General features: G+C 68.9%; 200 protein-coding genes, 3 other RNA genes and 1 pseudogene (2 of these 204 running past the window's edge). 105 read left to right on the top strand and 99 right to left on the bottom strand.

The annotated features are described in order from the left end of the window. Positions 1-222, bottom strand: the start of a protein-coding gene (locus SNOV_RS15890; protein WP_013167979.1) for a GntR family transcriptional regulator. It extends 492 nt beyond the left edge of the window; 222 of the gene's 714 nt are visible here — the first part of the coding sequence; the start codon lies at positions 220-222; its stop codon lies off the left edge, out of view. A gap of 96 nt (positions 223-318) precedes the next feature. On the opposite strand from SNOV_RS15890, the gene SNOV_RS15885 reads away from it, so the two are divergent. The 4 genes from SNOV_RS15885 to prpB are packed head-to-tail and all read left to right on the top strand — an operon-like array spanning position 319 to position 4,215. Continuing rightward, entirely contained in the window at positions 319-1,302 is a 984-nt protein-coding gene (locus tag SNOV_RS15885; RefSeq protein ID WP_013167978.1) for a Bug family tripartite tricarboxylate transporter substrate binding protein, read from the top strand. 10 nt (positions 1,303-1,312) lie between these two features. Further along, positions 1,313-1,756 carry a tripartite tricarboxylate transporter TctB family protein gene (locus tag SNOV_RS15880; RefSeq protein ID WP_013167977.1) on the top strand — a complete coding sequence of 148 codons (444 nt, stop codon included), beginning with the start codon at positions 1,313-1,315 and terminating at the stop codon, positions 1,754-1,756. Position 1,757: 1 nt separating this feature from the next. After that, a complete protein-coding gene (locus tag SNOV_RS15875) occupies positions 1,758-3,272 on the top strand; it encodes a tripartite tricarboxylate transporter permease (protein WP_013167976.1) in 1,515 nt (504 codons plus the stop codon). A gap of 40 nt (positions 3,273-3,312) precedes the next feature. Then, a complete protein-coding gene (gene prpB, locus SNOV_RS15870; protein ID WP_013167975.1) occupies positions 3,313-4,215 on the top strand; it encodes a methylisocitrate lyase in 903 nt (300 codons plus the stop codon). 42 nt (positions 4,216-4,257) lie between these two features. Here prpB and SNOV_RS15865 read toward each other — a convergent pair whose 3' ends face one another. From SNOV_RS15865 to SNOV_RS15845, 5 genes are all read right to left on the bottom strand, one after another. Then, positions 4,258-5,271, bottom strand: a complete 1,014-nt coding sequence (locus tag SNOV_RS15865) for a proline racemase family protein (protein ID WP_013167974.1) — start codon at positions 5,269-5,271, stop codon at positions 4,258-4,260. A gap of 19 nt (positions 5,272-5,290) precedes the next feature. Next, the gene (locus tag SNOV_RS15860) at positions 5,291-6,085 is read right to left on the bottom strand and encodes an ABC transporter permease (RefSeq protein ID WP_013167973.1); all 795 of its coding nucleotides are present in this window, start codon (positions 6,083-6,085) and stop codon (positions 5,291-5,293) included. Beyond that, positions 6,082-6,918: an ABC transporter permease gene (locus SNOV_RS15855; protein WP_013167972.1), complete on the bottom strand. Its 837-nt coding sequence runs from the start codon at positions 6,916-6,918 to the stop codon at positions 6,082-6,084. Before SNOV_RS15855 ends, SNOV_RS15860 begins: the two co-directional genes overlap by 4 nt. 5 nt (positions 6,919-6,923) lie before the next feature. Continuing rightward, complete coding sequence (locus SNOV_RS15850) at positions 6,924-7,967, bottom strand: ABC transporter ATP-binding protein (RefSeq protein ID WP_013167971.1); 1,044 nt, start codon at positions 7,965-7,967, stop codon at positions 6,924-6,926. A gap of 190 nt (positions 7,968-8,157) precedes the next feature. After that, positions 8,158-9,198 (bottom strand): ABC transporter substrate-binding protein, encoded by a 1,041-nt coding sequence (locus SNOV_RS15845; RefSeq protein ID WP_013167970.1) that lies wholly within the window; start codon positions 9,196-9,198, stop codon positions 8,158-8,160. Positions 9,199-9,293: 95 nt separating this feature from the next. On the opposite strand from SNOV_RS15845, the gene SNOV_RS15840 reads away from it, so the two are divergent. Further along, positions 9,294-10,400, top strand: coding sequence for a GlxA family transcriptional regulator (locus tag SNOV_RS15840; RefSeq protein ID WP_013167969.1), 1,107 nt, complete (start codon positions 9,294-9,296; stop codon positions 10,398-10,400). 71 nt (positions 10,401-10,471) lie between these two features. After that, positions 10,472-11,272 (top strand): DUF72 domain-containing protein, encoded by an 801-nt coding sequence (locus SNOV_RS15835; protein ID WP_013167968.1) that lies wholly within the window; start codon positions 10,472-10,474, stop codon positions 11,270-11,272. Here SNOV_RS15835 and SNOV_RS15830 read toward each other — a convergent pair. The 6 genes from SNOV_RS15830 to SNOV_RS15805 all read right to left on the bottom strand — a co-directional run bounded on the left by SNOV_RS15830 (position 11,256) and on the right by SNOV_RS15805 (position 17,664). Further along, positions 11,256-12,611: a sensor histidine kinase gene (locus tag SNOV_RS15830; protein ID WP_013167967.1), complete on the bottom strand. Its 1,356-nt coding sequence runs from the start codon at positions 12,609-12,611 to the stop codon at positions 11,256-11,258. The two genes, SNOV_RS15835 and SNOV_RS15830, sit on opposite strands and share 17 nt — an antisense overlap. Further along, entirely contained in the window at positions 12,611-13,285 is a 675-nt protein-coding gene (locus SNOV_RS15825; RefSeq protein WP_013167966.1) for a response regulator, read from the bottom strand. The genes SNOV_RS15830 and SNOV_RS15825 overlap by 1 nt, the downstream gene beginning before the upstream one ends. After that, positions 13,282-13,860, bottom strand: a complete 579-nt coding sequence (locus SNOV_RS15820; protein ID WP_013167965.1) for a cytochrome b/b6 domain-containing protein — start codon at positions 13,858-13,860, stop codon at positions 13,282-13,284. Before SNOV_RS15820 ends, SNOV_RS15825 begins: the two co-directional genes overlap by 4 nt. Then, positions 13,860-14,141, bottom strand: a complete 282-nt coding sequence (locus SNOV_RS15815) for a PepSY domain-containing protein (protein ID WP_013167964.1) — start codon at positions 14,139-14,141, stop codon at positions 13,860-13,862. Before SNOV_RS15815 ends, SNOV_RS15820 begins: the two co-directional genes overlap by 1 nt. A gap of 101 nt (positions 14,142-14,242) precedes the next feature. Beyond that, positions 14,243-16,615, bottom strand: coding sequence for a phosphoketolase family protein (locus tag SNOV_RS15810; RefSeq protein WP_013167963.1), 2,373 nt, complete (start codon positions 16,613-16,615; stop codon positions 14,243-14,245). Positions 16,616-16,680: 65 nt separating this feature from the next. Further along, positions 16,681-17,664 (bottom strand): zinc-dependent alcohol dehydrogenase family protein, encoded by a 984-nt coding sequence (locus SNOV_RS15805; protein WP_013167962.1) that lies wholly within the window; start codon positions 17,662-17,664, stop codon positions 16,681-16,683. Between the two features lie 182 nt (positions 17,665-17,846). Between SNOV_RS15805 and SNOV_RS15800 the strand changes: the two genes are divergently transcribed. The 5 genes from SNOV_RS15800 (at position 17,847) to SNOV_RS15780 (ending at position 25,957) form a co-directional block, all read left to right on the top strand. Further along, a complete protein-coding gene (locus SNOV_RS15800) occupies positions 17,847-18,884 on the top strand; it encodes an HlyD family secretion protein (protein ID WP_013167961.1) in 1,038 nt (345 codons plus the stop codon). Beyond that, positions 18,881-21,589, top strand: a complete 2,709-nt coding sequence (gene rbbA / locus SNOV_RS15795; RefSeq protein ID WP_013167960.1) for a ribosome-associated ATPase/putative transporter RbbA — start codon at positions 18,881-18,883, stop codon at positions 21,587-21,589. Before SNOV_RS15800 ends, rbbA begins: the two co-directional genes overlap by 4 nt. A 2-nt stretch (positions 21,590-21,591) precedes the next feature. Then, entirely contained in the window at positions 21,592-22,713 is a 1,122-nt protein-coding gene (locus tag SNOV_RS15790; RefSeq protein ID WP_013167959.1) for an ABC transporter permease, read from the top strand. A 161-nt stretch (positions 22,714-22,874) separates the two neighbouring features. Then, positions 22,875-23,687 (top strand): CbbQ/NirQ/NorQ/GpvN family protein, encoded by an 813-nt coding sequence (locus tag SNOV_RS15785; protein WP_013167958.1) that lies wholly within the window; start codon positions 22,875-22,877, stop codon positions 23,685-23,687. Then, positions 23,684-25,957, top strand: a complete 2,274-nt coding sequence (locus SNOV_RS15780; protein ID WP_013167957.1) for a nitric oxide reductase activation protein NorD — start codon at positions 23,684-23,686, stop codon at positions 25,955-25,957. The genes SNOV_RS15785 and SNOV_RS15780 overlap by 4 nt, the downstream gene beginning before the upstream one ends. A 287-nt stretch (positions 25,958-26,244) precedes the next feature. Here the strand turns inward: SNOV_RS15780 and SNOV_RS15775 are convergent, their stop codons facing one another. The 6 genes from SNOV_RS15775 to SNOV_RS15750 all read right to left on the bottom strand — a co-directional run bounded on the left by SNOV_RS15775 (position 26,245) and on the right by SNOV_RS15750 (position 32,314). After that, the gene (locus SNOV_RS15775) at positions 26,245-27,282 is read right to left on the bottom strand and encodes an aliphatic amidase (protein WP_013167956.1); all 1,038 of its coding nucleotides are present in this window, start codon (positions 27,280-27,282) and stop codon (positions 26,245-26,247) included. A gap of 337 nt (positions 27,283-27,619) precedes the next feature. After that, the gene (locus tag SNOV_RS15770) at positions 27,620-28,222 is read right to left on the bottom strand and encodes an ANTAR domain-containing response regulator (protein WP_013167955.1); all 603 of its coding nucleotides are present in this window, start codon (positions 28,220-28,222) and stop codon (positions 27,620-27,622) included. A gap of 12 nt (positions 28,223-28,234) precedes the next feature. Next, complete coding sequence (locus SNOV_RS15765) at positions 28,235-29,404, bottom strand: transporter substrate-binding domain-containing protein (RefSeq protein WP_013167954.1); 1,170 nt, start codon at positions 29,402-29,404, stop codon at positions 28,235-28,237. Between the two features lie 95 nt (positions 29,405-29,499). Then, a complete protein-coding gene (locus tag SNOV_RS15760) occupies positions 29,500-30,066 on the bottom strand; it encodes a TetR/AcrR family transcriptional regulator (RefSeq protein WP_013167953.1) in 567 nt (188 codons plus the stop codon). Positions 30,067-30,278: 212 nt separating this feature from the next. Continuing rightward, the gene (locus tag SNOV_RS15755; protein WP_013167952.1) at positions 30,279-31,112 is read right to left on the bottom strand and encodes an aldo/keto reductase; all 834 of its coding nucleotides are present in this window, start codon (positions 31,110-31,112) and stop codon (positions 30,279-30,281) included. Between the two features lie 20 nt (positions 31,113-31,132). Beyond that, a complete protein-coding gene (locus SNOV_RS15750; protein ID WP_041783502.1) occupies positions 31,133-32,314 on the bottom strand; it encodes an MFS transporter in 1,182 nt (393 codons plus the stop codon). 201 nt (positions 32,315-32,515) lie between these two features. Here SNOV_RS15750 and SNOV_RS15745 point away from each other — a divergent pair, with 201 nt between their 5' ends. Next, a complete protein-coding gene (locus SNOV_RS15745; protein WP_013167950.1) occupies positions 32,516-33,415 on the top strand; it encodes a LysR family transcriptional regulator in 900 nt (299 codons plus the stop codon). Positions 33,416-33,440: 25 nt separating this feature from the next. Here SNOV_RS15745 and SNOV_RS15740 read toward each other — a convergent pair whose 3' ends face one another. Genes SNOV_RS15740 through bcsA form a run of 4 tightly spaced genes read right to left on the bottom strand, consistent with a single transcriptional unit; the run spans position 33,441 to position 42,005 of the window. Next, on the bottom strand, positions 33,441-35,723 hold the full coding sequence (locus tag SNOV_RS15740; protein WP_013167949.1) for a hypothetical protein: 2,283 nt from the start codon (positions 35,721-35,723) through the stop codon (positions 33,441-33,443). Continuing rightward, complete coding sequence (locus SNOV_RS15735) at positions 35,714-36,766, bottom strand: family 8 glycosyl hydrolase (RefSeq protein ID WP_013167948.1); 1,053 nt, start codon at positions 36,764-36,766, stop codon at positions 35,714-35,716. Before SNOV_RS15735 ends, SNOV_RS15740 begins: the two co-directional genes overlap by 10 nt. Then, positions 36,763-39,792, bottom strand: coding sequence for a cellulose biosynthesis cyclic di-GMP-binding regulatory protein BcsB (locus SNOV_RS15730; RefSeq protein WP_013167947.1), 3,030 nt, complete (start codon positions 39,790-39,792; stop codon positions 36,763-36,765). Before SNOV_RS15730 ends, SNOV_RS15735 begins: the two co-directional genes overlap by 4 nt. 5 nt (positions 39,793-39,797) lie before the next feature. Next, positions 39,798-42,005, bottom strand: coding sequence for a UDP-forming cellulose synthase catalytic subunit (gene bcsA, locus SNOV_RS15720; protein WP_013167946.1), 2,208 nt, complete (start codon positions 42,003-42,005; stop codon positions 39,798-39,800). A 323-nt stretch (positions 42,006-42,328) separates the two neighbouring features. On the opposite strand from bcsA, the gene bcsN reads away from it, so the two are divergent. After that, positions 42,329-43,462: a cellulose biosynthesis protein BcsN gene (gene bcsN / locus SNOV_RS22685; protein WP_013167945.1), complete on the top strand. Its 1,134-nt coding sequence runs from the start codon at positions 42,329-42,331 to the stop codon at positions 43,460-43,462. 7 nt (positions 43,463-43,469) lie between these two features. Here bcsN and SNOV_RS15710 read toward each other — a convergent pair whose 3' ends face one another. From SNOV_RS15710 to SNOV_RS23865, 3 genes are all read right to left on the bottom strand, one after another. After that, entirely contained in the window at positions 43,470-44,651 is a 1,182-nt protein-coding gene (locus tag SNOV_RS15710; protein ID WP_144296006.1) for an acyltransferase family protein, read from the bottom strand. Positions 44,652-45,080: 429 nt separating this feature from the next. Next, on the bottom strand, positions 45,081-45,827 hold the full coding sequence (locus tag SNOV_RS15705) for a hypothetical protein (protein WP_013167943.1): 747 nt from the start codon (positions 45,825-45,827) through the stop codon (positions 45,081-45,083). Between the two features lie 154 nt (positions 45,828-45,981). Continuing rightward, positions 45,982-46,155 (bottom strand): hypothetical protein, encoded by a 174-nt coding sequence (locus SNOV_RS23865; RefSeq protein ID WP_013167942.1) that lies wholly within the window; start codon positions 46,153-46,155, stop codon positions 45,982-45,984. Positions 46,156-46,414: 259 nt separating this feature from the next. On the opposite strand from SNOV_RS23865, the gene SNOV_RS15700 reads away from it, so the two are divergent. Then, positions 46,415-46,927 carry a L,D-transpeptidase gene (locus tag SNOV_RS15700; RefSeq protein ID WP_013167941.1) on the top strand — a complete coding sequence of 171 codons (513 nt, stop codon included), beginning with the start codon at positions 46,415-46,417 and terminating at the stop codon, positions 46,925-46,927. A gap of 303 nt (positions 46,928-47,230) precedes the next feature. On the opposite strand, the gene pyk is transcribed toward SNOV_RS15700, so the two are convergent. Further along, a complete protein-coding gene (pyk, locus tag SNOV_RS15695; protein ID WP_013167940.1) occupies positions 47,231-48,781 on the bottom strand; it encodes a pyruvate kinase in 1,551 nt (516 codons plus the stop codon). 408 nt (positions 48,782-49,189) lie between these two features. Between pyk and pyc the strand changes: the two genes are divergently transcribed. From pyc to SNOV_RS15670, 5 genes are all read left to right on the top strand, one after another. Continuing rightward, positions 49,190-52,654: a pyruvate carboxylase gene (pyc, locus tag SNOV_RS15690; protein WP_013167939.1), complete on the top strand. Its 3,465-nt coding sequence runs from the start codon at positions 49,190-49,192 to the stop codon at positions 52,652-52,654. A 45-nt stretch (positions 52,655-52,699) separates the two neighbouring features. Next, positions 52,700-53,863: a Re/Si-specific NAD(P)(+) transhydrogenase subunit alpha gene (locus SNOV_RS15685; protein WP_013167938.1), complete on the top strand. Its 1,164-nt coding sequence runs from the start codon at positions 52,700-52,702 to the stop codon at positions 53,861-53,863. A 92-nt stretch (positions 53,864-53,955) separates the two neighbouring features. After that, positions 53,956-54,426 (top strand): NAD(P) transhydrogenase subunit alpha part 2, encoded by a 471-nt coding sequence (locus SNOV_RS15680; RefSeq protein ID WP_013167484.1) that lies wholly within the window; start codon positions 53,956-53,958, stop codon positions 54,424-54,426. A gap of 10 nt (positions 54,427-54,436) precedes the next feature. Then, the gene (locus tag SNOV_RS15675) at positions 54,437-55,840 is read left to right on the top strand and encodes an NAD(P)(+) transhydrogenase (Re/Si-specific) subunit beta (protein ID WP_013167483.1); all 1,404 of its coding nucleotides are present in this window, start codon (positions 54,437-54,439) and stop codon (positions 55,838-55,840) included. Positions 55,841-55,954: 114 nt separating this feature from the next. Beyond that, on the top strand, positions 55,955-57,397 hold the full coding sequence (locus SNOV_RS15670; RefSeq protein ID WP_013167937.1) for an extensin-like domain-containing protein: 1,443 nt from the start codon (positions 55,955-55,957) through the stop codon (positions 57,395-57,397). Positions 57,398-57,439: 42 nt separating this feature from the next. Here the strand turns inward: SNOV_RS15670 and dapB are convergent, their stop codons facing one another. From dapB to SNOV_RS15650, 6 genes are all read right to left on the bottom strand, one after another. Next, positions 57,440-58,249, bottom strand: a complete 810-nt coding sequence (gene dapB / locus SNOV_RS15665; RefSeq protein WP_013167936.1) for a 4-hydroxy-tetrahydrodipicolinate reductase — start codon at positions 58,247-58,249, stop codon at positions 57,440-57,442. After that, positions 58,246-59,301 (bottom strand): linear amide C-N hydrolase, encoded by a 1,056-nt coding sequence (locus SNOV_RS15660; protein ID WP_013167935.1) that lies wholly within the window; start codon positions 59,299-59,301, stop codon positions 58,246-58,248. Before SNOV_RS15660 ends, dapB begins: the two co-directional genes overlap by 4 nt. 98 nt (positions 59,302-59,399) lie before the next feature. After that, an RNA gene (gene rnpB / locus SNOV_RS22775) (RNase P RNA component class A) lies at positions 59,400-59,779 on the bottom strand. A gap of 120 nt (positions 59,780-59,899) precedes the next feature. Next, positions 59,900-60,427, bottom strand: coding sequence for a lytic transglycosylase domain-containing protein (locus tag SNOV_RS15655; RefSeq protein ID WP_013167934.1), 528 nt, complete (start codon positions 60,425-60,427; stop codon positions 59,900-59,902). Continuing rightward, positions 60,424-60,627 (bottom strand): hypothetical protein, encoded by a 204-nt coding sequence (locus SNOV_RS23860; RefSeq protein ID WP_187291070.1) that lies wholly within the window; start codon positions 60,625-60,627, stop codon positions 60,424-60,426. The genes SNOV_RS15655 and SNOV_RS23860 overlap by 4 nt, the downstream gene beginning before the upstream one ends. Positions 60,628-60,663: 36 nt before the next feature. Then, positions 60,664-61,452, bottom strand: coding sequence for an N-acetylmuramoyl-L-alanine amidase (locus tag SNOV_RS15650; RefSeq protein WP_041783488.1), 789 nt, complete (start codon positions 61,450-61,452; stop codon positions 60,664-60,666). A 294-nt stretch (positions 61,453-61,746) separates the two neighbouring features. On the opposite strand from SNOV_RS15650, the gene SNOV_RS15645 reads away from it, so the two are divergent. The 7 genes from SNOV_RS15645 to mraY all read left to right on the top strand — a co-directional run bounded on the left by SNOV_RS15645 (position 61,747) and on the right by mraY (position 69,937). Next, entirely contained in the window at positions 61,747-62,226 is a 480-nt protein-coding gene (locus SNOV_RS15645) for a division/cell wall cluster transcriptional repressor MraZ (RefSeq protein WP_013167932.1), read from the top strand. Then, complete coding sequence (gene rsmH / locus SNOV_RS15640; RefSeq protein ID WP_013167931.1) at positions 62,223-63,260, top strand: 16S rRNA (cytosine(1402)-N(4))-methyltransferase RsmH; 1,038 nt, start codon at positions 62,223-62,225, stop codon at positions 63,258-63,260. Before SNOV_RS15645 ends, rsmH begins: the two co-directional genes overlap by 4 nt. A gap of 10 nt (positions 63,261-63,270) precedes the next feature. Further along, positions 63,271-63,879 carry a cell division protein FtsL gene (gene ftsL, locus SNOV_RS15635; RefSeq protein ID WP_013167930.1) on the top strand — a complete coding sequence of 203 codons (609 nt, stop codon included), beginning with the start codon at positions 63,271-63,273 and terminating at the stop codon, positions 63,877-63,879. Between the two features lie 101 nt (positions 63,880-63,980). Further along, positions 63,981-65,690 (top strand): peptidoglycan D,D-transpeptidase FtsI family protein, encoded by a 1,710-nt coding sequence (locus tag SNOV_RS15630; protein ID WP_244413010.1) that lies wholly within the window; start codon positions 63,981-63,983, stop codon positions 65,688-65,690. A gap of 135 nt (positions 65,691-65,825) precedes the next feature. Next, positions 65,826-67,313, top strand: a complete 1,488-nt coding sequence (locus SNOV_RS15625) for a UDP-N-acetylmuramoyl-L-alanyl-D-glutamate--2,6-diaminopimelate ligase (RefSeq protein WP_013167928.1) — start codon at positions 65,826-65,828, stop codon at positions 67,311-67,313. A gap of 5 nt (positions 67,314-67,318) precedes the next feature. Further along, complete coding sequence (locus SNOV_RS15620; RefSeq protein WP_013167927.1) at positions 67,319-68,758, top strand: UDP-N-acetylmuramoylalanyl-D-glutamyl-2,6-diaminopimelate--D-alanyl-D-alanine ligase; 1,440 nt, start codon at positions 67,319-67,321, stop codon at positions 68,756-68,758. Between the two features lie 93 nt (positions 68,759-68,851). Continuing rightward, positions 68,852-69,937 (top strand): phospho-N-acetylmuramoyl-pentapeptide-transferase, encoded by a 1,086-nt coding sequence (gene mraY, locus SNOV_RS15615; protein ID WP_013167926.1) that lies wholly within the window; start codon positions 68,852-68,854, stop codon positions 69,935-69,937. 282 nt (positions 69,938-70,219) lie between these two features. On the opposite strand, the gene SNOV_RS15610 is transcribed toward mraY, so the two are convergent. Continuing rightward, positions 70,220-71,116, bottom strand: coding sequence for an MBL fold metallo-hydrolase (locus SNOV_RS15610; RefSeq protein ID WP_013167925.1), 897 nt, complete (start codon positions 71,114-71,116; stop codon positions 70,220-70,222). A gap of 112 nt (positions 71,117-71,228) precedes the next feature. On the opposite strand from SNOV_RS15610, the gene murD reads away from it, so the two are divergent. The 15 genes from murD (at position 71,229) to SNOV_RS15535 (ending at position 91,487) form a co-directional block, all read left to right on the top strand. Beyond that, entirely contained in the window at positions 71,229-72,611 is a 1,383-nt protein-coding gene (gene murD, locus SNOV_RS15605) for a UDP-N-acetylmuramoyl-L-alanine--D-glutamate ligase (protein ID WP_013167924.1), read from the top strand. 213 nt (positions 72,612-72,824) lie between these two features. Then, positions 72,825-74,342 (top strand): amino acid permease, encoded by a 1,518-nt coding sequence (locus SNOV_RS15600; RefSeq protein WP_013167923.1) that lies wholly within the window; start codon positions 72,825-72,827, stop codon positions 74,340-74,342. A gap of 316 nt (positions 74,343-74,658) precedes the next feature. Beyond that, on the top strand, positions 74,659-75,831 hold the full coding sequence (gene ftsW, locus SNOV_RS15595) for a putative lipid II flippase FtsW (RefSeq protein ID WP_013167922.1): 1,173 nt from the start codon (positions 74,659-74,661) through the stop codon (positions 75,829-75,831). A gap of 7 nt (positions 75,832-75,838) precedes the next feature. Then, positions 75,839-76,951 carry an undecaprenyldiphospho-muramoylpentapeptide beta-N-acetylglucosaminyltransferase gene (gene murG, locus SNOV_RS15590; protein ID WP_013167921.1) on the top strand — a complete coding sequence of 371 codons (1,113 nt, stop codon included), beginning with the start codon at positions 75,839-75,841 and terminating at the stop codon, positions 76,949-76,951. Positions 76,952-77,056: 105 nt separating this feature from the next. Next, positions 77,057-78,466 (top strand): UDP-N-acetylmuramate--L-alanine ligase, encoded by a 1,410-nt coding sequence (gene murC, locus SNOV_RS15585; RefSeq protein WP_013167920.1) that lies wholly within the window; start codon positions 77,057-77,059, stop codon positions 78,464-78,466. After that, on the top strand, positions 78,463-79,383 hold the full coding sequence (gene murB / locus SNOV_RS15580) for a UDP-N-acetylmuramate dehydrogenase (RefSeq protein WP_013167919.1): 921 nt from the start codon (positions 78,463-78,465) through the stop codon (positions 79,381-79,383). Before murC ends, murB begins: the two co-directional genes overlap by 4 nt. A 32-nt stretch (positions 79,384-79,415) precedes the next feature. Next, positions 79,416-80,336 (top strand): D-alanine--D-alanine ligase, encoded by a 921-nt coding sequence (locus tag SNOV_RS15575; RefSeq protein WP_013167918.1) that lies wholly within the window; start codon positions 79,416-79,418, stop codon positions 80,334-80,336. An 80-nt stretch (positions 80,337-80,416) separates the two neighbouring features. Beyond that, on the top strand, positions 80,417-81,346 hold the full coding sequence (locus SNOV_RS15570; RefSeq protein WP_013167917.1) for a cell division protein FtsQ/DivIB: 930 nt from the start codon (positions 80,417-80,419) through the stop codon (positions 81,344-81,346). Then, entirely contained in the window at positions 81,343-82,668 is a 1,326-nt protein-coding gene (ftsA, locus tag SNOV_RS15565; RefSeq protein ID WP_013167916.1) for a cell division protein FtsA, read from the top strand. Before SNOV_RS15570 ends, ftsA begins: the two co-directional genes overlap by 4 nt. A gap of 86 nt (positions 82,669-82,754) precedes the next feature. Beyond that, complete coding sequence (gene ftsZ / locus SNOV_RS15560; protein ID WP_013167915.1) at positions 82,755-84,482, top strand: cell division protein FtsZ; 1,728 nt, start codon at positions 82,755-82,757, stop codon at positions 84,480-84,482. 321 nt (positions 84,483-84,803) lie between these two features. Next, positions 84,804-85,742, top strand: a complete 939-nt coding sequence (lpxC, locus tag SNOV_RS15555; protein ID WP_013167914.1) for a UDP-3-O-acyl-N-acetylglucosamine deacetylase — start codon at positions 84,804-84,806, stop codon at positions 85,740-85,742. Positions 85,743-86,001: 259 nt separating this feature from the next. Beyond that, entirely contained in the window at positions 86,002-86,853 is an 852-nt protein-coding gene (locus SNOV_RS15550; RefSeq protein ID WP_187291152.1) for an outer membrane protein assembly factor BamD, read from the top strand. Positions 86,854-86,982: 129 nt separating this feature from the next. Then, positions 86,983-88,662, top strand: a complete 1,680-nt coding sequence (recN, locus tag SNOV_RS15545; protein ID WP_013167912.1) for a DNA repair protein RecN — start codon at positions 86,983-86,985, stop codon at positions 88,660-88,662. Positions 88,663-88,667: 5 nt separating this feature from the next. Beyond that, a complete protein-coding gene (gene ligA / locus SNOV_RS15540; protein ID WP_013167911.1) occupies positions 88,668-90,845 on the top strand; it encodes an NAD-dependent DNA ligase LigA in 2,178 nt (725 codons plus the stop codon). Between the two features lie 84 nt (positions 90,846-90,929). Then, entirely contained in the window at positions 90,930-91,487 is a 558-nt protein-coding gene (locus tag SNOV_RS15535; protein ID WP_013167910.1) for a cysteine hydrolase family protein, read from the top strand. Positions 91,488-91,561: 74 nt separating this feature from the next. On the opposite strand, the gene SNOV_RS23145 is transcribed toward SNOV_RS15535, so the two are convergent. Both SNOV_RS23145 and SNOV_RS15525 read right to left on the bottom strand, forming a co-directional pair. After that, positions 91,562-91,714 carry a DUF3309 domain-containing protein gene (locus tag SNOV_RS23145; protein WP_013167909.1) on the bottom strand — a complete coding sequence of 51 codons (153 nt, stop codon included), beginning with the start codon at positions 91,712-91,714 and terminating at the stop codon, positions 91,562-91,564. 116 nt (positions 91,715-91,830) lie between these two features. Then, positions 91,831-92,658 (bottom strand): oxidoreductase, encoded by an 828-nt coding sequence (locus SNOV_RS15525; RefSeq protein WP_013167908.1) that lies wholly within the window; start codon positions 92,656-92,658, stop codon positions 91,831-91,833. Positions 92,659-92,729: 71 nt separating this feature from the next. Here SNOV_RS15525 and SNOV_RS15520 point away from each other — a divergent pair, with 71 nt between their 5' ends. Further along, the gene (locus SNOV_RS15520; RefSeq protein ID WP_013167907.1) at positions 92,730-93,149 is read left to right on the top strand and encodes a MerR family transcriptional regulator; all 420 of its coding nucleotides are present in this window, start codon (positions 92,730-92,732) and stop codon (positions 93,147-93,149) included. Between the two features lie 169 nt (positions 93,150-93,318). On the opposite strand, the gene SNOV_RS15515 is transcribed toward SNOV_RS15520, so the two are convergent. Further along, complete coding sequence (locus SNOV_RS15515) at positions 93,319-95,151, bottom strand: aminopeptidase P family protein (protein WP_013167906.1); 1,833 nt, start codon at positions 95,149-95,151, stop codon at positions 93,319-93,321. Positions 95,152-95,175: 24 nt separating this feature from the next. After that, positions 95,176-95,805: a LysE family translocator gene (locus tag SNOV_RS15510; RefSeq protein ID WP_013167905.1), complete on the bottom strand. Its 630-nt coding sequence runs from the start codon at positions 95,803-95,805 to the stop codon at positions 95,176-95,178. An 89-nt stretch (positions 95,806-95,894) separates the two neighbouring features. Between SNOV_RS15510 and SNOV_RS15505 the strand changes: the two genes are divergently transcribed. The 4 genes from SNOV_RS15505 (at position 95,895) to SNOV_RS15490 (ending at position 100,789) form a co-directional block, all read left to right on the top strand. Next, positions 95,895-96,692: an ABC transporter substrate-binding protein gene (locus SNOV_RS15505; RefSeq protein WP_013167904.1), complete on the top strand. Its 798-nt coding sequence runs from the start codon at positions 95,895-95,897 to the stop codon at positions 96,690-96,692. Positions 96,693-96,768: 76 nt separating this feature from the next. Next, on the top strand, positions 96,769-99,270 hold the full coding sequence (locus tag SNOV_RS15500; RefSeq protein WP_013167903.1) for an ATP-dependent helicase: 2,502 nt from the start codon (positions 96,769-96,771) through the stop codon (positions 99,268-99,270). 52 nt (positions 99,271-99,322) lie between these two features. Further along, positions 99,323-99,793, top strand: coding sequence for a DUF29 domain-containing protein (locus SNOV_RS15495; RefSeq protein WP_013167902.1), 471 nt, complete (start codon positions 99,323-99,325; stop codon positions 99,791-99,793). A gap of 72 nt (positions 99,794-99,865) precedes the next feature. Then, positions 99,866-100,789, top strand: coding sequence for a 50S ribosomal protein L11 methyltransferase (locus SNOV_RS15490; RefSeq protein ID WP_013167901.1), 924 nt, complete (start codon positions 99,866-99,868; stop codon positions 100,787-100,789). A gap of 6 nt (positions 100,790-100,795) precedes the next feature. Here SNOV_RS15490 and SNOV_RS15485 read toward each other — a convergent pair whose 3' ends face one another. Together SNOV_RS15485 and SNOV_RS15480 are read right to left on the bottom strand one after the other, a co-directional pair. Next, positions 100,796-101,008, bottom strand: a complete 213-nt coding sequence (locus SNOV_RS15485; RefSeq protein ID WP_013167900.1) for a hypothetical protein — start codon at positions 101,006-101,008, stop codon at positions 100,796-100,798. Positions 101,009-101,141: 133 nt separating this feature from the next. Further along, complete coding sequence (locus SNOV_RS15480; protein ID WP_013167899.1) at positions 101,142-101,654, bottom strand: thioesterase family protein; 513 nt, start codon at positions 101,652-101,654, stop codon at positions 101,142-101,144. Positions 101,655-101,894: 240 nt separating this feature from the next. On the opposite strand from SNOV_RS15480, the gene SNOV_RS15475 reads away from it, so the two are divergent. After that, positions 101,895-103,310 (top strand): FAD-binding oxidoreductase, encoded by a 1,416-nt coding sequence (locus tag SNOV_RS15475; RefSeq protein ID WP_013167898.1) that lies wholly within the window; start codon positions 101,895-101,897, stop codon positions 103,308-103,310. Between the two features lie 181 nt (positions 103,311-103,491). Next, a complete protein-coding gene (locus tag SNOV_RS15470; RefSeq protein WP_013167897.1) occupies positions 103,492-107,109 on the top strand; it encodes an AsmA family protein in 3,618 nt (1,205 codons plus the stop codon). 4 nt (positions 107,110-107,113) lie between these two features. On the opposite strand, the gene serB is transcribed toward SNOV_RS15470, so the two are convergent. After that, positions 107,114-108,007 (bottom strand): phosphoserine phosphatase SerB, encoded by an 894-nt coding sequence (gene serB, locus SNOV_RS15465; RefSeq protein ID WP_013167896.1) that lies wholly within the window; start codon positions 108,005-108,007, stop codon positions 107,114-107,116. A 79-nt stretch (positions 108,008-108,086) separates the two neighbouring features. Between serB and miaA the strand changes: the two genes are divergently transcribed. Continuing rightward, the gene (gene miaA / locus SNOV_RS15460; RefSeq protein ID WP_013167895.1) at positions 108,087-109,007 is read left to right on the top strand and encodes a tRNA (adenosine(37)-N6)-dimethylallyltransferase MiaA; all 921 of its coding nucleotides are present in this window, start codon (positions 108,087-108,089) and stop codon (positions 109,005-109,007) included. A gap of 3 nt (positions 109,008-109,010) precedes the next feature. On the opposite strand, the gene SNOV_RS15455 is transcribed toward miaA, so the two are convergent. The 3 genes from SNOV_RS15455 to purE form a co-directional block, all read right to left on the bottom strand. Next, positions 109,011-109,484 carry a nuclear transport factor 2 family protein gene (locus SNOV_RS15455; RefSeq protein WP_013167894.1) on the bottom strand — a complete coding sequence of 158 codons (474 nt, stop codon included), beginning with the start codon at positions 109,482-109,484 and terminating at the stop codon, positions 109,011-109,013. Between the two features lie 147 nt (positions 109,485-109,631). Continuing rightward, a complete protein-coding gene (locus SNOV_RS15450) occupies positions 109,632-110,708 on the bottom strand; it encodes a 5-(carboxyamino)imidazole ribonucleotide synthase (RefSeq protein ID WP_187291151.1) in 1,077 nt (358 codons plus the stop codon). 11 nt (positions 110,709-110,719) lie between these two features. After that, entirely contained in the window at positions 110,720-111,226 is a 507-nt protein-coding gene (purE, locus tag SNOV_RS15445; protein ID WP_013167892.1) for a 5-(carboxyamino)imidazole ribonucleotide mutase, read from the bottom strand. Between the two features lie 291 nt (positions 111,227-111,517). Between purE and SNOV_RS15440 the strand changes: the two genes are divergently transcribed. Next, complete coding sequence (locus SNOV_RS15440) at positions 111,518-113,554, top strand: L,D-transpeptidase scaffold domain-containing protein (RefSeq protein WP_013167891.1); 2,037 nt, start codon at positions 111,518-111,520, stop codon at positions 113,552-113,554. Between the two features lie 289 nt (positions 113,555-113,843). Then, positions 113,844-115,493 carry a peptidoglycan L,D-endopeptidase MepK gene (locus SNOV_RS15435; protein WP_013167890.1) on the top strand — a complete coding sequence of 550 codons (1,650 nt, stop codon included), beginning with the start codon at positions 113,844-113,846 and terminating at the stop codon, positions 115,491-115,493. A gap of 419 nt (positions 115,494-115,912) precedes the next feature. Here the strand turns inward: SNOV_RS15435 and SNOV_RS15430 are convergent, their stop codons facing one another. The 3 genes from SNOV_RS15430 to SNOV_RS15420 all read right to left on the bottom strand — a co-directional run bounded on the left by SNOV_RS15430 (position 115,913) and on the right by SNOV_RS15420 (position 117,559). Next, positions 115,913-116,194: a DUF2312 domain-containing protein gene (locus SNOV_RS15430; RefSeq protein ID WP_013167889.1), complete on the bottom strand. Its 282-nt coding sequence runs from the start codon at positions 116,192-116,194 to the stop codon at positions 115,913-115,915. A gap of 176 nt (positions 116,195-116,370) precedes the next feature. Then, positions 116,371-116,673, bottom strand: coding sequence for a DUF1244 domain-containing protein (locus tag SNOV_RS15425; protein WP_013167888.1), 303 nt, complete (start codon positions 116,671-116,673; stop codon positions 116,371-116,373). Between the two features lie 37 nt (positions 116,674-116,710). After that, a complete protein-coding gene (locus SNOV_RS15420; protein ID WP_013167887.1) occupies positions 116,711-117,559 on the bottom strand; it encodes an N-formylglutamate amidohydrolase in 849 nt (282 codons plus the stop codon). Positions 117,560-117,760: 201 nt separating this feature from the next. Here SNOV_RS15420 and SNOV_RS15415 point away from each other — a divergent pair, with 201 nt between their 5' ends. Then, positions 117,761-119,053 carry a glycerate kinase type-2 family protein gene (locus tag SNOV_RS15415; protein WP_013167886.1) on the top strand — a complete coding sequence of 431 codons (1,293 nt, stop codon included), beginning with the start codon at positions 117,761-117,763 and terminating at the stop codon, positions 119,051-119,053. Beyond that, on the top strand, positions 119,022-119,558 hold the full coding sequence (locus SNOV_RS15410) for a DUF1036 domain-containing protein (RefSeq protein ID WP_013167885.1): 537 nt from the start codon (positions 119,022-119,024) through the stop codon (positions 119,556-119,558). The genes SNOV_RS15415 and SNOV_RS15410 overlap by 32 nt, the downstream gene beginning before the upstream one ends. Before the next feature lie 273 nt (positions 119,559-119,831). Here the strand turns inward: SNOV_RS15410 and SNOV_RS15405 are convergent, their stop codons facing one another. From SNOV_RS15405 to SNOV_RS15380, 6 genes are all read right to left on the bottom strand, one after another. Continuing rightward, positions 119,832-121,367 carry a Do family serine endopeptidase gene (locus SNOV_RS15405; RefSeq protein ID WP_013167884.1) on the bottom strand — a complete coding sequence of 512 codons (1,536 nt, stop codon included), beginning with the start codon at positions 121,365-121,367 and terminating at the stop codon, positions 119,832-119,834. 329 nt (positions 121,368-121,696) lie between these two features. Continuing rightward, complete coding sequence (locus SNOV_RS15400; protein ID WP_013167883.1) at positions 121,697-121,882, bottom strand: DUF2065 domain-containing protein; 186 nt, start codon at positions 121,880-121,882, stop codon at positions 121,697-121,699. A gap of 7 nt (positions 121,883-121,889) precedes the next feature. Continuing rightward, positions 121,890-122,825, bottom strand: coding sequence for a protease modulator HflC (gene hflC, locus SNOV_RS15395; RefSeq protein WP_013167882.1), 936 nt, complete (start codon positions 122,823-122,825; stop codon positions 121,890-121,892). Beyond that, positions 122,822-123,976, bottom strand: a complete 1,155-nt coding sequence (gene hflK / locus SNOV_RS15390; RefSeq protein ID WP_013167881.1) for an FtsH protease activity modulator HflK — start codon at positions 123,974-123,976, stop codon at positions 122,822-122,824. Before hflK ends, hflC begins: the two co-directional genes overlap by 4 nt. A gap of 182 nt (positions 123,977-124,158) precedes the next feature. Continuing rightward, positions 124,159-124,437, bottom strand: a complete 279-nt coding sequence (locus SNOV_RS15385; protein WP_013167880.1) for a ribbon-helix-helix domain-containing protein — start codon at positions 124,435-124,437, stop codon at positions 124,159-124,161. Then, positions 124,434-124,628 (bottom strand): DUF4169 family protein, encoded by a 195-nt coding sequence (locus SNOV_RS15380; protein WP_013167879.1) that lies wholly within the window; start codon positions 124,626-124,628, stop codon positions 124,434-124,436. Before SNOV_RS15380 ends, SNOV_RS15385 begins: the two co-directional genes overlap by 4 nt. A gap of 392 nt (positions 124,629-125,020) precedes the next feature. On the opposite strand from SNOV_RS15380, the gene fumC reads away from it, so the two are divergent. Further along, complete coding sequence (gene fumC / locus SNOV_RS15375; protein ID WP_013167878.1) at positions 125,021-126,412, top strand: class II fumarate hydratase; 1,392 nt, start codon at positions 125,021-125,023, stop codon at positions 126,410-126,412. 134 nt (positions 126,413-126,546) lie between these two features. Next, positions 126,547-127,251: a Spy/CpxP family protein refolding chaperone gene (locus tag SNOV_RS15370; RefSeq protein WP_041783463.1), complete on the top strand. Its 705-nt coding sequence runs from the start codon at positions 126,547-126,549 to the stop codon at positions 127,249-127,251. An 87-nt stretch (positions 127,252-127,338) separates the two neighbouring features. Here SNOV_RS15370 and SNOV_RS15365 read toward each other — a convergent pair whose 3' ends face one another. The 3 genes from SNOV_RS15365 to SNOV_RS15355 all read right to left on the bottom strand — a co-directional run bounded on the left by SNOV_RS15365 (position 127,339) and on the right by SNOV_RS15355 (position 129,265). Next, positions 127,339-127,818, bottom strand: coding sequence for a GNAT family N-acetyltransferase (locus tag SNOV_RS15365; RefSeq protein ID WP_013167876.1), 480 nt, complete (start codon positions 127,816-127,818; stop codon positions 127,339-127,341). Positions 127,819-127,984: 166 nt separating this feature from the next. After that, positions 127,985-128,779, bottom strand: coding sequence for a thymidylate synthase (locus SNOV_RS15360; protein ID WP_013167875.1), 795 nt, complete (start codon positions 128,777-128,779; stop codon positions 127,985-127,987). Between the two features lie 93 nt (positions 128,780-128,872). Then, positions 128,873-129,265: a hypothetical protein gene (locus SNOV_RS15355; RefSeq protein WP_013167874.1), complete on the bottom strand. Its 393-nt coding sequence runs from the start codon at positions 129,263-129,265 to the stop codon at positions 128,873-128,875. 213 nt (positions 129,266-129,478) lie between these two features. Between SNOV_RS15355 and SNOV_RS15350 the strand changes: the two genes are divergently transcribed. The 5 genes from SNOV_RS15350 (at position 129,479) to SNOV_RS15335 (ending at position 132,753) form a co-directional block, all read left to right on the top strand. Next, a complete protein-coding gene (locus tag SNOV_RS15350) occupies positions 129,479-129,796 on the top strand; it encodes a hypothetical protein (RefSeq protein ID WP_013167873.1) in 318 nt (105 codons plus the stop codon). A 30-nt stretch (positions 129,797-129,826) separates the two neighbouring features. After that, positions 129,827-130,182, top strand: a transfer-messenger RNA (tmRNA) gene (gene ssrA, locus SNOV_RS23140). Positions 130,183-130,235: 53 nt separating this feature from the next. Continuing rightward, positions 130,236-130,967: an SspB family protein gene (locus tag SNOV_RS15345; protein WP_013167872.1), complete on the top strand. Its 732-nt coding sequence runs from the start codon at positions 130,236-130,238 to the stop codon at positions 130,965-130,967. A gap of 2 nt (positions 130,968-130,969) precedes the next feature. Continuing rightward, on the top strand, positions 130,970-132,247 hold the full coding sequence (locus SNOV_RS15340) for a flavin monoamine oxidase family protein (RefSeq protein WP_244412771.1): 1,278 nt from the start codon (positions 130,970-130,972) through the stop codon (positions 132,245-132,247). After that, complete coding sequence (locus SNOV_RS15335; RefSeq protein WP_013167870.1) at positions 132,244-132,753, top strand: dihydrofolate reductase; 510 nt, start codon at positions 132,244-132,246, stop codon at positions 132,751-132,753. The genes SNOV_RS15340 and SNOV_RS15335 overlap by 4 nt, the downstream gene beginning before the upstream one ends. Before the next feature lie 149 nt (positions 132,754-132,902). Here SNOV_RS15335 and SNOV_RS15330 read toward each other — a convergent pair whose 3' ends face one another. The 7 genes from SNOV_RS15330 to SNOV_RS15300 all read right to left on the bottom strand — a co-directional run bounded on the left by SNOV_RS15330 (position 132,903) and on the right by SNOV_RS15300 (position 137,574). Further along, complete coding sequence (locus tag SNOV_RS15330; protein WP_013167869.1) at positions 132,903-133,574, bottom strand: tetratricopeptide repeat protein; 672 nt, start codon at positions 133,572-133,574, stop codon at positions 132,903-132,905. 102 nt (positions 133,575-133,676) lie between these two features. Beyond that, positions 133,677-133,802 carry a type B 50S ribosomal protein L36 gene (ykgO, locus tag SNOV_RS15325; RefSeq protein ID WP_013167868.1) on the bottom strand — a complete coding sequence of 42 codons (126 nt, stop codon included), beginning with the start codon at positions 133,800-133,802 and terminating at the stop codon, positions 133,677-133,679. A gap of 119 nt (positions 133,803-133,921) precedes the next feature. After that, entirely contained in the window at positions 133,922-134,356 is a 435-nt protein-coding gene (locus SNOV_RS15320; protein ID WP_013167867.1) for a DUF4260 domain-containing protein, read from the bottom strand. A gap of 4 nt (positions 134,357-134,360) precedes the next feature. After that, positions 134,361-134,876, bottom strand: a complete 516-nt coding sequence (gene rnhA, locus SNOV_RS15315; RefSeq protein WP_013167866.1) for a ribonuclease HI — start codon at positions 134,874-134,876, stop codon at positions 134,361-134,363. Beyond that, positions 134,873-135,853 carry a homoserine kinase gene (locus tag SNOV_RS15310; RefSeq protein ID WP_013167865.1) on the bottom strand — a complete coding sequence of 327 codons (981 nt, stop codon included), beginning with the start codon at positions 135,851-135,853 and terminating at the stop codon, positions 134,873-134,875. Before SNOV_RS15310 ends, rnhA begins: the two co-directional genes overlap by 4 nt. A gap of 10 nt (positions 135,854-135,863) precedes the next feature. Then, entirely contained in the window at positions 135,864-136,835 is a 972-nt protein-coding gene (gene ispH, locus SNOV_RS15305; RefSeq protein WP_013167864.1) for a 4-hydroxy-3-methylbut-2-enyl diphosphate reductase, read from the bottom strand. A 79-nt stretch (positions 136,836-136,914) separates the two neighbouring features. Beyond that, positions 136,915-137,574, bottom strand: a complete 660-nt coding sequence (locus SNOV_RS15300; RefSeq protein WP_013167863.1) for a YceI family protein — start codon at positions 137,572-137,574, stop codon at positions 136,915-136,917. A 259-nt stretch (positions 137,575-137,833) separates the two neighbouring features. On the opposite strand from SNOV_RS15300, the gene SNOV_RS15295 reads away from it, so the two are divergent. Next, positions 137,834-138,541, top strand: coding sequence for a DUF1013 domain-containing protein (locus SNOV_RS15295; protein WP_013167862.1), 708 nt, complete (start codon positions 137,834-137,836; stop codon positions 138,539-138,541). 78 nt (positions 138,542-138,619) lie between these two features. On the opposite strand, the gene SNOV_RS15290 is transcribed toward SNOV_RS15295, so the two are convergent. Together SNOV_RS15290 and SNOV_RS15285 are read right to left on the bottom strand one after the other, a co-directional pair. Then, on the bottom strand, positions 138,620-140,545 hold the full coding sequence (locus SNOV_RS15290; RefSeq protein WP_013167861.1) for a propionyl-CoA synthetase: 1,926 nt from the start codon (positions 140,543-140,545) through the stop codon (positions 138,620-138,622). Positions 140,546-140,737: 192 nt separating this feature from the next. Then, positions 140,738-140,914: a YdcH family protein gene (locus tag SNOV_RS15285; RefSeq protein WP_013167860.1), complete on the bottom strand. Its 177-nt coding sequence runs from the start codon at positions 140,912-140,914 to the stop codon at positions 140,738-140,740. Between the two features lie 214 nt (positions 140,915-141,128). Here SNOV_RS15285 and SNOV_RS15280 point away from each other — a divergent pair, with 214 nt between their 5' ends. Then, on the top strand, positions 141,129-141,335 hold the full coding sequence (locus tag SNOV_RS15280) for a YdcH family protein (protein ID WP_013167859.1): 207 nt from the start codon (positions 141,129-141,131) through the stop codon (positions 141,333-141,335). Between the two features lie 56 nt (positions 141,336-141,391). Here SNOV_RS15280 and SNOV_RS15275 read toward each other — a convergent pair whose 3' ends face one another. Continuing rightward, positions 141,392-141,877 carry a peroxiredoxin gene (locus SNOV_RS15275; protein ID WP_013167858.1) on the bottom strand — a complete coding sequence of 162 codons (486 nt, stop codon included), beginning with the start codon at positions 141,875-141,877 and terminating at the stop codon, positions 141,392-141,394. Positions 141,878-142,012: 135 nt separating this feature from the next. Further along, positions 142,013-142,849: a protein-disulfide reductase DsbD domain-containing protein gene (locus SNOV_RS15270; RefSeq protein ID WP_013167857.1), complete on the bottom strand. Its 837-nt coding sequence runs from the start codon at positions 142,847-142,849 to the stop codon at positions 142,013-142,015. 130 nt (positions 142,850-142,979) lie between these two features. Between SNOV_RS15270 and SNOV_RS15265 the strand changes: the two genes are divergently transcribed. Next, positions 142,980-143,606 (top strand): YqgE/AlgH family protein, encoded by a 627-nt coding sequence (locus SNOV_RS15265; RefSeq protein ID WP_013167856.1) that lies wholly within the window; start codon positions 142,980-142,982, stop codon positions 143,604-143,606. 287 nt (positions 143,607-143,893) lie between these two features. On the opposite strand, the gene SNOV_RS15260 is transcribed toward SNOV_RS15265, so the two are convergent. The 3 genes from SNOV_RS15260 to SNOV_RS15250 all read right to left on the bottom strand — a co-directional run bounded on the left by SNOV_RS15260 (position 143,894) and on the right by SNOV_RS15250 (position 149,043). Beyond that, positions 143,894-147,055 carry an EAL domain-containing protein gene (locus SNOV_RS15260; protein ID WP_049785833.1) on the bottom strand — a complete coding sequence of 1,054 codons (3,162 nt, stop codon included), beginning with the start codon at positions 147,053-147,055 and terminating at the stop codon, positions 143,894-143,896. A gap of 276 nt (positions 147,056-147,331) precedes the next feature. Then, entirely contained in the window at positions 147,332-148,390 is a 1,059-nt protein-coding gene (locus SNOV_RS15255) for a tetratricopeptide repeat protein (RefSeq protein WP_013167854.1), read from the bottom strand. Continuing rightward, positions 148,390-149,043 carry a thiamine phosphate synthase gene (locus tag SNOV_RS15250; RefSeq protein WP_013167853.1) on the bottom strand — a complete coding sequence of 218 codons (654 nt, stop codon included), beginning with the start codon at positions 149,041-149,043 and terminating at the stop codon, positions 148,390-148,392. Before SNOV_RS15250 ends, SNOV_RS15255 begins: the two co-directional genes overlap by 1 nt. Positions 149,044-149,380: 337 nt before the next feature. Between SNOV_RS15250 and SNOV_RS15245 the strand changes: the two genes are divergently transcribed. After that, complete coding sequence (locus tag SNOV_RS15245) at positions 149,381-151,879, top strand: carbohydrate-binding protein (RefSeq protein ID WP_013167852.1); 2,499 nt, start codon at positions 149,381-149,383, stop codon at positions 151,877-151,879. Positions 151,880-151,950: 71 nt separating this feature from the next. On the opposite strand, the gene pstB is transcribed toward SNOV_RS15245, so the two are convergent. From pstB to tkt, 5 genes are all read right to left on the bottom strand, one after another. Continuing rightward, positions 151,951-152,796 carry a phosphate ABC transporter ATP-binding protein PstB gene (pstB, locus tag SNOV_RS15240; protein ID WP_013167851.1) on the bottom strand — a complete coding sequence of 282 codons (846 nt, stop codon included), beginning with the start codon at positions 152,794-152,796 and terminating at the stop codon, positions 151,951-151,953. Positions 152,797-152,962: 166 nt separating this feature from the next. Further along, entirely contained in the window at positions 152,963-153,985 is a 1,023-nt protein-coding gene (locus SNOV_RS15235; RefSeq protein WP_013167850.1) for a class I fructose-bisphosphate aldolase, read from the bottom strand. Positions 153,986-154,115: 130 nt separating this feature from the next. Further along, a complete protein-coding gene (locus SNOV_RS15230; RefSeq protein WP_013167849.1) occupies positions 154,116-155,315 on the bottom strand; it encodes a phosphoglycerate kinase in 1,200 nt (399 codons plus the stop codon). A 74-nt stretch (positions 155,316-155,389) separates the two neighbouring features. Then, complete coding sequence (gene gap / locus SNOV_RS15225) at positions 155,390-156,397, bottom strand: type I glyceraldehyde-3-phosphate dehydrogenase (protein WP_013167848.1); 1,008 nt, start codon at positions 156,395-156,397, stop codon at positions 155,390-155,392. A gap of 173 nt (positions 156,398-156,570) precedes the next feature. Continuing rightward, the gene (gene tkt, locus SNOV_RS15220; protein ID WP_013167847.1) at positions 156,571-158,562 is read right to left on the bottom strand and encodes a transketolase; all 1,992 of its coding nucleotides are present in this window, start codon (positions 158,560-158,562) and stop codon (positions 156,571-156,573) included. Positions 158,563-158,864: 302 nt separating this feature from the next. On the opposite strand from tkt, the gene SNOV_RS15215 reads away from it, so the two are divergent. The 6 genes from SNOV_RS15215 to SNOV_RS15190 all read left to right on the top strand — a co-directional run bounded on the left by SNOV_RS15215 (position 158,865) and on the right by SNOV_RS15190 (position 163,206). Beyond that, on the top strand, positions 158,865-159,161 hold the full coding sequence (locus SNOV_RS15215) for a DUF4164 domain-containing protein (protein WP_013167846.1): 297 nt from the start codon (positions 158,865-158,867) through the stop codon (positions 159,159-159,161). A 21-nt stretch (positions 159,162-159,182) separates the two neighbouring features. Beyond that, positions 159,183-159,566, top strand: a complete 384-nt coding sequence (locus SNOV_RS15210; protein WP_013167845.1) for a cell division protein ZapA — start codon at positions 159,183-159,185, stop codon at positions 159,564-159,566. A gap of 108 nt (positions 159,567-159,674) precedes the next feature. Then, positions 159,675-160,475, top strand: coding sequence for an inositol monophosphatase family protein (locus SNOV_RS15205; protein WP_013167844.1), 801 nt, complete (start codon positions 159,675-159,677; stop codon positions 160,473-160,475). A gap of 118 nt (positions 160,476-160,593) precedes the next feature. After that, positions 160,594-161,661, top strand: a complete 1,068-nt coding sequence (locus SNOV_RS15200) for a hypothetical protein (protein ID WP_013167843.1) — start codon at positions 160,594-160,596, stop codon at positions 161,659-161,661. Beyond that, positions 161,661-162,695 carry a peptidoglycan -binding protein gene (locus tag SNOV_RS15195; RefSeq protein ID WP_013167842.1) on the top strand — a complete coding sequence of 345 codons (1,035 nt, stop codon included), beginning with the start codon at positions 161,661-161,663 and terminating at the stop codon, positions 162,693-162,695. Before SNOV_RS15200 ends, SNOV_RS15195 begins: the two co-directional genes overlap by 1 nt. Before the next feature lie 10 nt (positions 162,696-162,705). After that, positions 162,706-163,206 carry a GNAT family N-acetyltransferase gene (locus tag SNOV_RS15190; protein ID WP_013167841.1) on the top strand — a complete coding sequence of 167 codons (501 nt, stop codon included), beginning with the start codon at positions 162,706-162,708 and terminating at the stop codon, positions 163,204-163,206. Positions 163,207-163,274: 68 nt separating this feature from the next. Here the strand turns inward: SNOV_RS15190 and SNOV_RS15185 are convergent, their stop codons facing one another. Continuing rightward, a complete protein-coding gene (locus SNOV_RS15185; protein WP_041782310.1) occupies positions 163,275-165,080 on the bottom strand; it encodes an ABC transporter transmembrane domain-containing protein in 1,806 nt (601 codons plus the stop codon). 101 nt (positions 165,081-165,181) lie between these two features. Here SNOV_RS15185 and rpmE point away from each other — a divergent pair, with 101 nt between their 5' ends. Further along, positions 165,182-165,406 carry a 50S ribosomal protein L31 gene (rpmE, locus tag SNOV_RS15180; RefSeq protein WP_013167839.1) on the top strand — a complete coding sequence of 75 codons (225 nt, stop codon included), beginning with the start codon at positions 165,182-165,184 and terminating at the stop codon, positions 165,404-165,406. Between the two features lie 98 nt (positions 165,407-165,504). Here rpmE and SNOV_RS15175 read toward each other — a convergent pair whose 3' ends face one another. Continuing rightward, the gene (locus SNOV_RS15175) at positions 165,505-166,032 is read right to left on the bottom strand and encodes a DUF1465 family protein (protein ID WP_081440991.1); all 528 of its coding nucleotides are present in this window, start codon (positions 166,030-166,032) and stop codon (positions 165,505-165,507) included. A 401-nt stretch (positions 166,033-166,433) separates the two neighbouring features. Beyond that, complete coding sequence (locus SNOV_RS15170) at positions 166,434-166,637, bottom strand: DUF1192 domain-containing protein (RefSeq protein WP_013167837.1); 204 nt, start codon at positions 166,635-166,637, stop codon at positions 166,434-166,436. A 121-nt stretch (positions 166,638-166,758) separates the two neighbouring features. On the opposite strand from SNOV_RS15170, the gene SNOV_RS15165 reads away from it, so the two are divergent. The 5 genes from SNOV_RS15165 (at position 166,759) to SNOV_RS15150 (ending at position 170,382) form a co-directional block, all read left to right on the top strand. Continuing rightward, on the top strand, positions 166,759-167,757 hold the full coding sequence (locus tag SNOV_RS15165; RefSeq protein WP_013167836.1) for an NAD(P)H-quinone oxidoreductase: 999 nt from the start codon (positions 166,759-166,761) through the stop codon (positions 167,755-167,757). Between the two features lie 76 nt (positions 167,758-167,833). Continuing rightward, positions 167,834-167,990, top strand: a non-coding RNA gene (gene ssrS, locus SNOV_RS23135) — 6S RNA. 12 nt (positions 167,991-168,002) lie between these two features. Further along, the gene (locus SNOV_RS15160) at positions 168,003-168,608 is read left to right on the top strand and encodes a 5-formyltetrahydrofolate cyclo-ligase (RefSeq protein WP_013167835.1); all 606 of its coding nucleotides are present in this window, start codon (positions 168,003-168,005) and stop codon (positions 168,606-168,608) included. 3 nt (positions 168,609-168,611) lie between these two features. Then, positions 168,612-169,427 carry a TIGR00282 family metallophosphoesterase gene (locus SNOV_RS15155; protein ID WP_013167834.1) on the top strand — a complete coding sequence of 272 codons (816 nt, stop codon included), beginning with the start codon at positions 168,612-168,614 and terminating at the stop codon, positions 169,425-169,427. 208 nt (positions 169,428-169,635) lie between these two features. Continuing rightward, positions 169,636-170,382, top strand: coding sequence for a YebC/PmpR family DNA-binding transcriptional regulator (locus SNOV_RS15150; RefSeq protein WP_013167833.1), 747 nt, complete (start codon positions 169,636-169,638; stop codon positions 170,380-170,382). Between the two features lie 4 nt (positions 170,383-170,386). Here SNOV_RS15150 and SNOV_RS15145 read toward each other — a convergent pair whose 3' ends face one another. Next, positions 170,387-171,133 carry a sulfite exporter TauE/SafE family protein gene (locus tag SNOV_RS15145; RefSeq protein ID WP_013167832.1) on the bottom strand — a complete coding sequence of 249 codons (747 nt, stop codon included), beginning with the start codon at positions 171,131-171,133 and terminating at the stop codon, positions 170,387-170,389. Positions 171,134-171,354: 221 nt separating this feature from the next. On the opposite strand from SNOV_RS15145, the gene SNOV_RS15140 reads away from it, so the two are divergent. Beyond that, positions 171,355-172,284 (top strand): DMT family transporter, encoded by a 930-nt coding sequence (locus tag SNOV_RS15140; protein WP_013167831.1) that lies wholly within the window; start codon positions 171,355-171,357, stop codon positions 172,282-172,284. Here the strand turns inward: SNOV_RS15140 and SNOV_RS15135 are convergent. After that, entirely contained in the window at positions 172,268-173,173 is a 906-nt protein-coding gene (locus SNOV_RS15135) for a LysR family transcriptional regulator (RefSeq protein WP_013167830.1), read from the bottom strand. The genes SNOV_RS15140 and SNOV_RS15135 overlap by 17 nt on opposite strands. A gap of 119 nt (positions 173,174-173,292) precedes the next feature. Between SNOV_RS15135 and SNOV_RS15130 the strand changes: the two genes are divergently transcribed. The 17 genes from SNOV_RS15130 (at position 173,293) to glmM (ending at position 189,533) form a co-directional block, all read left to right on the top strand. Then, complete coding sequence (locus SNOV_RS15130) at positions 173,293-174,309, top strand: aldo/keto reductase (RefSeq protein WP_013167829.1); 1,017 nt, start codon at positions 173,293-173,295, stop codon at positions 174,307-174,309. 322 nt (positions 174,310-174,631) lie between these two features. Then, the gene (gene ruvC, locus SNOV_RS15125; protein ID WP_013167827.1) at positions 174,632-175,171 is read left to right on the top strand and encodes a crossover junction endodeoxyribonuclease RuvC; all 540 of its coding nucleotides are present in this window, start codon (positions 174,632-174,634) and stop codon (positions 175,169-175,171) included. Then, positions 175,168-175,785: a Holliday junction branch migration protein RuvA gene (ruvA, locus tag SNOV_RS15120; RefSeq protein WP_013167826.1), complete on the top strand. Its 618-nt coding sequence runs from the start codon at positions 175,168-175,170 to the stop codon at positions 175,783-175,785. The genes ruvC and ruvA overlap by 4 nt, the downstream gene beginning before the upstream one ends. Further along, positions 175,782-176,210 (top strand): hypothetical protein, encoded by a 429-nt coding sequence (locus SNOV_RS15115; protein WP_013167825.1) that lies wholly within the window; start codon positions 175,782-175,784, stop codon positions 176,208-176,210. Before ruvA ends, SNOV_RS15115 begins: the two co-directional genes overlap by 4 nt. Further along, positions 176,207-177,244 (top strand): Holliday junction branch migration DNA helicase RuvB, encoded by a 1,038-nt coding sequence (gene ruvB / locus SNOV_RS15110; protein WP_013167824.1) that lies wholly within the window; start codon positions 176,207-176,209, stop codon positions 177,242-177,244. Before SNOV_RS15115 ends, ruvB begins: the two co-directional genes overlap by 4 nt. Positions 177,245-177,380: 136 nt before the next feature. Then, positions 177,381-178,013 (top strand): TetR/AcrR family transcriptional regulator, encoded by a 633-nt coding sequence (locus SNOV_RS15105; RefSeq protein WP_013167823.1) that lies wholly within the window; start codon positions 177,381-177,383, stop codon positions 178,011-178,013. A 127-nt stretch (positions 178,014-178,140) separates the two neighbouring features. Next, positions 178,141-178,569 carry a DUF2852 domain-containing protein gene (locus SNOV_RS15100; RefSeq protein WP_013167822.1) on the top strand — a complete coding sequence of 143 codons (429 nt, stop codon included), beginning with the start codon at positions 178,141-178,143 and terminating at the stop codon, positions 178,567-178,569. An 86-nt stretch (positions 178,570-178,655) separates the two neighbouring features. Then, positions 178,656-179,171, top strand: coding sequence for a tol-pal system-associated acyl-CoA thioesterase (ybgC, locus tag SNOV_RS15095; RefSeq protein WP_013167821.1), 516 nt, complete (start codon positions 178,656-178,658; stop codon positions 179,169-179,171). A gap of 381 nt (positions 179,172-179,552) precedes the next feature. Beyond that, entirely contained in the window at positions 179,553-180,251 is a 699-nt protein-coding gene (tolQ, locus tag SNOV_RS15090) for a protein TolQ (RefSeq protein ID WP_041783452.1), read from the top strand. 4 nt (positions 180,252-180,255) lie between these two features. Further along, the gene (tolR, locus tag SNOV_RS15085) at positions 180,256-180,711 is read left to right on the top strand and encodes a protein TolR (protein ID WP_013167819.1); all 456 of its coding nucleotides are present in this window, start codon (positions 180,256-180,258) and stop codon (positions 180,709-180,711) included. A gap of 5 nt (positions 180,712-180,716) precedes the next feature. Next, the gene (locus SNOV_RS15080; protein WP_013167818.1) at positions 180,717-181,679 is read left to right on the top strand and encodes an energy transducer TonB; all 963 of its coding nucleotides are present in this window, start codon (positions 180,717-180,719) and stop codon (positions 181,677-181,679) included. 35 nt (positions 181,680-181,714) lie between these two features. Beyond that, positions 181,715-183,073: a Tol-Pal system beta propeller repeat protein TolB gene (tolB, locus tag SNOV_RS15075; protein ID WP_013167817.1), complete on the top strand. Its 1,359-nt coding sequence runs from the start codon at positions 181,715-181,717 to the stop codon at positions 183,071-183,073. Between the two features lie 160 nt (positions 183,074-183,233). Beyond that, the gene (pal, locus tag SNOV_RS15070) at positions 183,234-183,728 is read left to right on the top strand and encodes a peptidoglycan-associated lipoprotein Pal (protein ID WP_013167816.1); all 495 of its coding nucleotides are present in this window, start codon (positions 183,234-183,236) and stop codon (positions 183,726-183,728) included. Between the two features lie 182 nt (positions 183,729-183,910). Then, positions 183,911-184,864 carry a tol-pal system protein YbgF gene (gene ybgF, locus SNOV_RS15065; RefSeq protein WP_244412769.1) on the top strand — a complete coding sequence of 318 codons (954 nt, stop codon included), beginning with the start codon at positions 183,911-183,913 and terminating at the stop codon, positions 184,862-184,864. Then, positions 184,851-185,879, top strand: a complete 1,029-nt coding sequence (tilS, locus tag SNOV_RS15060) for a tRNA lysidine(34) synthetase TilS (protein WP_013167814.1) — start codon at positions 184,851-184,853, stop codon at positions 185,877-185,879. The genes ybgF and tilS overlap by 14 nt, the downstream gene beginning before the upstream one ends. A gap of 151 nt (positions 185,880-186,030) precedes the next feature. Beyond that, positions 186,031-187,950, top strand: coding sequence for an ATP-dependent zinc metalloprotease FtsH (gene ftsH, locus SNOV_RS15055; RefSeq protein WP_013167813.1), 1,920 nt, complete (start codon positions 186,031-186,033; stop codon positions 187,948-187,950). Between the two features lie 239 nt (positions 187,951-188,189). After that, positions 188,190-189,533 carry a phosphoglucosamine mutase gene (glmM, locus tag SNOV_RS15050; protein WP_013167812.1) on the top strand — a complete coding sequence of 448 codons (1,344 nt, stop codon included), beginning with the start codon at positions 188,190-188,192 and terminating at the stop codon, positions 189,531-189,533. Between the two features lie 10 nt (positions 189,534-189,543). On the opposite strand, the gene choV is transcribed toward glmM, so the two are convergent. From choV to SNOV_RS15035, 3 genes are all read right to left on the bottom strand, one after another. Then, entirely contained in the window at positions 189,544-190,737 is a 1,194-nt protein-coding gene (gene choV / locus SNOV_RS15045) for a choline ABC transporter ATP-binding protein (protein ID WP_013167811.1), read from the bottom strand. Positions 190,738-190,740: 3 nt separating this feature from the next. Beyond that, the gene (gene choW, locus SNOV_RS15040) at positions 190,741-191,592 is read right to left on the bottom strand and encodes a choline ABC transporter permease subunit (protein ID WP_013167810.1); all 852 of its coding nucleotides are present in this window, start codon (positions 191,590-191,592) and stop codon (positions 190,741-190,743) included. A gap of 189 nt (positions 191,593-191,781) precedes the next feature. Continuing rightward, complete coding sequence (locus SNOV_RS15035) at positions 191,782-192,741, bottom strand: choline ABC transporter substrate-binding protein (protein ID WP_013167809.1); 960 nt, start codon at positions 192,739-192,741, stop codon at positions 191,782-191,784. 456 nt (positions 192,742-193,197) lie between these two features. Here SNOV_RS15035 and betB point away from each other — a divergent pair, with 456 nt between their 5' ends. The 3 genes from betB (at position 193,198) to SNOV_RS24155 (ending at position 197,939) form a co-directional block, all read left to right on the top strand. Beyond that, positions 193,198-195,339: a betaine-aldehyde dehydrogenase gene (betB, locus tag SNOV_RS15030; RefSeq protein WP_013167808.1), complete on the top strand. Its 2,142-nt coding sequence runs from the start codon at positions 193,198-193,200 to the stop codon at positions 195,337-195,339. After that, a complete protein-coding gene (gene betA / locus SNOV_RS15025) occupies positions 195,339-197,009 on the top strand; it encodes a choline dehydrogenase (RefSeq protein WP_013167807.1) in 1,671 nt (556 codons plus the stop codon). Before betB ends, betA begins: the two co-directional genes overlap by 1 nt. A gap of 126 nt (positions 197,010-197,135) precedes the next feature. Further along, positions 197,136-197,939, top strand: coding sequence for a glycosyltransferase family 2 protein (locus SNOV_RS24155; RefSeq protein ID WP_013167806.1), 804 nt, complete (start codon positions 197,136-197,138; stop codon positions 197,937-197,939). 164 nt (positions 197,940-198,103) lie between these two features. Here the strand turns inward: SNOV_RS24155 and SNOV_RS24150 are convergent. From SNOV_RS24150 to SNOV_RS14970, 9 genes and pseudogenes are all read right to left on the bottom strand, one after another. Beyond that, a pseudogene (locus tag SNOV_RS24150) lies at positions 198,104-198,478 on the bottom strand (phosphatase PAP2 family protein); the annotation flags it as partial. 429 nt (positions 198,479-198,907) lie between these two features. Beyond that, the gene (locus tag SNOV_RS15005) at positions 198,908-199,252 is read right to left on the bottom strand and encodes a lipid-A-disaccharide synthase N-terminal domain-containing protein (protein WP_013167804.1); all 345 of its coding nucleotides are present in this window, start codon (positions 199,250-199,252) and stop codon (positions 198,908-198,910) included. Then, positions 199,249-200,955 carry an ArnT family glycosyltransferase gene (locus SNOV_RS15000; RefSeq protein ID WP_013167803.1) on the bottom strand — a complete coding sequence of 569 codons (1,707 nt, stop codon included), beginning with the start codon at positions 200,953-200,955 and terminating at the stop codon, positions 199,249-199,251. The genes SNOV_RS15005 and SNOV_RS15000 overlap by 4 nt, the downstream gene beginning before the upstream one ends. A gap of 152 nt (positions 200,956-201,107) precedes the next feature. Beyond that, positions 201,108-201,872, bottom strand: coding sequence for an adenine nucleotide alpha hydrolase family protein (locus SNOV_RS14995; RefSeq protein ID WP_013167802.1), 765 nt, complete (start codon positions 201,870-201,872; stop codon positions 201,108-201,110). Continuing rightward, positions 201,869-203,053, bottom strand: a complete 1,185-nt coding sequence (locus SNOV_RS14990) for an electron transfer flavoprotein subunit alpha/FixB family protein (RefSeq protein WP_013167801.1) — start codon at positions 203,051-203,053, stop codon at positions 201,869-201,871. The genes SNOV_RS14995 and SNOV_RS14990 overlap by 4 nt, the downstream gene beginning before the upstream one ends. Continuing rightward, a complete protein-coding gene (locus SNOV_RS14985) occupies positions 203,050-204,972 on the bottom strand; it encodes a (Fe-S)-binding protein (RefSeq protein WP_013167800.1) in 1,923 nt (640 codons plus the stop codon). The genes SNOV_RS14990 and SNOV_RS14985 overlap by 4 nt, the downstream gene beginning before the upstream one ends. A gap of 17 nt (positions 204,973-204,989) precedes the next feature. Beyond that, entirely contained in the window at positions 204,990-207,029 is a 2,040-nt protein-coding gene (locus SNOV_RS14980; RefSeq protein WP_041783445.1) for an oxidoreductase, read from the bottom strand. A 120-nt stretch (positions 207,030-207,149) separates the two neighbouring features. Further along, the gene (locus SNOV_RS14975; RefSeq protein ID WP_013167798.1) at positions 207,150-208,826 is read right to left on the bottom strand and encodes a SulP family inorganic anion transporter; all 1,677 of its coding nucleotides are present in this window, start codon (positions 208,824-208,826) and stop codon (positions 207,150-207,152) included. Between the two features lie 82 nt (positions 208,827-208,908). Continuing rightward, a complete protein-coding gene (locus tag SNOV_RS14970; protein WP_013167797.1) occupies positions 208,909-209,880 on the bottom strand; it encodes a GlxA family transcriptional regulator in 972 nt (323 codons plus the stop codon). A 123-nt stretch (positions 209,881-210,003) separates the two neighbouring features. Between SNOV_RS14970 and SNOV_RS14965 the strand changes: the two genes are divergently transcribed. After that, positions 210,004-210,693 carry a hypothetical protein gene (locus tag SNOV_RS14965; protein ID WP_013167796.1) on the top strand — a complete coding sequence of 230 codons (690 nt, stop codon included), beginning with the start codon at positions 210,004-210,006 and terminating at the stop codon, positions 210,691-210,693. Between the two features lie 69 nt (positions 210,694-210,762). Here the strand turns inward: SNOV_RS14965 and SNOV_RS14960 are convergent, their stop codons facing one another. After that, entirely contained in the window at positions 210,763-211,911 is a 1,149-nt protein-coding gene (locus tag SNOV_RS14960; RefSeq protein ID WP_244412768.1) for an FAD-binding oxidoreductase, read from the bottom strand. 20 nt (positions 211,912-211,931) lie between these two features. Further along, entirely contained in the window at positions 211,932-213,191 is a 1,260-nt protein-coding gene (locus SNOV_RS14955; protein WP_013167794.1) for an aromatic ring-hydroxylating oxygenase subunit alpha, read from the bottom strand. A gap of 173 nt (positions 213,192-213,364) precedes the next feature. Here SNOV_RS14955 and SNOV_RS14950 point away from each other — a divergent pair, with 173 nt between their 5' ends. From SNOV_RS14950 to SNOV_RS14940, 3 genes are all read left to right on the top strand, one after another. After that, positions 213,365-213,646, top strand: a complete 282-nt coding sequence (locus tag SNOV_RS14950) for a type II toxin-antitoxin system RelE/ParE family toxin (protein WP_013167793.1) — start codon at positions 213,365-213,367, stop codon at positions 213,644-213,646. Positions 213,647-213,655: 9 nt separating this feature from the next. Further along, on the top strand, positions 213,656-213,949 hold the full coding sequence (locus tag SNOV_RS14945; RefSeq protein ID WP_013167792.1) for a HigA family addiction module antitoxin: 294 nt from the start codon (positions 213,656-213,658) through the stop codon (positions 213,947-213,949). Positions 213,950-214,021: 72 nt separating this feature from the next. After that, positions 214,022-214,459: an EamA family transporter gene (locus SNOV_RS14940; protein WP_013167791.1), complete on the top strand. Its 438-nt coding sequence runs from the start codon at positions 214,022-214,024 to the stop codon at positions 214,457-214,459. 6 nt (positions 214,460-214,465) lie between these two features. Here the strand turns inward: SNOV_RS14940 and SNOV_RS14935 are convergent, their stop codons facing one another. The 6 genes from SNOV_RS14935 to SNOV_RS14910 all read right to left on the bottom strand — a co-directional run bounded on the left by SNOV_RS14935 (position 214,466) and on the right by SNOV_RS14910 (position 222,266). Further along, positions 214,466-215,521: a GlxA family transcriptional regulator gene (locus SNOV_RS14935; RefSeq protein ID WP_013167790.1), complete on the bottom strand. Its 1,056-nt coding sequence runs from the start codon at positions 215,519-215,521 to the stop codon at positions 214,466-214,468. Positions 215,522-215,604: 83 nt separating this feature from the next. Further along, the gene (locus tag SNOV_RS14930; protein ID WP_013167789.1) at positions 215,605-216,969 is read right to left on the bottom strand and encodes an L-serine ammonia-lyase; all 1,365 of its coding nucleotides are present in this window, start codon (positions 216,967-216,969) and stop codon (positions 215,605-215,607) included. Between the two features lie 139 nt (positions 216,970-217,108). After that, entirely contained in the window at positions 217,109-217,687 is a 579-nt protein-coding gene (locus SNOV_RS14925) for a sarcosine oxidase subunit gamma (protein ID WP_013167788.1), read from the bottom strand. After that, positions 217,680-220,715 carry a sarcosine oxidase subunit alpha gene (locus SNOV_RS14920; protein WP_013167787.1) on the bottom strand — a complete coding sequence of 1,012 codons (3,036 nt, stop codon included), beginning with the start codon at positions 220,713-220,715 and terminating at the stop codon, positions 217,680-217,682. Before SNOV_RS14920 ends, SNOV_RS14925 begins: the two co-directional genes overlap by 8 nt. A 1-nt stretch (position 220,716) precedes the next feature. Next, positions 220,717-221,004, bottom strand: a complete 288-nt coding sequence (locus SNOV_RS14915) for a sarcosine oxidase subunit delta (protein ID WP_013167786.1) — start codon at positions 221,002-221,004, stop codon at positions 220,717-220,719. A gap of 11 nt (positions 221,005-221,015) precedes the next feature. Beyond that, the gene (locus SNOV_RS14910) at positions 221,016-222,266 is read right to left on the bottom strand and encodes a sarcosine oxidase subunit beta family protein (RefSeq protein WP_013167785.1); all 1,251 of its coding nucleotides are present in this window, start codon (positions 222,264-222,266) and stop codon (positions 221,016-221,018) included. Between the two features lie 301 nt (positions 222,267-222,567). Here SNOV_RS14910 and SNOV_RS14905 point away from each other — a divergent pair, with 301 nt between their 5' ends. The 4 genes from SNOV_RS14905 to serA all read left to right on the top strand — a co-directional run. Next, the gene (locus SNOV_RS14905) at positions 222,568-223,401 is read left to right on the top strand and encodes a tellurite resistance TerB family protein (protein WP_013167784.1); all 834 of its coding nucleotides are present in this window, start codon (positions 222,568-222,570) and stop codon (positions 223,399-223,401) included. Positions 223,402-223,590: 189 nt separating this feature from the next. Further along, positions 223,591-224,259 (top strand): outer membrane protein, encoded by a 669-nt coding sequence (locus tag SNOV_RS14900; RefSeq protein WP_013167783.1) that lies wholly within the window; start codon positions 223,591-223,593, stop codon positions 224,257-224,259. A 104-nt stretch (positions 224,260-224,363) separates the two neighbouring features. Then, the gene (locus SNOV_RS14895) at positions 224,364-225,539 is read left to right on the top strand and encodes a phosphoserine transaminase (RefSeq protein WP_013167782.1); all 1,176 of its coding nucleotides are present in this window, start codon (positions 224,364-224,366) and stop codon (positions 225,537-225,539) included. Between the two features lie 229 nt (positions 225,540-225,768). Further along, positions 225,769-225,822 carry the beginning of a phosphoglycerate dehydrogenase gene (gene serA / locus SNOV_RS14890; protein ID WP_013167781.1) on the top strand. 1,533 nt of this gene lie beyond the right edge of the window, so the window shows 54 of its 1,587 coding nt (coding positions 1-54); it begins with the start codon at positions 225,769-225,771; the stop codon falls past the right edge of the window.

Raw genomic sequence — 225,822 nt, 5'->3', positions numbered from 1 at the left:
ATGCGTGACCAGCCCCTTCTCCTGCAGGCGCCGCAGGGCTTCGCGTATCGGCGCGCGGCTCACGCCGAACTCCTCCGCGAGCACCAGTTCGTTCAGCTTGTCGCCGGGCTGTATGCGCCCGGTCATGATCCCGACCGTCAGCGTCTCATAGAGGGAGTCGGACTGGTTCGAGCGCCGCTCGGTCGGTGAGCTTGTTAATGTTGTCGACAAAGTATCCGTCATTTCCGTCGCCGACTGATCAGATCGGCTATGCAAGGGTTGCGTTCGGCCAAAAACTCTGAGATTTGTCGACAATAATGAAAATTTGGGAGGATGCCAATGACACGTCTCGCCTTTGCCGTGATCGCCAGCCTCGCCCTTGGTGGCGCCGCTTCCGCGGAAGGCTTCGAGCCGCGCAACCCTGAATGCATCGCGCCGGCGGCGCCGGGCGGCGGCTTCGACCTAACCTGCCGCGTGACCTCGCAGCAGCTCAACGAGCTCGGCATCGTCAAGCCGACCATCCGCACCACCAACATGCCCGGTGGCATCGGCGCCGTGGCCTACAACAACATCCAGGCGCGCCGCGCCGACGATCCGAACGTCATCATCGCCGTCTCCACCGGCTCCTGGGTGAACCTCGCCCAAGGCAAGTTCGGTCGCTTCAACGAGAACGACGTGCGTTGGCTCGGTGCCGTCGGCGCCGATTACGGCGTCCTGGCGGTCCGCAAGGACAGCCGCTTCAAGACCCTGCAGGATTTCGTCGACGCTCTGAAGAAGGACCCCGGCTCGGTCGCCATCGGCGCCGGCGGCACGGTCGGCAGCCAGGACTGGATGAAGCCGGCCCTCGTGGCCAAGGCCGCGGGCGTCGATCCGCGCAAGATGCGCTACCTCTCCTATGAGGGCGGCGGCGAGGCGCTGGCGGCGTTGCTCGGCGGCACGATCGACGCGGTGCCGGGCGACGCTTCCGAGGTCCGCGGCCAGCTCGAGGCCGGCGAAGTCCGGGTGCTCGCGACCTTCTCCGACAAGCGCCTGCCGGGCGTCTTCGCCGATGTCCCGACCGCCAAGGAAGCCGGCTACGACGTGCAGTGGCCGATCGTGCGCGGCTTCTACCTGCCGCCCCGCATCACCGACGAGCAGTATGCCTATTGGGTCGATGCGCTGAAGAAGCTCAATTCCGATCCGCGCTGGCACAAGGTGCGCGAGCAACAGGGCCTGTTCGCCTATGACCTGGTCGGGCCGGAGTTCGACGCCTTCGCCAAGGCGCGCACGGATGCGTTCCGCAAGCTCGCCGCCGATGTGGGCCTGAAGACCACCGGCAACTGAGCAAGCACTCATGAACGCAGCAGGATTGTGGGGCGACCGGATCGCCGGCGCGCTCTTCCTTCTCGTCGGCGTCGGCGCGGTCTGGCACGCTTGGTCGCTCGACGTTTCCTTCGCGGCCGACCCGGTCGGCCCGAAGGTGTTCCCGATGGTGGTGGGGGCCATATTGGCGATCGCCGGCGCCGCCATCCTGCTGCGTCCCGACCATGTCGAGTGGGAGCGCGGCGACTATGGCCGCGTCATCCTCGTGGCGGTTGCGAGCTTCATTTATCCACTCATCCTCGATCCCCTCGGCTTCGTGCCCGCGACCACCCTGCTGTGCTTCGCCTGCGCCAAGGCCTTCCGCGGTCCAACGCTGGGGTCGGCCATTGCCTCCGTTGCGTTGGCGGCGTGCTTCCTTTTGCTGATCGACATCCTGCTCGGCCTGCCGCTGCCGCGCGGACCGCTGGGGATCTGAGATGGAAGCGCTCTCCTCGCTGGCCTTCGGCTTCGGCGTCGCCTTCACGCCGTTCAACCTGGCGCTCGCGCTCGCCGGCGCCGCCCTCGGCACGGCCATCGGGGCGCTGCCGGGCATCGGCCCGATCAACGCCATCGTGCTGCTGCTGCCGCTGTGCTTCTCGCTGCAGCTGCCGCCGGAGAGCGCGCTGATCCTGCTGGCCGGCATCTACTACGGCAGCGGCTATGGCGGGCGCATCTCGTCCATCCTCCTGAACATTCCCGGCGATCCCGGCCTCGTCATGACGACGCTGGACGGCTACCCGCTGGCGCAGCAGGGCCGCGGGGCCGCGGCGCTGGCGCTGAGCGGCATCGGCAGCTTCGTCGGCGGCACGCTCACCGTCGTCCTGCTCACCTTCCTCGCCGTGCCCATCGCGCGCCTCGCCGTCTCCTTCGGGCCGGCGGAGTATGTCGCGCTGATGGTGCTGGCCTTCTCGCTGCTGGCCACCATGGGGCAGGGCCGTACCGCCAAGACCTGGGCGGCGATCTGTCTCGGGCTTCTCGGCGCCATGATCGGCGTTGACGGCGGCTCGGGCGTCGAGCGCTTCACCTTCGGATCGCTGGAACTGCTGGGCGGGATCGACTTCACCACCCTGACCATCGGCCTGTTCGCCGTCAGCGAGATTCTCGTGGTGGCGGAGGGGATGCGCTCGGGCTCGATCTCCCATCTCGGCGCCGGCAGCCACCTGCGGGTGAAGGAACTGGTGTCCTGCTTCCCGGCGATGCTGCGCGCCACCGGCATCGGCTTCTTCCTCGGCGTGCTGCCGGGCACCGGCGCGGCCGTGGCCTCGGCACTCGCCTATACGGCGGAGAAGCGGGTGTCCGATCGCGACGGCACCTTCGGCAAGGGCGACATGCGCGGTCTCGCGGCGCCGGAGACCGCCGACAACGCCGCCCAGACGGCGTCCATGGTGCCGATGCTGGCGCTCGGCATTCCCGGCTCGGGCACCACCGCGGTCATGCTGGGCGCCCTGCTAATGTATTCGATCACGCCCGGCCCGCTGCTCTTCACCCAGCGCCCGGAGATCGCCTGGGGCCTGATCGCGTCGATGTATATCGGCAACATCATGCTGCTGGTGCTCAACCTGCCGCTGGTCGGGCTGTTCGCGCGCCTGCTGCTGGTGCCGAACTGGATCCTGTTCCCCGGCGTGCTCGGCCTGTCCTTCGCCGGCGTCTATGCGGCGACCAACTCGACCTTCGAGCTGCTGCTCGCCACCGGCATCGGCATCGTCGCCTATGCGATGCGCAAGATCGGCATCCCGCTCATCCCGATGCTGATCGCCTTCGTGCTGGCGCGGCTATTGGAGGACAACATCCGGCGCGCTTTGTCGCTCTCGGACGGCGACGTGCTGGTGCTCGTTTCCTCGCCGGTCGCCATCCTGTTCTGGCTGCTCGCCGCGCTGACCTTCCTCGTCCCCATGCTCGCCCCGCGTCTCGGCCGGCGCCTCCGCGCCATGTCGGACAGCGAGGCGAGCTGAGGCCGCACCGCCCAACCGATGACCGACAGAGGATCTTGCCTTGACCTATCTCGTTAGTGCCGATCTGCCCACGGCCTCGGCGGGCGCGCGGTTCCGGGCGCTCATCGAGCGCGATGCCATTCTGGAGATCCCCGGCGCCCATAACGGGCTCGCCGCGCTCCAGGCGCGCGATGCCGGCTTCGAGGCGCTCTATCTCTCCGGCGCGGCGGTGAGCGCGTCGATGGGGCTGCCGGACCTCGGCATCCTGACCGTCGACGAGATGGCCTTCTACGCCCGCCAGCTCGCCCGCGCCTCCATGCTGCCGGTCCTCGTCGACGGCGACACCGGCTATGGCGAGGCGCTGAACGTGATGCACATGGTCCGCGCCTTCGAGGATGCGGGCGCCGGCGCCGTGCAGATGGAGGACCAGCTTCTTCCCAAGAAGTGTGGGCATCTGAACGACAAGCATCTCGCCTCGCCGCAGGACATGGCGGCGAAGGTGAATGCCGCCCGCCGGGCGCGCCGCGACCTCGTCATCATCGCTCGCACCGATGCGGCCGCGAGCGAGGGGATCGACGGTGCGGTGGCGCGGGCGAAGCTCTATCTGGAGGCCGGTGCCGACGCGATCTTCCCGGAGGCGCTCACTTCCGTCGAGATGTTCCGCGAGGTCTCCCAGCGTCTGCCGGGCGTGAAGCTCTTGGCCAATATGACGGAGTTCGGGCGCACGCCGGCGCTGACCGCGCAGGAATTCGCCGAGCTCGGCTATCGCATGGTGATCTGGCCGGTGTCGTCGCTGCGTGTCGCCGCCAAGGCGCAGGAGGAACTCTATCGCGAGATCCGCCGGGCCGGCACGCCGGAGGCGCTGATCCCGCGCATGCAGACCCGCGCTGAGCTCTACGAGACGATCCGCTACTTCGACTATGAGGCATTGGACCGCTCGATCGTCACCACGATCCTGCCGTAGTTGGGATCGGCGCCCTCGCGGGCGCCGATCGTTTCTCGCTCGTCAGGCAACGAGGAAGCCGGCGCCGACCGGGTCCTTGCGGTCGATCACCCAGCGCGCCGTGCCGAGCAGGCCGGCGGTGCCCTTCACCGTCGGGCGCACCGCGCGCACATTGTTGAGCTTCGTCTCGCCGATCAGCTCGCCCTCGAAGGTGCCGGTGCCGAGCAGGCCCTCGGACTTGATCGGCTGGTTCAAGCCGATCACGCCGCGCGCCTCGAACATCGCCATCATCGCGCTGGTGCCGGTGCCGCCCGGCGAGCGGTCGAGCTGGCCGGCGCTGAACACGTGCACGTTCTTGTAGAGCGCGCCTTCGATGGTCGGCTCGTGCCAGAAGGTGACGAAGTTGAAGTTGTTGATGTGCCCGGCGGTCGGGTGCTGGATCTTCACCTTCTCGCGGATCGCCTCGCGGGCGAGGATGCCGAGACGCGACAGCTCCGAGCCGTTCTGCGGGCCGATCTTCAGCGAGGTACCGCGCAGGTCGATGATGCCGAAATAATTGCCGCCCCACACGATATCGGCCTTGAGCGCGCCGACGCCCGGCAGGTCGAAGGCGACGTCCTGCGCCGCCACATAGGCCGGCACGTTCTCGAAGCGGGTCCACAGCACCTCGTCGCCATCGGTGGCGACCTCGGCCTGGACGAGGCCGGCGGTGGTCTCGAAGCGGATCTTGGTGATGCCGTCGTCGGAGCGGCGCACCATGCCGTGCGCCACCATCGCCATGGCGACGGCGATCGTGCCGTGGCCGCACATGTGCGAGTACTGCGTGCCGTCGATATAGATCAGGCCGGCGTCGTAGTCGCGCGAGGAGGGCGGGGTGAGGAACACGCCGAACATGTCGCGATGGCCGCGCGGCTCGCGCATCAGCGCCTCGCGCACCCAGTCGTAATTCTCCTCGAGGAACGCCCGCTTCTCGATGATCGAGGAACCCGCCGGATAGGGAATGCCGCTGTGGATGATGCAGAGCGGCTCGCCCTCGGTGTGCGTGTAAATGACGTCAAAACTATCCTGCTTGCGCATCGCGAAGGCTCCGTTGGGATTAGGGCCGACGGGACTCGGACAGCATGTCCAGTCCAATCAGCAGATCGAGAAGGATGATGACGAGCGCAGCCGCGACGATGGTGATCGCGGACACCGCCGCGATGGTCGGATCGATCGTGTACTGCACGTAGTTGAACATCTTCACCGGGATGGTGTTGAGCGCCGAGGAGGTGTTGAAGATCGACAGCTCGACATTGATCCAGGAGGAGATGAAGGCGAGGAGGCCGCCCGAGACGATGCCGCCGCGGATCTGCGGCAGTACGACCAGGAAGAAGGTGGCGACCGGCGTCGCGCCGAGGTCCATCGAGGCTTCTTCCAGCGCGCGCTGCTCGGGGGTGAGCAGCGGCAGCACCGAGCGCAGCACGAAGGGCATGACGATGACGACATGGCCGACGAGGAGTGCCTCGAAGGAGCGCGCCAGCCCGATAGCGGAGCCGAACTGCAGCAGCGCGGCGCCGAGCACGACATAGGGCAGCACCAAGGGCGACATCAGCAGCGAGGAGATCGCCTCGCGGCCGGCGAAGACGTAGCGCGCCAGCGCCAGGCTCGCGGGGATGGCGAGCACGATGGCCACCACTGTCGCGGCGAGCGCAAGCAGGGTCGAGGTGACGAAGGCCGAGACGTAGGACGGGTCGTCGAACAGCACGCCGAACCATTTCAGCGTCAACCCCTGCGGCGGGAAGGCGAGGTAGCTGGTCTCGGTCAGCGACGCCCCGACGATGACCACCAGCGGCAGCACCAGATAGGCGAGCGCGGCGAGCGCGACGATGCGGATGAGGAAGCGCGCGATCATGCCGGCTTCCTCCCTTCGCCGATGCGTCCGGCGACGGTGACGAGGATCAGCGTCAGCACCAGCAGCGTGATGCTCAGCGCCGCGCCGTAGTGGAAGTCGAACACCGAGGAGTATTGCTGGAAGATCAGCATGGAGAAGACGGTGATCTGCCCGCCCGAGAGCAGGGCCGGCGTCACATAGGCGCTCACGGCGAGCGCGAACACCATGATGGCGCCGGAGACCGCGCCCGGCAGGGTCAGCGGCAGGGTGACGAACCAGAAGGTCCGCGCCGGGCCGACGCCGAGATCGGCGGAAGCCTCCTCATAGGCGGTGTCGATCTTCGCCAGAGCATTGCCGACCGTGAGCACCACGAAGGGCACGAGGATGTAGACGAGGCCGATGAGGATACCGGTTTCGGTGCCGAGGAAGCGGATCGGGCGCTCGGTGAGGCCGAGCCCCATCAGCCCCTGATTGACCAGGCCCGTGCGCCCAAGCAGAACCATCCAGCCGAAGGACCGCACGATGTTCGAGGTGAACAGCGGCACGATGATGAGGATGACGCAGGCCCGCCGCCACGCCCGCCAGCGCACGATCCGCACGAGGTACCAGGCGAGCGGGAAGCCCACCAGCATGCAGATGAGCGTGGTCAGCAGCGCGATGCGGAACGTCACCCACAGCACGTCCCAGTGATACTGGTCGAGCAGGATCCGTGCGTAATGGGCGGTGGTCAGGGCGCCGTCGTCGGCGATGATGCTGGAGAGCGCGACCACGACCATCGGCGCCACGAAGAACGCGGCGAAGAAGGCGAGCGGCGCGAACAGCAGCAGGGCCAATGTGGTGCGGGGCGCGGTCACCGGGCTCACTCCACGATCGGGTGCAGCGCCGAAACGCGCAGTCCGACGGTGACGGCGCTGCCGGGATGCAGCGCAGTCGCCGACATGCCGAGCCGGGCGACCTTCAGCACGACGTCGCCGCAGCGTATGAACAGCGTCGTCACCGGGCCGACCGCGACCACCTCCTCGACGATGCCGGGAGCCGTGGCGAGGTCGGCGGGCGGCGTGCCGTCGACGAGCACGAGGTCTTCCGGGCGCGCCATCACGCAGCGCACGCCCTCGGCATAGGGCAACTCGGCGCCGGTGACCTTGAGGCGCATGCGGCCCGGGCGCGCCGGCTCGACCGGGATGAGGTTGGGCTCGCCGACGAACTCGGCGACGAAGCGGCTTGCCGGCGCGCGGTAGATGTCGGCGGGCGTGCCGACCTGCTCGATGCGCCCGGCATTCATCACCACGATCCGGTTGGCCATCGCCATGGCTTCTTCCTGGTCGTGGGTCACGAAGATGAAGGCGATGCCGAGCTTCTCCTGTATGTGCTTGAGCTCGATCTGCATGCGCCGGCGCAGCTTCAGGTCGAGCGCGGAGAGCGGCTCGTCGAGCAACAGCAGCTTCGGCCGGTTCACGATCGCCCGTGCCAGCGCCACGCGCTGCTGCTGGCCGCCGGAGAGCGCGCGCGGCAGCCGCTCGCCCATCTCCTCCAGCCCGACCAGCGCCAGTGCCTCGCGGGCGCGGGCCTGCGCCTCGGTGCGGCCGGTGCCGGCGCGGCGTGGGCCGTAGGCGACGTTGTCGGCGACGCTCATATGGGGGAAGAGCGCGTAGCTCTGGAACACGGTGTTCAGCGGGCGGCGATAGGGCGGCGCGCCGGTGATGTCCGCGCCTTCGATGAGGATGCGGCCGTCGTCCGGCTTCAGGAAGCCGGCGATGCAGCGCAGGAGCGTGGTCTTGCCGCAGCCGCTCGGTCCCAGCAGCGCGATGAACTCGCCGCCGCCGATGGCGAGGTCGACCTCGTGCAGGGCCTGATGCCCGGCAAAGCGCTTCGAGACGGATTCGATGGAGAGAAGTGGCTGCACAGATCGTGTCCTGGCTTGAGAAGGCGGACAGCCGCGCGGAAGGGTGGCCGTCCCAGGTCGGCGGAGCCAGATTACGCCAGAGCGTCCGAAATCGGCGACAATGCCACCGCGCGGAAGGCCCTGGATCGAAGGTGTCGAGGATGGCTCCGCCCGGACCATGGAGAACCGGGCGGAGGAAGCACGCGCGGTTCTACTTGCGGGCGATCTCGCGGTTCCAGGTGTCGACGAGTTCGGCGCGCTTGGCGTTCACGTCGGCCCAGTTCAGGAGATAGAGGTTCTCGACCGAGCCCTTCTCGCCCCAGGGCAACTTGCGGGCGGTCTCGGCGGAGACTTTGACGCCCTTCACCGACGGGCCGAGGAACAGCTTCTCGGCGAGGCACTGCGAGGCCTCGGGGGTCAGCGCGGTGTCGATGAACTTCTGCGCCGCCTCCTTGCGCGGGGCGTTCTTCACCAGATGCAGGCGGGCATCGGTCGCCCAGACGCCTTCCTTTGGCACGGCGAAGCCGATCGGCAGGCCCTTGGCGATGAGGTCGAACGCGCCGACGTTGAAGTGCGCGCCGATCACCGCCTCGCCGCTCTGGAAGGCGTTGGAAGCCGCGCCCGAGGAATCGAAGAACAGCGCCGGCTTGAGTTCCTTGATCTTGGCGAAGACCGGGGCGAAGTCGCCGGCCGGCGCGTTCCATATCTTGTGCAGGAAAAAGAGGAACGGCACACCGGAGGAATTGGCCGGCGACGGGATCGTCACCGCATCGGCATATTCCGGCTTCCAAAGATCGTTCCAGGAGGCCGGCGGCTCCTTGATCTCCTGGGTATTGTAGGTCAGGCCGAGCGAGTAGTAGCCCGTGCCGACGGCATAGATCGAGCCGTCCTTCTTGTAGATCGCCTGCGGCACAGTGTTGGCGAGGTTGGGCACGCTGCCTTGGGTGATCGGCTCCAGCACGCCCGCCGCATCGGCGAGTTCGCTGACGCCGCCATCCATCCAGGCGACGTCGATGGTCGGCGCGTCCTTCTGCTGCTGCAGCTTCGCCAGGGTGACAGTGGAGGTGCCGACCTCCGGGACCACGGTGACGCCCGTGGCCTTGGTGAAGGGATCGGCCACGCAGGCCTTGAAGGCGTCGCCCCAGTTGCCGCCATACCAGGCGACGTGCAGGGCTTGCTGCGCCGATGCCGGCGCGGTGGCGGCGGCGAGCGCGAGCGCCGACGCGGTTACGAGACCATGGATGCGTGCCATGTTGTTATCTCCCCTCATGTGCAGGCGGCCGGATAATCGCGCCCTGACGCAAGGGCGGCTTGCAGTATCGGGCCAGAAACTTTGATATTGGCGACATGTCGCATGCGCCTTCGCTATCCGCCGAACGCCTCGGGACCGCCCGCACCTCGCCGCTGCGCGTCGGCTTCGTGCTGCTCGACCAGTTCACGCTCGCCGCCTTTGGCGGGCTGATCGACGCGCTGCGCCTCGCCGCCGACCATGGCGGGCGAAGCCGGCAGATTCATGCCTCCTGGACGGTGATGAGCCTCGACGGCACGCCGCGGCGGGCGAGCTGCGGCGTCGTCATCTCCGACAGTTCGCCGCTGCTCGATCCCGCACAGTTCGACTACATCGCGGTGTGCGGCGGCAACGACTATCTCAACGAGCACCATCCCGCGGCGCTGCTCGACTACCTGCGGCGCGCAGTTTCCGCCGGCGTGCGGCTCATCGGGGTGTGCACCGGCACCTTCGCCATCGCGCAGGCCGGCCTGTTCGAGAAGCGCACCGCCTGCGTCCACTGGAACGTGCTGGAGGCCTTTCAGGCCCAGTTCCCGACGCTGCGTCCGGTGACCGACAAGCTGTTCGTCGACGAGGGCGACGTCCTGTCCTGCGCCGGCTCCACCGCCGCGATCGATCTCGGCCTCTACCTCGTCACGCGCCATTGCGGGGCGGCCAAGGCCAATCAGGCGGTGCGGCACATGATGCTGCAGGGCATGCGCCCTTCCTCGCTGCCGCAGCCGCATTTCTTCGCCGACCTCGCCAGCGTCACCGATGCGCGGGTGCATCAGGCCGTCCACTTCATGGAACAGCGCCTCGACGATCCGCCCTCGATCGACGCTATCGCCCGCTATGTCGGCTGTTCGAGCCGGCAATTGGAGCGCGCCTTCAGCACGGCGCTCGGCGTCTCGCCCGCCGCCTTCCAGCGCGAGCTGCGCAAGGACTATGCCTGCTGGATGCTGACCAACAGCCCGCGCAGCATCACCGAGATCGCCTTCGACTGCGGCTTCTCCGACGCGGCGCATTTCTCGCGCGAGTTCCGCAGGGCCTTCGGCATGTCGCCCCGGCAATATCGCGGTGGCTCGCGTCCGCCCGAGGTGCAGGATGCTTCCCTGAGCGTGCGGACCGTGCCCGATCTGCCACCGCCTGCCGTCGGCGAGACCGCCGGCAGGCGGCGACGGCTGTGACGGCGGCGGCGTTTCGTGGCATTTTCCCGCGCCGGAATCCCTTCCCATAGGCGTTCATAAGCGAGGTCGCGATGTCGAAGCATGGACCCATCCGCATCGGCGTCGGCGGCTGGACCTTCGAGCCCTGGCGCGGGAATTTCTATCCCGAAGGCCTCGCCCAGAAGCGCGAGCTGGAATATGCCGGCTCGAAACTGACGGCGATCGAGATCAACGGCACCTATTACGGTTCGCAAAAGCCCGAGAGCTTCGCCAAATGGCATGCCGAGACGCCGGAGGGCTTCGTCTTCACGCTGAAGGGCCCGCGCTTCACGACCAATCGCCGGGTGCTGGCGGAGGCGGGTGAATCGGTCGAGCGCTTTTTCAACTCGGGCGTCACCGAGCTGAAGGAGAAACTCGGCCCGGTGAACTGGCAGTTCATGGGCACCAAGAAGTTCGATCCCGCGGACTTCGAGGGCTTCCTCAAGCTGCTGCCCAAGCGCGTCGACGGCCGCGACATCCGCCATGCGGTGGAGGTGCGGCACGACAGCTTCAAGGCGAAGGAGTTCGTCGAGCTGGTGCGCGAATATGGCGTTGCGATCATCTTCGCCGGCGACAGCGAGTTTCCCTCGATTCCCGACGTCACCGCGCCCTTCGTCTATGCCCGCATCATGGGCACCAGCGAGGACGAGGAACTCGGCTATTCAAGCAAGGCGCTGGATGGCTGGGCGGAGACCGCCAAGGCGTGGTCGGAAGGCCGCACGCCGCCGGCGCTGAAGGACCAGCTGCTCGCCCCGGCGGCCAAGGCGGAGCCACGCGAGGTGTTCCTCTTCGTCATCAGCGGCTTCAAGCAGCGTAACCCTGCCGCCGCCATGGCGCTCATCGAGCGGGTGTGACCTCGCCCGCTGCTGTGAAGACGAGGCGCGCGCGCGTGCCGTGCGGGGCGATGCGCGCGAACTCCAGCCGCCCGCCATGCAGCGTAGCGATGCGGCGGACGATCTCCAGCCCGATGCCGAGCCCGCCGGCGCGCCGGTAGTGCGGCGCCTCGCCCGCCCCGGGCTCGAAGCCTACGCCGTCGTCGCTCACTGTGAGGACCGCGCCAGGACCCGCCGAGACGAGGATGGAGACACCCGGCCCGCCATGGCGCACCGCGTTCTCGATGAGGTTGCGGGCCGCGTCCTTCAGCAGCGCGGCATGGCCGAGCACCGTCGGCCCCGGCTCGCCCTCAAAGGCGATGGAGGCGCCACGCGCATAGACGAAGGGCGCCAGCGTGCCGGTAATGTCGCGCCCGAGCTCGTCCAGCGCCACCGGCACGAAGCCGCTGCGGTCGGAGGCCTCCAGCCGCGCCAGCGTGACCAGCTGCTCGACGAAATGGCCGAGCTCGTCGAGCTCGCCGGTGGCACGCTGGGCGGCGGGATGGTCGATGCGCTCAAGCTCCAGCCGGATGACGGCGAGCGGCGTGCGGATCTCGTGGGCGATGGCGGAGGTGAACAGCTTCTGCGCGTTCATCAGCTCGCGGGTGCGGGCATAGGAGCGGTTCACCGCGCCGGCGAGTTGAGCGATCTCGCGCGGCATCCCCGCCTCCTCGATCCGCGCGTCGGGGCTGAGCGGGTCGAGATGCTCCGCCTTCTCCGCCGCCTCCGTCACCGGCCGCAGCGCCGAGCGAATGGAGATCAGGGTCGCCCCGAGCACGAAGATGAGCGTCAGGCTCATCGGCAGGATCATGTGGTCGAGCACCTCGTCGGCCAGCACCTCCCAGACGACGTGCTGGGTGTCGCCCTTGATGGCGATCTCGAAGAACAGGCGCTGGTCGCCGCTCTCGATGACGCGCCCGCCGGCGAAGGAGAGTGGATAACCGTGGGTGATGACGCGCAGCCAGAAGGTCGGCGGATTGAGGTCGAGGGGGAGGAAGTGTCGCGTGCAGGCGTCGTCGCAATGCGAGAATAGCACCACGCCGCTCGCCGTGCGCACCCGCGCCACGTAGCCCGAGTCATCCGTGCCGTAGCGGCCGTCCAGCGCCGTCGGCAGCTGGTAGGAGACGCGCGTGCCGCTGTGGGTCAGCCCGGCGGCGAGCGCGTCGGTCTCCTGTTCCAGTGCGAGCAGCGAGAGATATTCCGGGTCGCGGCCATATTCGACGATCACCGCGATGGCCTGCGCCAGCATGGCGAGCGCGGCGAAGAGGACGATGCGCAGGGCAACGATGCGCCCGAGCGGCCGCCTTGCCTCAGTGGGCATCAGTCGGTCTCGCGCAGCAGGTAGCCGACGCCGCGCACCGTCTCGATGGCGGTGCCGGTCTCGTAGGGGGCGAGCTTGCGCCGCAGGCGCGAGAGCATCACCTCGATCGCGTTCGGGCTCATCTCGCCGTCGAATTCGGAGAGCTTTTCCTCCAGTCCGCGCTTCGGCGTCACCCGCCCGACATTGCGCATCAATATCTCCAGCGTCGCCCGCTCGCGCGGCGCGAGAGCGAGCACCTCGTCGCCGCAGCGCACCTCGTGGGTGGCGGGATCGTAGCGCAGAGCGCCGGCTTCCAGTACCGGATGCGAGGAGAGCGGCGCCCGGCGCAGCAGCGCCCGCGCCCGGGCGAGTAATTCGCCATTGTTGAAGGGCTTGGCGAGATAGTCGTCGGCCCCGGCGTCGAGGCCGGCAATGCGCTCGTCGACCGCGCCGCGCGCGGTGAGCACCAGCACCGGCGTCGTGTCCCGGCGCGCGCGCAGGTCGCGCAACAGGTCGAGCCCGTCGCCGTCCGGCAGGCCGAGGTCGAGCAGGATCAGGTCGTAGCGGGTGCTCGCGAGCGCGGCATCGGCCTCGGATGCGCTGCCGACGGCGTCGAACCGCCAGCCGGCACCGCGTATCGTCTCGCCCACCAGCTCGCGCAGCCGGGGGCTGTCTTCGACCAGCAACAGCCTCACGGCCTCGCACCACCCATGGCCTTCTTGCGGCCCGTCACCATCGCCCAGACCAGGTTCTCGCGGTGGCGCCAGCTCTCGAACAGCGCGGCCGCCGCGTGCAGCAGGGCGAGCACGAGTATGGCATTGGCGAGGGCTTCATGCAGCCCTTCCAGCCAGTCCTCTCCCCAGAACGCGTCGAGCGTCATCATCCAGCCGGTGACGGACACGCCGGCGAGCAGCACCATGAGCGCGAGCATCATCACCGCGCCGGCCGGATTGTGGCCGAGCACGCGCGGCTCACGTCCCCGCACCAGCGCAGCGACATAGGCCTTGAGCCGCGAGGGCGTCGGCACGAAGTCCGAGAAACGCGCATGCCTCGTGCCGACGAACCCCCAGGCGATGCGGACGACCAGTGCAGCCGCCACGACGTAGCCGACGATCTCGTGCGGGAGCTCGCCGTCCTCGAGGATGAACAGGTTGAGGACGCAGCCGGCGACGACGGTCCAGTGGAACAGGCGCACGACCGGATCCCACACCCGGACGTTCGCGCCCGCGGCCGGGGCCATCGCCCCGGCCTGCGCCACCTGCTCCGTCATCAATCGATCTCGGATTTCACGACCGCGCCGGTGACGGGGTTGAAATAGACCTCGGCCTTCTTGTTGTCCTTGGTGAAGCCGTAGATCTCGTAGCAGCTGCCGGAGACCTTGAAGGTCTTGATCTTCTGGTAGCCCATCTCGGTGACCTTGGCCTTCATCGCATCCTCGGTCAGCCACTTCTCCTTGGCTTCCGTGGTGCAGGCCGCGCCGGCCGCGGCGGGGGTGATGACCGCCGGCGCAACGATGGCGAGGGCAGACAGGGCGAAGAGAATCTTCTGCATGACGTTCCGTTCCTGACAGTCCGCTGGAAGCAGCGAACGCCGGCACGCTAGCGTCGGCGACCTGTCCGCGGCCTGTCAGTGACCGAAGGTCACGCGCGCCCTCACGCCCCGCCCGGCCAGCGCCAGTCGCGCACCTCCGGCATGTCGAGCCCATGCGCGCGGATGTAGCGCGCGTGCTCGGTGAGCTTGTCGCGGATGTCCTGCCGCACATGCACATTGCCCGAGAGCTTCGGCACGCGCTCGATCACGTCGGCGACGAGGTGGAAGCGGTCGAGCCGGTTGCGCACCACCATGTCGAAGGGCGTGGTGGTCGAGCCTTCCTCGATATAGCCGCGCACATGCATGTTGGCATGGTTGGTGCGGCGATAGGCGAGGCGGTGGATGAGCCAAGGATAGCCGTGATAGGCGAAGATGATCGGCTTGTCCTTGGTGAACAGCGCGTCGAAATCGGCGTCTGACAGCCCGTGCGGGTGCTCGGATTTCGGCTGCAGCGTCATCAGGTCGACGACGTTGACCACCCGTACCTTGAGATCGGGGAAGTAGCCGCGCAGCAGGTCGGCGGCAGCGAGCGTTTCCAATGTCGGGACATCGCCGGCGCAGGCGAGCACCACGTCGGGGTCGACGCCCTCATCCGTGCTCGCCCATTCCCAGGTGCCGATACCGGCGGCGCAGTGCTTGATCGCCGCGTCCATGTCGAGCCATTGCGGTGCCGGCTGCTTGCCGGCGACGATGACGTTCACGCGGTTCCAGCTCTTCAGGCAGTGGTCGGTGACCCAGAGCAGCGTGTTGGCGTCCGGCGGCAGGTAAACGCGGACGACGTCCGCCTTCTTGTTCACCACATGGTCGATGAAGCCGGGGTCCTGGTGGCTGAAGCCGTTATGGTCCTGCCGCCAGACATGCGAGGTGAGGAGGTAGTTGAGCGAGGCGATGGGCCGGCGCCACTCCACCTCCTTCGAGGACTTCAGCCATTTGGCGTGCTGGTTGAACATCGAATCGACGATGTGGATGAACGCCTCGTAGCAGGAGAACAGCCCGTGCCGGCCGGTGAGGAGGTAGCCCTCCAGCCAGCCCTGGCACATGTGCTCGGACAACATCTCCATCACCCGCCCGTCGCGGGCGAGGTGGTCGTCATAGGAGAGCTCCTCCGCGTTCCAGGCGCGGTTGGTGACCTCGAACAGCGCCTGCAGCCGGTTGGAGGCGGTCTCATCCGGACCGAAGACGCGGAAGTTCTTCGCCTGCGCATTCGCCGTCATCACGTCGCGCAGGAAGGTGCCCATGATGTAGGTCGATTCCAGCTCGACGTCGCCGGGATGCGGCACCTTCACCGCGTAGTCGGTGAAGTCGGGCAAACGCAGCGGCCGGCGCAGGGCGCCGCCATTGGCGTGCGGGTTGGCGCTCATGCGCTTCTCGCCGGCGGGCGAGAGCGAGGCGATCTCGGGACGCAGGCGCCCCGCCTCGTCGAACAGCTCCTCGGGCTTGTAGCTCTTCATCCACTCTTCGAGCAGGGTCAGGTGCTCGGGCTTCGACATGTCGGAGAACGGCACCTGGTGCGAGCGCCAGAAGCCCTCGGCCTTCTTGCCGTCGACCGTCTTCGGGCCGGTCCAGCCCTTGGGCGAACGCAGCACGATCATCGGCCAGCGCGGGCGCTCGGTGTTCCCACCCGTGCGCGCGGCCTTCTGGATGGCGCGGATGTCGGCGAAAGCCTTGTCGAGCGCCGCCGCCATGATCTGGTGCATCGCCTCCGGCTCGTCGCCCTCGACGAAGATCGGGGCGTAGCCGAAGCCCTCCATCAGGCTTTTCAGCTCTTCCGGCGAGATGCGGGCGAGCACGGTCGGGTTGGCGATCTTGTAGCCGTTGAGGTGCAGGATCGGCAGCACCGCGCCATCGGCCGCCGGGTTGAGGAACTTGTTGCCGTGCCAGGAGGTGGCGAGCGGGCCGGTCTCCGCCTCGCCGTCGCCGACCACGCAGGCGACGATCAGGTCCGGATTGTCCAGCACCGCGCCATAGGCATGGCTGAGCGAATAGCCGAGCTCACCGCCCTCATGGATCGAGCCGGGCGTTTCCGGCGCCGCGTGGCTGGGAATGCCGCCGGGGAAGGAGAACTGCCGGAACAGCCGGCACAGGCCGGCCTCGTCCTGCGACACGTCCGGGTAGAGCTCGGAATAGGTGCCTTCCAGATAGGTCGCTGCCACCACGCCCGGTGCGCCATGGCCGGGGCCGGCGATGAACAGCACCTCGGTACCGGTGTCGTTGATGACGCGGTTGAGGTGGACATAGATGAAGTTCAGCCCCGGCGTCGTGCCCCAATGGCCGAGCAGGCGCGGCTTGACGTGGTCGAGGGTGAGCTTCTCGCGCAGCAGCGGGTTGGCGAGCAGGTAGATCTGGCCGACCGAGAGATAGTTCGCCGCGCGCCACCAGGCGTTCATGCGGGTGGCGAGATCGGGGCTCAGCATGGGGGTCGGCTCGGCCGGCATGGCGTCCTCTCCTGCGTTGGCTCGGTCGTTGGGTGAATTAGGGCGCACGCCTGATGACACCAGCATCACGGCACGAGCACCGCCGCACCCTGGAAACGGCCGGCGCGAAGATCGGCAAGCGCCTCGTTGGCTTGTTCCAGCGGGTAGGTGGTGGTGGTCGCGGTGACGCCGGCCTTGGGGGCGATGGCAAGGAATTCGGTCGCGTCCTCGCGGGTGAGATTGGCGACGGAGACGACCTGCCGCTCCTCCCAGAGGATGGAATAGGGGAATTGCGGGATGTCGCTCATATGGATGCCGCCGCACACCACGCGGCCGCCCTTGCGCAAGCCGCGCAGGGCCGTGGGCACCAGCGCCCCGACGGGGGCGAAGATCAGCGCCGCGTCTAGCTGCTCCGGCGGCGTCTCGTCCGAACTGCCCGCCCAGCGCGCGCCGAGGGAGAGCGCCAGCTCCTGCGCCTTGGCGTCGCCCGCGCGGGTGAAGGCATAGACCTCGCGCCCCTGCCAGCGGCACACCTGCGCGATCAGATGGGCGGCGGCGCCGAAGCCGTAGATGCCGATGCGCTGCGCCTCGCCCGCCATCTTCAGCGTGCGCCAGCCGATCAGCCCGGCGCACATCATCGGCGCGGCGGCGACCGGATCGGTGAAGCCGTCGAGCGGAAAGCAGAAGGCCGCGTCCGCCACGACATGGGTGGCGAAGCCGCCGTCGCGCGTGTAGCCGGTGAACAGCGGATCATCGCACAGGTTCTCGTGGTGCGAGCGGCAATAAGGGCAGACCCCGCAGGTGTGGCCGAGCCAGGGGATGCCGACGCGGGTGCCGATGGCCGGTGCCTCGACGCCCTCGCCGAGCGCCTCGACGATGCCGACGATCTCATGGCCGGGGACGACCGGCAGCTTGCCCGGCGGCAATTCGCCGTCGACCACATGCAGGTCGGTGCGGCACACCGCGCAGGCCTCCACCCGCACCCTTATCTCGTCGGCGCCGGGGATGGGCAGAGGGCGCTCCTCGAGGCGCAGCCTTTCCCCATAGGCATGCAGAACCATGGCCTTCATCGCATGTCCTCGGCGCTCGCTCGGGTGGCGGCATGAAGCCTGCCCATTGCGACGCGGTCGTTGATCGCGGTCAAGACGCTGTCGCCTAAGTGTTATCCTCCATAGGGTTATCCTGCTCTTGGCGAAGCCGCCCGACCGCGCCATGTTGCGGGAAGTGGTCGGGTCGATCCTATGGAGTCGTGATGGCAAGGCAGCGATATGTGCCGGTCTGTGTCTTCGCGGCCCTCTTCTGCTTCGGCCTCGCCTTGCCGGCGGCGGCGCAGGACACGGCTACCACCGGCATCGCCGCCCGGCTGCAATCCCTCATCGACAAATTGACCGGGCGCGGCCTGCCGGCCGACATCTTCTCCACCAATGGCCGCATCGAGGCCGAGCAGGTGCTGGTCGCCGCCAAGTTGCCCGGACGCGTGTCGCAGGTGCTGGCCGTGGAGGGCCAGACCGTCGATGCCGGCCAGGTGGTGGCGCGGATGGACACGCTGGAGCTGGAAGCCCAGCTCGCCGGAGCGGAGGCGCAGGTGCGCCGCGCCGAGAAGGCGATCGCCGAGGCGGAGGCCGCGATCGCCCAGCGCGACAGCGAGCGAACCCTCGCCGAACAGGAGCATGAGCGGGCTTCCAAGCTGCAGAAGAGCGGCTATGGCACGGCCCAATCGCTCGACCTGCGCCAGAGCCAGCTTAATGTCGCCATCGCCGCCCAGCGCGCGGCGCAAGCCTCGCTCGACGAGGCGCACGCATCGGCCGATGCGGCGCGGGCGGAAGTCGCCCGCATCCAGTCGCAGATCGACGATTCGATCCTGAAGGCGCCACGCCGCGGGCGCGTCGAATACAAGCTGGTGCAGTCCGGCGAGGTGGTGGCGGCGGGCGCGCCCATCGTCACGCTGCTCGACCTCTCCGACGTCTACATGACGGTCTTCGTCCCCGCGCGCGTCGCGGGGCGCCTCGCGCTCGGCGCCGAGGCGCGCATCGTGCTCGACCCCGCGCCCGACTACGTCATCCCGGCCACGGTGAGCTTCGTCGCGGCCGGGGCGCAGTTCACGCCGAAATCGGTGGAGACGGCGGATGAGCGCGAGAAGCTGATGTTCCGCATCAAGCTGCGCATCTCCCCCGAACTGCTGCGCCAGTACGAGGATCGGGTGAAGGCCGGGGTGCGCGGCCTCGCCTATGTGCGCACCGATCCCGCGACGCCCTGGCCGGACACGCTCGCGGTCAAGCTGCCGCAATGAGCGAGGCCGCCATCGCGCTTGCCGGCGTCGTCCACCGCTACGGCAAGACGGTCGCCCTCGACGGCGTCGATCTCGACGTGCCGGCCGGCTGCATGGCCGGCCTGATCGGGCCCGACGGCGTCGGCAAGTCGACGCTGCTCTCGCTCGCCGCCGGCGTGACCCGCATCCAGCAGGGCACGGTGCATGTGCTCGGCGGCGACATGGCCCAGCGCCGCTGGCGCCGGCAGGCCGGCGGGCGCATCGCCTACATGCCGCAGGGGCTGGGGCGCAATCTCTATCCGACGCTCTCCATCGCCGAGAATCTCGACTTCTTCGGCCGGCTGTTCGGGCAGGGCGCGGCCGAGCGGCGCGAGCGCATCGAGGAGCTTCTCGCCGCCACCGGCCTCGCGCCCTTCGCCAACCGGCCGGCGGGCAAGCTGTCCGGCGGCATGAAGCAGAAGCTCGGCATCTGCGCCGCGCTGATCCACGATCCCGACCTCGTCATCCTCGACGAGCCGACCACCGGCATCGACCCGCTCTCGCGCCGGCAGTTCTGGGAACTGATGGCGCGGCTGCGGGCGCGCCGGCCCTCGATGAGCGTGATCGTCGCCACCGCCTATATGGAGGAGGCCGAGCGCTTCGACTGGCTGGCGGCGATGAGCGGCGGGCGCGTGCTCGCCACCGGCAGCCCGGCGGACATCCTCAAGCAGGCCGGCGAGCCGGATCTGGAGCGCGCCTTCGTTGCCCTGCTGCCGCAGGCCGAGCGCGGCGCCGCCGAGCCGCTTCCTGACCTGCCGCGCGTCGTCCATGACGGCGAGCCGGCCATCGAGGCGACCGGGCTCACCCGCCGCTTCGGCGATTTCGTCGCCGTCGACCATGTCGATTTCCGCATCGAGAAGGGCGAGATCTTCGGCTTCCTCGGCTCCAATGGCTCGGGCAAGTCGACGACCATGAAGATGCTCACCGGCCTGCTGCCGGCGAGCGAGGGCGAGGCCAAGCTGTTCGGGGCCAAGCTCGAAGGCCGGGATATGGCCACGCGCAAGCGCGTCGGCTACATGTCGCAGGCCTTCTCGCTCTATGCCGAGCTGACCGTCCGCCAGAACCTCGTGCTGCATGCGCGGCTGTTCGAGCTGCCCGATGTCGAAGGGCGCGTGGCCGAGATGATGGAGCGCTTCGACCTCGCGGGCGTCGCCGACGTCCGCCCCGAGAGCCTGCCGCTCGGCATCCGCCAGCGCCTGCAGCTCGCCGTGGCGGTGATCCACAAGCCGGAGATCCTGATCCTCGATGAGCCGACCTCCGGCGTCGACCCGGTGGCGCGCGACGGATTCTGGCGCACCCTGATCGAATTGTCGCGCAAGGACGGCGTGACCATCTTCCTCTCCACCCATTTCATGAACGAGGCCGAGCGCTGCGACCGCATCTCGCTGATGCATGCCGGCAAGGTGCTGGCCATCGGCGCACCGGAGGAATTGCAGCGCCAGCGCGGCATGGCGAGCCTCGAGGAGGTGTTCATCGCCGTGCTGGAACAGGCCGGCATGGGCCGCGAGGAGAGCGCCGCCGAATTCAAGGAACGCCCCTCCGCGCCCGCCCATGTGCGCCGCTTCGATATCGGCCGGCTCTGGGCCTATGCGCGGCGCGAGGCGCTGGAGATCGTGCGCGACCCGGCGCGCCTCGCCTTCGCGCTGGGCGGCCCCATGCTGCTGCTCTTCACCTTCGGCTACGGCATCTCCTTCGACGTCGAGAACCTGCCCTATGCCGCCTTCGATCAGGACCGGAGCGCGCAGAGCCGGCAATTGCTGGAGAGCTTCGAGGGCTCGCGCTATTTCGAGACCCATGCGCCGGTCTACTCCACCGAGGAGCTCGACCGGCGGCTGCGGAGCGGCGAGCTCAAGCTCGCCATCGAGATTCCCCCCGATTTCGGCCGCGACCTGACGCGCGAGCGCCAGCCCGAGGTCGGCGTGTGGCTCGACGGCGCCATGCCGTTCCGCGCCGAGACCACGCGCGGCTATGTGCAGGGCATCGCCCAGAGCTACCTCGCCGACGAGGAACTGCGCACAACCGGCAAGCAGACGCCGCTCTCGCCGGTCTCGATCGAGCCGCGCTTCCGCTACAACCAGGCCTTCAAGAGCGTGAACGCCATGGTGCCGAACGTCATCATGCTGATGCTGGTGCTGATCCCTGCGATCATGACGGCGCTGGGCGTGGTGAAGGAGAAGGAGACCGGCTCCATCACCAATTTCCAGTCGACGCCGGTGACGCGGGTCGAGTTCCTGCTCGGCAAGCAGCTGCCCTATGTCGCCATCGCCTTCATCAGCTTCGTCACGCTGGTCATCTTCGCCCGCTTCGTCTTCGACGTGCCGGTGAAGGGTTCGCTGTTCGCGCTGTCGGTCGGCTCGCTCGCCTATGTGCTGGCGACCACCGGCTTCGGGCTGCTGATCTCCAGCTTCGTGAGCAGCCAGGTCGCCGCCATTTTCGCCACCGCCATCATCTCCATCGTGCCGGCGGTGAACTTCTCCGGCCTGCTGGTGCCGGTGTCCTCGCTGTCGGGCGGCGCGCGGCTGATGGGCCTCGCCTTCCCGTCTTCCTGGTATCAGCAGGTCAGCGTCGGCGCCTTCACCAAGGCGCTGGGTTTTGCCGAATTGTGGACCGACATGGTCGTCATCGTCCTCATCGGCCTCGTCTATATCGGCCTCGCCATGCTGGCGCTGCGAAAGCAGGGGAGGTGAGCATGCGCGCCCGGCTCGCCCGCATCTTCCGCCTCGGCATCAAGGAGCTCTACAGCCTGAGGGCCGACCCGGTGCTGGCGGCGCTGATCCTCTACACCTTCACGGTGGCGGTCTACACCGTCTCGCAGGGCGCCAAGTTCGAGGTGGAGAACGCCGCCGTCGCCGTTGTCGACGAGGACCAGACCGCACTCTCGCGGCGGCTGAGCGACGCGCTGCTGGGGCCCTTCTTCAAGGAGCCGGTGGAGATCAAGGCCACCGAGATCGACGCGGCGATGGATGCGGGGCGCTTCGTCTTCGTGGTGCAGATCCCGCCGCGCTTCGAGCACGACCTGATCGCGGGCCGTAACCCGACCATCCAGCTCGACATCGACGCCACCGCCATGTCGCAGGCCGGCAACGGCGCCGCCTATATCCAGAACATCATCCAGCAGGAAGTGCAGGCCGCGGCGCCGGGCACCGTCACCCAGGCGCCGGTCCAGGTCGTCATCCGCGCCAAGTTCAACCCGAACCTCACCTCCTCCTGGTTCACCGCGGTGATGCAGGTGATCAACAACGTCACCATGCTGGCGGTGATCCTCTCCGGCGCCGCGCTGATCCGCGAGCGCGAGCACGGCACCATCGAGCACTTGCTGGTGATGCCGGTCACGCCGATCGAGATCATGCTGGCGAAGATATGGTCCAACGGTCTCGTCATCGTGGTGGCGGCGACGCTGTCGCTGCTCGTGGTGGTCGAGCGCCTGCTCGGCGTGCCGGTGCAGGGCTCGATCCCGCTCTTCGTCGCCTCGATGCTGGTCTACCAGTTCTCCGTCACCGCGCTCGGCATCCTCCTCGCCACCGTGTCGAGCTCCATGGCGCAGTTCGGCCTCATCGTCATGCCGGTGATGATCGTGATGAACCTGCTGTCAGGCTCGACCACGCCGATGGAAAGCATGCCGGTCTGGCTGCAGAACATCATGCAGTTCTCGCCCTCGACCCATTTCGTCGCGCTGTCGCAGGCGGTCCTCTACCGCGGGGCGGGCATCGACACGATCTGGCCGAACCTGCTGGCGCTGGCCGGCATCGGCGCGGCCTTCTTCACGCTCGCCGCGCTGCGCTTCCGCAAGGCGCTGCAGGCGGCGGGATAAGCCGCGCCGCCTCTTGTGCGGCGCAGCGAATGGACCTCTAATGCACGAGCCGCGCGCCAGGGTCGTCGCCGGCGCGTCACGGCAGGGATGCCGGCAGCCCCTCGCGGGGTCGTCCTGTCCTGCCGACGGGAAGGTTCCGCGCCATCCACGCGGAGGCCCAAATGCTGATCGACACCGATCTTTCCGCCTACCGTATCGCGACCGAGCCCTATTACCGGCCGGTGGGCGAGGAGGTCGCCGTCTTCGAGGCGGCGTGGCGCCACCGCCTGCCAGTGATGCTGAAAGGCCCGACCGGCTGCGGCAAGACCCGCTTCGTCGAATATATGGCTTGGCGGCTCGGCCGGCCGCTCATCACGGTGGCCGCGCATGAGGACATGACCGCCGCCGACCTCGCCGGCCGCTTCCTGCTCACGCCCGAGGGTACGATCTGGCATGACGGGCCGCTCACCCAAGCGGTGCGGTATGGTGCGATCTGCTATCTCGACGAGATCGTCGAGGCGCGGCAGGACACCACCGTCGTCATCCACCCGCTCACCGATGCCCGCCGCATGCTGCCGCTGGAGAAGCGCAACGAGCTGGTGCCGGCGCATGCCGATTTCCAGCTCGTCATCTCCTACAACCCCGGCTACCAGAGCGCGGTGAAGGACCTCAAGGAGTCCACCAAGCAGCGTTTCGTCGCCATCGATTTCGACTATCCCGCCCCGGCGCTGGAAGCCGAGATCGTCATGCGCGAGGCCGGCGCCGACCTCGCTCTGGCGCGCACGCTGGTGGCCATCGCGGCCTGCTCGCGCAATCTGAAGGGGCAGGGGCTCGACGAGGGTGCTTCCACCCGCATGCTGATCCATGCCGGGCGGCTGGCAGCCGGCGGCGTGCCGCTGGCGACGGCGGTGACGGCCGGCATCGTGCTGCCGATGACCGATGACGCCGATGTGCGCCGGGCGCTCGGCGAGGCCATTTCCGCCTGCATGATATGAGCCCCGTGCTGGACATCGCGGCGCCGCATGCCGACCGCCTCGCCCGGCTGCTGGCGGGACGCGAGGGGCTCGCCGGCATATTCGCCGATACGCGGCGCAGGCTTTCCGCCCGGCTCGATGAGGCTGCGCTGGAGGACTGGGCGGCGGGCGGGCTCGCCCTGCTGGAGGTGAATGCCGGGGCTTCCTGCCTGCTCGCCTATTGGCGCGCCAGCCTCGAGCTCGCCCCGCGTCGCGGCGACGAACTCGGAGAGATGGCCATGCGCGCCGCCGCCCTCTGCCGCGAGGCGGGCGGGAAGGCGGCGGCCGCGACGCTCGATGCCTTCGTCCGCATCGAGCCGCGTCTCGCCGGCACGCAGGAGAGCGACATCTGGTGGCGCGCTTTGCTCACGCTGGCCCGCGCCGCGCCGGACTGCGTGGAGCGGGTGGCAGAACGGGCGGAAAAGCTGATGCTGCCCGGCCATGTCGCCGCCTTCGCCGATTTCATCGACGCCGGGCTCAAAGCCGCCGGGCGTGACCGCGCCACGCGCCGCGCCTTCTTCGCGCTGGAGGACCGGCTCGCTCAAGCGATGGGCGCGCGCATCGGCGCCGGTCCGGGCTTTGCCGAGCTGGAAGCCGAGCTGAAGACCGTGCTCACGGCGCTCTGGGGCACGGTGCCGAACCTGCAGCCGCTCGCCATCGTCGGGCGCGAGACAGGTCCGCGCGCGAATATCGCCGGGCCGGTGATCCGCCTGCCGGAGGCGGTTCCCGGTATGGCTGGCGAGCCGTCGCGCCGACTCTATCTCGCCTCAGCCGTCCATGCCTCGTCACACCTCGCCTTCGGCAATCCGCGCTTTCCGGTTCGCAAGTTCAAGCCGGTGCAGATCGCGCTGGCGACGCTGGTCGAGGATGCCCGCATCGAGGCTCTGGCGATGCGCCGCTATCCCGGCCTGCGCCGGCTCTGGGCGCCCTATCACGACGCTACGCCCGAGGACGGCCCGACCGTCGCCGCGCTGCTCAAGCGCGTGGCGCGCGGGCTGTTCGATCCGACCTATGCCGATCCCGACGCACTGGTCGGCAAGGCGCAGGCGCTGTTCGCCTCCGCAGGCGATCTCGATGACCCGGCGCTGAGTCTGGGCATTGGCACGCGCCTCGCCAACGATATCGGCCAGCGCCGCCTGCGCTTCGACGCGCGCGGCCATGTCGCCCAGCCGGCCTATCGCGACGACGGGCTTGGCCTGTGGGATTTTTCCGACATCGATCCGGAAGTGACGGATGCGGTCGAGCTGATGGTCGAGGCCGCCCGCATCGAGCGCCGCGAGGCCGAGGACGGCAAGGAGGACGAGCCTTCCCGCGAACCCGCCGGTCGCGCCCGCCCGAAGCTGGCGGGCGGGGAGGGTACGGTCGTCGCCACCTATCCCGAGTGGGACGCGGCCGCCGGGATCGAGCGGCCCGACTGGACGACGGTGCGAGAGATGGTGCCGGCTGTGGGCGACGCTCGCGTGCTCACGCGCGCTCTGGATCGCGCCGCACCGGTCCGCGCGCGTATCGCCCGGCTGGTGAAGGCCGCCAAGGTCGGCCGCACCGCGCGGCTGAAGCGGCAGGCGGAAGGCCACGACCTCGACATCGACGCCGCCATCGAGGCGGCCATCGCCCGCCGTGCCGGCGAGGTGCCGGATCTGCGCGTGTTCCGCTCCACCGCTCTTCTCCAGCGCGACCTCGCCGTGCTGGTGCTGGTCGACGTCTCGCAGTCAACCCGCGAGAGGCTGGCGGACGGCTCCAGCGTGCTCGACATCGAGAAGCTGGCGGTGGCGATGCTGGCCGAGGCGCTGGAAAAGCTCGGCGATGACTTCGCGCTGCTCGCCTTCGCCTCCAACGGGCGCGGCGACGTGCGCGCGACATCGGTGAAGGGTTTTTCCGAGACCTACGATGCCGAGGCGGCGGCGCGGCTCGCGGGGCTGTCGTCCGGCCTGTCGACGCGGCTAGGCACTGCGCTGCGCCATGCCGGGGCGCAGATCGCCCGCGTGCGGTCGTTCCGCAAGCTCATCCTCGTGCTCACCGACGGCGAGCCGTCCGACATCGACGCGGCGTCGGGCGACCTCGTGGCCGATGCGCGCCGCGTGGTGCTGCAATTGCGGGGGCAGGGCATCGACACCTTCGGCGTCACGCTCGACCCGGCCGGCGTCGGTTCGGGACCGGCGATCTTCGGCAAGGCCAACGCCATACCGGTGCGCCGGGTCGAGGACCTGCCGATGCGGCTGTCGGAGCTCTATTTCCGCCTGGCGCGGCGGTGAGTATCGGTCGTTGCGAGGGTAGGGCGGCACGCGCCTGCGTGCTTCGAGGCCGGCGCAATGCGCCGGCACCTCAGCATGACGAACCCCCAAAAGGTGCCCCGTCATCCTGAGGTGCGAGCGTAGCGAGCCTCGAAGGATGGTCGTTATAGTGCACCAAGACGAGCATCCTTCGAGGCCCGACCGTTGGTCGGGCACCTCAGGATGACGGCCATCGGGAGTGGATGGCCGGGACGAGCCCGGCCATGACGTTGTGTGGGGTGGAGGACGGGAGATCTGGCCGTCCCTCCTCACCTATGCGCCGTCTCGCTGTTCGGGATCCCCTCGATCGGGCATTCCTCGGTGCCGACCATGGGCCGGGTGAAGGACTCCACCATCTCGCGCGTGCCTTCCGGGTCGGCGATCCACTTCTTGTAGAAGTCGTAGGGGCATTCGGCGGCGCCCTTGTCGCCGTCGCCGGAGTTGATCATGCCGGTATAGCCGCGGTGCACCAGCTTGAAGAGGTGGTTCTCCGACTGCATGTTCTTGCGCGCGTCGCGGATCAGCGAGGTGGAGAGCGCGGCGTACTGGATGCCGTACTCCTCTTCGCCGCATTCGCCGAGCGTGCGGCCGTCGAAGCCGATGATCGCCGAGTGGCCAAAGTAGGAATAGACGCCGTCGAAGCCGGCGGCGTTCGCCACCGCGACATAGGAATTGTTGGCCCAGGCCATGGCCTTGGCCATGATCACCTGCTGGTCCTTGGCCGGGTACATGTAGCCCTGGCAGCGCACGATCAGCTCGGCGCCCTTCATCGCGCAGTCGCGCCAGATTTCGGGATAATTGCCGTCGTCGCAGATGATGAGCGAGACCTTCAGCCCCTTCGGGCCGTCGGAGACATAGGTGCAGTTGCCGGGATACCAGCCCTCGATCGGCACCCAGGGCATGATCTTGCGGTATTTCTGCACGATCTCGCCCTTGTCGTTCATCAGGATGAGCGTGTTGTAGGGCGCCTTGTTGGGGTGCTCCTCGTGGCGCTCGCCGGTGAGCGAGAACACGCCCCACACCTTCGCCTTGCGGCAGGCCTCGGCGAAGATCTCGGTCTCCTCGCCCGGCACAGTGGCGGCGGTGTCGTACATCTCCTTGGAATCGTACATGATTCCGTGGGTCGAATATTCCGGGAAGATCACGAGGTCCATGCCCGGCAGGCCGGTCTTCATGCCGACGATCATGTCGGCGATCTTGCGGGCGTTCTCGAGCACCTCGGCCTTGGTGTGCAGGCGGGGCATCTTGTAGTTCACCACGGCCACGCCGACCGTGTCTTTGCTGCTGGAAACGTCGCCGTGCAACATGGGTGTTCTCCTCGCGTGAAGGCGCGCGGGCGCTCATGCGCAAGCGGCCGGGCCATTGCGTTGTGGGATGGATGGCGCCGGCGCGATGGTCGCCGGCTCTCGCTGCGCGTCGGCGGGGACGGCATTGTCCCGCCGGATGCCAGGCACAAAAAAAGCCCGACAGGCTCTCGCGAGCCTTCCGGGCTTCACCGCCGCGCCCGGCCAGCAGCATCGATGACCGGGCAGATGACGCCGCCGGCAATGCCGACCTCGTCCAGTCGAGGATTGAAACATCGCCGCCCGACGAGTTCAAGCGGCGCGACCCCCGGCAAATGCCGGTGTTGCCGCATCAGCACAGTCAGGTGCGCGGCCGGAAATTCAGCAATTCGCTGGCGTTGATTATGGCCAGCGCCATGTCCTCCATCGGCACGCGCTTGGCCATGGCCTGGCGGCGGATGCTCTGATAGGCCTCTTCCTCGCTCAGTCCCTGGCTCTCCATCAGGATCGACTTGGCCTTCTGGATCTTCTGGATGCCGGAGAGCTTGCGCTCCAACTTGGTGACGCGCTTCTTCGCCTCCTCGCGCTCCAGCCACAGGCTGCGGGCGATGGTGAGGTTGGTCAGCAGGCCGAAGGGGCGGATGGGGCGCTCCACCACCGCCACGGCGCCGGATTCAAGCACGAGCTGGAGCGTCGAGGGGTTCTCATAGCCGACGATGGCGATCAGCGTCGGCCGCGCGTCCGGGTCGGATTTCAGCAGCCTGGCGATCTCGGGCCGCGCGTCCTGCTCGATGGCGAGCAGCACGATATCGGCGGCGGGCCAGTCGGCCGGCACCGGCCAGGTGATCTCTACCATGCAGCCGATGCGGCGCAGATGCTCGACGAGGCTGCCGCGCTCCTCGTCCGGCGGGTGGATGACGTGGACCTTCAGCCCGCGCAAATCCTTCAGGATCTGGATCGCCATGCCGCCCTCTCTCTAAGAGGGCTCGGTGTGCAGGCCGTCCGCCGACCAGTCGTCGAGGCTCTGCACCACGCAATAGGGATCGGGCTTCACCCGCGTGCCGGGGTTCCAGACGATCTGGAACCGGCCCTTGGCGTCGAGCCGGGCGACGCGCGGCCAGAGCCAGGTGTGATTGGTCTGTGCGTCGACGCGCACGCGGCCCTGCGGCGCGTCGAACTCGGAATCCGCCAGTTGCGCCAGCAACGGGTCGGGCGCGTCGGTGCCGGCGCGGGCGAGCGTACGCAAGGCGAGATGCACCTGGAAATAGGCGGCCTCGGCGGCGGCGGTCACGGGGGCATCCGCGCCGTTGCGCGCCTTGAAGGCGGCGACGAAGCGGCGCGCGGCAGGCGTGCCCAGCGTCTCGAAGAAGGGGGCGGCGGTGATGTGGCCGGCGGCCGCCTCGGGGGACATCAGCGCCACCTCGGCCTCGCTGGTCGTGAGGCTGGCGATGGGCAGCCTCGCCGCGTCGAAGCCTGCGGCGCGGTGCGCCTCGTAGAGCGTCGCCGTGTCTGCGCCGACGACGGTGGAGAAGATGACGTCGGGTGCGGCCTTCTTGACCTTCGCCATCACCCGCTCGAAATCGGCCGGCCCGGCGCCGAGCGGCACATAGACCTCGTCGAGCACCCGGCCCTGCGACTGGATGACGAAGTCGCTCATGATGCGGTTCGACTCGTAAGGGAACACGTAGTTCGAGCCGATCATGAAGAAGCGGTTGCCGTAGGTGCCGAGCAGGTACTTGGCGAGCTGGATCGAGTTCTGGTTCGGGGCCGCGCCGGTGTAGACGCAGTGGCGGGAATATTCGAAGCCTTCATAGAGCGTCGGGTAGAACAGCAGGCCGCGATAGGCTTCTACCACCGGCAGGATCGCCTTGCGGGTGGAGGACATGTAGCAGCCGAAGATCAGCCGCACCCCGTCCTCGCCGAGCAGCTTCTCGGCATAGCGGCGATAGGACTTGGGATCGGAGGCGGGGTCATAGACGACGGCCTCGACCGACCGGCCGAGGACGCCGCCCGCGGCATTGATCTCGTCGATGGCGAGCAGCGTGCCGCCGCGCTGCGAGGTCTCGACCGCCGCCGTTACGCCAGTGGCGGAGAACAGCACGCCGATGCGCCAGGGCGGGGAGGCATTCTCAGGACCACTCGTCATCGGCTCGCTTCACCCCGACACCGGAACCTCGTCCGATGCTTGTGCCCAGCGGGGCAGGGTGGAGGCAATACGGCGTTTGCCCCAGACGGACAGTCTCAGGCGCCGCACCGCGCGTCGAGCTCGGCGCGGACGCTCTCCAGTATCGCGTCCGACAGCTCCGGGTCGCCGGCGGCGACGCCGCGGGCCATGGTGAGCGCGCCGATCATCGAGGCGAGGATGGCGATCGCCTGCCGGCGGCGCGCCTGCGGGTCCGACTCGTCGAGGCGCTGTTCGACGGCCTCGATGAAGCCCGACAGGCCTTCGGCGTAGTTCTTCTGCAGCTCGGGCGCCTGCCGCGCGGCCTCGGCCGCCAGCGCCGAGAGGGCGCAGCCGGTCGCCGGGTCGTCGCGGTGGGAGGGGGAAAGATAGCGGTCGATGATGGCGGAGAGGCTTGTCGCCTTCCGCCAGCGGGCGAGGCCCTCGGTGCAAGCCTGCCGGCACGCCTGGCCGGCGAGGTCGGCCTTGGAGCGGAAATGGCCGTAGAAGGCGCCGTGGGTCAGGCCGCTCGCCTGCATGATCTCGGCGACGCCGACATCGTTGAAGCCGCGCTCGCGGAACAGGCGTGACGCTGAGGCGAGGATCGCGCTGCGATGCTCGGCGACCTTGGCTTTGGTGACCCGCAACGGTCGTCTCCCACGATGGCGCTCGTCGTTCCCCTGATCGTTATGAACACGAAAATATAGCTGATGGAAATAAGAACAAACCCGAAGCGCCTCTTCCCTCATGGCCGGGCTTGACCCGGCCATCCAGACTTGGACCGGAGGCTCCCCGGAAGCAAAGGCTGGATCCCCGGGTCAGGCCCGGGGATGAGGGAAGTGGGGCGGTGGGCTGTGGCTCAGGCCGCCTTGTCCCAGATCGGGGCGAGGCCGCCGGGGCTGACGAGGCGCCCGTCCGGCTTTGCGAGGCCGTGGATCGCGGCCATTTCCTCGCCCGAGAGCTCGAAGTCGAAGATAGCGAAGTTCTCCGCCGCGCGGGCTTCCGTCGCCGTCTTGGACAGCACGATCAACCCGTCCTGCTGGATCACCCAGCGCAGCACGACCTGCGCGACGGTCCTTCCGTGGTGGCCGGCGATGTCCTTCAGTACCGGATCGGCGAATACCTTGCCGTCGGCCATGGCGAAATAGGCGGTGACCGACATGCCCGCGGCGCGCGCGGCCTCGATCACCGGGCCCTGGTCGAGATAGGGATGGTACTCGACCTGGTTGGTGACGAGGGGCACCTCGCTGAGGCTCGCCGCCTCCTTCATCAGCGCCGCGTTGAAGTTCGACACGCCGATGTGCCGCACCTTGCCGGCCCGCACCACCTCGTTCAGCGCGCCGACCGGCTCGGGCAGAGCGTGGCCGGCCGGCCAGTGCAGGAGCAGCAGGTCGACATAGTCGGTCTTCAGCTTCTTGAGGCTCTCGTCGACCGAGGCGATGAGCGCGTCATGGCCGAACTTGTCGACCCACACCTTGGTGGTGAGGAAGATGTCGGCGCGGCTGACGCCCGAGCTGGCGATGCCCTCGCCGACCTCGGCTTCGTTGCCATAGATCTGCGCGGTGTCGATGTGGCGGAAGCCCACCTTGAGCGCGTGCGGCACCATGCGCAGCGTGTCCGGTCCGGGCATGCGGAAGGTGCCGAAGCCGAGCGCCGGGATCGTCGCGCCGTTGGCGGTGACATAGGTCTGCATGGAAATCTCCCTGGAGAAAATCAGGCGGTGCGCAGGGCGAGGGTTTCGCGGCGGTCGAGCGCTCCACTCCAGATAGTCAGAGCCAGCGCGCCGGCAACAATGAGGGCGCCGACCCAGGGCGTGGCGTCAAGCCCGAGCGGGGAGGCGACGACCCGCCCGCCGACCCAGGCGCCGATGGCGATGCCGAGGTTGAAGGCGGCGATGTTGAGCGCCGAGGCGACGTCGACCGCGCCGGGCCGCACTTTCTTCGCCAGCTCGACGACATAGATCTGCAGGCCCGGCACGTTGGCGAAGGACAGGAAGCCGAGGGCGGCCAGCGTCGGCAAGGCGAGCCAGGGCGAGGGCGCGGTGAAGGTGAACAGCGCCAGCACGGCAGCCTGCGCCAGGAACAGGTAGGTGAGCGCCTTCACCGGATCGCGGTCGGCGAAGCGCCCGCCCATGAGGTTGCCGGCGGCGATGGCGAGGCCGTAGAGCACCAGGATCAGGCTGACGCTCGATGAGGCGAAGCCGGTGATTTGCTCAAGAATCGAGGCGAGATAGGTGAAGGCGACGAAAGTGCCGCCATAGCCGAGCGCGGTCATGCCGTAGACGATCAGCAGCCGGCCGGAGCCGAGCACGCGGACCTGGTCGATGAGCCTCGCTGGGGCGGCGCGCGAGAGGTTCGAGGGCAGCAGCGCGGCGAGGCCGAGGAAGGCGACGACGCCGAGGCCGGACACCGCCCAGAAGGTCGCCCGCCAGCCGAAGCTCTGGCCGATGAAGGTGCCGAGCGGGACGCCGGTAACGATGGCCACCGTCAGCCCCATGAACATCATGGCGATGGCGGAGGCGCGCCTGTCGGCGGGGACGAGGTCGGCGGCGATGGTGGCGCCGACCGAGAAGAACACGCCATGCGCGAAGGCCGAGACCACGCGGGCGGCCAGCAGCGGCGCATAGCTCGGGCTGAGCGCGGCCGCGGCGTTGCCGACGATGAACAACGCCATCAGCGAGAGCAGCAGCGCCTTGCGCGGCACCCGGCCGGTGAGGGCGGTGAGCACCGGCGCACCGAAGGTTACGCCGAGCGCATAGACGCTGACGATCAGTCCGGCGAGGGGCAGGTCGATGGAGAGGTCGGCCGCCACGGTCGGCAGCAGGCCGACAATGACGAATTCGGTGGTGCCGATGGCATAGGCGGCGATGGTGAGCGCGAACAGCGCGAGGGGCATCCGGGTGAGCGGCATGGCGGGTTCCAGACAATGCGAGGCCCGGCGCCCGCGGCTCGTGGGAGCGCGGCGCTTGCTGGGCGATGGGTGGCGTTGGCCGGAATATGTCGCGCGCCCGCTTGCGCCGGTAGCCGCTATGACGGATCAATACTTTTGAACTGAATTCACAGATAAGCGGCGATCTGTCGAGATGGGACGAGGCTGATGGACAATCGCGCGGGCGAGATGCAGGTGCTCATCGAGGCGGTGGACCGCGGCAGCTTCTCCGCCGCCGGCCGCCGGCTCGGCCTGTCGCCTTCCGCGGTGAGCAAGCTGGTGACGCGGCTGGAGGAACGGCTCGGCACGCGCCTCCTGGTGCGTTCCACCCGCGCCATCATGCTGACCGCCGAGGGCGAGGCCTATGTCGCCCGCGCCCGGCGCATCCTCGGCGAGATCGACGAGGCCGAGCGCTTCATCGCCGCCGGCGCCGCCGCCGCGCCGCGCGGCCGGCTGCGGGTGAGCTCGACCGTCGGCTTTGGCGAACGCTGCGTGGTGCCGCGGGTGCCGGAGTTCCTTGCGCTCTATCCGGAGGTGCAGCTCGACCTGTCGCTGACCGACGAGGTGATCGACCTCGTCGCCGAACGCGCCGATATCGGCCTGCGCGCCGGGCCGATGCGCGATTCCTCGCTCAAGGCGCGCAAGATGCTGGAGAGCCGCCGCGTCATCGTCGCGTCCCCGGCCTATCTCGCGCGTCACGGCAGGCCGCACACCCCGCAGGACCTCGCCGGCCATAACTGCCTGCGCTTCAACTTCCGCCGCTCCCAGGACGACTGGCCCTTCGTCGATCCGGCCAGCGGCGAGGGCTATGCGTTGCCCGTGTCGGGCAATCTGGAGGGCAATAGCGGCTCCATGGTGCAGCGCCTCGCGCTGGACGGGCTCGGCATCGCCCGCATCGCCCGCTACGTCGCCGAGCGCGACATCGGGGCCGGCACGCTGGTCGAGGTGCTGGAAGAGTACAATGGCGGCGACATCGAGCGGGTGCACGCGGTGTTCGTCGGCCACGACTACCTCGCCGCCCGCATCCGTGCCTTCGTCGATTTCCTGGCGGAGAAGGTCGGGGGGTGAGCGCGGCCGGGGCGATCCGGTCGCGTCAGGTGCGGTATTTGCGGGTCAGCGCGTCGATGGCGGCCATGCCGTTGGCGCCCTCGGCATTGCCCTGCGCCTGCAGCGCCCTGAAGATGCGCTGGGCCGAGCGGATGTCGCGGATCTGGTAGTAGGCCCAGGCGCGCAGTACCATCAGGTCCTGCTGCTCGGGCGCGATGCGCGAGCGCTCGTCGAGGGCGATGATGGTCTCGACATAGCGCTGGTCCTTATAGGCGGCGAGCGCGCGCTGGGCGAGCAGGTCGCCGCTCAGTTGCACGGCGCGGCGCGGGCTCTGCGGCGCTTCGAGAGCGGCGGCCTGCGCCTTGTTGGTCATGCCCATGCGCAGATAGGCGAGCGACTTGCCGTAGGCGGCATCCTCGGCGGCGCGGCCGCCGGCGGCGATCGCCTGGTCGAAGGCGCGCACCGCCTCCATCGGCCTGTCGAGGTCCATCAGCCGCCAGCCGCGGGCGACGGCAGCACCACCGCCACCACCACCGGCCGCGGCGGTCTCGACCGTGCTGCCGGTGCGGGCGACGGAACGCGCGACCGGGCGCCGGCGCGGCGTCGGCACATAGTCCGCCGCGGCGTAGGACGGCTGCGCGCCGGCATAAGGCTGGGCGCCGGCATAGGGCTGCGCGGTCGCGCCGGGCAGCGGCTGGAACTGGCCGGTCGCGAGCGGATTCTGCGCCTGATAGGGCGCAGCGCCATAGGCGCGAGGCGCCGTGCCGGCCTGCGGGATCGGCTGGAACTGACGGGCGGTCGGGATCTGCGCGTACTGCGCCGCTCCGCCGCGCAGGCCGATGGGCGGCGTGCCGATCGGCGGCGGCGTCAGCGAGGGCATCGGCGTTAGGCGGGCTGCGGCGGCGCCGAGCGGATCGAGGCGCGGGTCGATCTGGGTGGTGGTCTGGGCGTTGCGGGCCTCGAGGCGGGCGCGCACCACCGGGTCGACCAGAGCCACGATGCGCTCCGAGCGCGGGCCCCAGCTCTGCACCATCGCGTTGAGGCGGGCGATGTCGCCGAGGCGCCAATAGGTGAGCGACAGGCCGTAGGCGGAGGGCTCGTCGTTCGGGTCCCAGTTCAGAGCGGTGTCGAACCAGGACTGCGAGGTGACGATCTGCCCGGTGTTGTAGGCGTACCAGCCGAGCGCCTGCGCGCCGGGGACGTACTTGTCGCGCATCACCACCGGGCTGAAGCGGGTGAGCACGATCTCGTCCAGCACCGGCGGCGGATCGGCGGTGAGCAGCGCGATGACAACGTCGAGATAGGCCTTGTTGTTCTCGGGCGCGGAATCGCGCCACTCGAAGGCGATCGGCTCGGCTTCCAGCGAGCGGCCGAGGAAGTTCAGCGCCAGCACATAGCCTTCCGCCGCCTTCGGGCCGCCCTTGCGGTCGAGCGCCAGCTTGAACCATTCGAGGGCGCGGGTCGCCTCGTCATGGCGGAACAGGTACCAGCCGAGCAGCAGCGGGTCGCCGGGCGTGGTGCCCTGGCGCGCCAGCGCCTCCATCCGCTTGATGTCCTCGTCCGGCACCGTGTACTCGGGATTCTCGGCGGCGCGGCCCATGCGGCGGCGGATCAGGTCGTCGCGCAATGCGGCGAATTCCGGCTTGCCGGCCGCGTCCTTGCGCTCGAGTTTGAGCAGGTTCTCGATCTGCTCGTCGGTGAGCAGCGGCATCGCCTTCTGCACCGTGGCGAGGCGCTCGCCGGGGTCGTTGCAGTTGGTCAGCACGTAAGTGTAGGCATCGAGCGCGCGCGGCGTCTGCTCGGTCTTCACGAAGGCCTCGGCGACGCGCCAGAGGATGTCGACATTGGTGCAGGTGAGCAGTCCCGGCGCATCGGTGGCGAGGCGCAGCACGGTCCCCCACTGCTCGGCGTCCGACGCGTTGACCAGCTGCCGGCGGTTCTCCGCCTCGGTCAGCCGCGCCAGCAGGTCCGGCGGCGCCTGCCAGGAGGGGTCGGCGGCCTGGCGGGTGGCGATGGCGCTGCGCACGTCGGAATACTTGCCCTCGGCGTACATCTTCCACATGCGCTGCAGCTCGACGTCGGTCTGCGGACCGAACAGGTCGTCGGGCGGCGTCCAGTCGGGATAGAGCGCGCGCAGGCGGGCGATCTCGGCTTCCAGCCGGCGGGTGTCGCCCTGGGAGGCGAAGTAGCGCAGGGCGGTCTCGTCGACCTTGGGGCGGGCGGTCTTGTTGGCGGTGCCTCCGGTGCCCGGGAGCTCGATCTGCTGTCCGATCGCGGGAACCACCGCTCCCCCGAGCATGATCAGCAGAATGGCCCTCTTCAAAGACATCTCGGATATCGCTCCGCGACCAGTGCCCAGCCTAACAAGTACAACGTCGACGGATAGTAGAGCGTAGGCTCAAAACGTCTCAGATCTTCGGGAATCGGGGTGGCATTCAACGCACAGGCCAGAACCGACGCGAGCATGCGATAGCCCGGGTCGGTAAGCCGTGCGAGCACGCGCCCGGTGGGGATGTCGACGACCGCGGGTGTGCCCCCGCCTTCGATCAGCCAACTCCGCCGGAATGGTTCCTGTAACGCCGTGTTCTCGATCCCTGCCCGCAACAGGTAAAGAGATATCCTTAATGAATTGTAACCAAAGACAGGCGGGAAGCCCTCGGCGACCGTCACCGGCTTGCTCGCCGGCGCCGAGATCCAGTCGGGTGGAAGCCGCGCCGGACCCAGCTGGGCGATGCTCAGCAGCTCCAGCCCGGCATTGGCCGCTTCTGACCATTTGAACTCCGGCGCGAGCTGCGCCATGACCGGAAAGGTCTCGAATATCCAATAGGATAGGTTGAGTATCGGGCCGTCCGGCCGGTCGCTGGAGGAGAAGCCGGAGACGCCCGGAAGCAGAACCAGCCGGCTTCCGTCGGTGACCAGAAGCTTCCTCCCGATCGCCCGTGCGATTCGCCGCGCCGCGTCGATGTAGGGCTGTTGATTCCACGCGGCTCCGGCCCGTGCCAAGGCATAGGCGATTAACAAATCGCCGTCGCTCGCCGCGTTTACGTCGGTGACATGCGGCGTAGAGTTCGGATCCCAGCGCCATGCGGCGAGTCCATCATCGCGAATCAGTAACTCGGTACGCGTAAAACTCCATATGCGTTCAAAGTTGCTTCTGTCACCTGCTAAATACGCCAGCAGCATGCCGTAGCCCTGGCCTTCGCTGTGGCTGATGCCGCCATTGGCGGTGTCGACGACGCGTCCGCTGCCGTCGACGAAGCGCTCCATATAGGCGCTCCAGGCCTCGGTCGGGATCAGGGTGGAGGGCTGGGCGGACACGGGCAGTGCTCCGCAGACGATCAGGAGAAAGCCGGCGAGCACCCGCCGGATCATGAGGGCCGCCCGAGCCGGCGCAGCAGGAGGGCGGTGGCGCAGCCGAGGATCGTGCCGGCCAGAACCAGCATCAGCGCGTAGGGCAGGATGTTGATCGACAGCCAGTTGGCCGCGATCATGCGCAGATTGCCGAAGGAGAGCGGCTGGGTGACGATGAAGCTGAAGCTGCGTATGTCGCGCCGCTCGATGTCGCCGGACGCCACCTGATAGGCGACGGCCTGCCCGCCGATGCGGTTCCACACGGCATCCGAGGTGAAGCGCGTCATCGACGCCGCCAGCGCCTCCGGCGTGCGGCCGGCGACCAGCGTCCAGGCGGCCGAGCCCGTCGGGCCGGTGCCCTGCGCCATCAGTACCGAGGTGCGCGGGGGCGGCTCGAACAGGCTGCGCCGGCCTTCCTGCAGGCGGAAGGATTCGAAGTTGATGGAGAAGGTGCGCTCCAGCCAGCCCTCGAAGCCTTCGACGATGGTGTAGAGGCTGCTGTGCCCCTGCACGCTGCCACGCCAGCGCTCATAGACCTCGTGCGTGTTCTGGTCGAGCCGCGGCTCGCCGGGCGGGGGCGGGCTGTCGCCGACCTGGCGGGAGCGGAAACGCTCCAGCACGTTGTCGTATTCCTGGCTGCTGCCGACGTCCCTGTTCTCGTCGCCGCTGGCGGAGACCACCCAGTTGGTCCGCGCCGTCTCGGCGACGCCGACCTGGTCCAGCACGCTGGAGGAGACCTGGTCGATGCTGCCGACGAAGATCACGTTGCGCTCGCCCAGCGTCACCGAGGCGGGAGAGGCGTCGATCGGCAGCGGCGCGCCATTGGCGAGGGCGAGCCGCGACATCAGCGTGCCGGCGGCCGACAGCGTGGATGAATCCTGCCGCGCCAGCACCACCGCGACCGGGTTGCCGTCGAGATTGTAGGGGAAGGCATCGGCGGAGAACGAGGCGAGGTCCGGCACCCGGCCGATACGGGCGAAGTTGCCGATGGAGAACTCGGTCGAATCGAACAGTACGAAGCGGTTCTCGGCCGGCAGGGTGGCACCCGGCAGGCAGCGCGCGTCCGATTCCGTGTCGAGCACCACTTCCAGCCAGAGGCGGTTCACACCGGGACGGAAGTTGCGCAGCGGGATCTGCATGCGCTCGCGCTGGAACAGTCCGCCGCCCGAGGCGGTGATCGGCAGGTTCGAGGCGATCTGCTCGTTCACATAGACGTCGACATGGCTGCCCGGCCGCACCGCGGCGGTGAAGGCGGCGTCGAGCAGCAGCTGCGCGTTGCCATAGGCCTGGGCGTAGAAGTCGGCCGGTAGCGCGATCTGGAACTCGGCGCGGAAGCGGCGGCCGGAGAATTCCTGCGTCGGCACGCCGAGTTCGCCGAGGCGCACGCTGCGGGCGCTGTCGAACAGCGGCGCATTGGGCGCGTACAGCGTCTGCGTGTTGACCGCGTCGGTGCGGGGAATGGAGATCGCGTTCAGCCGGTCGATGGCGCGGTCGACGTCGGCCGCGGTCGGCCCGGAGATGACCAGCGTCGGCGCGCCGAGCCGGTCGTCCTCCAATAGTGTGGTGATCGGGCGCAGCCGCGCCTCGTTCGGCACCGAGGCCATCAGGCGGGGCAGCTCCGAGGCGGTGCCGACCACGACGGTGAGCCCGCCCGGCGGCGTCTGGCCCGTCTGGCTATCCGCTATGGTGACGGAAGTGTTGGGGAACTGGCCGCGCACGGCGAGGCCCTGTACCACCCGCAGCACGCGGGAGCTGCCGCCGCCCTCGATCGGGCCGGGGGTGACGATGCGGATCGGCGTCACGCCGTACTGGTCGAAGCCGACCGAGGCGAGGTCGTCGAGACCGCCGGACAGCGGCGGGCGGCCGCCGTTGAAGACGAGGCCGGTGCCCTCGTTGTTGATCTCGGTCCAGAGCTCGTAGGTCGCGGTGACCGCGCAGTCGGTGCGGTGACGCTGCACCACGTCGATGCGGATGAGGTTGGCGCCCGGGCGCAGCGTGCCGCGCTGGATCGGTACCTCGAAATGCGCGGGCTCCTGCGAGGCGGCGATCGGCCGCTCGATCAGCGCCTGGCCGTTCACCGTCACGCGGATACGCGAGGTTTCCGGCATCACGACGACGGCGCTGAGGTAGCTGAGCAGGAAGCTCGCCTGCCGGTTGGCCTCTTCCTGGGTGGCGTAGAACACCCAGGCGCGCGAGGCGACCTCGCCGGCGAAGATCATACGCCGCTGCGGGATGAGGAATCGGTCGGGCCGCTTGCGCACTTCGGCCACCGGGGTGGTGGCGGGCACCTGCGTGATGACCGGCGCGGGCTGGCCGGGCACCATCTGGAACGGCGCGGCGGTCGGCGCGGGCGCGCCGGGCTCGCCCGGCAATTCAATGCCGGTCGACGACTGGTTCATGTCCCAAGTCGGCGCCGTCGCCGAGGTCGGCGGGCTCGCGGGAGCCTGCGCGCCGGAGGTCGGCGGGGTGCTGCGTGGCGCCGCGGGCGCGGGCATGGAAGGCGCGGGCATGGCGGGCGCCTGGGCATAAGGCGCGGGCTTCGCCTGCTGCGGATTGACCGGCCGCGCCTGGCCCGCCTGCGTCTGTGCGGGCGTCTCGCCGGCGTCCGGCGCGGGGATCCAGGCGGAGGACGAGGACGGCGCCGGCGACCGGCCCGCCGGTGCCGGCGCGGCCTGCCCGGAGGGCATCGCGAAGGGCGTCGACCCCTGCGAAGGTGCCGACGGCGTCGGGAAGGACGGGATGGAGAAGTTCGGTCCGCCGGCGGCGCCGGCGCTCAAACTGTCCGAGGCCGCGGGCGACGAGGCCGAAGAACTCGGCGCAGCGGAGCCGGACGAGGCGGGCGGCGTCATCGGCACCGAGGTCGCCGGCGCGGAACTCCCGGAGGCGGGCGCATTGCCCCCGCCATAACCGGGGATCGGCGGCGTCATCGAGAAGCCGGTGCCCTGGCCGGCCCCCTGGGCGTAGGCCGGCGCCAGCCAGGGGCCGGCGAGCGGCGCCTGCGCGAGCGCGAGGACGAGAGCGGCGGCAATGGAGGCGGGAGCGCGCATCCTGGTCATCCACGTTTGACCGGCGCGAGCACCGGGCGGCGGCGCCGCTCGCGCCAGAGCTTGTGCAGGTTGACCAGGTAGGAGAGGCCGCGGCCGGTCTGGAAGATCGCCACGCGGACGAACCGTATCGTGCCCATGAGCACGCCGGGGTTATTCCGGCGCGAATCCAGGAATTTCTGCCATTCGTTGGAATTGGCGAAGATCAGGTCGGCGATCAGGCGGTAGTGCAGCGGCTGGTCCGGGTGGAACTGGCAGCCGAGCAGCGCGCCCTCGGCACCGCGCTCGACGTTGCGGATCGCGACCGGCAGCACGTCGATCGGGATGTTGGTGGCCAGCGGGCGGAAGCGCAGCAGGCCGACCGTCCCGCGCTCGAACTCCGGCACCGTCACATTGGCCGCCAGCCGCACCCGCGCGCCGCCGAGCGAGCCGTCCTCGATGGCGGCCGGGTAGGCGACGCCGTTGATGACGATCTCGCCCCGGCGCAGCAGGTCGACGCGGTGCGTGCGGCGGCGGTTGCGCCGCTCGGAGACGACGCCCAGCGCGCAGCCGGCGAGCAGCAGGTTCAAGAGGTTCCAGCCGCCGACGACGATGATGACGTCATGGTTGAACGGCTCTGTCAGCAGGCGCCAGATGGTCAGCACCACGCCGAGGACGAGGATGCCGAAGATGATGAAGAAGGGCGGGCCGATCTCCGACACATGGCCCTCGTCCATGTGCTCGCCCTTTGCCGTCACCTTGAAGGTGGGCTTGCGCGGATTGGCCAGCACCGACACCAAAGCGGGGAACAGGTAGATCGACTGGATGTATTCGTAGAGCTCGGAGACCCATGGCCAGCGATAGCGGCCATAGAGGTAGTTCTGCATCAGCAGGTTCACCAGCATGTAGGTGGTGGTGTAGGCGAGGAACTCGGCGCCGGAGGCGTTGAAGATCTCCAGCGAGAAGAACAGGTAGAACAGCGGCGAGATGAGGAACATCAGCCGCGAATAGGGGAACAGCCAGAAGAAGGTGCTGGAGCAGTAGCACAGGCGCTGCGCCAGGGTGAGGCCGCGCTTGCCCGGCGGGAAGTGGAAACGCAGGATCTGCATCATGCCCTGCGCCCAGCGCGAGCGCTGGACGATGAAGCTGGCATAGCTGTCGGGCTGCAGGCCGGCGATCATCGGCTTGTCGACATAGATCGAGTGCCAGCCGCGCGAGTGCAGCTCGAGCGCGGTCTCGCAGTCCTCGGTGATGGTGACGCCGCTGAAGCCGTTGCTTTCGCCCAAGGCGCGCCGGCTCAGCACCGCCGCCGAACCGCAGAAGAAGGCGGCGTCCCACTTGTCGAGGCCGCGTTGGATGATGCCGTAGAACATCTCGTTCTCCGACGGCATGAAGTCGAAGGTGCCGAGATTGCGCTCCAGAGGGTCGGGATTGATGAAGAAATGCGGCGTCTGCACGAGGAAGAGGTTCTCGTCCTCGAGGAAGTAGCCGACCGTGTTGGTGAGGAAGTCGCGCGTCGGCGCGTGGTCGGCGTCGAACACCACCACGAGGTCGCCCGTCGAGTGCGCGAGGCCGTTATTGAGGTTGCCGGCCTTGGCGTGCTCGTTGCGGGCGCGGGTCAGGTAGCGGGCGCCGAGGCCGGCGCAGAGCTGCTGCAATTCGGCCCGCCGGGCGATGGCGGCGGCGGCCTGGTCGGGGTCGTCCTGCTCGCATTTCTGGTCGGTGCCGCCGTCGTCGAGCAGCCAGACGGTGAACTTGTCGGCCGGATAGTCGAGGCTGAGCGCCGCCGAGACGGTCGAGGCCAGCAGCGACGCGTCCTCGTTATAGCTCGGGATGAACACGTCGACGGTCGGGATCTGGTCCGCGGGAATGGCCGGCGCGGTGCGCACCGGCATCGGCGCGGAGACTACGAACAGGCTGAGGAACAGCATAAACACGCTGTACATCTCGGCCAAATAGAGCATGAAGCCGGGGATGAAGTCCTCGAGCTGGGTGATCGGCGGAATCGTGCTCGTGGTGCGCCAGTATACGTATCGCAATACTACGGCGGTGCCGATGGCGAGCGCAATGGTGCGCGGCATGCCGACCGGGGGGCCGAAGGTCTTGAGCAGGATCATGGCGACGACGACGATGCACCCGGCGATCAGATGAGCCTGCAAGCTGATCGGCAGAGTGATCAAGAATACCACGACCAGGGATGAAATAGCCCACAGCGCGGCGATCCAAGCTTTGCGCATCGTCGTTATTGCCTCGTCCAGCCCCCGCTGAAAGTCAGCAGATCAATGTGTCTTAGACGCGAGAGGTTGAGGAAATCTATCCAAATTCAAACCATATCGCGCGCGGATCGATTCCACCCTATTGCGGTGCAGGCTAAAGTCCAATGACACAAGTGATTCGGCGTTGTTCCGAGCGGCGGTTTCTGGGGGGATGACCGTGGCAGTGGAGCGCTTGTTCGGCCAGCACGAGCGTTGAAGGGGCTATGACGGGACGGACTACGCGCGTACCTCTACCCGGGTGTCTGGCGGTGTCCCTGGCTCTCCTTTCGGCCGGATGCGGCAGCATGTACCCGTGGCCGGGGCAGAACCCGAAGGTCGCCAACCTCGCCACCGAGGTCGCGATCTCCGATGCCCTGGTGCTGCCCGAGCCCGGCTCGGCGCCGCCGGTGATCGCCGTCGTCCAGACCACCTATCTCAACGCCATCGAGCAGGAGATCATGCTCGGCACCAACGCGCATTCGCGCGGGCAGAACGCCATCTACACGGTGTTCTTCGGCCCGGTGAAGGAGCGCACCGGCTGGGAGAACACGCGCGCCGACGACTTCCTCAGCGCGGAGGTGCTCGACCAGGAGATGCTCGACCGCATGCCGGGCGTCACCATGCACGTCTCGAACTACTATGTGCAGAACCGCTACGGCCCGTTCAACTACGCCATCGGCAATGCCGGCGGCGGCGAGCTGTGCATCTATGGCTGGCAGCGCATCCAGTCGCAAGTGCCGATGAACATCTTCCGGGTCGACCGCGGCGTGCTCTCCATCCGCCTGCGGCTCTGCCAGATCGGCGCCAGCGAGCAGGATCTGCTGCGCGTCATGTACCGCTATTCCATCAACGGCTACTTCCTCCCCTATGTCTGGCAGCCCTATGGCCGGCCGATGGGCGAGCCGGAGGGGCTGGGGCGGATCGGCGGGCCGCTGGCCTATCCGTCCGGCCTGCAGGGCGATGGCACAGTGCTCGATGGCTGGATGGGACCGGAAGCCGAGGTGGCTCCGGCGGCCGCGCCGGCCCCCCGGCGCCGCAGCCGGCCGCGCTATGGCAGCGCCGTGCCGCAGCCCGAGCAGGTGTACCAGCCCGGCATGACCCAGCCGGGTATGCCGCAGGGCAATCTCGTCGATCCCTATGAGGGCTATCCGCAGGTGCCCGGTCCCGCAGGTTCGGCGCAGCTCGCCCCGTCGTCGCGGGCGAACGTGATCCAGGGCTCGCCTCCGCCCGGCGCCGTCGTCGACCAGGCGCCCTCGCGCCCGGTGCAGACGCCGACGCAGAACTCGCCCTTCTCGGCGCCGCCGACCCTGCCGGGCGTGCCGCCGGTCTCCGCGCCGCGGCCGACCAGCAACTCCGGCACCAGCAGCACCTCGGGCACGGTCGGCGATCCGGTACGGCTGGTGCCCGGCGCCGGCAACTATCCGACGCCGGCGCAGTAGCACGCCCTTACAGCGCGGCGAGGCGCGCCCGCCCTCGGGTGCGCACGGCCTTGAGCACGGCCAGCAGCGGCCGCTCCACCGCCACCAGGAACAGAGCCCCGAGCGCCAGCGTGCCGAGGCAGGTGAGCGCGAACAGCCCCGCCAGTGCCAGCGGCGAGAGCGGGGCCAGCGCGGCGAAGACATAGGCCGCCGGCGCCACGATCAGCGGCACATGCACGAGGTAGATCGGGAAGGAGAGCTCGCCGAGCCGCTGCAGCGGCGGCGCCTCGAAGAAGCGCCGCACCGGCGGGGTGATCAGGATCGCCACGATCACCAGAAGCGCGCCGATCTCGCGCAGGCCGCCGGTGCCGAGCCAGGACTGGGCATAGGCGAGCGTCCCCGGCCCGGCAGCATGGCCGGGGAAGGTGGCGCCGAGGATGAGGCCGGCCAGCCCGATCAGGCTTCCCGCGAGCGCATGGTCGCGCAGCCTGTGGCGCAGCTCGTAGACGAGCGCGCCGCCGCTGAAGGCGGCGAGGGGGAACAGCCCGAAGGCGGTGAAGCCGACGAGGCCCAGCGCCATCGCCCATGGCCGCGCATGCCCCCGCAGCACGGCATAGGAGCCGTAGATCAGCACCGAGCCGAAGAACTCGGCCTGCATGGTCCAGAGCGGATTGTTGAAGCGGGTGGTGCCGTTGACGAACACGCCGACGGCGCCTTCCCAGATCGCCTGGCTCAGCGGCGGGATCGGCGCCTGGTAGGTCCAGCGGAACCACGGGCTGGCGGTGATGGCCTGCACGTCGCGCGCGGCCTCGGGGAAGCTGGTGAGCCAGGCCCAGGCGAGGATGGAGGAGACCAGCGCCGGCACGCCGAGGCGGAAATAGCGCAGGCCGATCATCAGCGGCGCCTCGCGCGTGCTCTTCGGCGCCGAGGCGGCGAGCACGAAGCCCGACAACGCGAAGAACACCGCCACGGCGAAATAGCCGTTCCACAGCACGGCGAGCGGCGTGTCGAATAGGCCGATCCCGACGCGCTGGCGGTCGATGAAGGACGCGGGCGCGAAGGCGTAGAAGAAGTGGAAGGCCACCACCGTGCAGGCGGCGACGCCGCGCAGCCCATCAAGACAGGTGACGCGGGAGGTGGCGGACGGGCTGTGGCCGGCGAGGTCGGGCATGGACGGCCTTGGAAGCGGCGTGGCGGCCGCGCTGGTCATGAGGGAATCGGCGAAGGCCACGCACGCGCCTGCCGCAGCTCGATACGACGACGCCCCGGCGGGCGCTCGCGTCAGCCGCTATTTTCTTACCGCAGGAATCGGCCGGACGACAGGGAGGCCGGGCGGCGATGTCGTTACGGCCGACATCGACCGTAATGGACATCACGCGCCTCAGCGCTCGACCGATGACGCCGTTTGGGAGGGCGATACCCCTCCTCCCCATGGCTGGGCATGACCCGCCCGCCCAGGCTTTCCACCCGGCGCCAACCTGCTGGCTGGATCCCCGGGCGAAGCCCGGGGAAGAGGGAAGCTCAAATTGCAGGCCAGGCTCTCGGGCGTCGCTCCGGCCACCTGCCGCGAAGCGACCCGCCCGAAACGAAAACGGCGGGGAAGACCCCGCCGCATGCCGCCATTTCTGGTCCGCCGGTCCTACTGGTCCGGGGAGAGGCGCGCCATGTTGCGCCCGCCATTCATCTTCTTGAGCTCGTTGACATATTCCTCCGGCACCAGCAGGTGCCAGGGCGTCTTGAGACCCATAAAGGAAGCGATCTGGCCGATGAACCAGGTGCAATTGGTGGTCGTCGCGTTCCAGAGCGGCGAGTTCTTCTGCAGCTTCTGGATATAGGCGATGACCTTCGGCGCGTCCTCTTCGCTCAGATAGACGCGATAGTTCGCCGTCAGATACTGCTCGTCGAGGTCGCCATAGCTGGCGCCGGTCTCCGACTGGACCCACATCAGGTGGCCCAGCACATAGGGCACCGGGCTGTCGGTCGCCGGATGCAGGCCGGCCACTTCCACCGCACGCTCGCTCGACTTGCCGTACCAGATGAAGGCATGGCCGTAGGAAGCCGCCGTGCGGGCGCGGAAGTCGACATAATAGGGGCCAGGCGGCGGGGTCGGCGAGGCGATCGCCTCGGACGAGCCCGGCGTCGCATTGCCGGTCGCCGCGGACGATGCGTTCGCCGCGACGCTGTTGGCAGACGTCGCGCTCGATCCGCCGCTGGCGGTCGAGGTGCCGCCGGGCAGCGCGCTGACCTTCTGGCGCGGCTTGGGCTTGGTGGTGTTGGTCGCCTGGGCGGGTGCCGCCTGGGGCGTCGTTGCCACCGTAGCCGAATCCGCACTACCGCCGGTGACGGCAGCCGCCGGCAGCGTGCTCACCGCGAGGGCGGCGGACATGCAAAGCGCCACTGTGAGGCAGTGGCGCTTTGCCGTTTTTGTAGACATCTTCATCACGACACCCCGTCGCTTCTCTCGATCAGATCGCGCGAAGGAACGAGCCCGCGGCGGTCATGTCAAGCACGTCACGAAGAGGTGCGTGCCAGACGCCGCATCAGCCCTTGGTGACGATCGGCTCGGGAGCCTTGCCCACCGGGGTCTTGCCAATCGGGGCCTTGCCGATCGGAGCGGCCTCAGCCGGCACCGGCTGCGGCTGCGGGAGGTCAGCGGCGACGGCGGCGCCCAGCATGAAGAGGGACGCAGAAGCCACGAGCAGGGTCTTGATCATGCGCAATTACCTTCCGTTAGTAAACAAAACGAAGAGCTGAGCCGGTGGCGCAGAGGTCTTGTCGCCTTAATGACTAACCTTTCTCGCCGGCCCGTGCAATTGACTGTAGGGCGTCGGCGAACTCACAACCGAACTTTTCGCCCACTGTTGCAAAAATGGCGCGGGCAGAGGCGCTCAGGTGCCTCCCGGTGGTATCGAGGGCGGTAAGGCCCGACATTATCTGGTATCAACAGCCATAGTTCTTCGCTGGGACTGGGCAATGTTGCGTTGGATATCCTTCTGCCTGATCGCGCTCGCGACTCAGCTGTTTCCGCTCGCCTCCGCTTCGGCACGCGAGGCCGTAGCCTTCGACAAGCCGGGCGTGCGCCCCGGCACCATCGTGGTCAGCGCCCGGGAGCGCCGGCTCTATCTCGTCACCGGCCCGGGGAAGGCCATCCGCTATCCGGTGGCGGTCGGCCGCCGCGGCAAGCAGTGGCAGGGCCAGGTGCGCATCAGCGGCAAATATGTCGAGCCGGCCTGGTCGCCGCCGGCCGAGATCAAGCGCGACAATCCCAAGCTGCCGGACGTCATTCCCGGCGGCACGCGGGCCAACCCGATGGGCGCGCGCGCCATGACGCTCTCCGGCGGCGGGCAATACGCCATCCACGGCACCAACCAGCCCCGGTCGATCGGCACCTTCGCCTCCTATGGCTGCGTGCGCATGTACAATGACGACATCATCGACCTCTATGGCCGCGTCGGCATCGGCACGCCGGTGGTGATGCTGCCCTGAGGGGGCGGCGGGCCGTCTCACGCTTCCCGTCATCCCGGCCGAAGCGAAGCGCAGAGCCGGGATCGCTCTCCAATTCGCCGGCGATCTCGGATCGGCCTGCGGCCGTCCGGGATGACGACCGAACGGGAGAAGCCGTCATGGCCGCGCTTGGCCCGGCCATCCAAGGCGAGTGCAGGCGGAAAGACTGGGTCCCCGGGTCAAGCCCGGGGATGAGGGGTCGCCTGAGTTTTCTGAGCCCCCCGCATACGAAAAAGGCCCCCGAAATCGGGGGCCTTTCCGTTTTCTCGGGCCTTTCGGCCGGCCTCAGTCGGCCTTGCCGTCGACCGGCTCGGAGCGGATGACCGCCTCGCCGCCGGCGGTCTTCGCCGCGGCGCGGGGCGTGGTCGGCTCGGTCTTCTTCTCGCCGCTCGGGCGGCGGTTCATCATCGCCTTGTCGATGGTGACGAGGCGCAACACGTTGGTCGTGCCGGGAGTCGCGAAGGGCACGCCGGCGGTGATGGCGATGCGGTCGCCTTCCTTGGCGAAGCCGTGCTCGATGGTCACCTGCGTCGCCTTGGTCGCCATCTCGCCGAAGGTGTGGATCTCCTCCGGCGCGTGCACGACATGCACGCCATAGGACATCACCAGGCGGCGGGCGGTGGAGAGCTGGCTGGCGATGCCGACGATCGGGATGCGCGGGCGCTCGCGCGCCGCGTGCAGCGTCGTGGTGCCGGACAGCGTATAGGTGACGATGGCGGCGGCATCGACCGACAGCGCCGCCTGATAGGCGGCCTGGGTCATGGCGTCAGCGACGGTGTGGCGCTGCTCGGGCTGCTGCGAGTCGATGATCGCCCGGTAGCCGGGGTCGCGCTCCACCTGCTTGATGATCTGGTCCATCATCGCCACGGCCTCGACCGGGTACTGGCCGGCCGCGCTCTCGGCGGAGAGCATCACCGCGTCGGCGCCGTCATAGACGGCGGTGGCGACGTCGGAGACCTCGGCGCGGGTCGGCACCGGGGCGCTGATCATGGATTCGAGCATCTGCGTCGCCACGATCACCGGCTTGCCGAGGCGGCGGGATTCGCGGATGACGCGCTTCTGCAGCGCCGGGATCTCCGGCAGCGACAGCTCGACGCCGAGGTCGCCGCGCGCCACCATCATGCTGTCGGAAAGCTCGGTGATGCGGGTGAGGTGCTCGACCGCCTGAGGCTTCTCCAGCTTCAGGTTGATCTGGGCGCGGCCCTGGATCAGCTCCTTGGCCTCGATCACGTCCTCGGGACGCTGCACGAAGGAGAGCGCGATCCACTCGACGCCGAGGTCGAGGGCGAAGAACAGGTCGGAGCGGTCCTTGTCGGTGAGCGCCGAGACCGGCAGCAGCACGTCGGGGACGTTGAAGCCCTTGTTGTTCGACAGCCGGTTGCCGGCGACCACCTCGGCCTCGATGAAGCCCGCGCCCTTGCGGACCACGCGCACGCGCACCTTGCCGTCGTCGAGCAGCACGGTCGAGCCCTCATGCAGGGCTTCGAGGATTTCCGGGTGCGGGATCGGCACGCGCTTCTCGTCGCCCGGCGTCGGGTCGGTGTCGAAGCGGATGGTGGTGCCCGCGGTCAGGGTGATGTGGCCGTCGACGAACTTGCCGAGGCGCAGCTTCGGGCCCTGCAAATCGGCGAGCACGCCGATGGGCCGGCCGACATCCTTCTCCAGCGCGCGCACGGCGCCGAGAACATGGCCGTGGTTCTCCTGCGTGCCGTGGCTGAAATTCAGCCGGAACACATCCACGCCTGCTTCGTAAAGCGCCCGGATCTTCTCCGGGCTCGATGAGGCCGGGCCTAGGGTCGCCACGATCTTCGTTGCGCGTTCCCGCCTGCTAGCCATAGTTTCCTCCGTAATCCGGCGCGTCTCCCGCGACCCCGCACTGATACGGGCTCACGTTGCCGGCGCGTTCTCTATGTACCAATTCGGCTGGTCTGTCTCGCCCGCGATATCTTGCACTGCAACGTGTCGATACCGCGACGCAGGCCTCACAATCGCGTGGAACGGCGCCGTCCGTCGCGCCGGCTAAGCACCGGGTCTGCGATCACGCGCCGGTGATTTTGCTTGCTGGCATGTGGAATTCTGTATACCAATAATGATGTGCGGCGTCTCTCCGCGCCACGGTATCCCGGCATGGCTGATGCATCGGCCACGGGGCCCGGCGGCGGCAGAAGCGCTGATTGTCGCAGCCAGGATGCAGGTTCCCGAGTCCCGATCCCGTCGACCGCAACCACAGGCCTGGCACCGCTCATGACCCGCACGATCAGGAAGCTCCTCGTCGCCAACCGATCCGAGATCGCGATCCGCGTCTTCCGCGCGGCGACCGAGCTCGGCATCTCCACCGTCGCCATCCATGCGGAGGAGGACAAGCTCTCCCTCCACCGCTTCAAGGCGGACGAGGCCTATCTCGTCGGCCGCGGCCCGTGGCTGCCGAAGCCGCTCGGCCCGATCGACGCGTATCTGTCCATCGACGAGGTGATCCGCGTCGCCAAAGAGGCGAAGGTCGACGCCATCCATCCCGGCTACGGCTTCCTGTCGGAGAGCCCGGAATTCGCCGAGGCGTGCGAAGAGGCCGGCATCGTCTTCATCGGCCCGAAGCCGGCGACCATGCGCACGCTCGGCAACAAGGTCGCGGCACGAAATCTCGCCATCTCGGTCGGCGTGCCGGTGATGCCGGCGACCGACCCGCTGCCCGACGACCCCGCCTTCATCCTCGAGGCCGCCCGCAAGGTCGGCTACCCCGTCATGCTCAAGGCGAGCTGGGGCGGTGGCGGGCGCGGCATGCGCCCGATCGAGAGCGAGGACAAGCTGCTCGACGCCGTCACTACCGCGAAGCGCGAGGCCAAGGCCGCCTTCGGCAAGGACGAGGTGTACCTAGAGAAGCTCGTGCGCCGCGCCCGCCACGTCGAGGTGCAGATCCTCGGCGACACCCATGGCAACCTCGTCCATGTCTATGAGCGCGACTGCTCGATCCAGCGCCGCAACCAGAAGGTCATCGAGCGCGCGCCCGCGCCCTATGTCGACGAGGCGACCCGCAAGGGCCTGACCGACGCGGCGCTCGCCATCGGCCGGGCCACCGACTACATCGGCGCCGGCACGGTCGAGTTCCTGATGGATGCCGACACCGGCGCCTTCTATTTCATCGAGGTCAATCCGCGCATCCAGGTCGAACACACGGTGACCGAGGTCGTCACCGGCCTCGACCTGATCAAGGCGCAGATCAAGATCCTCGAAGGCGGCCATATCGGCTCGGTCGCCGAGACCGGAATCCCGCCGCAGGAGGAGATCCGTCTCAACGGCCACGCCATGCAGTGCCGGATCACCACCGAGGATCCGGAGAACAATTTCATCCCGGACTATGGCCGCATCACCGCCTATCGCGGCGCCATGGGCTTCGGCATCCGCGTCGATGGCGGCACCGCCTATTCCGGCGCGGTGGTGACACGCTTCTACGACCCGATGCTGGAGAAGGTCACCGCCTGGGCGCCTTCGTCGGAAGAGGTCATCGCCCGCATGTACCGGGCGCTGCGCGAGTACCGTATCCGCGGCGTCGCCACCAACCTGCCGTTCCTCGAGAACGTGCTGACCCATCCCGACTTCACCGCCTGCCGTTACACCACCCGCTTCATCGACACGACGCCGGAGCTGTTCGATTTCGGCGGGCGGCGCGACCGTGCCACCAAGCTGCTCGCCTGGATCGCCGACGTGACGGTGAACGGCCACCCGGAAGTGAAGGGAAGGGCCAAGCCTTCCGCCACCGCCCGCATCCCCGAGCCGCCGGCCTTCCTCGCCGAGCCGGCGCCGGGCACGCGCCAGCTTCTCGACCAGCTCGGCCCCAAGGCCTTCGCCGACTGGATGCTGGCGCAGAAGCGTGTCCTCGTCACCGACACCACCATGCGCGACGCGCACCAGTCGCTGCTCGCCACCCGCATGCGCGGCTACGACATCGCCCGCATCGCCGATTCCTATGCGCGCGGCCTGCCGGGGCTGCTCTCGCTCGAATGCTGGGGCGGCGCCGCCTTCGACGTCTCCATGCGCTTCCTCTCCGAGGACCCGTGGGAGCTGCTGGCGAAGATCCGCGAGGCGGTGCCGAACATCCTCACCCAGACGCTGGTGCGCGGGGCCAACGGCGTCGGCTACGCCAATTATCCCGACAATGTCGTGCGCTTCTTCATCCGCCAGGCGGCGGAAGCGGGCATGGACATCTTCCGCGTCTTCGACTGCCTCAACTGGATCGAGAACATGCGCGTCTCGATCGACGAGGCGCTGAAGACCGGCAAGCTGGTCGAGGGCGCCATCTGCTATGCCGGCGACCTCAACGACCCCGCCCGCTCCAAATACGACCTGAAATACTACGTCTCCATGGCCAAGGAGCTGGAGAAGACTGGCATCCACGTCCTCGGCCTCAAGGACATGGGCGGGCTGGTCAAGCCCGCCGCCGCCAGGGTGCTGTTCAAGGCGCTGAAGGAGGAGATCGGCCTGCCGATCCACTTTCACACCCACGACACCTCCGGCGTTTCCGGCGCCTCGGTGCTGGCGGCGGTGGAGGCGGGCGTCGACGCCGTCGATCTCGCCATGGACGCGATGAGCGGCATGACCTCGCAGCCATGTCTGGGTTCCATCGTCGAGGCGCTGCGCGGCTCCGAGCGCGACACCGGGCTCGACCCGGAAGCCATCCGGCGCATCAGCTTCTACTGGGAAGGCGTGCGGGCCCAGTACGCGGCCTTCGAGAGCGACCTCAAGGGACCGGCCTCCGAGGTCTATCTGCATGAGATGCCCGGCGGCCAGTTCACCAACCTCAAGGAGCAGGCCCGCTCCATGGGGCTGGAGAGCCGCTGGCACGAGGTGGCGAAGGCCTATCGCGATGCCAACGATCTCTTTGGCGACATCATCAAGGTCACGCCTTCCTCCAAGGTGGTGGGCGACCTCGCTCTGATGATGGTGAGCCAGGGCTTGTCCGCCGCCGACGTGCTCGACCCCAGGCGCGACGTCGCCTTCCCGGCCTCCGCCGTGGCGATGCTGCATGGCGAATACGGCCAGCCGCTCGGCGGGTGGCCGGAAGCCTTGCAGAAGAAGGCGCTGAAGGGCGAGCCGCCGATCACCGTGCGCTATGGTTCGCTGATCGAGGACGCCGACCTCGAGGCCGAGCGCGCAGAGGTGTCGAAGCTCCTCGGCCGAACGGCGGATGACCGCGAGCTCGCCTCCTACCTCATGTACCCGAAGGTGTTCTCCGACTTCGCCCCCGTGGTGGCGAAGTTCGGCCCGGTCTCGGCGCTGTCGACCCCGGTCTTCTTCTACGGCATGAAGTCCGGGGACGAGACGACGATCGAGATCGAGCGCGGCAAGACGCTGCTGGTGCGCCTCACCGCCGTCGGCGAGACGCGCGACGACGGGCTGGTCGAGGTCTTCTTCGAGCTCAACGGCCAGCCGCGCATGGTGCTGGCGGTCGACCGCGCGGCGGTGCCGAAGGTCGCGGGACGGCGCAAGGCGGAGGAGGGCAACGATTTCCATGTCGCCGCGCCCATGCCCGGCACCATCTCCTCGCTCGGCGTCGTCAGCGGGCAGGAGATCAAGATCGGCGATGTGCTGCTCACAATCGAGGCGATGAAGATGGAGACGGCGATCCATTCGCCGCGCGCCGGCACGGTGCAGGAGATATTGGTGTCGCCGGGCAACGCCATCGACGCCAAGGACCTGCTCGTCGTGCTGGAATAATAGTTGGCTAATAATTCAAGAGACTACCTTCTTGGGAGGAAGGCGATGCGACTGTCGATTTTGAAGGAAGACCTATCCGTCGAACCGCGTGTCGGGGGCACCCCCGACACGGTGAAGCGCTATGTTGGTCTGGGTGCGGAGGTCGTCGTTGCGTCGGGCGCGGGTTTGGCGTCGGGTGTTGGCGACGGGGATTACGAAGCGGCGGGTGCGCAGGTCGTTGCGGACAACGCGGCGGCGGTGGCTGGCGCGGATGTGGTGCTTTCCGTTCGTCGTCCGGAGGCTTCGGCCCTGAAGGGGGCGAACCGCGGGGCGCTGGCGATCGCGATCATGGACCCGTACGGGCATGAGAAGGATCTGGAGGCGCTGGCCAAGGCGGGCGTGTCGGCCTTCGCGATGGAGCTGATGCCGCGCATCACGCGGGCGCAGGTGATGGACGTCTTGTCCAGCCAGGCGAACCTTGCGGGCTATCGGGCGGTGGTGGATGCGGCCGGCGAGTTCGGCCGGGCCTTCCCGATGATGATGACGGCGGCGGGCACGGTGCCGGCGGCGCGGGTCTTCGTCATGGGCGCCGGCGTGGCGGGGCTGCAGGCGGTGGCGACGGCGCGGCGCCTCGGCGCGGTGGTCTCGGCGACCGACGTGCGGCCGGCGGCGAAGGAGCAGGTGGAGTCCCTCGGCGGCAAGTTCATCGCCGTGGAGGACGAGGAGTTCAAGCAGGCGGAGACGGCGGGCGGCTACGCCAAGCAGATGTCGGCGGAGTACCAGGCCAAGCAGGCGGCCTTGGTCGCCTCGCACATCGCCAAGCAGGATGTCGTCATCACCACGGCGCTGATCCCCGGCCGTCCGGCGCCCAAGCTCGTCTCGGGCGAGATGGTGGCGTCGATGAAGCCGGGCTCGGTGGTCATCGACCTCGCGGTCGAGCGCGGCGGCAATGTCGAGGGCGCCGTGCCGGGCGAGGTGGTCACCACCGCCAACGGGGTGAAGATCGTCGGGCACCTCAACGTGCCGGGACGCCTCGCAGCGACGGCCTCGCAGCTCTACGCCAAGAACCTCTACGCCTTCGTGGAGACGCTGATCGACAAGGGGACGAAGAGCCTTGCCGTGAAGTGGGAGGACGAGCTGGTGAAGGCGACGCTGCTGACCCGCGACGGGGCGGTGGTGCATCCCGGCTTCAAGCCGCAAGGGGCCGGCGACGCCGCCTCGGCGGCGTGAGCGCTGCTTCGTCATGATCGACAGGGCGGGCCGGTCGCGCCGGGGAGGGCGCGGCAGGGCTCGGACAACAGACTTCCAGGGGATTTAGGGAAATGGCCAATCCGGCAGCGGGCGATCCGGTCGCCCAGAACGCGGTTGAGGGGGCGCGGGTGGCGGCCGAAGTGGCGCGCCAGGCCGCCGAGGCGGCGCAGGCCTATGCCGACGCCGCCGCGCAGCATTATGCGGAAGTCGCCGGGCAGGTGGCGCATGCGGTCTCAGGCGGGGCGATCGACCCCTTCGTGTTCCGCCTCGCCATCTTCGTGCTTGCGGTGTTCGTCGGCTATTACGTGGTGTGGTCGGTGACGCCGGCGCTGCACACGCCGCTGATGAGCGTCACCAACGCCATCTCCTCGGTGATCGTGGTCGGCGCGCTGCTGGCGGTCGGCGTCGACGCGATGAGCGCGGAAGGCACGGAATGGGCCAAGGGCTTCGGCTTCATCGGCCTGATCCTCGCCAGCGTGAACATCTTCGGCGGCTTCCTGGTGACCAGCCGGATGCTGGCCATGTACTCGAAGAAGAAGTGAGACGGGGCCCATGAACGCCAATCTCGTCGCACTGCTCTACCTCGTCTCGGGCGTCCTGTTCATCCTGGCGCTGCGCGGGCTCTCCAGCCCCGTCACCTCGCGCCGGGGCAATCTGTTCGGCATGGTCGGCATGGCCATCGCCATCCTGACCACGCTCGCCGCGAGCCCGCCCTCGGGCGCGCTGGGCTGGGGGCTGGTGATCGGCGGCCTCGCCATCGGCGGCGGCGCCGGCGCGGTCATCGCCCGCAAGATCGCCATGACGCAGATGCCGCAGCTGGTAGCGGCCTTCCACTCGCTGGTCGGCCTTGCCGCAGTGATGGTGGCGGCGGCCGCGCTCTATGCGCCGGAAGCCTTCGGCATCGGCGAGGTCGGCGCCATCCACGGCCAGGCGCTGATCGAGATGAGCCTCGGCGTCGCCATCGGCGCCATCACCTTTACAGGTTCCGTCATCGCCTTCGCCAAGCTGAACGGCAATATGAGCGGCAAGCCGATCATGCTGCCGGGCCGGCACGTCATCAATGCCGGCCTCGCTCTGCTGCTCGTCGTGCTGATCGGCGTTCTCGTCGCCACCGAGAGCCATACCGTGTTCTGGGCGATCGTGATCGTCAGCCTCGTGCTGGGCGGCCTCATCATCATCCCGATCGGCGGCGCCGACATGCCGGTGGTCGTCTCGATGCTGAACTCCTACTCCGGCTGGGCGGCGGCGGGCATCGGCTTCACGCTGGGCAACACCGCGCTGATCATCACCGGCGCGCTGGTCGGCTCGTCGGGCGCGATCCTGTCCTACATCATGTGCAAGGGCATGAACCGGAGCTTCATCTCCGTCATCCTCGGCGGCTTCGGCGGCGACACCTCTGCCGCGGCCGGCGGGGCGGTGGAGACCCGTCCGGTGAAGCAGGGCTCGGCCGAGGACGCCGCCTTCATCATGAAGAACGCGTCGAAGGTGATCATCGTGCCCGGCTACGGCATGGCGGTGGCGCAGGCCCAGCATGCCCTCAGAGAGATGGCCGACAAGCTGAAGGAGGAGGGCGTCGAGGTGAAGTACGCCATCCATCCCGTCGCCGGCCGCATGCCCGGCCACATGAACGTGCTGCTGGCCGAGGCCAACGTGCCCTATGACGAGGTGTTCGAGCTCGAGGACATCAATAGCGAGTTCGCGCAGGCGGACGTCGCCTTCGTCATCGGCGCCAACGACGTGACCAACCCGGCGGCCAAGACCGACCCGCAGTCGCCGATCTTCGGCATGCCGATCCTCGACGTCGAGAAGGCCAAGACCGTGCTGTTCATCAAGCGCGGCATGGCCGCCGGCTATGCCGGCGTCGAGAACGAGCTGTTCTTCCGCGATAACACCATGATGCTCTTCGCCGACGCAAAGAAAATGGTCGAGGATATCGTCAAGAACCTCGCCCATTAACAGGCGCATTGCTTCGAAATCCGAAATAAACGGCCGGGGCTCTGCTCCGGCCGTTTTGCTTTTTGCCGGTATCCGCTTAACTCGCTGTCAACCAACTCCGCGTAGCGTCCCGGCATGGCGCGCGGCGTTTCCTGGTTTCTCGTAGCCCCGCTCGTCCTTCTGGGGCTTTCCGGCTGCAAATTCGGGCTGTTCGAACAGCGCGAACCCTGGCGCACGGAAGCTGAGGAACGGTGCCGGGCGGAGGGCCGAGTCAGGCCTTCCGCCTTCATCGTCGAGGACCGCGCCATCAACGGCGCCGGCGCCTGCGGCATGGACCACGCCTACCGCATCACCGCTTTCGCCGAAGGCTCGGTCGAGGTCTCGCCGCGCGCGACGCTCGCCTGCCCGATGACCTCGGCCGTCGACCGCTGGATCACCCAGGACGTGCAGCCCGCCGCCATGGCCTGGTTCGGCCAGCCGGTGGTGAAGGTGAAGCAGATGTCCTCCTATTCCTGCCGGCGCATGAACGGCGCGCGCACCGGCAAGACCTCGGAGCACGCCTTCGGCAACGGGCTCGACGTCGGCGGCTTCGTGCTGGCCGACGGGCGCGAGATCTCGGTGCGGAAGGGCTGGAAGGGCGCGCCCGACGAGGCGGGCTTCCTGCGCACCGTGCAGGCGGAAGCCTGCGAGCGCTTCTCCGTGGTGCTGGCGCCGGGCTCCAACGTCTATCACTACGACCACATCCATATCGACCTGATGCGCCGCGCGCCGGGCCGCACCACCTGCAAGCCGGCGCCGCAGCGCCCGCGTCCGCCGAACCTCCCGGTCTACAAGGCGCCGCCCTACAAGGCGCCGCCCTTCGGCGCGCCGTGGGGGAGCCGACCGATGAGCTCCTCCCCCGCCGTCGAGGAGCCGGTCACGGAGCAGGACGTCGAGGAGGGCTATCCCGCCGAGGGCGGCTATCCGCCGGAAGCCGCCGCTCCGGCGCCGAATCCCTATCCCGCGACAAGTTCCTATCCCGCGGCAAATCCTTATCCGGCACAGAGCGCCTATCCGGCGCCGCGCCCGCGCTCGACCGCCAATGCCGCCCCCGGCTGGGCCGCCCCCGCCCCGCGGGCGCCAGCGCCTCCCGTACCGCAGGAGGTCGGCGAGCCGATGGTGCTGTCGCCGCGGCCGGCCGATCCCTATGGGGCGGCTAATCCTTATCCGGCGAACCAGTACCCGCCGCCGGCTTATCCTCCCCAACCGGCGCAGAACTATCCCGCGCCAAGCTACCCCGTGCAAAACTATCCCGCACAGGCCGCTCCGGCGCCGTCGGCCTACCCGCCGCCCTCGCCCTATCCGCCTGCATCGGATTATCCGGCCCAGCAGCCTTATCCGGCGCCCGCTCCGGCGCCGGCCGCGGCCCCCGTGCGTTCGCGTCCGCCCGGCGTGCCGCTGCCGCCGGCCAGCGTGCCGCTCGCCAAATGGCTGGGGCTCGATCCGACGCCGACCGGCTCGACCGGCAATGTGCGCTCTTTCACGACTGAGCGGGAATTCGCCAGCCCTATTCCGGCACCGCGCGAGCGCGCCGACTGAGGCTGGATCCCCGGGTCAAGCCCGGGGATGAGGGAGAGGCACTCAGTCCAGCAGCGTATCGAGCCCGCGGCGCACGCCGACCCAGCCCTGCACCTTGCGGGTGGCGAGCAACGTGCCGGCGACATAGGGCGCAGCGGAGGAGCCGGCATCGTGGCGGATGGTGAGCCGCTCGTCCGGTGCACCGAAGATGCTCTCCACCCCGAGCACGAAGGAGGGCAGGCGCAGCGCATGCACCCGCACCTCGTGCGCGCCCTCACCGAAGGCGCCGCCGCGTGTCGCCGGCACGCCGACCACCTCGTCGATCGGCCGGCTGGTAGCGGGCTGGCGCACCTCGGCCAGCGCCTCCGCCAATTCGCGCGCGGTGCCGGAAGGTGCGTCGGGCTTGGACGCGGAAGCGTAATCGATGATCTCGACATCGGACACATAGCGCGCCGCCACCATGGTGAAGCGCTTCAGCAGCGTGGCGGTGATGGAGAAATTGCCGGCGGCGAGCAGCCCGCGGCCGTGCTCGTGCGCCACCGTGTCGAGCTCGGCATAATCCGCCGCGCCGAGGCCCGATGTGCCGATGACGACATGCAGCCCGGCCTTGAGCGCGGCGAGCGCATTGGCCTTCACCACGCCCGGCTTGGTGTAGTCGATCAGCACGTCGGCGGGGGTGGCAAGCGCCTCCTCGACCGAGGTGAAGACCGGCACGCCGGAGGGCTCGCCGCCGAGCGCGGTGCCGAGGTCGCGGCCGGCATGCGAGCGGGCGATGCCCGCGACGAGTTGCAGGTCGTCCGTCTTCGCGATGGCGGGCGTCAGCGCACGCCCGACCCATCCGGTGGCGCCGGCGAGGATGATGCGGATGCTCATATCGTCACTTTCGGGGTGGGCCGGGCGGGGTCGCGCGCCGGCGGCTGGGCGGGCAGGGGATGGAACAGCGCTGCCGGCGCGAACGCCGCGCTGACCTCGCCGGCGAAAATCGCGCCATCGGCGATGGTGAGCTTGCGCACCGGCGTGCCGGGCGCGAAGTCGACCTTGTCGAGGGCGACCCAGAAGACGTTCGGGCGGGTGGCGGAGTCGAAACAATAGACCCGGTTGGTCTGGTCCGCGATCGTCCGCCAGATAGTGGAGGAGATGTTGGGGTGGTCCGGCGTGGTGATCCCCAGCGGCACGCTCACCGCCCGCTGAAGGCTGAGCATGGAGGCCAGCGCCTGGTGCCGCAGCGACCGGCCGGGAATGCCGTCCACATAGGCCGGGGCGACGTCGCGCGGGATGGCGCCGAGCAGGAAGGCGGCGCGCACGAAGCGGTCGGCCGCGTTGTTGGTGCCGGGCAGGAAGGTCAGCCCGCCAATGGCGCGCCAGTATTCGTTGAGCGCCAGCTGCTTGGCGAAGGGCGGCGAATTGGTCATCACCACATGCTCGCGGCCGTGGTGGATGGTGAGCTCGCCGTCGATGTACTCGAAGATCGCCGAATCGCCGCTCGCGTCGGAGACCGAGAGATGCAGCGTCGCCGGCGAGCCGTTCGGCAGGATCGGCGCCAGGAGGACGAAGGCGCGCGCCTCGAGCGCGGCCACGGTTTCCGCCACGGTGGCGAAGCGGTCGAGCACATATTGCGCCCACAGCGCGATCGACAGGAAAGGGCCCTCGGTGCCGGGAACGCCGTAATCGGATTCCGCGAGGTAGAGGATGTTGGCGACGAGGCCCTTCTCGTTCATCCCGTCGGTGGTGCCGGCCTCGTAGCCGGTGACGATCACGCTGCCATAAAGCGACGTCCAGCGCAGGCTGTCCGGGCCGGCCGCGCCGTCGCGCTCGAGCCCGGCCGGCAGCAGCCACAGGTTGGAGTGCATGTCCTCCTTCCAGTCCATGTTCCGGCCGGTGATGACGAGATCCTCGGCGCCTACATAGAGCGTGCGCGTGCACATGCTGACCATCTCCCCATTCGGACGTCACCGGAGGCCTCCGGCATGTCTAGGCCAGAAAGGGGTGCCGATCCACAGCGGTACGGTGGAGCAGGGGAGAGAGTGCCAGCCGGCCTGTAAGCCGGGTTCTGTATGGCGGGATCGCTCCCGCGTGACGGCCATTCCTCTGGGACGCCAGTTGCCTGGCGCCTCGAGCAGTCAACCCGGGCGGCTGTCCGAAGACGGGACCTGAAGCTTACGCTTCGCGCCACCCCTATACGACTTTGCTCCCGGTGGGGTTTGCCGTGCCGCTTCCGTTGCCGGACGCGCGGTGCGCTCTTACCGCACCGTTTCACCCTTGCCGCGGGCGGACCCGAGGCGGTCTGATTTCTGTGGCACTTTCCCTAGGGTCACCCCCGCCGGACGTTATCCGGCACCGTGTCTCCGTGGAGCCCGGACTTTCCTCGGCACCTTGCGGTGACGCGGCCGTCCGGCCGGCTGGCAGTCTGCACATGAGGGAGAGCGGACGCCGCGTCAAGGGCGGCGAGGGAAAAGGGACGCGCGCGGGGCCCGAGGGTACGCAAAACCCGGGGCCGCTCCGGCGCCGCGCGCGAAGCTCGTGTCAGTTCGAGGCCATGATGGTGCGGGCCTTGCTGCAATAGGTGCGGGCGGTCGAGGACATGCGGCGGGCGCCGTGGCCGCCCTGGTAGCGCATGACCGTGCCGCAGGTGTCGCCGGCGGCGAGCCGGTAGGCACCGGCGAGGTAGCGCATGCCCCATTTGATGTTGGTGGCGGGCTCGTAGAGCGCCGCGCGGCTGCCCGCATAGCCGAGGCCGCGGGCGGTCTGGTGCTTGATCTGCATGAGCCCGACCTCGCCGGCGCGGCCGGTCAGGCGGGGATTCCAATTGCTCTCGATGCGCACCACGGCGCGGGCGAGCGACACCGGCACGCCATTGGCGCGGGCTTCGCGATCGACGATCGCGGCGATGCTGTTCGAGGAAGAACGGGTGGAAGAAAGCTTATCTTGGGAACGCGGAGCGTCGATCTCGGTTGATCTTTCGAAGATCGGCTTGGCGATTGCGATATTCGCGCCGGAGAGGATGAGGAGGGCGGGAAGGAACAAAGAACTGAATACGCGGGACACGATCATTCTGCGCCGATGGCCTTTTCGTCAGATTGCAACAGCGGCGCAAAAGCCCGCCAAATCTGTCCCGAATGAGGCTTGTTCCGTGTCGCGTGCGCCTTAATCGTTACTTTGCCGGCGATTGACTGGCCGGCCCTCGCAAAACTGTGGCGCAACCGCAACGATCGTGAACGAAACTTGCGCGTGCGGCGGGTTGTGCGCAGCATCCTGTCGCTCGCTGCGACAATCTGCGCGGGAAACTTTCAAGCTGTACGTGCGGCGCAGAGGTTGTAGAGCGTCGCCAGCGTCGAGACATCGGCGACGCCGTCGATGCGGGAGCGGCGGAAATGGCGCTGGAAGGCGCGCACCACCGCCTCCGTCGTCTCGCAATAGGTGCCGTTCACCGGCACGCCATAGCCGTAGAGCGCCAGCATGGCCTGCAGCGCCTCGATCGGCTGGCCGTGCTCGCCGCGCATGAAATAGCGCCCGTCGCTCGGCGGCACTTCCTCGACCAGATGGCCGACGCCGGCGCGGTGCAGCACCTCCCAGGGGAATTTCTCGCCGGGATCGGCCTTGCGCAGCGGCGCGACGTCGGAATGGGCCAGCACCCGGTCGGGGGCGATGCGGTGGCGCGAGAGGATGTCCTTGCAGAGCGCGGTGACCGCCTCGACCTGGATGGCGGGGAAGGGCGGGTAGCCGTGGTCGTGGCCTGGATTGGCGATCTCGATGCCGATGGAGAGCGAATTGATGTCCGTTGCCCCCGCCCAGTGCGAGGCGCCGGCGTGCCAGGCGCGCCGCGCCTCGGGCACCAGCTGGGCGATGCGCCCATCCTCGAACACGACGTAATGGGCCGAGACGCCCCGTTCCGGCGAGCGCAGCCATTCGACCGCCTCGGCGGTGGATTCCATGCCGGTGTAGTGCAGCAGCAGCATGTCCGGCGCGGCGACGCCGGATGTCACGTCGAACTGCCGCTCGCCATGGTTCGGCGAGGCGAGGACCTCGGCCACCAAAGGCGAGTCGGGGAAGAAATCGGCGGCGGGCGCGGCATCCATGGCCTCGCTGCTAAGCCCGCTCGCCGCGCGATTCAACAGATTCTTAAGGTTCATGACGCGTTAATCGCCAATCGCCGGCTGCGGCGGAATCAGCGCGTCGAAAGGACCGCGGCGCGCGCGTTCCGCAACGGTCGTTCCATTGACGCCCAAATCATCCCATGCTATCCCAAATCATCCCGTTGCCGTACCGAGTCACCAAGTCCGAGGACGCCCACAAGGCGCCCGCCGGCAGGTCGCGTGCGGCGTCCGGGGAGCGTGTGTGTACCGAGCGTAACCTGGGGGCGTACCGGGCCGATGGATCGTTTCGTATCGACCTATGCGATGCGGCTCGATTCCAAGGGCCGGATGTCGATCCCGGCGCCGTATCGCGCGCTGATCGCACGGGACGGGCTGGAGCATCTCTACTGCCATCCGGCGCTGGACCTGCCGGCCCTGCAGGCGGGCGGTGCGCGGCTGATGGCGGGGATCGACGCCCTGATCGAGCGCTATCCGCCCTATTCGGAAGCGCGCGAGGAGCTGGCCGGCGCGCTCTATGGGGCGATCGAGATGATCAAGCTCGATCCGGAGGGGCGCGTCATGCTGAGCGAGGGGCTGAAGGCGCACGCGCAGATCAAGGACGAGGCCGTGCTGGTCGGCCTCGGGGATTCATTTCGGATCTGGGAGCCGAGCCGCTTCCGGGCGCATCTCGCGGAGGCCAATGCGAAGGTGCGTGCCTTGAAGCAGCAGATCGGCTCCCAGGGGACGGCGCGGGACACCCGCGCCGATGGGGCATGATGGCGGGTCGCGGCGGTTCGGAGACGGACGCTGCCGGCGGACCGGCCCGCCATCTGCCTGTCCTGCTGGCTGAAGTCGTCGAACATCTCGCGCCGAAGGATGGCGGGCTCTACATCGACGGCACCTTCGGCGCCGGCGGCTATACGAGCGCGATCCTGAACGCCGCCGGCACAAGCGTCATCGCCATCGACCGCGACCCGACCGCCATTGAAGGCGGGCAGGGGCTGGTGGCGGCGAGCGGCGGGCGCCTGACGCTGGTGCATGAGCGTTTCAGCGCTCTCGACGAGGTCGCGGCGGCGCAGGGCATCGATGCGGTGGACGGCGTCGTGCTCGACATCGGCGTCTCCTCCATGCAGATCGACGAGGGCGAGCGCGGCTTCTCCTTCCGCCGCGACGGGCCGCTCGACATGCGCATGTCGAGCGAAGGCCCTTCCGCCGCCGACCTGGTGGCGAAGCTCTCCGAGACCGACCTCGCCAACCTCATCTTCCGCTTCGGCGAGGAGCGGCATTCGCGCGCCGTCGCCCGGGCCATCGTCGCCGCCCGCAAGGAGGCGCCGATCGAGCGCACGCTCCAGCTCGCCGACATCGTCGCCAAGGTGGTCTGGGCCAAGCCGCACGAGCCGCACCCGGCGACCCGCACCTTCCAGGCGCTGCGCATCGCGGTGAACGACGAATTGGGCGAACTCGCCCGCGCGCTTTCCGCCGCCGAGCGGGTGCTCAAGCCCGGCGGGCGTCTGGTGGTGGTCACCTTCCACTCGCTGGAAGACCGCATCGTCAAGACTTTCCTCGCCAACCGGGCGAAGGCCGCGGCCGGCTCGCGACACATGCCGGCGCTCCAGAGCGCGCCGCCGAGCTTCAAGCTGGTGGCGCGGGGCGCCGTCGAGCCGGGCGAAGAGGAACTCGCCCGCAATCCGCGCGCCCGCTCCTCGCGGCTGCGCGCCGCCGAGCGGACGGAAGCCCCGGCCCATCCGGCCGGCGACCTCTCTTCGCTGCTGCCGCCCGTTCCCGATCCAGACACCAGTCGCCGCCGCTGAGGTCCGAGAGATGTTCCGCGTACTCAATGCCGTCTCGGTCATCGCGCTGCTCGCCGCCGCCGGCGCCGTCTATCAGGTGAAATATTCCTCGGCCTTCGAGGCGCAGGAGATCGCGCAGCTTCGATCCGAGATCCGCGGCGAGCGCGACCGCATCGCGCTGCTGCATGCCGAATGGGCACGCCGCACTGCGCCGGACCGCATCCAGGCGCTGGCCGAGAAGCATCTCGACATGCAGCCGCTCGATGTCGCGCATATGGACCGCCTCGCCAGCCTGCCGGCCAAGCCCGAGAAGGGTGGCGACGCGCTTGGCGGCATGATCGAGGCGCTGGTCGACGGCCCGTCGACCGATCCGCTGCCCGCCGCGGCCAAGGCCGTGCCCAAGCTGTCCAAGCCTGCGCCGGCCGGGCGCCTGCCGGACGATGCGCCGCTGCCGGAGGAGCCGATGTCCGGCGAGCCGCTGTCGCTCTCCGCCATGCCGCCCGCCGGCAACATGGCACCGCCGCGTCCCAGCCCGAGCATGGTCGGCCCGCAGGGCGTCGTCGGCGCTCCGCTCGATCCGGTGGCCGGACGGCCGCTGCTGCCGCCCGGATCGCTTGGCCGCCAGGAGAGAAGCCGATGATCGCCCCCGCCGCCCTTCTCGCCCGGTTTCGCAACGCGCTGGCCGCCCTGCCGGGATCATTGCCGAGGTGGCTGCTGCGCCTGCCGTTCCTGCTGGCGCGGATGCTGATCGGCGTCGTCCGCTCCGCCTTCGGGCGCGGTCGGCCGGAGCCGCACGCGGTGGCGCGGGCGCGCATCCTCCTGTGCATGCTGGTCTTTGCCGGCGTCTATCTCGCCATTGCCGGCCGTCTCGCCATGTTCGCCTCGGCGCCCGACAGCGCGCTGGCGCGGCGCGGGCTGGGCACGGACGCGGTGGCCTCGGCCCGGCCGGACATCCTTGACCGCAACGGGCTGGTGCTTGCCACCGACGTGAAGTCGGCCTCGCTGTTCGGCGAGCCCAACCGCATCATCGACGTCGACGAGGCGGTGGAGGCGCTCACCGCCGTGCTGCCGGACCTCGACGGCAACGAGCTGCGCCAGCGGCTCTCCACCAAGCGCGGCTTCATCTGGCTCAAGCGCGACATCACCCCGCAGCAGCAGCGCGAGATCCACAATCTCGGCCTGCCGGGCATCGGCTTCATGACCGAGAATCGCCGCGTCTATCCCGGCGGCACGCTCGGCGCCCATGTCATGGGCTCGACCAATATCGACAATCAGGGCATCGCCGGCATCGAGAAATGGGTCGACACCGGCGGCCTCGCCGACCTGCATCTCGCCGGCTTCGCCTCCGACCGGCAGCAGGAGCCGATCGAATTGGCGCTCGACCTGCGCGTCCAGCATGTGCTGCGCGACGAGTTGTTCACCGCCAAGGAGAAGTTCAAGGCCATCGCCGCCGCCGGCACCGTGGTCGATGTGCGCACCGGCGAGATCGTCGCCATGGTGTCGCTGCCGGACTTCGACGCCAACGACCCGGCGAGGTCGCTCGACCCGAAGAACCTCAACCGCCTGACTACCGGCGTGTTCGAGATGGGCTCGACCTTCAAGGCGCTGACCTTCGCCATGGCGCTGGACAGCGGCCGCTTCAACATCAACTCGACGCTGGATGCGCGCGGCGCGCTGCAGTTCGGCCGTTTCCGCATCCACGACTACCACGCCGAGAACCGCGTGCTGACGCTGCCCGAGGTGTTCCTCTATTCCTCGAACATCGGCACGGCGAAGATGGCGCTGGCGCTCGGCGTCGACGCGCACAAGGCGTTCCTTGCCAAGGCCGGGCAGCTCGACCGGCTGCGCACCGAGCTGCCCGAGAGCGCCGCGCCCATCGTGCCCAAGCGCTGGGGCGAGCTCAACACCGCCACCATCGCCTTCGGCCATGGCCTCGCCGTCGCGCCGCTGCAGGCGGTGATGGCGGTGAACGCGCTGGTCAATGGCGGCAATCTCATCCCGCCGACCTTCCTCAAGCGCACGCCCGAGGAGGCGCAGGCGCTCGGCAAGCAGATCATCAAGCCGGAGACCAGCGCCAAGATGCGCTATCTCCTGCGGCTCAACGCCGAGAAGGGTTCGGCCAAGAAGGTCAACGTCCCCGGCTTCTACGCCGGCGGCAAGACCGGCACCGCCGAGAAGGTGATCGGCGGGCGCTATTCCAAGACCAAGCTGCTCACCACCTTCACCGGCATCTTCCCGATGGATAACCCGCAATATCTCGTGCTGGTGATCCTCGACGAGCCGCAGGCGGTCGAGGGCACCTATGGTTACGCCACCGCCGGTTGGAACGCCGCGCCGACGACAGGCAAGATCATCTCCCGCATCGGCCCGATGCTCGGCATCATGCCGCGCACCGACGTCCCGCCGGCGGAGAGCCTGCTCGCCAACACCACGCTGGCGCGGGCGCAATGAGTGCAGGGCCGATTTCCGGTGCGGAAGCGCGCCTGAATCGGCTATGCGGGGTGTGAGGCCGGGAGGGCCGCCGCGCGGGCCGTCCGGCAAAAGCTGCGGGTCCCGCGGTTCCGGGGCTCGCGCAGGAAGACGTGCATGTCCGATCCGATCCGACCCACGGCCGACTGTTCACGGACCCTCACCTTGCGCGAGCTGGTGGGCGAGGACGCCGACTATGCGCTCGCCGATCCCGGTCTGATCGTCGGCGAGCCGGCGCTGGACAGCCGCAAGGCGCGGGCCGGCGACGTGTTCTTCGCCCTCGCCGGCTCCAAGGCGGACGGCCTCTCCTTCGCCCGCGATGCCGTCGCCCGTGGCGTCCTCGCCGTGGTGGCGGAAGCCGAGCGCCCGCCATGGTTCGACCCGTCGGTCTCCTATGTGCGCGTCGGCAATGCGCGCCGTGCCGTGGCGCTTGCCGCCGCCCGCGCTTTCCCCAAGCAGCCCGAGACCATCGCGGCGGTGACCGGCACCTCCGGCAAGACCTCGGTCGCCGCCTTCGCAAGGCAGATCTGGGCGCGGCTCGGCCATGCGAGCGCGAGCCTCGGCACGCTCGGCGTGGTGACGCCGTCGGGTGCCGTCTACGGCTCGCTGACCACGCCCGACCCGATCGAATTGCAGCGCACGCTGCACATGCTGGCGAAGGAAGGCGTAACGCATCTGTGCCTGGAGGCCTCCTCGCACGGGCTCGACCAGTACCGGCTCGACGGCGTGCGCCTCTCCGCCGGCGGCTTCACCAACCTGTCGCGCGACCATCTCGACTACCATCCGAGCATGGAAGCCTATCTCGACGCCAAGATGCGGCTGTTCCGCGAATTGCTGCCGCGCGGCGGGGGCGCGGCGGTGTGGGTGGATTCCACCGAGGGTAGCCATGTGGCGCAGGTCGCCGCCGATCATGAATTGAACGTGCTCGGCATCGGCGTCGCCGGCGCCGGCATCTCGCTGCTCGCCCGCCATGACGAGGGCCTCGGCCAGCTTCTGGAGGTCGAGGCGGACGGGCGGCGCTTCACCCTGAGGCTGCCGCTGGTCGGCGCCTTCCAGGCCTGCAACGCGCTGGTGGCGGCGGGCCTCGTCCTGCTCACCGGCGCCGGCGCGCGCGAGGCGCTGCTCGCGCTGGAGACGCTTGAGGGCGTGCCCGGCCGGCTGGAGCTGGTCGGCACCAAGGACGGCGCCGGCGTCTTTGTCGACTACGCCCACAAGCCGGACGCGCTCGCCAACGCGCTCGACGCGCTCCGCCCCTATGCGACCGGCCGGCTGATCGTCGTCTTCGGCTGCGGCGGCGACCGCGACCGCGGCAAGCGGCCGATCATGGGCGCTATTGCCGCCGAGAAGGCCGATGTGGTGATCGTCACCGACGACAATCCGCGCAGCGAGGACCCCGCCTTCATCCGCGCCGCCATCCTCGAAGCTGCCCCCGAGGCGCAGGAGATCGGCGACCGCGCCGAGGCCATCGCCGCCGCCATCGGGATGGCGAAGTCGGGGGATGTCGTGCTGATCGCCGGCAAGGGTCACGAAACCGGCCAAATCGTGGGCGACCGGACGTTGCCATTCTCCGACCGCGACACCGCGGTCGCGGTGCTGGAAGGATGAACGCCATGGCCGCCATCGAGCCGCTCTGGACGCCCGACGCGCTCGCCGCTGCTGTCGGCGGCACGCTGATCGGCGCGCCGGCGCGCGCCATCGGCGGCGTCTCCATCGACACCCGCACGCTTCAGCCGGGCGACGTCTTCTTCGCCATACGCGGCGACAACAGCGACGGCCACGCCTATGTCGGCATGGCGGCGGACCGCGGCGCGGCGCTCAGCGTCGTCGAGCGCGACCGGGTCGGCACCCTGCCGGAAGGCGCCGCCCTGCTCGCGGTGGACGACGTGCTCGGCGCGTTGCAGGCGGCCGGCCGCGCGGCGCGCGGGCGGACACGGGCGCGCATCGTCGGCGTGACCGGCTCGGTCGGAAAGACAACGACCAAGGAGGCGCTGCTGCTGGCGCTGGGCGCCGACGGCCCGACCCACGCCTCCGCCGCCTCCTACAACAATCATTGGGGCGTGCCGCTCTCGCTCGCCCGCATGCCGGCCTCGAGCGCTTACGGCGTGTTCGAGCTCGGCATGAACCATGCCGGCGAGATCGAGCCGCTGGTGAAGATGGTGCGCCCACATGTAGCGGTGATCACCACCATCGAGCCGGTGCACATCGCCCAGTTCCCGAATGTCGAGGCCATCGCCGACGCCAAGGCGGAGATCTTCACCGGCGTCGAGCCGGGCGGAGCGGCGGTGCTCAACCGCGACAACCCGCATTTCGAGCGCCTCGCCGCCGCCGCCCGCGCGGCCGGCATCCAGAACATCGTCGGCTTCGGCGAGGCGGCGGACGCGCAGGCGCGCCTCGTCTGCGTGAAGCTTCAAGCCCAGAGCTCGACCGCGAACGCCGACATCATGGGCGAGACGGTGAGCTTCAAGATCGGCCTGCCCGGCCGGCACATCGTGCAGAACGCGCTCGCCGTGCTCGCCGCCGCCCGGCTCGTCGGCGCCGACCTCTGCCTCGCCGCCATGGCGCTGTCCTCACTCGGCCCGCCGCCGGGGCGCGGCGTGCGTACGACGCTCGGCGTGAAGGGTGGTTTCGCGACGCTGATCGACGAGAGCTACAACGCCAACCCCGCCTCGATGCGCGCCGCGCTCGCCGTGCTCGGCACCGCTCCGGTGGAAGGGCGCGGGCGCCGGCTCGCCGTGCTCGGCGACATGCTGGAGCTCGGCCCGAGGGGCGAGGCCATGCATGCCGACATCGCCCCCGCCGCCGCCAGCGCCGACCTCGTCTTCTGCGCCGGGCCGCTGATGCGCGCGCTGTGGGAGGCACTCCCCGAGAACCGCCGCGGCGCCTGGGCGCCGGACGCGCGGGCGCTGCTCCCGCTCGTCGCCGAGCGGCTGCGCGGCGGCGACGTCGTGATGGTCAAGGGCTCGAATGGCAGCCGCATGGGCCCGCTCGCCCGCGCCCTCGTCGAGCGTTTTCCGGCCGCGGTGGCCGAGCGGGCGGAAACGCCCGAATGAGCCGCGCCCGCCATTGTTTCCACGATCACGGCCTGCCGCGACGCCACGCCGCCCGCATGCAGCCCCTTTGCCTACCGGAAGGTTGATACCCCCATGCTGCAATGGCTCGCCGAGTTCCAGGCCAGCGTCCCGGCGCTGAACGTCTTCCGCTACATCACCTTCCGCACCGGCGGCGCGATCATCACTGCGCTGCTCTTCGTCTTCATGTTCGGCCCGGCCATCATCGCGCTGCTCCGGCTCAAGCAGGGCAAGGGCCAGCCGATCCGCACCGACGGCCCGCAGTCGCACCTGATCACCAAGAAGGGCACGCCCACCATGGGCGGGCTGATGATCTTCTCCGGCCTGATGGTGGCGACGCTGCTCTGGGCGAACCTCTCCAACCCCTATGTCTGGGTGGTGCTGTTCGTCACCATCGGCTTCGGGCTGATCGGCTTCTATGACGACTATCTCAAGGTCACGAAGCAGACCCATAACGGCCTGTCGGGCAAGGCGCGCCTCGCCATCGAGGCGCTGATCGCCGGCAGCGCGGCGGTAGTGATCATGCATGTCGGGCGCGAGCCGCTGTCCTCCTCGCTCGCCTTCCCCTTCTTCAAGGACCTCTTGATCGACCTCTCCTGGTTCTTCGTGATCTTCGGCGCCTTCGTCATCGTCGCCGCCGGCAATGCGGTGAACCTCACCGACGGGCTCGACGGCCTCGCCATCGTGCCGGTCATGGTCGCTGCCGCCTCCTTCGGGCTGATCTCGTATTTGTCCGGCAACGTGCTGTTCGCGGACTATCTGCAGATCCACTACGTCGCCGGCGTCGGCGAACTGGCGGTGATCTGCGGCGCCATCATCGGCGCGGGCATCGGCTTCCTCTGGTTCAACGCCCCGCCGGCGCAGATCTTCATGGGCGACACGGGTTCGCTCGCCTTGGGCGGCCTGCTCGGCACCATCGCGGTCGCTGCCAAGCACGAGATCGTGCTGGCGGTGATCGGCGGCCTGTTCGTGCTGGAGGCGGTGTCGGTGATCGTGCAGGTGGCCTCGTTCAAGCTCACCGGCAAGCGCGTCTTCAAGATGGCGCCGATCCACCACCATTTCGAGCAGAAGGGCTGGACCGAGCCGCAGATCGTCATCCGCTTCTGGATCATCGCCGTGGTGCTGGCGCTGATCGGCCTGTCGACGCTGAAGCTGCGGTGAGGGCGGCGCTCCGCTTGGCCGTCATCCCGGCCGAGCGAAGCGAGAGCCGGGATCGCTCTCCGTTCTGCACACGATCCCGGATCGGCCTGACGGCCGTCCGGGATGACGACTACCAGTCGAACACCCTCATGGCCGGGCTTGACCCGGCCACCCAGTGACCGGGAGCACCCGGCCCCCCTGGGTCCCTGGGTCAAGCCCGGGGATGACGTTGCAAGGGATGGCCGACGCCGTACCTCATGTTGAGGCGCCGGCCGTCAGGCCGGCCTCGAAGCACGCAGGCGTTCACCGCAGAGCCAGCACCTTCTTCACATTGTTGGCGTGGACCTCTTCATAGGGCTGGAAGTAGCGCAGCGTGCCCTCCGCCAGATCCTCGGCGATGAAGGTGGAGAGGTCCTGGTCGGCCAGCGCCATGTCGACCCGCGTGTGCAGCAGCTTCTTCACGTAGCGGATGGTGGCGTCGATCAGCTCCGGCCCGTAGCCGCCGGCGGCGATCACATCCGGCGCGCCGTGGTTCGGCAGGATGCGCGGATAACCCCATTCCCTGATCCGCCTGAGCTCCTCGACATGCACGGAAAGCCGCTCCGGCTCGGCGACATAGGTGATCGGCTCCTCCAGCGTGTCGCCGGCCAGCATGATGCCGAGGTCGGGCAGCAGCAGGATCAGCCCGTCATTGCTGTGGATCTCCGCCGGTTCCAGCCGAACCTTGAGCTTGCCGACCCTCAATTCGGTCGGGCCGCTGATGACGCGGTTCGGCATGACCAGCGGCTGGATCGGCGGATCGCCGCTCTCCAGCTCGGCGCGATGGGCGGCGAGCGCCTGTTCCGTCCGGTCGAGGGCGATGATCTCGCAATCGAAGAACGCCTCGTTGCCGGCGACATGGTCGTCGTGCCAGTGGCTCAGCACCACGCGGATCGAGCGCACGCCGTCTGCCTCAAGCGTCCGGCGCATGATCCGCGCATGGGTGAGCGAGATGTGGGTGTCGTAGAGGATCGCCTCCTCGCCATCGACCACGGCATAGACGCAGACCCCCAGCGCATAGGCGCCGTCGTCGAGCCAGTTCGGCGAGGGGGAATGCGCCCGCGCGCCCTCGATGCGCCCGTCATAGAAGGCGTAGATGTTCGGGTGCGGCCGCAGCACCTTCATGGTCGATCCGAGGGGAAGCAAAGCGGGGGCGGCCATGAGCGGAGCCTTCGTGCGGGAGGTGAGGCCAGATCATTTCATCGGCCCGGGAAATGCGCTAGCCAATGCTGCCCGGTCCGCTCGGGTGCCCGCACTCCGAGGTTCCCGCGTCATGATCCCCGTCTCGACCTTCAAAGACCGCACCGTCGCCCTGTTCGGCCTCGGTGGTTCGGGCCTCGCCACGGCGCGCGCGCTCATCGCCGGCGGGGCGGAGGTGACGGCATGGGACGATTCGTCCGAATCCGTCGCCAAGGCGGCGGCGGAGGGTATCCCGACCGGCGACCTGCGCGGGCTCGACTGGGACGATGTCGAGGCGCTGGTGCTGGCGCCCGGCGTGCCGCTCACCCATCCCGAGCCGCATTGGAGTGCGAGGCTGGCGCAGGAGGCGGGCGTCGAGATCATCGGCGACATCGAATTGTTCTGCCGCGAGCGCCGGCTGGCGCCGCGCCACCCGCCCTTCGCCGCCATTACCGGCACCAACGGCAAGTCGACCACGACGGCGCTGCTCGCCCATCTGATGAAGGTCGGCGGGCGCGATGCACAGATCGGCGGCAATTTCGGCCCGGCCATTCTCGGGCTGGAGCCGCCCAAGCCCGGCCGGGTCTATGTAATCGAGTGCTCCTCCTACCAGATCGACCTCGCGCCGAGCCTCGATCCGGCGGTCGGCATCCTGCTCAACCTCTCGCCCGACCATCTCGACCGCCACGGTACGATGGAGCACTACGCCGCGGTGAAGGAGCGGCTCGTGGCGCAGGTCGAGGCCGGCGGCACGGCGGTGATCGGGGTCGACGACGAGTGGTCGCGCGCCATCGCCGACCGGGTGGAGGCGGCCGGCCGGAACGTGGTGCGCATCTCCGTGCGCGAGAGGCTCGCCGGTGGCATCTGGCTCGATGGTGACACCCTCAATGTCACCAAAAATGCCACCACCGAATTCACCCTGTCGCTGGCCGGCATCGGCTCGCTGCGCGGCGCCCACAATGCCCAGAATGCCGCCGCCGCCTTCGCCGCCGCGCGGGCGCTAGGCCTCGCGCCGGAGGTGATCGCGACCGGCATGAGGAGCTTCCCCGGCCTCGCCCACCGCATGGAAGAGGTGCGCACCATCGGCAAGGTGCTGTTCGTCAACGATTCCAAGGCGACCAACGCCGATGCCGCCGAGCGGGCGCTGACCTCCTTCGAGGACATCTTCTGGATCGCCGGCGGCAAGCCGAAGGAGGGCGGCATCGCGCCGCTCAAGCCGTATTTCCCGCGGGTGCGGAAGGCCTATCTCATTGGCGTTGCAGCGGAAGATTTCGCGGGGACGCTGGGTGCCGACGTGCCGCACGAGATCAGCGGTACGCTGGAGGTCGCGGTTGAGAGCGCCGCGCGCGACGCGGCGGCTTCCGGCCTCGCCAGCCCGGTGGTGCTGCTCTCGCCGGCCTGCGCCAGCTTCGACCAGTTCCGCAATTTCGAGGTGCGTGGCGACGCCTTCCGCACCCTGGTGAAGGCGCTGCCATAGGAAGGCCTCGGGCGCGCAGCGTAAGGGCTTGTGGAAGCGGTGCACGGTCCCGTTCTGCGGCCTTCATTTCCGTTGACGTTTTCGTGATGCACTGAAAACATGCATGCCCATCCGTGCGGCATTCGCGCGGCGCGGCAACTTGGCGGCGGGATCGACCGGCGAAAGGCGGCGCCGGCCGGCGCCTGCCCCTTCTATGAAGGGATATGCAGCGTCATGAGCATCCAATCGACCGAAGGCTCGCTCCCCGCGAGCGGCAGCGGCGGCGTCACCTACACCACCGTCGACGTCACTTATTTCGAGGCCAGAGGCCTCAAGCGCTATGCCGGCGTCGCCTCGCTATGGGCGCTCGGCGTCGGCGCGGTCATCTCCGGCCATTTCTCGGGGTGGAACCTCGGCCTCTCGACGGGGGGCTGGGGCGGGCTGTTCGTCGCCTCCGTCATCATCGCCATCATGTATCTCGGCCTGACGCTGTCCATCGCCGAGATGAGTGCGGCGCTGCCGCATACGGGTGCCGCCTATTCCTTCGCCCGCACCGCCATGGGGCCGTGGGGCGGCTTCATCACCGGCCTGTGCGAGAACGTGGAATACGTCGTCACCCCGGCGGTGGTGGTGTTCTTCATCGGCTCCTATCTGGGCTCGATCTTCGGCACGCCACCGGAGTTCCAGCCGGTCTATTGGGTGTTCGGCTACATCGTCTTCGTCGGGTTGAACGTCGTCGGCGTGGAGCTCTCCTTCAAGGTGACACTGGTGGTCACGCTGCTGGCGCTGGCCTGCCTCGTCGCCTTCTGGGTCTCGGCGATCCCCAATGTCGACTTCACCCGCTGGGCGCTGAACATCGGCGCCGACGGCACCGAACTGCCGGAAGGCGGTGGGCCGTTCCTGCCCTTCGGCGTCTACGGCATCCTTGCCTCGCTGCCCTTCGCGGTGTGGCTGTTCCTCGCCATCGAGCAGCTGCCGCTGGCGGCGGAAGAATCGATCGATCCCAAGCGCGACCTGCCGCGCGGCATCATCCTCGGCATCGGCACGCTGATCGTCTCCGCCTTCATGATCCTGTGGCTGAACTCCTCGGTCGCCAACGGCGCCTTCGCGCTCGGCAAGTCCGGCGAGCCGCTGCTCGACGGCTTCCGCGCCATCTATGGCGACGGCCTCGCCAAGGTGCTGGCGCTGGTGGCGGTGATCGGCCTGATCGCCTCCTTCCACACCATCATCTACGCGCAGGGCCGGCAGATCTATTCGCTCTCGCGCGCCGGCTACTTCCCGCGCTGGATGTCGATCACCCACGGCACCCGGAAGACCCCGCACCTCGCCATGCTGGTGGGCGCGGTGGTGGCGCTGGTGCTGATGCTGGCGATCTGGTTCAGCGTCGGCGCCGAGCAGGGCGCGCTGGTGATCGGCGGCACGCTGCTCAACATGGCGGTGTTCGGCGCCATGCTGTCCTATGTGATGCAGGCTTTGTCCTTCATCCTGCTGCGCAAGAACGCCCCGCATATCGAGCGGCCCTACAAGAGCCCGTTCGGGGTTCTCGGCGCGGCGCTGACCGTGATCATCGCGGTGGTGACGCTGTTCTTCCAGCTCTCCGACCCGGTCTACCGGGCCGGCGTGATCGGCGTCGCCATCTGGTTTGCGCTTGGCATCGTCTATTTCGCGCTCAAGGGCCGCCACAAGCTGGTGCTGTCGCCGGAGGAGGAGTTCGCGCTCTCCAAGGGCACGAGCGAGTACAAGTCGCATTGAGCGTTTTCACCCAAGCAACGTCATGCCCGGCCTCGTGCCGGGCATCCACGTCTTGGCCTCGGCGCGACGGCACGAAGTCGTGGATGGCCGGGCCAAGCCCGGCCATGACGGCGTGTTTCCTGAATCCGTCATCCCGGACGGCCGAAAGGCCGATCCGGGATCGCGTGTTTTTCCGGGAGGCGATCCCGGCTCTCCGGCTACGCCTCCGGCCGGGATGACGTCTGTGGTTGGAGGCCGACGGACCGCCCTTCATTAAGCCCCCGTCAACCTTAACCGTTCGATACTCCGGCCCCAGCGTATCCCCGGAGTGGCGTAGATGATTTCGCGTGCCGAACGGACCGTCGTCGGCGAGTGGTGGTGGACCATCGACCGGCTGCTGCTCGGCGCCCTGGCCGCCCTGATGATCATCGGCATCGTGCTGGCGCTCGCCGCCAGCCCGCCGGTGGCGGCACGGCTCGGCATCGCCGATCCATTCCATTTCGTGAACCGGCAGGTGATGTTCCTGGTGCCGGCGCTGATCGTGCTGATCGCCACTTCCTTCCTCTCCCCGCGCAACATCCGCCGGCTGGCGCTGGTCTTGTTCATCCTCTTCCTCGGCCTCGTCTGCGCGACGCTGGTCATCGGCCCGGAAGTGAAGGGCGCCCGGCGCTGGCTCACCGTGGCCAGCATCACCGTGCAGCCCTCGGAGTTCCTCAAGCCCAGCTTCGTCATCATCGCCGCCTGGCTGTTCTCCGAGAGCGTGCGGCGACCGGAAATGCCGGGCCAGTTCCTCGCCATCGGCCTGCTCGGCGCCGTGGTGACGCCGCTGGTGATGCAGCCGGACTTCGGCCAGACCATGCTGGTCTCGCTGGTATGGGGCAGCCTGTTCTTTCTCGCCGGGCTGCGCATCATCTGGGTGGTGGGCCTGGGCGGCATCGGCGCGGCAGGGCTCTACCTCGCCTATATGACGGTGCCGCACGTGACGAAGCGCATCGACCGCTTCCTCGACCCGGATTCCGGCGACACCTACCAGATCGACCTGTCGATCAACTCCTTCCTCAATGGCGGCTGGCTGGGGCAGGGGCCGGGCGAGGGCAGCTTCAAGAAGCTGCTGCCGGACGGGCACACCGACTTCATCTTCGCCGTCGCCGGCGAGGAGTTCGGCGCCGTGCTGTGCATGATGATCGCCGGCCTGTTCGCCTTCATTGTGCTGCGCGCGCTCAACCGCGCCATGCATGACGAGGACCCCTTCGTGCGCTTCGCCACGGCGGGCCTCGCCATCCTGTTCGGCCTGCAGTCGGCCATCAACATGATGGTCAATCTGCACATGATGCCGGCCAAGGGCATGACGCTGCCCTTCGTCTCCTATGGCGGCTCCTCGCTGCTCTCGCTGGCCTATGGCATGGGCATACTGCTGGCGCTGACCCGCCGCCGCCCGCGCACCGCGACGCTGGCCGAGCTGGAGCGGCTGGGCACGCGGCTCGGCGCGCCTCTGCCGAATCCGGCGTGAGGCGACGATGAGCCGGGCCGACAAGCCGCTGGTCGTGCTGGCCGCCGGGGGAACCGGCGGCCATCTGTTTCCCGCCGAGGCGCTGGCCGGCGTGCTGGCGCGGCGCGGCATCGAGGTCGACCTCGCCACCGATGCGCGCGCCGCCCGCTATGCCGGGGACTTCCCGGCGCGCCGGCTGCATGTGCTGCCGGCCGAGACGGTGCGCGGGCGCTCGCCCGTCGCGCTGGTGAAGACCGCGCTGACCCTCGGCTCAGGTATGATCCGCGGCTACCGGCTGATGCGCTCGCTCAAGCCCGCCGCGGTGGTCGGCTTCGGCGGCTACCCGACCGTGCCGCCGGTGATCGCCGCGAAATTCGCCGGCTTTCCGACGCTGATCCACGAGGCCAATGCGGTGCTGGGGCGTGCGAACGCCCTGCTGGCGCCGCGCGTGACCGCCATCGCCACCGGCTATCCCGACATCTGCGCCAAGGACCCGGCGCTCGCCGCCAAGGCGCACCATACCGGCAATCCGGTGCGCCCGGCGGTGATCGAGGCGGCCACCATTCCCTTCGTCTCGCCTGAGCCCGGCGGGCGCCTCGATCTGCTGGTCTTCGGCGGCAGCCAGGGCGCGCGGGTGATGAGCGAGATCGTCCCTCCGGGCGTCGAGGCGCTCGATCCGGCGCTGCGCGCGCGGCTCCATATCGTGCAGCAGGCGCGGCCCGAGGACATCGACGAGGTGCGCGCCACCTATGCCCGCCTCGGCGTTTCCGCCGAGCTGGCGCCGTTCTTCTCCGACCTGCCGGCCCGTATGGCGAGGGCGCATCTCGTCATCGCCCGCTCCGGCGCCATGACGGTGGCCGAGCTCGGCGTGATCGGCCGTCCGTCCATCCTGGTGCCGCTGCCCGGCGCCATCGACCAGGACCAGCTCGCCAACGCCACCGCGCTGGCGAGCGGCGGCGGCGCGGTGCTGATGCCGCAGAGCCATTTCACCCCCGAGCGCTTCGCCGAGCTCGTCGCGCGCTATGCCGGCGATCCCGGCCAGCTTGCCACCATGGCCGAGGACGCCCGCCGCATGGGCCGCGCCGACGCCGCCGAGCGGCTGGCCGACCTCGTCATTCGAATTGCCAAAATCGATGTTTAGGCCGGGTACCATAGGCGGGATGACGTGCGGGACCCGCTCGTCTATTGCTGCGCGCCCGGAAGTTGCGCCGGCGCATCTCCTGCGTGCCGGCCGAAGGAAGATCGCATGAAGCTCCCGCTCTCACTCGGCCCCATCCACTTCGTCGGCATCGGCGGCATCGGCATGAGCGGCATCGCCGAGGTGCTGCACAATCTCGGCTACACGGTGCAGGGCTCCGACGTTTCCGAGAGCGCCAACGTCAAGCGCCTCACGGAGAAGGGCATCAAGGTCCATATCGGCCACGCTGCCGGCAACATCGACGGCGCGGCGGTGCTGGTGGTCTCCTCCGCCATCAGGCGCGACAATCCCGAGCTCGTCGCCGCCCGAGCCAAGCGCCTGCCGGTGGTGCGCCGCGCCGAGATGCTGGCCGAGTTGATGCGGCTGAAGAGCTGCGTCGCCATCGCCGGCACCCATGGCAAGACCACCACGACGTCACTGGTGGCGACCCTGCTCGACGCCGGCGGCTTCGACCCGACCGTGATCAATGGCGGCATCATCAACGCCTACGGCACCAATGCGCGCCTCGGCGACGGCGAATGGATGGTGGTGGAAGCGGACGAGAGCGACGGCACCTTCCTGAAGCTGCCGGTCGAGGTGGCGATCGTCACCAATATCGACCCCGAGCACCTCGACCACTTCAAGACCTTTGACGCGGTGCAGGCGGCGTTTCGTTCCTTCATCGACAACCTGCCCTTCTATGGCTTCGCGGTGATGTGCACCGACCATCCGGTGGTGCAGGACCTCGTCGGCCGGGTCGAGGACCGCCGCGTCATCACCTATGGCGAGAACCCGCAGGCCGATGTGCGCCTCGTCGACCTAGACCTGCGCGGCGGCGTCTGCCGTTTCAACGTGCTGTTCCGCGGGCGCAACGGTGATGTGCGCCACGAATTGCGCGACCTCGTGCTGCCCATGCCCGGCCGGCACAACGCGCTCAACGCCACCGCTGCCATCGCGGTGGCGCATGAGCTCGGTGCCAGCGACGAGCAGATCCGCTCCGCGCTCGCTGGCTTCGGCGGGGTGAAGCGGCGCTTCACCCGCACCGGCGAGGTGAACGGTGTCACCATCTTCGACGATTACGGCCACCACCCGGTGGAGATCGCCGCCGTGCTGCGTGCCGCCCGCGCCTCCACCGAGGGGCAGGTGATCGCCGTCGTCCAGCCGCACCGTTATACGCGGCTGCAATCGCTGTTCGACCAGTTCGCCACCTGCTTCAACGACGCCGACCATGTCATCGTCGCCGACGTCTACCCGGCCGGCGAGGCGCCGATCCCCGGCATCGACCGTGACCATCTGGTCGAAGCGCTGCGCGCTCGCGGCCACCGCTCGGTGGTGGCGCTGCCGGGACCGGACGCGCTGGCGGGGATCGTCAAGACCTTCGCCAAGCCCGAGGATTATGTCGTCTGCCTCGGCGCCGGCAGCATCAGCCAGTGGGCCTACGCCCTGCCGGAGCAGCTGGCGGCGGGAGCGGCGGCGTGACCTTCCCCGACATCACGGCCGAGCTTTCTGCCCGCATGCCGGAGCTGCGCGGGCGGATGATCGCCAACCAGTCGCTGGCGGAGCTGACCTGGTTCCGCGTCGGCGGGCCGGCGCAGGTGCTGTTCACGCCGGCGGACGAGGACGACCTCGCCTATTTCCTCAAGAACCTGCCGGCCGAGATCCCGGTCATGGTGGTGGGACTCGGCTCCAACCTCATCGTGCGCGACGGCGGCGTGCCGGGGGTGGTGATCCGGCTCGGGCGCGGCTTCAGCGAGATCAAGGTCGAGGATGGCTGCAAGCTGCGCGTGGGGGCAGCCGTTCCCGACGTGAAGGCAGCGCGTGCGGCAGCCGATGCCGGCATCGACGGATTGGCCTTCTATCGCGGCATTCCCGGCGGCATCGGCGGGGCGCTGCGCATGAATGCCGGCGCCCATGGCGGCGAGACCAAGGATTGCCTGATCGAGGCGCGGGCGGTCGACCGGGCGGGCAATATCCGATTGTTTTCAAACGGGGATTTCAGCTTCAGCTACCGCCATTCCGGCGCTCCGACGGATGTCATCTTCACCAGCGCGCTCTATCAGGGCCGTCCCGGAGATAGCGCGACGATCCTCGCCGAGATGGACCGAATCACCGAGGCGCGCGAGGCGTCGCAGCCGATCCGCGAGAAGACCGGCGGCTCCACTTTCAAGAATCCGCCCGGTCACAAGGCCTGGCAGCTGATCGACGCAGCCGGCTGCCGAGGCCTGACCGTCGGTGCCGCGCAAGTGTCTGAGATGCACTGCAATTTCTTGATCAACACCGGCAGTGCCACCGCTGCCGATATCGAAGGGCTGGGCGAGGAAGTCCGCCGGAGCGTGAAGGCCCAGTCCGGCGTCGAGCTGGAGTGGGAGATCAAGCGGATCGGCATTCCCGCCTGAGACGATCCCCGCCCAGGGGCAAGGAGAAGACCATGTCGAAGCATGTCGCCGTCCTCATGGGCGGCTGGTCGTCGGAGCGGCAGGTGTCGCTATGGTCGGGCGAGGCCTGCGCCAAGGCCGCCGAGAGCGTCGGCTACCGCGTGACGCGCGTGGATGTCGGGCGCGACATCGCCCAGGTGCTCACCGAGCTGAAGCCCGACGTGGCGCTGAACGCTCTGCACGGGCCCTATGGCGAGGACGGCACCATCCAGGGCGTGCTGGAGTTCCTGCAGGTCCCCTACACGCATTCCGGCGTGCTCGCCTCGGCGCTCGCCATGGACAAGGCGCAGGCCAAGATCATCCTCGCCGCCAGCGACGTTCCCGTGCCGGAGGGCCGGGTGGTGACGCGGGCCGAGGCGGCGCGCGGACATGTGCTGCCACGTCCTTACGTGCTCAAGCCGGTCTCGGAAGGCTCCTCGGTCGGCGTGTTCATCATCAAGGAGGACCAGGAGCATCCGCCGCAGGAGCTGCACCGGCCCGATTGGCCGCACGGTGATTTGCTTTTGGCCGAGCGTTACATCCCCGGACTGGAGCTTACCTGCGCCGTGATGGGCGACGAGGCGCTCGGCGTCATCGAAATCCAGTCCGACCTAAGGTTCTATGATTACGAGGCAAAATACACTCCCGGCGGTTCCGTTCACATTCTCCCGGCCCGAATTTTACCGAATGTTTACCAAAAGGTGCGGATGTTAGCGGTTAAGGCGCATCGCGCGCTCGGCTGTCGGGGCATCAGTAGGTCGGACTTCCGATACGACGATCGGACCGGGGACGAATCCGGTCTGGTTTGTCTGGAAGTTAACACCCAGCCCGGAATGACCGAGTTGTCGCTTGTGCCCGAACTGGCAGCCCATGCGGGCCATTCGTTCGGTGAGCTTGTACGATGGATGGTGGAGGACGCTTCGCTCGACCGCTGACCCCCAGGCCGACGCCTGCGGGCAAGCGAGCCGGCGCGGCCACAGGTGATTCGCCGCGCGGAACGCGTGAGCGGGCGGGCATGCGTCCCGCAGCAACGCCGCCGCCGGCGTCCGCCGCGGCGTCGGCTCCTGGCCGCACCCGCCTGTTCGATCGCACCATCATCGGCGGCCGGCGCTTCCTCGTCGGCCTTTCCGCCTCCCGCGCCCTGAGCGCCGGCGCCGGCACCTGGCTGACCGCGCTGCTCTTCGCCGCCACCGGCATCTACGGGCTGGAGCGCGGCGGTCACATGCCCGCCGCCATCGAGACGATGCGCGACGTGGGCGATGCCGGCGCCAACATCGCCGGCTTCCGCATTGCCAATGTGAATCTCTCCGGCCAGAATCACGTCACCCCGGGCGACATCCTCGCCACCGCAGGCGTGAAGCCGACCTCCTCGCTGCTCTTCCTCGATGCCGAGGGTGCGCGCATGCGGCTCGAGGAGCTCGCCTGGATCAAGCGCGCCACGGTGCAGAAGCTCTATCCCGACCGGCTCGACATCCAGGTCGTCGAGCGCGAGGGCTTCGCGCTCTGGCAGAAGGACGGCAAGATCAACGTCATCGCCCGCGATGGCACGATCATCGCCCCCTATTCCGACGACCCGCGCTACATCCGCCTGCCCATCGTGGTCGGCGACGGTGCCGAGAAGAACGTGGTCGAGATCGTCGAGGCGCTCAGCCTCGTGCCGGGCGTGCGCGACAAGGTGCGCGCCGCCATCCGCGTCGCCGACCGCCGCTGGACGCTGAAGATGCGCAACGGCATCGACGTGCGCCTGCCCGAGCACGGCCTGATCGATTCCCTGCAGCAGCTTGCCGTCCTCGACCAGGAGAAGTCCCTGCTCACCCGCGACATCACCATCGTCGATCTTCGCCTCACCGACCGCGTGTCGGTCCGCCTCTCGGACGCCGCCTATGCGGCCCGCCAGGAAGACGACAAGGTGAAGGCCAAGGCCAAGAAGGGGGGCAACACATGAGGCCCCGCGCTCCCTTCGAGATCGCCCCGAAGATGCGCCCGCTGGCGCCGCGCCGCACCGGCGTGGTCGGCGTGCTGGAGGTCGGCACCTCCAAGATCGTCTGCATGATCGCCCGGCTGAAGCCGCGTGACGCCTCGTCCAGCCTGCGCCGGCGTACCCATTCGGTGGACGTGCTCGGCGTCGGCCACACGAGCGCCCACGGCATCAAGGGCGGCACCGTCATCGACATGGAGCGCGCCGAGCACGCCATCCGCCGCGCGGTCGATGCCGCCGAGCGCATGGCGGGCGCGCAGATCGCCTCCGTCGTGGTGTCGCTGGCCGGCGGCCGGCTCTCCTCCGAGCATTTCGCCGCCGAGGTCGACCTGCCCGAGCCGGCGGTCGCCGAGGGTGACATCCGCCGCGTGCTCGACGCCGCCTCGACCTTCGCGGTCGGCCACGACCGCACCATCCTGCACGCCTTGCCGGTCGGCTATGCGATCGACGGCGTCGGCGGCATCGGCGAGCCGCGCGGCATGCTGGGGCGCCGGCTCGGCGTCGACCTGCATGTGATCACCGCCGAGGCCGCCGCGGTGCGCAACCTCTTGCTGTGCATCGAGCGCTGCCATCTCGGCGTCGAGGCGATGGTGGCCGCGCCCTATGCCGCCGCGCTCTCCACGCTTGCCGATGACGAGGCCGAGCTCGGCGTGACGCTGATCGACTTCGGCGCCGGCACCACCACCGTCGCGGTGGTCGAGAACGGCCATTGCGTTCATGTCGACGGCGTTGCGCTCGGCGGCCAGCATGTGACCAACGACGTGGCGCGCGGCCTGTCCACCCGCCTCGCCGACGCCGAGCGGCTGAAGAGCCTGCATGGCGGCGTCATGGCGATGAGCGCCGACGAGCGCGAGATGCTCACCGTCCCGGCGATCTCCGACGATCACCACGACCTGCCGCGGGCGATCCCGAAGGCGCGGCTGGTACGCATCGTCCGCCCGCGCGTGGAGGAGATCGTCGAATTGGTACGCGACCGGCTGGTCGCCTCCGGCCATGCCGCCGGCGCCGGCCGGCGCATCGTGCTCACCGGCGGTGCGGCGCAGCTCACCGGCCTCGCCGAGCTGGTCGGCAAGATACTGGGCCCGCAGGTGCGCATCGGCCGCCCGCTGGGCATCTCCAAGTTGCCGGAGGCGGCGCGCGGCGCACCTTTCGCCGTCGCCACCGGGCTTCTCGTCTACCCGCAGGTCGCCGGCCTCGAGCATTTCGAGGCCCGTCGCCGGCGGCTCTCCCATGCGGAGGGAGGGGGCTACTTCTCGCGCGTCGGACACTGGCTGAGGGAGGCCTTCTGACGTGTTCCATCCAACCCGCGCCGGCGGAACCGGCACCAAAGTGATCGTGACGGGCCTCGTGCCCGCCGGCGTTAGGGGACAATGAAATGACGATCAACCTCCAGGTACCTGACATCCGCGAGCTGCGTCCCCGGATCACCGTGTTCGGCGTCGGTGGCGCGGGCAGCAACGCAGTCAACAACATGATCACCGCCGGCCTGTCGGGCGTCGACTTCGTCGTCGCCAACACGGACGCGCAGGCGCTGACCCTGTCCAAGGCCGAGCGCATCATCCAGATGGGCGTCGCCGTGACGGAGGGCCTTGGCGCCGGCTCGCAGCCGGAAGTCGGCCGCGCCGCCGCCGAAGAGGCGCTGGACGAGATCCGCGATCACCTCGCCGGCGCGCACATGGTGTTCATCACCGCCGGCATGGGCGGTGGCACCGGCACCGGCGCCGCCCCGGTCATCGCCCGCGCCGCCCGCGAGCTCGGTATCCTGACCGTCGGCGTGGTGACCAAGCCCTTCCACTTCGAAGGCCAGCGCCGCATGCGCATCGGCGAGATGGGCATCGCCGAGCTGCAGAAGGGCGTCGACACGCTCATCGTCATCCCGAACCAGAACCTGTTCCGGGTGGCCAACGAGCGCACGACCTTCGCCGACGCCTTCGCCATGGCGGACCAGGTGCTCTATTCGGGCGTCGCCTGCATCACCGACCTGATGGTGAAGGAAGGCCTCATCAACCTCGACTTCGCCGACGTCCGCGCCGTGATGCGCGAGATGGGCAAGGCGATGATGGGCACGGGCGAGGCCTCCGGCGAGCAGCGTGCCCGGCACGCGGCGGAAGCGGCGATCGCCAATCCGCTGCTCGACGAGGTGTCGATGCGCGGCGCCCGCGGCCTGCTGATCTCGATCACCGGCGGCAAGGACCTCACCCTGTTCGAGGTGGACGAGGCGGCGACCCGCATCCGCGAGGAAGTCGATCCGGACGCCAACATCATCCTCGGCGCCACCTTCGACGAGACGCTGGAGGGCCTGATCCGCGTGTCCGTCGTCGCCACCGGCATCGACCCGGCGGTGATCCCCGAGCAGATCCCGCACAGCCTAAACGGTTTGCCGGATGTCGGCGGGCGCCGCGTCTCCAACGCCGGCCGCGCGGCGGTCGAGGCGCGCCGCGAGGCGGCTCTGCGCTCGGTCGCCTCCGCGCTCGACGAGCCGGAGTCGGCCTATGCGCCGGAGCCGAGCTTCGCCGGCCCGGCCGAGAACGACCACGTCTATGGCGGCGAGGCGGCCTATGCGCCGGCGGCCATCGATGACGTCACCATCCGCCAGCTGGCCCCCAAGCCTGCCCTCTATGCCGAGCCGGAACCGGCCCCGGTGAACGAGGCGGCCTATGAGGAGCACTCGATCGAGCCGTTCATCCCGCCGCATGCGGAGCGTCCCTCGCCGCGCATGCCGCGTGTGGACGAGCTGCCGCTGCCGGCACAGAACCAGATCCGCGCCGCCCGCGGTGAGGTGCCGGACCATCAGCACGCCGAGAAGAAGCGGATGACCTTGCTCCAGCGCCTCGCCAATGTCGGCCTCGGCCGCCATCAGGACGAGGAAGAAGCCGACCCGCCGGCCGAGATGCGCCCGATGGTGCGTCGCGCGCCGCAGGCCCAGCCCCAGGGCTACGCTCAGCCGCAGGGCTACGCCGAGCCGCGTCCGCTGGCCGATATGCGTCCTGAGCCCTCCGAGTACGCCAAGCGTCCGGCCCAGCGCCCGGGCGAGGCGCGGGTCGCGCGTCCGGCCGAGGACGACCACCTCGACATCCCGGCCTTCCTGCGCCGGCAGGGCTGAGGCCCGAGTCGCGCAACAGGGCGGAGGAGGTTCCGCCGCCCTGTTACAGACCGTATCATGCAGCGCAGCGCCCGGGTCGTGAGGCCCGGGCGCATTGCGTTGGTATTAAACGATTTTTTAGGATTTTGCGTCAGCGTAGTAACGGTAACAGACGGTAAGCAAGCGTGATTTGGCGCGGACTCACGGCGCCGTTATCTTGCCAGCCAACGATAAGCCGCCGGCACGGATCCTGTTCCGCGCTCCTTCAAATGGCGGTGGATTTTGTTGGTTATGGGGAATGGGGAAAGCGGATCGCCTCCTGCGTCCGCTTCTTGGGTCTGAATGAACGCTGTACGGCAGACCACTCTTGGCGACTGCGTGACGCTTTCCGGCGTCGGCGTGCATTCCGGCAAACGTGCGCGGTTGAGCATCGCTCCCGCCGAGGCCGACACCGGCATCGTTTTCCACCGCATCGATTCGGCCCAGTCCGTGCGCGCCTGCCGCGGCGCCGTGCGTGGCAGCGACCTCGCCACTGTGCTGCGTGATTCCAGCGGCCCGGCCGTTTCCACCGTCGAGCATCTGCTCGCCTGCTTCTCCGGCCTCGGCGTCGACAATGCGTATGTCGAGATCGACGGCCCGGAAGTGCCGATCCTCGACGGCAGCGCCGACGAGTTCGTCGCTGCCGTGGACGAGGCCGGCGTCGTCGAGACGAATCGCGCCCGCCGTTACCTGCGCGTGCTCAAGACCGTGCGGGTCGAGACCGAGACCGGCTTCGGCGAGCTTTCCCCTTATGATTTCGGCTTCCGGCTCGAGGTCGAGATCGACTTCGCCCATGCCGCCATTGGCCGCCAGCGCTTTGCTGCCACCATGTCGCCCGGTGTGTTCCGCAAGGAACTCGCCGCGGCCCGCACCTTTGGCTTCGTCAGCGATGTCGAGCGTCTCTGGCAGGCCGGCTATGCGCTCGGCGCCTCGCTCGATAACACGATCTGCCTGGGCGAGGACGGCATCGTCAACACGACGGGCCTGCGCTATTCGGACGAGTTCGTCCGCCACAAGGCTCTGGACGCGATCGGTGACCTTGCGATCGGCGGCCTGCCGCTGATGGCGCGCTACCGCTCCTATCGCGGCGGCCACAAGCTGAACTTCGCCGTGGTCGACGCGCTGCTCTCCGACCGCTCGGCCTACGAGATCGTCGAGGCGCGCATCCCCGCCCGCCGCAGCGTCTCCAGCAATGCTGGCCTGGTCACTGTCGCCGTCCCGGCCTACGCGCCGGAACTCTGAGCCGGCAATTCCCGGTTCCCCGGTCGCGTCATTCGTGCAACAGGGTGAAGGCTTCGTTACACCTGCCTTCCGCTCTTTGCCCTTGGCATCCCAAGGCGCCATAATCCGGTCGGAAAGGCGCCTTAGCGCCTGAGCAAGCATTCTGGGCGCATCATGCGCGGCGGCTAACGACCAGATCGGGATCGATTTTGTGATGCGTCTTCTCACCCTCGACCGGCGCCGTTCCGGTGACGCGACCCTGACCGCCCGCACCGGCGCCATGCGCGGCGGCTGGGCGGCTGGTGCCGTCGCGTTGCGGCTCGCCGGGCTGGTCATGCTGGGCGCCTCGCTCGGTGGCTGCGCCAGCTGGTTCGACACCAGCACCGAGGCCAAGGTCTATCCCGACGTGCCGGCCGAGCAGCGCTACAATGAGGGCCTGACCCTCATGGCGAAGGATGAATATGCCGAGGCGATCAAGCGCTTCGAGGACGTCGACCGCCAGCACCCCTATTCGGAATGGGCGCGCAAGGCGGTCCTGATGATCGCCTACATCAACTACGCGCAGGCCAATTACGACGAGAGCATCAGCGCGGCGCGGCGTTATCTGGCGCTGCACCCTGGCTCCGCCGATGCGGCCTATGCGCAGTACCTGATCGCCGCCTCCTATTTCGACCAGATCCCCGACATCTCCCGCGACCAGGCGCGCACCGAGCGAGCCATGGAAGCGCTCGACGAGGTGGTGCGCAAATTTCCCAACACGGAATATGCGGTCAGCGCCAAGAAGAAGCTCGAAGTCGCCCGCGACCAGCTCGCCGGCAAGGAAATGATGATCGGGCGCTACTATCTCGACCAGCGCAACTATGCCGGCGCGATCAACCGCTTCAAGGTAGTGGTCACGCGCTACCAGACGACCCGCCATGTCGAGGAGGCGCTCTACCGCCTGACCGAGGCCTATATGGCGCTCGGCGTGGTCGGCGAGGCGCAAACCTCGGCCGCCGTGCTCGGCTACAATTTCCCCGACAGCACCTGGTACAAGGACGCCTACAAGCTCGTGCAGTCGCGCGGCGTGAACCCGCAGATGAACGAGCAGTCCTGGATCGCCAAGGCCTTCAAGGGTTTCGGCCTCGGCTGAAGGAACGCGCGGGGGCTTGCCCCGCGCCGAACTTGTGCGAACATAAGAGGAACGCCGGGTGCGCGCCGGCCTGTGACCTGCTAGAAAGGCGCGTCTGCCGTCCCGCGGATTCGTTGTGGAGCCTCACGCATGCTGGTCGCCCTGTCGATCAGGGATATCGTGCTCATCGAGCGGCTCGACCTTTCCTTCCAGCCCGGCCTCACCGTGCTGACCGGCGAGACCGGTGCCGGCAAGTCGATCCTGCTCGACGCCTTCACGCTGGCGCTCGGCGGGCGCGGCGATGGCGCCCTGGTGCGCCAGGGCGTGGGGCAGGGGCAGGTGACGGCCGAGTTCGATCTCGCCGCCGATCATCCCGCGCGGGCCGTCCTTGCTGAAGCCGGCATCGACGATGACGGCGCGCTGGTGCTGCGCCGCGTGCAGCATGCCGACGGGCGCACCCGCGCCTTCGTCAACGACCAGTCGGTGAGCGCGCAGATGCTGCGCAATCTCGGCCGGCGGCTGGTCGAGATCCACGGCCAGCACGACGACCGGGCGCTGGTCGACCCTTCTTCGCACCGCGCCCTGCTCGACGCGTATGGCGGGCTCGTCGAGCGCGCGGAGGAAGTCGGCCTGCTCTGGCGCAGCTGGCGCGCGGCCCGCGCCGAGGCGGCCGAGGAGAAGGCACGGCTCGACGAGGCCGCGAAGGAGGCCGATTTCATCCGCCATGCGGTGGAGGAGCTGACCGCCCTTTCGCCCGAGGCGGGTGAAGAGGAGCGCCTCGCGGAGCGGCGCACGCAGATGATGCGCTTCGAGAAGATCGCCACTGACCTCACCGACGCGCAGGATGCGGTGGGTGGCGCCAACTCGCCGATCCCGGGCCTCGCCGCTGCCGTGCGCCGGCTGGAGCGGCGGGCCGGCGAGGTCGAATCGCTCGTGCGCCCGGCTGTGGAGGCGATCGACGCGGCGCTGAACGCGCTGGAACTCGCCCGCGCCCATCTCGATGCCGCGCTGCGCGAGGCAGATTTCGACCCGCGCGAGCTGGAGCGCATCGAGGAGCGGCTGTTCGCGTTGCGTGCGGCCGGGCGCAAGTTCGCTTGCAGGGTGGACGACCTGCCGGCCGTCGCCGCACGCTTTGCCGACAAGCTCGACGCGCTCGACCATGGCGCGGAGACGCTTAAGCAGCTTGAGGCTCGCGCAGCCGAGGCCGAGGTCGCCTATCGCCACGCGGCGCGCGACCTCTCGGAGAAGCGCCGCGCCACCGCGGCCGCGCTCGACGAGGCGGTGAATGCCGAGTTGCCGCCGCTCAAGCTGGAGCGGGCGCGCTTCATCACCGAGGTGCAGTCGGACGAGGCAGAGGCGCAGGCCGACGGCTATGACCGCATCGAGTTCTGGGTCCAGACCAATCCGGGCACACGCGCCGGGCCGATGATGAAGGTGGCCTCCGGCGGCGAGCTTGCCCGCTTCCTGCTGGCGCTGAAGGTGGTGCTGGCCGATCGTGGCTCGGCGCCGACGCTGGTCTTCGACGAGATCGATACCGGTGTCGGCGGCGCGGTGGCGGACGCCATCGGCGCGCGCCTCGCCCGGCTCGGCGGCCGGGTGCAGGTGGTGGCGGTGACGCATGCGCCGCAGGTGGCAGCGCGGGCCGAGAATCATTTCCGCATCGCCAAGGAGGCGGTGGCTGATCTCGACCGGGTGGCGACCCGCGTCGCCTCGCTCGCGCCCGACCATCGCCGCGAGGAGATCGCCCGGATGCTCTCCGGCGCCGAGGTGACGTCGGAAGCGCGGGCGGCGGCCGAACGGCTGCTGAAAAGCGCCGAATCCGCTAGATAGGCCGCATGAGCGCGCGCACCCCGGACATCGACGTCGAGAAGCTGACCGCCGACGAGGCGGCCAAGGAACATGCCCGCCTCGGCGACGAGATCGCCGGGCACGACCGGCGCTACTACCAGGACGACGCGCCGAGCGTCTCCGACGCGGACTACGACGCGTTGCGCCGGCGCTACGAGGCGATCGAGGCACAGTTCCCCGAGCTCAAGGGCATCGACAGCCTGTCCGAGAAGGTCGGCGCGGCGCCTTCGTCGAAATTCGCCAAGGTGCGCCACCGCGTGCCGATGCTCTCGCTCGGCAACGCCTTCGCCGACGAGGAGGTGGAGGAATTCGTCGCCCGCGTGCGGCGCTTCCTCGGGCTTTCCGCCGACGCCGAGGTCGCCTTCACCGCCGAGCCGAAGATCGATGGCCTGTCCTGCTCGCTGCGCTACGAGAACGGGCAGTTCGTGCAGGCGGCGACGCGCGGCGACGGCTTCGAGGGCGAGGACGTCACCAACAATGTGCGCACCATCGGCGAAATCCCCGAGCGGCTGAAGGGCAACGACGTGCCCGGCATCTTCGAGGTACGCGGCGAGGTCTATATGGGTCATGCCGACTTCGCCGCGATCAACGAGCGGCAATCGGCGTCAGGCAAGCCGCTCTTCGCCAATCCGCGCAACGCGGCGGCGGGCAGCCTGCGCCAGCTCGATCCGAAGATCACCGCAAGCCGGCCGCTGCGCTTCTTCGCCTATGCCTGGGGCGAGGTGGCGGATGGCGCGCTGCCTTCCGATACGCAGTTCGGCGTCATCGAGGCGTTCTCACGCTGGGGCCTGCCGACCAATCCGCTCACCGTGCTCTGCCGCTCTGCGCAGGAGTTGCTGGCGCATTACCACGCCATCGAGGAGCAGCGCGCCTCGCTCGGCTACGACATTGACGGCGTGGTCTACAAGGTCGACAGCCTCGCCTTGCAGCAGCGGCTCGGCTTCGTCTCGCGCTCGCCGCGTTGGGCGCTCGCACACAAATTCCCGGCGCAGCGCGCGATCACGCAGCTCGAGCGCATCGAGATCCAGGTCGGGCGTACCGGCGCGCTTACTCCTGTCGCCAAGCTGACGCCGATCACGGTCGGCGGCGTCGTGGTGTCCAACGCCTCGCTGCACAATGAGGACTACATCAAGGGCATTGGCGGCGATGGACTGCCGATCCGTGGCACCTTCAACGACGAGCCGGTCGATATACGCGAGGGCGACTGGGTGGTCATCCAGCGCGCCGGCGACGTCATCCCGCAAGTGGTGTCGGTGGAGCTGGAGCGCCGGCCGAAGGATGCGAAGCCCTACCAGTTTCCGACGATCTGCCCGGCCTGCGGCTCGCATGCGGTGCGCGAGGATGGCGAGGCGGTACGCCGCTGCACCGGTGGGCTCATCTGTCCGGCGCAGGCCGTGGAGCGCATCCGCCACTTCGTCTCGCGCGACGCCTTCGACATAGAGGGGCTGGGCGAGAAGCAGGTGCAAGCCTTCTTCGACTGGGGGCTGGTGAAGCAGCCGGCGGACATCTTCACGCTGGAGGCGCGCGATTCCGCGCCCGACTCGCTGACCCGCCTCAAGAATCGCGACGGCTGGGGCGAGACATCGGCCAAGAACCTGTTCGCCGCCATCGCGGCGCGGCGCAAGGTGCCGGTGAACCGCTTCCTCTATGCCCTCGGTATCCGCCATATCGGCGAGACCAACGCCAAGCGGCTGATGCGCCATTACCCGACCATCGAGGCGCTGCGCGAGGCGGCGCTCGCCGCCGAGATGCCGGGCGAGGCATACCCTAAGGGCAACGAGGCCTGGGCGGAGATGAACGCCATCGAGGGCATCGGCGCCGTGGTCGCCGAGGCGGTGGTCGACTTCTTCCACGAGCCGAACAACGAGGCGGCGCTCGACGCGCTGTTGAAGGAAGTCACGCCCGAGCCGATGGAAGCGGTGGCGGGTGGTGGCGCGGTTGCCGGCAAGACGGTGGTGTTCACCGGCGCGCTGGAGAAGATGACCCGCGACGAGGCCAAGGCCATGGCCGAGCGGCTCGGGGCCAAGGTGGCGGGCTCGGTGTCGAAGAAGACCGACTATGTCGTGGCCGGCGCCGATGCCGGCTCCAAGCTCGCCAAGGCCCGCGAGCTCGGCGTTTCGGTGCTCACCGAGGACGAGTGGCTGGAGCTGGCGGGCGCCGGCTGAGGGCGTTTACGCTATCGTGCGGACTGGCCGCGCCTCGTGCCTTCCTGTTCGATCGATATCCATTCCGCTGATCCGGAGAGAACCATGGCCAGGACCGCTCTTCTCCTCATCGACATCCAGAACGACTATTTCCCCGGCGGGAAGTACCCCTTGGTCGGCATCGAAGCGGCGGCGGATGCGGCCGCGGAGCTGCTTCGCGCGGCGCGCGAGGAGGGGCTGCCCGTCGTGCATGTGCGCCACGAGGCGGAGGAGGTCGATGCGGGCTTCTTCGGCAAGGGGACTGAGGGCGCGCACATCCACCCGGCCGTGGCGCCACGCGCCGACGAGCCTGTGGTGGTCAAGCATAATGTGAATTCCTTCCTCGACACCGGCCTTGACGAATTGCTGAAGAGCAAAGGCGTCGGCTCGCTCGTCGTCGCCGGTGCCATGAGCCATATGTGCGTCGACGCCGCCACGCGGGCCGCGCTCGATCTCGGCTACGGCGTCACGCTGGCGCATGATGCGGCGGCGACGCGCGATCTCGCCTTCAATGGAACCGAGGTGCCGGCGGCGAGCGTGCAGGCGGCGCTGATGGCGGCACTGGAATTCGCCGGGGCGACGATCCGGCCGGCAAAGGATATCGCGGGCGATTGGCCCGCCTGACAGGCAAACCCGATCCCGGATCGCGGCGATGCCGCGTCCGGGATGACGTCTTTCCAACAGAGAATATCGGACGTTTACACCCGTCCGGTGAGCATCATCACGATCAGAATCACCAAGAGGATGGTGACGAGGCCGCTCGGCCCGTAGCCCCAGCTGCGGCTATAGCCCCAGCTCGGCAGGGCGCCGACAAGAATCAGAACCAGAATGATCAGAAGAATGGTGGTCATGGCGGCGTCTCCGTCTGCCCCGTTACATCGACTGGAAGACAAACGCGGTGCCGGAACGCTGGTTCCATTGAACCGCCATCGCCAAGGCGGCTGCAAGCGGGCCTCATTCCGTATCGTCATCTTTCCGCTTGCGAAACGCGCCACATGATCATGTCCTGCATACGGTCGCTTAGCAGGCGGTTGAGCAGCAGGATCCACCAGGCTCCGCCGCCCGTGGCGTAGCGGGTGCGCGGGCGCCTTGCCGCCACGGCGCGGGCGATGGTGCGGGCGACGACATCGGGCGGCGAGCCCAGGCTTGAGGCGTCGGCCCATTCGAACATCTTGGCGTGGCGCCGCGCATAGGGCGCGTAGGCGGTGTCGCCCGAGCGGGCGAGCAGGCTCCCATGGGCGATGCCGCCCCATTCGGTGCGGATGGCGCCGGGCTCGACGACGATGACGTCGATGCCGAACGGCTTCAGCTCCATGCGCAGGCAGTCGCTGAGGCCCTCCAGCGCGAATTTCGTCGCGTGATACCAGGAACCGAAGGGTTCCCACATCTTACCGCCGATCGAGGTGATGTTGACGATCCGGCCGGATTTCTGCGCCCGCATCATCGGCAGGCAGAGCTGGATCAGCCGGGCGGCACCGAACAGGTTCACCTCGAACTGGCGGCGCGCCTCGTCAAGCGGCACATCCTCCAGCGCGCCATAGGAGCCGTAGCCGGCATTGTTGACCAGAACGTCGAGCCGCCCGGCCTCGCTTTCGATCCGGCGGATGGTGGCGATAATGGTGACATCGTCGGTGACATCGAGGGTGACAATGCGCGCGCCGGCCTCTGCCAGTGACACCATGCGCTCGACCCGCCGCGCGGCGGCGTAGACGATGTAGCCGTCACCGAGAAGTTGCCGGACCGTCGCCTCGCCGATGCCCGACGAAGCGCCCGTCACCAGCGCGATCCTGTCCATCTTTCCTGCTCCACAATCCCGGGAGCACGATCTATAAGCCTTGACCAAGGTCCATGGTCAAGGAGGCGTCCATGCTGATTTCCGAGTTCGCCCGGCAGGCGGGGCTGAGCGTCGATACGGTGCGCTTCTATATCCGCCGCGGCCTGTTCGAGCCGGACACCAACGGCAAGGGCGGGCGCAACCTCTACCAGGTGTTCACCGACGAGCATCTGCGGCAGGCGAAGATGATCCGCATGGCGCAGTCGCTCGGCATGTCGCTGAAGGAGATCGCCGTCATCGGCGAGGAGTACCGCGCGGGCGGCATCTCCACCGCACGCAGCATCGAGATCATGAGCGCGCAGCTCGAACGCCTGCAGGCGAAGCAGGCGGAGCTCGCCGCCATGTCCGCCTATCTCGCCGCCAAGCTCGCCTGGCTGAAGGCAGGCGGCGAGGGGCCGGAGCCGGATTTCGGCGACTACGTTCCCGACGCGCCGGCTATGGGATGCGGGTGAGGGGTTAGCCGACCACTCCCGCCTGCCCCCTGGATGTTCGTCATGGCCGGGCTTGGCCCGGCCATCCACGCCTTGGAGCCGGGCTCACGCGGAAAGTCGTGGATCCCCGGGCCAAGCCCGGGGATGACGGTGAGCAATGGGGAGGCGTCCTAGGCGAAGGCTCTGAGCCTCAGCCGCCGAGCGGGGCGGTCGCGGCGTCCAGCCAGGCGCGGGTCGCCGCGTCCACCAGCGGGCCGATCTCGGCATTGACGCGGGCGTGGTAGGCGTCGATCCAGGCGGTCTCGTCCGGGGTGAGCAGCGAAGGCTCGATCACCCGCCGGTCGAAGGGCGCCAGCGTCAGGGTCTCGAAGGCGAGCAGCGTGCGCTCCGCCCCCTCGACCGCCGGCCCGTCGACGACGATCTCCAGATTCTCCAGCCGGATGCCATAGGCGCCGGTCTTGTAGTAGCCGGGCTCGTTGGAGAGCACCATGCCGCGCGCCAGCGCCACCGTGCCGAGCTTGGAGATGCGCGCCGGCCCCTCATGCACGGAGAGATAGGCGCCGACGCCGTGGCCGGTGCCGTGGTCGAAATCGAGCCCGGCGGCCCAGAGGAATTGCCGCGCGAAGGGGTCGAGCTGGGCGCCGGAGGTGCCGAGCGGAAACACCGCGCGGGCGATGGCGATGTGGCCCTTCAGCACGCGGGTGAAACGGTCGCGCATCTCGGGCGTCGGCGTGCCGACGGCCAGCGTCCGGGTCACGTCGGTGGTGCCGTCCTCGTACTGTGCGCCGGAATCGATGAGGAAGAGCTCGTCCATGCCGACGCGCCGGTTGGTCGCCTCGGTCACGCGGTAATGCACGATGGCGCCGTTCGGGCCGGCGCCGGAGATGCTGGGGAAGGAGACGTCCTTCAGCGCACCGGTCTCGCGGCGGAAGGTCTCCAGCGCGCAGACGACGTCGATCTCGGTGAGGCCGCCCTTCGGCGCCTCGGCGTCGAACCAGCGGAGGAAGCGGGCGAGGGCGGCGCCGTCGCGCACATGGGCGCTGCGCATGCCGGCGAGCTCGGCCTCGTTCTTGGAGGCCTGCATCAGGGCCACCGGGCTCGGCCCGGACGAGACCTTGCCGCCCGCCGCCTCGATGCGCGCGGCGAGAATGGCAGGGGCCGTCGCCTTGTCGAGCCGCACGGTCGCGCCCTTGCCGGCGACCAGCTCGACCCCGCGCTCAAGCAGCGTCGGGTCGGCGATCTCGGCGATGGCGGACAGCGCGTCGCGCGTGGCGTTGGAGAGCTTGCGTCCGTCGACGAACAGCGTCGGCCGGCCTTCCTTCGGCACGATGGCCCAGGACAGCGGCAGCGGCGTGAAGGCGACGTCGCCGCCGCGTATGTTGAAGGTCCAGGCGACGCCGTGCGGATCGGAGATGACCAGCGCGTCGAGCTTCTGCTCGGCGAGCGCCTGCTGCACGCGGGCGATCTTGATCGCGGCGTCCTCGCCGGCGAGCGCCGGATCGCGCAGCACGATTGGCGCCAGCGGCTCCGCCGGGCGGTCCACCCACACCGCGTCGAGCGGGTTGCCGTCGAGCGCCACCAGCGTGCCCTCCGCCGCCGTCACGGCGCGGCGCAGCTTCTCCTCGCCGTCCACGGTGACGAGCCAGGGATCGAAGCCGAAGCGCGCGCCGGCCGGCAGGTGCTTCTCCAGCCAGCGCTCGGGCGAGGTCTCGGCGAGCGGGACGACCTCGAAGGACGCGGTATCGACCTGATCCGCTGCCTGCAGCGTGTAGCGCCCGTCGACCACGATGGCCGCTTCATCGCGCAGCACCAGGGCGACGCCGGCCGAGCCGGTGAAGCCGGTGAGCCAGGCGAGGCGCTCGGCGCTGGGGGGCACATATTCGTTCTGGTGCGCGTCCGCGCGCGGCACGATGAAGCCGTCGAGCCCGCGCCGCTCCAATTCGGCGCGCAAGAGCTTGAGCCGCGCAGTGCCGAGAGCCGGCGCGCTGGCGTCGGAGAAGGTCTGGAATTTGGCTTCGAACATCAATTCACTCAATTCGGAGGCGCGTCAGTTGCGCGAGGCGATGCCGCGCCCGGCGTCGGCCAGCGACTTGGCGCCGAAGGCGATGAACATCACGCCGACGACGCGGGTGATGGCGAGGCCATGGCGCTGGAAGAACCGGCGCACCGGCGGCAGGCCCGCGGCCCAGACGAGCAATATGTCGGCGAGAATGAAGCCGACGAAGGCGGCGGCGAGCAGCTGCGGCGCCGCGTCCCAGGACAGGCTCGAGGCGTAGCTCGCGGTCAGCGCAGTGAACATGGCGACCGAGACCGGATAGGCCTTGGGATTGGTGAGGCCGAACAGCACGCCGGTCATCAGCGGCCGGTTGGAGCCGACCGGAACCACCGCGCCCTCGCGCGACATCACCGCCTTGATGCCGAGATAGACCAGATAGAGGCCGCAGAAGATGCCGAGCAGATCGAACAGCGTCGGGCCAAGCTGATTCACGCCGATGATCGCGGCCAGCGCCAGCGCCGTCCAGGATAGGTCACCGACCAGATGCCCGCCGACGAAGCGGGCGCCGGCGGGGCGGCCATGCGCCGCAGCCAGCGAGAACAGAGCAAGGAAGGCGGGGCCGGGCGAGAGCACATAAAGCGCGCCCGCCAGGGCGGTCATCAGATAGAGGCCATTGGACATGGGGCGAGCCGGCTGGACGAATGTTCGCGATTGCGCCAGCATCGGCGCGAACGGGGATGGCGTCAATTGCTGCAGGCATGGGGGGCACCATGGTCAGCATATTGCGCGCGCTGCTCGTCGGCCTGGCGCTGTGGGCGGCGGGAGCGATGCCGGCCGCCGAGGCGCAGGCTCCGGCGGGGCCGGTGCTGCGCGTTGGCACCTTCCCGGACAACCCTCCCTGGGAGTTCCGGGAGGACGGGCATCTCGTCGGCTTCGAGGTCGACCTGATCGAGGCGATCGGCACACGGCTCGGCATGCGGATCGACTTCGTCGGCATGGCGTTCGGTGAATTGCTGCCGGCGCTGGCCGGCGACAGGATCGACGTGGCGATGTGCTCGATGAGCATCACGCCCGAGCGGCGCCGGCGCTTCGACTTCACCCAGCCCTACTACCGGACCTCGCAGGGCATGGTGGTGATGAAGAGCGCGAGGGTGCGCTCGCTCGAGGACCTCGCCGGTAAGAGAGTGGGCACCGAGGCCGGCTCCACCAACGAGCAGTGGCTGAGCGACAACCGGGCGCGCTATGGCTTCGGCCCGACCGTGCCCGTCGTCGGGCTGGAGCGCGCGCTCGAACTGCTCAGTGCCGGCGAGATCGACGCCTATTTCGGCGACTTGCCGGCGCTGCTCTATCAGCTCCTGAAGCGGCCGGAGCTCGCCGTGGTGGAGCGGCTGCCGACGGAGGACCGCTACGCCATGGCGCTGCGGCTGAACTCGCCGCTCACCGCGCGGATCGACGGCGCCCTCTCTGGACTGAAGAAGGACGGCACGCTGGCGGCGATCCACCAGCGCTGGTTCGGCATGAAGCCGGAGCCGGATTCGCCGGTGATCACGGTGCTGCCGCGGCCTTGATCCACTGTCCATATGGCCGCCACCCTCGCCAAATGGGCATGGCGATGCCATTTTGTTCTATTAAGAATCACCTGCCATGACTGCGAGCGGGCCTTTGGCCGACCCCCGGAAACAGCCGCGCGACGACGAGTTCGACATCCCCTTCGACCTGCCGGCGACCGCGCCGGCGGGTGCGCCGGCTCCTGCGCCCATTCCGGCGCCGCGTCCCGGCGGCATCGCCGCGCGGGCGCAGGCGCTGGCCAATCCCGGCCGTGGGGAGCCCTCGCGCGGGGTCTATCTCGACGGGCTGAACCCCGAGCAGCGCGAGGCGGTGGAGGCGACCGACGGCCCGGTTCTGGTGCTCGCCGGCGCCGGCACCGGCAAGACCCGCGTGCTCACCACCCGCATCGCCCACATCCTCTCGCTCGGCCTCGCCTGGCCGTCGCAGATCCTCGCCGTGACCTTCACCAACAAGGCCGCGCGGGAGATGAAGGAGCGCATCCACGCCATGGTCGGCGAGGAGGTGGAGGGCATGCCGTGGCTTGGCACCTTCCATTCCATCGGCGTGCGCATGCTGCGCCGCCATGCCGAGCTGGTCGGGCTGAAATCCGGCTTCACCATTCTCGACACCGACGACCAGATCCGGCTGCTCAAGCAATTGTTGCGGGCCGAGAACATCGACGAGAAGCGCTGGCCGGCGCGGTTGCTCGCCAACATCATCGACGGCTGGAAGAACCGGGGCCTTTCCCCTCAGCAGGTGCCGGCCGGCGAGGGCGCCGCCTTCGCCAATGGGCGCGGGCAAAAGCTCTACACCGACTACCAGGCGCGGCTGAAGGCGCTGAACGCGGTCGATTTCGGCGACCTGCTGCTCGAAGGCATCCGCCTGCTGCGCGAGAATCCGGACGTGCTGGCGGATTATCACCGCCGCTTCCGCTACATCCTCGTCGACGAGTACCAAGACACCAACGTCGCGCAATATCTTTGGCTGCGGCTCTTGGCGCAGGGCTCGCGCAACGTCTGCTGCGTCGGCGACGACGACCAGTCGATCTATGGCTGGCGCGGCGCCGAGGTGGACAACATCCTGCGCTTCGAGAGCGATTTCCCCGGCGCCAAGGTGGTGCGGCTGGAGCGCAACTACCGCTCCACCGGCCACATCCTCGGCGCCGCCGCGCACCTCATCGCCCACAACGAGGGCCGGCTCGGCAAGACACTGTTCTCGGAAGGCGAGAACGGCGAGAAGGTGACGGTCACCGGCGCCTGGGACAGCCAGGAAGAGGCCCGTGCCATCGGCGAGGAGATCGAGGCGCTGCAGCGCGAGGGCCATGCGCTGACGCAGGTGGCCATCCTCGTGCGCGCCTCGTTCCAGATGCGCGAATTCGAGGACCGCTTCGTCACGCTGGGGCTGAACTACCGCGTCATCGGCGGCCCGCGCTTCTATGAGCGCGCCGAGATCCGCGACGCGCTGGCGTACCTGCGCGTCATCGCCTCGCCGGCCGACGACCTCGCCTTCGAGCGCATCGTCAATGTGCCCAAGCGCGGGCTCGGCGACGCCGCGCTGCGGCAGATCCACGACCATGCCCGCGCGGCGCAATTGCCGCTGATCGAGGCCGCGCGCGAGCTGGTCGGCTCGGAAGAGCTGAAGCCCAAGGTGCGGCTCACCTTGCGCGACCTCGTTGCCTCCTTCGACCGCTGGCGCGAGCAGATGGCGACGCTCCCCCATCACGAGCTGGCCGAGATCGTGCTGGACGAGAGCGGCTACACCGAGATGTGGCAGAAGGACCGCTCGGCCGATGCCGCCGGCCGTCTGGAGAACCTGAAGGAACTCGTGCGCTCCATGGAGCCGTTCGAGAACCTGATCGGTTTCCTCGAGCACATCTCGCTGGTGATGGACGTCGACAGCGGCAATGGCGGCGACGCCGTCAACATCATGACGCTGCACTCCGCCAAGGGGCTGGAATTCGACACCGTCTTCCTGCCCGGCTGGGAGGAGGGCGTGTTCCCCAACCAGCGCGCGCTCGACGAGCAGGGCCGCGCCGGGCTGGAGGAGGAGCGCCGCCTCGCTTATGTCGGCATCACCCGCGCGCGGCGCCGGGCCAAGGTGTTCTTCGCCTCCAACCGGCGCATCCACGGCCTCTGGCAGTCCGCCGTGCCGAGCCGCTTCCTCGACGAGCTGTCGGAGAAGGACGTCGAGGTGACGGAATCGCGTGGCGGTTCCGGCTGGGGCGGCGGGCAGGGCGGCGGCTATGCCGGCCGCTACGGCTATGGGCCGAGCCGCTTCGACCAGGCGGAGACGTTTGGATCAAGCTATTCGACGCCCGGCTGGCAGCGGGCGCAGAACGCCGCCAAATCTGGCTCCGGCTTCTCGGAAGGCCGCTCGCGCTATGCCGCGAGCGAGAGCGCGCGCGGCGGGCGGATCATCGAGGGCGAACTGATCGCCAAGTCGACCGGCGCCCCCTCGCGCTTCGCCATAGGCGACCGGGTGTTCCACCAGAAGTTCGGCTATGGCGAGGTGTCCTCGGTCGAGGGCAACAAGCTCACCGTCCAGTTCGACAAGGCCGGCGAGAAGAAGGTGGTCGACAGCTTCGTCGACGCCGCGTGAGCGGCACCGTGCTATAGTTTTCCGGCATCCGGCTTTCCCGAAGGAGGGACGCATGAGCACGCATGTGACCCGTACCCGCACCGGCGACACGGCGCCGGCGACGGATTATGATACCGACTTCCATGCCTGGGCCATGGAGCAGGCGAAGCGCATCCGCGAGGGGGCCTTCGAGGCGTTGGACCGCGAGAACGTCGCCGAGGAGATCGAGAGCTTGGGGCGCGAGCAGTTCAGCAAGCTGAGAAGCGCGTACCGCGTGCTGCTGATGCACATGCTCAAATGGGACCATCAGCCGGAGAAGCGCACGCGGAGCTGGCTCCTTACGATCGTCCAGCAGCGTCAGAAGGTCGAGGACGTCATCACCGATAGCCCGTCGCTGAAAAGCCGTCGCGAGGAAGCGACTGCCTCCGCCTATCGCGGGGCGCGCAAGGAGGCCGCTGCCGAGACTGGCATCCCGCTGCGGACCTTCCCCGAGACCAATCCCTATCCGCTCGACGAGATCATGGAGCGCGCCTTCGATCTGTGAGGGCGCTCTCTGGCCTTCTCCCTCGTCCTCGCCTACACAGCCGGCGTTTCATCCGCCGCGCGAGGAGCGCCCATGCTCGAAGGACTGCCGCCCAATGGCGCCACCCATGTGATGCGGGTGGAGGCGCCCGAGCGCGAGGCGCGGGCCATCTCCGACATCATCTCCGAGAGCTTCGACCCCGCGGACGTGGCGACTGCCGCTTTCGAGAGGGAAGACCTCGCCGAGGGGGCTCCCTGGGCGGTGGAGGCCTATTTCGCCGAGGCGCCGGACGAGGACAGCCTGCGCGACTTGATCGCCCTCGTCGCGCCGGAGCATGCCGCGGCGGTCACGTTCCTCACCCTCGACAAGAAGGACTGGGTCGCGGCCTCGCTGGAGGGGCTGGCGCCGGTGAATATCGGCCGCTTCGTCGTCCACGGCTCGCATGACCGCGGCAAGCTGGCGCCGAGCCGCATCGGCATCGAGATCGAGGCGGCGCTCGCCTTCGGTACCGGCCATCACGGCACCACCAAGGGCTGCCTGGAGGCCATCGCCGCCTATGGCAACAGGCGCCGCCCGGCGCGCACGCTCGACGTCGGCACCGGCACCGGCGTGCTCGCCATGGCGGCGGCGCGGCTGTTCCACGCGCCGGTGGTGGCTAGCGACATCGACCGGGTGGCGGTGGCGACCGCGCGTGCCAATGCGAGGGCCAACCGGGCCGCACAGCACATCCATTTCCTGCATGCGCCGGGTCTCGGCGCCGGCATCTTCCACCGGCAGGGGCCTTACGACCTGATCCTCGCCAACATCCTGCTGCCGCCGCTCAAGGCGATCGCCAAGCCGCTGCGCCGGCTGCTGGCGCCGGGCGGCAGGGTCGTGCTGTCGGGATTGCTGCCCTCGCACGCCAATGCGGCGCTCGCCGCCTATCGCGCGCAGGGGCTGCACCTCGTGCGGCGGCGGACCATCGAAGGCTGGACGACGCTCGAACTCTCGGCCGACTCCGGCCGACCGAGGCAGTGACTAGCGTCAGTCGCGCGCGAACAGTTCCAGCATGTTCGGCGACTGCGGGAATTTCGCGATGTGGGAGTAGCGGGCGAGCTCGCGCTGCGCCTGAGCGGCACGGACCGCGATCAGCCGGTCGAGGAACCGACCGAAGATGCCCTTGGCGGGGGTGTCATGCGCCGGGATGGTCGCGGTGGCGGCAGCGTCGGCGGTGATGGCCAAAGAGGCGGGGGCCATGAGGTGTCTCCTTGCTGGAGCGGAAGTTTATGCTTCGCAGCATAATCATTCCGCACCGCACAAGAAGACATGCAAGCTCATGGCTGGCCTGCATCTTCCGCAAGCCGGGGGCGACGTCGAAGGCGTCGCCGGCTCAGATCAGCCGGATCGGCATGTTGATCGGCCGGCCGAGCCCGTCCGGGATCGGCAGGGCGCCGTGCGCCGCCTTCATCAGCGCGAGCCGCTCCAGCACCTCGTCCGGGAACGGCACCACGCGCCGCGCGCCGGATTCGACATGCTGGGCAATCTGCTCGCAGGTCGCCGCCGTCCAGCCCTCGCGGGCGTGGTGCAGCTCCTGGAACAGATGCATGCGCTTGTCGTCATAGTTGATGAGGCGCAGCGTCACCCGCACCTCCTGGCCTGCGCGCAGCTCGCGCAGGAAACGCTGATGCGCCTCGGTCGTGAAGAACGAGGCGGGGCGGCTCTCGATCCGGTGCGGACCGAGACCCACGAGGAATACCGCCTCCTCGACCGCGCGGTCGAACAGGAGGCTGTAATAGGCTCCGTGCAGTTGCCCGTTGTGATCCACCCAGCTCGGCTCGACCGTCATCACGGACGAAACGAAGGGCGCGAAGAACACGGGTTCGAAGTCGATCCCGTCTAGCATGACACCATCCCGACGCCGAGCGCGAGGTCCGCGCTGCCTTATTGACAAGCATTGTGCCGACTTTCCGTGCAGTCGTCACCTGTCGTGATGGCGATTGAATGACTGAAATCTTGCGATCCGAGGGTTTCGTCGGGCTTTTTGCGCGGCGGCCCGCCGAGCACGGGGGTCGCGGCGGGCGGCGATAAGGTATATGCGGTGGGCGGAAAAGCGCAGAACCGCAGTGCAGGAGAGGAGGGCGACATGGCCGAGCTGGTGGAGGAGCGTCCCGCGACGGCGGCGATGAGCGAAGCTGTCCGGGAAGTAATCGCCAGTCTTTCCAGCCATTTCGGCGACAGGCTGTCGACCGGCCGGGCCATTCGCGAGCAACACGCCAACACTATCACCTGGCTCGCCAACGAGGCGCCCGACGCCGTGGTCTTCGTCGAGAGCACGCAAGAGGTTCAAATTGTCGTGCGCGCCTGCGCGAAGCACGGCGTGCCGGTGATCGCCTACGGCACCGGCTCCTCGCTGGAAGGGCAGATCAACGCGCCGCAGGGCGGCATCTCCATCGACCTCTCGCGCATGAACCGGGTGCTCTCGGTGCACCCGGAAGATCTCGACTGCGTGGTCGAGCCGGGCGTCACCCGCAAGCAGCTCAACGAGCACCTGCGCGACGCCGGCCTGTTCTTCCCCATCGATCCGGGCGCGGACGCCTCGCTCGGCGGCATGGCGTCGACCCGCGCCTCCGGCACCAATGCGGTGCGCTACGGCACGATGAAGGACAACGTGGTCGCGCTGACCGCCGTGCTGGCCAATGGCGAAGTCATCACCACCGCGCGCCGGGCCAAGAAGTCCTCGGCCGGCTATGACCTCACGCGGCTGTTCGTCGGCGCCGAGGGCACGCTCGGCATCATCACCAACCTGACGCTGAAGCTCGCCGGCATCCCCGAGGCGATCTCGGCCGGCGTGTGCGCCTTCCCGACGATCCGCGACGCTTGCGACGCGGTGATCCTCACCATCCAGTCCGGCCTGCCGGTCGCCCGCATCGAGCTGCTGGACGAGGTGCAGGTGCGCGCCTGCAACGCTTATTCGAAGCTCGACCTCGCCGAGCAGCCCACGCTCTTCGTCGAGTTCCACGGCACCGAGGCGAGCGTGCACGAGCAGGCCGAGCGCTTCGGCGAGATCGCCAAGGAATATGGCGGCGGCGACTTCGCCTGGGCGACGCGCCCCGAGGACCGCACCAAGCTCTGGCAGGCGCGGCACGATGCCTATTGGGCCTGCCTGCCGCTGAAGCCCGGCGCCAAGGCGCTGGCGACCGACGTCTGCGTGCCGCTGTCGCGCCTCGCCGACTGCGTCGACGAGACCAAGCACGACATCGAGGAGATGGGCATGCTGGCGCCCATCGTCGGCCATGTCGGCGACGGCAATTTCCACACCGTCACGCTGGTCGACATGGACGACCCGCACGACGTCGCCAAGGCCAAGGACTTCATCTCCCGCATGGTCGAGCGCGCGCTCGCCATGGGCGGCACGGCGACCGGCGAGCACGGCGTCGGCCAGGGCAAGCGCAAATATATGGAGGCCGAGCACGGCACGGCGACGCTCGACGCGATGCGGGCGGTCAAGCTGGCGCTCGATCCGCAGGGCATCATGAATCCGGGCAAGATCCTGCCCTGAGCGGCTTCGGAGCCTCGCGCGGCCGTCGGGCGCAGGGCGCGGCGCATTTCGCGCTTGGCGCAAGCCCATGGGGAATGCGAAAAATATAAACAATCCAGCGATAGATTGAGACGGCGGCGCTTCCCTCCGGGACGGGGCGCGACAGCTCGGCGGGCCGGGGGCGGCGGACCGGAGGACAAGCGTGCAGAACCTGCTGTTGACGATTGCGAGCGCCATCATACTGGCCGTTGCGGCGGCCTTCGCGGCGCCGTTCGTCGTCGACTGGACGCAGTGGCGTCCGCAGTTCGAGGCGCAGGCCGCGCGCGTCATCGGCGCGCCGGTGGTGATCCGCGGGCCCATCGACGCGCAGATCCTGCCCACGCCGCGCATCGTGCTGCGCGACGTCTCCATCGGCGTCGACGGCGGCGGCACCGGGCTGGCGGCGGCCGAGGTCAACGGGCGCCTGTCGCTCAACGCGCTGATGCGCGGGCAGGTCGTCGCCGACCGGCTGGACATCCAGCGCCCGCGCATGCGGCTCGTGGTCGACGCCACCGGCAAGCTCGCTCTGCCCACCGGCGCGGTGCGGCCGGCCGGCTTCACCATCGCCGAGCTCGGCATCACCGACGGCTCTCTCGAGCTGGTCGACCGCGCCAACGACCGCACTTTCAAGGTCGACGACATCGACGTTACCGGTGACATCGCCGGCGCGCTCGGCCCGGCGCGGCTGGAGGGCGAGGTCGAGACCGATGGCGTGCGGCGCAAGCTGCGCGTCTCACTCGCCGCCTTCGCGCCGGACGGCACGGGCAAGCTGCGCCTTGGCCTGCAGAATGTCGGCTCGCCGCTCAGCATCGACGCCGACGGCGTGCTCAGCCTCGCCGGCGGCAAGCCGAGCTTCAATGGCCGCGCGGCGCTTGCCAAGGCGGCGACGCCGGCGCTGCGCGACGCAGACGGCACGACCCCGCCGGCCGATCCGCTGAAAGGCTGGAGCCTCGCCGGCACGGCCGACGTCACCGCGCAGGCCATCGCCGTCAGCGACCTCAGCCTGACGCTGGAGGCGGCGGAACGGCCGGTGGAACTCACCGGCACGGCGCGGCTGACAAGCGCGACCAAGGCGCAGCCCTCGCGGCTGGAGATGAAGCTCGCCGCCCGGCAGATCGACCTCAACGCCGCCACTGGCGGCGCTGCCCCGCTCGCCGCGTTGAACGCGCTGGCGGCCACGCTCGCGCCGCTGTCGGAGATCGCCGCCACCGGCACGCTGGACCTGTCGACCGACACCGTGCTGCTGTCCGGCGCGGCGATGCGCGAGGTGAAGGCCGGGCTCGACTGGACGCCGGCCGGCTGGCGCGCACGCACCATCCAGGCCAAGCTGCCGGGCGGGGCGCGGGCCTCCTTCTCCGGCAGCCTGCCGAGCGTCTCCGGCAAGGCCGACCCGAAGGCGGCGCTGTTCGGCGGCACCGCCGTGCTGGAGGCCGAGGACCTGCCGGCCTTCGCCAGCTGGGCGGCGCCGGAGGCGCGGACAATGGTGGCCGGGTTGCCGGGCGGGCCGGCGCGGCTCGCCGCCGATCTCAGTGTCAGCGCCGGGCGCTTCGCGCTCGACAAGCTCGATCTCACCGCCGGGGACGCGCGCTTCACCGGCACCGCCGCCTACAGCCTGCCACAGGATGGCGCGCGGGGACGCATCGACGCGGTGCTGGCGACGGAGAATGTCGATCTCGACATGATGCTGCCGGCGGCGCGGCGCCTCGTCGGGCTCGGCATGTCGCAGCTCGACCTCGGCCTCAGCCTCTCCGGCAAGCGGGTACGCTATGCCGGGTCGAGCGCGAAGAGCGTCGACGTCATCCTCAAAGGCGGCGCGGAAGGGCTCGGCATAGAGCGGCTCGCCATCGCCGATTTCGCCGGGCTGGACCTCACCGGCTCCGGCCGTCTTACCGGCCTCGACGGCACCAGCGATGCGGATGGCCGCTTCGAGGCCAAGCTCTCGGGCAGCCGCGCCGACGGGCTGCCGGCGCTGGCGCAGGCCATGGGCCTCACCCAGGCCGAGCCGATCCTCGCCGCCATGGGGCCGACCCTGGCGCCGGTCGACCTCAAGCTGACGCTGAATTCGAAAGCCGGGCGCACCACGCTGGAGGCGGGCGGCCAGCTCGGCAGCCTGACCGGCAGCGGCCGTGCGAGCCTGACCGCCGGACAAGTGGATGACGGCCGCGTGCAGCTCGACGCCAAGGACGGCAGCGCCGTGCTCACCCGCCTCGGCGTGCCCGGGCTGAAGCCCGGTCTCGGTGTGGCGAAGCTGGACCTCACCCTGGCGGACCGGCTCGACGCCACGCTCGCCTTTGCCGGCGCGCGGCTGACTGCCAAGGGCACGCTCGGTCGCGACCCGGAGGGGCGGCTGCAGCCGGACTTCGCGCTCAACCTCGACGGCGCCGACCTCGCCCTGCTGCTGCCCGAGCTGGCGGCGGGCGGCGCGCGCAAGGTGCCGGCCAATTTCAAGGGCACGCTGCGCCGCGACGGCGAGAGCTGGCGGGTGAGCGGCCTCAACGGTTCGATCGGCGGGCAGGCGCTCGACGGCAGCCTCGCCTATACGTCCGGGCGGCCGGTGGAGGCGGAGCTTTCCACCGCGAGCTGGAGCGTGCCGAAGGCGCTCGGCCTCGTCGCCGGCACTTCAACTGCCGCCAGCGGCGAGACCTGGCCGAAGGGCCGCTTCAGTGCGGCGGCGCTCGCCGGCGTCGCGGCCGACCTCCGGCTGAATGTCGGCAAATTCGAGCTGCCCGGCGGGCTCTCGCTCGGCGAGGCGAAGCTGCGCGCGCAGCTCGGCGGCGGGCGGCTGAATGTCGAGGACCTTTCCGGCTCGCTGGCCGGCGGGCGCCTTGCCGGACGTTTCAATCTCGGCCGGCAGGGCGAGGCGGCGCAGTTCGACGGCCATCTGACGCTGACCGGCGCCGACAGCGGACAATTGCTCGCCGCCGCCGGCATCGCCCGGCCGGGCGTGCGCGGCCGGGTGACGCTGGGGCTCGACCTCACCGGGCGCGGCAACTCGCCTTTCGCGCTGGCAAGCCAGCTTCAGGGACAGGGCAGCCTCGCGGTCGAGGGGCTGGAGATCGCTTATAGCGACCCGACCGCCCTGCAATATGTGATGCTGGCGACCGACCGCGGCCTGCCGCCGGACCAGCAGAAGCTGGTTCAGCTGCTCAATACCGGCCTGTCGCGCGGGCCGCTGAAGCTGGCGCGTGCCGAGAGCGCGGTGAGTGTCGTCGACGGCGTCGCCCGCACCAGTGCCGCGCGGCTGGCCGTGAGCGAGCAGCGCTTCGGGCTGAGTGGCTTCCTCGACATACCCGCGCTGAGCTTCGAGGCGACGCTGGAGATGGAGGACGCCGCCCGCGAGGGCCAGCCTGCCCAGCCCGCCGCGGCGGTGCAGTGGCGCGGCACGCTCGCCGCGCCGGAACGGCGCTTCGACATCACGGCGCTGACCGCCGCGATCAACATGCGCGCGCTGGACCGCGAGACCAAGCGGCTGGAAGCCGAATATGGCCGCACGCCGCTGACCAATGGCGGGCAGGCGACGGACCTGCCGCGCGCCCAGTACCCGCAACCCGCGCCGCAATCCTCGCCACAACCGGCGCCGCAACGCGCGCCGCAGGCGTCACCGCCGCGCCCTCCGGCGGCGGCCGCCCAGCCGCGGACCGTGCCGCAATCCTATTACGGGCAGTATGCCGCGCCGGGCGCCGCGGCTCCCGGCAGCGCCGCGCCGCCGCTGCCGCCGGCGGTGGTGATTCCGTCCGACCCGCTGCTCAGCCCGATCATGCAGCCGCCGCTGGCGCCGTGACGCCTCAGACCGTGACGAAGTCGCCGGCGGAGTAGCCCTGGAGATAGAGCAGGGCGGTGAGGTCGCCATGGTCGATGCGCACCTGCGCGGCCGCCGCCACCGCGGGCTTGGCGTGATAGGCGACACCGAGCCCGGCCTCGCCGAGCATGGCGAGGTCGTTGGCGCCGTCGCCGACCGCCAGCGTCTCATTGCGCGCGAGGCCTAGTTCCGTGCGCATTTCGATCAGCGCGGCGAGCTTGGCCTCGCGGCCGAGGATCGGCTCCTCGACCAGGCCGGCGAAGCTACTCCCTTCGGCGATCAGCACATTGGCGCGGTGGGCGTCGAAGCCGATCATTGCCGCGACGCGCGCGGTGAACAAAGTGAAGCCGCCCGACACCAGCAGTGCGTGCGCGCCATTCGCCTTCATCGTGCCGACAAGCTCGCGGCCGCCCGGCGTCAGACGGATGCGCTCGGCGATCACCTCGTCGACGACGGCGAGCGGCAGGCCCTTGAGCAGGGCGACGCGCTCGCGCAGCGCCGGCTCGAAGGCGATCTCGCCGCGCATGGCGCGCTCGGTTATCTCGGAGACATGCGCCTTCATGCCGGCATAGTCGGCCAGCTCGTCGATGCATTCCTGGCCGATCATGGTGGAATCCATGTCGGCGAGGAACAGCTTCTTGCGCCGGCCCGCGGCGGGAAGCACAGCGATATCGACGGGTCGGTCGCCGATGATCCCCCGCAAGGCGGCGATGTCGGCCTCGCCTTCAAAGGCGATTTCCGCCGCCATGCCCTCGTTCAGCCAGCGTGGCTCGCTCGCCGCCGGCAGTGCCGCTTTCGCAGCGGCAAGCAGGGCCGCATCGACGGCCGGCATGGCGGGATTGGAGATCAGGACGGCGACGTGGGAGGGGCGATCGGGCATCGGCGGTGACGAGAACCTTGCCGCCGGGGCGCCGACGGGCAAAAAGGGGCTGACAGGTGATTTCGAAGCGGAGACGGGCGTGACCGGCAGTGCTTCCCGCCCGCGCGCGGTGCTTATCGCAGGGCCGACCGCGAGCGGCAAGTCGGCGCTGGCGCTCAGCCTCGCCGAGCGCGCCGGCGGCGTGGTGATCAATGCCGATTCCATGCAGGTCTATGCCGATCTGCGCGTGCTCACCGCCCGCCCCACGGTGGAGGAGGAGGCGCGCGCGCCGCACCGCCTCTACGGCCATGTCGACGGCGCGGCGGACTATTCCGTCGCTCACTGGCTGGAGGATGCGCGGCGCGTGCTGGCCGAGGCGGGGGGCGAGGGAAGGCTGCCTATCCTCATTGGCGGCACCGGGCTCTATTTCAAGGCGCTGACGCAGGGCCTCTCGCCCATGCCGGCGATCCCGCCGGAGGTGCGCGAGAGGGTGCGCGCGCTCGACCTCGACGCGCCGGCGCTGCATGCGCGGCTCGCTTCGGTCGACCCGGAAACGGCGGCAAGGCTCAGGCCCTCCGACACGCAGCGGCTGATGCGGGCGCTGGAGGTGTTCGAGGCGACGGGCCGCCCGCTCGCGCGCTGGCAGGCCGAGCGCACCGAACCTCCGGTGCTGCCAGCGGAGGAGGCGGTGCGGATCTTCCTCGCCACCGACCGCACCGCGCTGCGCACGCGCATCGCCACGCGCTTCCATGTGATGATGGAGGAGGGGGCGATGGAAGAGGCGCGGGCTTTATTGGCGCGCAATCTTCCCGCCGACCGCACCGTGCTGAAGGCGCACGGCATGCCGTGGTTCGCCCGCCACCTCGCCGGCGGGATCACGCTCGACGAGGCGATCGAGGGCGCCATCCTCGACACCCGCCACTATGCCAAGCGGCAGGACACCTGGTTCCGTCACCAGCTCAAGGGGTGGAGCGCGATGACGGTGGAGGAAGCCGCCGGCCTCCTCGCGACGATGGCGTGAGCTTCACAGCCCCAGATCGGTCAGCCCCGGATGATCGGCCGGGCGGGGGCCGGAGCGATCCCAGTGGAACTTGCGCTCGCTCTCCTTGATCGGCAGGTCGTTGATGCAGGCATAGCGGTGGTGCATCAGGCCATTGGCGTCGAAGGCCCAGTTCTCGTTGCCGTAGGAGCGGAACCAGTTGCCGGAATCGTCGTGCCACTCATAGGCGAAGCGCACGGCGATATGCGCGTCGGTGAAGGCCCACAGCTCCTTGATCAGCCGGTAGTCGAGCTCCTTCGCCCATTTGCGGGTGAGGAAGGCGACGATCTCGGGCCGGCCGTTGATAAACTCGGCGCGGTTCCGCCACATGCTGTCGGGCGTATAGACCAGCGAGACGCGCTCGGGATTGCAGGAGTTCCAGCCATCCTCGGCGCCGCGGACCTTCTGGATCGCGGTCTCGCGGGTGAAGGGCGGCAGCGGCGGGCGGGTTTCGGTCATAGGGGCACCTTGGGCGAGGGTTGAACCCGCTGTGGCGGGACGCAGACGTCGCTGCGGCCCCGAGCTTAGGTCGCAGAGTGTGGCGCCATTGCAGGGACGCACGCGAGCAATGGACCGCGTTTCCGGCCCGCCCGCCGGACGCGGCGCTCAGTCCTCGTCGAAGATGCGGGTCACATGGCCCATCTTGCGGCCGGGCCGCGCCTCTTCCTTGCCGTAGAGGTGCAGATGCGCGCCGGGCTCCTCCAGCACGGCGAGCCAGTCGTCGGCCTCGTCGCCGATGAGGTTGGTCATCTCCACCCGGCCATAGCGCTCGACCGCGCCGAGCGGCCAGCCGGCGATGGCGCGCACATGCTGCTCGAACTGGCTGGTCACCGCGCCGTCCAGCGTCCAGTGGCCGGAATTGTGCACCCGTGGGGCGATCTCGTTGACGATGACGCCCTGCGCGCCATCGACCACCACGAGGAACATCTCCACCGCGAACACGCCGACATAGCCGAGCGCCTCGCCAATGCGCCGCGCGATCTCGCGCGAGACCGCCGCCACCGCGGGCGACACGTCCGCCGGCACGGTGGAGCGGTGGAGGATGTGGTGGCGGTGCTCGTTCTGCGTCACCTCATAGGCTTCGAAGCGGCCGTCCTCGGTGCGGGCGGCGACGATCGAGACCTCGCGCTCGAAGGGCACGAAGCCTTCGAGGATCGACGGGTGCCGGCCGATATGGGCGAATTTGGCGGCGGCATCGTCGCCCTCGCGGATGATCGCCTGTCCCTTGCCGTCATAGCCGAAGCGGCGGGTCTTCAGCACCGCCGGACGGCCGATCCGGTTGAGCGCCGCCTCCAGCTCCGCCTCGTCATGCACGGCGGCGAAGGGCGCGGTCTTGATGTTGAGGCCGGAGACGAACTCCTTCTCCTCAAGCCGGTCCTGCGTGATTCCAAGCGCATGCGGGCCGGGATGCACCGGTACATGGCGGGCGAGGAAGTCGGCGGTGTAGACCGGGACGTTCTCGAACTCGTAGGTGACGACGTCGACCGCGCCGGCGAAGCGCTCCAGCGCCGCGAGGTCGTCATAGGCGGCGCGGGTGTGGGCGCTCGCCACGTCGAAGGCGGGGCTGCCGTCCTCGGGCGCGTAGATATGCGCCTTCAGCCCCAGCGGGGCGGCGGCGAGGGCGATCATGCGGGCGAGCTGGCCGCCGCCGAGGATGCCGATGGTGTCGCCGGGCTTCAGCATGCGGGGAGTGGTCACGCCGGCCGCTCCGTCACCGCTTCGGTGCGCGCGGCGCGCCACGCGGCGAGCCGCTCGTCCAGCGCCGGATCGGACAGCGCCAGCACGGCGGCGGCGAGCAGGCCGGCATTCACCGCGCCGGCCTTGCCGATGGCAAGCGTGCCGACCGGCACGCCGGCCGGCATCTGCACGATGGAATGGAGACTATCGACGCCGGACAGGGCCTTCGATTCCACCGGCACGCCGAAGACCGGCAGGGTGGTGAGCGAGGCGACCATGCCCGGCAAGTGGGCGGCGCCGCCGGCGCCGGCGATGATCACCTTGAAGCCGGCCGCCTTCGCGCCCTTGGCGAAGGCGAACATGCGATCCGGGGTACGGTGGGCCGAGACGATGCGGCAGTCATGGCCAACGCCGAGCGCCTCCAGCGTCTCGGCAGCATGGCGCATGGTTTCCCAGTCCGACTGGCTGCCCATGATGATCGCGACGGGCCTCTCGCCCGCCGTCCGGGCCGTCAGGTCGCTCATTCGTGCTCGCACCCCCGTGAGGAAAGGCGCGGATTATAGGAATCGCGGCCCTTCCGGCAAGGGAGGAGCATGCGACAAACCCGCTGTTTTCCGATGGTGCGTGGTGCGATCATGCTTAACACGACCTTTACCGGCTCACGTCAAAGTGCCGCTGAGAGGCCGTCCGATTTGGGGAACTTTGCCGTTTTCGTGAGTTGAACGGGAGAGTTCCGGCGGTGGAATGTAGGGAACTGCCCTTGGCGGGAGGTCCCGCGTCCTGCCGGTAGGACGAAAGAGCAAGCGGAGAAGGCGATGTCGGGTCGCGGGAAAGAAGCGGGGCTGGGGCTTGGCGGGCGTCGCCCGGGAGGCGCGGCGGCGCTGCTGCTGTCGGCGGCCACCGGGCTCGCTCTGGCGAGCTTCGCCGGCGTCCCGCCTGTGCGGGCGCAGGAGATGTCCGGCGCGCCCATCGCGCTCGACCGCGCCGGCAACGGCACCGGCGGCTTCGAGGCCGGGCAGGGCGCCTCGCCGCTGCCGGCTGTCGCCGCCGACAACGAGCCCTTCGATATTTTCGGCAAGCGCCGGCCGAGCCCGGCGCGCAGCGCGGCGCTGGCGATGCGGCCGGAGCCGGCGCCCTTCCCGCTCAATGCGGCGCTGCCGGCCGAGCCCACCGTCGGCAAGGGCGCGCCGAATACCGGCGCGGGCACGCCCGGTGTGACCTCGCCGAGTCTCGCAACCCCTGCCTCGCCGCTGCCGGCGGCCGGCACCCCGGCCTCGGTGAAGCCGCCGCAGACGGCCGATTCGAACGCCCCCGGCGCGCAGGTGCCGGCGCGGCTGGCCGATCTCCTCGGCGGCCAGATCGTGCGCTTCGCCTCGCGTCCGGCGGACCAGCAGGCGCTCGTCGCCTTCTACACCGCCCGCGGCAACCAGCCGGCCTTCACCAGCGGCAACCATGTCTCGCCGCTCGGCCAGATCGCGCTCGACCAGTTCGCCGCCGCGGCGGTGGAGGGGCTGAACCCGGCCGACTATGCGGTGCCGGCGCTGCCGCCCAAGGCGAGCGACGCGCAGGTCGCGGAGATGGAGCTTCGCCTCGCCGCGACCGTGCTCACCTATGCCCGCCATGTGCAGAGCGGGCGCTTCGACCCGAAGACCATCTCCAAGGACGTCGATCCCTCGCCGACCGTGCCGGACCCGGCGGCGGTGCTGGCGCTGGTGTCGGGCTCGCCCAATCCGCGCGCGGCCTTCGACTCCTTCGCCCCGCAATATGACGAGTACAAGCTGCTCAAGGTGGAGCTCGCCAAGCTGATGGCGGAAGGGCGCGGCGTCACCCAGGTGCAGGTGCCGGCCGGGCCGATGCTGCGTCCGGGCGACAGCGATCCGCGCGTGCCGCTGCTGCGCGCACGCCTCGGCATCGGCGGCGCGCCGGAGGACACCGAATATGACAGCTTCCTTGCCGATGCGGTGCGGGACTTCCAGAAGCTCTCCGGCCTGAAGCCCGACGGCGTGGTCGGGCGCGGCACCCTCGCGGCGCTGAACGGGGCCGGCGGCGACCAGATGCCCGACATCATCGCCAATATGGAGCGCTGGCGCTGGGTGCCGCACCAGGTGGCGCCGGTCTATGTGATGGTGAACATCCCCGAATTCATGGTCCGGGTGGTGGTCAACGAGCAGACCGTGCACGAGACCCGCGTCGTCGTCGGCAAGCCGGACACGCAGACCCCGCTCATGTCGGAGAACATGCAGTACGCGGTGTTCAATCCGTCCTGGAACGTGCCGCCCAGCATCATCCGCAACGAGATGCTGCCCAAGCTGATGGCCGACCCCTATGCGCTGGAGCGCCAGGGCATCGACGTGGTGCGCAACGGGCGCATCGTCGATCCCGGCGCGATCGATTGGAGCCGCGGCGCCACCGGCTATTCCTTCCGCCAGGAGCCGGGCGAGCGCAACGCGCTGGGGCGGATGAAGTTCATGTTCCCGAACAAGCACGCGGTCTATCTGCACGACACGCCGAGCCGCTCGCTGTTCGCCCGCGAGCGCCGCGCCTTCAGCCATGGCTGCGTGCGCGTGCACGAGCCGCTCGCCTTCGCTGAGGCGCTGTTCGCGCTCGGCCTGCCCAATGAGGGCTGGAGCCAGCCGCGAATCGCCAAGCTGGTCGGCGGTAACGAGAAGTCGGTGACGCTGAAGCGCCGCTTCCCGGTGCACCTCGTCTATTTCAACACTTTCGTGGACGGCAATGGCCGCCTCGTCAGCCGCGAGGACCTTTACGGCATCAACGGCGCCACCAAGGCCATTCTCGGCCTCGACGGCGTGCGCCGGGTCGCGGCGGGCGGGGCGGGCACGCTGCGCCAGTAGCGGCGAATCATCCCGCCTTCGCAGCCGCAAAATGCCGAATCACCGCGCCATCTGTGTCATTGTCGACACAGGCGAGCAGAAAAATGGGCATTCTGTGGTAGTTTGTTACGAATTTGACCCCAAGGCACTCTTTTGCCACAGTCGCTTCCTAGCCAAGGAGGCAATAGGCGTGGGGGTTGGGCCGTAATGGCCTCTTAACCAAACCCGACAAGACTATGTTCACCATGTCCGGCGCGGGCGCTCTTGCCCGAGTCGTCTCAAGGAAACGTCGAGTACGGGTACGGGGTTCGTGGGCATTCATCTGGCTGTCGGCACAAACAAGGCTGCAAAGGCGCTCGCGCTCGCCGCGATCGTGACGCTTTGCAGCACGGATCTGCTGCAGGATGCGGTCGCCAATGGCGACACCCGCACCCTGAGCTTCCATCATGTCCATTCCGGCGCCGCCGCCACGGTCACCTTCAAGCGCAACGGACGCTACGACCCGGCGGCGCTGAAGCAGCTCAACGTGCTGATGCAGGATTGGCGGCGCAAAGAGCCGACCAATATGGATCCCCAGCTGTTCGACATCGTCTGGGAGGTCTATCGCGAGACCGGCGCGACGGCGCCGATCGAGATCATCGGCGGCTACCGTTCGCCCGCCACCAACGCCATGCTCCGCTCGCGCTCGCGCGGCGTCGCCCAAACCAGCCTGCACATGCAGGGCAAGGCGATGGACTTCTACATTCCCGGCGTGCCGTTGTCGAAGATCCGCGAGGCTGGCCTGCGCCTGCAGCGCGGCGGCGTCGGCTTCTACCCGACCTCCGGCTCGCCCTTCGTGCATCTCGACACCGGCGGCATCCGCCACTGGCCGCGCATGAGCCGGCCCGAACTCGCGCGCGTGTTCCCGAACGGGCGCACCGTGCATGTCCCGGCAGACGGCAAGCCGATGTCCGGCTATGCCCTGGCGCTGGCCGATGTCGAGGCCAAGGGCAAGGAGCCCGGCGGCGCCGGCGCGGCCTTCGCCGGCCTCGGCGGCGGCAACAATCCCAAGCGCAACGGCGCCAGCACGGCCGGATCCAAGAACATTTTCGCCAGCCTGTTCGGCGGCAAGGACGACGACGAGGACGATGCGCCGGCGGCGAGCACGACGCAGGTCGCCGACGCCGAGGAGGCGCCCGCCGCCAAGCCGGCGACGAATGCCGCCGCTGCCGCGCCGGTCGAGGTCGCCTCCGCCGCGCCGATGCCGCTGCCCATGCCCAATCCGCTGCCGCGCAGCGCCGCGCAGGAGACGCCTGCCGTTCCGGAGGAGGCGCCGATGGCGCTGGCCTTCGCCGGCCCGGCGCCGATGCCGCAGCCGAACCCGCTCTCGCGCGGCGCAGCGGCTTCTGTCGCTGCCGCGACCCCGCCGGCCTCGCCGCCGGTTCCCGCGTCCAGCCGTGCCGAGCTCGCCGCGCTCGCCGCCGCGATCCCGCTGCCGGGCGAGCGTCCGCCGAACCCGACCGGCGGACCGGCGGGCGTCACCCGCGCGCCCGTCACCACTGCTAATCCGCCGCTGCCCGAGGTCATCGTGCGCGGCACCGGCGGCCAGGGCCCGGCGCTTTCCTATGCCAATGCCGGCGGCGACATCTTCCCGCGCGAGCGGCTGCAGCCCGGCCGCGCGCCGAGCTCGCCGGCCACGGTCGCGAGCGAGCATGCGCGCCGCGCCCATTCGGCGGAGATGCTCACCGAAATCCGCCGGCTGTTCAGCGGCCCGACGGTCGCCTACAGCGTCACGCTGCGCACACCGGAGCTGAGGCGCTTCGCCGCCTTCGTCGCCCCGCCGCGGCAGGTGGTGGAGACGCATTTCGGGGCTGACGGCACGAACGGCCTTTCGACGGCCCGCTTCGAGGGCGCGGCCATCGTGGCGGTGCCGGTCGTGGCGATGATGTCCGGCCCCGCGCCGCTGAAGAACCCGCTCTGAGGCGGGGCGGTTCGCGTTCCCCAAGCCTGATTCTTAGCGCACCCTCATCCTGAGGTGCCGCCGAAGGCGGCCTCGAAGGATACTCGTCCGGGCGCGCTGTACCGACCATCCTTCGAGGCCCGACCGTTGGCCGGGCACCTCAGGATGAGGGTGTATGGGTAGTCGAGAGGGGCTGGACTCCCATCAGGGCTCCCACCGGATCGACGTCATGGCAGGGCTTGATCCGGCCATCCACGCCTTTGCCTGAGGCGGTGCGCGTAAGTCGTGGATCCCCGGGCCAAGCCCGGGGATGACGGTGTGTGGGCGGTGCCGGCGCGCGAGAGGACTGCCGGCAGGTTGGCGTCAGGCGGGAAGGCTGGGTGGCCGGGTCAAGCCCGGCCATGAGGAGGCGCAGTACGGCGTCGGCCCAGGGATCGGCCTCAGTTGCCGATCATGCCCAGCGCCTGCAGATAGAGGTCGACGATCGCCTCGTGCTCGGCGCGCTGGTCGGCGTCCTGCTTGCGGATCTTCAGGATCTCGCGCAGCGCCTTGACGTCGAAGCCGGTGCCCTTGGCCTCGGCGAAGACGTCCTTGATGTCGTCGGAAATGGTCTTCTTCTCTTCCTCCAGCCGCTCGATGCGCTCGATGAAGGATTTCAGCTGCTCCTTGGCGAAGCCGGCGGCGGCGTCGGACAGCGGCTGGTCGTTCGGAATGTCGGACATGGTCTCTCCGGGCAGGGTCTTGTCTGGATCGGGCGGGGCCCGGCTCTCAGGCATAAATCGGGCGGCGATGAGGAGCCGAACGCGGCCGGCGCGTCAAGGCGCGCGCACACTCACGCACCGCGCGGGCGCACGCTACGCCCGCTATCCACTGCCCATTGCGGCGGCGGGGCCGCGGCTCAGTGCGAGCCGGGGCCGGGGAAGGCGGCCTTCTGCTCCGGCGTCGCCTCGGACTGATAGGCGGCCTTCCACTCCTCATAGGGCATGCCGTAGACGGCGACCCGGCTCTCGTCCTTGGTCAGGGCGACCCCGCGTTCCTTGGCCGCGTCGAGATACCAGTTGGAGAGGCAGTTGCGGCAGAAGCCGGCGAGGTTCATCAGGTCGATGTTCTGCACGTCGGTGCGGGCGCGCAAGTGAGCGAGCAGACGGCGGAAGGCGGCCGCCTCCAGCTCGGTGCGGGTCTTGTCGTCGAGTTCGGGCATGAGGACCTCCGGGGCGCGTCAGGCCGCGCGCTCGTCCCTAGATAGGCGGTACGGGGCCGGTGCGCGAGCCGAAGGAGCGCACTTCGTGCAGTTCCCGCTTCGCCAGTATGTCCGGCAGGAGGCCGGCGAGCCGGTCGGCCCATTCGCGCTGGCCGTCCTCGTCGGTGATCAGGTCCTGCCGGATCTCCAGAAGCGTATGGGCGAGGCCGCGCAAGGTGCCGTGGCGGTACATGCAGTCGCCGCGCAGCGCGCCGTCATAGGGTTCGTTGTCGCCGACCATGAGGTCGCCGGGCGCGCCCAGCGCGTCGATCAATTCGCGGGTGAAGCGCGGGTCGCTGTCCCACAGCACGGCGGCGTGCCAGGGCCGGGCGAGGCCGCGCCAGACCGCGGTGAAGGAATGCATCGACAGGATCGCCGGCACCACGCCCTTTGCCAGCGCGGCGTCGATCTCCGCCTCGACGGCGGCGTGATAGGGGCGGTGATAGCGCTCGAGCCGCCGCTCGACCTCCGCTCCGTCCACATTGCGGTTGCCCGGCACGACGGCGCCGTCGGAGAGGCGCATCACCAGCGTCGGGTCGTCCTCGCCCCGGTTCGGGTCGATCAGCAGCCGCGAGAACCGGGTGAGCAGCGCCGGGCAGCCGAGCCGGTGCGCCAGCATGCGGGTGACGCCGGCGGCGCCGATGTCGTAGCCGATATGCCGCTCCAGCTCCGCCCTGGGCAGGCCAAGCGAGCCATAGCCGGGCGGCAGGGCGTTCGACGCGTGGTCGCAGAGCAGGATGAGGCCCGCCTCCAGCGTACCGGGGAGGTGCTCGAAGGCGGCGAATGCGTGCGTGGGATCGTCGTCCTGTCCGGCCGGGGCGGTCTCTTCGGTGGCGAGGCGGCGCATGTTTTCCCGTGACGTGCGGCCAGCGGCGCCGGCGCGTGTGCGGCTAAGTGAGGCGAGGATAGTGACGCGGGGCCTTGCGTGCCATAGGAATACGCCCGTTTCGCGTCGCGCGGCCGGATTCGAACCCGTCCGCATGCAATGATCGAAGCCGGCGTGAGACCGGCTGGGTGGCCCCTTTCCGGGGGCGGGGTAGGGGTTGTGATGTCTGACGTTTCCGCGCGTGCTTTCCTCGATCGTCTCTTCTCCGCCGCGGTCGCGGCCGCGCATCCCTCGACCTGCCTGCCGCCGGCCCTGCCGCCGCCGCCGGCCAATGGCCGCCTGATCCTGCTCGCCGCCGGCAAGGCCGCCGGCTCCATGCTGGAAGTGGCCGAGAAGCATTATCTCGACGAGCTGGGCTTCCCCTCCGAGCGGCTCGCCGGCATCGGCGTCGCCCGCCACGGCTATGGCCGCCCGACGCGGCTGCTGGAGATGGTCGAGGCCGGCCACCCGGTGCCGGACGGGGCGGGTCTCGCCGGGGCGCAGAAGGCGATCGACCTCGCGGCGTCCGCCACCGCGGACGACCTCGTGCTGGTGCTGCTCTCGGGCGGCGCCTCGGCCAACTGGATCGCCCCGGCCGAGGGCGTCGAGCTCGACGACAAGCGGGCGCTCACCCGCGCGCTGCTGCGCTCGGGCGCCAACATCACCGAGATCAACACGGTGCGTAAGCACCTCTCGCGTATCAAGGGCGGGCGGCTGGCGGCGCTGGCGCAGCCGGCCAAGGTGGTGACGCTCTCCATCTCCGACGTGCCGGGCGACGACCCGGCGGTGATCGGCTCCGGGCCGACCGTGCCCGATCCGACGACGCTCGCCGAGGCGCGCGACGTGCTCGCCCGCTACCGCATCGACCCGCCGCCCTCCATCGCGGTGGCGCTGCGCGACCAGGCCAATGAATCGCCCAAGCCCGGCGATGCGGCCTTCGCCAATTCCGAGTACATCCTCATCGCCCGCCCGGTGGACAGCTTCGTCGCGGCGGAGAAGATCGCCCGCGAGGCGGGGATCGAGCCGATCCTGCTCGGCGACAATCTCGAGGGCGAGGCCCGCGAGGTGGCGGGCGCGCAGGCGGCGCAGGCCGCGGCGCTGAAGGCGGCGGGCAAGAAGGCCGTGCTGCTCTCCGGCGGCGAGCTCACCGTCACCATGCGCGGCCAGGGCCGCGGCGGCCCGAACCAGGAATATGCGCTGGCGCTCGCCGTGGCGCTCAACGGCGCACCGGGCATCTATGCGGTGGCGGGCGACACCGACGGCACCGATGGCGGCGGCGGCGACGCGTCCGACCCGGCCGGCGCCTATGTGATGCCGGACACGCTGGCGCGCGCGAGCGCGGCCGGTCTCGTTCCCGCCGCCTTTCTCGACAACAACGACTCGACCAGCTTCTTCGAGGCTCTGGGAGACCTGCTGAACCCGGGGCCGACCTGCACGAATGTCAATGACTTCCGAGCCGTCTTCGTCGACGAGTAATCCTGCCGCCGGCCGCCTGCACCGGGCGGCGCGCGCGCTGCTGCCGGCGCTCGCGCTCGCGCCGTTCCTCGCCGTGCTGGCGCCCGAGCCGGCGGCGGCGGATTTCCGCCTGTGCAACCGCTCGACCAGCCGCGTCGGCATCGCGCTCGGCTACAAGGACGGCAATAGCTGGTCGACGGAGGGCTGGTGGAACATCGGCGCCAATAGCTGCGAGACGCTGCTGCGCGGCGACCTGGTGGCGCGCTACTACTATGTCTACGCCATCGACTACGATCTCGGCGGCGAATGGGCCGGCAAGGCCTTCATGTGCACGCGCGAGAAGGAGTTCACCATCCGCGGCATCGAGGACTGCCTGGCGCGCGGCTATGACCGCACCGGCTTCTTCGAGGTGGACACGCATGAGCAGAAGAGCTGGACGGTGCAGCTCACCGAGCAGAAGCAGCCCGCAGCCGCCGCGCCATTAACCGCCCCGCCGATGCCGCCCACCCCGCCGAAGCGGCCTTAGGGTCAGGCGGCGGAAGTCGCTCAGGCCGTTTCAGCCGTCATCCCGACCGCAGGCGAAGCCGGAGAGCCGGGATTGTGCTCCGCGTTCTGAGGGTCTCCGAAAAATCGACCTCATCCTGAGGTGCGAGCGCACCCGGACGAGCATCCTTCGAGGCCCGGCTCTTGCCGGGCGCCTCAGGATGAGGTTGATCGGGTTCTCAGGCACGCGATCCCGGATACGGCCTGCGGCCGTTCCAGGATGACGAAGTCGGAAGAGGGGGGCGCAGGCGCCCTCTCACTCGATCGGCAGCGCGGTGAAGCGGACCTGGCCTTCGGGGTCGGAGACCATGAGCAGGGCCGAACGGCGGCCTTCCTTCTTCAGCGCGGCGATGCGGTCCTCGACCTGCTTGGGCGTGCCGGTCGCCTCCTGGTTGACCTCGACGATGAGGTTGCCCGGGGCGATGCCGCGCTCGGCGGCGACCGAGCCGGGTTCGACCGTCATCACCACCACGCCCTTGAGCTCGTCCTTGATCTTGAAGCGGGTGCGCAGCTCCGGCGTCAGCTCCGCCACCTCCACGCCGAGCAGCTTGGTGGTGGCGACTGGCGGCGGCGCGTCGGGCTTCTGCTCCGGCGTCTCGGCCGCCTTTTCGGTGGCCTCGGTCTCGTTGAGGCGGCCGACCGTCAGCTTGAGGTGCTGCTCCTGGCCCTTGCGGACGATGACGACGTCGACCTCCTTGTCGACCGGCGTGTCGGCGACGATGATCGGCAGGGCGCGCATGTCCTTCACTTCCTTGCCGTCGAAGCTCACCACCACGTCGCCGGCCTTGAGCCCGCCCTTGGCGGCGGGGCCGTTATCGGTGACCGAGCCGACCAGCGCACCGCGCGGGCGGCCGAGCGACAGGCTCTCGGCGATCTCCGGCGTCACCTGCTGGATGCGCACGCCGATCCAGCCGCGGCGAGCCTCGCCGAACTCCTTGAGCTGGGCGATGATCGGGGTGGCGGTGTTCGAGGGCACGGCGAAGCCGATGCCGATCGAGCCGCCCGAGGGCGAGATGATGGCGGTGTTGATGCCGATCACGTCGCCGTCCATGTTGAACAGCGGGCCGCCGGAATTGCCGCGGTTGATGGCGGCGTCCGTCTGCAGGAAATTGTCGTAGGGCCCGGAATTGATGTCGCGGTTGCGGGCCGAGATCACGCCGACGGTGAGCGTGCCACCCAGCCCGAACGGGTTGCCGATCGCCATCACCCAGTCGCCGACGCGCAATATGTCGGAATTGCCGAACTTCACTGCCTTCAGCGGCTTGCCGGGCTCGGGTGTCACCTTGAGCAGCGCGAGGTCGATCTTGGTGTCACGGCCGACCACCTCGGCCTTGAGCTTCGAGCCGTCGGTGAAATTGGCGAAGATCTCGTCGGCGTCGGCGATGACGTGGTTGTTGGTGACGATGAAGCCGGACGCGTCGATGACGAAGCCCGAGCCGAGCGAGGAGACGCGGCGCGGGGCGTTGTCCTCGCCCTGCTGCTGACGGCGCTTGAAGAACTCCTCGAAGAATTCCTCGAAGGGCGAGCCGGGCGGCAGCTCGGGGGTCGGCACGCTGCGCGAGGGCGCCACGGTCTGGGAGGTGGAGATGTTCACCACGGCGTCCATCACCTGCGCGGCGGCGTCGGCGACGGTGTCGGGACCCTTGGTCGCGGCGGCGAGCGCGGCAGGCGGCACGGCAAGCGCGCCGGCGACGACGAGCCCGGCGGCGGCGAGGCCACGCGCCGCTCGCACGAGGCTCCACCGGCGCTCGGTGGGACGATCCGTGCCGGAACGCTCAAGGCATTGATGCATAAGGCCTCCTTGGCGCCGCCGCGCCGAATGCGGAACGGCGGGGCTCTGCGCCGCCCGCCGTGTTCCCGTCGACGCTAACCCGGCGGAAGCGCGATGCAAGCCAAAAGCGCGCGAGGCGGCGGGCCCGATCAGCGCGGGGTGGCGGGGGCGGAAGCGGCGTTCCCTGAGGTGCGGCATGCACCCTCATCCTGAGGTGCGAGCGCAGCGAGCCTCGAAGGGTGGTCGTTCGAGCGCGCCCGGACGAGCATCCTTCGAGGCCCGGCCGTTGGCCGGGCACCTCAGGATGAGGGTGTGCATGAGGGTAGGAGAATAGACGGCGCAGCCGTCCCTCAGCCGCGCACCAGCCAGACGATGACGAGGCCGACGATCGCGCCGATGAGGCCGGCGAGACGCAGCGGCGTGTCGGGTGTCTGGGCGATCGCCTCGGTGGCGCGCCGTACCGCTCCGGGTACGGCGGCCAGCATCAGACCCTCGATCACCAGTACGAGGCCGAGGGCGACGATGAGGTCATACATCGCCGCGTCAGTTCGCCGGCGCCGCCGGCGCCGGTGCCGCGGCGGCGGGGGCCGGCGCGGAACCAGGAGCCGCGGCGGGCGCGGCCGGGTTGTTGAAGAAGCGGAAGAACTCCGAATCCGGCGCCAGCAGCATCCGCGTGTCCCCGCTCTTCATCGAGGCCTCATAGGCCTGCATGGAACGGTAGAAGTCGAAGAAGCCGCGATCCTGCGTGTAGGCCTGCGCGAAGATCTCGTTGCGCTGGGCCTCGCCCTCGCCGCGCAGCTTGTCGGCGGTGGCGTTGGCTTCGGCGACGATGATCGTCGAATCGCGGTCGGAGCGGGCACGGATGGTCTGCGCCGCCTCCGCGCCCTGGGCGCGGATCTCGGCCGCCTCGCGCTGACGCTCGGTCTGCATGCGCTGGAATACCGCCTGGCTGTTGGCCTCCGGCAGGTCGGCGCGGCGGATGCGCACGTCGATCACGCTGATGCCGAAGCCGGCGGCCTCGCGGTTCACCTGGTCGCGGATGCGGCCCATCAGGGCCTCGCGCTGGTCGCGCACCACCTGTGTGAAGCTCGATTCGCCGAGCACGCGGCGCAGCGAGGAGTTCAGGATTGTGGCGAGGCGGGAATTGGCGCCCTCGATGGTCCCGACCGACTGGTAGAAGCGCAGCGGGTTGACGATGCGGTAGCGCGCGAAGGCGTCCACCACGAGGCGCTTCTGGTCGGCCGCGATCACTTCCTGCGAGGGGTTCTCGAGGTCGAGGATGCGCTTGTCGACGAAGATCACGCTGTCGACCAGCGGGATCTTCACGTTGAGGCCGGGCTCCTCGATGATGCGCACCGGCTCGCCGAAGCGCAGCACCAGCGCCTGCTGGGTCTGGTAGACCGTGAACAGCGCCGAATAGAGCCCGATGAGAACGAGCGCGGCAACGACCGCGAGGACGAGACCGAAGCTGTTCTTCATTTCACGGCTCCCTGGGCCGGCGCCGGGGTGGCGGGACGCCCGCCGATCGGGCCGAGCGGCAGGTAGGGCACGACGCCGGAGGCGCCGCTCGCCGCGGGGTCGATGATGATCTTGTCCATGCCGCCGAACACGCGTTCCATGGTTTCGAGATAGAGGCGCTGGCGGGTCACGTCCGGGGCCTTCTGGTACTGGGTCAGCACACTCAGGAAGCGCGAAGCCTGGCCGCGCGCCTCGATGATGGCGCGCTCCTTGTAGCCCTCGGCGCCCTGGGTGATGCGGGCCGCCTCGCCACGCGCCTCGGGGACGACGCGGTTGGCATAAGCCTGGGCCTCGTTCTGCAGGCGCTCGGCGTCGGCGCGGGCGGCCTGCACGTCGCGGAAGGCGTCGATGACCTGCGAGGGCGGGTCGACCTTCTGCAGCTGCACCTGGGTGATCAGGATGCCGGACTTGTAGCTGTCGAGCGTGTGCTGCATCAGCTCCTGCACCGCCGTCTCGATGTTCTGGCGGGCGCCGGTGAGGATCGGCTGGATGTTGGTGCGCCCGACCACCTCGCGCATGGCGCTCTCGGCCACCGCCTTGATGGTGCCTTCCGGGTTCTGGACGTTGAACAGGAAGTCGGCGGCGCCGATGTCCTCGGTCGAGCCGGGGGCCGCGGGCTTCACCATCCAGAACACGGCGAAGTCGACGTCGACGATGTTCTCGTCGCCGGTGAGCATCAGGCTCTCTTCCGAGACGTCGCGCATGGCGGCGCCGCGGCGCGGGTCGTCGCCGGTGCGGATGCCGATGTCGATGCGGTTGACGCGGGTGACCTGGGGGGTCAGCACGGTCTCGATCGGGTAAGGGAGGTGGTAGTTCAGGCCGGGATTGGTGGTGCCGACGAACTTGCCGAAGCGCAGGACGACGCCCTGCTCGTCGGGCTGGACGCGGTAGAAGCCGGAAAGCAGCCATACGAGGATGGCGAGCACCACGACGACCACGACGCCCTTGCCGCTGCCGAAGCCGCCGGGCATGGCGCTGCGCAGCCTCTCCTGGCCGCGGCGGATGAGTTCCTCGAGATCGGGAGAATTAGGTCCCGACGACTGCGGACCAGTGCCCCAGGGGCCGCGTGGACCACCACCCCATGGCCCACCGCTCTGGTTCTTCCACGACATGCCGCGCCCACTCCGTTTGCGCGCCCGGCAGAGCCCGGGCCCGCAAACGCAGAACCGTGAGACGCCGCCGTGCAGAAAAGCCCACGCCTCACCGTCCGATGGACGCGGAGAGGCGGTTATAGGTGACGCGGCATCTGGTTACAACGCGTCGCCGGGCCGCTGATATGGGGGACGGTGGCGTCTTACGCAACGGTAGAACGCGCGGGCGCATGACGCTCGACGTGTTCCATAGTGTCGCGGGAGTTCGGCGGATTTCGATAGTGCGCGAGCACATAGAGGCGGATGGCAGAGGACAGGTTGCCCTGATTGCGGCCCGAGTCGATGGAGGCCACAATCTCCGACAGCGTGCTACGCCGATTGGCGGCGATTTCCTTCAGGGCATCCCAGAACTGATCTTCCAGGCTGACACTGGTCTTGTGCCCTGCAATTACGATCGACCGCTTAACCACGGGGCTCTTCATGTGTCGTCCTCTCGTATGCGCAAGTGCCCGTCGAGCGACTTGGCCTTCAACCGCTCCGCGGCCGCATCCAGCTCGCGTTGAGCCTTTGTCCGGCCAAACTCCAAACGCCGCTCCGCGGCAGTTTGTTCCGCGCGATCGCGCGCGGCGCGTTTGCGGTAGCGGTTGAGATTTACAACGTCAGCCACGAGCATCCATTTCCAGCCAGGAGCAGAATAGTCGCGATAACAAGTCAATGCGTCATCGATTCAACTTGTAGACCTGATAATATCGGCAAAAGTTTGATGTCGCCAGATACCGCGTCACCATGGACATTCCGTCCTATTATTTAATTCGAACCAATTTTGAGATATGGCGGGTATTATAGTACAAGATCAATGGTAGTATTTTAATACCATTTGCGGTTTCGCCGATAAGTGATCGACCTGCTTGCTCACGCCTTCGTGATGTCCCGCCGTCATTTTCGGCCGGCGGGGCAGGCCGCCTTCCGGCGCATTTGCCCCCATTCGTGCGCGTGCTAAACCGACCGCGCCGTCCCGCTCGCCGGCACGGTCATTAGGACGCCCGTTCCCGAAAGGCTTTGACGATGAGCAAGACCCGCATCGAGACCGACACATTCGGTCCCATCGAGGTGGAGAGCGACAAGTACTGGGGCGCGCAGGCGCAGCGCTCGCTCGGCAATTTCAAGATCGGCTGGGAAAAGCAGCCGCTGCCGGTGATCCGCGCTCTCGGGGTGATCAAGCGGGCGGCGGCGGAGACCAATCGCGAACTCGGCCATCTCGATCCGAAGATCGCCGAGGCCATCGTCCAGGCGGCGCAGGAAGTCATCGACGGCAAGCTCGACGCGCATTTTCCGCTCGCGGTCTGGCAGACCGGCTCGGGCACGCAGTCCAACATGAACGCCAACGAGGTGATCTCGAACCGTGCCATCGAGATCCTCGGCGGCAAGCTCGGCTCCAAGAAGCCGGTGCACCCGAACGACCACGTCAATATGAGCCAGTCCTCCAACGACACCTACCCGACCGCGATGCACATCGCGGCGGCGGAGGAACTGGTCAACGAACTCATCCCGGCGCTGACCAAGCTGCGCGACGCGCTTGCCGCCAAGGCCGAAGCCTGGGCCGACATCATCAAGATCGGCCGCACCCACACGCAGGACGCCACGCCGCTCACCCTCGGCCAGGAATTCTCCGGCTACACCCAGCAGGTGACCAACGGCATCGCCCGCATCGAGCAGACCCTGCCGGCGCTGATGGAGCTGGCGCAGGGCGGCACCGCGGTCGGCACCGGGCTCAACGCGCCGCTCGGCTTCGCCGAGAAGGTGGCGGCCAAGATCGCCGAGATCACCGGCCTGCCCTTTACCTCGGCGCCGAACAAGTTCGAGGCGCTCGCCGCCCATGACGCCATGGTGTTCTCGCACGGGGCGATCAACACGGTGGCGGTGTCGCTGTTCAAGATCGCCAACGACATCCGCCTGCTCGGCTCCGGCCCGCGCTCGGGCCTCGGCGAGCTCTCCCTGCCGGAGAACGAGCCGGGCTCCTCGATCATGCCGGGCAAGGTGAACCCGACGCAGTGCGAGGCGCTCACCCAGGTCTGCGTGCAGGTGTTCGGCAACAATGCCGCGCTCAGCTTCGCCGGCAGCCAGGGCCATTTCGAGCTGAACGTCTACAACCCGGTGATGGCGTACAATTTCGTCCAGTCGGTGCGCCTGCTCTCCGACGCGGCGATCAGCTTCACCGACAACTGCGTCGTCGGCATTGAGCCGCGCGCGGACAATATCAAGGCGGCGCTGGAGCGCTCGCTGATGCTGGTGACCGCGCTGGCGCCGAAGATCGGCTACGATAACGCGGCCAAGATCGCCAAGACCGCGCACAAGAACGGCACCACCCTGCGCGAAGAGGCGGTCGGCGGCGGCTACGTCACCAACGAGGAATTCGACGCCGTCGTCCGCCCGGAGAAGATGATTTCGCCGGGTTAATGGCTATTCATGAATCTGAACGGCCATTCATCTATGTTGCTGAAAGTTATCAGGATTTATTACCGAAGTTTCATTTGAGATTCTTCGGTATTCGCGACAGCATCGGCCTCACCTTCTTCAAGGAGATGAGGCCGATGAAACGCACGATTATCGCCGCTACCGCCGCCGCCCTGCTTGCCAGCGCCACCTTCGGCATCGCGGCGCCGGAGTTCCGCCCCGGCGGGCGTCCCCATGCCACGCCGCAGCAGATGGCCGAGTTCGCCGGCGCCATGAGCGATGCGCGCATCGCCGCGCTGCATGCCGGGCTGCGCCTCACCCCCGATCAGGAGAAGCTCTGGCCGGCGCTGGAGAGCGCGCTTCAGGACGCCTCGAAGCAGCGCATCGAACGCCGGGCCGAACGCCGCGCCGAGAGGGCGGAGCAGGCCAAGACCGACACGTCCAAGACCGACACGTCCAAGAATGATGCGGCCACCGACGACAGCGCCGCGGACGAAACCGCCAAGGCGGAGCGTCCCGACGTGATCGAGCGCCTGCGTGAGCGCGCCGACGGCATGGTCGAGCGCGGTGAGACGATGAAGAAGCTCGCCGACGCGGCCGCGCCGCTCTACGACAGCCTCGACGACGCGCAGAAGCGCCGCTTCGGCGTGCTGTTCCGGCAGACGCAGAACCCGCACATGGCCTTCGCCGGCCATGAGGGCAAGCGCGGCTGGGGCCACGGCCCGCACCGCTTCGGCCCTGGCGGCGAGGGCGGCCCGATGCACCACCGCATGGGCCCCGGCCCGATGCCGGGCGGTCCCGACGGCCCCGCTGCCGATGGCCCCGAGGGCGAGCCGCTCTGAGCGGCACCGCTCCCTTCCCGGACCAATGCCTCCCGAGCACCCCCTCGCTCGCAACTGCCGCCGGCCATGCGCCGGCGGCTTTTTCGTTCAGCCTTCCGCCAGCCTGCCGAGCGGCTCGCCGCTGACGCGCTGCATCGTCCACGCGTCGAGCGGAATTGCGCCGACCGAGCGGTAGAAGCGGATCGCCGGCTCGTTCCAGTCGAGCACGTTCCACTCGAAGCGGCCGAGTTCCTCCTCGACGCAGCGCTGCGCTAGCCGGCGCATCAGCGCCTTGGCGATGCCGCGTCCGCGGTAGGCGGGACGCACGAAGATATCCTCCAGGAAGATTCCGTGCCGGCCGCGGAAGGTGGAGTAGGTGTAGAACCACAGCGCGAAGCCGGCAGGCACGCCATCCCACTCGCCGATATCGCAGAACGCCTTGGGATCGGCGCCGAACAGGTCGCGCTCGATGTCCGCCGGCGTCGCCTCGACCTCGTGGCGCAGCCTCTCGTAATCCGCGAGCTCGCAGACGAAGTCGAAGATGAGCCCGGAATCGTCCGGCCGTGCGGGGCGGAGGGTGAGGGACATGAGCAAGTCTCTGTTTCGGATTATCCATCCCGATCAACCTCATCCTGAGGTGCCCGGCGTCAGCCGGGCCTCGAAGGATGCTCGTCCGGGTGCGCTCTACCGACCATCCTTTGAGGCTCGCTGCGCGAGCGCCTCAGGATGAGGGTGTTCTCGGGGATCGGAGGAGTTACACCGCCACCGGCGCCTTGATGGCGGGGTGCGGGTCGTAGCCCTCTATGGCGATGTCCTCGAAGCGGAAGGCGAAGAGGTCGTCCACCGCCGGGTTGAGCTTCAGCGCCGGCAGCTTGCGCGGGGCGCGCGAGAGCTGCTCATGCGCCTGCTCGACATGGTTCACATAGAGATGCGCGTCGCCCAGCGTGTGGACGAAGTCGCCCGGCTTCAGCCCCGTCACCTGTGCCACCATGTGGGTCAGGAGCGCGTAGGAGGCGATGTTGAACGGCACGCCGAGGAAGATGTCGGCCGAGCGCTGGTAGAGCTGGCAGGAGAGCTTGCCGTCCAGCACGTAGAACTGGAACAGGCAGTGGCAGGGCGGCAGCGCCATCTGCGGCACGTCGGCCGGGTTCCAGGCGGAGACGATCAGCCGGCGCGAGTCGGGGTTGCGGCGGATGTCCGAGAGCACCTGCGCGATCTGGTCGATCACGCCGCCGCGCCCATCCGGCCAGGAACGCCACTGGTGGCCGTAGACGGGGCCGAGATCGCCATTGGCGTCGGCCCATTCGTCCCAGATGGAGACGCCGTTTTCCTTAAGATAGGCGATGTTGGTGTCGCCGGCGAGGAACCACAGCAGTTCGTGGATGATCGACCTGAGGTGCAGCTTCTTGGTGGTGACGAGCGGGAACCCCTCGGCGAGGTCAAAGCGCATCTGGTGACCGAAGAGGGAGAGCGTGCCGGTGCCGGTGCGGTCGTCCTTGCGCGTGCCTTCGCGCAGAACCCGCTCCAGAAGCTCGTGATATTGCCGCATGGCGTGGCCCCGTCGACTATGGACCCACTACATATAGCATGGCTGAGCGGACGGCGCAGTGGCCGCCCGCTCAGCTATCGACAGCTTAAACCGTCAGTCGCAGACGGTGCTCACCGTGGTGATGCCCGAGATCGACTCGCGCTCCAGCGTGCGGCAGCCATAGCCGTTGTCGATCACGTCGGCCGGCGGCAGCGGGGCCGCCTCGCGCACATAGACCTCGCGCGCCATCGGCGCGGGGGCCGGCTCGGTCACGATGACGCGCCGCGGTTCGGCGGGCACCTCCTGCACCACCACCGGCGCGGGCTCCTGTACGATCACCCGCCGGGTCGGCGCCACATAGGTCGGCTGCTGTTCCATCACCACCACGCCGGGCGGGACCGGCTCGGCGCTGCGGACATAGAGTTCCTGTGCAAGGCCCGGCGTCGCGGCGAGCGTCGAGACGCCGAGCGCGGCGGCGAGGCCGATGACGACATGTCCTGTCTTCATGGTTCGTCTCCGTTTCTATCCCCATAGCCCACCCCCGGTGTCCGTTAAGACAGGGGGCAAACCGCCCAGGCGCCGAGGCGTTCCCCGCTTGTCGGGGCAATTCCGGGGTCATTTCGGGGCAGATCAGGGCTTGCGAGCGGTGCCGGCGGTATTATGGGAACCCGTTGCCCTCCCGCGATTTGTCATCGTGCGGAGTTCACGAGGGAGGAGACCATGACGCACAGCACGGACGTCCTGCACACCGAGCACCATCGGCTGCGCATGCACCTGAACCTCCTGGAGAAGGACGCGACCCATCCGCTCGATTTCACGGTGGAAAACTCGCACATGGCCCCGGCGCTGGTGCTGCGCTCGGGCGAGGCGCTGCGCAGCGCGCATTCGAGTGTGCGGCTCGATTACGAGCTGATGCGGCAGATCGTGATGGAGGCGCTGCGGGCGAGGATCGCCGAGCTCGACGAGAAGCTCTACGGCAGCGAGGGCGGCAACCAGCCGATCGAGCGCCTGCAGTTCGGCGACCAGACGGAGGCGTGAATCGGCCCGGTTGGGGAGCGCGGCCTGCGCCCCCTTCCAACCGGGCGGGCATGCCCCTATATTCGTTGTGCCGGCGCAAGCCGGCTATGGCGATAAACGGTTGTCGGAATAAACCCATCGGACCCGGGGGCAGTACCCGGCGCCTCCACCGGAACCCATCCTTCAGGGTGGGCTGCGGCGGGGGCGAAACAGGATCGACGGGGGCGTAAAGGGCATTCTTTCGCTCGGCATGGTACCGCCGTCATCGGACCAAACTTATAGTTGCCAACGACAACTATGCTCCGGTTGCTCAGGCCGCGTGAGCGGTTTGATCTACGGAAAATAAGTCCTAGCGGGTAGCACCGTCGGGCGGGGTTCGGAGGCACCTGGCAACAGAAGCCTCCACTTCATCCTCACCTTCCGGCTGGCGGTTGTCGCTGGAATCGGGTTCATTGCCGGCATGAGCGTCGATCTGATCCGCTATGACCTGCTCGTCCAGGACGCGCTGCGCAGCGTAGTGCGCCGCGTGCTGACCGATGTCGCGCGCGACGGCCTGCCGGGCGACCACCATCTCTATGTCTCCTTCGACACGCGAGCTTCCGGCGTGCGGCTCTCGCCGCGGCTGAAGGAGCGCTATCCGGAGGAGATGACGATCGTCCTCCAGCATCAGTTCTGGGACCTGATCGTCTCCGACCAGTTCTTCGAGGTCGGGCTGTCCTTCAACGGCATCCCCGAGCGGCTGCATATTCCCTTCGCCGCGCTCAAGGGCTTCTTCGACCCGTCGGTGAAGTTCGGCCTGCAGTTCGAGCCCGTCGCCGAGGAGGACGAGGACGCCGAGGACGAGGCGGCCGCCCCGGCGCCCGTCGCGCCGGTGACGCCGATCGGCGAGGCGCGGCCGACCTCGGTGCCCTCGACCCGTGCCGCGGCGCGCCCCGCCAAGGAAGCCGCGAAGCTGGCACCGAAGACGGAATCCAGGCCGGCGCCGGCCAAGCCGACGCCCGTCCCCGCCGCCAAGGCGGAGCCGAAGCCCGTGGCCGTGCCCAAGGCGGACAAGGCTTCCGAGAAATCCTCCGACAAGCCCGCTGCCAAGGGCGGCGAGGGCGAGGGGAAGGACGACGGCAAGCGCGGCGGGCAGGGCGGCGCGCAAGGCGGCGCTCAGGTCGTGCGGCTCGACACCTTCCGCAAGAAGTGACCGTGGCCGCGTTTCACCAAGTGATCGTCGTCGGAGCCGGAGCGGCAGGGCTTGCCGCCGGCGGCCGGCTGCACCAGGCCGGCATCGACGTGATGGTGGTCGAGGCCGCTCCGCGCACCGGCGGGCGCGCCTATACCGATACGGCGAGCTTCGGCTTCGCCTGGGACCAGGGCTGCCACTGGCTGCATTCGGCCTCGGTCAATCCGCTACGTGCCGCCGCCGACGAGCTCGGCTTCTCCTATCTCATGCGCGGCACCCGCAAGGCGCGCGAGACCCATATCGGCGGCCGCTGGGCGGACGAGGCCGAGCGCGAGGCGGCGTGGCAGGCGATCGACGCCACCTATGCGGCCATAAAGAAGGCGGGCGACGAGGGCCGCGACATCGCCGCCAGCGAGGTGATGGACGCGTCCAATCCGTGGAACCGGCTGGCGCGGCACTGGCTGACGCTGATGTCTGCCGCCGAGCCGGAGCGGCTCTCCACCCTCGATTACGCCGCCTATAGCGACACAGGCGAGAACTATCCCGTCGAGCAGGGCTATGGCGCGCTGATCCAGGCGCTGGCGGCGCGCACCGCGCCGGACCTTCCGGTCATGACCTCATGCCCGGTCGCCCGCATCGACTGGTCGGGGGAGGGCGTGAAGCTGGAGACGCCGCGCGGCACGCTGGCGGCGCGCCTCGTCATCGTCGCCGTGCCGACCACGGTGATCGCCCGCGGTGGCCTGCAATTCGCGCCGGTGCTGCCGGTGGAGCTCGCCGAGGCCTTCGAGGCGCTGCCGCTGGGCGCAGCGGAGAAGGTGGCCTTCCTGTTCGACCGCGACGTGTTCGGCGTGCCGTCGAGCTCCTATGTCGACACGATCGACCTCGCCCATCCTGACCGTCGGCCGATCAACTTTGTGCTGAACCATTTCGGCGCCAACATCGCCATCGGCCAGCTCGGCGGCGACAATGCCGCGCGGCTGGTGAAGGCCGGGCCGGAGGCCATGCGCGATTTCGGCCTCGCGGCGCTCAAGGATGCGTTCGGCGCCGACATCGAGAAGCATGTCGTGCGCGTCGCCACTACCGGCTGGGTGGCCGACCCGCTGATCGGCGGCGCCTATAGCTGCGCCCTGCCGGGCTTCGCCCATGTGCGGGCGCGGCTGGCTCGTCCCCTCGGCGACCGCATCCTGTTCGCCGGCGAGGCGGTCTCCGCGCACGCCTATTCGACCGCGCATGGCGCGCATCTCACCGGCCTCGCCGCCGCCGACGCGGCGCTGGCGCAGCTCACCGGGAGGGCGGCATGACAATGCTCACCATCATCGCAGCCGTCGCCGAGAACGGCGTGATCGGCCGTGGCGACGACCTGCCCTGGCACATTTCCGGCGACCTCAAGCGCTTCCGCACCATCACCTGGGGCAAGCCGATCCTGATGGGGCGCAAGACCTTCATGTCCATCGGCAAGCCGCTGCCAGGGCGCACCAGCATCGTGGTGACGCGCGACACCGGCTTCGCCGTGCCCGAGGGCGTGCTGGTGGTGCCCTCGCTGCCGGCGGCGCTCGACCGCGGCGCGCTGGAGGCCGAGCGGCTCGAAGTCGACGAGATGGCGGTGATCGGCGGCGCACAGCTCTACGCGCAGGCCCTCCCGCACGCGTCGCGGCTGCGCCTCACCGAGGTGCTCGGCGAGCCTGAGGGCGACATCTTCTTCCCCGCCTTCGCGCAGGACGAATGGCGCGAGGTGAGCCGCGAGGGTCCGTTCAAGGCCGAGACGGACGACTACGCCTTCAGCTTCGTGGATTACGAGCGGGTGTGACGTTGAACGTCATCCCGGACGGCCGCAGGCCGATCAGGGATCGCAAGCCGAATTGGAGAGCGATCCCGGCTCTCCGCTGCGCGGAGCCTGCCCTTGGGCTTGCCAAAGGCAAGACCCGAGGGGCCGGGATGACGACTAAGACAAGATAATCAGATCGGCCGGCCTTCGACGCTGATGGTCAGCGTCTTCTCCATGTCCTCCACCTCGTCGAGATGGGGATAGATGGCGAGCGCCTGGCGGGCGGCTTCCAGCGCGTGCTTCTCGTCGCCGATCTCCTTGCAGATGATGGCGATGCCGGACCAGGCGCCGTAATGGCGCGGCTCGCGCGCCACCACCTGGCGCAGGTCGTTCAGCGCGTCGGAGAAGTCCTGCTTGAGGTAGAACACCGTGGCGCGCTTGTTCCACGCCTCGAGATGGTTCGGCTCGACCTTCAGCACGCCGTCGAGCAGCTCGATGGCGAGGTCGTAGTCCTTGGCCTGCGTCGCCAATGCGGCGCGGCTCATCAGGAGGTCCGCCGTGTCGCTGCCGGAAGGGGTAAGGGCGACGTCGATGCGCTCGGCGATGTTCTTGGCCGAATCCTTGTCCGGAGCCGCCTTGAGCGCGGCGAAGAGCGCGTCGAGCCGTTTGCCGCGGTCGGGCTCCTGCGCGGCCTCAGCAGGCTTTTCGGGCGAGGGCTTTTCAGGTGTTTGCTTGGCCGCTTCGGGCGCGGCGCCGGGATTCTGCGCCGGCGCGGCCGGTGCCGCGCTCTGGGCGAGCGCCTGCGGGGCGAAACCGCCGAGCGGCGCGACGGCGATGATCAAGGCAGCAAAAAGGGCGCGCATGGCTCCAGTCTAGGAGCGATGGCGCCCTCGTTCAATGTTGCAGGGCAGCAAGCCGCGAAATCGTGAACGCAGCCGGAAGCCCGAAGCCTCAGCGGTCTACGCTCAGCCCTGGCGGGCCTTGAAGCGCTTCTGGGTCTTGTTGATGATGTAGACGCGGCCCTTGCGGCGCACCAGGCGGTTGTCGCGGTGGCGCCCGAGCAGCGACTTGAGCGAATTGCGGATCTTCATGACACGTAACCTTCGGATCGTCGGCGCTTGCGCATGAGACGGCGCCTCCATGGCCGCGCCCCGATCCGCCAGCTTCAAGAAATCGAGGCCCGGCTGATAGCGGAGGGGAGGGGCGGTTGTCAATCCGAGGAAGACCCTCGATCCTCATCTGCCTGCCTTCGGCCGATGCGGCCGAGATGGGTCAGCCCGAACCCGCCCGCATATTTCAGCCCGTAGCCGAGGGCGCGGTCAATGCCGATATGGGCGATCCAGATGAGTGCGACCGCCACCGGCAGCTGCCGGCCGAGCGCAAGGCCGATTCCGGCGAGCAGCGCCGGCGCCAGATAGGAATGCGCGGCATTGTAGAGGGCGGCGCCGGCGCCCGGCCCTGCGAGGTAAGCCAGCAGCGACAGGTCCGGGGCGAGGATGAGCAAGGCGAACAGGCCCCAGCCGCCGTCGATGTGGTGGTAGGCCAGGATCGCCGCCGCGGCGGTCGCCGCGCCCTCGAGGCGGAGCAGCAGGCGGGGAGCGCCGCGGACGGCTCCCGAGAAGCCGGTATCCGGGTCTGTCGTCATCGGTTCAGTCCACCGCCTCGCCCCGCGCGCGCTTGAACGGCGCCATGCCGGCGCGGGCGAGCTCGTCGGCGCGTTCGTTCATCTCGTCGCCGGCGTGGCCCTTCACCCAGTGCCAGCGGATTTCGTGGCGCTCCATCGCGCTCTCCAGCCGCTCCCACAGGTCGACATTCTTCACCGGCTTCTTGTCGGCGGTGCGCCAGCCATTGCGCTTCCAGCCGGCGATCCACTTGGTGATGCCGTTGCGCAGATATTCGCTGTCGGTGTGCAGATCGACCGTGCAGGGGCGCTTCAGCGCCTCCAGCGCCGAGATCGCCGCCATCAGCTCCATGCGGTTGTTGGTGGTCGGGGATTCGCCGCCCGACAGCTCCTTCTCGGCACCGGCATAGCGCAGGATCGCGCCCCAGCCGCCGGGGCCGGGATTGCCCGAGCAGGCGCCGTCGGTCCACACCGCGACGATGCCCTTGGGCGGCTGCTTGGCATCATCCGAGAAGACGCGGGCGGTGCCCGGCGCGCTCTTCACGCGGTCTGCCTCTCGGCGACGCCATAGTCGCGCGGGCTGGTCACCGAGCGGTGGAAGCGCAGCTTGCGCAGATACTCGACCGGATCGTGCGGGCGCACCAGCGCGCCCGGCGGCACGTTCAGCCAGTCGACGAGGCGGGTGAGCAGGAAGCGCAGCGCCGCGCCGCGGGCGAGCAGCGGCAGCGCCGCGATCTCCGCTTCGTCCAGCGGGCGCTCGGCCTGATAGGCGGCGAGCAGCGCGCGGCCCTTGGTCTGGTTGTAGGCGCCGTCCGGCTCGAAGCACCAGGCGTTGAGGCAGATGGCGACGTCATAGGCCAGGAGGTCGTTGCAGGCGAAATAGAAGTCGATCAGGCCCGACAGCTTGCCGTCGGTGAAGAACACGTTGTCGGGGAACAGGTCGGCATGGATGACGCCTGCCGGTAGGCCCTTGGGCCAGCGTTCCTCCAGCACTGCGAGCTCATCGGCGATGAGCGCAGAAAGGCCCGGCGCCACCGTGTCGGCGCGCTCGCGCGCCTGATCGTAGAGCGGGCGCCAGCCGGCGACCGAGAGCGCATTGACGCGCCGGAATTCGTTGAAGTCGGCGCCCGCCTTGTGCAGGCCGGCAAGGGCGGCGCCCAGCGCCGCGCAGTTGGCGGCGGTGGGCCGGCGCACCGAGGTGCCGACAAGGAAGGTGGCGATCAGGGCCGGCCGGCCAGCCAGCTCGCCAAGCGCCACGCCCTCGCGGTTGCGCACCGGCTGAGGGCAGTCGATGCCGCGCTTGGCGAGGTGCTCCATCAGCCCGATGAAGAAGGGCAAATCGGCCGGGTTCACCCGCTTCTCGTAGAGGGTGAGGATGAAGCTTCCGGCCTCGGTCTGCAGCAGATAGTTGGAGTTCTCCACCCCTTCGGCGATGCCCTTGAAGGCGCGCAGCCGGCCGAGCTCATAGGTCGAGAGGAAGGCTTCGAGCTCTTCCGGCGAGACATCGGTATAGACGGCCATTGAGGAGAACCTATTCGGCCGCGTCGGGGCGCAGCTGGCGGGGCAGTGGGAAGAACACGTCCTCATGCGCAGTGTGGACGGTCTCCACCTTCAGCGCATAGCGCTCGGCGAAGGCGTCGAGGATCTCCTCGACAAGGATTTCGGGCGCGGAGGCGCCGGCGCTCACCCCGAGCGAGGAGATGGCGCCGAAGACGGCCCAGTCGATCTCGCCCGCCCGCTGCACCAGCGCGGCGTGGCGGCAACCCTCGCGCTCGGCGGCTTCGCGCAGGCGCTGGGAGTTCGACGAGTTCGGCGCGCCGACCACGATCATGGCGTCGACCTGCGGCGCCACCTGCTTCACCGCCTCCTGGCGGTTGGTGGTGGCGTAGCAGATGTCTTCCTTGTGCGGCGCCGTCATCGCCGGGAAGCGCTCCTTGAGGATCGCCACGATCTCGGCGGTGTCGTCGATGGAGAGGGTGGTCTGCGTCGTATAGGCGAGATTGTCCGGGTCGCGCGGGGTGAAGGCGCGGGCCTGCTCGGCGGTCTCGACCAGCCGCACGGCACCCTCGGGCAGTTGCCCCATGGTGCCGATCACCTCGGGGTGCCCGGCGTGGCCGATGAGCACGACCTCGCGGCCTTTCTTGTGATGGACGGTGGCCTCGCGGTGGACCTTGGTCACCAGCGGGCAGGTGGCGTCTATGGCGAAGAAGTTGCGCCGCGCCGCGTCCTCGGGAACGGACTTCGCCACGCCATGGGCGGAGAAGATCACCGGCGCCGAGGTGCCGGCCGGCACCTCGGAAAGCTCTTCGACGAAGACCGCGCCCTTCGCGCGCAGGCCCTCGACGACATATTTGTTGTGCACGATCTCGTGGCGCACATAGACCGGCGGGCCGTACATCTCCAGCGCCCGCTCCACCGCGTCGATCGCCCGCACCACCCCGGCGCAGAAGCCGCGCGGGGCGCATAGGAGGACGCGCAGAGGAGGTTTTTCGGCAGCCGGCATCGCCATTTCCAGAAGGCCCGTCCGTGCGGGCCACGCCATCGTCATGGGTGGCGCGGCACGTGCTGTCAAGCGCGGGGGCTCATGGTCCCTTGGCGAAGACGCCGACGACGTCGAGCTCCACCTCGTCGGATACGAGGGGCACGGCATAGCCGAGGCCGAACTCGCTGCGCTTGATCGTCGTCGTGGCGACGAAGCCGATATTCTCGGCCTTGGTCATCGGGTTGATGCCAGCGCCGAAGAAGGTGGTCTCCAGCGTGACCGGCCGGGTGATGCCGTGCAGCGTGAGCTCGCCCTCGATCGCGCCTTCGGTCCCCTCCGCCGTCACGTTGGTCGATTTGAAGCTGGCCTCGGCGAACTTCGCCGTGTCGAAGAAGTCGGGGCTCGCGAGATGCTTGCCGAATTCCTCGGAGGACACGACGAGGCCCGCCAGCGGGATCTTGATGTCGAGCTTGGCGTCCTCGGGCGCCTTCGGGTCGAGGACCAGCGTGCCGCTCATCTTGCCGAACATGCCGGTGAGCGGGCTGAAGCCCATATGGTCGACCGTCCAGATCACCTGCGTATGGTCGGGATCGACCGTGTAGGTGCCGCCGCTGACGCGGGCGACGTCCGCCGCGCCGGGAATCTCCGGTGTGCCTGCCTCTTGTGCGCCGGGCAAGTCCTGCGCCTCGGCGCGCGAAAGTCCGCTCAGCGCGGAAAATCCGATCAGCACGACCGCGGCCAGAAGTCGAACGGGCTGCATCGCTGTCTCCTCTTTTGGGGTGCGGAAGCCTACCAGCGGGTTTGCGGCGACGATAAGTTCGACCTGTGTCTTTGGGTTTGCAGGACGGCGCGCAGACGCCTATATTTGTCGCATCCCGGTCATCGCGAGACGGTCCGAGGCTCCGCCCCCCAGGGTGGTCGGAGCGCGTGAGGAAGTTTGCGCGGCCGAAAGACCCAATCATCACGCCGCTCACGGCCTCCCGGCCGGCTCGGCGCCTCAATGGATGGAGATTCGTCCCATGGCGAACGCCCCCCTCATGCCGAAGGCCACCGCCGTGTGGCTGGTCGAGAACACCGCGCTCACCTTCGACCAGATCGCGGACTTCTGTAAGCTCCACGTGCTGGAGGTGAAGGGCATCGCCGACGGCGAGGTGGCGCAGGGCATCAAGGGCCTCGATCCGGTCTCCACCGGCCAGCTCGCCCGCGAGGAGATCGAGCGCGCCGAGAAGAACCCGAACCACCGGCTGAAGCTCCTGGAATCGAAGGTGCGCCTGCCGGAGCCCAAGCGCCGCCGCGGCCCGCGTTACACCCCGGTATCGAAGCGCCAGGACCGGCCGAACGCCATCCTCTGGCTGCTGCGCAACCATCCGGAGCTGAAGGACAGCCAGATCATGCGGCTGGTGGGCACCACCAAGACGACCATCGAGTCGATCAAGGAGCGCACCCACTGGAACGCCGCCAACCTGACGCCGATGGACCCGGTGACGCTCGGCCTGTGCTCGCAGATCGACCTCGACATCGAGGTGCAGCGCTCCTCCAAGGACCGCCCGGCGACGCCGCCCGGCGAGCACGGCGCCACGCTGCTGCCGGTCGACGTCTCCACCGGCGAGACCCCGCACGAGCCCTTCGCCCCGGCGCGCAAGCCGCGCGAGGAGGCCATCGACCTCGAGACCGTGTTCGCCAAGCTCGGTGGCTCGCGCAAGAGCGAGACCGACGAGGAGGAGTGAGGCGCTCACGCCTCGCGCTTGATGACGTGACCCGGAGCGGCCGCGAGGCTGTCTCCGGGATTTTCTTCTGGATGAAGGCTACGCCGCCGACACCTTCGCCAGCCCGCGCGCGGAGAGCGCCGTGGCGATCTCGTCGAGCGATGCCGGGTCGTCGATGGTCGCCGGCATGTGCCAGGGCTCGGCGTCGGCGATCTTCTTCATCGTCCCGCGAAGAATCTTGCCCGAGCGGGTCTTGGGCAGCCGGTTCACCGTGATGGCGATGCGGAACGCCGCCACCGGGCCGATGCGCTCGCGCACCAGCGCCACGATCTCGGTCTCGATCTGCGCCGGCGAGCGGTTCACCCCAGCCTTCAGTACCAGGAAGCCGCAGGGCACCTCGCCCTTGAGCTCGTCATGAATGCCGATCACCGCGCATTCGGCGACGTCCTGATGCGCGGCCAGCACCTCCTCCATGCCGCCGGTGGAGAGCCGGTGGCCGGCGACGTTGATGATGTCGTCGGTCCTGCCCATGATGAAGAGCTGGCCTTCGCCATCCTTGAAGCCGGCATCGGCCGTCTTGTAGTAGCCGGGGAATTCGGCGAGGTAGCTCTCGCGGAAGCGCCCGTCCTGCCGCCAGAGCGTCGGCAGGCAGCCGTGCGGCAGCGGCAGCTTGATGGCGATGGAGCCCATCCTGTCGGCGGCGACCGGATGGCCGGCCTCGTCGAGTATGTCGACCTGGTAGCCGGGCATCGGCACGCCGGTGGAGCCGACGCGGATGTCGAGTGCCCCGAGCCCGACCGGATTGCCGGCGATGGCCCAGCCGGTCTCGGTCTGCCACCAGTGATCGACCACCGGCACGCCGAGGCGCGCCTTGGCCCATTCCACCGTGTCGGGGTCGGCGCGCTCGCCGGCGAGGAACAGGGTGCGCAGCGAGGAGCGGTCGTAGTGCTGCATCAGGAGCCCGTCCGGGTCCTCCTTCTTGATGGCGCGCAGCGCGGTCGGGGCGGTGAACAGCGCCGCCACCTTGTATTCCTCGATCACCCGCCAGAAGGCGCCGGCGTCCGGCGTGCCGACCGGCTTGCCCTCATAGAGCACGGTGGTGCAGCCGGTCAGGAGCGGCGCGTAGATGATGTAGGAATGGCCGACCACCCATCCGATGTCGGAGGCGGACCAGTATACCTCGCCCGGCTCGACGCCGTAGAGCCCTTCCATCGACCAGCGCAGCGCCACCATGTAGCCGCCGGTGTCGCGCACCACGCCCTTGGGCTTACCGGTCGTGCCGGAGGTATAGAGGATGTAGAGCGGGTCGGTGTCCTCGACCGGTGTGCAGTCGGCGACGGTTCCGGTGGCGAGGGCCTCTTCCCGCGCGCGTCCCCAGTCGATGTCGCGGCCGGGCACGAGCTTGGCCTCGGCCTGCGGGCGCTGGAAGATCAGGCAGGTCTGCGGCTTGTGCTTCGCCATGGTCAGCGCCAGGTCGAGCAGCGGCTTGTATTGGACGATGCGGCTCGGCTCGATGCCGCAGGAGGCGGAGAGCACGACCTTGGGCTCGGCGTCGTCGATGCGGCTCGCCAGCTCCGCCGCCGCGAAGCCGCCGAACACCACCGAATGGATAGCGCCGATGCGCGCGCAGGCGAGCATGGCGAACACCGCTTCCGGGATCATAGGCATGTAGATTACGACGCGGTCGCCCTTCTCCACGCCGAGACTGCGCAACATGCCGGCGAGCGTCGCCACCTCGGTTTGCAGCTCGGCATAGGTGACGGTGCGCTTCGCGCCGGCCACCGGGCTGTCGTAGTAGATCGCCGGCTGCGGGCCGCGGCCGGCGGCGACATGGCGGTCGACGGCGTTGTGGCAGACATTGGTGACGCCGCCGGGGAACCAGCGGCCATAGACGCCGAGAGCGGGATCAAAGGCCCGGGCCGGCGGCTCGAACCAGTCGATGGCGCGGGCGGCTTCCAGCCAGAAGCCTTCCGGGTCGCGGATCGAACGCGCATGGATGGCAGGATAGCGGCTCTCGGCGGTCATCTCGGCGTCCCCTCGCGAAATCTTTCTTGTTGTGCGGAGATTCCGGCGGCGGTGCCTCGATTGCAAGAACGCTGAAATGCTTACGTCCTTCGTCGGGAGGCCCTGAAAGCACAAACCGCCGGCGTGGAAGCCGGCGGCCGAGTGTCGTCCCCGAATTGTGCTGGACGGCGAGGGCCGCAACCCCCGCCGGGCCTAGTGGAGCGTTGCTCCCTTAAGCCGGGCGATCTCGTCCTTCAAGTGAAGCTTGCGTCGCTTGAGGTCCGCGATACGCGAGTCGTTAGCGGCAGGTCGGGCGACCTCTTCCCGCAGTTCCTTCTCCAATGCCTGGTGGCGTCGTTCCAACTCCGCAACATGCGCCTGCATGGACATGGACAGCATCTCCCTGTCTTCCGGAATGAACGTCATCAGTCTGTCACGGGCTGGCTGGTCTGTCGACGAATCGATGCGCTGCGACGCAATAAGGTAGCCTGCGGTGGAGGCAGTTCCGGCGGCGGTTGCAGCGGGGCGCGCGGGCGGCGATACTGGGCCTCCGCCCCGCGATCGCCGGGGGCGAATCGGGTTTCGGGTCGAGCGTTTGACACAGATGATGGCGGATGAGGAACGCGAGCTCCGGGCTCTCCTCGAGCGCTTGCGGCAGGAACATCGCGATCTCGACGTGGCGATCGAAGCGCTGCAGGAAATGCCCGGCAGCGACCAGCTGCAACTGGCGCGCTTCAAGAAGCGCAAGCTGATGCTGAAGGACCGCATCGGCTTCATCGAAGACCAGATTTGCCCCGACATTATTGCTTGAAAACGCAAATGGCCGGGACGAGCCCGGCCATGACGTCTTCTCGGATCGAGCTTCGCTCAGAACTGCGTGAGCAGCACGTCGGCGTTGGTCTTGTCGGCCTTGCTCGGCACGTCCTCGACGTTGAGGATCAGCACCTCGCCGTCGTCGACCAGCATGGAATAGCGCTTGGAGCGGGTGCCGAGGCCGGCCGCCGAGGCGTCGAAATCCATGCCGATCGCCTTGGCGAAATCGGCGTTGCCGTCGGACAGGAACAGGATCTTGCCCTCGGCGTTCGACGCCTTCTCCCAGGCCGCCAGCACGAAGGGATCGTTCACCGCGGTCACCGCGATCACGCTCACGCCCTTGGCGAAGAGCTCATCGGCGCGGGCGATGAAGCTCGGCAGATGGTTCTTGTGGCAGGTGGGCGTGAAGGCGCCCGGCACGGCGAACAGGACGACCTTCTTGTTCTTGAAGATCTCCTCGGAGGACTTCGGCACCGGGCCGTCCGCGGTGGCGACGCGGAAGGTGGCGCTCGGCAGCTGGTCGCCGACCTTGATCGTCATGGAATGCTTCCTTTCATGCGCTGGACGGGGCATTGGGACGGTCCCGCCGCGGCGACGCGCGCGGATGCGCCCGCCCCGACCGGCGGGCCCGATCGCGAGGTAGCATAGCCATTTCCCGCGTGCCGGGAAGCGTCTTCAGTGCGTGGAAAGAGGGGCGTCCACCTCGACGGCGCGGTTGCCGTCGACCAGGGTGAAGCGCAGCTTGGTCGCCGCGATGTCGGCGCCCTTCGGCACCCCGTCGACCGGCAGCACGAAGACCGTGCGCCCGTCCGGCCCGGCCTCGCGGCTCGGCAGCGGCAGCGCCCAATCCTCGTTCGGCCCCTCGACGAAGAGGTCGGCCTTCTCGCCATTGGCCACCTGCGCCTCGATGCGGATGGAGTCGCCCTCCAGCACCGCCTTCTCGATGGCTGGTGCGCCCGGCGCGCCGATTTCGGTGTTGCGCGGGATGCTGGCGAGCGCCGCGGCGAGCGGGGCGGGGGAGGAACCGGCGCCCTCGGCCGGCACGTCGAGGCCGAGCGAGGCGGTGGCCGGCTGGCAGATCTTCTCGCACACGGCGAAGTCGAGGTTGAGCCTGAGCGCGACCGGCTTGCCGGCCTCCTTCGGCGTGACGCGGAAGGGTATCACCACGTCCTTCTTGTAGCCGATGGAGAAGGAGCCGCCATCGTCGAAGCGCACCGGCGCCGGCCAAAGGACGTCGACCGCGCCGACATTCTGCGAGCCCGACCAGTCGAAGCGCGGCGGCACGCCGCTGTCGCCCGGGTAGCGCCAATAGGTCTTCCAGCCGGGGGTGAGGCGGATCTCGATGCCGCCGGTGACCGTGCCGGCATCCGCCTCGCCGGCGAGCAGGCGTACTGCCGTGCCGCTCGGCGCTGACCAGCCGGACATCATCTCGGCACGCGCTCCCCCCACACCGAGGAGAGGCGTGGCGAGGGCGCAGAAGGTGACAAAGCGCAAGCCAGAAACCATGGCCATGGCGATAGCCTTTCCCCGCCCCCGGCGAAAGCGGCAGCGGGCGCACTTTCATGTGAGGCGGCATGGCCGGCCGTCACGCGGGGACGGCGGCGGGCTTGAAAATGCGCCTGTGGGGTTTACGCTTTCTTGCATGTGGATCGGACGCGAACGCCAGACGGGTTCCGGCGGCCAATCGGGCGGGACCTTCCTCGACGGCCAGATGCTGGTCGCCATGCCCGGCATGCGCGACGAGCGCTTCGCCCGTGCGGTGATCTATCTGTGCGCGCATTCCTCGGAAGGGGCGATGGGCATCATCGTCAACCAGCCGGCGCAGCACATCAATTTCACCGACCTGCTGATCCAGCTCGACGTCATCCCGCAGGATGAGCGCATTCACCTGCCGTCGAGCGCCGGCGGCGTGAAGGTGCTGCGCGGCGGGCCGGTGGAGACCGGGCGCGGCTTCGTGCTGCACAGCGCCGATTTCTTCATCCAGGATTCGACACTGCCGATCGACGACGGCATCTGCCTGACCGCGACGCTCGACATATTGAAGGCGATCGCCGCCGGCGGCGGACCGGCGAGCGCCGTGCTGGCGCTGGGCTATGCCGGCTGGGCGCCGGGGCAGCTGGAGAACGAGATCCAGCAGAATGGCTGGCTGCATTGCCCGGCCGACCGGACGCTGGTGTTCGACGCTGAGGCGGGAGCGAAATACGACCTCGCCCTGCGCAAGATCGGCATCGATCCCGGCATGCTCTCGACGGATGCCGGGCACGCCTGAAGGCGCGTTCTGAGCGACTGGCGGCTTTCACTCCAAGCATCGTCATGGCCGGGCTTGTCCTGGCCGTCCACGTCTTCCCGCCTCGGCGATAGCCATCCTCTCGCCCTCATGGCCCGGGCTTGACCCGGCCACCCAGTGACTAGGCGCACCCGGTCCCCCTAGGTCCCCGGGTCAAGCCCGGGGATGAGGGAAAGGAGAGTTCCCGGTCATACTTCGGGAATGCACGCGATCCCGGCTCTCGCTCCACTCGGCCGGGATGACGACTTCAGGTGGACAGAAGGCGCGTGTCAGCTCGACGTCGCCGCCTTCGACGGTTCGGCATCCGCCGCAGCTGCGGGCGGGCGCTTCGCCTGAGGGGCCGGCTTGGCCTGGGCCGCCTGCTGCGCGGCCTGCTGGGCGAGCTGGGGCGCGGGGGCCCCCTTTGCGGCCGGCGCGGAGGCCGGGCGGGCCTCGCCATTGCCGTTCGCGGCCTTCGCGGCACCGTTGGTGGCCGTCTCGGCGGTGCCATTCGCTTCCACCGGCGGGGCATCGGGCTTGGCCTCGCCGCCCGAGCGGGCGCCGCGGGCGAGCTGGCGGCCGCGCTCCAGAAGCGAGGTCGGCGCCGTCTCTGGCTGGAGGCGCTTGCGCGCATCCTCGGCCGTCATCGGTTCGCCGTACAGCCGGCCCTGGCCGTAGCGGCAGCCGAGCTTGGCCAGCGCCGCCGCGACCTGCTCGGTCTCGATGCCCTCGGCCACGATGTCCATGCCGAGGTCGTGCGCCATGTTGATGATGGTGCGCAGGATGATCGGCCGCTGCGCCTTGTTGCCGCTGCGCCCCAGCGCCTTCATGAAGGTGCGGTCGACCTTGATGCTGTCGAAGGGGAAGCGCTGGAGATAGGCGAGCGAGGAATAGCCGGTGCCGAAATCGTCCAGCGTCAGCCCAGCGCCCAACTCGCGCATGCGCAGGAGTATCTGCGAGGCGTATTCCGGGTTCTCCATGGCGAGCGATTCGGCCAGCTCCAGCTTGAGCGTGCCCGGCGCCACCACGTTGCGCGCCAGAACCGCCTTGAGGTCCTGAAGCAGGTCGTGGCGCAGCATGTGCCGCGAGGAGATGTTGACGCAGACGAAGATCGGCTCGCCGCGCAGGCTGCGCTGCCAGACGCCGAGCTGGCGGGCGGCGGTGTCGAGCACGAACAGGCCGAGATCGACGATGAGGCCGGTGTCCTCGGCAAGGCCGAGGAAGTCGTCCGGGCCGAGTGTGCCGAGGCTCGGGTGCTGCCAGCGCACCATCGCCTCGAAGCCGGCCACCGCGCGGGTCGAGAGGTCGACCACCGGCTGGTAGACGACGCTGATCTCGTTGCGCTCCAGCGCCTGGCGCAGGTCCGCCTCCATGGTGAGGCGGTCGAGCTTGTGGGTGCGCATGGAGGGGCGGAACACCTCGATGCGGTCGCCGCCGACGCGCTTGGCAAAGTACATCGCCAGCTCGGCGTCCTTGAGCATCTCGGTCGGGGCGCGCTTCTGCCCGTCGGCGAGCAGCAGGCCGATCGAGGCGGTGATGAAGATCTCGCGGTCGCCGAAGGTGATGGGCGCGCGCAAGGTCCGGCGCAGCGTGTCGGCGAAGGCGGTGATGCGCTCGGGGTCGCGCTCGGAGAGCAGGATCAGCGCGAAATGGTCGGAGCCGAGGCGGGCCAGCGTGTCCTGCTGCTTGGCGAGGCGCATCAGCCGGCGGGCGACGGTGAGCAGGATGGAATCGCCGGCCGGCATGCCGAGGCTGGCGTTCACCTGCTTGAAGCGGTCGAGGTCGATCAGCATCACCGTCGGGCGGATCTGCTCGTCGGTGCGCGAGAGCCCGTTGGCGGCGGAGAGGCGGTCGAGGAAGAGCTCGCGGTTGGGCAGGCCGGTGAGGTTGTCGTGCACGGCGTCGTGCAGCATGCGCTCCTCGGCCGTGCGCGAATCCGTCACGTCGGAGAGCGTGCCGATGCAGCGCACCACCTCGCCATCGGTGCCGACCACCGGCCGGGCGCGCAGGTTGAACCAGAGATAATGGCCGTCATGCGCGCGCAGGCGGAAATCCTGGTCGATGCGCCCGCGGCGCTGGTCGAGTAGGCCGTCCAGCGTGGCGCGGAAGCGGTCGCGGTCGCCGGGATGGATGATGTCGAGCCAGCCGGCGGCCTCGGTCTCCAGCGTGCCCTGCTTGAGGCCCAGCATGTGCTCGGCCTCGGGGCTTACATGGATGCGGTCGGTGTCGACGTCCCAGTCCCACACGATGTCGCCGGAGCCGGCCACGGCGAGCGCGCGGCGCTCCAGCTCCTGCGCGCTGCCGGCCACCGAGCCGATGCCGGCGAAGGCGTGCTGCATCACCGTGAAGCCGATCAGCATGACGATGAGCACGAGGCCGCCGAGCAAGGCGGGGGCGACGAGATCGTTGCCGATGCGCCCGGACACAGCCATACCGGCGGTGATGACCCAGACGACCAAGAGGAACAGGGTCGGGATGATCAGCACGGCGCGGTCGTAGCGGTGCAAAGCGAGCCACATCACCACGCCGAAGCCCATGAGCGAGACCACGAGCAGCGAGGGCCGGGCGATGCCGGCGGCGGCCGAGGGGTCGAGCAGGGCAAGGCCGACGATGGCGGCGAGGAAGACCAGCCAGCCAGCGGTGACATGCGCGTAGCGCACATGCCAGCGGTTGAGGTTGAGATAGGCGAAGAGGAAGACGACGAGCGTTGCGGCGAGGATGGCCTCGCCTGCGGCGCGCCAGAATTGCTGGGCCAGCGGCGAGATGCCGAACACCTTCGACCAGAAGCCGAAATCGAGGCCGATATAGCCCAGCACCGCCCAGGCGAGCGCAGCGGCGGCCGGGAACATGGCGCTGCCCTTCACCACGAACAGGATGGTCAGGAACAGTGCCAAGAGGCCGGCGATGCCGATGACGATGCCGTTGTAGAGGGTGAAGGAGTTGACCTTGTCCTTGTAGGCCTCCGGCTCCCACAGATAGAGCTGTGGCAGCCCGCCATCGCCCAGCTCGGCCACCAGCGTCACCGTGGTGCCGGGATCGAGCGTGATGAGGAAGACGTCGGCGTCGGGGGCGTTCTGCCGCTCGGGGCGGAAGCCCTGGCTGGCGGTGACGTTGAGGATGCGGCGATTGCCGAGGTCGGGCCAGAACACGCCGGAGCCGACCATGCGGTAATGCGGCGCGACGATCAGCCGGTCGACCTGCTCGTCGGTGTTGTTGGCGAGGGCGAAGATCGCCCATTTGCTGCCGTTCGGGCCCGGCGCCACCGAGCGCACCTCGATGCGGCGGACGATGCCGTCGGCGCCGGGCACGGTGGAGACCTGGATGCGGTCGGTCTCGCTGGTGCGGCGCTCGACCGCCGGGGCGAGGTCGACCACCAGCGCCTCGAGCCTTATCGCCACCGCCTCCAGCGCCATCGCCTTGGGCGCGCCCAGCAGCACCCCCAGCGCCAGCATCGCCAGCGCCGCCACGAGCCGGGCATGCGCCGGCCGGAAGGACGGGAGACGCGGCAGGAGGTCCTGCGGCGAGACTCTACGGACGATGGCCAAACGGATTCCTCTGATTTGCCACTGATGCTGCCACCACGGCCGCGCTGCCGGCTCCCAACGGCGACGCGCCACGATGAGTAGCGGCGGGACGCGGCCGGAGCAAGGCGTGCCGCACGGCGCGACCACGCGCCGCTACCGCCGCCTCATGGCCGGCAAACACGCTAATCGGCTGAAATTGGGTCGTTATTTGGACGCTTCCGTTCCGCTCGGCAGCATCTTGTCCGGCTGCCAGATTTTGAGCTTGCCCTGCGCCTGCGTCCGCTGCTCGGGTGTCAGCCCCTCGACCAGCTTGTCGAGCAGCGGATCGTCGAGTCCCTGCGCCTTGGCGGCGAGGTGCCAGGCGGCGGCTGCCACCACGTCCTTCGGCACGCCGCGGCCGGCCGAGAGGATGCGGGCATAGCGGTTCTGGGCGATGGCGTTGCCGGCCAGCGCCGCCTCCTTGAACAGGCCGGCCGCGCGCTCTTCGTCCTTGGGCACGCCGATGCCGTTGAACACGGCGATGCCGAACTCGGTGGTGGCGACCGGATTGCCGAGCTCGCTGGCGCGCTGCAGCAGCCGCGCCGCCTCGATCGGGTCGCGCGGCACGCCGTTGCCGTCGCGGTAGAGCGTCGCCAGCGCATAGAGCGCATCCGGCTGGTCGCGGTCGGCCGCCTTCTGGAACCACTCGGCGGCGATCGCCGGCTCCTTCGGCGCCACCTGGCCCTGCAGATAGGTGAGGCCAAGATTGTAGGCGGCGCGGGAGCTGCCGTTCTCCGCCGCCTTGCGGAAGAAGTCGACGGCGTTGTCCTTGTTGGCCACATGCGGCGAGGCCATCAGCACCGAGCCGAGGACGAACAGCGCGTCCGCATTGCCCTTGGCGGCGGCGGCTTCGTACCATTTCTGCGCCGCGCCGGCGTCCTGCCGCACGCCGTAGCCCAGCGACAGCAACTCGCCCGCCAGCACCATCGAGACCGGGTCGCCCTCCTTGTTGGCGCGGGCGACGGCTAGGTCGAGGGCGGTCTTGTACTTGCCGAGCTGGTAGGCGGCATAGGCGTCGTCGGGCACTGGCGCGGCCGGCTTGGCGGGGGCGCTCTGCGCCGCAGGTTTCTGCGCCGCGGGCTTCGCCGGAGCGGGTTTTTCCGGCGCTGGCTTGGCCGGCGCAGGGTTGGCGGGAGCCTGCGCGGTTGCGGGCAGGACAAGCGCCGGCAAGGCCAGCGCCGCCAGCACGAGGCTGGCCGCGAAGGTGAGCGCGGGCGCGCGCATCAGGCCGCCCCGCCGGCGGCGAGCCGCTGCGCCAGCGCGCGGACACCCTCACTCGGGGCGTCGAGCACGAGGCCGTCCACGGCGACGAAGTCGGCGCCCGCCTCGATGAGCGCGTCGACCTCCTCCAGCGTGCGCGCATAGGCGACGCAGGGCGGCTCGAAGAGCTGCGCCCACCATTCGGTGCGTTCCAGCGTGGCGTCGAAGGGCGGACGGCGCCCGGCGGCGTCGGGCTCGCCGAACATGACGTAGTCCGCGCCGGTCTCGGCCGCCGACATGGCGTCGTGCTTGGTGCGCAGGCCGCCGGCACCGGCGATGCCGTGCGGGCGCAGCACGGCGATCGCACCTTTGAGCGCGACGACGCCGTCGAGATGCGCACCGTCGGCGCCGATGGCGGTGGCGAGCGTGGCGTTGCCGTCGACGAGGCAGGCAGCGCCGATGGCGTGGCAGGCGGCGACCAGCGGCTGCAGCGCCTCGGCGGCGCGCCCTTCCGTCGCCTTGCCGGGACGCACCAGCACAGCGGCGATGTCGGCCTCGGTGCCGGCCGCGCGCAACGCCTCGGCGTGTGCGGCGATCTCGCCCTCCGCCTCGAGCGGCGGCACCAGCACATAGAGCCGTGGAACGGGCCGCGCGGGTTCTGGGGTGGGTCGGGCCATGGAACGAGCCTAGGGGGTGGCCGTGGGAACGGCTGGATTGATGAACTCCCGGAGCCATTCCGCAGGATGGCGGCGAAAGCGCGGCACGCCGCGCCTGTCTAGCGCGTCCGGCCGGCGCGGGTCCAGCCTCGCTGCCGCAAGGACGGGCCACGCCTCGGGTTCCGGGCTGCCGGAATACGGTAATATTCCGCTGCTAGGAAAGTCGAGTGATCGCGCTTTCGCGAACGGGCGTCGGCTTACCGGGGCGAAGCGTCGATGATATTGCTCGCACGGCGCCGGGAATCGACGGCGCAAACCTGGCCGGCCCATCGACGGGCCATCGCCTGTTGGGGGAAACATGCTCCTTCGTCCTGCCCGCCTCGCTCTCCTCGTTGCCGCCGCCTCCCTCGCCGCAATCCCGGCACTCGCGCAGCAGCCCGCCGCCCCGGCGCCGGCCGCACCGTCTGCTGGCACCTCGTCCGCCATTCCGCCGGCGCTCGCCTGGCCGCGCCAGTTCGATCTCGGCGACAAGCAGCTCGAGGTCTACCAGCCGCTGATCGAGCAGTGGAACGGCGACGAGCTCTCCGGCCGCGCCGCCGTCGCCATCGGCCCGAAGCCCACCAGCTCCGCCCCGACGACGCCGACCTATGGCATCGCCCGCTTCACCGCCCGCGTCGTCGTCGACAAGCCGGCCAAGCTTGCCCAGCTGAGCAACATCGTCATCACCTCGGTCGACGTGCCGACCGACAAGTCGCAGGACACCGCGGTGCTGAGCGCGCTGCAGTCGCGCATCACGCCGCAGGGCATGACCTTCGCTCTGGACAACCTGCTGACCAGCTTCGCGGCGAGCAAACAGCTCGACAAGGAGATGACGCAGCCGGTCGAGAACACCCCGCCGCGCATCGTCTTCGCCGACAAGCCGACGCTGCTCGTGCTGGTCGCCGGCGAGCCGGCACCGCGCGCGATCAACGGCGTCACTGGCTTCCAGCGTGTCATCAACACGCAAGTGCTGATGCTGGTCGATGGCTCGGGCGTCTATCATCTCCAGGCCGCCGGCTCCTGGTATCAGGCGCCCAAGATCGACGGGCCGTGGACGGTCACAGCGCAGCCCGATCCCTCGCTCGAGGCCGCCGGCACCATGGCGACCTATGGCGATCCGGCCCAGACCATGTTGCCGGCCAACGGGCAGAAGCCGCAGACCCCGCCCGTCATCGTTGTCTCGACGGTGCCGACCGAGCTCGTCATTACCGCCGGCCAGCCCGAGATGGTGCCGGTGGGCGGCACGAGCCTGCTGCGCGTCTCAAATGCCGACCACGCCATCATTCTCGACCCGGCCGGCAACCAGTACTACGTGCTGATCTCCGGCCGCTGGTTCCGCGGCCCCGGCTTTGCTGGCCCATGGGCCTTCGTGCCCGGCTCCAGCCTGCCGGCCGACTTCAAGAAGATCTCGACGACCGATCCGGCCGCCAACGCGCTCACCGCCGTGCCCGGCACGCCGCAGGCGAAGGAGGCGGCCATCGCCGCCACCGTGCCGCAGACCGCGACCATCAAGCGCGATACCGAGCTCACCATTCAGTATGACGGCGGCACGCCGAAGTTCGAGCCGATCAAGGGCACCATCCTCAGCTATGCGGTGAATACCCGCACCCCGGTGATCCAGCTCGATCCGGCGCGCTACTACGCACTGTTCCGCGGCGCCTGGTTCGTCTCCAACTCGCCGTCCGGCCCGTGGCTCGTCACCGACGTGGTGCCGGCGGCGATCTACACCATCCCCGTGTCCTCGCCGCTGCACTACGTCACCTATGTGCGGGTCTACGCCTCGACCGCCGACGCGGTCACCGTCGGCTACACGCCCGGCTATTTCGGCGTGGTGCTCGAGCCCGGCGGCACGGTGGTCTACGGCACCGGCTACAATTGCGTCGGCTATATCGGCGCCTCCTGGTACGGCTGCCCGTGGACCTATGGCTATGACGCCGCCTTCGCCTGGGCCGACGGCTTCGGCTTCGGCTACGACGCCGCCTTCGGCTGGGGCGCCATGTATCCCTGGTGGGGCCCCTATTGGGGCGTCGGCCCGTGGTACGGCCCCTGGGCGGGCGTGAACATCAACCAGGTCAACATCTACGGCGCCTGGGGCGCCGCGGCGGCCTGGGACCATGCCTGGGGCGTCGGCCCGTGGGGCACCGCCTGGGGCGCCAATGCCGCGCACGGCGTGACCGCCTGGGGCACGGGCTTTGCCGGCCGCTCCGCCGCCGCCTTCAACCCGTGGACCGGCAATTTCGCCGCCGGCCGCTCGGCTGCCTTCTTCAACCCCTATACGGGCGCCCGGGGCGCGGCACGCGCGGGCGAGGTCGGCAACGCCTATACCGGCAACTTCGCCGCCGGCCGGCAGTCGGCGGGCTTCAACCCGACCACCGGCTTCGGCCATGCGTCGGAGAGCGGTGTCACCGACGTCAACGGCCACGTCACCTCGGACAGCCGCGGGGTCGCCGGCAACGTCAAGACCGGCAATGGGGTGGCGTGGAACAACGGCCACGTCTACACCGACCATGACGGCTCCATCCACCAGTACGACGCCAACAATGGCTGGCAGCATCAGACGCTGGACGGCTGGAAGGGCGACACCGATGCCGACCAGATCGGCCGGCTCGACCAGCAGCGCCAGTTCCAGGACTGGGGCAACCAGCGCGTGGACAATTTCGCCCGCGCCGGCGGCTATGGTGGCTTCGGCGGCTATGGCGGCGGGTTCCACGACGATTTCGGTGGGGGCGGCGGCTTCCACGATTTCGGTGGTGGCGGGTTCGGGGGCGGTGGCTTCCACGGCGGTGGCGGGTTCGGGGGCGGCTTCGGCCGCCGCTGACCGGCCCTCTCGGAACAGGACGATCCGAACATCATCATCCCCGGCCGCGTGCCGGGGATTTTCTTTTCGGCTCAGCCCATCCGGCCGGTGACATAGCGCGAAGTGCGCTCGTCCACCGAGTTCTCGAACACCTGCTCCGTCGGGCCGAACTCGATCAGCGATCCGAGATAGAGGAAGGCGGTGTAGTCGGCGATGCGCGCCGCCTGCTGGAGGTTGTGGGTGACGATGACGATGGTGCTGACCGGCTTCAGCCCCTCGATGGTCGCCTCGATCTTGGCGGTGGAGATCGGGTCGAGCGCCGAGCACGGCTCGTCGAGCAGGATCACCTCCGGCCGCACCGCCATGGTGCGGGCGAGGCAGAGGCGTTGCTGCTGGCCGCCGGAGAGGCTCTGCGCGTCGTCCTTGAGGATGTCGCGCACCTCCTCCCACAGCGCCGCGCGGCGCAGCGCATCCTCGACGCGGGCGTCGAGCTCGGTAGGGGTAAGTTCCTCGTTGAGGCGCATGCCGATCGCCACATTGTCGTAGATCGACATCGGGAAGGGCGAGGGCTTCTGCGTGACCATGCCGACGCGCCGGCGCAGGGTGAGCACGTCGATGTCGTGGCCGAGTATGTCGACGCCGTCGAGCAGCACCTCGCCCTCGACATGCTGGTCCTCGTAGAGGTCCGGCATGCGGTTGAGCACGCGCAGCAGCGTGGACTTGCCGCAGCCGGAGGGGCCGATCAGCGCCGTCACCTTGTTGGCGTAGATCGGCAGCGAGACGTCGGTCAGCGCCGGCTCGTCGCCATAGCGGAAGCTGACATGGCGGATGTCGAGCTTCACCGGCGGTGTGAAGGCTTGGCCGTCGCGAGGCTGATCGTCGCCGTGCCTGACGTCGAAGCCGGGGAGGGGAACGCTGCTCTTGATGTCCTGCCGCATGGCCCGCATCCCTGCTGACGTTGGGTCAACGTTAAGAGGGCGGTGGCCGTTCCGGCGTTGCGTGAGATCAAGCCAAGTAAAGCCACGTACCCCGCAAATATAAGTCGGCAAAATGAAAACGCCGCCCGTGGGGGCGGCGCTTCGTTTCTTATCGGGGCGAAGAACCTCAGGCGGCCTTCTTCTGCTCGACCTCGGGGGTCCACTGGCCGAGCGCGGCGAGGTAGTTCATCTTCGCCCGGTGGGTGAAGGCGGCCTGGCCGGCAGCAATGTTCTCGGTCTTGCCGGACCACGCCTTCTGCGGCGCGGCCTGCAGCGCGCGGCCATAGGAGAAGGTGAGGTTCCACGGCAGCCCGCCGGCGCGGATCATCGCGTCGAGATGGGCCGTGGCTTCCTCGTCCGACTGGCCGCCGGACAGGAAGGCGACGGACGGGATCGCCGTCGGCACGCAGTTCTTCAGGCAGCGCACGGTCTTCTCGGCGACCTCGGCGACGGAGGCCTGCTTCGACGACTTCTTGCCGGCGATGACCATGTTCGGCTTGAGGACGGTGCCTTCCAGCTTCACGCGGCCGTAGAAGAGCTGCTGGAAGACTTCCTTCAGCACCCACTCGGTCACGTCGTAGCAGCGGTCGATGTCGTGGTCGCCATCCATCAGCACTTCCGGCTCGACGATCGGCACGATGCCCGCCGCCTGCGCCAGCGCCGCGTAGCGGGCGAGTGCCTGGGCGTTGGCGAGGATCGAGGTGTAGCTCGGGATGTGCTGGCCGATGTCGATCACCGCGCGCCACTTCGCGAAGCGCGCGCCGAGATCGTAATATTCCTTGAAGCGCTCGCCGAGGCCGTCGAGGCCCTCGGTGATGGTCTCGCCGGGGCAGCCCGGCTGCGGCTTGGCGCCGAGGTCGACCTTGATGCCGGGGATGGAGCCGGCATCCTCGATCAGCTTGACCAGCGGCGTGCCGTCCTTGGCATTCTGGCGGATGGTCTCGTCGAAGAGGATGACGCCGGAGATGTACTGCGACATCGCCTCGGACCGGAACAGCATCTCGCGATAGTCGCGCCGGTTGTCGAAGGTGGATTCGACGCCGATGGCATCGAAGCGCTTCTTGATGGTGCTCGCACTCTCGTCGGCGGCCAGGATACCCTTGCCGCCCGCCGCCAATTTGTACGCAACCTCTTCGAGGCTAGCCGTCATTTCTCTCTCCCGCGCGAAACAGACAGAACAACCGCGCGGCCGGATCGACCGCGGGGCCGGACCAGTCGGATTTATAGCACCCGGCGCCGAAGTCCCGAAGATCGGGACAATTTGACGCCGGGCGCGGTTGTCAACGCCTGAGCGCCTCGACGCCCGGCAGCGCCTTGCCTTCCAGCCACTCCAGGAAGGCGCCGCCCGCCGTCGACACATAGGTGAAGCGCGCCGCGACGCCGGCATGGTTGAGCGCCGCCACCGTGTCGCCGCCGCCGGCGACCGAGAGCAGCTTGCCCGCGTCGGTCAGCTCCGCCGCCGCCTTGGCGACCGCCACCGTGGCGGTGTCGAAGGGCGGCAGCTCAAAGGCGCCGAACGGGCCGTTCCACACCACTGTCTTTGCCGTCTTCAACCTGGCGATGACATTGTCGATCGAGGCCGGACCGGCATCGAGCATCATCTCGTCGGCCTTGATGTCGTCGACCGAGGCGACGCGGTGGGCCGCATGCGCCTTGAATTCGGTCGCCGCCAGCGCGTCGACCGGCAGCACGATCTCGCAGCCGGCCGCCTTGGCCTTCTCAAGGATCTCGCGGGCGGTGTCGGCGAGGTCGTGCTCGCACAGCGACTTGCCGACCGCCTTGCCCTGGGCGGCGAGGAAGGTGTTGGCCATGCCGCCGCCGATGACGAGAATGTCGACCTTGGCGACGAGGTTGCCGAGCAGTTCCAGCTTCGACGACACCTTGGCGCCGCCGACGACGGCCATCACCGGCCGCTCCGGCTTCTCCAGCGCCTTGGCCAGCGCCTCGATCTCCTCCTGCATGCAGCGGCCGGCATAGGCCGGCAGCCGGTGCGCGAGGCCCTCGGTCGAGGCATGGGCGCGGTGGGCGGTGGCGAAGGCGTCGTTGACGTAGATGTCGCCGAGGCCGGCGAGCGCGGCGACGAAGTCCGGCTCGTTCTTCTCCTCGCGCTTGTCGAAGCGGGTGTTCTCGAGCAGCAGCACGTCGCCGGGCTGCAGCTTGGCGACGGCAGCTTCCGCGACCGGTCCGATCGTCGCCGGCGCGAAAGCGACGGGCTTGCCGAGGCGGCTCGCCACCTCGCCGGCGATGGGCGCCAGCGAGAGGGCGGGGTCCTCGCCCTTGGGCCGGCCGAAATGGGCCAGCAGGATGACCTTGCCGCCCTTGTCGGCGATCTCGGAAATGGTGGGCAGCACGGCCCGGATACGGGTGTCGTCGGTGACCTTGCCGGCCTCGACCGGCACGTTGAGGTCGACGCGCACGAGCACGCGCTTGCCGGCGACATCGGCGTCGTCGAGCGTGCGGAAGGCGGAGTCCTCGCTCATGTGGCTTTCTCCCTGGTTGCTGGACCTGAAACGAAACGGCCGGGCTCCATGGGGGAGGCCCGGCCGGGAACGGCTCAGATCAGCTTGCCGAGGGCCACCGCCGTGTCGGACATGCGGTTGGAGAAGCCCCATTCATTATCGTACCAGGACAGCACGCGGACGAAATTGCCTTCCAGCACCTTGGTCTGGTCCAGATGGAAGATCGAGGAGTGCGGGTCGTGGTTGAAGTCGGAGGAGACGTTCGGCTGGTCAGTGGTGCCGAGGATGCCCTTCAGCTCCTGCGCCGCCGCGCGCTTGATCGCCTCGTTGATCTCGTCCTTCGTCACCTTCTTCTTGGCGACGAACTTGAAGTCGACCACGGAGACGTTCGGGGTCGGCACGCGGATCGACGTGCCGTCCAGCTTGCCGGCGAGCTCCGGCAGCACGAGGCCGACCGCCTTGGCGGCGCCGGTGGTGGTCGGGATCATCGACAGCGCCGCGGCGCGGGCGCGGTAGAGATCCTTGTGCATGGTGTCCAGCGTCGGCTGGTCGCCGGTGTAGGAGTGGATCGTCGTCATGAAGCCGTGGTCGATGCCGACGGCGTCGTTGAGCACCTTGACCACCGGCGCGAGGCAGTTGGTGGTGCACGAGGCGTTGGAGACGACGAGATGGTCCTTGGTCAGCTTGTCGTGGTTCACGCCGTAGACGACCGTGAGGTCGGCGCCTTCCGCCGGGGCGGAGACGATCACGCGCTTGGCGCCGGCGGTCAGGTGCGCCGAGGCCTTCTCCTTCGAGGTGAACAGGCCGGTGCATTCCAGCGCGATGTCGACGCCGAGGGCCGTGTGCGGCAGCTCGGCCGGATTGCGCACGGCGGTGACCTTGATCGGCCCGCGGCCCACGTCGATGGTGTCGCCGTCGACCCTCACCTCGCCGGGAAAGCGGCCATGCACGCTGTCGAAGCGGAACAGGTGCGCATTGGTCTCGACCGGGCCGAGATCGTTGATGGCGACGACTTCGATGTCGGTGCGCCCCGACTCGATGATGGCACGCAGCACGTTGCGGCCGATGCGTCCGAAGCCGTTGATGGCAACCTTGAGCGTCATGTTCTCTATCCCCAGGTGACTATACGAGCGTTCTCTTCACATCCGCGCGATTGGCCTCATAGCGCGGCGGACGTTAGGAGACCAGTCGCTCTTTTGCCGCTGTTACCCTGGGGGCAGAGCTGGCGCATGATGCATGCGCCAGCTGCATGGCTGCGGGCGGAACTTTTCCGCGTTCAGCGCTTCAGGCGGCTCAGAGCCGTCGCCACCACGCCTTCCGGCGTGATGCCGAAATGCGCGAAGACTTCCGGCGCAGGGCCGGAGGCGCCGAAGCCGGTCATGCCGACGAAGGCGGCGTCCGAACCGACGATGTCGGACCAGCCCTGGCGGATGGCGGCCTCGATGGCGATCTTCACCGGCGCCTTGCCCACGACCTGCCGGCGGGTCTCCTCTGGCTGGTTGAGGAACAGTTCGAAGCACGGCACCGAGACGACGCGGGTGGGAATGCCCTGCGCCTGCAGCGTCTCGCGCGCCTTCATGGCAAGCGAGACCTCCGAGCCGGAGGCGAAGAGCGAGACCTGCGCCTCGTCGGATGCCGGCGCCAGCTCATAGGCCCCGCGCGCGGTGAGGCAGCGATCGCTGGAATCGGTGCGCAGCAGCGGCAGGTTCTGGCGGGTGAGCGCCAGCACGCTCGGGCCGGTCTTGTGCTCCAGCGCCAGCTTCCAGGCTTCCGCCGTCTCCACCGTGTCGCAGGGACGGAAGACGGTGAGGTTCGGGATGGCGCGCAGCGCGGCGAGGTGCTCCACCGGCTGGTGGGTCGGCCCGTCCTCGCCCACGCCGATCGAATCGTGGGTGAAGACATAGACCACCCGAACGCCCATCAGCGCGGCGAGGCGGATGGAGCCGCGGGCATAGTCGGAGAACACCAGGAAGGTGCCGCCATAGGGGATGAAGCCGCCATGCAGGGCGATGCCGTTCATCGCCGCCGCCATGCCGTGCTCGCGGATGCCGTAATTGATGTAGCGGCCGTCATATTTCGGCGGCTCGACATAGACCGAGGTGGCCTTGGTCTTGGTGTTGTTGGAATGGGTGAGGTCGGCCGAGCCGCCCACCATCTCCGGCAGCGCCGCGGTGAGGGCCTCCAGCGCGATCTCGGAGGATTTGCGGGTGGCGACAGCGCCGCCGTCGGCGCGCGCCTTGGCGATCACGCCGGTGACGGTCTCGCCGAACTTCGAGGGCAGTTCGCCGCGGATGCGGCGCTCGAACTCGGCGCGCTGGCCGACTTCGGTGTCCTTCAGCCGCTGCGACCAGCTCTTGTGCGCCTGGCGCGAGCGCAGGCCGGCGAGGCGCCAGGCGTCGAGCACGTCGCTCGGGATCTCGAACGGGCCGTACTCCCAGTTGAGGAAGGCGCGGGCGGCGGCGATCTCGGCGGCGCCGAGCGGCGCGCCGTGCACCGCATTGGTGCCGCCCTTGTTGGGGGCGCCGTAGCCGATGGTGGTGCGGCAGGCGATCAGCGAGGGCTTGTCGGTGGTCTTGGCGTGCTCGATGGCGGCGAGGATGGCGTCGGGATCGTGCCCGTCGATGCGGGTCGCCTCCCAGCCGGAGGCCTCGAAGCGGGCGAGCTGGTCGGTGGCGACGGAGAGCGCGGTCGAGCCGTCGATCGTGATGTGGTTGTCGTCCCAAAGCACGATCAGCTTGCCGAGCTTCTGCCGGCCGGCGAGCTCGATCGCCTCTTCCGAGATGCCTTCCATCAGGCAGCCGTCGCCGCAGATCACATAGGTGTGGTGATCGACGAGGTCGTCGCCGAACTGGGCGTTCAGCATGCGTTCGGCGAGGGCGAAGCCGACCGAGTTGGCGAGACCCTGGCCAAGCGGGCCGGTGGTGGTCTCGATGCCGACCGTGTGGCCGTATTCCGGATGGCCCGGGGTGCGCGAGCCGAGCTGGCGGAAATGCTTGATGTCGTCGAGCGTCATTCCCTCATAGCCGGTGAGGTAGAGCAGCGAGTAGATCAGCATCGAGCCGTGGCCGGCCGAGAGGATGAAGCGGTCGCGATCCGGCCATTGCGGGTCGGTTGGGTCGAATTTCAGCACCTTGCCGAAAAGGACCGTCGCCACGTCGGCCATGCCCATGGGCATGCCGGGATGGCCGGAATTGGCGGCTTCGACGGCATCCATGGCCAGGGCCCGGATGGCATTGGCCATGCGATCGTGCTTCTCGCGGTTCGACATGAGGACGGCTGTCTCCGAGGGGAACGGGTTGACGGTTGAGGCGGCGTCTTCGACAGGCCGCGATGCTCCCGAGCTGGCCGTCCGAGCAGGCCCTCTCGGCATGCGGGATAAGGGGCGCGCGAGTGATAGCATCACCCGCCGCCCTGTCAAAGGCGCCGTTGGGCGGAGACGGCGTCATTCTGGCCCATCGGGCCCCTTGGTTGACGCTCCGTTCCGCCGCAGGCTCAATATCGCCGGAATCACTTGTCCAGAATCATCTGGCGGGATCGTGCCTTAGCGATCCGGGGTGGAGCGGAGAGACCATGAGCGCGCCGGCAGGGGGCGAACCGACGGCCCTGGAATCCGCGCTCCGGCGCTTCAACGGCGCCGTCGACGCGCTGGAGGCGGCGATCGAGCGCCGGCTCGAGGTGGAGCGGCAGGAAGCCGCGCTCGCCCAGCAACTGCATGTGCTCGGCGCCGACCGCTCGCGCCTCGCCGATGCGCTCGACAATGCCGAGGCCCGGGCCGACCGGCTGGAGAGCGCCAATGAGGAGGTCGCGCGCCGGCTCGGCGGCGCCATGGAAACCATCCGCGCGGTGCTCGCCGCGCATGAGCGCTGATCGCGCGGACGGGAGGGGCGCATGGCCTATGTGACCATCAGCATCGGCGGGCGCGCCTACCGCATGGCCTGCGACGACGGCCAGGAGGAGCACCTCGCCGGCCTCGGCGAGGAGGTGGATGCGCGCATCGACCAGATGCGCGCCGCCTTCGGCGAGATCGGCGACCAGCGGCTCTCCATCATGGCGGCCATCACCATCGCCGACGAGCTCAGCGAGGCGCGCCGACGCATCCGGGCGCTGGAGCAGGAGGTGGGGACCGAGCGCGCCGCCCGCAGCGCGGCGGTGCAGAAGCTCGGCGAGACGGAGAGCCAGCTCGCCGGCACTGTGGTCGCCGCCGCCGAACGGCTGGAGAAGCTCGCCCGCGAGCTCGGGCCAAGCCCTTCGGGTGGCGTGGGGATGGGCTGAAAGCCCGCGCCCTGCATCGAGCGGCCGCGGTGCCGCGGGCTTGACGCCGCCAGCCCGGGAGCGCAGAGGAGCACTCCGTTTCCCGCCCGCCCGCATCTGGAAGAAGCAATGATCCGCACCGCCCTGATGACCGTGATGGTCCAGGCCGTCCGCAAGGCCGGCCGTTCCCTGATCCGCGATTTCGGCGAGGTGGAGAACCTGCAGGTCTCGCTCAAGGGGCCGGCCGACTTCGTCTCCGCCGCCGACCGCAAGGCCGAGCGCATCCTGCAGGAAGAGCTCACCAAGGCGCGGCCGAACTTCGGCTTCATCATGGAGGAGAGCGGCGAGATCGACGGCGCCGACGAGAGCCACCGCTGGATCATCGACCCGCTCGACGGCACCACCAACTTCCTGCACGGCATCCCGCTGTTCTGCGTCTCGCTGGCGCTGGCGCGCGACGGCGTGCCGATCGCGGGCGTGATCTTCAACCCCATCACCGACGAGCTTTTCATCGCCGAGAAGGGTGCCGGCGCCTTCATGAACGACCGCCGCATCCGCGTCGCGGCGCGCCGCAACCTGGCCGACAGCGTGGTGTGCTGCGGCATCCCGCATATGGGACGTGGGGATTTCGCCCGGTTCTCGCGCGAATATGCCGCCGTGGGGCCGAAGGTGGCGGGCGTGCGCCGCACCGGCTCGGCGGCGCTCGATCTCGCCTGGGTGGCGGCAGGCCGCTTCGACGCCTTCTGGGAGCGGGGCCTGAGCCCCTGGGACATGGCGGCCGGCATCGTGCTGGTGCGCGAGGCCGGCGGCTATGTCAGCGATCTCGACGACGCCGACAAGATGCTGGCCAAGGGCGACATCATCGTCGGCAACGAGATTGTGCGCCGCGACCTGCTGTCGCTGGTGCGCAAAGCCGGCAGTGGTGGTTAGGTAGGGCCGGCGAAAGCCGGAGCGTCGCGCGTTCCATTTCCTACGGGGTGTGGCATAGTCCGGCCCGACGGGTGGTCATCTCGGGCGAGGCCGCCGTTGCAGGGGGACAGCCACGGGCATGGACGGGTCGGAATCGTTTCACAAGCTCTCATCTCCCCGCATCTTCCTGGTGCGGATGGTGGTCTTCGTGCTGCTCTGCGTGGCGCTCGCCTCGGTCCTGCATGAGCAGATCTGGCGTGCCTTCCTGAACAATCCCGGCCTCAACGGCGTCATTTTCGGCGTGCTGTTCGTCGGCACCATCTTCGCCTTCCGGCAGGTGGTGCGGCTGCTGCCCGAAGTCGCGTGGGTGAACAGCTTCCGCGTCGCCGACCCCGGGCTGGAGGTGCCGCGCGCGCCGGTGCTGCTGGCGCCCATGGCGTCGCTGCTCGGCGACCGTGTCGGGCGGATGACGATCTCGCAGGCGACGATGCGCGGCATCCTCGACTCGATCGGCACCCGCCTCGACGAGGCGCGCGATCTGCTGCGCTACCTCACGGGCCTGCTCATCTTCCTCGGCCTGCTCGGCACCTTCTGGGGCCTGCTCGACACGGTGTCGTCGATCGGCCGGGTCATCGGCTCGCTCAATGTCGGGCCGGAATCGGCTTCCGTGCTCGACGCCATGAAGACCGGCCTCGCCGCGCCGCTGGGCGGCATGGGCATCGCCTTCTCGTCCTCGCTGTTCGGCCTCGCCGGCTCGCTGGTGCTCGGCTTCCTCGACCTGCAGGCCGGGCAGGCGCAGAACCGCTTCTACATCGACCTCGAAGACTGGCTGTCGACGACGGTGGAGGATCTCGGCATCGAGGCGGCGCGGGCGCGCAACCCGCGCACGGCGGCTTCCGGAACCACCACCACCGCCCCTGCCGGCGCGGCGGCCGGCCTGCCGCCGCTGGCGAGCGGTGGTCCCGACCTTGGCGAGCTGACACAGGCCATCGCCAAGCTCGACCGCACCATGACCGAGGCCGGCTCGCAGCGTGTCACCACCGCCATGGCCCATCTTGCCGAGAGCCTGCAGGGCCTCGTCCAGCACATGCGCTCGGAGCAGCAGATGGTGCGTGACTGGGTCGAGGCGCAGGCCGAGCAGCAGCGCGACATCAAGCGCCTGCTCGAACGCATCGCCGAGGGCCAGTCCGACCGCGAGCGTGCGTGATGGCACTGGGACGCGCCCGCCGCGGCGAACGGCAAATCGACTACTGGCCTGGCTTCGTCGACGCCCTGTCGACGCTGCTGCTGGTCTTCGTCTTCCTACTCTCGGTCTTCGTGCTCGCCCAGTTCGTACTGACGCAGGAGATCGGCTCGAAGGACGATGCGATGGCGCGGCTGCAGGCGCAGATCCGCGAATTGACCGACCTTTTGGCGCTGGAACGCGCCAACGATTCCGAATCCGAGAGCCAGATGGGCGCGCTGCGCGCCAGTCTGCTGCGGCTCGAGCAGGAGCGCGACGCGCTGCAGGCGGCGGCCACCGCTGTCGCGTCGCCCGAGGAGATCGCCGCCGCGCAGGCCCGCAGCGCCGATCTCGCCCGCGAACTCGGGCAGGAGAAGGACGCCGCCGCCCAGGCCGCGGCGCAGATCGCCATCCTCAACCAACAGATCGCCGCGTTGCGCCGGCAGATCGCGGCGCTGGAGCAGGCTCTCGACATTTCCGAGCAGAAGGACAAGGAGAGCCAGTCGCGCCTCGCCGACCTCGGCCGCCGGCTCAACGTGGCGCTGGCCCAGCGGGTGCAGGAGCTCACGCGCTACCGCTCGGAGTTCTTCGGCCGGCTGCGCGCCATCCTCGGCGACCGGCCTGACGTGCGCATCGTCGGCGACCGCTTCGTGTTCCAGTCGGAGATCTTCTTCGACCGCGCCTCGGCGGATTTGCGCCCCGACGCCATGCCGGCGCTGGACAAGCTGGCGGAGGCGCTGGTGGCGCTGGAGAAGGAGATCCCCTCCGACATCTCCTGGGTGCTGCGCGTCGACGGCCACACCGACAACCGGCCGATCGCGACGCCGCTCTTTCCCTCCAACTGGCAGCTCTCGGCGGCGCGCTCCATCGCGGTGGTGCAGTATCTCGCCGGCAAGGGGGTGTCGCCGCAGCATCTGGTCGCCGCCGGCTTCGGCGAGTACCAGCCGATCGACGACGCCGACAGCGACGACGCGCGCGCCCGCAACCGGCGCATCGAACTGAAGCTTACCGAGAGATGACACGACGGCGATGACCCAACGCCTTTCCGCCGCGCTCGCGCCCTTCGACTGGGGCCGCATGCCGGCCATGGCGGCACTGTGGGTCGAAGCCTGGCTGGAAGCGATCCCCGAGATCGACTTCGCCGCCCGCCGCGGCTGGCTGATCCACCGCATCGGCACGCTGCTGGACGACGGCGCGGTGATCGAATTGGCGGTGGCGGGCGCAGGCGAGCATCCCTGCGGCCGGCTGCTGGGCTTCGTCACCGTGCAGCCCTCGACCGGCTATGTCGACCAGCTCGTCGTGCATCCCGACCATTGGGGCACCGGCATCGCCAGCCTGCTGGTGGAGGCCGCCGCCGCGCGCTCGAAGAAGCCACTGTCGCTCGACGTGAACGAAGAGAACCCGCGCGCCGTGCGCTTCTACGAGAAGGCCGGCTTCGCGGTCGTCGGGCACGGCGTCAACCCCACCTCCGGCCGCCCGACGCTGCGGATGGAGCGCGTCGATCAGAATGGCCCTCACGCCCGGGCTTGACCCGGCACCCAGACCTTCTGTCCCTTCATCCGCGGGTCAAGCCCGCGGATGAGGGCTCTTCCCTAGACTCACTTCCCGGCGGTGGCGTCGCCGAACTGCAGCGCGGCCAGGCGCGCATAGAGGCCGCCCTGGGCGACGAGGCTGGTGTGGGTGCCTTCCTCCACTACGCGGCCCTGCTCCATCACCAATATGCGGTCGGCGGAGAGCACTGTGGCGAGGCGGTGGGCGATGACCAGCGTGGTGCGGCCCTGCATGGAGCGGTCGAGCGCTCGCTGCACCAGCGTCTCGCTCTCGGCGTCGAGCGCCGAGGTGGCTTCGTCCAGCAAGAGGATCGGCGCCCGACGCAGGATCGCGCGGGCGATGGCGAGGCGCTGGCGCTGGCCGCCGGACAGCGTGACGCCGCGTTCGCCGACCGGCGTGTCCCAGCCTTCCGGCAGGCGGGCGACGAACTCGTCGGCCAAAGCGAGGCGGCCGGCCTCCTCGACCTCTTCGTCGGTGGCGTCGGGCCGGCCGAGGCGGATGTTCTCGCGGATCGAGGTGGCGAAGATGGCGACATCCTGCGGCACCAGCGCGATGCGCGCGCGCACCGCCTCCGGATCGGCCTTGGCGATGTTGACGCCGTCGATCTCCACCCGGCCGGAGACGGGATCGTAGAAGCGCAGCAGCAGCTGGAACAGCGTGCTCTTGCCGGCACCTGACGGGCCGACCACGGCGACCCGCTCGCCCGGCTGGACAGTGAAGCTCACGTCAGAAAGCGCCGGCAGGTCCGGCCGGGTCGGGTAGGCGAAGGCCACATTCGCGAACGTGACGGAACCCTGCGGCGGCTCCGGCAGCGGCAGCGGATCGGCGGGGCGGGCGACCTTGGGGCGCTCGGCGAGCAGCTCGGCGATGCGCTCGGTGGCGCCGGCGGCCTGCGAGATCTCGCCCCAGACCTCGCCGAGCTGGCCGAGCCCGCTCGCCGCCAGCACGGCATAGAGCACGAACTGGCCGAGCGTGCCGGCGGTCATGGTGCCGGCCAGCACCGCATTGGCACCGGCCCAGAGGATGCCGACGACGCTGGCGAAGATCAGGAAGATGGCAAAGCCGGTGAGCCAGGCGCGCGCCCGCACCGCGTCGCTCGCGGCGTTGAAGGAATGTTCCACCTCGCCGGCGAAATGCCGGGACGCCGCCCCTTCGGCGGTGTTGGCCTGCAGCGAGCGCACCGCGCCGATGGCCTCAACGGCATAGGCGGAGGCCTCGGCCAGCGTGTCCTGCGCGCTGCGCGAGCGCTTGCGCACGCCGCGTCCAGCGCCGAGCAGCACGGCGACGATGGCGGGAATGGCGATGAGCAGCGTCGCCGACAGCCAGGGGCTGGTGATGACCATCATCACCGCCGCGCCGAAGAACAGCACGAGGTTGCGCAGGGCGATGGAGGCGGAGGCGCCGACCGCGGACTTGATCTGCGTGGTGTCGGCGGTGAGGCGCGAGATCAGCTCGCCCGACTTGGCGCTGTCGTAGAAGCCGCCGTCGAGGGTGAGCACATGGGCGAAGACCTGCGAGCGCAGATCCGCGACGATGCGCTCGCCGAGCGTCATGACGAGGTAGTAGCGCGCGGCGGAGGCGACCGCGAGCACCGCCACCACGCCGATCATCACCCCGAAATAGCGGTCGATGAAGCCGGCATGCCGCTCGTCGAAGCCGAAATCGATCATCCGCCGCACGGCGATCGGCACCACCAGCGTGGCGACGGCGGCGACCACCAGCGCGACCAGCGCCGCGCCGGCGCGGCCCCGATAGCGGCGTATGTGCGGCCACAGCGCCATCAACGGCGAGAGGCGGGGACGGCGTGAGGTCGTTGCGGTCGGTGTGGCGTCGGCGGCTTGTGTCACAGTCATGTCTCGGTTATAGAGCCGCTCGGATTTCCGGCAGGATCGTTTTGTAGATCGCCGCGTGGTTCCCGCGAGGGACCTGCCATGCGGCGGCGAGGATGCTACCCATGAAGAGCGACATCCATCCCGACTACCACTTCGTCAAGGTGGTGATGACGGACGGCACCGAGTACACGACCCGGACGACCTGGGGCAAGGAGGGCGATGTCCTCCAGCTCGACATCGATTCGACGTCGCACCCGGCCTGGACCGGCGGTTCGCAGCAGCTGCTCGACCGCGCTGGCCGCGTGTCCAAGTTCCAGAAGAAGTTCGCGGGTTTCCTCAAGGCCTGACAAGGTCTTAAGGACGCATTTCGCGGCTTGGGGGATTGCGAGCCCTCGCGTCGGCAGCGGCCGGCGCGGGGGTTTTCGTTTGCGCGAATAGGCGGTTTTCAGTGCCGCTCGAAGGCGCTGCGCAGCTTGCCGATTTGCCCGGCGACGTCATTCGGCCGCAGCCCGGCGGTCTCCGCCGGCGCTCTCAGCGCGGCGTCGAGCTTGACGATCTGCCGCTGCAATTCGTGGCTGCGGCGCACCAGCGCGGCGAGCTGGGCCGGCAACTCCGCCTCCTGGTCGAGGTCGCGACGGGGTCCGTCGAGATCGATCCGCGCGCTCTCGCGCAGCGCGCTCTCTTCCGACATGTCGCCTTCCAGCACCGCGCGGCGCAGCAGCAGCCAGGAGGCGAGCTGCATCAGCCGGGTGGAGAGCTGCAGGCTCTGCTGGGCATAGGCGGCGAGCACGCCGCGCGCCAGGCCACGGCTTGCCGTGCGGCCCTCGCCGTCGAGATAGGCGGCGGTCTCGTCGATCAGCGCCATGCCCTGCCGGAACAGGCTGGTGAAGGCGGGCGAGGCGAGCCGGCGCGCGGCGAGGCTGATCGTCTCCGCGACGCCGTCCTCGTCCATCTGCTTCCGCGAACTGCCCATGATCCCGACCCAAGCCTCCTGCGCGCCATGCGCAGGGATGCCTGTCGCGCGCCGCGCCGGCGCTGTCCAGTCCGGAGGGCCGATTGCGACGGGGGATTATGGGGATGAAAAAAGAGCCGCCCGTAAGGCGGCTCGATGAGTCATAGACAGGGATGCGTCAAACAGAGTGGACAGAAGCCACTCGCGGCCAAAACTGGACCGTCCCCAGTAATAGATCGGAAAGCTTAATGCGGGGTTAAGCCTGCCCAGCCGGCTTGCGTGCTTCGAGGCCGGCCTGACGGCCGGCACCTCAGCATGACGAGCCTTGTCTTCCTTGGTTCTTCAGAACCTCGTCATCCTGAGGTGCTCGGCGGAGCCGAGCCTCGAAGGACGCAGGCCGGTTCCGCCCGCCGATCTATGCCCTAACGCTTGAAGAAATTCTCCGCCGCGGCGCGCGAGGCGCGCTTCTTCTCCAGCGCCGCCTTCAGCCGCTCGGCCTCGGCGAGGAGCTGGGCGATGCGCTCCTCAAGCTCGGTCTCGGACAGGAGCGAGAGGTCGGCGCCGAGCTCATGCGTGCCGGGCTTCCTGACCGGCGCGGAGGGGAAGAGGTCGTCGTCGATCGCCATGGCGTCACTCCTACTCGGCTCCTGAACACCCTCTAGAGTTTAGTGCCCGAGCCCGCCGGTTGCCAGTCGCGGCCGGTTCACCTACGAAACGGCGAGCCTTTCCAAGCCGATGAGGACATCCGTGACCGAACTGCCCGCCACCATGACCGCCATCGGCCTGCCGACCCCCGGCGGCCCGGAAGCCCTGGTTCCCGAGCAGCGCCCGGTGCCGCAGCCGGGCGCCGGTGAGATCCTGGTCAAGGTGGCCGCCGCTGGCGTCAACCGGCCGGACGTGATGCAGCGCAAGGGTCTCTATCCGCCGCCGCCCGGCGCCTCCGACATTCCGGGCCTCGAGATCGCCGGCGAGGTGGTGGCGCTCGGCGCGGGTGTCACCAGGTGGCAGGTAGGTGACAAGGTGTGTGCGCTGGTCTCCGGCGGCGGCTATGCCCAATACTGCCTCGCCGACGAGGGCGCGGCGCTCCCCGTGCCGGCCGGGCTCTCCATGGTCGAGGCGGCGGCGCTGCCCGAGACCTTCTTCACGGTCTGGACCAATGTGTTCGACCTCGCCGGGCTGAAGTCGGGGGAGAGCTTCCTCGTGCATGGCGGCACGTCGGGCATCGGCACCACGGCGATCCAGCTGGCCAAGGCCTTCGGCGCCACGGTGTTCACGACCGCCGGCAGCGCCGAGAAGTGCGAGGTGTGCCGTAAGCTCGGGGCGGATGTCGCCATCGACTACAAGGCCGAGGACTTCGTCGCCGTCATCAAGGAGAAGACCGGCAAGGGGGTGAACGTCATCCTCGACATGGTCGGCGGCTCCTACATCGCCCGCAATTACGAGGCCGCCGCACCGCAGGGGCGCATCGTGCAGATCGCCTTCATGGAAGGCTCCAAGGTGCAGATCGACTATATGCGGCTGATGCTGAAGCGGCTGTCGCATATGGGCTCGACGCTGCGCTCGCGGCCGAAGGCCGAGAAGGCGGTGATCGCCGCCTCGCTGAGGGAGAAGGTCTGGCCGCTGATCGAGGCCGGCAAGGTGAAGCCGGTGCTGGACCAGACCTTCCCGCTGGAGAAGGCGAGCGAGGCGCATGCGCGCATGGAGACCAGCGCCCATATCGGCAAGATCATGCTGAAGGTGGGGTGAGGGCGCTCGCGGAAAGCTGTTCGCGGCCTCCAAACCCCCTCTGGCAATCCGGCCCGCGGCGTCCTAGATTTGTCACGCGGGGCTGCGAGGTTCGTCAGGAGAACATATTCCCCGGGGCCTTATCGATCTCAAAGGGAGCTGTCCCTGACCTTGCCCCTGGGCTCGGACACACGGCGCCCACCTACGTTGTAGGTTCCCGGGATCGATCCTCCAACGGCCATTGTGGCTCCGCACTCATTTTCATCATGCCCCATTGTCCCGACGCCCATCTCGACAAGGCCAGCCTCCGCTCCGAGGCCCTCGCACGGCGTGCGGCGCTGAGCCCCGAGGCGCGCGAGACCGCCGCCGAGGCCGCCGCTGCCCATGCGCTGGAATGGCTCGGCGACGTGAAGGGCGAGATGGTCTCCGTCTTCGCCTCCTTCGGTCATGAGATCCCGACCCATCCGCTGGTGCGCCGCCTGCGCGCCGCCGGTGCCGAGATCGCGCTCCCTGTGGTGCTGGAGCCCGGCAAGCCGCTGATCTTCCGCCTCTGGGAGCCGGGCGAGGAGCTGGTGTCCTCGCGCGGGCCGGGGCGCTTCGTCATTCCCGCGCCGCCGGAGACGGCCCCCGCCGTCTCGCCCGACGTGCTGGTGGTGCCGCTCGCCGGCTTCGACGCACGCGGCAATCGGCTCGGCTACGGCGCCGGCTTTTACGACCGCACCCTCGCCCTGCTGCGCTCCGCCAAGCGGATCGAGGCCATCGGCTACGCCTTCGCCGTGCAGGAGCTCCCCGCCGTGCCGGCCGAGGCGCATGACGAGCGGCTCGACGCTATCGCGACGGATGCGGGCATCGTCCGCCCGGCCGAGGAGTAATCCATGCGCCTGCTCTTTCTCGGCGACGTGGTCGGCCGCGTCGGGCGGCAGGTGGTGTTGCAGCACCTGCCACGCCTGCGCGAGGCCTGGGCGCTCGATTTCGTGGTGGTGAACGGCGAGAACGCCGCCGGCGGCTTCGGCATCACCGAGGCGATCCACGAGGAGTTCCTCGAGGCCGGCGCCGATGCGGTCACGCTCGGCAACCATTCCTTCGACCAGCGCGAGGCGCTGGTGTTCATCGAGCGCGCCCCGCGGCTCATCCGCCCCGCCAACTATCCGCCCGGCACGCCCGGCCGCGGCGCAGCGCTGATCGAGGCGCGGAACGGGGCGCAGGTGCTGGTCGTCAACATGATGGGCCGCGTCTTCATGGACCCGCTGGACGATCCCTTCGCCGCCATCGACCGCGAGCTCGACGCCGCCCCGCTCGGCATGGTGGCGGATGCGGTGATCGTCGATTTCCACGCCGAGACCACCAGCGAGAAGCAGGCCTTCGGCCATTGGTGCGATGGGCGCGCCAGCCTCGTCATCGGCACCCACACCCATGTGCCAACCTCCGATCATCGCATCCTGCCCGGCGGCACGGCCTTCATGACCGATGTCGGCATGTGCGGCTCCTATGAGGGAGTGATCGGCATGGACAAGGAGGAGCCGCTGCGCCGTTTCACCCGCCGGATCGGGGCGAGCCGCTTCGAGCCGGCGACAGGCGAGGGCACGCTGTCCGGCCTCGCGGTGGAGACGGACGGCACGGGCCACGCGGTGCGCGTCGCCCCTGTGCGCCTCGGCGGCGTGCTGGAGGATGTGGTGCCGGCGTTCTGGTGAGCCGGATCCTACAAGAGATGCCCTCATCCGCGGGCTCGACCCGCGGATCCAGAGACCGAAAGTCTGGGTGCCCGGGTCGAGCCCGGGTATGAGGGTGTGACGGGGGCGGCTTTACGCGCGGCCACCCTCTCGCCTATAAGCCGCGCACCTTTTCTTTCAGTCATTCGGAATATCCCGGCGGCGACGCCGGCGTGACGTGGAGGCGGCCATGGCCGGGCATTCGCAGTTCAAGAACATCATGCACCGCAAGGGCAAGCAGGACGCGGTGCGCTCCAAGCTGTTCTCCAAGCTGGCGCGCGAGATCACCGTCTCCGCCAAGCTCGGCATGCCCGACCCGAACATGAACCCGCGCCTGCGCGCCGCCATCCTCGCGGCCCGCGCCGAGAACATGCCCAAGGACAATATCGACCGCGCCATCAAGAAGGCGCAGGGCGGCGACGCGGAGAACTATGACGAGATCCGCTATGAGGGCTACGGCCCCGGCGGCGTCGCCGTCATCGTCGAGGCGCTGACCGACAACCGCAACCGCACCGCTTCGGAAGTGCGCTCCTATTTCACCAAGTCCGGCGGCTCGCTGGCGGAGACGGGCGCGGTGTCCTTCATGTTCGATCGCATCGGCGTGGTCGAGTTCGATGCCGCCAAGGCGTCGGAGGACGCGATGATGGAGGCGGCCATCGAGGCCGGCGCGGACGACGTGTCCTCCTCCGAGGACGGCCACGAGGTGGTGTGCTCGGTCGAGAACCTGCACGAGGTGGCCCGTGCGCTGGAAGCCAAGTTCGGCGAGCCGCGCAAGTCCGGCCTCGTCTGGCGGCCACAGAACACGGTGGCGGTCGACGACGAGGTGGCCGAGAAGCTGATCCGCCTCGTCGACACGCTCAACGACAATGACGACGTGCAGAACGTCTATGCCAATTTCGAGCTGTCCGACGCCTTCGTCGCCAAGATGAGCGCGTGAGCGGTCATCTCCCCAGCAGCGCGTCGAGCACCGGCAGGCTGAGCAGCGCGGCCAACGCGATGATCCAGTAGGCGGCGACGCGGAAGTGCCGGTCGGAGGCGCCGTGGAAGGCCTTCGCCCCGGCATAGAGCCCGATCCCATAGGCCGGGCCGAGCAGCAGCACCAGCCGGCCGACCTCGAGCGTCATCAGCCCGTGCGCGGCATAGGCGGTGCCGCTCGCCAGCGTCGCCAGCGCGAAGAAGCCGAACAGGTTGGCCCGCACCAGCGCCGAGGGCTGGCCGCTGCCGAGCCAGTAGGCCACCACCGGCGGGCCGGACATCTGCGCTGCGCCGCCGAGCACGCCGGCGATGGCGCCGACCCCGAGCGTGGTAGGCAGATTGTGCCGACCGGAATGCTTCCAGCCGGACACCAGCAGCGCCAGCATGCCGAGGCTGAGCAAAGCGAGCGTCCAGCGCAGCGCCAGCGCGTCGACATGCTCCAGCACCCAAACGCCCGCCGGCACGGCGACGACGGCGCCGACCGCCAGCGGCGTCACCTGCCGCCAGATGCAGGCGCGCAGCGCCGGGATGAGGAAGGGCAGGGTCAGCACCGTGTCGATGACCAGCAGCGCCGGGGCCGCCACCTTCGGCCCGAACGCCGCGCTCACCAGCGGGATGAAGATCAGCGCCCCGCCGAAGCCGGAGAAGCCACGGGTGACGCCGGCGACGAGCGCGGTGACGAGAGCCCAGACGAGGGCGGAATCGAAGGACATGCGAGGAAAACCGGGGCAGGGCGCACGTCGCCGGCGGCGCGTGCGTGAGAGGTAGAGCCCGTCGCGCGCGCCGCGTCAACGGCCGCGGCTCCCATCGTTTGCGTTGAAGCGATCATCGCCAAAACTCATTTGCGCGCAAAGAAACCATCGCGCAAAATCTGTCTCCAAATGCCGCCTCGCGGCCATCTCGTTCGAGCGCCAACGCGGCGCCTAGGTCTCCGATGGAAAAGCCGATCCACCCCGCTGCGGCCGGTGCCGCGCTGGAGCCTTCGTTCCGCGACCGCCTGGTCGGCATAGGCTGCGCCCTGCTCGCCGTATCGATCTGGGGCGCCTGGATCGTCTCCACCCGCCATGCCGTGCACGGCCATCTGCCGCCGGCGACGGTGGGCTGGTTGCGCTTCGTGGTGCCGGCGGTAATGCTGGCGCCGGCATGGTGGCGTGTCGGGCTGTGGCCGAAGCGCGGGCTCGGCCCTTTCGCGCTCTGCTTCCTGGGCGCCGGCGGCATCTTCTTCCTCGTCGTCGCCAACGCTATGCGCTTCGTGCCGGCGGCCGATGTCGGCCCGCTGCTGCCTGGCACCATGCCGCTGATCGTGGCGCTGATCTCGGTCTTCGTCTTCCGCGAGCGGCTGGGGCGGCTGCGGGCCATAGGCTTTATCTGCATCGCGCTGGGCGTGCTCACGTTGGGCGGGCGCGGCGTGCTGGCGCATGAGGATGGCGCCTGGCGCGGCCATGCGCTGCTGCTCACCGGCGCGTTGATGTGGTCGGGCTATACGCTCGCCTTCCGCCGCACCGGCATGAAGCCGACGGAGATCGTCGGGCTCACCGGCGTGTGGTCGATCGCGATCCTCACCCCCTTCGGCCTGCCGGGGGTGATCGACGCTCTGCAGCAGGGCTATGGGCGCGAGGTGCTGTTCCAACTGCTCATGCAGGGCCTGCTGTCGGGCGTCGTCGCCCTTGTCGCCTTCGGCGTCGCCATCGAGCGCCTCGGCTCGACGCGCGCCGCCGCCTTCACCGGGCTGGTGCCGGCCCTCGCCGCCCTCATTGCCGTGCCGGCGCTCGGCGAGCATCCGGACCTGGCGGCGATCATCGGCGTGGTGGCGACCGGCATCGGCGTGACGCTGGCGAGCGGCGCCTTCAAGGCCGGACGCTAGCGTTCCGCGCACGCACGAAGTCGACGAAGGCGCGCAGCGCCGCCGGCATGTGGCGCCGGCTGGGATAATAGAGGAACGGTCCCTCGAAGGGCGGCAGCCAGTCCTCCAGCAGGGAGACCAGCCTGCCGTCGGCCACCATCGGGGCGGCGAAGTCGGTGAAGTTCATCGCCACGCCGATGCCATCGATGGCGGCGCGCATCTCCACGTCGACGCTGTTGCTGATGAGCGGCCCGCGCGGCTCGATCCGCAAGGTGCGCCCATCCTTCTCGAATTCCCAGGGCAGCACCGCGCCGCTGGCGAAGCGGTGACAGATGCAGCGGTGCTCCAGAAGGTCTTCCGGCACGCATGGCGTGCCGCGTCGGGCAAGATAGACGGGCGAGGCATAGACGCCGTAACGCTGCGGCGGGCCGAGCGGCACGGCGATCATGTCCTGCGCCAGGCTCTCGCCATAGCGCGCGCCGGCGTCGAAGCCGCCCTCGACCACATCGACGAAACGCTCGTCTATGTGCACCTCCACCGTCAGCTCCGGATAGGCGGCGAGGAAGTCCGGGAGCAAGGGCGCCAGCGCGCCGCGGGCCACGGGCGTCGGCACGTTGAGCCGCAGCGTGCCAATCGGGGTGTCGCGGAAATGATTGACCTCGTCGAGCGCCTCGCCGACGTCCGAAAGCGCCGGCACCAGCCGGTCGAACAGCCGGCGGCCGGCCTCGGTCAGCGTCACGCTTCGGGTCGTCCGGTTCATCAGCCGGACGCCGAGCTGCTCCTCCAGCCGGCGCATCGCCTCGCTCAACGTGGAAGCCGAAACCCCGCGCTCCTTGGCCGACTGACGGAAGCTGCGCTGGCGGGCCACGGCGACGAAGGCGTCGAGCAGCGAGAGGTCGGGCTTGGCCATTGTGCGGAAATCCGAACGGTCCATTTGGGAATGGCCATATTATCGAACAGGAACTTTGGCGCCATATCTCGCTTCATCCCGCCGGCCATGCTCCGGCGCCAGCGCAATGGAGAACCGCCATGACCAGTCTTTCGCGCACCCGCCTCGGCGCCACCGGCCCGGAGACCTCTGTCCTCGGCCTCGGCGCCATGGGCATGTCCGGCATGTACGGCCCGTCCGATCGCGAGGAGAGCCTCGCCACGCTGCATGCTGCGCTCAAGGCCGGCATGACGCTGATCGACACCGGCGACTTCTACGGCATGGGCCACAACGAGATACTGATCGGCGACGCGCTGGCTGGCGTGCCGCGCCAGGCCTACCAGCTCAGCGTCAAGTTCGGTGCGCTGCGCGACCCGGCCGGCGGCTGGGGCGGCTATGATCTGCGCCCGGCGGCGATCCGCAACGCGCTCGCCCAGTCGCTGCAGAAGCTACGGGTCGACTACATCGACATCTACCGCCCTTCGCGCCTGCCGGCCGGCTCCGACGTCGAGGAGGTGATCGGCACGCTCGCCGAGATGGTGAAGGCCGGCTATGTCCGGCACATCGGCCTCTCGGAAGTGGGCGCCGACACCATCCGCCGCGCGAGCGCCGTGCACCCGATCAGCGACCTGCAGATCGAATATTCGCTGATCTCACGCGGGCCGGAGGACGAGATATTCCCGGTGCTGCGCGAGCTCGGCATCGGCATGACCGCCTATGGCGTGCTCTCGCGCGGGCTGATCAGCGGCCATTTCAGTGGCACGCAGGCGCAGGGCGACTTCCGCGCCATGAGCCCGCGCTTCCAGGGCGAGAATGTCGAGGCCAACCTCGCGCTCGTCGAGGCGCTGCGGCAGGTGGCGAGCGCGCGCGGCATCTCGGTGGCGCAGACGGCGATCGCCTGGGTGGCCGCACAGGGCGTGAAGAACGGCATCGATATCGTGCCCCTCGTCGGCGCCCGCCGCCGCGACCGGCTCACCGAGGCGCTCGGCGCGGCGCAGGTGCAGCTAACGCCGGACGACCTTGCGGCCATCGAGCGCGCGGTGCCGAAGGGCGCGGCCGCCGGCGAGCGTTACCCGTCCTTCGCCATGGCTGACCTCGACAGCGAGAAGAAGGGGTGAGACTGCACACGTCCGCTATCGGCTGGCACCTCAGAGCCTGACCTGTAATCGCGACCGGGATGCTTGGAGGCTCGTCATGGCCGGGCTTGGCCCGGCCATCCACGCCTACGGTACGGCTTGGAGCGCCCGGCAGGTCGTGGATCCCCGGGCCAAGCCCGGGGATGACGGTGTGAGGGCGGCGCTGTCGTTCCGAGGAGGCGATTTCCGTCAGCCCGATCCCTTCACCCCTCGTTAACCATGTTCGCCCTCCGCCCCGATGTCGGGGTGGATCGGGGCGGTGCGGCCTAGGCGTTCGTCCTTTGTTCGGGTACGCACTGTACCCATGGCGCCGTCTCCGATTCGCATCGTCGGGCTCGATCCCGGCCTCCGCCGCACCGGCTGGGGGGTGATCGAGGCCATCGGCACGAAGCTGTCCTTCATCGCCTGCGGCACCGTGCTGCCGCCCGAGGACGATGATCTCGCCGCGCGGCTGGCCTATCTCCACACCGAGCTGGTCCGCGTGATCAGCGTCCATGCGCCGGACGAGGCGGCGGTGGAGGAGACCTTCGTCAACATGAACCCGGCCTCGACGCTGAAGCTCGGCCAGGCGCGCGGCGTGGTGATGCTCACCCCGGCGCTGGCGGGCGTGCCGGTCTCCGAATATGCGGCGCTGCTGGTGAAGAAGACCGTGGTCGGCGCCGGCCGCGCCGACAAGGCGCAGATCCGCATGATGATCAAGGTGCTGCTGCCCAAGGCGGACTTCACCACCGACGACGCGGCGGATGCGCTTGCGGTCGCGGTCACCCACGCCCAGCATCGCTGCATGGCGCAGGTGAAGGCGAGATTCGCGGAGAAGGTGGCGCTCAAGGTGGCGGCGCGATGATCGGCAAGCTCAAGGGCATCGTCGATAGCTACGTTGAGGACCATGTGATCCTCGACGTGCACGGCGTCGGCTATCTCGTGCACTGCTCCGCCCGCACGCTCCAGCAGTTGCCATCGCCCGGCGAGGCGGCGACGCTGTTCATCGAGACCTTCGTGCGCGAGGACATGATCCGCCTCTACGGTTTCGCCAGCCCGGCGGAGAAGGCGTGGTTCACCCTCTTGCAGAATGTGCAGGGCGTCGGCGCCAAGGTGGCGCTTTCCGTACTCTCCGTGCTCTCGCCCTCCGAGCTGGCCAACGCCGTGGCGCTGGGCGACCGGGCCATGGTGGCGCGCGCCAACGGCGTCGGTCCGAAGGTTGCCGCCCGCATCGTCGCCGAATTGAAGGACAAGGCGCCGGGCTTCGCCGACATCGATCCGGCGGTGGCGGGGCTCGCCGCGCAGATCGAGGAGCGCCATGCGCCCGCGCCGGTGGCGGATGCGGTCTCGGCGCTGGTCAATCTCGGCTATGCGCAGATTCAGGCCAGCGCGGCGGTGGCTGCCGCCATGCGCGAGGCGGGGGAGGGGGCGGATGCCGCCCGGCTGATCCGCCTCGGCCTGAAGGAGCTGGCGCGGTGAGCGGTTCACACTCCGCTTCGTCCGGCGTCGTCTGGCCGTGGCCGTCGCGCATCCCGCCGATCATCCTCGCCTATGGCGGAAGCGTGCTTGCCGCACTGGCCTTCGAGCGCTTCTTGCACAGCGCGATGTCGGCCGGTTATGCCGCCATCGTCGTGGTGCCGGGCGGGCTGGCGGCGGGGATCGCCGCCTTTGCGCTCTCCTTCACCCCGCGCCGGCGGCTGGTCGTGCTGGCGGCGACAGTGATCGTGGCGCTGCTGCCGCTTGGCGTCATCGCCCTCTCCTTCGACTTCCAGCAATATCGGTCGATCTTCGAGGAGCGCGCCTGGCGCCTCGGCCTCCTCTTCGCGGCGCTTGTCGTGCTCGCGACCAGCGTGCTCATCGCCGCCGGCGTGCTACCCGCACATCGCCGGGGTGCCCGGACATGAACACCAAGCGCCTCGTCACCCCGGACAAGCGCGAGGAGGACCTCGCCGAGGCCTCGCTGCGGCCGCAGACGCTCGCCGAATTCGTCGGGCAGGAGCAGGCGAGGGCCAATCTCGACGTCTTCATCAAGGCGGCGAAGACGCGGGGCGAGGCACTCGACCATGTGCTGTTCGTCGGCCCGCCGGGGTTGGGCAAGACCACGCTGGCGCAGATCGTGGCGCGTGAGCTCGGCGTCGGCTTCCGGGCGACGTCGGGGCCGGTGATCGCCAAGGCCGGCGACCTCGCCGCGCTGCTGACCAATCTCGAAGAGCGCGACGTGCTCTTCATCGACGAGATCCACCGCCTCAACCCGGCGGTGGAGGAAATCCTCTATCCGGCGATGGAGGATTACGAGCTCGACCTCATCATCGGCGAGGGGCCGGCGGCGCGCTCGGTGAAGATCCAGCTCTCCAAGTTCACGCTGGTGGGGGCGACGACCCGCTCGGGCCTGCTGACCACGCCGCTGCGCGACCGCTTCGGCATCCCGATCCGGCTGAACTTCTACACCGTCGACGAGCTGGAGCTGGTCGTCACCCGCGGCGCGCGGGTGCTGGGCATTCCGATCGCCAAGGACGGCGCGCGCGAGATCGCCCGTCGGGCGCGCGGCACGCCGCGCATCGCTGGCCGGCTGCTGCGCCGGGTGCGCGACTTCGCCCTCGTCGCCGGCAAGGATGTCATCGACCGGGCGGCGGCCGACCATGCGCTCGGCCATCTCGAGGTCGACGGCGCCGGCCTCGACCAGATGGACCGGCGCTACCTCTCGGTGATCGCCATGAATTATGGCGGCGGGCCGGTGGGGGTGGAGACCATCGCCGCTGCGCTCTCCGAGCCGCGCGACGCCATCGAGGAAATCATCGAGCCCTATCTGGTGCAGCAGGGCTTCCTCCAGCGCACGCCGCGCGGGCGTATGCTCACCGCCCACGCCTTCAAGCATCTCGGCCTCGCCGTGCCTTCCAGCACCAACCAGATGCCGCTGTTCGACCAGGGCGAGGAGTGATGCCAACGCTCCGGTCTGCGACCGGAGCGAGCGGGCAACGCTCAGGCGCCGCGCGGGCTTAGGGGGAAGTCAACAATGGTGTTGCTGTCCGAAGTGCCATCGACGCCGGCCTCCGCCTGATGTAAGTCCCCTTCACATGAGTTGGTCCCGCAACGGCGAATCCCGCGGCTATCATCACGGCAACCTGCGGGAAGCCCTGATGAAGGCGGCTCTCGACCTGATCGCCGAGAAGGGCACCGCCGGCGCCACCTTCGCCGAGGCGGCGCGTCGTGCCGGCGTCAGTCCTGCCGCGCCCTACCGGCATTTCCGCGATCGCGACGAACTCATCGCGGCGGTGGCGGCGGAAGGCTTCGAGCGCTTCACCAAGGCGCTGCAGGCCGGCTGGAACGACGGCAAGCCGGCGCCGGCCGAAGCTTTCGAGCGCATGGGCCGCGCCTATCTCGACTTCGCCCGGCAGCATTCGGCCGAATATGTCGCCATGTTCGAATCCGGCCTGCCGGTGGAGGCGCACCCGGCGCTCGACCAGGCCGGCCAGCGGGCCTTCGGCGTGCTGCGCGAGGCGGCGGAGGTGCTGGTCGCCACCATGCCGGCGGCCGGGCGCCCGCCGGCGCTGATGGTGGCGCTGCACACCTGGGCGCTGGCGCATGGCGTCGCATCGCTGTTCGGCCGCGCCGATGGCTCCCGCCGCAAGCTTCCCATGACGCCGGACGAACTCCTTGAGGCCGCATTCCTCGTCTATCTGAAGGGCCTCGGCGCGCCGACGAACTGAGCGCCTTTTCCGATTTCGATCCGACTCTCCTTGACAAGCCGGCGCCCTGTCCTTACCTATGTAAATGTGATTAACATTAACCCGTGTGGTCAGGTGGCCATGCGGTTTGACCCAGGAGCGGACGCCTATGGAGCTCGCGCAAAAGCTCGACAGTTACGGCAAGCCGGCCTGGATCGCGCTCACGGTCCTCGGCTTCATGGCCTGGTGGCCGCTGGGTCTGGCGATCCTGGCCTTTTCGATAGGGAGTGGACGGATGTTCTGTGGCTCGCGTCGCGGTTTCGGCCGCTGGCAGGAGGAAGGCGCGGAAGCCTTCCGCAACTTCGGCGGTCGCTTCGGCCGCGGCTTCGCGCCGAGCGGCAATCGCGCCTTCGACGAATATCGCGAGGAGACGCTGCGCCGCCTCGAGGATGAGCAGAAGGAATTCAAGGGCTTCCTCGACCGCCTGCGTCAGGCCAAGGACAAGGCCGAGTTCGACCAGTTCATGGCTGAGCGCCGCAATCGCCCGGCGCCTGCGCCGGAGGGCTCGGCGGACACCCGCCCCGACCCGCAGAACTGAGCCTTTCCATAGGTTTCCGGGCCGCGCCCTTCGCGAGAGGGGCGCGGTTCTTTTTTTGCGCCGCGCTCTCGTCTATGACGGGCGCCATGAACGACCGTCCCGATCCGCTCTCCCCCGATGTCCTGAAGTCCGATCCCTTCCTGCACCTCGCCGGAAGGCTGGTGCCGGGCGGGCATGTGCTGCCGGTGCGGGTCTATTACGAGGACACGGATTTCTCGGGCATCGTCTATCACGCCAACTACCTGAAGTTCATGGAGCGCGCCCGTTCCGACCATCTGCGCCTGATCGGCGTGGTTCAGGGCGAGCTCTTCGGCGAGGCGCTGGCCGAGGCGCCGGGCTTCGCCTTCGTCGTGCGCTCCATGGAGCTGCAATTCGTCAAGCCGGCGCGCATCGACGACGTGCTGGAGATCCATACGTCCCCCATCGAGGTCGCCGGCGCCTCCATCACCCTGTCGCAGAAGGTGAAGCGCGGCGACGAACTGCTCGTCGAAGGCAAGGTCAAGGTCGCCTTCGTCGCCCAGGGGCGGGCGCGGCGCATTCCCGACGCGCTGCGCAAGGCGATGAGCGCTGCCCTCGACGAAGCGCCGCAAGCCGGGTCCTGACCGATTCGCGTCACCCGTCATCCTGTTGCGATGCGGCAACGCTAACGCGGTATTAACCCTAATCGGGTGTTGTGTTTGGCGGCTGCGGGCGCGGACCGGCGCCGATCGCCCAAGTTTGGACAGGATCGGTCTGTTGATGACCGATGCGTCCCCACAGCAGCTGTGCAGGGCATTCGCTGCTATCGGCGGCTGATGCGCGGTAGCAGTGCGATCCATTGTGACTGGCAGGATTACGTAATGACGCTGAAGAAGCTCCTATTCGCGGCGGTACTGTTCCTCGCGGCCTCAGCGTCGTTCGCCTATGCCCAGACGTCGCCCGCGCCGACCGCCGCGCCCACGCCGCAGGTCGAGGCGCCCTCCGCCATGCCCGCGCCTCCCGGCATGACATCGACCGCCGCGCTGGGGGGAAGCTCCGACCTGTCGCTGATCGGCCTGTTCCTGCAGGCCCATCTGGTGGTCAAGATCGTCATGCTCGGCCTCGTGCTGGCCTCGATCTGGGTCTGGGCGATCATCATCGACAAGACCATCCTGTTCCAGCGCATGAAGCGCCAGATGGACAGGTTCGAGAGCACCTTCTGGTCTGGCCAGAGCCTCGAGGAGCTGTACCGCTCGCTGTCCTCGCGCCCCAACCATGCCATGGCCGCGATCTTCGTCGCCGCCATGCGCGAGTGGAAGCGCTCCTATGAGGGCGGGGCGCGCTCGCTCGCCGGGCTGACGCAGCGCCTCGACAAGGTTATGGACGTCACCATCGCCCGCGAGGTGGAGCGGCTCGAGAGCCGGCTGCTGGTGCTGGCGACCGTCGGCTCGGCCGGCCCCTTCATCGGCCTGTTCGGCACGGTGTGGGGCATCATGACCTCGTTCCAGTCGATCGCCGCCTCGAAGAACACCAGCCTCGCGGTGGTGGCGCCGGGCATCGCGGAAGCCCTTTTCGCGACGGCAATCGGCCTCATCGCCGCCATTCCGGCGACGATTTTCTATAACAAGTTCGTTTCCCAGGTGAACCGGCAGGCAGCCCGGCTCGAAGGCTTTGCCGACGAGTTCTCGGCCATCCTGTCCCGCCAGATCGACGAACGGGGCTGATCGAATGGGGATGTCCGCAGGAGGCAGCGGAGGCGGCTGGACGTCGCGGCGCTCACGCCGTCGCGGCGGCGGTGCCGTCATGTCCGAGATCAACGTCACGCCGATGGTCGACGTGATGCTCGTGCTGCTCATCATCTTCATGGTCGCCGCGCCGATGCTCACCGTCGGCGTGCCGCTGGACCTGCCGCAGACGCAGGCTCAGGCGGTCTCGCAGGACCATGAGCCGCTGGTCATCTCGATCAACACGCAGGGCCAGGTGTTCCTGCAGGACAGCGAGATCCCGGTCGAGGAACTGGTGCCGAAGCTGCAGGCCATCGCCAAGGCCGGCTATGACGAGCGCATCTTCGTGCGCGGCGACAAGGCCGTCGACTACGGCACCGTCATGAAGGTGATGGGCCGCCTGTCCGGCGCCGGCTTCAAGCGCGTCGCGCTGGTCTCCGAAGTCGAGCAGGGGGGCTGAGCGACATGCGCGCGGGTCTCGTCTCCTCGGCCGTCCTTCACGCCGGAATCCTCGGCTTCATGCTGGTTTCCTTCTCCTCGGCCGCTCCCTTCGAGCCGATGCAGGAATCCATGCCGGTCGACATCGTCTCCGATGCCGAGATGTCGAAGATGATGGCCGGCAAGAAGGATGCGCCGAAGAAAGAGGCTCCCAAGCCCATCGTCGAGAAGACCGCCGACACGCCCAAGCCGCCGGAGCAGATCGACGCCAAGGTCGACGACAAGAAGCCCGAGGTGAAGGCGGCCAACGAACAGACCGCGCCGCCGCCCCCGCCGGCCGAGAACACGCCGCCCGAGCCCAAGCCGCCGGCCGCGCAGGCACAGGCCAAGCCCGAGCCGGCGCCGCCCAAGCCCGCCGAATCGCTCGCTGCCAAGCCGCCGGAGCCCAAGCAGGACCAGCCCAAGCCCGAGCAGCAGGCGCAGGCGAAGCCGGCTCCCGCGCCGCCGAGGAAGCCGAAGGACATTCCGCCGAAGGTCGTGCAGCAGCCGCCCAAGGACCGCGAGTTCAAGCCGAACGAGATCGCTGCGCTGCTCGACAAGCGCACCGCGACCCGTCAGGCATCGATCGGCGACACGATCAACAACACCGCCTCGCTCGGCGCGCGCGTCGGCTCGTCGGCGACGCTGTCGCAGACCGAGATCGATGCTCTGCGCGCGCGGCTGATGCAGCTGTGGAACCCGCCGGCTGGCGCGGCCAACCCGGAAGAGCTGATCGTCACGGTGCGCATCCGCCTCAACGTCGACGGCACGCTCAACGGCCCGCCCATGGTGGTGACCTCGGGCTCCAGCCCGTTCTTCATGACGGCGCGCGACAGCGCGATCCGCGCGATCTTCCGCGGCCAGCCCTTCGACATGCTCCGGCCCGAGAAATACGAAGCCTGGAAGGACATCGAGGTGACGTTCGATCCGCGTGAGATGGTGCGCGGCTGAACCGCCAAAGTGATTTGCTCATCGAGACATTGGTCATGACGCATCGTTTCCGTAATGCTTTCGCCGGTCCCCTCATCGGCCGCCGCGGCCTCATCACCGGAGCCGGCGCTCTCGCAGGCGCGGGGCTCCTCGCCCACCCGGCGCAGGCGGTGCTCAAGCTCGACGTCACCCAGGGCACGGTGCAGCCGCTGCCCATCGCCATCACCGATTTCGTCGGCGGCGGCAGCCCGCAGGACGTCGAGGCCGGCAAGGGCGTGACGCAGATCATCTCCGCCGATCTCCGCCGCTCCGGCCTGTTCGCGCCGATCGATCCGGCCGCCTTCGTCGAGAAGATCTCCAACCCGGACGCCTCGCCGCGCTTCCAGGACTGGCGCGTGATCAACGCCCAGGCGCTGGTGACCGGTCGCATCACGCGCCAGTCCGACGGGCGCGTGAAGGCCGAGTTCCGCCTGTGGGACGTGTTCGCCGGCCAGCAGCTGATCGGCCAGCAGTACTTCACCCAGCCGGAGAACTGGCGCCGCGTCGCCCACATCATCGCCGACGCCATCTATGAGCGGCTGACCGGCGAGAAGGGCTATTTCGACACCCGTATCGTCTTCGTCGACGAGAGCGGCCCGAAGGAGAAGCGCGTCAAGCGCCTCGCCATCATGGACCAGGACGGCGCCAACGTGACCTATCTCACGCGCGGCGACGACCTCGTGCTGACCCCGCGCTTCTCGCCGACGAGCCAGGAAATCACCTATATGAGCTATGGCCGCGGCGAGCCCCGCGTCTATCTGCTCAATATCGAGAACGGCCAGCGCGAGGTGGTCGGCAACTTCCCGAATATGAGCTTCTCGCCACGCTTCGCGCCGGACGGCCAGCGGGTGATCCTGTCGCTGCAGCAGGGCGCCGATTCCAACATCTTCGTCATGGACCTGCGTTCCAAGGCGACGACGCGGCTCACCGACACGCCGGCCATCGACACCGCACCGTGCTACTCGCCGGACGGCTCGCAGATCTGCTTCGAGAGCGACCGCGGCGGCGGCTCGCAGATCTATGTGATGAACCCGGACGGCTCGAACCAGCACCGCATCTCCTTCGGCGAGGGGCGCTATTCGACGCCGGTCTGGTCGCCGCGCGGCGATGTGATCGCCTTCACCAAGCAGGCGCAGGGACGCTTCGCCATCGGCCTGATGCGCCCGGACGGGCAGGGCGAGCGTATCCTCACCGAGGGCTACCACAATGAGGGCCCGACCTTCGCCCCGAACGGCCGCGTGATCATGTTCTTCCGCGACCTCGGCGGGAATGGCGGGCCGCAGCTCTATACGGTCGACGTCACCGGTTACAACGAGCAGCGCGTGCCGACCCCGAGCTATGCCTCGGACCCGGCCTGGTCGCCGCTGCGCTCGTGAGCGGGCGGGGAGCTAGGGAACGGTTAACCATAAGAGACGGTTTAGGCGGCGGTCGCCAAATCGACGCAATGAAGCAAGGTTCCGTAAAGCATGACGGAACATTCATTACCCAATCACGCTGGATCGGGCGCGCCCGGTCGGGGAATCAGGAGTTAGCGGAATGATCCGTATGTTGCGGCAACTCGGCGGCGCGCGCGCTGCCTTCATCGTCGGCTTCGCCTTGCTGGCGGCCGCCTGCGCCAGGAACCCGATGGACGGCGCCGGCCAGGCGCTCGGCTCGGCGCCTCCCGGCAGCCCGCAGGAATTCGTCGTCTCGGTCGGCGACCGCGTCTTCTTCGACAGCGACCAGACCGACCTGACGCCGCAGGCCCAGGCGACCCTCGACAAGCAGGCGCAGTGGCTCAACCACTATGGCAAGTACACCTTCACCATCGAAGGCCATGCCGACGAGCGCGGCACCCGCGAGTACAACATCGCGCTTGGCGCCCGCCGCGCCCAGAGCGTGCGCGACTACCTCGTCCAGCGCGGCGTCTCGGCGAGCCGGATGCGCACCATCTCCTACGGCAAGGAGCGCCCGGTCGCGGTCTGCAACGACATTTCCTGCTGGTCGCAGAACCGCCGCGCCGTCACCGTGCTGAACGCCACCGGCTCCTGACCGCTGCGCCGTCACGTCCATGCCCGGTCCGCGCGCGGGCCGGGCATTGCTTTTGTGGCCTCCGCTTCTGACGCTGGGTCACACTTTGGACGCGATCGCCTCGGTATCTTCAGGTGATATAAGGCGGCCTACGCCGCCGCCACTCAGCCCCCATCAGCACCGTCGCCGCCATGATCCTCCGCGTGCCCCGTTCTGCCGTTGTCGTCCTCGCTGCCACCCTTGCCGCCGCGCTCCTCCCCTATGAGGCGGCGCAGGCCCAGGCGGACAACAACTTCTTCGGCAACCTGTTCAAGCCGCCGGGCCAGGTGCGCTCCGGCGGCACGACGGGCGGCACTGCGGGTGGTGAGGCGGTCGGGGAAGAGCAGGGCGGCATCACCGTTCGGATCGACCGGCTGGAGAACCAGCTGCGCCAGCTCACCGGCCAGATCGAGCAACTGCAGTACCGCAACCAGCAGCTGGAGCAGCAGCTGCGGGCATTGCAGGGCGAGATGGACTTCCGCGTTGGTGGCGCCAATGCTGGCGCGGCTCCGCGCCCCGCTGCCGCGGGGCCGGCGCCGGCTGCCGCCGATGCGGCGCCGGGGCGTCGCTCGGATGCCTTCGACCCGTCCGCGCCGGGTGCCGCGCCCGGTGCGCCGCGCCCGCTCGGCACCACTGCGCCTTCCGGCCCGGTCGGCGGCCTGCCCGGCGCGCCGATGGACCTCGGTGCCCTCTCGGGTGCGGCCGCGACGGGGGGCAATCCCATGCCGCCGTCCAACAGTCCGAAGGACCTCTACGACCTCGCTTATGGCTACATGCTGCGGCAGGACTACGCGCAGTCGGCGACGAGCTTCGAGCAGTTCATCAAGCTCTACCCGAACGACCGCGCCGCGCCGGACGCCTATTACTGGCTCGGCGAGACCCAGTTCCAGCGCAAGACCTACAAGGAGGCGGCGCAGAACTTCCTCAAGGTCTCGACCGACTACCCGAACGCCGTGAAGGCGCCCGACGCGCTGCTGCGGCTCGGACAGTCGCTTGCCGCCATCGGCGAGAAGGACGCCGCCTGCGCCACGCTGAACGCCGTCAACAACAAGTATCCGCGCGCCTCCGCCACCATCAAGCAGGGGGTGGCGCAGGAGCAGAAGCGTGCCGGCTGCTGAGGCCGCGCCCGATTCCTCCCTCCGCCTGAGCGAGGCCGGCCTCGCTGCGCTGTTCGCGCCCTTTCTCCGGCACGCCCGCATCCTGCTAGCCGTCTCCGGCGGGCCGGATTCCACCGCGCTGATGCTGCTGGCGCAGCGATGGCGCGAGGGGCGGGATGCCGGCCCCGAACTGGCCGTCGCCACCGTCGACCACGGCCTGCGCGCCGAGGCCCGCACGGAAGCCGAGGCGGTGGGCGCGCTGGCGGCACGGCTCAGCCTGCCGCATGCCATTCTCGATCTTTCGTCGCCCTTGCCCAAGGCGCGGCTGCAGGAGGCCGCGCGCCATGCGCGCTATGAGGCGCTGCTCGCCCATGCCCGCGCCATCGGAGCCAGCGCCATCGCCACCGCCCATACGCTCGACGACCAGGCCGAGACGGTGCTGTTCCGGCTGATGCGCGGCTCAGGGATCGGCGGGCTCGCCGGCATCCCGTCCGAGCGCGCGCTGGCGGAGGTCGAGCTTCTGCGGCCATTGCTCGGCCTGCCTAAGGCCCATCTGATTGAGGAATGCCGTCGCGCCGGGATCGGCTTTGCCGAAGACCCGTCCAACCGTGATCCGCGCTTCGCCCGGGCGCGGCTGCGCGCGCTGCTGCCGGCGCTGGCGGAGGAGGGGCTCGATGCGCCGGCGCTGGCGCGCCTCGCCAATCGCATGACCCGTGCCGAGGCGGCGCTGGAGGCGACGACGGATACCGCCGCCGCCCGGCTCTGGCCGGCGCAGGGTCCGATCCGCTTCTCGCGCCCGGGCTTTTCCGAGCTGCCGGCCGAGATCGGCCTGCGTCTGCTCGGCAGGGCTGTGGAAGCCGTCGCCAATGGCCCGGTCGAGCTGGGCAAGCTCGAGGTGCTTCACGGTTGGATCGCCGCGCTCGGCCCTGAAGATCACGGTGCCCGCACCCTCGCCGGAGCACTGGTGCGGGTGAACAAGGCGGCGGTGACGGTGTCCCCGGCGCCGGCGCGGAGGTCGGCCGGCGGCGTGCGCTGACGTCAATTTGCACGTAGGGCGATGGCCGCCTTGCCCGGGCCATCTTGGCAAGGATCAATGCGAGACCTAAATTACCAAGCGACAAGGGAGGACCGCCGGCGCTGGCGGACTCGCGCGCGTCGGTAATCTCGCCGGCGCCGAAAGGAACGTGATGAACGCCAATATTCGGAATTTCGCCCTCTGGGTGATCATCGTCCTGCTGCTTCTGGCGCTTTTCTCGCTGTTCCAGAATCCGGCACAGCGCCAGGCGACGAACGACATCAGCTTCTCTCAGCTGCTCAACGAGGTTGATCAGGGCCGCGTGCGCGACGTCGTGATCCAGGGCCCGGAGATCACCGGCACCTTCACCGACGGCCGCGCCTTCCAGACCTATTCGCCGAACGATCCCTCGCTGGTGCAGCGCCTCTACGGCAAGGGCGTGTCCATCACCGCCAAGCCGCTGCAGGACAATGTCCCGTGGTTCGTCAGCCTGCTGATCTCCTGGCTGCCCTTCATCGCGCTGATCGGCGTGTGGATCTTCCTGTCCCGTCAGATGCAGGGCGCCGGGGGCAAGGCGATGGGCTTCGGTAAGAGCCGCGCCAAGCTGCTCACCGAGGCGCATGGGCGCGTGACCTTTGAGGATGTCGCCGGTATCGACGAGGCCAAGAGTGACCTCACCGAGATCGTCGAGTTCCTGCGCGACCCGCAGAAGTTCCAGCGCCTCGGTGGCCGCATCCCGCGCGGTGTGCTGCTGGTAGGCCCGCCCGGCACCGGCAAGACGCTGCTCGCCCGCGCCATCGCGGGTGAAGCGAACGTGCCGTTCTTCACCATCTCCGGCTCCGACTTTGTCGAGATGTTCGTCGGCGTCGGCGCCAGCCGCGTGCGCGACATGTTCGAGCAGGCGAAGAAGAACGCGCCGTGCATCATCTTCATCGACGAGATCGACGCGGTCGGCCGCCATCGCGGCGCCGGCCTCGGCGGCGGCAATGACGAGCGCGAGCAGACGCTGAACCAGCTGCTCGTCGAGATGGACGGCTTCGAGGCGAATGAGGGCATCATCCTCATCGCCGCGACCAACCGCCCGGACGTGCTCGACCCGGCGCTGCTGCGTCCCGGCCGCTTCGACCGCCAGGTCATCGTGCCGAACCCGGACGTGGTCGGCCGCGAGCAGATCCTGAAGGTCCATGCCCGCAAGATCCCGGTCGCGCCGGACGTGAACCTCAAGGTGATCGCCCGCGGCACGCCCGGCTTCTCCGGCGCCGACCTCGCCAATCTCTGCAACGAAGCCGCCCTCATGGCCGCGCGCCGCAACAAGCGCATGGTCACCATGAGCGACTTCGAGGACGCCAAGGACAAGGTGATGATGGGCGCGGAACGCCGCTCGCTCGTCATGACCGAGGACGAGAAGATGCTGACCGCCTATCACGAAGGCGGCCATGCCATCGTCGCGCTCAACGTCCCGGCGACCGACCCGGTGCACAAGGCGACCATCATCCCGCGCGGCCGCGCGCTGGGTATGGTCATGCAGCTGCCCGAGCGCGACAAGCTCTCCATGAGCTATGAGCAGATGACCTCGCGCCTCGCCATCATGATGGGCGGGCGCGTGGCCGAGGAACTCATCTTCGGCCACGACAAGGTCACGTCCGGCGCGGCCTCCGACATCGAGCAGGCCACCCGCCTCGCTCGCATGATGGTCACGCGCTGGGGCTTCTCGGATAAGCTTGGCCAGGTCGCCTATGGCGAGAACAATGACGAGGTGTTCCTCGGCATGTCGATGCAGCGCCAGCAGAACGTCTCCGAGGCGACCGCGCAGACGATCGATGCCGAAGTGCGCCGGCTGGTCGACGAAGGCTATGCCGAGGCCAAGCGCATCCTCACCGAGCACAAGGACCAGCTGGAGACGCTGGCCCGCGGCCTGCTCGAATACGAGACGCTGTCGGGCGACGAGATCGTCAACCTGCTCGACGGCCAGCCGCCGGTGCGGGACACCACCATCGAGCCCGCCCATACGCGCGGCTCGGTCGTCCCGACCGCGGGCAAGAACCGCCCGCCGCGCCCCGACGCCGGCATGGAGCCGCAGCCGCAGGCGTGAGGCCGGGTTGAAGCCCATGGACAATCTCGAAGGGGGATCCGCGATGGCGGATTCCCCTTCTGCTTTCCGGCTTCGTCCTGGGCCTCGCTATCGCTTTTGCGCTCGCGAAAAGAACGCTTACACTTTGTGAAACCTTGACGTGCAGGCTGGGTGCTAGATAGGCACTCGGTCCGACGGCGATCGCCGCCGCTCATGCGCGGCGCGGGTCCGGCCAGAAGCGGCTTGAAGGCAGAGACATCATGGGACGGAAACTCTTCGGGACCGACGGCATTCGCGGGCGCGCCAACGGCACCATCACGCCCGAGCTGGCCTTGCGGGTCGGCATGGCAGCCGGCCTCGTCTTCCAGCGCGGCGACTACCGCCACCGCGTAGTGATCGGCAAGGATACCCGCCTGTCGGGCTACATGATCGAGAACGCGCTGGTCGCCGGCTTCACCTCGGTCGGCATGGACGTGCTGCTGCTGGGGCCCGTGCCGACGCCGGCGGTCGCCATGCTCACCCATTCCATGCGCGCCGACATCGGCGTGATGATCTCCGCCTCGCACAATCCCTATGACGACAACGGCATCAAGCTGTTCGGCCCCGACGGCTACAAGCTCTCCGACGAGCTGGAGGCGCGGATCGAGGAGCTGATCGCCGGCGACATGTCGACCAAGCTGGCGTCGCCGGCCAGCATGGGCCGCGCCAAGCGCATCGAGAGCGTTCATGCGCGCTACATCGAATATGCCAAGCGCACCTTGCCGCGCACGCAGTCCTTCGACGGGCTGCGGGTGGTCGTGGACTGCGCCAACGGTGCCGCCTACCGCGTGGCGCCGGAAGCGCTGTGGGAGCTTGGCTGCGAGGTCATCACCATCGGCGACAAGCCGGATGGCTTCAACATCAACCACGAGGTCGGCTCGACCGCCCCCGAGGCGCTGATGGCCAAGGTGCGCGAGGTGCGCGCTGATATCGGCATCGCCCTCGACGGCGACGCCGACCGCGTGCTGATCGTCGACGAGAAGGGCCGGCTGGTCGACGGCGACCAGCTCATGGCGGTGGTCGCCGAGAGCTTCAAGGAGGACGGGCGGCTGGCGCGCGACGGCATCGTCGCCACCGTCATGTCCAACCTCGCTTTGGAACGGCATCTGAACAGCGTCGGGCTGACGCTGGATCGCACCCCGGTCGGCGACCGCTACGTGCTGGAGCACATGCGCGCCAACGGCTTCAATGTCGGCGGCGAGCAGTCCGGCCACCTCATCCTGTCCGACTATTCCACCACCGGCGACGGCCTCGTCGCCGCGCTTCAGGTGCTCGCCGTGGTGCAGCGGCGCCAGCGGCCAGTCTCCGAGGTCTGCCACCGCTTCGACGCGCTGCCGCAGATCCTCAAGAATGTGCGCTACAAGAACGGCCGGCCGCTGGAAGATGACGGGGTGATCAAGGCGATCGCCGCCGCCGAGCTGAAGCTCAACAGCCATGGCCGCCTGCTCATCCGCCCCTCCGGCACCGAGCCGGTGATCCGGGTGATGGGCGAGGGCGACGACCGCGACCTGGTCGAGGCGGTGGTGAACGACGTGGTCGAGGCGGTGGGCGCCGTGGCGGCGTAGGCCGCCGCGTCTACCCGTCCAGCCGCCGCAGCAGGCCGCGATAGATCTCGTCGTCGTCGCAGAGCCCTGCCAGCCGGCCGAGATTGTCGACCAGCAGGATCGGCAGGTCGGTGTGGCGCTTCAATTCGATCGCTGCCTTAAGGCGCAGGTCGACCGGCGCGACGATGCAGTCGCAGTCATGGGCGAGTTTGTCGTCGATCACGCCGGCCTCCCCATCGGCCTTCGCGAGCAGGCCGGTGCGGCCGTCGAGGTCGATGCCGACCGGGCGGCCCTCGGCGTCGACCTTCACCTTCACCCGGCCGCCCTTGTCGAGCACCACGGCGTCGCCTTCGCGCGTCAGGCTCTCGGCCGGGCGCATCACCGCCGTGCCGCGCAGCACGTTGAGCGGGTTCATGTGTTTCACGAACTCGGCGACATAGGCGTTGGCCGGGCGCAGCAGGATGTCCTCCGCCGTGCCCGCCTGCACGATGCGCCCGCCCTCCATAATGGCGATCTTGTTGCCGAGCTTGAGCGCCTCGTCGAGGTCATGGCTGACGAAGACGATGGTCTTGTGGATGCGTCGCTGTAGGTCGAGCAACTCGTCCTGCAGCTTGTCGCGGATCAGCGGGTCGAGCGCCGAGAACGGCTCGTCCATCAGCAGGATGTCGGCATCGGTGGCGAAGGCGCGCGCCAAGCCCACGCGCTGCTGCATGCCGCCGGAGAGCTCGTTGGTGTATTTCTCCGCCCAGTTGGTCAGGCCGACCATGGCGAGCTTCTCGTCGACGATGCGATTGCGCTCGGCCGCTCCCATGCCGCGCAACTCCAGCCCGAAGCCGACATTGTCGCGTACCGTGCGCCAGGGCAGCAGGCCGAACTGCTGGAACACCATGGAGACGGTGTGCATGCGGATGTCGCGCAGCGTGTCCTCGTCGGCGCGGGCGACGTCGATGGCGCGACCCTTGTGCTCGACCATCACCTCGCCGCGCGCCACCTCGTTGAGCCGGTTGATGGCACGCAGGATGGTCGACTTGCCGGAGCCCGACAGGCCCATCAGCACGCAGATCTCGCCGCGCTCGATGGCGAGGCTCACCCCGGCGGCACCGAGCACGGAGCCGGTGGCTTTGAGGGTCTCCTCGCGCGAGCGGCCCTCGTCGATCAGCTTCAGCGCACCCTTCTGGTCGGCGCCGAAGACGATGTCGATGTTGCGGAACTCGACGGCGGGCATGGCCTAACCCTTCTTCGGACGGCGCTCGGGCCGCTTGCAGACGCGGTCGAGCACGATGGCGAGCACGACGATGGCGAGCCCGGCCTCGAAGCCCATGGCGATGTTGACCGAGTTCAGCGCCCGCACCACCGGCTTGCCGAGCCCGTCGGCGCCAACGAGCGCCGCGATCACCACCATGGACAGGCTGAGCATGATGCACTGGGTGACGCCGGCCATGATGGTCGGCAGCGCATAGGGCAGCTCGACCTTGAACAGGAGCTGGGTCTTGGTGGCGCCGAAGGCCTTGCCCGCCTCGTAGAGCGCCGGCGGCACCGAGGAGATGCCGAGATGGGTGAGCCGGATCGGCGCGGGGATGGCGAAGATCACGGTGGAGATCAGCCCGGGCACCGCGCCGAGCCCGAACAGCACCAGCGTCGGGATCAGGTACACGAAGGTCGGGATGGTCTGCATCAGGTCGAGGATCGGCCGGATGCCGGTGTAGAGCCAGGGCCGGTGGGCGGCGGCGATGCCGATCGGCACGCCGACGATGACGCAAACCAGCGTGGCGCAGATGACGAGGGAGAGCGTCTCCATCGTCGCGCTCCAGTAGCCGAGATTGGTAACGAGCAGCAGCGCGCCGACGATGAACACCACCAGCCCGATGGAGCGGTGCATCCACCAGGCGCCGAGCGCGAAGATGGCGATCAGCAGCAGCGGCGGCACCCAGAGCAGCGCCGCGGTGAAGCCCCCGATCAGCCCGCCGAGCACCAGCGAGACGAAGTCGAAGAAGCTCTGTCCGTGCGTGGTCAGCAGGTCGACGAAGTCCCGCAGCCAGATGCCGAGGGGAATCTTGTGCTCGGTCAGCCAGTCATACATGCGACGCTCCCGGCGAGCGGAGGGGTGAAGGCGATTACGGCACGATCCTTCAGGCGGGCGGATGCGCCCGCTTGAATATTTACGTCATCCCGGACGGCCGGAGGCCGATCCGGGATCACTTGCGGAATGGAGAGCGATCCCGGCTCTCGCTGCGCTCTCGGCCGGGATGACGGCCGAAGGCGCGCCGGCTCAGAGCTTCAGCGCCGCCTTGACGGCCGGCACGGCCGGCTTGCCGTCGATGGTGGTGACGCCGGCGAGCCAGGGCTCCCAGACGGTCGGGTTGGCCTTCAGCCACTTCTCGGCGGCCTTGGCGGGGTCCATGCCGTCGAGCAGGATGTAGCCCATCACCACGTTCTCGGTGTCGAGCGAGAACTTCAGGTTCTTGATAAAGGTGCCGACATTCGGGCACTCGGTCGTGTAGCCAGCGCGGGTGTTGGTGTAGATGGTCGCGCCGCCATAGTTCGGGCCGAACACGTCGTCGCCGCCCGACAGGTAGCTCATCTTGTACTTGGAGTTCATCGGGTGCGGCTCCCAGCCGAGGAAGACGATGGCTTCCTTGCGCTTGGAGGCGCGCTCGACCTGCGCCAGCATGCCCTGCTCGGAGGATTCGACGAGGTCGAAGCCCTTCAGGCCGAACTTGTCGTCCTTGATCATGTCGAGGATCAGCCGGTTGCCGTCATTGCCGGGCTCGATGCCGTAGATCTTGCCGCCCAGCTTGTCCTTGAACTTGGCGATGTCGGCGAAGGACTTCAGCCCTTCGTCATAGAGATAGGTCGGCACCGCCAGCGTGTACTTGGCGCCTTCGAGGTTGACGCCGATGACCTCGACGCTCTTGTCGTCGCGATAGGGCTTGAGGTCCGCTTCCATGGTCGGCATCCAGTTGCCGAGGAAGACGTCGATGTCCTTGGTCTGCATCGACTTGTAGGTCACCGGCACCGAGAGGACCTGCGTCTTCGGGGTGTAGCCCAGCGCCTCGAGGATCGAGGAGGCCAGCGCCGTGGTGGCGGTGATGTCGGTCCAGCCGACATCGGCGAACCGCACCGTCTTGCAGGCGGCGGGCTCGGCGGCCTGCGCCGTCTCGTGGAGCATCGGTGCGGCGGCGAGCGCCAGCCCGAGGGCGGCGGTGGCCAAGAAATGGAAGGTGCGCATCTTTTCTGTTCCCGTTGGCATCCTGGCAGGATCATGGAACCGGCGCGGCCTGACGCCAAGCCCGGCGCGGCCGGATTCAATAAGTCGGAGTCGGCGTCGCCCGGCCGCGTCTGCGGACGGTGGGACACTGCCCGGACGCACCCGTAGCGGGCCGGACGGAACCCGAACGCGACCCTCTCGGCACCTGTGGCGCGGATGGCACCCGATACCGGATGCGGCCTCTGGAGGCTTCTTTTGAACGAGTATTCAATACATGATCCGCGCGTTTGTCACGCGTAATTTTCACCCATAAACCGCCTGCTTTCGCAATGTTTTCGGGCAGTTTGACGAAATCCGACAGGGCCTCAGAAGCGTTGCGACGTCTGATGTTAGAAGAGGGAAGGGGCTTCCCGCTCTGTTTCCGTCGATGTATTGTATGGTCGTTCAATAATTCCATGCGACGAATGGGAGGAGCCGGTGGCGAGAGCGAATGCACAGGCGCAGCTTCCCGTCTCCCGCGCCCCCGCCGAGGAAGAAACCCGCCGGCGTGAGCCGGAAGAGGTGCGCCGCCGCCAGCTCATCGACGCCACCATCGATTCCCTCGCCGAGATCGGCTTCAACGCCTCGACGCTGGCGCAGATCGCCCGCCGCGCCGGCGTCTCGCCCGGCCTCGTGGCGCATTATTTCGGCGACAAGGACGGGCTGCTCGAAGCTACGCTGCGATTCCTGTCGCTGCGGCTCTACCGCTCCACCGCGGCGCGGCTGCGCGCGGCGACCAGTCCCCGTGCGCGCGTGCAGGCGCTGATCGACGCCAATCTGGCGCCGGAGGAATTCGACCAGCGGACCTCCAGCGTCTGGCTCGCCTTCTGGGGGCAGGTGCTGCATTCCGAGCGGCTGCGCCGGGTGCAGCGGGTCTACCAGGCGCGCATGATCGCCAATCTGCGCCACGATTTGCGCGGGCTGGTCGCGCCGGGCGAGGTGCAGCGCATCGCCGTCACCATCGCCGCCGTCATCGACGGGCTGTGGCTGCGCTCCAGCCTTTCCGCTGCCGGCGAGACCGATTCGGTCAGCGCCCGCCATGCCGCCTCGCTCTTTGTCGACGCCCAGATCGCCGCCGCCGCGCTGGCTGATCCCCGCACAGGACCGTCTCCCATGACCGCAGCCATCCCGCGCCATGCCAGCCACATCGGCGGCGCCTACCGCCCGACCGGCGGCGCTACCTTCGAGAGCCGCAACCCGGCGACGGGCGAGGTGCTGGCCGAGATCGAGATTGCCGGCGAGGCCGAGGTTGACGCCGCCGTCGAGGCCGCCCGCAAGGGCCAGAAGCTCTGGGCGCGGATGACCGGCGCCGAGCGCGGCCGCATCCTCAAGCGCGCCGCCGACCTGCTGCGCGCCCGCAATGAGGAACTGGCGCGGCTGGAGACGCTCGACACCGGCAAGCCGATCCAGGAGACCAACGTCGTCGACGTGCTCTCCGGCGCCGACTGCATCGACTACTACGCCGGCATCGCCGCCTCACTGTCGGGCGAGCATGTCGATCTCGGCCCGAGCGCCTTCGGCTATACGCGGCGCGAGCCGCTCGGCATCGTCGCCGGCATCGGCGCCTGGAACTACCCGTTGCAGATCGCCTGCTGGAAGAGCGCCCCGGCGCTCGCCTGCGGCAATGCGATGATCTTCAAGCCGGCCGAACTGACCCCGCTCACCGCGCTGAAGCTCGCCGAGATCTATGCCGAGGCCGGCCTGCCGGACGGCGTGTTCAATGTCGTGCAGGGTTTCGCCGACACCGGGCGCCTGCTCACCCGCCATCCTTCCATCGCCAAGGTCTCGCTCACCGGCGAGGTCGGCACCGGCAAGAAGGTGATGGCGGATGCCGCCGGCACGCTGAAATACGTCACGCTGGAGCTGGGCGGAAAATCGCCGCTCATCGTCTTCGACGACGCCGATCTTGACGACGCCGTCTCCGGCGCGCTGCTGGCGAATTTCTATTCCGCCGGTGAGGTCTGCTCCAATGGCACCCGCGTCTTCGTTCATGAGAAGGTGCGGAAAGCCTTCCTCGAAAAGCTCGTCGCCCGGGTGAAGAAGATGAGCGTCGGCGATCCGCTGGACCCGGCGACGCAGGTCGGGGCTCTGATCTCCCCCGAGCACATGGAGAAGGTCCTCTCCTACATCGCCAAGGGCAAGGCCGAGGGCGCCAAGGTGCTGGTCGGCGGTGAGCGGGTGACTGCGGGCGGGCTCGGCAAGGGCTGCTTCGTGGCCCCCACCGTGTTCGAGGGCTGCGCCGACGGCATGAGCATCGTGCGCGAGGAGATCTTTGGGCCTGTGATGGCGGTGCTCTCCTTCACTGGGGAGGGGGAGGTGATCGCCCGCGCCAACGACACCGAGTTCGGCCTCGCCGCCGGCGTGTTCACCAAGGACCTCGCGCGCGGCCACCGAGTGATCGGCGAATTGCAGGCCGGCACCTGCTGGATCAACCACTACAACATCACGCCGATCGAACTACCCTTCGGCGGCGTCAAGCAGTCGGGCTTAGGGCGCGAGAACGGCAAGGCGGCGATCGAGCACTACACCCAGCTCAAAAGCGTCTACGTCAATCTCGGCCGCGTCGAGGCGCCCTACTGATGCGCAACGGCACGCAGGAACTCTTCGACTACGTGATCGTCGGCGCTGGCTCGGCCGGCTGCGTGCTGGCCGACCGGCTGAGCGCGGACGGCAAGAACCGCGTTCTGGTGCTGGAATATGGCGGGTCAGACCGCTCGGTGTTCATCCAGATGCCGAGCGCGCTGTCCATCCCGATGAACATGAAGCGCTACAACTGGATGTATGAGAGCGAGCCGGAGCCGGGCCTCAATGGCCGCCGGCTGCACTGCCCGCGCGGCAAGGTGCTGGGCGGATCGTCCTCAATCAACGGCATGGTCTATATGCGCGGCGCGCCGGCGGATTTCGACCGCTGGCAGGAGGAGGGCGCGCAGGGCTGGTCCTATGCCGACGTGCTGCCCTATTTCCAGAGGGCCGAGGGCCGGCGCGAGGGTGGCGACGAATATCGCGGCCAGGATGGCCCGCTCGCCACCCGCTACGGCACGCTGGAGAACCCGCTCTACAACGCCTTCGTGGACGCGGCGCAGCAGGCCGGCTATCCCGCCACCGACGACGTCAACGGCTTCCAGCAGGAAGGCTTCGGCCGGATGGACATGACGGTGAAGGACGGCGTGCGCTGGTCGGCCGCGAACGCCTATCTGAAGCCGGCCATGACGCGGGCGAACCTGAAGGTCGAGACCCATGCCCGCGTCGAGCGCGTGCTGTTCGAGGGGCGCCGCGCCGTCGGCGTCGCCTGGTCGCGCGGCGGTGAGAGGCACGAGGTGCGGACTGCGCGCGAGGTGATCCTTTCCGGCGGGCCGATCAACTCGCCGCAGCTGCTCAAGCTCTCGGGCATCGGAAGTGCGGATGAGCTGCATGCGCACGGCATCGACGTCGTCGCCCACCGGCCGGGCGTCGGCGAGAACCTGCAGGACCACCTCGAATTCTACTTCCAGGTCGCCTGCACCCAGCCGATCACGCTCTATTCGAAGATGGGGCTGATCGCCCGCGGCATGATCGGCGCGCGCTGGCTGCTCACCGGCGAGGGGCTGGGGGCGACCAACCATTTCGAGAGCTGCGGTTTCATCCGCTCGCGGCCGGGCATCTCCTCGCCCGACATCCAGTACCATTTCCTGCCCCTGGCCGTGACCTATGACGGGCAGGGGATGGCGAGCGAGCACGGCTTCCAGGCGCATGTCGGGCCGATGCGCTCGAAGAGCCGGGGCTGGGTGCGGCTGAAATCGGCCGATCCGGCCGAGCCGCCGCGCATCCAGTTCAACTATCTCACCCACCCGGATGATCTGGTGGAGATGCGCGCCTGCGTGCGGCTCACGCGCGAGATCTTCGCGCAGCCAGCGTTCGATCCCTATCGCGGTCGCGAGATCCAGCCCGGCACTGAGGTCACCTCGGACGAGGCGATCGATGCCTTCGTGCGGGAGAAGACGGAGAGCGCCTACCACCCCTCCTGCACCTGCCGGATGGGCTCGCCCGCCGACCCGATGGCGGTGCTCGACCCGCAGATGCGGGTGATCGGCGTCGAGGGTCTGCGGGTGGTGGATTCCTCCGCCATGCCCTCGATCACCAACGCCAATCTCAACGCCCCGACCATCATGATGGCGGAGAAGGCTGCCGACCACATACTCGGCAAGCCGCTGCTCGCCCCTTCCAACGCGCCCTACCATACCGCGCGCGACTGGCAGGTGACGCAACGTTAGCGTGTAGAGGGCCGTCAATTCGCCCAACATGCAAGGTAGCTGTCAGGCATGGGGGCCATGCTGGACGGGGTTCACATGCGCGTCACGGGCGGTGCGGCAGATGGACCGGCGAGCTCGGATTGGTCCATGCGCATTTCGGTTGTAGTTCCCACCTATAACGAGGCCGGCAATATCGGGCGCCTCGTCCGCGAAATCCTCGATACCGTGCCCGGGCCGTTGCTCGGCGAGATCATCGTCGTGGACGATTGCAGCACCGACGCCACCGCCGCCGAGGTGAGGGCGCTTGTCGGCGCGAAGGTGCGTCACCTGCGTCATCAGCGCCGTGCGGGACAGAGTGCCGCCCTGCGCTCGGGCGTGCGCGCGGCCGATCATCCGATCATCGTCACCATGGACGGCGACGGGCAGAACGACCCCGCCGACATAGCGGCGCTGGTGCGCGAGCTCGGCGAGGAGGGCGGGGAGCCGGCGCTGGTGGGCGGCGTGCGGCAGAAGCGGCAGGCCTCGGGCTCGAAGCGTTGGGCTTCGCTCTTCGCCAACCGGCTGCGCGCGTCGCTGCTGGCCGACGACTGCCCGGACACGGGTTGCGGGCTCAAGGCGTTCCGCCGCGCGGCCTTCCTCGACCTGCCCTATTTCTCGACCATGCACCGCTATCTGCCGGCGCTGTTCCTGACCTATGGCCACGAGGTCGCCTATGTGCCGGTCGGCGACCGGCCGCGGCTGGCGGGGCGGTCGAAATACACCAATCTCGGCCGGGCGCTGGTGGGGATCTACGACCTGTTCGGCGTGGTCTGGCTGAGGCGCCGGACCGTCCTGCCGCCGGTGAGCGAGGAGAGCGGCGCCGCCAATGGCGTGACCAGCGCCCTCACCATCGCCTCGCCGCCGATCGACGCCTCGATCCTGCCGGCGACCATGCGCGCCGCCGCGCCCTGAGCCGTGAGGAAGGTGCCGACGGCCCTGGTGAAGGCCCCCAACACCTCGCCGCTGCGGCGGCGGAAAGCGGCGCGGTCGGCCGCCCAGCGCTGGCCATAGGCGGTCAGCCGCGCCTCCAGCGCCGCGTCGCACAGCATCTCGGCCCGATCGACGAAGAACAGGCGATGCAACGCCGCCGCGAGGGTGAGCATCAGCCCGATCGAGATCGTCACGTCGGAGAGGAAATGCGCGCCGAAGGCGATGCGGTTGAGCGAGGTCGCCACGACCAGCACGCCGATGAGCGTCGCCACCTGCCAGCGCCATTCGCGCGGCACGAACAGGGCGAGGGGCAGCAGGCAGGCGATGGTCGCCGCCTCGCCGGAGGTGAAGGAGCGGTTGAGCAATCCGTGCTCGCCGATCACCCAGGCCTCCTGAAACGGCCAGATGCCGCCGAACTCGGTGATGTTCACCGGGCGCGGCCGGCCCCAGAAGCTCTTCAGTACGCCGTTCACCATCAGCGCCGGGCCGATCAGGAACAGGCTGATGAAGTAGAGCGACATGCGCGGCGAGAACAGGCAGGGCTTGGACGGGTAGACCAGCTTGAGGAACAGGCCGAGGCTGAACGCCACCGGGAGGATCACGGTGAGGTTCGCCGCGAGATTGCGGAAATCCCGCAGCGCTTCGACGCGGGCGGCCGGAAAGCCGACGCCGGGCTGGTAGAAAAGAGCGGTGGCGGCGCGGTCGACGGATGGGAAGCTGTAGAAGAAGAAAGATAGGAAAACCGTCACCGCGAAAAGCGATAGAATCGGCCTTTGGTCAAATTTGTTGCAAACATTCACATAAATATAGTCAAAAATCTTCATTTGATTTATCTTATACATGCATATCCATAATGCAGATATAAGAACAGGCGTAGATGACGTAGATATGAAAGAATTAACAAATAAACAAATTCGCCGGCGAAGAACTAACCTCAGCCGAATGCGATCCTAGCTGGCACGGTCGACCGCCTCGGCCTGTAGTTGAGTGATGGCGCGTTGCGCCGTCCGTTCCCGCAGGATGAAGTAGGCGTTGCGGCCATAGATCAGCAGGCCGGCGGCCTGGCCGACGATGAACACCGGATCCTGGCGGTAGAGCGCATAGACCAGCAAGGTGAGGCCGCCGCCGATGGAGAACAGCCAGAAGATGGCCGGCACGATGCTGCGTCCAGCCCGCTCGCTGACGATCCACTGCGCCAGGAAGCGCGCGGTGAACAGGCCTTGGCCGAGGAAGCCCAGCACGAGCCAGGGATTGACCAGCCCCAGATTGAACAGCGCGGCGTTGACGAGGCTCATGGCTTTGTTCCTTCCGCGGAGGGCGCGTCCGGCGCGGCGACATAGATGTTGAAGTTGAGGTGGCGCGAATTGGCGCTGTTGACGCCGTCCGTGGTGGTCACGAGAGCGGGCGAGCGGCGCAGGACCTTGTTGCGGATGTCGAAGAGTTGCTGCTGGTGATCGGCAATGATCACCGCGCGGCAGCCGGGCTGCGCGAGGAAATCCGCCGCGGTCACGCCGTCGCCGAACCGCGTGTCCTTGCCGAGCACGAACAGCACGCTCGGCTCGCTGAAGCCCGCCACCATGATCTGCGGCGCGGCGCAAGGAACATGGCTCACCGCCGCGGCGAGACGCGGGGCGATCCACATCCTCTCCGCCCGCGGCGCGACGACGGCGAAGAGCAGGACATAGAGCGCGAGGGCCTCGACCAGCAGCACGCGTGCCGCGGCCGCAAGGCCGAGCTTGAGCGCCTGCCGGGCGGCATAGAGGGCGATGACGACGACAAGGACGGCAAGCGAGAGGGCGAGCGGCGGCAGATGCCCTTCGAGCAAATAGAACACGACGAGGCTGGCGATCGCCCCGAGCGCGCCACCAATCGCCGAGAGCGTGCCGAGCACGCGTTTCCACAGCGCGTCGGGCCCCTCGCGCGGCGCGGTCAGCGCCGCTGCCGCAAGCAGGGCCAACGCGGGATAGGCCGGCAGCGTGTAGTGCGGCAGCTTGGTGGCGATCAGCTCGAAGACGATCCAGAACGGGATCAGCCAGGCGAGGCAGAAGCGCACCGCCGGCACCGTGCGGTTTGCCCAGATCCAGGGAACGGCGGCGGCGACCAGAGCGGCCCCGGGCCAGAAGGCGAACCAGAAAACGGCGAAATGCGCGCCCGGTGGCAGCCCATGCGTTTCCTGTCCGGTCGCGACCTTGGCGAGCAGGTCGTGGCCCACCGATTCCCGGAAGAAGTCGGTGCCTGAATGCACGAGGATGGCGATCAGCCAGGGCAGCACCAGCGCCAGCATGAAGGGGATACCCAGCGCCGGCCGCAGCTGCTTCAGCCAGGCCGCCTTGCGGTCCCACAAGCAAAGCGAAGCGGCCGTGAGCGCCGCCAGCATGGGCACGATCGGCCCCTTGATGAGGATGCCGATCGCCATCGCGCCCCAGAACAGCAGCGCCCAGGCGCGGCCCAGCCGCTCGCCGGCGGGCGCGAGATAGGCGCGCGCCAGCACCCATTGACCGGTCACGGCGGCGGCGAGTTGCACGGCGTCGGTCTTGGCCAGCTTGGCCTCGACCGCGAGGATCAACGAAGTTCCGATCAACGCCGCGGCGAGGAAGCCTGCCTCCCCGCCGAATAGGCGCCGGCCGACCGCATAGGTGCCCAAAACCGCGATCAGCGCGCCGAACAGCGAGGGCAGGCGGAACACCCAAATCGGCGCATTGGCGTCATGACCGGTGAGCTTCACCGCCGCCGCCTGCAGCCAGTAGATGCCGATTGGCTTCTTGAAGCGGGTGGCCTCGCCGAGGCGCGGCACGACATAGTCGCCGCTCTCTACCATCTGCCGCGAGGCCTGGGCGAAGCGTGCCTCGTCGCGGTCGACGATGGGGATGGAGAACAGGCCCGGCAGCAGGCAGGCGAGCACGAGGCCGACGAGCAGGACGAGGCGCCAGCGCGCCGACATGTCAGGGGAGCGGGCGGACAAAGGCGCCGCCGACGGCGCTCCGATGGCTTCGTTCATCGCCTGGTTCTCGCCGTCCCCGCTCTGCCGTGTCCGGCAATTCTGGATGAAGTCGTTGGATGTCTTTTGCGTGACGGCCCGGCCTTGCGACGGTCGTCCCGACAGGCCTTGCACGATCTTGCTGACAGGCGGCTGACACGGCGGGCTGAAAATCAGCGGCTGCGCAGCACGCCGATGTCCCGGAGATGCGTCAAAATCTCGCGCGCCGCCTCTTCCGGCGCTGGATCAACCAGCAGCCGGCCGCCGCCGCTCGCCGCCTCCGTCGCCGCCTTCAGGCGCTCGGCTGCGGAGGCGCCGGCCGCCGCCTTGGCGATCAGCTTGGGCCGCGCGCGATAGGGACGCTCTTCGATCTGCGTTGCCATGCGCGGCGCAGGAAGCCCCGGGTGCGTCTCGACCACGCCGCGCCGCGCCGCCGCGAAGGCGAAGGGCAGCGCGGCGGGCGCGGCGGGATGCACCGTTACCAGCGCCGGCAGCCGCACGGCGAGCCGGCGGCGGGCGCCGCGCGGCAGTGCTTGTTCCACGGCAAGCGTGCCTGGCTGCGGACCTTCCGCCAGCGCGGCGGCATCGGGGACGAGTGGCAGGCCAAGCGTGCGGGCGAGCGCATAGGGCAGCAGGCCCGTATCCTCGCCGCCCTGGCCAGCGCGGCCTGCGAGCACGAGGTCGAAGGCGCTTTCACTGAGCGCGGCGGCGAGGCTGGGCAGAGGGTCGTCGGTCGGTGCGATCCTATAATGGAGAAGGTGGGGCAGGCCGTGGCCGAGGGCGTCCTTCAGTGGGGCGGCGTCGGGCCCGGCGTGCAGGCCCGTCACCTCGCCGCCGAGCTCATGCGCGAGCCGGATCGCCTGCAACTCGACCGGCACCGGCGCGGGATGGCCGGAGACGGCATGGCGGCCGGCGGAAAGCAGCACGGCGATCCTCATCCGCCCGCCTCCTCGTCGAGGAGCTTCAGGAGCGCCGGCATCACCTGCTGCGCATCCGCCACCACTGCGAGTCCCGCCCGCTCGATCATCGCGGCGTGCAGGTCGGTGTTCACTGCCACCACATGCTCGCAGCGGGCGACGCCCTGCAAATGCTGCGGCGCGCCGGCGATGCCGAGGGCGAAGTAGCAGTTCGCCTCCAGCACCGTGCCGGAAGCGCCGACCTGCGCCGCGCGCGGCATCAGCCCGGCGTCGCACACGACGCGGCTGGCGCCGGGGGTGGCGTTGAGCGCTGCGACCAGCGCGCGGAAGGCATTGAAGTCGCTCACGCCGTTGCCGGCCGAGACGACGAACTCGGCCTCCGCCAGCGACACCTTGGCCGGATCGGCGGGGATGAACTCGGCGGAGAGGATCGCGCCGGGTTCCACGTCCGGGAAGCCGAATTCGACGGCGCGCGCCTCGTGCCGCTCGCCGCCATGGGCCGCCACCGCATCGGCGGCAAGGCTGATCAGGCGTGGCGGGGCGCGGCGTTGCTCGACGCGGCGGCCCTGCGCGGCGCGGGTGACGGCCTTGGGTGACAGGCTTTCGGCGCCGGCGAACAGTTCTTCGCCGGTCAGCGCTGCGAGACGGCGGGCGAGGTCGCCACCGTCCGGGCTTTCGGGGAACAGCGCGTGGCGGATGTCCAGCCCGGCGAGAATCGCCTGAAGCGCCAAGGCCCTGGCCTCGGGATCATAGCCGGTGACGGGGAGCGCCAGCACGCGGTCGGCGCCGGCCGAGGCGAGGTCGTCGGCCTCCGCCAAGGCCAGTACCGCACCGCCGCCAATATCGGCCAAGAGACGTGCGGCGCCGAGGAGCTGGCGATCATGCGGGGTGAGTCGTCCACTCGGCGCGTCCGGCACGACGGCGACGAGATAGGCTGGCTCGGCGATAATGCGGACGGTCGGTGCCGCCTCCGCCACGGGTACGGAGGCCTGAGAAACCGCTGTCACCGCAATGCGTTGTGTGCGGTCAAGCCGGCGCCGCGCCGTGCCGGGCACGAGAGCGAGGCGCTCCTCCGCGCGGGGATCGCGGCGCGGGCGGCCAGTCTCCTTCGCCGTCGCCGCGAGGTCGAAGCGCGGCCGGGCGCCGCCTTCGACGCGGCGGGCGGCGCGTTCAGTGCGGGGGTTCTTGCGGGGGCGGCTCATGTTGCCGGTGCCGGCTGCAAGGTCGCTGCCGCGTCGGCTGCCATCAGCACCAGCTCGGCGATGTCGGCGACCTGCGGCCGCTCGCCGGTGACGCCCTCCAGCATGGCCGAGCATTGCGGGCAGGCCACCGCCACGATGGCCGCGCCGGTGGCCGCAGCCTGTCCCATGCGCAGGTCGGGAATACGGCGCTCACCCTCGATGTCGCTCACCGGCGCGCCGCCACCCCCGCCGCAGCACATGGAGCGCTTACCCGAGCGCTCCATTTCCAGCCGCTCGAGGCCCAGCCGATCGAGCAGGCGGCGGGGGGCGTCGAACTCGCCATTGTAGCGGCCGAGATAGCAGGGGTCGTGATAGGTGACGCGGGCTTCCGCCAGCGCGCCCAAGGGGAGCCGCCCGGCGGCCACAAGCTCGTCGAGGAAGGCGGCGTGGTGGACGACTTCGTAGGCGCCGCCGAAGGCCCGGTACTCGTTGCGCAGCGCGTGCAGCGCGTGCGGGTCGGCGGTGAGGATGCGCATGAACGAGTAGCGCGAAAGCGTCGCAATGTTCTCCCGTGCGAGGCGCTGGAAGGTCGCCTCGTCGCCGAGCCGGCGGGCGAGGTCGCCGCAGTCGCGCTCTTCCTCGCCGAGCACCGCGAAATCGACGCCGGCCCGGTGCAGCAGCGTCACCAGCGCGCGAAGCGTGCGGCCATAGCGCAGCTCATAGGCACCCTCGCCGAGCCAGAGCAGCACCTCGGCGCGACCCTTGGCGGAGATCAGCGGCAGGGTAAGCCCGGCGGCGAAATCGGTGCGGGCCTTGAGCGGGCGGCCGCCCGGCTCGTCGGCATAGCGCATCTCCGTGAGCGGCGGCGCCGCCTTGGGCGGCAGGGCGCCGAGTTCCAGCGTCTGGAATCTCCGCAGCTCCACGATCGCGTCGACATGCTCGATCATCATCGGGCATTCCTCGACGCAGGCGCGGCAGGTGGTGCAGGACCACAGCGTATCCGGGTGGATCATCGCCCCGGCGCCGACGATGGGCTTGGCCGGCCCGCCGATGCCGGCGACGGGGCGGGCGTTGGGATAGGGGCTGCCGGCGTAGGACGCGTTGGTGGCGTTCGGTTGGAGGCTGGCGGCGAGGTCCTGGATGAGGCGCTTTGGGTTCAGCGGCTGGCCGGCGGCGAAGGCCGGGCAGGCGACCTCGCAGCGCCCGCACTGGATGCAGGCGTCGAAGCCGATCAGCCGGTTGAAGGCGAAGTCCGACGGCGTCGCCGCGCCGAGACGGGGGGTGTCGAGGTCGAGGGGCGCCAGTGCCGTCGCAAGCTGGCCCTCGAAGCGGCCGGGACGCGGATGGGCGACGAGGTGCGCCGCGCCTGCGAAGGCATGGCGCATCGGTCCGCGGTCGATCTGCAGCACCAGTCCAAAGCCGCCGGCCGCCGCCAGCCAAAGGCCGAGCCAGGCGAGCGGCCAGATCGCGCCGCCGAGCGCGGCGTCCAGTGCGACCAGCAACGCGCCGAGACTGTAGCCCGCGAGGAAGAAGGGCAGGCGCTGGAAGCGGCCGCCGGAGAGCCGCGTCGGCTTTGAGGGGATGCGCCGCCGCCCGACCATGAAGCCGCCGATGAACGCGGTGGCGAAGGCGAGGGCAATGGCGGCCCAGAACAGGCGCGACGCGCCGAGCGGCGGGATCAGCGCGAGGAGTGCGAGCGCCGAGCCGCCGAGCAGCCCGCCGGCAGCGAGCGCGTGCATCCGCGCGGCATAGGGATCGCGGCCGACGACGTGATGGACGTCGACGAGGTAGCGTTTGGGCAGAGCGAGGAGGCCCGCCACCCAGTCGATCGTCGCCGGCTTTCCGATGCGCCAGAGACGCGCGCGCCGCACCATCATCGCCGCCGCGATGAGCGCGAGGGCGAGGATGACGAGCGAGAGGCTGAGCGCGGCGTCGGTCATGGGCGCGCCTTCGAAGCTCACAGATCCTTGCACAGCCGCAGCGCGTCGTAGATCGCCGCGTGGATGTTGCGGCCGGTCCAGGCGTCGCCGACGCGGTAGAGGGCGAAGCCGGGCTGCCCGGTCCAGCGTTGCGGGCGGCCGGCGACGAGGGCGTCGAGGTCGGTCTCGCCATCATTGACGGAAGAACCGCGCAGCGTCTCGAACAGGCCGTCCACCGGCACGGTGCCGTAATCGACCACGACGCGGTCGATCACCCGTTCCTCTTCGGCGTCGGTCATGGTGTTGCGCAGGGCGGCGATGAGGCGATTGCCCTCGGGATAAATCTCGATCAACTCGGTGTTCGGCGTCATCACCACGCCGAGCTTGTAGAGCTCGCGCAGGTGCACCGGCTTGTTGGTGGTGCCGACCTCCTGCGCCACCTGGAGGTCGTGCGTCACCATCTCGACGAGGCAGCCCTTCTTCGCTAGCACCTCGGCGGTGGAGGCGGCGTTGTGGCCGCCAATCTCATCATAGAGCAGCACCGAGCCGGTGGGCTCGACCTTGCCGGTCAGCACGTCCCAGGTGGTGACTGCGTGCTCGTGGCCCTTGGCGTGGCCATGCGATGGCAGCCCGCCGGTCGCCATGATCACAACGTCCGGCGCTTCCGCTAGCACGTCGGCGTCGGTGGCGGTGCGGCCGAGCCTTATGTCGACGCCCTTCTTCTGCACCTGCGCATGCAGCCAGCGCGGGATGCCGGAGAGCGCCTCGCGCCAGGTGGCCTTGGCGGCGATGTTGATCTGGCCGCCGACGACCGGCTCCTTCTCGAACAGCACCACCTTGTGGCCGCGCTCGGCGCAGACGCGGGCCGCCTCCAGCCCACCGGGGCCGGCGCCGACCACCACCACCTTGCGCGCGACTTCCGCCTTCGGGATGACGTGCGGCATGGTGGCTTCGCGCCCCGTCGCCCCGTTCTGGATGCACAAAGCGTCGCCACCGACATAGATGCGATCGATGCAGTAGCCGGCGCCGACGCATTGGCGGATATCGTCGTCGCGGCCTTCCATCAGCTTCTTGACCAGATGCGGGTCGGCGATGTGGGCGCGGGTCATGGCGATCATATCGACATGACCCTCGGCGACGGCGCGCGCACCGGTGGCGAGATCGGTGACACGCTGGGCGTGGAACACTGCCACCTCCACCTCGCGCTTGATGGCGCTCGGCAGGAACAGGAAGGGCGCGACCGGGAAGGCCATGTTGGGCAGCGAGATGGCGTGGCTCATCTCGTCGCGCGCCTGGCCGCCCATGATGTTGAGGAAGTCGACGAGGCCGTCGCGGGCATAGGTACCCGCGATCTCGACGCAATCCTCATGGGAGAGGCCGTCGGCGATCATCTCGTCGCCGGACATGCGCATGCCGATGACATAGTCGTCGCCGGCCGCCTCGCGCATGGCCTCCAGCACCTCGCGGCCGAAGCGCATGCGGTTCGCGAGCGAGCCGCCATATTCGTCGGTGCGCTCGTTGACCGACGGCGACCAGAACTGGTCGACGAGATGGCCGTGGGCGGCGGATATCTCGCAGCCGTCGAGCCCGCCTTCCTTGCAGCGCTTCACCGCGTCAGCGAAGGCCTTCACCACGCGGCGTATGTCGTTCTTGTCCATCGCGCGGGGGATGGTGCGCGAGGCCGGCTCGCGCCGCACCGAGGAGGAGAGGGTGGGGAACCAGTTCTCCGTGTCCCACTTGGTGCGCCGGCCCATATGGGTGAGCTGGATCATCAGCTTGGCGCCGTGGGCGTGCACGCGCTCGGCGAATTGCTGGAAATAGGGGATGACGCTGTCGTCGGCGACCGAGATCTGCGCCCAAGGCGCCGCCGGGCTGTCGATGGCGACCGAGGAGGAGCCGCCGAACATGGTGAGCCCGATGCCGCCCCGCGCCTTCTCCATATGGTAGAGCTGGTAGCGCTCCTGCGGCTTGCCGTCCTTGCCGTAGCCGGGGGCGTGCGACGTCGACATCACGCGGTTGCGGATGGTGAGGCCCTTGATGGTCAAGGGTTTCAGCAATGCCTCGGCATTGGCGATCATGATGGCCGCGTGCGCTCCCTCGACCACGGATATCGGTCCGATGGTCGCACGATAGGTCGCATGCGCCTATGGCGAACAGAAGATTTGCGCCATCGCGCCGGTAGAGTTGCGACCGGCCGCTCAGCGGCGTTCGCGCAGAGCCTCCGTGACCGTATTTCGGTAGCGCACCAGTGGCGCGCGCAGGCCGTGATTCCACAGCACGCGGCGGATCGAGGCGTTGGTGCCGGTGACGACCACGCGCACCCCGGCGTGCTGCATCTTGTGGGCGAAGCTCTCCAGCATGGCGGCGGCGGTGGAATCGATGAAGGGCACTTGCTCGAAGTCGAGCACGAAGCGCTTCGGCAGGCGCGCGATGCTGTCGAGCACCGAGCCGACCATGGAGGCGGCGCCGAAGAAGAAGGCACCCGAGAGCCGATAGACCACCACGTCCGGGTCGTCCTGCGGCGTGGTCGCGGCGGCGTCGCCATTGTCCGCCTGATCCTCGGTGGCGAGCGGGGCGGCCTCGATGGCGACGGTCTGCGACATGCGGTGCAGAAACAAGAGCGTGCCGAGCGTGAAGCCGACGACGATGCCCTCGGTGAGGTCGCGGAAGACGGTGAGCAGCAGCGTCGCCAGCACCACCAGCGCGTCGCCCCAGCCCGAGCGCAGCAGCGCGGCGATCGCCTGCTTCTCCGCCATGTTCCAGGCGACCACCGCCAGCACGCCGGCGAGGGCGGCGAGCGGGATGTAACTGGCGAGCGGGGCGGCCACCAGCATGAAGACCAGCAGGAACAGGCAGTGCAGTATGCCGGAGATTGGCCCGCGGGCGCCGGCGCGGACATTCGTCGCGGTGCGGGCGATGGTCCCGGTGACGCACAGGCCGCCGAACATGGCCGAGGCCATATTGGCGACGCCCTGCGCCACCAGCTCGCAATTGGAGCGGTGGCGGCGCCCGGTCATGCCGTCGGCGACGACGGCGGAGAGCAGGGATTCGATGGCGCCCAGCAGGGCGAAGGCGGCGGCGTCCGGGACCACCGCCATCACCTTGTCGGGCGAGAAGTCCGGCAGCACCGGCATGGGCAGGCTGGAGGGGATGCCGCCGAAGCGGGTGCCGATGGTCTCCACCGGCAGGCCGAGCACGGCGGCCGCGGCGCTCGCCAGCGCGACGGCGATGAGCAGGTTCGGCCAGTGCGGCGCGAATTTCTTGACGCCGACGATGACGAGGATGGTGAGCAGCGAGATGCCGAAGGCGGCGGCGTTCAGCGTCGGCAACGCGCGCGCGAGAACCTCGAGCTTCGGGATGATCGCCGCCGGCTCCTTTACCGTCAGCGTGAGGCCGAGCAGATCGGTTAGCTGGCTGGAGAAGATGATCACCGCGATGCCGGCGGTGAAGCCGACCGTCACCGGATAGGGGATGAACTTCACATAGGTGCCGAGCCGCAGGAAGCCGATGACGGCGAGGAAGATGCCCGACAGGAAGGTCGCAAGCAGCAGGCCCTCTATGCCGTGCCGCTCGACGGTCATCGCCACCAGCACGATGAAGGCACCGGCCGGGCCGCCGATCTGGAAGCGGCTGCCGCCGAGCGCCGAGACGAAGAGGCCGCCGACGATGGCGGTGTAGAGCCCGCGCTCGGGCGTGGTGCCCGAGGCCATGGCGATGGCCATGGAGAGCGGCAGGGCGACGATGGCGACCGTCAATCCGGCCAGCGCGTCCGCCTTGAATCCGGCGAGGCCGTAGCCCTCGCGCAGCACGGTGACGAGTTTCGGGGTGAAGAGCTCGGCGAAGCTCGGCGAGCGCGGGCGCGACAGCGTGGTCATTGGGATTATCTATCAAAGGGCGGCGAATAATAAAAAAAAGTTTGCGCCTCCGCCGTCGGCCTCGCAAGCGGATTTACGCGTATCACCCTTTCGCCTTGGGCAGCCCAGCCCCGCGCCGCTCGACGCTCGGCGGGCGACCGAAGCGGCGGGCATAGGCGGTGGAGAAATGCGCCGCCGACTGGAAGCCGCAGGCCAGCCCGACATCGGTGACGGGAAGCGGCGAGAGCCGCAGCAATTCGCGCGCCCGCTCCAGCCGCAGGCCGAGATGGTAGGCGGCCGGCGTCACCCCGAGATGGCGCCGGAACAGGCGCTCCAGATGACGCGGCGAGACATCGAGCTTGCGGGCGATGGTGGCGATGCCGGGCGGCTGCTCGATGGCCGCCTGCATGAGGCGCACGGCGCGGGCGAGCGTCGGATCGGGGAGCGCCGGGCGCGGGCGCGGCTCGATCCGGGCGCGCGCCGGGCGGGCGCGGTCGACGATGAACTGCTCCGACACCTTGTCGGCCAGCGGGCGTCCGCCACGCGCCTCGATCAGTGCCAGCATCATCTCCAGCGGCGCCACCCCGCCGGTGCAGGTGAGCCTGTCGCGGTCGATGACGAAGGCCTCTTCGACGAAGTCGATCTGCGGGAATTCCTCGCGGATGGCGGAGAGATTCTCCCAGTGCACGGCGCAGCGGTAGAAATCGAGCAGCCCGGCATCGGCGAGCACGAAGCTGCCGGTGCACAGCGCGCCAAGCGCCACGCCCCGGCGCGAGAGCCGGCGCAGCGCGTCCTCGATCGGCGGGGTGGCGGCATGGCGCACGTCGATGCCGCCGCAGACGAGGAGCAGGTCGAGTGGGCCGGATTCGGCGAGAGGCAGGGTGGGAATGAGTGTCAAACCATTGCTGGCGGCGGCAGGCGCGCCATCCAGTGTCAGGATGCGCCAGGAATAGGTCTCGGCCTCGGTCACGTAATTCGCCATGCGCAGCGCTTCCAACGCGTTGGCGCAGGCGATCATCGAGAAGTTCGGCAGGGTGAGGAAGCCGATACGGGTGAACGAGGCGAGGTCGGGCACGGTCAATATCCGCGGGTGAAGGCTTCACAATACCCCTGCTCGGCCATCCCTGCGCGGCAAAGGTGCCGCAAATTTGTCGCGAGGGAAGGTGGGAATGGCGACAGGACAATGGGGATTCCTTCCATGCGCTTCAGCAGGACCTCTCTTTCCGCCTTCGCCGCCGGCCGTACCGGTCGTCTCATGCTGCCGGTCGGCTTCGCGCTCATCATCGCCGCCGGCACCTATGTCGTCGCCGAGAGCGAGGGCTATGAGCGCGGCATCGCCGACCAGGCGAGCGCGCAGGAAAGCGTCAAGAACCTCGCCCGCCTCGTCGCCCAGCCGATCCAGCTCGACGACGATCTCCTGCAGAAGGCTGACCGGCTGCAGGCGCCGGCGATGATCCGCGCCATCCAGCCGGCGTCGGTCTATCGCCCGGGCATGTCGACGCGCGCCAAATCCAAGCTGGAGACAGCGAAGGGTGACGCGGGCAAGCCGGTCGGGGCGATGGCCACGGCCGTCAACCTGCCGACCGGCGTCGAGCGCTTCGACCGCTGCGGTGCGGGCTGCGACACGCGCGATCCGATGATCGTGCGCACCTCCTATCCGGTGGTGGTCTCCGCGCCGATGGAGGCGTCCGATCGGACGGCCGATCGGGAGCTCCCGCCGGCGATCGTCGAGAACCGGGCCCAGGCAGAGGACGACAGCTTCCTGGGCCTGCGGCTTCCCTCGTTGCCGAGCGCGGGCGAGATGGTCGACCGCACCGTCGCCGGCACAGCCGCCGCCTATGACGGGCTGAAGCAGTCCGTCACCGGCGCCATCGACGCGCTGCGGTAATCCAGTTCCGTCGCCAGCCGTAATGACGTCATGCCCGGACTTGATCCGGGCATCGACGCCTTTGGATGGTCAGCGATCCACCACCAGGTCGCTGGTCGGCTTGGAGCAGCATAGCAGCGCCATGCCGGCGTCGATCTCGCGCTGGCGGATGCCGCCGCCGTGCTTCATGTCGACCGTGCCGGAGATCAGCTTCGACTTGCAGGTGCCGCACAGCCCCTTCGCGCAGGAGGAGGGCAGCCGCACCCCGGCGCGGCGGGCGGCGTCCAGCACGAACATGTCGGAGCGGCACTCGATGCTGCGCTTCTGCTTGGCGAACTCGATCGTGTAGGTGGTCACGCCCGGCGCGAGCGCCTCCTGAACCGCCTGTACGCCCTCGGCGATCTCGACCTCGGCCGCGACTTCCGGCTCGGCCTTGGCCAGCTCGGCGAAGTCGAAGCTCTCCTCATGGTGCCGGCTCATGTCGAAGCCGGCGGTCTTCAGCATCTCGCGTACCGCCGCCATGAAGGGCGCCGGGCCGCAGACGAAGATTTCGCGTTCCTTGTAGTCCGGGGCGATGTGGTTGAGCAGGCCGAGATTGAGCCGCCCGCGCAGCCCGTGCCAGGGCTCGCGCGGGGAATCCGCCTCGCAGATCGGCGCGAAGCGGAAGCTGTCCGGCTGGTTGCGCGCCATCAGCTCCAATTCATTGCGGAAGACGATGTCGACCGGCGAGCGCGCGGCATGCACGAAGATGAGGTCGCGCGGCTCGGCGAGGTCGTGGAAGCTGCGCGCCATCGACATCAGCGGGGTGATGCCCGAGCCGCCCGACAGGAATAGATATTTCGGCGACGGGGACGGCGTGCCCTGCGCGAAGCAGGAGAAGTCGCCCATCGGCCCGACCGCGTGCAGCACCGAGCCGACGCGGATGTTGTCGTGCAGGAAGTTCGACACCGGCCCGCCCGGCACCCGCTTCACCGTGATGGAGATGGTGTGCGGGCGCGTCGGGGCGGAGGCGATGGTGTAGCAGCGGTTGATGCTCTCGCCGCCGATGTTCAGATCCAGCGTGAGGAACTGGCCGGGCTGGTAGCGGAAGACGCACGGGTCCTTCGGCGCCAGCACGAAGGTCTTCACGTCCGGCGTCTCCTCGCGGATGGCGCGCACGATCAGCGCGTCGTCAGCCTCCGGATTCCAGTCCGGCAGGGCGCCGGAGAGGCGGAGCGCGGCGGGATCGGGCGAAGCCATCGGGTTCAGCGCATCCATCGTCAGCGGCCGAGATGCTCGGCCATGCGGCCGATGTACCAGTTGCAGAACTTGTCCACGAGCATCTCGGTGTGCGGCGAGTAGGGGCCGGGCTCATAGGCCTGGCTGCGCGCGCCCTCCTGGCAATAGCCGACCAACGTCGAATCCTGGTCGTTGGTGGCGTCCCACACCGCGACGAGGTTCTCTATGTCGTAGTCGACGCCCTCGACCGCATCCTTGTGGACGAGCCATTTGGTGCGCAGCAGCGAGCGCTCGGCATCGAGCGGCAGCACCGAGAACACCACGGCGTGGTCGGACATGAAGTGGTGCCAGCTATTGGGCTGGGTCCAGAAATGCAGCGCGCCGTGCCGGGGATCGTTGATCTTGCCGAGCAGCTTCTTGCAGGCGGCGCGAGTGTCGCCGGTGTGGCTCTCGCCGTCGCCGGCGAGCGGCAGACGCTCGGTGCGGAAGCCCGTGATCATGTCGTCGAGGTGCTCCACGCATTCCGACGGGAAGCCGCAGCTCTCCCATTCGCGGTGCGAGGAGGTGACGAGCTTCGCATAATCCTCGGCCTCCTTGCGGCCGTGCTCGTCGAGCTCCTCCGGGGCGAAGCCGAAGCCATAGGCGAAGAGCGGCACGGTCAGCTCGGGATGGTTGCCCGCGCAGTGATAGCACTCGCGGTTGTTCTCCATGGTGAGCTTCCAGTTGCCCGGCTCGATGATGTCCTTCTCGAAGGCGACCTTGGCGTTCTTCAAATCGTGCGGGGCGAGATAGGGCGCCATCTTCGCCGCCATGACGTCGAAATCGGCCGGCGGGTCGTCGGAGAGGCAGACGAAGATCAGCCCTTCCAGCGAGCGTACATGCACGGGCTTGAGGCCGTGGCAGGACGGGTCGAAATCCGCGCCCATATGCTCGGCGAAGAGCAGCTTGCCGTCGAGGCCGTAGGTCCAGGAGTGATAGCGGCAAACGAGGTTGCCGACCGTGGTTTTGTAGTCGTGCACGATTGGCGCGCCGCGGTGGCGGCAGACATTGTGGAAAGCGCGGACCTCGTTGTCGTCGTCGCGCACCACGAAGATGGAGTTCGTGCCGATGTCGAACTTCATGGCGTCGCCCGGCTCGGGGATGTCGGGATCGACGCCGACGAAAATCCAGTGCCGGCCGAAGATGATGTCGAGATCGGCCTGGAAGATCTCGGGGGAGGTGTAGAACGGGGCCTCCAGACTGTAGCCCGGCTTGCGGCGGCGGATCAGCGCCTTCAGCGGCGTGTCGGTGGTGTCCAGCATCGCGTCTCTCCCTCGCGGGTCCCGAAGCCCGCTGCTCGTCTGGAATTGTTCGACGGAAGGGGCGTCGCGACTTTCACGGATACGACGGGGAGTTTGCTGAAAGCGACATTTGTCGGCTTGTGCGCTCGTGCGTATCGTGACATGATACGTCAACGTCGAATGCTGGGCCTCCCGTGATCCTGAACTTCAAGGACAAGCGCACGGAAGCGGTGTGGAGCGGCACCATCGGCAAAGGGTTTCCGCCCGACCTGATGCGGACGGCGCAGCGCAAGCTGGCGATGCTGAACGCTGCGGTCGGGCTCGATGCGTTGCGGGTTCCACCGTCCAACCGGCTGGAGGCATTGAAGGGCGATCGCGTGGGTCAATATTCGATCCGCATCAACGACCAGTTCCGCCTCTGCTTCGTCTGGCGCGACGGCCATGCCGGCGATGTCGAGATCACGGACTATCACTGAGGAAGGCGCATGCTCGGTCCCAACCCTCCAGTCCATCCCGGCGAGATCCTCCGCGAGGAATTCCTGTTGCCTCTCGCGCTCACGCCCTATGGGGTCGCGCGGGCGCTCGGCGTGCCGCGTACCCGGATCGAGCGGCTGGCGCGGGAGGAGACGCCGGTGACCGCAGATACCGCGCTGCGGCTGGGGCGCTATTTCGGCACCGGGCCGGAATTCTGGATGAACCTGCAGACGAATTTCGATCTTGCCGCCACCGCGGCGAAGCTGCCGGAGCTCGCCGCCATCGCGCCTGTGCGCGCAGCCTGATACTGCTCGAACAGCCGGTGGCCGGCGGAGGAGTCGGCCGGTGCGGCGATGCCTCGCGGAAAAATAATCTCAATGAAATCCTTCCTCGCAAGCTGGCAGCTCTGGGCCCTGCTCTCGGCCGTGTTCGCGGCGCTCACCGCCATCTTCGCCAAGGTCGGCGTGGCGAATGTCGGCTCGGACTTCGCGACCTTCATCCGCACCGTCGTCATCCTCGCCGCCATCGCCGGCATGCTGACGCTGACCGGCGGCTGGCAGGGGCTCGGCACCGTCTCGTTGCGCTCGCTGCTCTTTCTCGTGCTGTCGGGGCTGGCGACGGGCGCGTCGTGGCTCTGCTATTTCCGGGCCCTGCAACTCGGGGACGCCGCGCGCGTCGCGCCGATCGACAAGCTCAGCGTGGTGCTGGTGGCGCTGTTCGCGGCGCTCTTTCTCGGCGAAAAGCTGACCACGATCGGCTGGGCCGGCGTCGCCCTGATCGGCGGCGGGGCGATCCTGATCGCGACGGGTCTCTAATACCGACTACTCGAACAGCCGGTGCGCGGCGACGCTCTGGGCGGCGGGGCCGGGGGCGCGGGCACGCGCATCCGACGGGGTGAAGCCGTGCTGCGCCTTGAACTGGCGGGAGAAATGCGCGCAATCGGAGAAGCCCGCCTCAAGCGCGATGTCGGTCACCGAGCGTCCCGTCGTATCGAGCAGGAAGCGCGCATAGCGCAGGCGCAGCCGCCGGTAGAACTCGGCCGGGCGCTGGCCCATCACGGTCTGGAACAGCCGCTCGAGCTGGCGGGTGGAGAGCTGCAGCCGGCGGGCGATGTCGGCGATGGGCAGCGGGTCGGCGAGGTGCTGTTCCATCAGCAGCAGCGAGCGGCGCACGCGGTCGTCGGCGACGAGGTCGGCGATCGGCGGGTGCGGCTGGGATTCGGTGCCGGGCCGCTGGCGGTCGAGCAGCAGCACATGGCGGCTCTTCTGGGCAATGGCGCGGCCGAGGAACTTCTCCACCAGCGCGGTGGCGAGGTCCGCCGCGCCGCCGCCACCGGCGCAGGTGATGCGGTCGCCGTCGATGACATAGAGCCGGTCGGCGACCGGCGTGTGGTGCGGGAACTCGTCGAGGAAGTCCTGATAGTGGTACCAGGACACGCAGCAGCGCCGGCCCGTCATCAGTCCGGCACGGGCGAGCACGAAGGAGCCGGTGCACACACCGACCAGCGGCACGCCGGCGCGGGCGGCGCGCTTGAGATAGGCGACGCTCTCCTCGTCGAGCTGCTTGCCGCCATGCAACAGGCCGCCGACGACGATGATGTAGTTGAAGTTCGCGGGGTCGGCGAGCGGGCCGGACGGCGCCACGGTGACGCCGCAGCTCGTGCGGATCGGCTCGGGCCGGGACGACATGACCTGCCAGCGCGCCAGGATCGGGCGCGAGCGGTCGCCGTCGTCGGCGGCGAGGCGGAACTGATCAACCATCAGCGAGAAGGCCGACAGGGTGAAATTGTCGGCCAGGATGAAGCCGACATTCAGCACCGGCGCGGCATTGGCCGCGCTCGCGGAGGCACCTTGGGGAAGAGGTCGCTGCTGGTTCATGGCCTGCTCCGGATCGCAGCATAGCAAATTTGCTGCCTGCGGTAGCAAAGATGATGCCGGTTGGCCGGCGGGCCGGTCGCGCTTCAGCATTCCGGCAGGTTCACCGCGAGGCCGCCGAGCGAGGTCTCCTTGTATTTGGAGGCCATGTCGCGGCCGGTCTCGCGCATGGTGGCGATGACCTTGTCGAGCGGGACGATGTGCGTGCCGTCGCCATGCAGCGCCAGTGAGGCGGCGTTGACCGCGCTGATCGCACCGAAGGCGTTGCGCTCGATGCAGGGCACCTGCACGAGGCCGCCTATGGGATCGCAGGTCATGCCGAGATGATGCTCCATGCCGATCTCGGCGGCGTTCTCGACCTGCGCGTTGCTGCCGCCCAGCGCCGCGCAGAGACCTGCCGCCGCCATGGAGCAGGCGACGCCGACCTCGCCCTGGCAGCCGACCTCGGCGCCGGAGATGGAGGCGTTCATCTTGAACAGCGCGCCGATGGCGGTGGCGGCGAGCAGGAAGGTGTGCATGCCCGCCCGGTCGGCGCCGGGGCAATGATCGCGATAGTAGCGCAGCGTCGCCGGCACCACGCCCGCCGCGCCATTGGTCGGGGCGGTGACGACGCGCCCGCCGGCGGCGTTCTCCTCGTTCACCGCAATGGCGTAGAGGCTGACCCAGTCCATGATCTCGTGCGGCGTGCGGGCGTTGCGGGCGATGAGCGCCTGGTGGATCGCCCGGGCGCGGCGCTTCACCTTCAGCCCGCCGGGCAATTCGCCGGAGGTGGCGATGCCGCGGTCGACGCAGGCCATCATGGTGTCGATGACGCCGTCGAGATGCTCATCGACTTCCGCTGCGGGCCGGCGGGCACGCTCATTGGCGGCGACGAGGCCGGTGATGGAGAGGCCGGCGGTTTCCGCCATGGCGAGCAGATCGCGGGCATTGCGGAAGGGATAGGGTAGCGCGACCTCTTCCGGCGGCGCCGGGCGGCCGACATCCTCTTCGGGGGCGACGAAACCGCCGCCGATGGAGCACCAGCGTTCCTCGGCGATGAGCGCGCCGTCGGCGGCGTAGGCCCGCAGCGCGAGCGTGTTCGGGTGCTTGGGCGTGGGCGCCTTGCTATCGAACAGGATGTCGGTTTCGGGATCGAAGCCGATGAGGCGGTGACCGGCGAGGGAGAGCTGCCTCTCGGCCGCGACGCCGGCGACGAGCGCGTCGGCGCGATCCGGGTCGACGGTGCGCGGGCGCTCGCCGGAGAGGCCGAGGATGACCGCCTTGTCGGTGCCGTGGCCCTTGCCGGTCCAGGCGAGCGAGCCGAACAGCGCCACCTCGACCCGCGCCACGCGGCCGAGCACGCCGTCCGAGGTGAGCCGTTCGGCGAAGGCGGCGGCGGCCACCATCGGCCCCACCGTGTGCGAGGAGGAGGGGCCGATGCCGATCTTGAAGAGCTCGAACGCGCTGATCATGGACGCATCACATTCCCTCGGTCGCGCAGGCGGGTGAGGCGTGCGGCCGGACGGTTTCCTCTGGCAGGACCTTTGGCGGCCCCTTGTTCTTGTCGCATGTCTGACGCGTCTCCCGGTTGGCGCCGGGGAACGGCAAATCTCAGGCCAGCTCGCGCCGGCCCTCTTCCAGCAGTTCCCAGACATAGGGTGCGAAGGAGCGCCAGACATCGATGTGGAAGACGTCGGGCGCAAGGCGCACCAGCACGATCTCGGCCTTGTGGAAGACGGTGCGGGTGCACATCCCGACCGGGAAGGCGTCGAGCGAGAGATCGAGGGGGCAGCCCTGGTTCAGCACGAAGGCGGCCTTGGCGCCGGCGATCTCGATGCCGACGCTGCGCGCGGACACGTCGACCAGCGAGCGCGGCATGCCGGCGGTCGCGGCTTCGATAGCCTGGAAGATCGGCGCCGGCTCCGCGCCGGGGACGATGAGCAGCCATTCGTCCGGTCCGAGCCAGAGGGCGAAGCGGCCCTCCGCCTGATGGCTCCGGCACGCCTCGCGCGGCAGGGCGACGCCGAAGGCCTCGCCCGCGGGGGCTATCGCCGCCTCGCGGCCGCGGAAGGCCAACCGGGTGGCCGGGCCGAGGGCGACGAGCCGTGCCGCCTCGATGGGGCGCGAGATGGCGGCCAGCACGTCGAGCGGATTGGCGGAGATCGGGGTAGGCATCGTGCGCTCAAGCATTGAGGCGCTCTCCCTTGGGATCGTAGAAGCTCGGCTCGACCAGCTCGACCGCGATGGCGCGGTCGGGCATGGCGACGAACAGCGTCTCGCCGATGCGCGCCCGCCCGCCCTTGATCACCGCCAGCGCGATGGAGCGGCCGAGCGTGGAACTGGGATAGGACGAGGTGACGTGGCCGAGCATCGGCACCGGCACAGGCGCGCCGGGGTCGGCGACGATCTGCGCGCCTTCCTCCAGCACGATGGCCGGCTCCTTGGTCAGCAGGCCAACCAGCTGCTTGCGGTCGGGCGCCGACATGGAGGCGCGGGCCAGCGAGCGCTTGCCGACGAAGTCCTTCTTCGCCTTGCCGACCGCCCAGCCGAGATTGACGTCGTCCGGCGTCGCCGTGCCGTCCGTCTCCTGGCCGACGATGATGTAGCCCTTCTCGGCGCGCAGCACATGCATGGTCTCGGTGCCGTAGGGCGTGATGCCGAAGGGCTCGCCGGCGGCGAAGATGGCCTCCCAGACGAAGCGGCCATATTCGGCGGGCACGTTGACCTCGAAGCCGAGCTCGCCGGTGAAGGAGACGCTGAACAGGCGCGTGGGCACGCCGCAGATGCGGCCCTCGCGCACGCTCATATGCGGGAAGGCGTCCTTGGAGAGGTCGATGCCCTCGATGAGCGGCTGCAGCACGGCACGGGCATTCGGCCCCTGCACGGCGATCACCGCCCATTGCTCGGTGGTGGAGGTCAGCCACACGTCGAGGTCCGGCCACTCGGTCTGGAGGTAGTCCTCCATATGGGCGAGCACGCGCGGGGCGCCGCCGGTGGTGGTGGTGACATGGAAGCGGTCCTCGGCGAGGCGGCCGACGACGCCGTCATCCATGACGAAGCCGTCCTCGCGTAGCATGACGCCGTAGCGCAGCCGGCCGGGTTCGAGCTTGGCCCAGGCATTGGTGTAGATGCGGTTCATGAACTCGGCGGCGTCCGGGCCGACCACCTCGATCTTGCCCAGCGTCGAGGCGTCGAACATGCCGACGCTCGAGCGCACCGCCTTGCACTCGCGGGCGACCGCGGCGTGCATGCCCTCCCCGGCCTTGGGGAAGTAATGCGCGCGCTTCCACATCGAGACGTCCTCGAAGGCGGCACCGTGCTCGGCCGCCCAGTCGTGGATCGCGGTCTTGCGGAGCGGATCGAACAGGTCGCCGCGCGCGGCCCCGGCGAAGATGCCGAAGGTGGTCGGGGTGAAGGGTGGGCGGAAGGTGGTGAGCCCGATCTTCGGCACCTCCTCCTTCAGCGCCTCCGACACGATGCCGAGGGCATTCATGTTGGAGGTCTTGCCCTGGTCGGTCGCCATGCCCGTCGTGGTGTAGCGCTTCACATGCTCGATGGAGCGGAAGCCCTCGCGGGTGGCGAGCTTGATGTCCTTGGAGGTGACGTCGTTCTGCCAGTCGACGAAGGCCTTGGCGAAGGCCCGGTTGCGGCCATGCGGCGTGGCGCCGATGAAGCCGTCGGTGCCGAGATCGTCCGCCTGCGCCATGAAGGCGCGGGAGGAGGCCGCCGGGGCGGGCGTGGCGCCGCGGGCGGGGGAGGCGAAATCGCGCGAGGCTTTCGCCGCCGCCTCGCCCTGCGCATAGCCGTCCTCCAGCACGCGCTGCAGGCCATAGACGCCGCGGCAGGCGCCGGCGGAACGTTCGCGCTCGACCGAGGTGCCGGGCAGATAGGCGCCGCTCGCCGCGTCCCAAACGAGCTTGCCGCGCGACTGCGAGAACAGGTGGACGGAAGGCGTGAAGCCGCCGGACATCAGCACGACGTCGCAGGCCACCTTCTCCGAAGAGGCGACGTCGCCGCCCGTCACCTTGGCGAGATCGGCCGAGGCGACGCGCAGCCGGCCGGACGTGCCGGTGACGACGGTGGAGGGGCGCACATCGATGCCGGCCTTGAGCGCACGGGCGGGCAGCTCGCCATCGAGATTGGCGCGCAGATCGGCGATGGCAGAAATGGTGACACCACCGGTGGCGAGGTCGAGCGCAGTACGGTAGCCGGCGTCGCAGGCGGTGAAGATCACCGCGCGCTCGCCGGGCTTCGCGCCATAGCGGTTGAGATAGGTCCGCCCGCTGTCGGCCAGCAGCACGCCGGGCCGGTCATTGTCGGGGAACACCAGCGGGCGCTCCAGCGCGCCGGTGGCGAGCACGACCTCTTTCGCACGCACCTGCCACAGCCGCTCGCGCGGCAGGTCGGGATCGGGAGCGGCGAGGTGCTCGGTCACGCGCTCGGCCAGCGCGATGAGGTTGTGCGGGAAATAGCCGAAGGCCGTGGTGCGGGTGAGCAGGGTGACGTTGTCGCGCGCCTCGAGGGTCGCGAGCGTCTCCGCCAGCCATTCGGCCGCCGGTTCGCCCTCGATGGTGGCCGAGCTCTCGGACAGCAGCGAGCCGCCCAACTCGGCCTGCTCGTCGGCGAGGATCACCTTCGCGCCGCTCTCGGCGGCGGCCAGCGCCGCCGCAAGGCCCGCCGGGCCGGCGCCGACGACGAGCACGTCGCAATGGGCGTAGTTCTGGGTGTAGCGGTCGGGGTCCGGCAGCGTTGGCGCGACGCCGAGGCCGGCCATCGCGCGGATCTTCGGCTCGTAGAAGCGCTTCCACGCCCCCGCCGGCCACATGAAGGTCTTGTAGTAGAAGCCGGACGGCAGGAAGGGCGAGAACAGGTCGTTCATCGCGCCGGCATCGAAGTTGAGGGAGGGCCAGCGGTTCTGGCTCGCGGCTTTCAGCCCGTCATAGAGCTCGACCTGCGTGGCGCGCAGGTTTGGCGCGCTGCGGGCGGCGTCGCGGGCGACGGTCACCAGCGCGTTCGGCTCGTCCGAGCCGGCCGAGAGGAAGCCGCGCGGGCGGTGATATTTGAACGAGCGGCCGACGAGGTGGACGCCATTGGCGATCAGCGCCGAGGCGAGCGTGTCGCCCTTGAAGCCGTTATAGGTCGTGCCGTCGAAGCGGAAGGTGACGGGCGCCGTGCGGTCGATGCGCCCGCCGGACGCGGTGCGGAAGCGGTTGGTCATGTCACTTGTCCCCGCCGATGTCCGGGCGCGCCTCGCCGGCCTTGTAGGTGACGACGAAGAAGTCGCTCACCGTGTCGCGCACGGCGTTGAAATAGCGGCCGCAGCCATGGATGTGGCGCCAACGCTCGGCGTGCAGGCCCTTGGGATTGGTGCGGCTGTAGAGAAAGTCTGCCCATTCCTGGTCGGTGAGCGCGGACGGGTCGGCCGGGCGGGCGATATGCGCCTCGCCGCCATAGCGGAACTCGATCTCGGGCCGCTTGCCGCACCAGGGGCAGTCGATGATGAGCATGGGGCAGCTCCTCAGTGCGCCACGGCGGCCGCGGCCGCCTCGTCGATCAGGAAGCCGTCGCGGAAACGCTCCAGCGTGAAGGGCGCGTTGATCGCGTGCGGCGCGTCGCGGGCGATGGTGTGGGCGAAGACATGGCCCGAGCCCGGCGTCGCCTTGAAGCCGCCAGTGCCCCAGCCGCAATTCACATAAAGGCCCGGCATCGGGGTCCTGGCGATGATCGGCGAGCGGTCGGGGGTGACGTCGACGATGCCGCCCCAGTTGCGCAGCATGCGCAGGCGGCGGAACTGCGGGACCAGTTCGCAGATGGCGTCGAGCGTGTGGGTGGTGATGTGCAGCCCGCCGCGCTGGGAATAGGAGGTGTAGGCGTCGGTGCCGGCGCCGATCACCATCTCGCCCTTGTCGGACTGCGAAATGTAGGCGTGGATGGTGTTGCTCATCACCACGGTCGGGAAGGCCGGCTTCACCGGCTCCGACACCAGCGCCTGCAAGGGATAGCTCTCCAGCGGCATGCGCAGGCCCGCCATGGCCATGACCACCGAGGTGTGACCGGCGGCGACCACGCCGACCTTCTTCGCGCCAATGAAGCCCTTCGAGGTCTCGACGCCTTCCACCGCGCCGTCGGGGCCGCGGCGGATGCCCTTCACCTCGCAGTTCTGGATGATATCGACGCCGCGCGAATCCGCGGCGCGGGCGAAGCCCCAGGCGACCGCGTCGTGCCGTGCCGTGCCGCCGCGCCGTTGCAGCGCACCGCCGATGATCGGGTAACGCATCGACTTGATGTTGAGCGGCGGACAGAACTCCTTCACCTGCTCGGCGTTCAGCCACTCATTGTCGACGCCGTTGAGGCGGTTGGAATGGACGTGGCGCTTGAAGCTGATCTCGTCGTGATGATTGTGCGCCAGCATCAGCACGCCGCGCGCGGAATACATCACGTTGTAGTTGAGGTCGGTGGAGAGGCCTTCCCACAGCTTCACCGCGTGCTCGTAGAGCCCGGCGCTCTCGTCGAACAGGTAGTTGGAGCGCACGATGGTGGTGTTGCGGCCCGTGTTGCCGCCGCCCAGCCAGCCGCGCTCGATCACCGCGACGTTGCGGATGCCGTGCTCCTTGGCGAGATAATAGGCGGTCGCGAGGCCGTGGCCGCCGGCGCCGACGATGATGACGTCGTAGGACGCCTTGGGCTCGGGGGTGCGCCATTGCGGCTGCCAGCCCTGATGGCCGCCGAGCGCCCGGCGGAACAGCTCGAAGCCGGAGAATTTCTGCAAGGTTCGCCTCCGCAACCGTAAGCTTCGACGGTGACGCCGCCGCCTGCGGGTGACAGGCCCGCATGACCAGGATGAGACATGCTCGCGCGCCGTCGCCTGCCAAGCGAGCATTGTTTCGGCGCAACTGTTGAACGAATGCGACACGCCTTGTCGCCGGGCGACGCGGGACTGCTCTGGCGTGTCATGCGCCGATCAGATGGAATGCGCTATCACTGAATGCTGATCGCCGGCCGCGGGTTCTCCTTGCGGAAGCCATGTTCGGTATCTACGTCCGTCGAAACCTCAGAGAGCAGGACGCGACATGTTCAACACCGGAAATTTCGACGCCAAGCGGCTCCTCGACCAGTTCCTCACGCCGCAGACGGGTGGCCAGGGCAATGTCTCCGCGCAGCAAAATCCGCTCGGCAGCCTGCTCGGCGGGCTCGCGGGCAACGTCACCGGCGGGGTTTCCGGCGCGCCGGGCTCACAGCCTTCCGGCAGCGGCGACCTGATGAGCAAGGCGAAGGAGTATCTCGGCAATAATGGCGGCTCGCTCGCCTCCGGCGCGGCGGCCGGCGCGCTGGTCTCCATGGTGCTGGGCAGCAAGGGCGGACGCAAGCTCGCCGGCAATGCGGTGGCGCTCGGCGGCCTCGCCCTCGTCGGTACGCTCGCCTACAAAGCGTACCAGAACTACCAGCAGGGCCAGCAGCCGCAGCAGGCGGCCACCCCGCTGCCGGCGCAGCAGCCGCAGCTGCCGCCCGCGCATTCGCCGTTCCACCCGGCACAGGCCGACCACAACCATTTCCCGGTGACGCTGCTGCGCACGATGATCGCCGCCTCGCTCGCCGACGGCCATATCGACGATGTCGAGCGCGCCGCCATCACCACCAAGCTGGGCGAGCAGGGCGCGCAGCTCGACGAGGCCGAACGCTTCCTGACCCAGGAGCTCGCCAATCCGGCGAGCGCGGAGAGCCTCGCCCGCGAGGTCTCGACGCCCGAGGAGGCGGCCGAGGTCTACATCACCGCGCTGCTCGCCATCGACGCCGACAACACCAGCGAGCGCGCCTTCCTCGCCCGGCTGGCCATGGCGCTGAAGCTCGACCCGCAGCTCACCCCGCATCTGGAAGCCGCCGCGCGCGCCGCCAAGCAGGCGTGAGCGCGGTGCCGCCGGCCCGCCCGGCTTAAGGATCGTGGTTAATCGTTAAGGTTAAGCGCTTCTTAAGCACTGGCCGCCAAAGTGCACGGGCCGAAATTCGCCGGGCCTGTCCCGGTGCCGTGGGTTGGTGAGTCGGGGTAGGGGCCTATGCGTCGGGGCGTGTTGTCGTGCCGTGGGATATCCGTGGCGATGCAGGCGGGTCTGCTTGCCGCCGTCATGTTTCCCGCGGTGACGGCGAAGGCCGCCGATGTCGGTCTCGACATGGGCGCGGATATGAGCGCCGAGGATCTGCTGGCCAAGGCGCCGAAGCTCGAGGAGACCAGCGGCTGGTATCTGCGCGGCGACGTCGGCTACGTGTTCAACGAGTTGCCGGACTGGGCCGAGGTCCCGATCTTCCCGGTCATCCTGTCGCCCGAGCTGGACGACGCCTGGATGTTCGGCATCGGCGCGGGCGTGCGGCTGAACGATGTATGGCGGATCGACGTCACCGCCGACTACCGCACCAAGGCGGACTATGCGGCGCTCGGCCTGTCGGCCGACTACAGCACCACGACGATCCTCGCCAACGTCTATGCCGATCTCGGCACCTGGTCGAACCTCACGCCCTATGTCGGCGCCGGCATCGGCGGCGGCTACATCTCCGCCAGCGACATCGAGGCGCTCGGCGTCAGCGTCGGCGATATCGATGGCTGGGGCTTCGCCTGGGCGCTCATGGGCGGCGTCGCCGTGAATCTCGCGCCGAACTGGCAGCTGGATCTCGGCTATCGCTATGTGAATCTCGACGATGTCACCAACACGCTGAACTTCCACCAGAGCGCGCATGAAGTGCGCGTAGGCGTGCGCTACCTGCTCGACTGAGCGGCGCGGCGAAATTCCGCTTGCGCGGCACCGGGGCGAGGAGTACATCCCGCTCCGGGCTATCCCACCCCACCGTGGGACGTCCATCTGGAAGGATGGCTAAAATGACGAACAGCGCTCTGCCGGCGGCGAAGCCGGCGAATCCCAATTTTTCTTCTGGCCCCTGCGCCAAGCGTCCCGGTTGGACGCTGGATGGCCTGCGCGACGCGCCGCTCGGTCGCTCGCACCGTGCCAAGGTCGGCAAGGCGAAGCTGAAGCTCGCCATCGACCTCACCCGCGAAATCCTCGAAATCCCCGCCGACTACCGCATCGGCATCGTCCCGGCGTCCGACACCGGCGCAGTCGAGATGGCGCTGTGGTCGCTGCTCGGCGCCCGGCCGGTCGACCTGCTGGCGTGGGAGAGCTTCGGCGAGGGCTGGGTCACCGACGTCGTCAAGCAGCTCAAGCTCAAGGACGCCCGCGTCCTCAAGGCCGGCTATGGCGAGCTGCCGAACCTTGCCGAGGTGAACTTCGACCACGACGTGGTCTTCACCTGGAACGGCACCACCTCCGGCGTGCGCGTGCCGAATGGCGACTGGATCGCCGCCGACCGCACCGGCCTCACCATCTGCGACGCCACCTCCGCCGCCTTCGCGCAGGACCTCGACTGGGCCAAGCTCGATGTCGTGACCTATAGCTGGCAGAAGGTGCTGGGCGGCGAGGCCGCGCACGGCATGCTGATCCTCTCGCCGCGCGCCGTGGAGCGCCTTGAGAGCTACGTCCCGGCCTGGCCGATGCCGAAGATCTTCCGCATGACCAAGGGCGGCAAGCTGATCGAAGGCATCTTCGAGGGCGAGACCATCAACACCCCGTCCATGCTCTGCGTCGAGGACTATCTCGACGCGCTGAACTGGGCGAAGCAGGTCGGTGGCCTGAAGGGCCTGCGCGCCCGCTCGGACGCCAATTTCAAGGTGCTCGCCGACTATGTGGCGAAGACGCCCTGGATCGACTTCCTGGCCAAGGACGCGGCGGCGCGCTCCAACACCTCGGTCTGCCTCGTCGTCGCCGATCCGGAAGTGAAGGCGCTGGCGCCCGACGCCCAGGCCGCCTTCGCCAAGGCGCTGTCCTCCTCGCTGGAGAAGGCCGGCGTCGCCTACGACATCGGCGCCTATCGCGACGCGCCGGCAGGCCTGCGCATCTGGGCGGGCGCCACCGTCGAGGCCTCCGACCTCGAGGCGCTGCTGCCCTGGCTCGACTGGGCGTTCACCGAGGCCAAGGCGGGTCTGAAGAAGGCCGCCTGAGCTCCCGATCCATTTCCCGCCGCCGACGCGAGGGAATGGCGAAGGGGCCGGCGGCGGGCATCGCGCGTCGGAAAGGCGCGTTGTTGCCCGTGCCCGGCGTCATTGCGGAGACTGGCTTTCTCCTCCCGGCCGCGTTTCTCCGCATGGCGCTCAGCTCGTCCCATGAACGCTTCGCTGTTCCCTCCCGCCGGCGGCGGGTCGATCTCAACCGTCTGACTGGACGAAAACCATGGCTCCCCGCGTTCTGATTTCCGACGCTCTTTCCCCGGCCGCCGTGCAGATC

This window comes from Ancylobacter novellus DSM 506, from assembly GCF_000092925.1.
Taxonomy (GTDB): domain Bacteria; phylum Pseudomonadota; class Alphaproteobacteria; order Rhizobiales; family Xanthobacteraceae; genus Ancylobacter; species Ancylobacter novellus.
Note: the sequence above shows the minus strand (reverse complement) of the source record. Positions and strands in the feature narration are given on the sequence as shown.

Coding starts and splice junctions, on each gene's coding strand:
- SNOV_RS15885 (WP_013167978.1), top strand. CDS start 319: ATGACACGTCTCGCCTTTGCCGTGATCGCCAGCCTCGCCCTTGGTGGC.
- SNOV_RS15880 (WP_013167977.1), top strand. CDS start 1,313: ATGAACGCAGCAGGATTGTGGGGCGACCGGATCGCCGGCGCGCTCTTC.
- SNOV_RS15875 (WP_013167976.1), top strand. CDS start 1,758: ATGGAAGCGCTCTCCTCGCTGGCCTTCGGCTTCGGCGTCGCCTTCACG.
- SNOV_RS15865 (WP_013167974.1), bottom strand. CDS start 5,271: ATGCGCAAGCAGGATAGTTTTGACGTCATTTACACGCACACCGAGGGC.
- SNOV_RS15860 (WP_013167973.1), bottom strand. CDS start 6,085: ATGATCGCGCGCTTCCTCATCCGCATCGTCGCGCTCGCCGCGCTCGCC.
- SNOV_RS15845 (WP_013167970.1), bottom strand. CDS start 9,198: ATGGCACGCATCCATGGTCTCGTAACCGCGTCGGCGCTCGCGCTCGCC.
- SNOV_RS15840 (WP_013167969.1), top strand. CDS start 9,294: ATGTCGCATGCGCCTTCGCTATCCGCCGAACGCCTCGGGACCGCCCGC.
- SNOV_RS15835 (WP_013167968.1), top strand. CDS start 10,472: ATGTCGAAGCATGGACCCATCCGCATCGGCGTCGGCGGCTGGACCTTC.
- SNOV_RS15830 (WP_013167967.1), bottom strand. CDS start 12,611: ATGCCCACTGAGGCAAGGCGGCCGCTCGGGCGCATCGTTGCCCTGCGC.
- SNOV_RS15820 (WP_013167965.1), bottom strand. CDS start 13,860: ATGACGGAGCAGGTGGCGCAGGCCGGGGCGATGGCCCCGGCCGCGGGC.
- SNOV_RS15815 (WP_013167964.1), bottom strand. CDS start 14,141: ATGCAGAAGATTCTCTTCGCCCTGTCTGCCCTCGCCATCGTTGCGCCG.
- SNOV_RS15810 (WP_013167963.1), bottom strand. CDS start 16,615: ATGCCGGCCGAGCCGACCCCCATGCTGAGCCCCGATCTCGCCACCCGC.
- SNOV_RS15805 (WP_013167962.1), bottom strand. CDS start 17,664: ATGAAGGCCATGGTTCTGCATGCCTATGGGGAAAGGCTGCGCCTCGAG.
- SNOV_RS15800 (WP_013167961.1), top strand. CDS start 17,847: ATGGCAAGGCAGCGATATGTGCCGGTCTGTGTCTTCGCGGCCCTCTTC.
- rbbA (WP_013167960.1), top strand. CDS start 18,881: ATGAGCGAGGCCGCCATCGCGCTTGCCGGCGTCGTCCACCGCTACGGC.
- SNOV_RS15790 (WP_013167959.1), top strand. CDS start 21,592: ATGCGCGCCCGGCTCGCCCGCATCTTCCGCCTCGGCATCAAGGAGCTC.
- SNOV_RS15785 (WP_013167958.1), top strand. CDS start 22,875: ATGCTGATCGACACCGATCTTTCCGCCTACCGTATCGCGACCGAGCCC.
- SNOV_RS15780 (WP_013167957.1), top strand. CDS start 23,684: ATGAGCCCCGTGCTGGACATCGCGGCGCCGCATGCCGACCGCCTCGCC.
- SNOV_RS15775 (WP_013167956.1), bottom strand. CDS start 27,282: ATGTTGCACGGCGACGTTTCCAGCAGCAAAGACACGGTCGGCGTGGCC.
- SNOV_RS15770 (WP_013167955.1), bottom strand. CDS start 28,222: ATGGCGATCCAGATCCTGAAGGATTTGCGCGGGCTGAAGGTCCACGTC.
- SNOV_RS15765 (WP_013167954.1), bottom strand. CDS start 29,404: ATGACGAGTGGTCCTGAGAATGCCTCCCCGCCCTGGCGCATCGGCGTG.
- SNOV_RS15755 (WP_013167952.1), bottom strand. CDS start 31,112: ATGCAGACCTATGTCACCGCCAACGGCGCGACGATCCCGGCGCTCGGC.
- SNOV_RS15750 (WP_041783502.1), bottom strand. CDS start 32,314: ATGCCCCTCGCGCTGTTCGCGCTCACCATCGCCGCCTATGCCATCGGC.
- SNOV_RS15745 (WP_013167950.1), top strand. CDS start 32,516: ATGGACAATCGCGCGGGCGAGATGCAGGTGCTCATCGAGGCGGTGGAC.
- SNOV_RS15740 (WP_013167949.1), bottom strand. CDS start 35,723: ATGTCTTTGAAGAGGGCCATTCTGCTGATCATGCTCGGGGGAGCGGTG.
- SNOV_RS15735 (WP_013167948.1), bottom strand. CDS start 36,766: ATGATCCGGCGGGTGCTCGCCGGCTTTCTCCTGATCGTCTGCGGAGCA.
- SNOV_RS15730 (WP_013167947.1), bottom strand. CDS start 39,792: ATGCGCGCTCCCGCCTCCATTGCCGCCGCTCTCGTCCTCGCGCTCGCG.
- bcsA (WP_013167946.1), bottom strand. CDS start 42,005: ATGCGCAAAGCTTGGATCGCCGCGCTGTGGGCTATTTCATCCCTGGTC.
- bcsN (WP_013167945.1), top strand. CDS start 42,329: ATGTACCCGTGGCCGGGGCAGAACCCGAAGGTCGCCAACCTCGCCACC.
- SNOV_RS15710 (WP_144296006.1), bottom strand. CDS start 44,651: ATGACCAGCGCGGCCGCCACGCCGCTTCCAAGGCCGTCCATGCCCGAC.
- SNOV_RS15705 (WP_013167943.1), bottom strand. CDS start 45,827: ATGTCCGCCGCCCTCGCGGTGAGCACGCTGCCGGCGGCTGCCGTCACC.
- SNOV_RS23865 (WP_013167942.1), bottom strand. CDS start 46,155: ATGATCAAGACCCTGCTCGTGGCTTCTGCGTCCCTCTTCATGCTGGGC.
- SNOV_RS15700 (WP_013167941.1), top strand. CDS start 46,415: ATGTTGCGTTGGATATCCTTCTGCCTGATCGCGCTCGCGACTCAGCTG.
- pyk (WP_013167940.1), bottom strand. CDS start 48,781: ATGGCTAGCAGGCGGGAACGCGCAACGAAGATCGTGGCGACCCTAGGC.
- pyc (WP_013167939.1), top strand. CDS start 49,190: ATGACCCGCACGATCAGGAAGCTCCTCGTCGCCAACCGATCCGAGATC.
- SNOV_RS15685 (WP_013167938.1), top strand. CDS start 52,700: ATGCGACTGTCGATTTTGAAGGAAGACCTATCCGTCGAACCGCGTGTC.
- SNOV_RS15680 (WP_013167484.1), top strand. CDS start 53,956: ATGGCCAATCCGGCAGCGGGCGATCCGGTCGCCCAGAACGCGGTTGAG.
- SNOV_RS15675 (WP_013167483.1), top strand. CDS start 54,437: ATGAACGCCAATCTCGTCGCACTGCTCTACCTCGTCTCGGGCGTCCTG.
- SNOV_RS15670 (WP_013167937.1), top strand. CDS start 55,955: ATGGCGCGCGGCGTTTCCTGGTTTCTCGTAGCCCCGCTCGTCCTTCTG.
- dapB (WP_013167936.1), bottom strand. CDS start 58,249: ATGAGCATCCGCATCATCCTCGCCGGCGCCACCGGATGGGTCGGGCGT.
- SNOV_RS15660 (WP_013167935.1), bottom strand. CDS start 59,301: ATGTGCACGCGCACGCTCTATGTAGGCGCCGAGGATCTCGTCATCACC.
- SNOV_RS15655 (WP_013167934.1), bottom strand. CDS start 60,427: ATGATCGTGTCCCGCGTATTCAGTTCTTTGTTCCTTCCCGCCCTCCTC.
- SNOV_RS23860 (WP_187291070.1), bottom strand. CDS start 60,627: ATGCTGCGCACAACCCGCCGCACGCGCAAGTTTCGTTCACGATCGTTG.
- SNOV_RS15650 (WP_041783488.1), bottom strand. CDS start 61,452: ATGGATGCCGCGCCCGCCGCCGATTTCTTCCCCGACTCGCCTTTGGTG.
- SNOV_RS15645 (WP_013167932.1), top strand. CDS start 61,747: ATGGATCGTTTCGTATCGACCTATGCGATGCGGCTCGATTCCAAGGGC.
- rsmH (WP_013167931.1), top strand. CDS start 62,223: ATGATGGCGGGTCGCGGCGGTTCGGAGACGGACGCTGCCGGCGGACCG.
- ftsL (WP_013167930.1), top strand. CDS start 63,271: ATGTTCCGCGTACTCAATGCCGTCTCGGTCATCGCGCTGCTCGCCGCC.
- SNOV_RS15630 (WP_244413010.1), top strand. CDS start 63,981: ATGCTGATCGGCGTCGTCCGCTCCGCCTTCGGGCGCGGTCGGCCGGAG.
- SNOV_RS15625 (WP_013167928.1), top strand. CDS start 65,826: ATGTCCGATCCGATCCGACCCACGGCCGACTGTTCACGGACCCTCACC.
- SNOV_RS15620 (WP_013167927.1), top strand. CDS start 67,319: ATGGCCGCCATCGAGCCGCTCTGGACGCCCGACGCGCTCGCCGCTGCT.
- mraY (WP_013167926.1), top strand. CDS start 68,852: ATGCTGCAATGGCTCGCCGAGTTCCAGGCCAGCGTCCCGGCGCTGAAC.
- SNOV_RS15610 (WP_013167925.1), bottom strand. CDS start 71,116: ATGGCCGCCCCCGCTTTGCTTCCCCTCGGATCGACCATGAAGGTGCTG.
- murD (WP_013167924.1), top strand. CDS start 71,229: ATGATCCCCGTCTCGACCTTCAAAGACCGCACCGTCGCCCTGTTCGGC.
- SNOV_RS15600 (WP_013167923.1), top strand. CDS start 72,825: ATGAGCATCCAATCGACCGAAGGCTCGCTCCCCGCGAGCGGCAGCGGC.
- ftsW (WP_013167922.1), top strand. CDS start 74,659: ATGATTTCGCGTGCCGAACGGACCGTCGTCGGCGAGTGGTGGTGGACC.
- murG (WP_013167921.1), top strand. CDS start 75,839: ATGAGCCGGGCCGACAAGCCGCTGGTCGTGCTGGCCGCCGGGGGAACC.
- murC (WP_013167920.1), top strand. CDS start 77,057: ATGAAGCTCCCGCTCTCACTCGGCCCCATCCACTTCGTCGGCATCGGC.
- SNOV_RS15575 (WP_013167918.1), top strand. CDS start 79,416: ATGTCGAAGCATGTCGCCGTCCTCATGGGCGGCTGGTCGTCGGAGCGG.
- SNOV_RS15570 (WP_013167917.1), top strand. CDS start 80,417: ATGCGTCCCGCAGCAACGCCGCCGCCGGCGTCCGCCGCGGCGTCGGCT.
- ftsA (WP_013167916.1), top strand. CDS start 81,343: ATGAGGCCCCGCGCTCCCTTCGAGATCGCCCCGAAGATGCGCCCGCTG.
- ftsZ (WP_013167915.1), top strand. CDS start 82,755: ATGACGATCAACCTCCAGGTACCTGACATCCGCGAGCTGCGTCCCCGG.
- lpxC (WP_013167914.1), top strand. CDS start 84,804: ATGAACGCTGTACGGCAGACCACTCTTGGCGACTGCGTGACGCTTTCC.
- SNOV_RS15550 (WP_187291152.1), top strand. CDS start 86,002: ATGCGCGGCGGCTGGGCGGCTGGTGCCGTCGCGTTGCGGCTCGCCGGG.
- recN (WP_013167912.1), top strand. CDS start 86,983: ATGCTGGTCGCCCTGTCGATCAGGGATATCGTGCTCATCGAGCGGCTC.
- ligA (WP_013167911.1), top strand. CDS start 88,668: ATGAGCGCGCGCACCCCGGACATCGACGTCGAGAAGCTGACCGCCGAC.
- SNOV_RS15535 (WP_013167910.1), top strand. CDS start 90,930: ATGGCCAGGACCGCTCTTCTCCTCATCGACATCCAGAACGACTATTTC.
- SNOV_RS23145 (WP_013167909.1), bottom strand. CDS start 91,714: ATGACCACCATTCTTCTGATCATTCTGGTTCTGATTCTTGTCGGCGCC.
- SNOV_RS15525 (WP_013167908.1), bottom strand. CDS start 92,658: ATGGACAGGATCGCGCTGGTGACGGGCGCTTCGTCGGGCATCGGCGAG.
- SNOV_RS15520 (WP_013167907.1), top strand. CDS start 92,730: ATGCTGATTTCCGAGTTCGCCCGGCAGGCGGGGCTGAGCGTCGATACG.
- SNOV_RS15515 (WP_013167906.1), bottom strand. CDS start 95,151: ATGTTCGAAGCCAAATTCCAGACCTTCTCCGACGCCAGCGCGCCGGCT.
- SNOV_RS15510 (WP_013167905.1), bottom strand. CDS start 95,805: ATGTCCAATGGCCTCTATCTGATGACCGCCCTGGCGGGCGCGCTTTAT.
- SNOV_RS15505 (WP_013167904.1), top strand. CDS start 95,895: ATGGTCAGCATATTGCGCGCGCTGCTCGTCGGCCTGGCGCTGTGGGCG.
- SNOV_RS15500 (WP_013167903.1), top strand. CDS start 96,769: ATGACTGCGAGCGGGCCTTTGGCCGACCCCCGGAAACAGCCGCGCGAC.
- SNOV_RS15495 (WP_013167902.1), top strand. CDS start 99,323: ATGAGCACGCATGTGACCCGTACCCGCACCGGCGACACGGCGCCGGCG.
- SNOV_RS15490 (WP_013167901.1), top strand. CDS start 99,866: ATGCTCGAAGGACTGCCGCCCAATGGCGCCACCCATGTGATGCGGGTG.
- SNOV_RS15485 (WP_013167900.1), bottom strand. CDS start 101,008: ATGGCCCCCGCCTCTTTGGCCATCACCGCCGACGCTGCCGCCACCGCG.
- SNOV_RS15480 (WP_013167899.1), bottom strand. CDS start 101,654: ATGCTAGACGGGATCGACTTCGAACCCGTGTTCTTCGCGCCCTTCGTT.
- SNOV_RS15475 (WP_013167898.1), top strand. CDS start 101,895: ATGGCCGAGCTGGTGGAGGAGCGTCCCGCGACGGCGGCGATGAGCGAA.
- serB (WP_013167896.1), bottom strand. CDS start 108,007: ATGCCCGATCGCCCCTCCCACGTCGCCGTCCTGATCTCCAATCCCGCC.
- SNOV_RS15455 (WP_013167894.1), bottom strand. CDS start 109,484: ATGACCGAAACCCGCCCGCCGCTGCCGCCCTTCACCCGCGAGACCGCG.
- SNOV_RS15450 (WP_187291151.1), bottom strand. CDS start 110,708: ATGCTGAAGCCCGGCGACACCATCGGCATCCTCGGCGGCGGCCAGCTC.
- purE (WP_013167892.1), bottom strand. CDS start 111,226: ATGAGCGACCTGACGGCCCGGACGGCGGGCGAGAGGCCCGTCGCGATC.
- SNOV_RS15440 (WP_013167891.1), top strand. CDS start 111,518: ATGTCGGGTCGCGGGAAAGAAGCGGGGCTGGGGCTTGGCGGGCGTCGC.
- SNOV_RS15430 (WP_013167889.1), bottom strand. CDS start 116,194: ATGTCCGACATTCCGAACGACCAGCCGCTGTCCGACGCCGCCGCCGGC.
- SNOV_RS15425 (WP_013167888.1), bottom strand. CDS start 116,673: ATGCCCGAACTCGACGACAAGACCCGCACCGAGCTGGAGGCGGCCGCC.
- SNOV_RS15420 (WP_013167887.1), bottom strand. CDS start 117,559: ATGCGCCGCCTCGCCACCGAAGAGACCGCCCCGGCCGGACAGGACGAC.
- SNOV_RS15415 (WP_013167886.1), top strand. CDS start 117,761: ATGTCTGACGTTTCCGCGCGTGCTTTCCTCGATCGTCTCTTCTCCGCC.
- SNOV_RS15410 (WP_013167885.1), top strand. CDS start 119,022: ATGACTTCCGAGCCGTCTTCGTCGACGAGTAATCCTGCCGCCGGCCGC.
- SNOV_RS15405 (WP_013167884.1), bottom strand. CDS start 121,367: ATGCATCAATGCCTTGAGCGTTCCGGCACGGATCGTCCCACCGAGCGC.
- SNOV_RS15400 (WP_013167883.1), bottom strand. CDS start 121,882: ATGTATGACCTCATCGTCGCCCTCGGCCTCGTACTGGTGATCGAGGGT.
- hflC (WP_013167882.1), bottom strand. CDS start 122,825: ATGAAGAACAGCTTCGGTCTCGTCCTCGCGGTCGTTGCCGCGCTCGTT.
- hflK (WP_013167881.1), bottom strand. CDS start 123,976: ATGTCGTGGAAGAACCAGAGCGGTGGGCCATGGGGTGGTGGTCCACGC.
- SNOV_RS15385 (WP_013167880.1), bottom strand. CDS start 124,437: ATGAAGAGCCCCGTGGTTAAGCGGTCGATCGTAATTGCAGGGCACAAG.
- SNOV_RS15380 (WP_013167879.1), bottom strand. CDS start 124,628: ATGCTCGTGGCTGACGTTGTAAATCTCAACCGCTACCGCAAACGCGCC.
- fumC (WP_013167878.1), top strand. CDS start 125,021: ATGAGCAAGACCCGCATCGAGACCGACACATTCGGTCCCATCGAGGTG.
- SNOV_RS15370 (WP_041783463.1), top strand. CDS start 126,547: ATGAAACGCACGATTATCGCCGCTACCGCCGCCGCCCTGCTTGCCAGC.
- SNOV_RS15365 (WP_013167876.1), bottom strand. CDS start 127,818: ATGTCCCTCACCCTCCGCCCCGCACGGCCGGACGATTCCGGGCTCATC.
- SNOV_RS15360 (WP_013167875.1), bottom strand. CDS start 128,779: ATGCGGCAATATCACGAGCTTCTGGAGCGGGTTCTGCGCGAAGGCACG.
- SNOV_RS15355 (WP_013167874.1), bottom strand. CDS start 129,265: ATGAAGACAGGACATGTCGTCATCGGCCTCGCCGCCGCGCTCGGCGTC.
- SNOV_RS15350 (WP_013167873.1), top strand. CDS start 129,479: ATGACGCACAGCACGGACGTCCTGCACACCGAGCACCATCGGCTGCGC.
- SNOV_RS15345 (WP_013167872.1), top strand. CDS start 130,236: ATGAGCGTCGATCTGATCCGCTATGACCTGCTCGTCCAGGACGCGCTG.
- SNOV_RS15335 (WP_013167870.1), top strand. CDS start 132,244: ATGACAATGCTCACCATCATCGCAGCCGTCGCCGAGAACGGCGTGATC.
- SNOV_RS15330 (WP_013167869.1), bottom strand. CDS start 133,574: ATGCGCGCCCTTTTTGCTGCCTTGATCATCGCCGTCGCGCCGCTCGGC.
- ykgO (WP_013167868.1), bottom strand. CDS start 133,802: ATGAAGATCCGCAATTCGCTCAAGTCGCTGCTCGGGCGCCACCGCGAC.
- SNOV_RS15320 (WP_013167867.1), bottom strand. CDS start 134,356: ATGACGACAGACCCGGATACCGGCTTCTCGGGAGCCGTCCGCGGCGCT.
- SNOV_RS15310 (WP_013167865.1), bottom strand. CDS start 135,853: ATGGCCGTCTATACCGATGTCTCGCCGGAAGAGCTCGAAGCCTTCCTC.
- ispH (WP_013167864.1), bottom strand. CDS start 136,835: ATGCCGGCTGCCGAAAAACCTCCTCTGCGCGTCCTCCTATGCGCCCCG.
- SNOV_RS15300 (WP_013167863.1), bottom strand. CDS start 137,574: ATGCAGCCCGTTCGACTTCTGGCCGCGGTCGTGCTGATCGGATTTTCC.
- SNOV_RS15295 (WP_013167862.1), top strand. CDS start 137,834: ATGGCGAACGCCCCCCTCATGCCGAAGGCCACCGCCGTGTGGCTGGTC.
- SNOV_RS15290 (WP_013167861.1), bottom strand. CDS start 140,545: ATGACCGCCGAGAGCCGCTATCCTGCCATCCATGCGCGTTCGATCCGC.
- SNOV_RS15285 (WP_013167860.1), bottom strand. CDS start 140,914: ATGTCCATGCAGGCGCATGTTGCGGAGTTGGAACGACGCCACCAGGCA.
- SNOV_RS15280 (WP_013167859.1), top strand. CDS start 141,129: ATGATGGCGGATGAGGAACGCGAGCTCCGGGCTCTCCTCGAGCGCTTG.
- SNOV_RS15275 (WP_013167858.1), bottom strand. CDS start 141,877: ATGACGATCAAGGTCGGCGACCAGCTGCCGAGCGCCACCTTCCGCGTC.
- SNOV_RS15270 (WP_013167857.1), bottom strand. CDS start 142,849: ATGGCCATGGTTTCTGGCTTGCGCTTTGTCACCTTCTGCGCCCTCGCC.
- SNOV_RS15265 (WP_013167856.1), top strand. CDS start 142,980: ATGTGGATCGGACGCGAACGCCAGACGGGTTCCGGCGGCCAATCGGGC.
- SNOV_RS15260 (WP_049785833.1), bottom strand. CDS start 147,055: ATGCTGGCGCTGGGGGTGCTGCTGGGCGCGCCCAAGGCGATGGCGCTG.
- SNOV_RS15255 (WP_013167854.1), bottom strand. CDS start 148,390: ATGCGCGCGCCCGCGCTCACCTTCGCGGCCAGCCTCGTGCTGGCGGCG.
- SNOV_RS15250 (WP_013167853.1), bottom strand. CDS start 149,043: ATGGCCCGACCCACCCCAGAACCCGCGCGGCCCGTTCCACGGCTCTAT.
- SNOV_RS15245 (WP_013167852.1), top strand. CDS start 149,381: ATGCTCCTTCGTCCTGCCCGCCTCGCTCTCCTCGTTGCCGCCGCCTCC.
- pstB (WP_013167851.1), bottom strand. CDS start 152,796: ATGCGGCAGGACATCAAGAGCAGCGTTCCCCTCCCCGGCTTCGACGTC.
- SNOV_RS15235 (WP_013167850.1), bottom strand. CDS start 153,985: ATGACGGCTAGCCTCGAAGAGGTTGCGTACAAATTGGCGGCGGGCGGC.
- SNOV_RS15230 (WP_013167849.1), bottom strand. CDS start 155,315: ATGAGCGAGGACTCCGCCTTCCGCACGCTCGACGACGCCGATGTCGCC.
- gap (WP_013167848.1), bottom strand. CDS start 156,397: ATGACGCTCAAGGTTGCCATCAACGGCTTCGGACGCATCGGCCGCAAC.
- tkt (WP_013167847.1), bottom strand. CDS start 158,562: ATGTCGAACCGCGAGAAGCACGATCGCATGGCCAATGCCATCCGGGCC.
- SNOV_RS15215 (WP_013167846.1), top strand. CDS start 158,865: ATGAGCGCGCCGGCAGGGGGCGAACCGACGGCCCTGGAATCCGCGCTC.
- SNOV_RS15210 (WP_013167845.1), top strand. CDS start 159,183: ATGGCCTATGTGACCATCAGCATCGGCGGGCGCGCCTACCGCATGGCC.
- SNOV_RS15205 (WP_013167844.1), top strand. CDS start 159,675: ATGATCCGCACCGCCCTGATGACCGTGATGGTCCAGGCCGTCCGCAAG.
- SNOV_RS15200 (WP_013167843.1), top strand. CDS start 160,594: ATGGACGGGTCGGAATCGTTTCACAAGCTCTCATCTCCCCGCATCTTC.
- SNOV_RS15195 (WP_013167842.1), top strand. CDS start 161,661: ATGGCACTGGGACGCGCCCGCCGCGGCGAACGGCAAATCGACTACTGG.
- SNOV_RS15190 (WP_013167841.1), top strand. CDS start 162,706: ATGACCCAACGCCTTTCCGCCGCGCTCGCGCCCTTCGACTGGGGCCGC.
- SNOV_RS15185 (WP_041782310.1), bottom strand. CDS start 165,080: ATGACTGTGACACAAGCCGCCGACGCCACACCGACCGCAACGACCTCA.
- rpmE (WP_013167839.1), top strand. CDS start 165,182: ATGAAGAGCGACATCCATCCCGACTACCACTTCGTCAAGGTGGTGATG.
- SNOV_RS15175 (WP_081440991.1), bottom strand. CDS start 166,032: ATGGGCAGTTCGCGGAAGCAGATGGACGAGGACGGCGTCGCGGAGACG.
- SNOV_RS15170 (WP_013167837.1), bottom strand. CDS start 166,637: ATGGCGATCGACGACGACCTCTTCCCCTCCGCGCCGGTCAGGAAGCCC.
- SNOV_RS15160 (WP_013167835.1), top strand. CDS start 168,003: ATGCCCCATTGTCCCGACGCCCATCTCGACAAGGCCAGCCTCCGCTCC.
- SNOV_RS15155 (WP_013167834.1), top strand. CDS start 168,612: ATGCGCCTGCTCTTTCTCGGCGACGTGGTCGGCCGCGTCGGGCGGCAG.
- SNOV_RS15150 (WP_013167833.1), top strand. CDS start 169,636: ATGGCCGGGCATTCGCAGTTCAAGAACATCATGCACCGCAAGGGCAAG.
- SNOV_RS15145 (WP_013167832.1), bottom strand. CDS start 171,133: ATGTCCTTCGATTCCGCCCTCGTCTGGGCTCTCGTCACCGCGCTCGTC.
- SNOV_RS15140 (WP_013167831.1), top strand. CDS start 171,355: ATGGAAAAGCCGATCCACCCCGCTGCGGCCGGTGCCGCGCTGGAGCCT.
- SNOV_RS15135 (WP_013167830.1), bottom strand. CDS start 173,173: ATGGCCAAGCCCGACCTCTCGCTGCTCGACGCCTTCGTCGCCGTGGCC.
- SNOV_RS15130 (WP_013167829.1), top strand. CDS start 173,293: ATGACCAGTCTTTCGCGCACCCGCCTCGGCGCCACCGGCCCGGAGACC.
- ruvC (WP_013167827.1), top strand. CDS start 174,632: ATGGCGCCGTCTCCGATTCGCATCGTCGGGCTCGATCCCGGCCTCCGC.
- ruvA (WP_013167826.1), top strand. CDS start 175,168: ATGATCGGCAAGCTCAAGGGCATCGTCGATAGCTACGTTGAGGACCAT.
- ruvB (WP_013167824.1), top strand. CDS start 176,207: ATGAACACCAAGCGCCTCGTCACCCCGGACAAGCGCGAGGAGGACCTC.
- SNOV_RS15105 (WP_013167823.1), top strand. CDS start 177,381: ATGAGTTGGTCCCGCAACGGCGAATCCCGCGGCTATCATCACGGCAAC.
- SNOV_RS15100 (WP_013167822.1), top strand. CDS start 178,141: ATGGAGCTCGCGCAAAAGCTCGACAGTTACGGCAAGCCGGCCTGGATC.
- ybgC (WP_013167821.1), top strand. CDS start 178,656: ATGAACGACCGTCCCGATCCGCTCTCCCCCGATGTCCTGAAGTCCGAT.
- tolQ (WP_041783452.1), top strand. CDS start 179,553: ATGACATCGACCGCCGCGCTGGGGGGAAGCTCCGACCTGTCGCTGATC.
- tolR (WP_013167819.1), top strand. CDS start 180,256: ATGGGGATGTCCGCAGGAGGCAGCGGAGGCGGCTGGACGTCGCGGCGC.
- SNOV_RS15080 (WP_013167818.1), top strand. CDS start 180,717: ATGCGCGCGGGTCTCGTCTCCTCGGCCGTCCTTCACGCCGGAATCCTC.
- tolB (WP_013167817.1), top strand. CDS start 181,715: ATGACGCATCGTTTCCGTAATGCTTTCGCCGGTCCCCTCATCGGCCGC.
- pal (WP_013167816.1), top strand. CDS start 183,234: ATGATCCGTATGTTGCGGCAACTCGGCGGCGCGCGCGCTGCCTTCATC.
- ftsH (WP_013167813.1), top strand. CDS start 186,031: ATGAACGCCAATATTCGGAATTTCGCCCTCTGGGTGATCATCGTCCTG.
- glmM (WP_013167812.1), top strand. CDS start 188,190: ATGGGACGGAAACTCTTCGGGACCGACGGCATTCGCGGGCGCGCCAAC.
- choV (WP_013167811.1), bottom strand. CDS start 190,737: ATGCCCGCCGTCGAGTTCCGCAACATCGACATCGTCTTCGGCGCCGAC.
- choW (WP_013167810.1), bottom strand. CDS start 191,592: ATGTATGACTGGCTGACCGAGCACAAGATTCCCCTCGGCATCTGGCTG.
- SNOV_RS15035 (WP_013167809.1), bottom strand. CDS start 192,741: ATGCGCACCTTCCATTTCTTGGCCACCGCCGCCCTCGGGCTGGCGCTC.
- betA (WP_013167807.1), top strand. CDS start 195,339: ATGCGCAACGGCACGCAGGAACTCTTCGACTACGTGATCGTCGGCGCT.
- SNOV_RS24155 (WP_013167806.1), top strand. CDS start 197,136: ATGCGCATTTCGGTTGTAGTTCCCACCTATAACGAGGCCGGCAATATC.
- SNOV_RS15005 (WP_013167804.1), bottom strand. CDS start 199,252: ATGAGCCTCGTCAACGCCGCGCTGTTCAATCTGGGGCTGGTCAATCCC.
- SNOV_RS15000 (WP_013167803.1), bottom strand. CDS start 200,955: ATGAACGAAGCCATCGGAGCGCCGTCGGCGGCGCCTTTGTCCGCCCGC.
- SNOV_RS14995 (WP_013167802.1), bottom strand. CDS start 201,872: ATGAGGATCGCCGTGCTGCTTTCCGCCGGCCGCCATGCCGTCTCCGGC.
- SNOV_RS14990 (WP_013167801.1), bottom strand. CDS start 203,053: ATGAGCCGCCCCCGCAAGAACCCCCGCACTGAACGCGCCGCCCGCCGC.
- SNOV_RS14985 (WP_013167800.1), bottom strand. CDS start 204,972: ATGACCGACGCCGCGCTCAGCCTCTCGCTCGTCATCCTCGCCCTCGCG.
- SNOV_RS14980 (WP_041783445.1), bottom strand. CDS start 207,029: ATGATCGCCAATGCCGAGGCATTGCTGAAACCCTTGACCATCAAGGGC.
- SNOV_RS14975 (WP_013167798.1), bottom strand. CDS start 208,826: ATGACCACGCTGTCGCGCCCGCGCTCGCCGAGCTTCGCCGAGCTCTTC.
- SNOV_RS14965 (WP_013167796.1), top strand. CDS start 210,004: ATGCGCTTCAGCAGGACCTCTCTTTCCGCCTTCGCCGCCGGCCGTACC.
- SNOV_RS14960 (WP_244412768.1), bottom strand. CDS start 211,911: ATGGCTTCGCCCGATCCCGCCGCGCTCCGCCTCTCCGGCGCCCTGCCG.
- SNOV_RS14955 (WP_013167794.1), bottom strand. CDS start 213,191: ATGCTGGACACCACCGACACGCCGCTGAAGGCGCTGATCCGCCGCCGC.
- SNOV_RS14945 (WP_013167792.1), top strand. CDS start 213,656: ATGCTCGGTCCCAACCCTCCAGTCCATCCCGGCGAGATCCTCCGCGAG.
- SNOV_RS14940 (WP_013167791.1), top strand. CDS start 214,022: ATGAAATCCTTCCTCGCAAGCTGGCAGCTCTGGGCCCTGCTCTCGGCC.
- SNOV_RS14935 (WP_013167790.1), bottom strand. CDS start 215,521: ATGAACCAGCAGCGACCTCTTCCCCAAGGTGCCTCCGCGAGCGCGGCC.
- SNOV_RS14930 (WP_013167789.1), bottom strand. CDS start 216,969: ATGATCAGCGCGTTCGAGCTCTTCAAGATCGGCATCGGCCCCTCCTCC.
- SNOV_RS14925 (WP_013167788.1), bottom strand. CDS start 217,687: ATGCTTGAGCGCACGATGCCTACCCCGATCTCCGCCAATCCGCTCGAC.
- SNOV_RS14920 (WP_013167787.1), bottom strand. CDS start 220,715: ATGACCAACCGCTTCCGCACCGCGTCCGGCGGGCGCATCGACCGCACG.
- SNOV_RS14915 (WP_013167786.1), bottom strand. CDS start 221,004: ATGCTCATCATCGACTGCCCCTGGTGCGGCAAGCGGCCCGAGATCGAG.
- SNOV_RS14905 (WP_013167784.1), top strand. CDS start 222,568: ATGTTCAACACCGGAAATTTCGACGCCAAGCGGCTCCTCGACCAGTTC.
- SNOV_RS14900 (WP_013167783.1), top strand. CDS start 223,591: ATGCAGGCGGGTCTGCTTGCCGCCGTCATGTTTCCCGCGGTGACGGCG.
- SNOV_RS14895 (WP_013167782.1), top strand. CDS start 224,364: ATGACGAACAGCGCTCTGCCGGCGGCGAAGCCGGCGAATCCCAATTTT.